The organism is Treponema sp. R8-4-B8, assembly GCF_054786175.1.
On sequence record NZ_BDHE01000489.1, the window covers coordinates 171,133 to 347,252 of the forward strand.

The following is a 176,120-nucleotide window of genomic DNA, read 5'->3' on the forward strand; positions in this document are numbered from 1 at the left end:
GTTCGTTCCATTGGGAATCGGTTAATTTGTAAAGATTTGTTTCGCCATATTTTTCCAGCGCCGGATTTTCAATGCGCGTGCTTAAGATAGCCCAGTATGCGAGCAAATTGGCGTCCGCTCCGCAGTGAGGCTGAACATTAGCGTATTGCGCTCCAAAAAGTTCACATGCCTCCCGCGCCGCTAAAGTTTCGATGGCGTCAACATTTTCATTCCCCGCGTAAAAACGGTGGTTGGGAACTCCCTCGGCGTATTTGTCGGTTAACAGGTTGCCCATAGCCAACTGAACTGCCATGGAGCAGTAATTTTCACTTGCAATCAGTTTTACACGTTTCCTCTGATTTTCAAGTTCCAGTACGATAGAAGACGCAATTTCAGGCGTAACTTTTGCAACTTCCATTAAATTGCAAATATAAGCCAACATTCCCGAATCAATTTTTTCAGGCGTTACAGCGGCAAGATAATCCGCGACAGGGTTTGTTTTCATGACGACAGTATAGCACTTTGTTTTTGTTTGTTAAAGTGGGGTGATGATCATTAATAAAATTACATTTTTCTTTTTCGACAATCCCATGCGAACTTTTACTGAGAGGTTTGCCGCTATTTGTGTTGTTTCTAAGTATTTTTTTTTAACATTCTTCGTTCATAATCTCGTACATTTTTTATTAAAGTGTTTTTTACTTCTTTAATTGAAAAAGGTTCTGTAATCATTTTTATAGATTTCCAAGAATCCGGAGAAACATCATCAAAATAAGTCATACTTCTTATATAATGAAGTGGGTTTTCAGTTTCATATTTCTTTTTGAAATTTTCTATTATATTATCAAATGAAAATTTTTATAAAAAGGTTCGTTTTGATATTTTAGTAATGTTTCCCACAAGAAAGCATTAATTCCCTTTTTATGTATTTTCAAAACAAACCTCTATTATTATAAGCCCTAAATTTCTTTTTGCTTATTTTAAATAAAATACTTAAAAAATTTAGTATTTTTTTGTTTAAATAATTAATGTTTACTACTTCTTCCTTAATTACATCCCAACCATAATATCGAAATAATTCAATATAATCGTTTTGACTGCCATAGCTAACTACTCTTGTAATTATGTACCTTTTACTGGTATCAAAATTTAATTTAGTATAATCTTGTTCCCAGAAACATCTTTTTGAAAAAATAGGAAAATCCATGTCTGTATTATATCATGTATTAAAGGTTCCATCAATTAGATGCCTATATAAAAAAATTACCTGCTCATCTGGTGCTCCCTTACCTTATTTAAAAGTGATAACAAGATGTATGCCTAAAGAATTTATTTAGTACAGGCGGGCAGGCTGCGCACGCTGTAAAAACTTCGTAAGAGCGTCGCACTGGCGGCCACCTAAAGGCGGCCTTGCTTTTATTGGGGACTGCGGCATTTTTTGGTGCTCTCAGCGTGCGGCATTATTGATCCACACGGCTACGCCGTGCGTTTGTTTGGCTGTGCCTGTGAGCCTTCCAGCGACTAAATAGTGGTAGTAAGAAAACTTTATCTAGGGTTCGTCGCCGAACTTTTATTCTCTGAATTTTCTTTGTTTTATTACAAAGTCTCTACGGCGGGGAACGCCCGAAAAATGTTTTTACAGCGCGCGCAGCCTGCCCGCCTGTACTTAAAGATTTTATTGGGCATACATCTTCAAGCGCTATTAAGCAATTCGCGCGTTAAATAGTGTCTGTCTATAAAGTCGGTTACTTTACCAGCTATTCCTTGTTTAAGGGAAATTAATAATAAAAACCACGGAGGACACGGAGTTTCACGGAGGAAAAAGATGATTTTTGTACCAAAACTCCGTGTAACTCCGTGTACTCCGTGGTTAAATTCTTCTGTAGTTTCCAAATTGAGAATTACTGTGACTTTATAGACAGACACTAAATAATGTTAAAACGCGGTGTCATAAGAGACACCGCGCTCTCCTTCCCTATTTTTTACGGTAACGGTTGCACCACCGGGTTCTGCACCCCTGCCGGTATATTTCTCAGCTTGGGCAATTTGGTTGCGTTAATGCCGCTAAAATCCCACACATCTGCGTCAAAGAACGCCGTTCCAGTCCACCATGTTTCACTCCCCCATTGTTCCCATGTGATGTTCTCACCGTCTACTCCGTCTGCGTCGCTTGACCAGGGATCATTATTGCCATTCGTCATATCGCTCCGCCCGAAGTTATTTGTCAGTCCGGCGTGGTTGTTCCCCGCAAAACGCTCATTAAATTCTCCATAGCTGATATACAGGTTCAGTGCCACACAGTTTTGCACTATTACACTGTCTCCCTCTAGAAGTCCTACCACGCCACCAATATATAGGCTAAGTCCTTCAACATTGCCTGTAGCGTAGCAGTTTTGTACCGTGCCGCTGTTATATCCAACCACGCCACCGACAGAATAGCCTCCTGAAACAGCGCCCGTGGAGTAGCAGTTTTTCACCGTGCCACCGTTGTTATACCCCACCACGCCACCGACACTCCCGTTATCGTCTGCGCCTGAAACAGCACCTGTGGAGGTGGAATAGCAGCAGTCTTGCACCGTGCCATAATTGATCTTCCCTACCACGCCGCCGACAGCGCCTGTTCCTGAAACAGTACCTTCGACATAGCAGTTTTGCACCGTACTTAATTGATTAAACCCTACTACGCCGCCGACCATAGATCCACCGATAATGTTGCAGTTGACAATGCGGACATTTTTTACAATAGCGTCGTTATTTATATAACCGAACAAGCCCTGATAACTACTACTTGTGCTTATTGTAATATTGCTGATGGTATGGTTTCCCCCGTCATAGACGCCTTGGAAGTCGTACTCATCTGCGCCAATCGGCGTCCAGTTGCTTTCGCCAGGGGCAACAGAAGTCAGCGTGATGTCAGTCGTTTGTTTGTAATGCTTGTCCAAGTCCCAGTCGCCATACCATTTATTACTTGTCTTTCGGCCGATTCTTTGCAAAGTTTCTTCGTCGTAAACTCTGAAGGGGTCTGTCGAAGAGCCATCACCATTAATAATTGTCCACCATACGTTATCGATTTCCCTGATATACGTTCCCGCTTTTCCCATACTGTAGTAGGCATCCTTTAAGTAGTCGCTGCCGTTTCCATTGCCTGCTGTAGGAAATGCGTCGCTTCCAAAATATGCGTCTGCGATGTTGCTCCCTATTGCAAAGGTTACGCTGGTAAGGCTGGTGCAATTTTCAAAAGCATACTCTCCAATGCTGGTAACGCCGCTTGGTATGGTTACGCTGGTAAGGCTAGTGCAATCGTGAAAAGCAGAATCTCCAATGTCTTTAACGCTGTCGGGTATGATGAATGTACTGCCTGTTTTTCCTGCCGGATATACAACTAACGTAGTTATATTCTTGTTATACAATACGCCGTCATGTAAGCTATATGCGGTGTTACCAGTGGCAACCGTTATTGCAGTAAGGCTTGTGCAACCTGAAAAAGCCCTCTCTCCAATGTTGATTAAACCATTTCCTATAGTTACGCTGGTAAGGTCAGTGCAAGCGGCAAAAGCGAAATCTCCAATACTGGTAACGCTGTTAGTTATGTTTACGCTGGTAAGGTTTTTGCATTTGAAAAAAGCATAACCAGTAATTCCTTTTGTGCCGTCATGAAATGTTATGTTTGTGTTTTCAGGCATAGTGCCTTTGTAAGCGTATGCTACTTTTCCCGCATACACTAAACCGTCTAGCTGGTTATCTAACCATGCTGTTTCATAAAAGGCATCAATTCCAATGCTTGTAACGCTGTCTGGTATAATAATGCTGGTAAGGTTGGTGCAATATTCAAAAGCATGCTCTCCAATGCTGGTAACCCTGTCCGGTATGGTTATGCTAGTAAGGTTGTGAAGATTTCTAAAAGCATTTTCCTCAATGCTGGTAAAGGTACTGCCGGAAAGATCAAGGTTAACGTATTTGGTATCGTTGTCAAGCAGTGCTTCAAAAACACTTTTGGTTTTATTACCGCCAAGAGCGCCCACGTTCAGCTTAACGATGTATGGTGTTGTTGCATCATTTTCTTGCTGTCCGTCTAACCAGTTCGCAAAAGCTTCGATGGAGTCAAAAGTGGGGACGAGAAAATCGCTGTCGATAAATTCTTTTCCGTATTCGGTGGTAACCGCAGGATAGATTTGCACCGCTTCACTTATTCCCATATAACGCGAGTCTTTTTTAACAAGGACGGTAAAAAGGTAAGAACCGGGGTCCAATGGCAGCGTTACCGGTTTTCCGTTCATGTCTTCTAAGAGTTCAGGGTTTAATAAATCCACTTCCAAATCCGGCCATTTCTTCAGGGTAATTTCCGCCTCGGCGTCAGCAGGGTAGGTAATGGTGTACGTAAAAAAGCCCTGTTCCGAAGAGTTTATTTCGGTAAGAGAAACTTGCACCTCGCCGTTTTCACCTTGAGCTATGGTAAACTCTGCTGATTCCCCGGTTGCCGCCGGCTTACCGTCTTTATAGGCGCTTACAGTCACTTTATAACTGCCAATTTCCAGGGTAAAATACCCGTCTTTATCGGGGGTTGAAAACGCGCTGCCTCCGTCTGTTTTGGTAAAAATATACGCGTAAGAGTCAAAAACCGTTGAAGGAAACACTGTCCGCTCCGCATTCTGATGCGCCGATTCGCCGTCAACTAAATTGATTTTTATTCTTCCGTAACCGTCTTTTACCTGCGTTTGATTTTCAGCCTTCGTTTGAATCATTGATTGCTCATAGTTATCCACGCAAGCGTCCAGCAACATAACGCACACAAGCGCAGCCACGAATAGCACGCTGTATTTCCCGCTTTTCATTGTTCTCTTCTCATTGCTCATTGCTAATTGTTCATTTCTCATTGTTTTCCCCCTGTTACTGCACTATTACGGTGATGTTGGTGTTATAAAGCCTGCCGTCTTTTTCAACAAACAATCCTACGGTATGACTTCCGACTTCCAAGCTTGAGAAAAAATATGTTGCTTCGCTCTGACCGGTATTAACGCCGTCCAAATGCCACTGCTTAACGGTATAACCGTCGGCCTTCGCGGTTATGGCCAAATCTTCTCCGGCGGCTACAGTAAACGCGTCGTCCGAAGTTACAAGGTTGCCGTGTTCGTCCACCCAGTAGTAAATGATTTTCGATGAACCGATTTGCGGCGTAGTAACGGACAGGCTGACGCTTGCCGCGCCTGTTTCATAGTTGTTGTTTCCCTCCGCCCGCGCGAAGATGTAGTAAGTTGTCGCGGCATTAAGATTTGTAAAAAATGTAGAGTCTTGCCAATCGCTTGTAGACGCGGCGGAATCTGTAATACTTATTGCGTATTTGACAGATTGCCCGTTTGAAGCGGTTACAGCGCCAATAGTGATACTGTTGTGTGTTTTGGCATTGAGCGTCGGTGCGCCGACCGTTACGCCGGCGGCTTTATTTACAATAAAACTCACATCGATTTCTGCCGTAGCGCCTGTAACAACGCCGCCTGAATAGCTCGCTGTGATCTTAGCTGTGTAGTCTCCGGCGTTAAGCCCGCTCTTTGGCTGTACGGTGAAAACCGCGCTTGCCCCAGCCGCGATGGTTGGCGTTAAATTCCCGTCAAGGATAAACGAACCTAAACTCGCGCCACCAAGCGTAATGCTTGATACGTTCGCAGTGGTATTGCCGCTGTTGCGTATCGTAACGGTCATCGCCGCAGGTTGGGTATAACCGAATTTAACAGGCGTGAATATTACTTCTTCTAATATGTAAAGGTTAGGCGTATTGGGCGGCACTACTATAAATACGGCTTTTATTTTTACTGGTTCTGACGGCATGGTGAATGACGCCGGGCTTTTATCCGTGTGGGAAAGCGTTATGTCGCCGCTTATAACTTGCCATTTATCAAACATAAAGCCGACTTTGGGATCCGCGTTAATATAAACAGTTTCGCCTTCAACGGCGGGATTCGGCTCCGCTGTTGCCGTGCCGTGGCCGTCATTCTGCATGGTTATTGCGAAAGTCGGCTGCCCCATAGTTATCGAAACAGCGCCGTTAGGTCCGGGCTTTAAGTTCACGCTGGCAAAACCCTCAGCTTTTAGTACCGTACTTAAATATGCCTGTACGGTAATTTTCCAATGGCCGGGATCAACTGTAAATTGCGCGGTTTCCCCCTCTATTATGCCTTTCTTCTGTATATCCGGGCCAGGGCCGCCTGTTAGGGTTATGGTATGTATAAGAAGGGAAATGTCGGTATCAGGGTCCCATGGCATGAAAGCCGCCCTCCCCCCGCCGCCGATGGTAATTGAAAAAGAAGCGTTTCCCCCAACCTCGCCAGTGAAACAGGCGCATATAAGGCAGGAAATTGCCAGCGCCGCAAGGCATAGATAGGCCGCTTTTTTTATTTTGTTTATTGCCCTTTGCTTATTATTCATTTTAAATCCCTCCTATCGGCATCGTCAGGGTAAGGTAAATGCCGACCTTTATAAAAACTTACAGTTAATTTTAAATACAACTACCATTTTTCGTTATTTTTCAAAATTTGTCAATAAAAAATGAAACATAGGTAGTAATTTTATATTTAAAATTAAATATTCAAAAATCTATTAAAAATAGGCAAAAAATCAAAAAAATTGATTAATATGTTGGCACAAAAATTGATTTTTGGTGTATATTAGATTTGTAAAGGAGAAATAACGATAATATAATGCTCAATTTGAATAAGCGCATTTTTTTAATCCTATGTTTAGCGGCTGTTTCAGCGTTTGGCCAAGATCCCCGTACCCAATCTACCGCGCAGGAGATTGAGATTCTTTTAAACTCCAAAACCGTAACATACGCGCATGCGGCGCGGTTTGTGTTGGAGGCGGCTAACGCGCTTGCGACGGATAATAGCGAAGAAGCTTTTAATTACGCGGTTCAGCAAAACTGGCTTCCAAAAAATCTTTCTTCCAATGATTCAGCGCGGCTTGATTTTATTTCCATGCTCTTAATGCGCTCTTTTAATATTAAAGGTGGTATTATGTATGCCATTACCAAAAGTCCGCGTTACGCTTACCGCCAATTAACATACCTTAATGTTATTCAAGGCCGATCAGACCCCTCTATGATAGTGTCCGGCGAACAGCTCCTTTACTATGTAACCAGAATTCTCGCGATGGAGAACTAGAATGAAGAACTTTTTATATAAAATACTTTTAATATTGATTTTGACGCTTCCCGTCTCCCTTTCAGCCTATGACTTTGGGCTTGTGATAAACGCGGACGGCGGACTTGGAAACACAATATCTGAAGATAACCTTTTTGATTTTGAAGTGAACATTTTGCCCCGTTTTTCAACACTGATAGGCGACAACGGAGATTTAATTATTTCCGCCGGATTTTCTGTTGGAAATGACGGAGAACCTTTTTATATACCGGAACTTCTGCGTACCGAATTCAGCATGAGGTTTGGTGATTCAAGTTTAAGGGTAGGACGCGTTAATTTTTCCGATCCGTTGGCTTTTATAGCGAATGGTCTTTTTGACGGTATTCAATATCAATATAATTCAGGCTTTGGAAGTTTCCGTGTCGGAGCGTGGTATACGGGGCTTCAATACAAAAAAAGAGCCAATATCGCGATGACTGACGCGGAATTAATAGAGGTATCAACGCCGGTCGTTTATGACGATTTTTTCAACACTTACTTCGCGTCCAAACGCGTGATTTCTTCAATCGGGTGGGAACATCCTTCGATAGGCGAAGTAATGCATTTGAACGCCGCTTTTGTCGGGCAGACGGATTTAAACGACGCCGTTAGTAAATACCATAGTCAATATATAATTCTTAAAGCTGGTATGCCAATTAGTAACTTCCTTTTGGAAATTGGAGGCAGTGTTGAATTCGCGCAGGCTGCTACGGACGAACTAAAATTCAATGTGGCGTTTGCTGGAGAGATAGGCTTATTTCTGCTGTTTCCGTCCAAATTTAACACTAGGCTTTCTTTTACAAGCGTTATCACAAGCGGCAGAACAGACAGTACCATTGCAGAATTTATCCCGATTGCCGGAAAAGAATACGGGTACATTTTAAAAACAAGAATACCGGGGCTTTCAATTTTCTCTTTGAATTATTCATCAAAGTTTAGCGATTCGCTGAGCGGCCTGTTTACAGTTTCGTACTTTGTACGCGGCGATTGGGGAACTTTTAACAGTTACCCCGTGAGTACTGACAGTAAAGGATATTTTTTGGGTCCGGAAGTTTCAGCCATGATAACATGGAGTCCCGCTTCTGATTTGCAATTTAACTTGGGCGGCGGGGCGTTTTTCCCGGCTCTTGGCGACGCGGGAGCGGAAGAAAAAATAAAATGGCGCGTTGATTTAACCGTTATTATGTCAATATTATAGTTATTAATTTTGGAGGAGTAAAATGAAAAAGATTATTTTTACGGCGATTTTTATCACATTGGCTGTTACAGGAGCGTTCTGCCAGAATGGCGTTATTCGGGAATTAACCGGCGAGGTTGAATTAAAGCGTTCAGGCTCGTCCGCTTTTGTCCCTGCTTCCGCGGGAGACTCCGTATCTTCCAACACAATTGTTTCAACAGGTTTTAGAAGCACCGCCATCATTGCAATTGGCAGTTCTGTTATTACCGTGCGTCCGCTGACGCGCCTAACCCTTGCTGAAATACAGTCCGCGGAAAATACCGAGAGTGTCAACGTTAATTTGCAGGCGGGAAGAGTAAGAGTCGAAGTAAAGCCCCCCGCCGGTACAAAAACTCACCTTAACGTACAGAGCCCCAGCGTGACAGCTTCCGTCCGCGGCACAACTTTCGAGATGGACACCCGTAACTTAATTGGAATTGAAGGCAAAATTTTGTTAAGTGGCGTATCCGGCGCGGGAGTTCTTGTTACAGGCGGAAATACAAGCTCCTCTAATATTGACGGAACCGTCTCCAATCCCGCGGTTAGCGCCGAGCAGTCAATTCATGTGCAACCGCCTGTCGGCGCGGATATAGGAACCCCATCAACATATCAGTCAAATAAAGGCGAGTTGAATATTATAGTAAATTATCCTGAATGAAAGATCTTTTACTGTACAATTAAAGAGAAAAGGCATATAATTTATATGTGAACGAATTGCTTAATAGTATAAATAATACACTTGAGACACAGCTAAAACGGCAAAATGAGATTATGCAGCAAATGTTGGATATTATGCCAAGACCTTCAAGTAAATTTATTAGGGTATTGGAAACATTTGTACTTTTTATAAGTGTTTTTGGTATAATTAGTCTTATTGATATTATAATTAAATGGTTTATAGGAGGATAATATGATATTACAATTTATTCTTTCACTGCTCATCACTATACTTGGATTGACTACTTTTTTTATGTTGCGGTATATAAGGAAACACAAATTAATGCAAGGGGAACAGACCACGCCGAATGTCTGACCTGTCTAAAGCAGTCATGTTATATTTTGGTTAATTGATTTCTTCTCTGTTTTATTGTAAAATAAACTATGAAACATTGGAAAAATGCCCTTATTGGTTTGGCTGCGGCGGCAGCGTTTTCGTTATTGTATTTAATCGGCGCGTTAACTTCGATAGAAGACAGACTTTATGACTTTTTTCTTCACTTTCGGACGAATCGTGAGCATATAGACAGCGTTGTCTTTCTTGATGTAAACGATCAGGCTATAGCTTATTACGGTTTTTTCCCGTGGCCGCGCTCAATAACCGCAGACGGTCTTTTGCGTTTAAAAGAATACGGCGCAAGGGCGGTTATCTTCGATATAGAGTACATAGATCGCGGCCCTCAGGGAGTAGACAGCCTCTATCTTGAACAGGGGCTTGCCAACGATTTTGAGCGCAGTTTCTCGGAAATCAATTCATCAGCGCAGGATATTTTTTCCGCGTTTGGATCCGGGCGTATGGCGCGTAACGATCTTTCAAATTACGCGAATTATTTTTCCAATATGATAGAAAGGGAAAAAACGGGACTTTATTCCAAAGCCCAGAGCGTCGCGCGCGATAACGATATTTATTTGGCGCAGGCGATTGCATTGAATGGCAATAGCTGGTCTACGGTCAATTTATGGGCTTATCCCCTGGACGGCGAACAGGCTGAACGCCGCCCGCTCGCGGAAGAACATTTTTCATACCCTGTAAACGCCGCTCCTAACGCGTTTCGCGGGGAAGGGGCCATCGATATTTTACCCGCCCTTCCGATTTTTGCTACAGCCGCGAAGGGAGCCGGTTATACTAATGTGGAAATTGATAAGGACGGCGTAAGAAGGCGTATTTATCTGACGCAGAATATGCACGATCATTGGTATTTGCAGCTTGCCTTTGCCCCATTGATAGATTATCTTGGCAGGCCGGAAATATTATTGGAAAAACGCAAATTGACAGTTAAGCAGGTGAGGCTTTCTGGCGAAAAAGTTGAAGATTTAGTTATCCCGCTGGATTCAAAAGGCAGGATGATGCTTGACTGGCCAAAAAAAGATTACAATGACAGCTATACCCACCTATCCTTTGCGGAATTCAGTTTGTTAGACGAAATGGAAGCGGAGATTGAAAAATACAGCCGCGCTCTTGCCGCCGAAGACATGATGTTATTCTCACAAATTGACAGCTCATTAATTTCTATTCCGGTTATTCTTAGCAATATGACGCAGCTTCTTGACGCGGCGCGCGAGTTAAAAAATCACGCGATGGAAAACACTTCCCATGATTCTTTTGACGCTTTTCTTGAATATAGAAATCAAGCTTATGAAATGTTAGGTGAAGTATTAAAGAATGATCCCGTGTCGAAGATAAAGACGGTCAGCGCCCAGTTAATCGAAGAGAATCCGAATTTATCCGGCGCAATAGAAGATGAAGCCGATTATATCATTTCGTTATTTAACGCGCTTGAAGTAAATCTGACCCGTTATAAGGAAATAACCGATTATAATATAAAAAGTTTAAATGATAAATTTGTTATTATTGGCCGGGTTGATACGGGAACTACCGACTATGGCGCGAATCCTTTTTACGGCAAATACATCAATGTAGGCACTCACGGCGTTGTGCTGGATACGATTCTTACTAAATCTTTCATTGTTTGCCTTGATAATATCTGGAAGATAATTTTTATGCTTATTTTTGTCCCGTTATTTTTCATACTTACGGAAAACCTTGCGCCTGTTTTCCGCGCGGCGTTGGGATTTGGCGCGGTATTGTTCATCTTTATTGCCGCCGTATTGATATTCCGTTTTTCAGGATTTTTCCTTGGGCCGCTTGGAATAATAATGTCGATGATTATCGCTATTATTATCCGTGAAATAATTTCTTACGCCCATTCTGAAAAAGAGAAGCACTTTATCAGGACGGCGTTTTCCACTTATGTTTCAGGCGACGTGGTAAAAGAAATTATTTCCGATCCTTCGCGCTTGCAGTTGGGCGGCACAAAACGCCACATGACCGCTATTTTTACGGACGTTAAAGGATTTTCAACTATTTCCGAAAAACTTGATCCTGAAGATCTTGTAAGCCTGTTAAATAAATATTTAAGCGCGATGAGCGACGTGATTCTTGCCGAAAAAGGCACGATAGACAAATACGAAGGCGACGCCATTATAGCGTTCTTCGGCGCTCCTCTTGACCTTGCCGATCACGCTCTAAGGGCGTGCGTTTCTGCCATTACAATGAGAAAGCTGGAAGTTGAGTTAAACAAAACAATCATGGAGCAAAAATTGTCACCCTCGCCTCTTTTAACGCGCATAGGCGTTAATACCGGTTTCATGGTTGCGGGCAACATGGGTACCGCCAACAAGATGAACTATACGATTATGGGGAACGCGGTAAATCTCGCCGCGCGTCTTGAGGGAGTAAACAAACAATACGGAACATGGATACTTGCCTCGGAAGATACGGTACGCGAAACAGGAGACGCATTGCTTTACAGGAAACTTGACCGCGTGCGCGTCGTCGGCATCAATGAGCCTGTGCGTCTTTGCGAACTTGTAGACATGGCGGATCAGGCCGGCGAACAGCAAAAAAAACTTGTACAAGTTTTCCATGAAGCGCTTGACTATTTTGAAAAACGCGATTGGACGCAAGCGGAAAAAGGTTTCCAAGAGGCGATGTCAATAATACCCGATGACAGCCCTTCAAGCATTTATCTTGATCGGTGCAAACAATTTTTAAGTAGCCCGCCCAAAGACACATGGGACGGAGTGTACAATTTGACATCGAAGTAAAATAGAGCGATTTATACGCCGTATTCATCTCATTTTTTTGGGTTCGGCAAGTTTTCAATATGCTTCTTTATCGCGGTAAAACTTTTTTCGCTCATGGCGTGTTCCATTTTGCAGGCGTCATTTACCGCCGTCTTTTTATCGACTCCCAAAAAAATTAACCAGTCGGAAATAGCGACATGCCGTTCATACATTGTCTCCGCGATTTTGCGCCCCTTTGCGGTCAGTGTTATATACCCTTCATCATCTATAGCGATATAGCCCTGAGCTTTCAGGTTTTTCATGGCGACGCTTACGCTCGGCTTTGAGTATTCAAGTTCGTTCACAATATCAATAGAGCGGACGGGGTTTCCCTTGAGGCCTAAAACATGGATTGTTTCCAGATACATTTCCGCCGATTCATGGATACTCAAATCTTTGTCTCCTGTATTTATAATAATACTAAATTACCCATGAATCAAGAAATAAATTCCGAAGATTTACTCCCGATTCCCTATTCAAATAGGCAAGGTTATGGTAAAATTGAAGGCAGAAAAAACGTAAAGGAGATTTTTATGATAGAAACCATCAAAGGAAAAGTGACATATAAAGACGGCTCAGTGTACGAAGGCGATTTAGTCAACGGCAAGCCCCACGGCAAAGGAAAATTAACATATATATACGGCAGCGTATACGAAGGCGATTGGGTTGACGGAGAACAAACAGGCTTGGGAAAAATGACCTACCCTGACGGCAAATTTGATGAAGGAAGATTTATGAATAGCGAATTTGTAGGCGGCAGTTAAGTTGAAAAAACTCCCACTGCAAAAAGCGTAATTGCGAGCCTAACAGCTGACCATGTAAAAAAAGCCGTACAGATTAGTTCACAAAAAAGTATTTCAATGGCTTTCTGCTTGGGAAAAGAATCCCTAATGTATTTTGCAAAACCGTAAGTTTTCTTAATGCCCTCCAAGATAATTTTTAATTTTGAGCCGTCATTCGTCTGCGTCCTGTGGGCTTCATCGGAAATGCAGACAATATTGTTCCGCTCAGAAAGCAGTCCGGTTTTTTCGCAAAGATAACAGGCGGCTAAGGTACAGCATGATATGGGTTTTGCCGCAGCCAGTAGCGCCGAAATACGTTCCGCCCTTTCCGTCGCCGTGGGGTTTTAAATGGGTCTCAATATTTTGAAGCATCATTAAAGAGGCGAAATATTGGGGGTAGCGGCACACGTCGGCTCGCTCCATGCCGCTTGAGTCCCTATACGCGATAAAATCCCTTAAGTTCTTGTTCGTTGAATTTGCTGTTGCCGGAATTATTATCCAGTGGATTTCCTTTTCTTTTTAACCATTGTTTTTTCTTCCAGTTTATTCAGGCTGGCGACAAACCTGTCGTAATCGCTTTCAAACAATTTATCCTGAATGACTCGGTATTTCTCAAATTCGCTTAATGCGTGATCCTCGGCTATCTGTGCCGATATTTTTCCGGCATTGGTCAGAAGTTCATTACCGTCAGCCTGTAAAATCAAGTCAAGGTGATTTGCCCAGTCAGCCATCGTCATTGGCACGCGCGATCTTGCACGGCGTTCAGCCAAATCAAGATACGCCGATACAATCAATTCAAGCGACTGCATTTCTTCCGTTGACAGATAGTTCTTTGCCACGACAACATCACTGCGTTGAATTTTTCCGTCAGGGGCTTCGTCCCATGTGGTCAAGCCCATATATTGCTTTTGCGCGTCCGCACGGTTATAGATAAGTTCGGCGGCAGTATTGCCATGAACGGCAAAATGCAATTTGTTCTGCACTTTGGCAAAGAAATCTCTGGTGGTTTTCGCCGTTTTATCGTAATCAAGGGCGGTTGAATAAATATCGGTGATCTTCTGATAGAACCGGCGTTCAGACAGGCGTATCTCACGGATTTTTTCAAGCTGCTTTTCAAAATAATCTTCGGTAATTATTGTCCCGCCGTGTTTTAGGCGTTCTTCGTCCATCACCCAGCCTTGAATCGTGTAATCTTTGACTATCCTATTTGCCCATTTGCGGAACTGTATAGCTCGTTCATTGTTTACTTTGAAGCCCACGGCGATAATCATTTGGAGATTGTAGTGGTCTTGTTCTCTTTCAACCTGTCTTTCACCTTCAATTTGAACTGTCCAATATTTTCGGACAGTTGCCGCTTCTTGTAGTTCATTGTCTTCGTATATTTTATTAATATGGTAACTAATTGTCCGTTTATCGACATCATACAGTACCGCCATCATTTTTTGCGTCAGCCAGATATTCTCGTCTTCATAACGCATTTCAATGGTTTGCTGATTGCTTCCAGTAGCAGCGATATATGTTAAATATTCCGCCGCACTGGAACGGATGGTTATTTCTTTGGATTTTTTAGGCATGGAAACAGTCCTCTTTCTTTCAATCGTTTTTTTCGCCGTCAATTGTTCCGATTTTATTTTCAACAAACTCCATTTCACGTTCAATCTCTTCTATCGTCGGTAAACTGGACTTCAAGTCGTCAGGCACAGCGGCGGCTATTTCGTTCTTCCAGTCCGCAACGCCAATAGGGTTTGTATACCCTGAAAGTGAATACTCCACAACCGTACGGTTCTTGCCTTTTACCAAAAGAAGGCCAATAGTAGGCTTATCATCAGGATGACGCAGAATATCATTGACAATGTTTTGGTACATATTTAACTGGCTAACATCGCCGGGTTCAAAATCACGGGTTTTTAGTTCAACAACTATGTAATAACGCAGTTTTAAGTGGTAAAAAAGCAGATCGATGTAAAAATCGTCACCACCGACTTCCATATGTACCTGCCGTCCAACAAAGGCAAACCCCTGGCCTAGTTCAAGCAGGAATTTTTCCATATGATCGACCAACGCCCTCTCGACCTCCGCTTCCCGTCGCGCTTGCGCCGTGCCGATAAAGTCAAAAAGATACGGGTCTTTAAAAGTCTGTTCAGCCATATCGGACTCGCCAGGCGGCAACGCACCCGTAAAATTTGTTACCGCTTTGCCTTCGCGTTTTATTAACTGCATATCTATCATGTGGCTAAGTACATTACGGTCGTTTAACAAACGGGCTTTCTTGTTGTTATTCAAAATCCAAAGCGTTACGGAAATATCGGTGCTGTAAAACATTTCACGAGGCAGAACTATTATCGCTTCTATTTTGTCATTTTCTACAAGCTGTTTCCTTATGTTGTATTCGTCTCCGTCGGCGTTAAGAGCGCCATTGGCAAGCAAAAAACCTGCGATTCCCCGAATTGCGAGGTTCATGCGGGCAAGGCGGTAGGTGTCGGGATTGGATTCCTGCCCGTAAACGGAAATGTATTTGCGGTTTCCCTTGTGGTTGTCAACAAACCTGACAGATTGAACAAACATACCGCCTGAACCGCAACAGGGGTCGTAGATTTTTCCTTTATACGGCTCGATTAATTCCGCAATTAAATCGACGATGAATTTCGGCGTGTAGAATTCGCCTTTTTCCTGCGCTTCGTCAATGGCGAAATTTTGCAGAAAGTATTCATAAACTCTGCCTATCAAATCTTTTTCGTGAAAACGCTGTTCGGAGATTTTATTGATTTCGTCTATCAGGGCTTTTATGTCGTTCTTTGCAACGCCCAAGTTAGAAAAAAACCGCTGAGGCAGAGCGCCCTTAAGGGAACTGTTTTTTTCCTCAATGTCCGCCATGGCTTGATCGAGCAGGATAGCGATGTCGTCCCTGCTTGCGTTCATGATGATATATGACCAGCGTGATGTTTCGTTCAGGTAAAAAACATTCTTCGCCTGATAAAACGATGCTTTTTCCAGAAAGATGCGGTTTTCGCCGTTTTCATTTATGATTTCCTGCCGTCTCTGTTCAAATTTATCTCCGGCGAATTTAAGAAAAACCAGCGCCAAAACGGTGTCCCTGTTGGCGGATTTACTGCACTTGTTCCGCAAGACAACCCGGCAGTTCCACATGATGGTTTCGAGGGTAACTTCTTTTTCTTTTTTTGCCCTTGTTTTCGCCATTTTATCCTATACGATAATATAGCACACATATTAGTTTTATTAAACTATTCTGTTATAAAGCTTTAACATGAAGGGTTGCCATACCGTTAACAGCGTGTTATTGTATTGGTAAGATGATGAAAAAACTCCCTCTTCAAAAAGCGTTTACCCTCCTTGAATCCGGCCCGGTAGTCATGGTGACAACAGCCGACGGAGATAAGCAAAATATACTGACGCTTTCGTGGACTATGGTTATGGACTTTACCCCTCGTTTTGCATTTATGACAGGCCCGTGGAATTACTCTTATAACGCGCTGAAAAAGACAGGGGAGTGCGTAATTGCGATACCCGCCGTTGACCTTGCAAAAAAAGCCGTACAGATTGGCACTTGCACCGGCGCGGAAACAGATAAATTTAAAAAGTTTAAATTAACGCCCCTTATGGCGGAAAACGTATCCGCGCCGCTTATCAAAGAATGTTACGCGAACATTGAGTGTTGCGTAATTGACCACATTAAAAAACACGATATTTTTATTCTTGACGGCATGGCGGCGTGGATAGATAACAAACGAGATGAAAAACGCTGTTTCCATGCCGTAGGAGACGGCAGATTTATCACTGACGGCGAAATTATTAACCACCGCCGTATTATGCTTTCCAAACTGCCAAAAGGGGTTTGAAATTTTAGTTTGTTGGTATATACTTATAAATGGAGGCTGGTATGCTTGATTCCGAATGGGAATATTATGAAAATCACCGTGACGAACTGGTCGAAAAATATTGCGGAAAATATGTCGTTATATCTGGCGATAAAGTAGTAGCCGCTTATGATGATGAAGATGTCGCTTATGATGAAACGATTAAAGTTATTCCTTTAGGCTCTTTTATGATACACCATGTGATGGAGGAAGAGGAAGTTTATACGATTTCCCCGGTCTTAGGTGTCTAATAAATATTTTCCGTTCAAAAACGAGTATCCCTATCTTCCATTAAAACTCATAACAGAAGCCGAAGTTTTTAATTCTATACAAAGTCAAAATGTAATAAGAGTAAGAGCGTTATGGGATACAGGCGCGATGTTATCTGCCGTAACGCCTGAGATAGCAAAAAAATTGAATTTGGTTTCTATTAACCGAATTAAAATAAATGGCATAGGCAGTTATAGCATTGCCGACATTGTTAGGGTTTCTATACGGTTGCCAAATTTGATAGAGTTAAATAATGCCCGTGTATCAGTACTTAATTTAGTAAAGGATGTTGATATGCTTATTGGAATGGATATTATCCGGCTTGGCGATTTTTCAATAAGTAATGGAGCGGGGAAAACGCTGTTTACCTTTGTTATGCCGCCTTTTGATCAAAAAACAGACCTTTATGAAAAAGCTATTGCGGTAAATAAGCAAAATATTTAAGGGAGGGGAGATATTTTTTATTTTAAATATGAATAACGCCGACTTAAAAAAACTAATAAAACAGCTTTTAAAAAAATACCATCCTGATTTATCACAAAATACAGGTATGGAAACCGGCAGTGACGATATGGCAAAGAAATTGACTAATATTCTTAACGATTTAAAAATATACGCGAGAAACAAACAAGAAGCCGGTAAAGATATTTCAAACAATACTGAAAACGGGCTTGTGCAAGTGGAGAATCAGGATTATCTGTATTATAAATTAGGAATAAAATACTTTAAGAATATTCATCCTAATTTTATTTATAAACGTAAAGCGGATAATACCTTTACGCTTAAATCTTTTGACGAATTGATGTCCGCGTTAAATAAAATAATACTGTCCATTTATTTGTCTGAAAATTATTTTACAAAGGTCATTCTGGAATATCCCGATTCTATCTGGCGTAATGACGCTATTGCGAAAGTAAAACTTTTGTTAAAACTAACAAAAAGTTATGAGAACATAAATCCAAATGAGCAAAAAGTTATTGACAGCACAGACTTTATTAATCAAATGGGCATAAAACCAATTTAATGGCTTACTTTAACAAAACGCAAGATGATACAAAATTGTCAAGAAAACTACAAAAAATAAGAATTTTGAGAAATTAATTTTTTATTTTTTTTCAAAAAACGCTTGACAAACAAGTTAGGATACACTAACTTGTAAACATAAATAGTTAGTTATTACTAACTTTTTTATTTACCTTGTGGTTAGTCATTGCTAACTCAAGAATGGAGGTGTTTTATGAAGAGGTTTTTTATCGCTATTCTCGTCATGGCTCTGTTGGCAAGTTTTGCCGCCGCCGAGGACGAAGAGGGCATCGGTCTTTCCGTAGGGCTGGAATTCGGCATTGGAAATGTAAACATGGCTAACGATGAGGAAATGTCCCCTTATCTTATGCCAATTCTTATCTACGAAAATTCTTTCCTTGATGACGCGCTGGATGTCTATGCCGAAGTTGATTATACTTTCGGCTTTACCAAAGAACCCAACGACGACGGAGATGAGGTCAATCCGCAGTCAATGTATGTTGATCTTATGATTGGTTATAATTTGGGTCTTGGCGACGCGTCCACCTTATCTTTTATTTTGGAGAATGAATTTGACGAGATAATCATTGCTCCAAAGATTGAGGAAGGCAACGCCCTTACGGGAATATTTACACCGGCGATTAAATTCAATAGGGAATTTGATTTCGGAGATATTTACGCCCAAATTGGCGCGCCAATCACATATTACGATAAAAATACCGATGCCTCAATTGGGCTTGACTTTACCCTCGGCTGGAACAGTTCCTTTGGTTTAGGGATTGAGGCAAAAGTGTGTACGTTGATTGTTCCGAATGATGATGCCGGTTATACGGGCGTGGAAGCGATTATTTCTTATGCAACAGAGCCGATATACGCCGAAATCGAGATAATTATCCCAAAGGAAATTGATAATGAGGGGGTAAAAATTACCCCTGAATTTGATTATTCTTTCAAGAATTTCACTTTTTATGTTAAGTGCGTGTTTGACGGTATTGGAGTGAAAGATGGGAATGTCACCATATCTCCCGCTCTGGGAGTAAAATATAGTTTTTAGTTAAAAACAGCCAAAAATCATCAAAAAAGGGGATTTTAAATGGAGAAAAATTTCTTAAAATTTTTTCAAAAAACGCTTGACAAAAAAGTTAGGATACGCTAACTTGTAAGCATAAGCGGTTAGTTGTTACTAACTTTTTTATTTACCTTGCGGTTAGTCATAACTTACCGCAACCGGAAAGGAAGGATATAATGATGCCTTTATCAATGGCAAGAATCGGAGAAGATAATTCGATAAAAAAAGTGGGCGGCAAGGAAGAAATCCGTCAGTTTCTCGCAAACCTCGGCTTTGTTCCCGGTTCGCACGTTACGATTGTTACCAAAAACAGCGGTAATGTGATTGTGAGCATAAAAGAATCCCGCGTGGCCGTGAGTCAGGAAATGGCCACAAAAATAATGGTTTAAGGAGGATGACCATGAAAACGCTCAAAGAGACAAAACCGGGCGAAACTGTTCAAGTAGTAAAAATAGGCGGCGGCGGCCCTATAAAGCGCCGAATTATGGAAATGGGCATTACCAAAGGCGTGGAAATCCATGTCCGAAAAGTAGCCCCGTTAGGTGATCCTGTAGAAATTACGGTGCGGGGTTATGAGCTTTCCCTGCGGAAAGAAGACGCCGAATCAATAGAAGTTAGTGAGTAGAGGAGGAATATATGGCTATTAAAATCGCGCTTGCGGGAAATCCCAATAGCGGCAAAACTACGTTGTTTAACGCCCTTACCGGTTCCAACCAATTTGTAGGAAACTGGCCCGGCGTAACGGTAGAAAAAAAAGAAGGCAAATTAAAAGGGCAGAAAGATGTAACTGTTACGGATCTGCCGGGCATTTATTCGCTTTCGCCTTACTCGCCCGAAGAAATAGTCGCCCGCAATTATTTAATTGATGAAAAACCTGAAGCGATACTGAACATTATTGACGCTACGAATTTGGAGCGCAATTTATTTCTTACAACCCAGCTCACGGAGCTTGGCATACCCGTCGTCATGGCGTTAAACATGATGGACGTAGTGCATAAAAACGGCGATAAAATCGATGCGGCGCGGCTCGCGAAAGAGCTAGGCTGTCATGTTGTAGAAATATCCGCGCTTAAAGGCACGGGTATTATGGAAGCTGCGGAAATGGCGGTCGAAGCGGCGACCGGCGCAAAAACCATACCACAGCACAGTTTTTCAGGCGCGGTGGAGCATACATTAGCGCATATCGAAGAAGCGGTGTTACATGACATGCCCAATGAACAGCAAAGATTTTTTTCCATAAAACTTTTTGAGCGTGACAAAAAGATAATTGAAAAACTTGGATTAAAACCCGAACAAGTCGCGCATATTGAGCAAGACATTAAAGATTGTGAAACGGAACTTGAAGACGACAGCGAAAGCATAATCACCGCTGAGCGTTACACTTACATTGATTCCATTATCAAAGACTGCATCAAAATTAAAAACAAAGGCAAACTCAGCATATCGGACAAAATAGACAAAATAGTTACTAACAGAATTTTAGCGCTTCCTATCTTCGCCCTGATAATGTTTATCGTTTACTTTGTTTCTGTAACAACAGTAGGATCAATTGCTACCGATTGGGCTAATGACGGAGTGTTCGGAGACGGCTGGCACTTGTTTGGAATTGGCTCATCTGGTTATGAAGAAGCACTAGGCAGCTTTAATGACGGGCTGATAACTGAAGAACCCGACCCTGCTAATTTCGGCGTATGGGTTCCCGGCGTTCCGGCAGTGCTTGGCAATTTACTTGAAGCGGTAAATTGCGCCGAATGGCTAAAAGATTTAATTTTAGACGGAATTGTCGCCGGAGTCGGCGCGGTGCTTGGTTTTGTGCCGCAAATGTTTATCCTGTTTATCTTCCTCGCCTTTTTGGAAGCCTGCGGTTATATGGCGCGTATCGCGTTTATCATGGACAGAATTTTCCGCCGCTTCGGATTGTCTGGCAAATCGTTCATTCCTCTTCTTATCGGCACAGGCTGCGGCGTTCCTGGCATTATGGCGTCACGTACAATTGAAAACGACCGCGACCGTAAAATGACTATTATGACCACCACCTTTATTCCATGCTCGGCGAAACTGCCCATTATCGCGCTAATTGCCGGTGCTCTGTTCCACGGAACATGGTGGGTAGCGCCAAGCGCATACTTTATCGGTATTGCGGCTATTATTTGTTCAGGCGTGATTTTGAAAAAAACAAAAATGTTCTCAGGCGATGTAGCGCCATTTGTTATGGAACTTCCCGCCTATCACTGGCCGACCGTGCTTAATATTTTACGCAGTATGTGGGAACGCGGCTGGTCATTTATCAAAAAAGCAGGGACTATTATTCTTCTTGCGACTATTATCGTCTGGTTCGCTTCCAACTTTGGATGGGGCGAAAGCGGCTTTGGCATGGTCGATATGGAAGAAAGCATTTTAGCGTTCCTTGGCAGAGCTATTGCCCTAATCTTCACGCCATTGGGCTGGGGTAACTGGAAAGCCGCGGTCGCCGCCATCACAGGTTTAATCGCGAAAGAAAATGTAGTGGGAACTTTCGGCATTCTCTACGGTTTTGGCGACGCCGTTGAAAACGGTTCGGAAATTTGGAGTACGTTAGCCGCGAGTTTTACAACATTAGCCGCTTACTCATTTTTAGTGTTTAACTTGTTATGCGCTCCCTGCGTCGCCGCGATGGGCGCTATTAAAAGGGAAATGAATAACGCAAAATGGTTCTGGGCGGCAATAGGCTACCAGTGCGGTTTAGCGTATATTGTGTCACTGTGCATCTATCAATTTGGAATGATGTTTACAGGTCATTTTGGTTTTGGTACGGTAGTGGCGTTTTTGCTAACGGCTGGATTTGCGTATATGCTGTTTAAGCCGGCTGTTAAGGAATAGGGGAGTAGGGAAAATTTTCGGAGAAGATCTCACGCAAAGGCGCAGAGGACGCAAAGGGAAGAAGCGAAATTTGGAGACTAAGAGTCTTCCTTCGTGTCTCCGCTAACTTTGCGTGAGAATAATAATTAAAAGTTTTAACTATATAGTGAAACAGGAGAAGAGTATGGGCACTTTTTTATCGAATAATGCAGGAACAATTCTTACCGGAATTGTTTTGATCGTGATTGTTACGGCAGTTATATTTAAAATACGCAAGGATAAGGACAAAAAAGGGGACAAGTGTGCCAACTGCCCCTACGAGTGCGGAATCAAGAGGGAAATATGATGGAAAAGACTAAATTAAACGTGGACGGAATGTCTTGCGGTCATTGCGAAATCGCTGTTCAAGACGCTGTTCGCAAACTGTCCGGTATCAAGAAAGTAAAAGCCAACAGGCGCAAAAAAGAAGTGGTTGTTGACTATGACGCTTCTCTTGTAACGCCGGAGCAGATTGTCAGCGTGATAAATGGTACTGGGTATAGCGTGATCAGTTAGGCGCGTTATTTGACTGGCGACTCCAACGCGTAAACAACAATCAATTTCTCCCCCTCATTAATCGCCCAATAAACTTTACCGTTATGCGGATTGTAGCGCAAAGTATCATTCATGCTTAATCGTATGCCATTAAGTTCCTGCGGTTCTGAAATTGCCTTGCCTTTTTCATCAATGAGGAGCATATAAGTAGTAAGATATTCCGTCTTGCCGCTTGCGATAATATTTGCGGCTTGGGTGGAAAATTTAAAAAATTCCCATAATAGCAGATAACGGTTAGAATCAATCTTTACAATTTTAGGGTGTCCGGCATGACCGTCGTTCTTTGTGTATTTTGTCAGATATATTGGGGCGGAACAAGAAGACATATTCTCATCAAAAGTAAGCACAAAAATATCTCGTGGATTCTCTCTTTCTTTTCCGTAGGTTCCGGCAAAGATATAACCGTCGGAAGTTTTCGCCAAACCGCCCATTTCCGCGTAAGTCTGGTTCGCGCCTATCTTGCCCGGAAAACCAAACGCGTGTACCCGTTTAGTTCTGCTTTCATTTAAAAATTTTGCAAAAGTGAAACTTCTTGTATACGCGTCGCCGTGATCGGCAAAAACAAAACCGTTATCAATGGGAAGAATAAACTGGTTAAAAGAATGGCTGACATAGGGCATTTGTAAATAGCCTCCGTCTTTATCGGCATTTGTCGCGGCTCCCTTATCAATTCTTTCAAACGTGTTTTTATCCAAAATAAAACCGTAAGACGCCTGATGTCCGCTGTACATTAAACGTGCAAAATAAACCGCCAACATTGTACCCGATAATTCAAGTCGGCAAGTTCCCGAATCAAAAGGCTTTTTAATGCCGTCAAAACTATTTGGAGCAAACGCCTTGAGTTTATAAGTGTTGATTTTTTCCCCATCACGGTTGTACTTTACCATAGCCATATTTTCTTTATTTCTATCCGTCGAGGAATCGGCGAAAAAAAAGTAATAATTGCCGTCATTGTCTTTGGTAAAAGCTCCTAAATTATTAAATTCATTTTTAACAGTTAATATTTTTTGTTCTTTCAGATTACTGTCATATTCATAAATATAAGTTGTCGGTTCATTAGATATAATTGACATTCCATCTAAATCGGAATTTATTGTTGACATGTCAGAAGCGCACACCGTTACCGAGCCGTCGCCATTTACGAAAGTCAGGACATGCGGATGCTGCCCCCAATAACTTATATAACGGTTTCCCCTGTAATCGGCTGTATCGCGGATAGAATAGCTGACCGTCTGTTCTATCCGTGTAATTCCTTGCGCTCCAATGCAGTAAACAAATAAACTCGCAATAAGAACAAATAATGTAACACGTTTCATTTTAACGCTCCTTTTTTTAAGAAAAACTCATACGGCTTTTCAAGACAGTTAACAGTATAAAGATATTTTTTTTCATTATCAAGACGGGTGTACTGAACAGGGCAGGAAGCAAAAACGATGGGGAAAATGCTTTTTTATGGTAATGACACAGGTTGAATTTTATGTTAAAATAAAAAACATGGAACTTGATTTTGAAATAGACAAAATCACCGAATCAATAGAAAACGCCGAGACAGGCGAAACATTGAACACCCTTGTCCTATCAGTAACAAAAGACGATTTGAAAGAAATTACCAAAAAGAACGGTTGGCTTTTTGATTGGAAACTGGAATTCTCCTATCCTGATCGGCAGGTATATAAACTTATTACCGAAAAAGAACCGCAAGTTATTCATGGGCTTGTATCATTTGAGAAAGATGACGGCTTTATGTATATGCACCTGATAGAAAATTCACCGTTTAATTTGGGGAAAGGCAAAAAATATCTTGGGGTAGCAGGTAATTTAATCGCTTATGTTTGTAAATTGTCTAAAGAATACGGTTTTGATGGGGTTATTGCTTTTAAACCAAAAACCGCCCTCATACCTCATTACGAAAAAACGCTTGGAGCGGTACTTATAAGTAAGGATAGAATGGCAATTTTTGAAAAAGACGCAAAAGTCTTACTAAATAAATATTTTCCTGAAACGGAGGAGTAATTATGTATGCGATAGATACACAAGAAAAAATGGACTGGCTTTTGAACGGACTTGAAAACAGAGAAATCATTTTGGATAACAGAAAATTGACAGAAGAAGACCGTAAAGAAATCCGCAGGGAAATCGCCGAGTACAAAGCAATGCATCATGAAAACGAAACCGTTATTAAAGAAGCGGTTTTAGTTTAAACAGTACGGAAGCGGTACTACGAAAAAACGGTAACACTGTTGTGCTCAAAAAGGAACAAACAATGAAACATAAAGTTATTTTACTAGCGGTTATATTTATCATAATCACGACTGCACAGGCGACAGCGCAGACCGAACCGAAAACAGCGGAAGAATACGTTAAGCGAGGTAACACATATTTAGAAAAAAAAGAGTATGACAAAGCGATTGCGGATTTCAACGCCGCATTGTGTAAAAATGGTAAACATGGTATACTATAAACATGGAACTTGATTTTGAAATAGACAAAATCACCGAATCAATTGAAAACGCCGAGACAGGCGAAACGCTTAATACTCTTGTCTGGATGAACAATGATCGCAATAGACACTGAAGAAAAATTTAACTGGTTACTGGAAGCTTTTGAAAGCGATGTTTTTCAATTTGAAAGCAAAATATTGACAGAAGAAGACCGTAAAGAAATCCGCAGGGAAATCGAAGAGTACAAAGCAACGCACCCTAAAACACCTGCCAAAGAAGCGGTTTTAGTGTAACAACTTGTTCACGCACGGCGTCTGCCGCGCACCAGAGGCAACGCAAGTATCTGACACCCAGAGCAGGGAGCAAAGATAAGTGGGAAAGAAAATATTATTTGCGGTTTTTATTTTCAGCATTGCGCTAAACAGAGTTGCGCTTCATGGACAGCAAATTACCGAGGCAAGTCGGACGGTTGATTATATTATCCGCGATAACGCGGATTATTACGGGAACAAGTATTTAAGAGGCTGGACGCAATATCCCACTGTTTTGACCTTTGTAAATGGAGACGGTTCGGTTACGGTGTGCTCTTCCAATACGGCGCTCGGTGATAAATATGGCTCTTATGGCGTGTCTTCCACCGATGAACCGACGACATATATCTATGAATATGACATTAATCTGCAAGAACAAAAAACATTGACTTTTAAGAATGAACTTGGACATCTGGGCGCTTTTACCAAAGACAATGACGGCAACTATTATTTTTTTTACGCAGTCGATACGACCGATAAAAATAAAGAAATTATGACTATGGTTAAATACAATAGAGAAGGGGAAAAATTAAAAACCTATAAACTCAAGGCGCAGGCTCCCAGTAGTTTTGACGGAATTAGGGTTCCCTATGCCGCAGGGTCTTGCCGCCTTGAATTGTCAGGCTCAATGCTTGCGGTTTATTTTGCCCGTGAAATGTTTAGCGGCCATCAGGCATCCTATGGTTTTGTTCTTGATAAAGACACGTTTGAAAGAATTGATAAGGGAGCTGCGACAAATGCTGAAAAAGACGGAGGCTATTTACAAATGCCCTATGTCAGCCATTCATTCAACCAGTTTATTCTACCCATTGAAAACGGTTTTGTTTTTGCGGATCACGGGGATTCGTATCCCAGGGCATTTACATTCGCCAAATTTCAAAAGGGAAGCAATACCATACGGCAACATGCGTTTGCTTTTCCGGGTAGAAGGGGTGAAACTTTGACTTATGCGGAAATGGGAGGCCTTGCAAAAACTTCAAGCGGTTATATTTTTACCGGAACATACGGCAGGGAACAAAACAATCCCCGCAATCTTTTCGCGCTTACCTTTGACGAAGAAATGAAAGCGTGTTCATCTCCGATATATTTGACAAAATACACCAAAAACGCCGGACACGCCGGACACTCGAAGATCGCCGCATTGAATGACGGGCGGTATCTTTTACTGTGGGAATTTTTCAGTTTTTCCACCCAGTCGGCATTTTCTGTAAGCTGGAATAATTCCGGTTATATTTCCACCTATATGCTTTTCATAGACGAACAAGGAAAACCCCTAACAGAGCCGCATGAACTTAAAGGCATACGTCTGAGCATGAATGACACTTTGCGTTACAACCCCCATAACGGCAAAGTATATTGGGCGATTAATGAGGGCGATAAGAAAATAAAAGTTTATGCGCTAGAAACGAAGCAAGCGGAGCGCAAGGTATCTGACCCCACTTTTCCCTAATGCCGTTATGCGACATTTATAAGTTACCAACAATGTCTATTGCTAATTGTTAATTGCTAAAAGAGTACGACGATAAAATTCTTATGAGCGCTAGAAGATGTATGCCCAATAAATTCCTTGAGTACAGGGCAATCCGGCGTTGCCGGATTGCTTAGGAGTTTTGCCAAAGAGAAACCCCCAGTTATCACTACGATTTTTACCTTGATAAGACTCTATGCTTTATTATTGTTTATTGTGTTTGGCAAAACTCCAGACTGTGAATTGCTATAACGGCGATTTATTTCTTATGAGCGCTAGAAGATGTATGCCAAATAAATTCCTTGAGTACAGGCGGGCAGGCTGCGCGTGATGTAAAAACCTCTTTCGGAGTTCCCCGCCGGAGAGACTTTGTAATAAAACAAAGAAAATTCAGAGAATAAACGTCCGGCGACGCCCCCTAGATAAAGCTTTCTACCCACCGCTATTTAGTCGCCGGAAAGGCTCGTAGGCGGGTTCTTCCGAAGTTTTTACAGCGCGCGCAGCCTGCCCGCCTGTACTGAATAAATTCTTTAGGCATACATCTTGCTTTCCAAGTACGCTTTCTCCACCGCAATCGCAAGCTGATCCGCGCATGATGTCCCCTTGCTTACTCCTCTCTCTTCGCACATTATTCCCTTGCATTTTGCTTTTATCTCGTCTACGGTCATTCCGTCGGCAAAGCGGGATATGGCTTTTAAGTTGCCGTTACAGCCTCTTTCAAATGATATGTTGCTTATGATATTTCCGTTAATATCAAAGTTAATTTCTTTGGAACAAGTCCCCTGTGTTTTATATGTGTATTTCATAACAAACCAATAACCGCCTCTATTTCCCTGGTGTAAATTTAAAGCCGCTTCCATCCACGCTGACATTGCCTGTTCCAGGGTACACGATGTGCATTCCGGCTACGGGAATTTTGTTCTTTGCGGCATAATCCAAAACCTGTCTGCGTACCGCAGCAGCCGCTTTTTGATCCATGTCGTAAGTCGCGCTGATCTCAGGAACGGGAAATTGTACCAAAGCTATGTGCAGAAGGTCTCCAATAATTAACAGTTTATCTTTGCCGTTTTCTATCAGATAGATCGTATGTCCGGGAGTATGTCCGTAAGCGGCGATGGGAGAAATCCCCGGAACTATTTCTTTCAATTTTTTTCCCAACTCTCCCGGTTCAAATGTGATGACCTTATTGCCGTAAGGTTTAAGCGCGGCGACCGCTCCCTGATTAACTTGGCTCTTTGTAAAATATTCCAGCTCTTTAGCGGAAAGGTAAATTTTCGCTTTTGGAAAAACCGCCGCCCCGTCTTTTTGCAAACTGCCAAAGTGATCCCCGTGCAGGTGGGTAATAAGCACCGCGTCGATATTTTCGGGCTGTACGCCCAGTTTTTTGACTTTTTCTACTATAATACCGCCCATTCCGGTCCCGGTATCTATCAATATATTCTGTTTTGGGGTTTTGATTAAAACGGCATTGGCTGTGTGTTTAAAACCTTCCGCCGGAATGTAGCGTTTCAGAACCGCCTCGTCCGCTCCGACTAATATCCCCGTGTTTCCGTCTCTTTCGGATTCTACCAAAATGTAAACTTCATATTGACCGACTTTTAATGAATAAATACCGTCGCCGTCGCCCGCGTATCCGTTTACGGCCATAGCGTAAAAAATTAAACCCATAATGCATATTTTTTTCATTTTTTCCTCCTGAATAGAGAATATCATTTTTTTGTAAAATGAACAATGAAAAATGAACAATAGTTTTGTCCACTGTCTTTTCTTGAAGCTCACGCATGGATATATAACAACAATCCCCTTCTCCCTCTTCTTCGTGATCTTCTCTTCCTTTGTGTCCTTAGTGAGAAATATTTCGATAAAATTCCTCTTTAACAATTTTTCTTTTTTTGCTACTATAAACTACAAGGAGCAAATTATGGAAAAAATCCCAGTTGGTATTTTGGGCGCTACGGGCATGGTGGGACAGCAGTATATCTCCCTTCTCAATGATCATCCCTGGTTTGAGGTACTCTATGTAGCAGCCTCTCCACGGAGCGCGGGTAAAAAATATTCTGAAGCGATTGCGGGAAGATGGCAGTTGACAAAAACTTACGCTCCTCATGTCGGAGCAATAATGGTAGAAGACGCTAACGACGTGAGCCGCGCTGTGGCGGCTTATAAAAAAGGCGAATGTTCTTTTGTGTTTTCAGCTCTTGAGATGGGCAAGGATGAAACCCGCGCCCTTGAGGAGGCGTATGCCAAGGCGGGAATTCCTGTTATTTCAAACGCGTCGGCTCACCGCTGGACTAACGATGTGCCGGTTTTAATAGCCGAGATAAATCCTGAACACGCCGACATTATCCCCATACAGAAAAAAGCGCGCGGCTGGGATCGCGGTTTTATAGCCGTAAAACCCAACTGTTCAATACAGAGTTATATGAAGCCCATTCACGCCCTCGCGCAAGCCGGCTACCCAACGCAGAGGGTAATTGTTACCACAATGCAGGCGGTTTCCGGGGCGGGTTATCCCGGCGTGTCAAGTTGGGATATGCTTGATAACATTGTTCCATACATTGGCGGCGAGGAGGAAAAGTCGGAAAAAGAACCGCTTAAAATTTTCGGCTGCATTGACAACGGCGTGTTTAAGAACGCTGAGTTTCCTAAGATTTCCGCCCATTGTAACCGCGTGCCTGTAACAGACGGACATTCGGCGTGCGTAAGCCTTGAGTTTGCCGCCAAAAAGCCGTCTCTTGATGAGATAAAGAAAATTTGGGCCGCCTACAAAGGACTGCCGCAGGAAGCGAATCTCCCAATGGCGCCAAAGCAGCCGATTATTTACCGCGAAGAGGACAACCGTCCCCAGCCGCGCAAAGATCGCGACGCTGACAAGGCGATGGCTGTCGTTATCGGGCGGCTTCGTCCCTGCAATGTGTTTGATATCCGTTTTGTGGCGCTTTCGCACAACACCGTGCGCGGCGCTGCCGGAGGCGGTATTTTAAACGCGGAATTGTTAAAACACAAGGGGTATTTGGGATAATTTTCTATTTGACTATTTCAATGAAATATGTGTAGAATTGAAGTACTAATTAAAGAGAGGACGGGGATTTTATGGAATTTTTAGTTGTTGATGATTCGCGGCCTGCTCGTAATCTTATTAAAACTTATGTTGCCGAAGTAAAGATAGGCGAGCCATGTTATTTTCTCGAGGCGGGAGACAGTGATACCGCGCTGGATTTGTTAAAAAACAGACGTGTCGATTTTGTCTTGCTCGACTGGAATTTATCTACGAATACGACAGGATTGGATATTCTAAAAACAATCAGAAGTTCGGATAAATTAAAAAAATTGCCCGTTATAATGATATCCGGTGAAAGCGATAAACAGCATGTCATTGAATCTGTAAAAAACGGCGCAAATGACTTTGCGACAAAACCAATTGACAAGAAGTCGTTTTCCGATAAAATACTAAAGGCGCTTGCCAGATAATGGAATTGTTTGGATATATAGCCGGCTCCTGAACAAGTTGCCGCCCTATATTCTTTTTTATTTTTTTGTTAATATTATTGTATGAGTGAAAAATATTTTCCATTGGACAAGGCCGCGCTGGAAGAAATCGCGCGGAAGTACCCGACGCCGTTTTACATTTACGATGAAAAGGCGATAATCGAAAATGTCCGCCGTATCAAGGCGGCGTTTTCGGTTTTTCCCGCTTATAAAAACCATTTTGCGGTAAAAGCTCTGCCCAATCCGTATATACTCAAACTTCTCGCCGCCGAAGGCTTTGGCGCGGATTGTTCCAGCTACCCGGAGCTGTTGTTAGCTGACATTGCGGGCATTAAGGGCGAAGACATTATGCTAACCTCCAACGAAACTCCTGTAAAGGAATATGAAACAGCCAAAGAACTTGGCGCGGTGATCAATCTGGACGATTACACCCAAATTGAATTTCTGAAAAAAAAGGTGGGATTGCCTGAATTAATCTCATTCCGCTACAACCCCGGCCCCCTCAAGGAAGGCAACGCCATAATCGGCAAGCCGGAGGAGGCAAAGTACGGCTTTACGAGAGAACAGCTAATTAAAAGTTATTCACTTTGCAAGGAAAAGGGCGTTAAACGCTTTGCCCTACATACGATGGTAGCTTCCAACGAACTTTCCATTCCATATCACATTGAAACCGCGCGAATGTTATTTGAACTCGCCGTTGAAATAAAAGAAAAAACCGGTGTGCGTATTGAATTTATCAATCTTGGCGGCGGCGTAGGAATCCCCTACAAACTCGATCAGGAAGCGGTAGATTATCAGGTTTTAGCCTCTGGCGTACAAAAAGCGTATAACGAGATTATAAGGCCGGCGGGACTTGATCCATTGAACATTCGCACCGAGTGGGGCAGAGTAATAACCGGCCCCTACGGCTGGCTTGTAGCCCGCGCGGTTCACAAAAAAGAAATTTACCGCAACTACATCGCCCTTGACGCCTGCATGGCGGACCTAATGCGCCCCGCCCTATACGGCGCGTATCATCACATAACGATTTCCGGCAAGGAAAACTCCCCGTTATCTGAAACTTACGACATAGTGGGCAGTTTGTGTGAAAACAACGACAAATTCGCCATTCAAAGAAAACTCCCCAAAATAGACGTTGCCGCCGATGGCGGGGCAGGTGACCTTGTAGTTATCCACGACGCTGGCGCCCACGGAAGAGCGATGGGCTTCAACTACAACGGCAAACTCCGTTGCGGCGAACTGCTTCTGCGCCCAAACGGTTCTGTATTGCAGATCCGCCGCCCTGAGGCGCCATACGACTATTTCGCCACGCTTGACACTTCGGGGGTTAAAGATTTTAAGATATAATTGTGGAGGGGAGAATGATAACAAGAAATCAGAATATAGCTAACTTAAAAGCCGGATACCTTTTTCCGGAAATCGCTAAGAGGCGGCGTGAATTTGCGGCGGCGCACCCTGAGGCGAAAATTATCAGTCTTGGAGTTGGCAATACAACCGAACCTATTTTTCCGCACACTAATAAGGGGCTTGTTGATGGGGCAAAAAAACTTGGAACTGTTAAAGGCTACTCAGGCTATCAGGACGAAGGGATGGCTGAGTTGAGGGAAAAGATTTCTTCAGTTTTTTATAAAGGAAAATTTTCGATAGATGAAGTTTTTATCTCTGACGGGGCAAAGTGCGACATCGGCAGATTGCAGACGCTTTTTGGGGCGGGAACGAAAATCGCTGTTCAAGACCCTTCGTATCCGGTCTATGTTGACGGTTCTGTTCTTGTCGGAGCGGCAGGCGGTTGGATTGGCAGCGGATACGCGGGTATCACATATCTTCCTTGCACGGCGGAAAACAATTTTTTTCCCAATCTGGAATTAATTCCGCAAAACAGCCTTGTCTATTTTTGTTCACCTAACAACCCCACCGGCGCGGTATCGGATCGCGCCCAACTTACCTCGCTTGTAAAAACCGCCCTCGAAAAAGGCTGCATCATTGTCTTTGACGCCGCCTACGCCGAATTTATCCGCGATCCTTCGCTGCCAAAAACCATCTACGAAATAGACAAGGCTGATCAATGCGCTATCGAAGTAAACTCATTTTCAAAGCCCGCCGGATTTACCGGAGTGCGCCTCGGTTGGTCTATTGTTCCAAAAGCGCTAAAGTACGCTGGTGGCGAAAGCGTCAACGCTGACTGGAACCGCATCGCGGGAACAATTTTTAACGGCGCGTCAAACATCGCTCAGGCGGGAGGGCTTGCCGCGTTAGACGACAAGGGACTAAAAGAAATCCGCAAGCTGACTGATTTTTATCTTGGAAACGCGAAGTTAATAAGAGACGCTCTTCAAAAGCTTGGAATAAAATGTATAGGCGGCGACAACTCCCCCTACATCTGGGCGCACTTCCCCGGCAGGGACAGTTGGGAAGTGTTTTCTCAAATACTTGAAAAGTGCCACGTTGTAACCACCCCCGGCGCCGGTTTCGGCCCTGCTGGACAAAGCTTCATCCGCTTTTCAGCCTTCGGCCACAGACCCGATGTCGAAGAAGCGTGTAGGCGTCTTGGTAAACTGGTTTAAAATCCTTTTTCACATAACCCTTGAACAATATTTTTATGAATATCCAGTATATTTACGCCTGATAATTTTCTCATGTTGTAATCTAGTATCTCGGCGTGGGAGATGCTTCCTTCTATCTTTGTAACATTATCGCCCCATTTTGCGGAGGCCTCGCTTACAAAACCGTCGTTGTCGCCGCTTGTTTTTTGTAAATACCTGTGGCTATGGAAAAATAATGAATCGTCAAAAGGACTTTTCATCGTAGAATAAAAACATTGATAATATACCCTGCCGTCCGGCAATACTTCTTTATTAAATTTTTTCATATATTCGGTTGTTAGCTGATAATTTAAATTAAACGGATCAGGGTTTTTATCACCGTATAATTTTCCAAAAAGTTTTAACGCTTTCTTGGCAATCCGCGTATGAAGAATTTTTTGCCGGTGAAAAAAATCGGATAATTCCGCGCCATGATGCGGAGTTGAAATTGTCGTCAAACTTGCCACTTTGCCGCCGTAATCGTATTTTAAAATCAGATAACGGGAATCAAGCCCGCCTTTGGAGTGGGCTAGTATATTTACTTTTTCGCTGTTTGTTTCGTCCAATACTTTATCAATCGTCGTTTTTAAAATTTTCGCGTTTGAGTCATAATCGCCCCATGAATCGGTATTTCCAAAATAAACCTTCGCCCCTGTTTCCCGTATTGTTTCAGGAATTTTACCCCAATATTTATTAACGCTTGGCCTGTCATGGGCGATAATTCCGTGTACAAGGACAATAGGGTATTTCACAGGCATATTATTGATCATTACGATTGCTTTGTCCATTTTGAAGATGACTTTGTTCTTGTATACGTTCCTATGCCCCCGTCATGTAAAAAATATCTTTCGCCTAGATCGCCGGGGAATGTTGAAATTCTGGAAGATAGACTGCTAGAAAAACCATAATAACCGAAATTTCTTTCAAAGGTTACGCTTATAAGGCTAGAACAATAAGAAAAAGCATTAACCTCTATTGTAGTAATAGTATTCGGTATAGTTATGTTAGTAAGGTAGTTATTTGTAAAAGCGTATGTTCCAATAGTTTTAACGCTCTCCGGTATTTTAAAATCGCCGGTTTTTCCGCCCGGATATAAAATTAAAACGGACATATCTTTGCTATACAAAACGCCGTCTTGTACTGTATATGCGCTATTATTATCATCAACAGTTATTGCGGTAAGTTTGGAACAATTACTAAAAGCGGAACCATCAATATTGGTAACATTTTTCGGTATGTTTATGCCGGTAAGACTGGTACAGCCGCTAAACGTCATATATGAGATGTCTGTAACACTGTCCGGAATAATTATGCCATTAAGGCTGGTACAATTCCTAAAGGTTAAATAACTCCCAACGTTTGTAATGTTATTTGGCAATGTTACGCTGGTCAGGCTGGTGCAGCTGAAAAAAACTTCACTCCCTATGCTTGTAATGCTGTTTGGTAAGGTTATGCCGATAAGACTGGTACAGTCTTTAAAGGCGCTATCCCCAATGCTTGTAATGCTGTTTGGTAAGGTTATGTCGATAAGACTGGTACAGCCTTTAAAGGCGCTATCCCCAATGCTTGTAATGTTGTTTGACAAGGTTGCGCTGACAAGGCTGGCACATTCTTCAAAGGTATAATTTCCAATGCTTGTAACTTTGTTTGGTATGGTTATGCCGGTAAGGCTGGTACAACCTGAAAAAGCGCCATACCCAATGCTTTCAACACTGTCAGGTATGTTTATGTTGACAAGACTGGCGCAGCCGAAAAAAGCGCTAGTCTCAATGCTTGTAACGCTGTCAGGTATGGTTATGTTGACAAGACCGACGCAGTTGGAAAAAGCGCTAGTCTCAATGCTTGTAACGCTGTCAGGTATGGTTATGTTGACAAGACCGACGCAGTTGGAAAAAGCGCATATCTCTATGACGGTAACGCCCTTACCTATTGTTATGTTTGCAAGTTTTTTACAACCTGAAAAAGCGCCGTAAGATGAACCGTCATTTGTATAGGTTTTAATTCTTGTAACATTGTCCGGTATAATTATGTCGGTAAGACTCGTACAACCGGAAAAAGTCTGATATTCAATAGAAGTAACGCCTTTCCCTATTGTAACATTGGAAAGACTTGTACAGCCTGAAAAAGCGTTTCTATCAATTTTTGTAACGCTGTCCGGTATGATTATGCCGGTAAGACTGGCACAACCGAAAAAAGCGCCCTCCCCAATGCTTTCAAGGCTGTTTCCTATACTTACGCTGGAAAGATTAACGCAAAATCTAAAAGCGCCATTCCCAATACTTTCAACGCTGTCCAATATGGTTACGCCGGTAAGATTTTCACAATCATCAAAAGCGTAATTCCCAATGGTTTTTACATTGCCTCCTATCGTTATGCCGACAAGATAATCATTTCCATTTTCATATGAAAGATAAATGTCTTTACCCATGTTAGTAATGCCGCCATAGTTATTATAAAAAGCCCTTTCCGGAATATTGGTAAATGTGCTGTCAGATAAGTCAAGGATAACATATCTTTTTTTTCTTTTAAGTACCTGATCTAAAGTATTAATCATATTACTATTATACGCTTGACCATTATAACCAAAACTGGCAAGATTCAGCGTAATCGTATATGGATTGTCGGCAGTATTAGAGGGCAGATTCGTTAAATACCTTTCTAAACGCGCAATATCTATAATATAGTCCGGCGTTTCGGGAAATACGGCGGTAATAACGCCTGAGTTGGCGGCGTTAGTTGCAATTGCTCCCTCCACTTTAAAGAAATTTTCAGGTACGCCTTGAATGGTGTAGTTTGGTTTAATAGACAAAGTGATTGTGGCAGTGTATGTTGTATTAATATCAAATGTACCGCTGAATGATGGTGAGTTATAGATATCTAATATAGGCGGATCCCACGTTATTTTTCCTATATATTGTTCTGTTTCCGGAATACTAAATCTAGGTTGTTCTCCGATTACGGGGTATATATACCGGATTTCCGCTATGTTGACCGTATAAGGAGGACCTTTTGAATTCGTTGTTTCGGCATCCTTACAAGCCGCCGCAAATATCAGCGCAGCCGCTAACAATACTGCCGGTATTTTGCAAAAGATTTTATTTTTGTTTTTCATAATTGTTACTCCTTAATAAATTATGGACGCACAAGACGGAAACCGGTATCTCTATACCGAGTGTATGGCGAATTGGTGTTTCTGTAGATTAAACGCATGTAATTTACTGGATCATAAAACCAACTGCCTCGATTACACCGGCTAATATCATAAGAAGAGTTGATAGCGGAAGTGTCTCCTATTGGATCGACAATATCACCGCTTGTACTTTTATAATATCCACGAGGCCGATCAAAGCACCACTCTCTTACGTTTCCTGTCATGTCGTATATCCCTAAATAGTTAGGCATTTTCTTTCCAACTTCGTGAGTTTTATAGTTGCTGTTGTCTGCATACCATGCGACATCGTCAAGCGTATCGCTTCCGGAATATGTGTATCCAACCCATCCTATGTTATTTGAGCTTCCGCCCTTGGCGGCGTATTCCCATTGCGCCTCGGTGGGCAAACGGTAGCCGTTGGAACTGCTGATAAATTCCGCCGCGTCCCAATTGCTTTTGTTGTAGCTATTGTTATTTGTAGGCACGCTTCCCCAAGTTGCAGGGTTTGTACTGCCCGAAATTCTATACGCGGGAGTCAAGCCTTCGGCTATGCTCATCTGATTGCAGAATAAGATGGCATCGTACCAGTTTACATTTTCTACCGGGCGATTTTTCTGAATTTCCCCCTGTGCAGGATCATCCTTAAAAGAACTTGGGTTGATCCCCATAACTGCCTGATACAACTCCTGCGTTACCTCGTACTTACCGATATAAAAGTCTTTTGTCAGTACTACTTTATGAGAATTTGTTAAATTTCCGTTTCCGGTTTTTCCCTCTTCCTGCCCCATAATAAAATCTCCGCTATACACTCTGATCATTTTATTTGGAACCCACCTGGCGTATAGGGTAATGTTTTCTGTAACGGTATTTACGTTAAAAACCCATTTGTTTACAGAGTCGCTTTCTTTGTACCAACCGCAAAAGAAATAGTCAGTCCTGCTTATCCTTCTTAATACTACGGGGTCACTAGCCAAAAAACCGTGAACTACAATCTGCTGTTCTGGAACAGGCAACCCGCCGTCTCCAATAAAATCAACCGTATGCCCCCATATTGCGTACAGGGCGATAACGTCTCCATCAGTTGGAGTAAAGTTTTTAACGAGTTGAGCGTCCGTGTAATCTGTTCCCTGTCCTGTGCTTTGGGTGTTCCATTTTACGAAAACATAACCGTGGCGGGCGTACCCATTGGCGGTAAGGGGTTTGTCAATGCCGTAAGCGTGAGGCGAGTCTGCCGTGGTTCCAAAAGCGTCTTCGGAATTTTTCTCGTAATGCACGGTGTAGTTAATTGGGTTCCATTTCGCGTATAAAGTGATGTTTTCGGTAACGGTATCAACGGTAAAATCCCATTTATTTGTAAAGGTATTTTCTTTATACTCTTTATACCAATCGTCAAAAATAAAGCCGGTTTGAATTCTTGCCGCAGGTTTATCAGCTTTATTACCGGGAATCACCACTTGATATGAAATAGCCGGCCAGCCGAAGTATGTAATAGTATACCCCCACTTGGCGTATAAAGTGATGTCTTCGGTTACTGTATCGACGGCAAAATCCCATTTAGTATCAAAGGTCTCTTCCTTATACCAGCCGCCGAAAGCAAGGTTAATATTTTTATTAATCATTAAGGTTGTGTTTGGTTCATTGATTTTACCTTCATGGCTTACATTTTGGCTGTCGGGGGCGTTTGTACTGCCGTATGATTCAAAAGTGACTTTATGCTTTACAAGATCCCATCTGGCGTAAAGGGTCATATTGTATGTAACGATATCTTTGTCAAAGTTCCATTTGTATTCATTGGAAAAAATTCCTTGATAATTTTTATTAAATCTATACCAGCCGCCAAAAACATAGTTTGCACGGGTCATGGGAGCCGGTTCAGTTACTTTTTTGCCATAGTAAACAAACTGCAACTGTGGAACCGGCGTTCCGCCGTCTGGTTCAAATTCAACAGTTTGCAGGGTAGTTGTGTTTTCTGTGTTTTCCGCGTCAGAATTATCAGCGCAGGCGGTAAGCAGGACAGTAAAGCTTATTGCGAAGAAAATAAGTAAAATCAATTTCTTCATAATTCACTTTCTCCGTTCCAGTTCTTACTTTGGCAATGGCGGTATTATTTGTTCGTGCAGTATTTCAAACTGCGGCTGCCCCTTGAACGAAAAAACAATCTTATCAACATTTGAGTATGTTAAGTAGATCTTCCCGCCATTTAAAGTTCCTTTAAACCATAACTTGTATTCTTTACCGGCTTCCAACGGCGGACATTTATAAATGCCCCTCCTTCTTTCACCAGATTGATCTTCATTCCAATATATATACACTCTTAGTTCCATTGGCTTTTCGGCGGGGAATAATATATCAGGCAGCCAATACGTTCCTTCTGCAGGGGCAGGTATCATAACTCCATCACAGTCATAAAACCTAATCCCCTCTTTTTGTTCTTTGACAAATTTTATTACTGCTCCCATGTTTGAATTATTCGTTTCCGCAAATGAATAACGAATCGGAACCGGAGCGGCCTTTTTCACATCGGCGGAAGAGCCGCACCCCATAATACAAAAAGCCGTAAGAACCAAAACAATCAATACAATCTTATTATTTTTCATTGTCCTCTCCTAATATTCTGAAACCCATTCAATGTGGAAATAAGTTTTTCATTGGGCATTAAGTTTAATGCTTTTATAGAAGACGCAATTTCCTCTTCAGATAAATTATTAAAAGCCTTCAACATGGCGGAATTCTCTTCTTTAGAGAAAGAGTTCATTGTCTCTGTAAATGGAACAATTTTTTCTTCCGGTAAAGAACTTATCCTCCGCGTCAAGGAATCAAACTCAGGCAGGGAATTGACAGCCGAAAAAGTATCAATTCCATCGATCTTTTTGCCTCTTTCTTCTCTAGCTTCTTCTATGGCCCAGACGGTTACCAAGACGATTATTTGAATAGGAGAAGTGATTAAGTCAAGAGGAATAGTAAATAAATACATAATAGGAAATGCATCTGCATTACTAAAATACTTTGTGAGGAGACAACCGCTAAAAGTATTGGCAATAATTATTATTACCAAAATCATAGCAATTTTTCCCGCTATTTTTTTCATAAAAACTCCTTAATAAAAAGCCTATTTGTTACGCCAACGGCGAACAGTTACCGATCTGTAAAATGACGGTTGTGCCTTTCCAACTATTTTTCAAATTAATACCTTGCATAAAACAACCGTGCGCCTTCCCTGTTTGGGGAAGGCTGCGCACGGCGCATATTATTTTTGTTTATAATATGTTATTGTCTGTAAATCACTACTGCCTACCGTTTGTAATATTGTTGTAAGGGTATTACCATCTGTAGATAAAGAATAAGTCCCTGATATTGGTGAAAACAGTTGGCTAATTAACGTTGGATAATCTTCTATATGTAATGTAGGAGTTAATGCTGTCATTCCATCCTTTGAATACCATTGTGAAGTACTAAACGTTATACCAAAACCTGTGGAAACTTGCTGCATTGTCGGGGAACCGCCATAAATTGAGTTGTATTGTATAGTTAGATTATTCTCATAAACAATATACGTTCCTTTTGTAACCGGAATATCGCCTTGTGTGACTTCAAGCGTACCATCGCTATTGAATGTTATAATTTGTGTCCCTGTAATCCATTTTCCATATAATTGAGATTTAGCGGGATCACTGCCGCCTGGAGGATTTACGCCGCCGCCGGGATCGCCGCCGCCTGACCCGCCGCTGTTATGGTTATCCCAGGACCCATCATTCCACGTTTTAGTAGCACTGCCATCTGAGAAAGTAATTGAACTGAAATACCTGTTTATAGCTTCTTCGTCGCTACCCTCAGAAACATTTGGTGAATCGTATATCATAACAGTACCGTAAACAGTGTCATTGCCGTGGTATCTTATAAAACTATTTTCCTGCCTTGTCCACATTGGTAAATTTACCCTTCCATTTGATATTTGAACTAATGTGCCAGACATTCCTGAAGCACCAACGCTAACGCTTTGAGCGCCTATAAGTATTAAATTCCCACTCTGAACGTATAGTAATGCATACTTCCCACTAAAATCATTCGGGAAACCAGTCAGTGTAAATGTACTGCTCTGGTTCTGATTGCCGCTGCCGCTGCCACTACCGCTGCCGCTGCCACTACCGCTGCCACTACCGCTGCCGCTGCCACTGCCGCTGCCACTGCCACTGCCGCTAGAACCGCCGCCTTGTTTTGTAAAGGTTCCGCCATTAGCGGTAAACTGACCATTCGTTATGGTTATTGGGATATTTTGTGGTGGAAGCCCCTCAATACCTTCCGGCAGATCAGCATAAGCAGTCCATTGATCCGCAGGTCTGGTACCTTGCCCATTCCAGCTCATAAGACTTGTATTAACCTGAGTTATGACAGCGGATATTTCATTCCCTTCTACCGAATAAGTACCGCGTATAATTTCATACCAATTCCCATTATTATCCCCATTAGACGCTTTCCATGTTCCGTTGGCCGCGACAATTTTCGTTCCGCCGTCTTCCTGAATCCAAGTGCCTTCAAAAGGGTCTTTATCCCCTTGGTCGGCATCGCCGCAGGCCGCCATAGAAAATCCGATTACCGCAACTAGTACGATAATTCCGAAAAACTTGCTTATATTCTTCATATAAAACTCCTTGCCGTTACCCTGCTTTTGGGTAATATTAATTCAAAAACCGCAACGCGGCCTTATGTTGCTAAGTTACTACCTAAATTTTATCGCGGAAAACCAATTTGTATATATGCCGAAAGGCATATTTTGCAAAAAAAAGCCTAAATTCATATATGCCGAAAGGCATATTTTGCCAAAAAACAGGGGTTTTCATATATGCCGAAAGGCATATTGTGTTATAATAAAATTGTATGAAACAAAATGGGCTGTTACCCCTTGCACGGCTTGCGTCTTCATTGTCTATCTTTGGCATTTTGCTGTGTATGCACTTAAGTTTTACACTTGCTCATTTTTTGCCTTCCGATTCCAAATATGTAATGTATGCGGTTTATATCTTCTACTTTTTGGGTATTGCCGCAGGCGCGTTTCTTTGCCCCCTGTTCCTGCCCGTACCAATCGGAAAAAACAAACCTCTATTCCGCGGCATTTGTTTTATCGCTTTTTTAATAGCCTTTGAATTTATCCTGCGCTCTTTTGGTTTTCATTTATGGCTTAGCTCTGCGGCGGTCAGGGGCATCATGGCAATTCCCGAGGGGATATTGACTACCGCATGCTACGGATTGTTCTATATAACATGGCTGAAAAAGCCGACGGCTGGCGGACGGGCAAATAGGACAGGCAAATTTTGCGTGCTGGTTTTAGGAGCGGCTCTGCTCGGCTCCGTCCTTGCCTGTTATTACTCCATACCGCCGCTGGAGAAAACCATAGCGGCTTCAGACCCAATAAAAGGCGCGGTATTTGTATTCAAATTTATTAAATGGTGCATGGTAATTTTGGCCGGTGTCTTTCCGGTGGCAAGCTTGTTTCTTTATCGGGATTTAATACGAGCTTCCGCCGCGGATGAACCGGCTAACGGCGCAGACAAAGACGCGATTGCCCTACCGGCCGTTAAAACCGATTGGCCGGTTATTCTGCGGCTGATTGGCATTGCGTCTGTGTTTACCGTTCTGAACGGGGTGCTTGATATGAGGGCGCTCCCTCTTTATTCCATTAAACCGGTAAGCCATCCCAATTATTTGTTGGTCGCGGTGGCGGTTCCCATTTTAGGATACCTTGCGGGGCTTTCAATAAACCGCTTTATACGCCGGTTCCTGCTTCCGTCAATAATTTTGTTTTTACTGTTCTCCTGCCTGCCGTTATTCGAAAATTATCCGCGCCTTGATACGATTATGAGCACTTTAATTTCTATTACTCATTATACGGCATGGGTGGTTTTTACCACCGCCATTGTGGAATTGTACTCAGGCGGTTTTTGGTTTTACGGGGCGGCGACGGTTATCTTTTTCAGCGTTGCTTTTGCCTTTCTTTCGCCATTAATCGATCCTTTTGTGCCTGACGGTACGGAGTATAAAGTGCTGTTTATAGTAATTGCCGCCGTGTTGTTTATGCTTTTGGCTTTAAGGTGGTTATTCTTCCCAAAACTGCCGCGCTTTACGGCGGTAAAACGGCAGGTGCCGCTTCACGTAACGCCTGTCTTTGAAATGTCCAATCTTAATGATATATTTGCGCAGCATGAGCTTTCCCAACGGGAAATTGAAGTTGCCAATTTGCTTGTAAAAGAAGGTTTTGGGAAAAATGAAATCGGGGAGCGTCTTTGTATCGCCCCCGGTACTGCCAAGATTCACATCAGTAATATTTATCAGAAATTTGCCGTAAAAAACAGAGCCGAATTTATGGCGTTGTTTGTAAAAAGCGAATAAATTTGATATTTGCTAATTCACATTTATTACTATATAATGCGTCCATAATTGAAAAAACAGGAGCGTACCATGAACCGAGAAGCTAAAATTAAAGAATTAATTTCCCAGATGACGCTGGAAGAAAAAGTTTCCCAGTTGCTTTATAAAAGCCCGGCGATTGAAAGGCTTGGGATACCCGAATACAACTGGTGGAACGAGTGTCTGCACGGTGTTGCAAGAGCGGGTATCGCGACTGTTTTTCCGCAGGCTATAGCGTTGGCGGCGACTTTTGACGATGAGCTTGTCGAAAAAATAGCGGACGCTATTTCAGATGAAGCGCGCGCCAAATATAACGAGGCGATTAAACAGGGTAACCGAGGCCAGTACTGGGGGCTTACTTTCTGGACGCCGAATATCAATATTTTCCGCGATCCGCGCTGGGGTCGTGGGCAGGAAACCTACGGTGAAGACCCCTACCTTACAAGCCAAATCGCTCTTGCTTTGGTACGCGGTTTGCAGGGGAATGATCCTGAAAACTTAAAGCTTGCCGCCTGCGCCAAACATTACGCCGTCCATTCCGGCCCCGAAAAAGACCGCCACACTTTTAACGCTATTGTTTCCAAAAAAGACCTTTTTGAAACTTACCTGCCGGCGTTCAAAGCGCTTGTTGACGGCGGCGTTGAATCCGTAATGGGCGCGTATAACCGTACTCTTGACGAACCGTGCTGCGCCAGTAATTTTCTGCTTAAAGATATTCTTCGCGGACGTTGGGGTTTTAAAGGCCATGTTGTTTCAGACTGTTGGGCTATCCGCGACTTTCACGAGTACCACAAAATTACTAAATCGCCGGAAGAATCGGCGGCACTTGCGCTTAACGCTGGATGCGATTTAAATTGCGGCTGTACGTACCCCATGCTGACTGTCGCTTTTAAAAAGGGGCTTGTCAGCGAGGAGGCGATTAATACAGCTCTACAGCGGTTACTGCGGACGCGTTTTAAGTTGGGAATGTTTGATCCGCCGGGGTCGGGCAAATACGGCAAACTTGGGCGTAAAGTTATCAGCTGCGAAAAACACCGCAAGCTCGCGCTAAAGGCGGCGGAGAAATCAATCGTTCTTCTTAAAAACGACAATAATCTTCTCCCCCTCGATTCAAGCCCAAAAAAAATTACCGTTACGGGGCCGGCGGCGGCTAACCCTCACTCGCTCTTTGGCAATTACTACGGTCTAAGTTCGCGCTTCATTACCATCCTCGAAGGGCTTTGTGAAAAAGTTAAAGATAAATTCGGTATCAATCTGGAGTACCGCCAGGGTTGCCTGATGTATAGCGAAAACAGCAAATCGCTTGCCGTTTACGGCGAGGCGAATATTGCCGATGTCGTAATCGCCGTGATGGGATTGGATGGCGCTATTGAGGGAGAGGAGGGAGACGCGATCGCTTCTGACTCCAACGGCGACCGTGACGCGATTGAACTTCCGGCATGGCAATTAAAATACCTTCAAAAAATACGCGCGACTGGCAAGAAAATTATTCTTGTTCTTACAGGCGGCAGTCCTATCGCTTTTCCTGAAGAAATTGCCGACGCTGTTATTTTCGCGTGGTATTCGGGAGAGTTAGGCGGCAAGGCTGTCGCGGACATTATTTTTGGCGATACCGTTCCATCGGGGAAACTCCCTATAACTTTTCCGGCTTCTACAAACCAACTTCTTCCATATAATGATTATTCCATGAAGGGGCGCACCTATCGATATATGACGGAAAAACCCTTGTATCCCTTTGGTTTTGGGCTTTCCTATACCAGTTTCCGCTTTGATTCCATCAATTTTTCTTCAACCGAGCTTTCCGCGGGGGGCTGTGTCAAGGCAAAAGTAACCGTAACCAATACCGGTAAAAGGGATGCCGAAGAAGTGGTACAATTGTATATTTCCAGAGATAATCGGGGGGAAGATGAGCCTTTTGCCTCGCTAAAGGGGTTTCGGCGTGTTTTTATCCCTGCCGGAAAGTCAAAAACTGTGGAATTTGCCCTTTTTTCGACGTTTTTTGAGACTTTTAACGCTAAAGGCGAAAATACCTTAATTCCCGGTTCCTATACGATTTTTGCCTCGGATGCCGCTCCTGTGCCTGTTTCTGTGGAAAAAGGCGCTCCCGCGCCGGTCTCAAAAAAAATATTTGTAAATTTATAAATAATTAAAAAAATGTATTGAATAAATTTTTTTATTGTGATAGAATGTTAGAAAATAAAAACTAGCCTATAAAGGTTGGAAAAAATTTATGGAGGAAAAAGATGAAGAAAGCACTTATTATTTTAGGTGTGGTACTTATGCTGGTTAGCATAAGCGGCTGTCAGAAAAAAGATTCGGGAAAATTGGTGATTTGGTCATTTACTGATGAATTGGCCAATATGACCAACAATCCTACTTGGGGTTTCAAGGCGACCCATCCTGGGATTACAGTTGAGTATTCCCAAACCCCGTCGGATCAGTTCCAGGCTAAAATAGACCCGGTACTGGCTAGCGGTCAGGGAGCTCCGGACATCATTGCGTTGGAATCAGCATTCGTACGCAAGTATGTTGAATCCGGTCTTCTTTTAGACATTACTGACATTTACGAAGCCAACAAGGCCAAACTTCTTGCCTACCCGGTGGAAGTTGGTTCTTATAAAGGTAAAGTATACGGTATGTCATGGCAGGCATGCCCCGGCGCTATGTTCTATCGCCGCAGCCTTGCAAAGAAATATTTTGGAACTGATGATCCCAAAACAATTCAAACTTACTTTGTAAACTTTAACAAATTCCTTGAAACAGCAAAATTGCTCAAAGATAAATCAGACGGCTCATGCGTAGTCGTTTCTTCTTTGAACGATCTGTTCAATTCATTCATGTCTGCCCGCAAAGATCCGTGGCTCGTGAACGGAAAACTGGTAATCGATCCGGCTATGGAACAGTACATGGATATTTGTAAGACACTGCATGACAACAGATGGGAAGGCAGAGTTGGTCAGTGGTCAGAAGGCTGGTTTGCCGGTATGAAGGGCGAGCTCAAAGACGAATCCGGAAAACCGATTGAAGTATTCTCATACTTCCTCCCCACATGGGGTCTCCACTATGTACTCAAGACCAATGCTCCCGCCACATCAGGCGACTGGGCTATGATTCAAGGTCCTTCAGCGTATCGTTGGGGCGGCACTTGGGTTGGCGCGTACAAAGGAACAAAGAATGTAGCTTCAGCTAAAGAATTTATCCGCTACGTAACCACCGATGACAACTTCCTTGAAGCTTGGGCAAAAGATACCGGCGACATGGTAAGCAATATCAATGTCATCAACAAAATTAAAGATACCTATAGTGAACCCTTCCTCGGCGGACAGAATCACTATGCGGAATTTGCTGAAATGGCCAAAGGCGTTAATGGCAAACTTCTTCAAGGAACCGATGAAGCCATTGAAGGACTCTGGAACGAAGCGGTCGCCGCTTTCGTAAATGGAGAAAAATCCAAGGCTCAGGCTCTTGCTGATTTCAGATCACAGGCTGAATCACAGTTTGTAAGATAATTTGAGGTAGCTTTAAAGAGTAATCTCAACAAGGGCGCGGGTTTTATATCCGCGCCTTTTTTTATTTATAGGAGGACCGATGCGAAAAAAAATAATTGGTCATGAAGCGAGAACAAACCGCTGGGGGTATGTATTTGTCGCGCCCTTTGTAATTGTGTTCAGCATATTTAATTTATGGCCTACATTGTACACTTTCATTTTAAGTTTTACAGATCTGCGGGGTTTGCGGACTGATTTCAATTTTATCGGTTTTGAAAATTTTGGCAGATTGGTTAAGGATCCGTTTTTCTGGGGTGCCTTGGGAAATACTATGATTATCTGGACTTTTAACTTTATTCCGCAATTAGGTCTTGCCCTAGTGCTTTCTATTTGGCTTTCCGATATCCGGCTCAATCTGGTCGGTAAAGGCCTGTTCCGGGCGGTTGTTTATATGCCGAACCTGCTAACCGCCGTATCGGTAGCCTTGCTCTTCCGCAGTATTTTCGGTTACAACGCGCATGTCACCGCCCCGGCGAATCAAATTCTGTACGCGCTAGGCATTCAAGCGACAAAAATTGATCCAATTACCGGAGAAACTGTAAGAGAAGCAATTGACTTTTTCCGTAATGTCGCGTTTTCGCGAGGACTGGTGGCGTTTATCCAGTGGTGGATGTGGTATGGTTATACGATGATCATACTCATGGCGGGTATTACTACTATTCCCATATCGCTGTATGAATCCGCGTCCATTGACGGAGCTAATAGCAGTCAAACAACATGGTACATAACATTGCCGTTGCTCCGCCCTATAATGCTCTACATTCTGGTTACTTCCATGATCGGCGGTATGCAGATGTTTGACATTCCATTCCTGCTTACAGATATGCTAGGCTCTCCTAATTTTAAAATTAGGACTACAACCGTGTATCAGTACAATATGTCATTTGGAAGAGGCGCTAACGACTATGCCTATGGCGCCGCCATTTCCATAGGTATATTTATTATTACTATCTTCCTCGCTCTTTTAATTTTCTTCTTCTTGCAGGATCGTAGTGAATTAAAGAAAAAGAAAGGAGGCGCGGTATGAGTACGGGAAGATCTGATTCACCAATAATGAATTATTTTATTCACGCGATTATGGTTGTTCTTGGGCTTATAGCGGTGATACCTATTTATTTATTGTTGCTTAACGCCACCCGATCTACTGAACAAATTAATACGGGGTTTGTCATTGTTCCCCTTAAAGACGCGTTTGTCTCGTCAACCACTGTCGCGGTTTCTGATTGGGACGCCGATGTTGAAAGCGGTACCGTAAAATATCTTGACCTGGTTATGGGAAAAACAATGAAAGAGGAAGATAACAAAAAAACAGGAACTCGTGAAACAATTGTAATTAAGAGATTTACGGAAAGCACGCAACCGCGTATTACAATTTTTGACGATGAAGGTCAAGTAATCGCTAATTATAATCTTGATAATAACACCATTATTTTTGTCAAAAACGGACAAAGGATAAAAAAAGGCGAGACTCTTGCCAAATTCATTAAATTACCGAATATTTTTTATAACTGGGGGGTCTTAACCGGAAGAGGTTTTCAAATTTGGCAAGGGTTTGGAAACAGCGCGTTTATCGCCATTTGCGCTACAATATTAAGCATTTACTTTTCAGCGATGACGGCTTACGGTTTGCATGTCTATCGATTTAGAGGAAGGTTGGCGCTGTGGACTGTTATCCTGGTTATAATAATGCTTCCCAGCACGCTTTCCATTATCGGCTTTTATCAGTTTATGGCTGTGTTAAAACTCCGCGACAGTTATATCCCGCTAATTATTCCGGGAATAGCCGCCGCGGGAACGGTTTTGTTTCTTAGGCAGTACATGATGTCCGTTCTAAGTACCGATCTAATCGACGCGGCGCGTATTGACGGCGCCGGCGAGTATCGGATATTCAATATTATTATTCTTCCTATTATGGTTCCCGCGCTTGCCGCTCAGTCTATTTTTACCTTTGTGGCTTCGTGGAATAACTTCATTACGCCGTTCGTACTGCTTTCCAGCGAGAAAAAATATACTTTGCCAATGCTTGTTCAAAACCTGCGTGGTAATATTTATCGTGCGGAATACGGCGCGATTTATCTGGGAATAGCAATTTCTCTTATACCGATTCTTATCTTTTATTCATTAATGTCTAGGTTTATTATTTCCGGTATTACAATGGGAGGACTCAAGGAGTAGTATACGCCATCTGACCACTAAAAGTGGTCAGACGAGCGTATACTACCACGATAAGCGACATTAAAACGTCGCTTATCGCAGCGGTTTACGGGCAGCCTTTGCGCCTGGCGGCGCGGCTGCCCTACATTCCGCCTTCGGCGGAACGTCGTAAACCGCCATTGGGGATTATTTGTTAAGAGACGGTCTGGCCACCTTGCAGGTGGTCAGACTTTTTTTTTACGGTTTTTGTTTAAAAATGTTAATTTTTTATGTGTTCAATATGTTATATATATTATTAAGCTCATAGAAGGAAGGTGTGCATGAAAAAAATATTCTGTATTTTAATTACGTTAAGTCTGCTTTTGTTTACGCAATGCAGCAGTAAAGTATCCGCGAAATCCGCCGAATGGGAAACGCCTGAGGAACTTCTGTCATTAATGACATTGGAGGAAAAGGTGGGGCAGATGACTCAGGCCGAGAGGGGCGATGTGCGTTTGGGAGATATCACCGAATACGCGTTGGGTTCTATTTTAAGCGGCGGCGGTTCAATACCGATGCAAAATACTCCGCAGGGCTGGGTCAATATGATTAACGGCTTTACGCAAGAATCACTCAAGACGCGGCTGGGTATTCCTGTCATATACGGGCTTGACGCGGTGCATGGACATAATAATGTTTTGAACGCGACGATTCTGCCGCATAATGTGGGGCTTGGCGCGATTGCGGCTGGCGATTTAGAGAAGGGCGCGAAAGCCGCGTATACGGCGGGGCGTATAACAGCGCAAGAAATGCGGGCTGTTGGCGCGCGCTGGACTTTTGCGCCCGTGCTTGGCGTCGCGGAAGATTCGCGCTGGGGACGCGCCTACGAAAGTTTTAGCGAGAATGTGAATATTGTCACTGTCATGGGTGCGAATGTTATTAAAGGTTTGCAGGATAACGGCGCGTTTGCGTGTATGAAACATTTTTTAGGCGAAGGTCAAACAATAGACGGGCGTAATCAAGGAAACGCGCTGTTGGATCGCGCCGGAATTGAGCGCATTCTTCCGCCATACCGGGCTGCTATTGAAGCGGGCGCGATTTCGCTCATGCCTTCGTTTTCCAGCGTGAACGGCGTTAAAATGCACGAAAGTAAAAACTTGCTTACCGATTTGTTAAAAAAAGAAATGGGTTTTGAAGGCTTTATAATTTCTGATTGGGCGGCTATTACTCAATTATCAGGCGGCACTTACAAGGCGCAGATCGCTAACGCGATAAACGCCGGCGTTGACATGGTAATGGCTACTAATGGACGCGGCAGTTGGATAAATTTTATTAAATTTTTAAAGGAACTGGTCAACGAAGGAACTGTTTCGATGGCGCGTATTGACGACGCGGTTCTGCGAATTCTCAAATTCAAGCAACGTATTGGTTTATTTAAAGAAACGCCGCTGACAAAAAAAGCCGGCATAATCGGCTCTGACGCGAACCGTGCGGCGGCGCGGGAGATTGTCACGCAGTCGCTTGTGCTGTTACAGAACAAGAATAATATTATCGCAAAATTGCCGTCATATAAAAATATTCTTGTAGCGGGACAGGGCGCGAATGACATCGGTATGCAATGCGGCGGCTGGACAATTACATGGCAGGGAAGCCACGGTAATATCACTAAAGGCACGACGATTTTGGAAGGCATACGGAACTCGGCAAAAGGCAATACGGTTACCTACGCCGAAAACGGCAAGGCTGAAGGAACCTTCGACGCGGTGATTGCCGTAATCGGAGAAGACCCATATGCTGAAACAGAGGGCGACCGTACGCAAATTGATATTCGCCGGAATGATATGGATATGCTGAGAGAGGTTTACGGTTATAATTGCCCAGTTATCGTTATCATGTTGTCAGGCCGCCCCATGACCATAGGCGATGAATATAAAAACTGGGACGCTTTTATCGCTGCATGGCTTCCCGGCAGCGAAGGCGGCGGAATCGCGGACGTGCTGTTTGGCGATAAAAATTTTACAGGACGGACTCCATATACATGGCGTAAAACTATAAATGGTGAAATATTATTTCCGTTTGGGTTTGGATTGGCTAAATAATCTGTAATGTTAAATGATATGCAAAGAAGAATTTACCACGAACCAACACGAACCAACACGAACAAAAGAAGAATTGAAGAAGAAGCTCACGCAGAGGCGCAAAGACGCAAAGGGAAGAAAGGAAGAAGAATTTAACCATGGAATACTGGGTGAGCTTTTACACGGAATGAGATAGAGAACAGGGAGGGAAGAATATAACCACGGAGTAAACGGAGTTACACGGAGGAAGAGAATATTTTCGTACCAAAACTCCGTGTCCTCCGTGGTTTTAAAATTCTTTTTGGACATCCCCATCTTTCTTTTATTCAAATAACAGAGAGAGTAGAAAGCGGGACTTTCCGCTCTCCACTCTCAATTTTTTGTTAGGTACTCGAAGGCTACTGTCTTTTATAAGTATTACCATCGGCGACTGTTAACGTTTGACCGTCTACGCTCATGGTTAATGTGCAATTGCCCCAAGATGTACCTATAGCGACATTAGGGCTAGAAGTATTAAATTGAACTCTCAATTCTTGTCCTGACCATGTTAAATAACCAGTGCTTGTTATATTCCGCCAGTATTGACTACTGCCAATTTGAACGTAGCCTTTGCTTATAGCGTCTAACCATACGGCATCAGTACCATTATAACTGGTAAAAGTGCCAATGTTGCCGCTAATGGTAACAATTTGATAGACAGTATCATTTCCAGCCTTCCAAACGCCGTCAAGGGACGTGTTGACTCTTTTATAAGTATTACCACCGGCTACTGTTAACGTTTGACCGTCTGCGCTCATGGTTAATGTGCAATTGCCCCACGATGTACCTATAGCGACATTAGGGCTAGAAGTATAATGTTGAACTCTCAATTCTTGTCCTGACCATGTTAAATTGCCAGTGCTTGTTATATTCCGCCAGTATTGACTACTGCTAATTTGAACGTAGCCTTTGTTTATAGCATCTAACCATAAGGTATCAGTACCATTATAACTGGTAAAAGTGCCAATGTTGCCGCTAATGGTAACAACTTGATAGACAGTATCATTTCCAGCCTTCCAAACGCCGTCAAGCGATAAGTTGGGACTGCCGCCGCCTGTAAAGTTTGCCGTAACGGTTACCGCATTTGCCGGCATGGTAAATGTGGTGTTTGCGCTGTTTGCGTTTGCCAATGTTGCGCCGCCTGAAATGACCGTCCAGCTTGTGAACGTCTGTCCTGATGACGCTGTTGCGCTAATGCTTACGGTTGCCCCCGGCGCATAACTGCCGCTTCCGCTTCCGCCGTTGACGGTTACTGCGTAGGTTGTTGTGGTAGTGGTGCTGTCGCTTCCGACATCGCAAGCCGCCATTGAAAATCCAATTACCGCCACGAGTGCGATAACCCCAAATAGTTTGAAAAAATTCTTCATTTTAAGTACCTTCCTTGTTTGTGATTCCTGCCTGTACTGGCAGTGGAATATATAAAGCCGTTTTGAACGCAATGGTTCTGCGGCGAATTCCCGAATTCGGTTGTTATGTGAATATTGATTGTTGGAATTGTTAAATGTGGTAACAATGAGCGGTGTCAATGTCAGTTTTTTTGTTTTCATGCTGATTTCTTCTTTTATCCTAGTTTTCTATAAGATATAGTAAAAACATTCTATACGATATTTGCGTTACTGTCAATCTATCAGATAAATTTAATATGTCTATAAGGAAACAGCATGAAAGGTATAGAGATCAGGGGAATCTTAGCCAAAAACATCAAATTTTACCGTGAAAACAGGCTCTGGTCGCAAGCCGACCTTGCTTCTAATTCTGAAATATCAATACCTTTCCTGAGCGAGATAGAGAGAGGCAATAAATGGCCTTTCCCCGATACCTTAGCAAGAATTGCCGACGCGTTGAATGTGAAAATCCTTGATCTTTTTTGGGAAGGTGAAACCTCGTCTTCTAAAGAGAATGATTTTACCAACATGGTCATTAAGGAAATTTTTACAGCCCAAAAAATGGCCGCTGATAACGTAGTAAGAAAATATTTACGAAAAAAGTGACTGTCACTATTACAACACCGCTAGAAGATGTATGCCCGCCTGTACTTAATAAATTCCTTGGGCATACATCGTGTAGAGGAGAGGGGAAGGAAAGGAGAGAGGTTTCAAAAAGCCGTGAAAAGTGGTATAGTTAGAATAAGAGGTACAAGCAATGCAAGGAAATGTTATAAGTTTTCAGTCGGTTATCGAAAATGGCGTGATACGGCTGCCTGAAGTATATCGTGAAACATTTACCACCCCTGTGCTGGTAACAGTTCGTGAAAACAGACGGGAAGAAGTGTTGACGGCGGACGAGATTACCGCTCGGCTCAATGCAATTTACCGTGACAATCCAGCCGTTATTGATGAGGATATTCAGCTTTTACAATATAACCTTGTCGGCGAGGAAGATTGGTAATGGTAAAAGGTGAAATTTGGTGGGCGGACTTGCCGTATCCGCGAGGCTCTGAACCTGCAAAAAGGCGTCCTGTGTTGGTTATTCAAGGGAATGCTTTTAACCGGAGCAATATCAATACGGTAATATGCGTTGTTATTACCACAAATCAGCATTACTCTGGTTCTCCTGCAAATTTGCTTTTGGAAAAAGCGGTTTCAAAACTGCCTTCAACGTCGGTGGTGAATTTTTCACAAATACTTACGATTGATAAGTCATATTTTATTTCACTGGTTTCTATGGTTCCAAAACCGATTCTTGAAAAAATTGATGAGTGTATAAAAACAATATTTGAGATTTTATAAGAGGTTTATGCCGACGCATATTGCGCCAGCGGCTTGCCTTCGTACAGAAGATTCGCCGCAAGCCCGAAAAGAAAAAAATAGAAGGAAAGAAGTAATAATGTACACAAAATTGTGTGATACCGTTTTTTTAGGTGATTTACACTATTTTTTCTATTACCGCTAGAAGATGTATGCCCGCCTGTACTTAATAAATTCCTTGGGCATACATCGTGTAGATGGATAGTTATTAGTATCGTTGTTTGTAATGTATTCACTATCTCCTAGTCCATGTCATTGTTCATATTGGAAAGTTTTTATTTTATCGTAATTTTATTCTTCCATGGAAATTTAAGTCTCCTTAATTTATTGGCTCTTAACAAGTACCCGATAACTTGATTGGCTTCTTCTTGCGACCAGCGAATTGTTTCACTCTGCGCTAAAACGGCGGCAGCTTCGTATTGCGTATAGTGTTTTTTGTTTTTCCGAAAAAAATTCAATATGGACAATTCTTCCCTCAAGCCGCCGGCGGCTTCTTTTTCACAAATGTCGCAGCAAAATTTTTCAGGCGCTTCTCCGCCTGAATCGTAATTTAACATGGCAAGGAGTGAATGCCTGCGGCAATGCTCGGTATCTCTCGCGTAACTAAAAAGAGCCGAGAGTCTTTTTTGATCCGCTTGAGTTTTTGCCCTCTTCATGGACATATCGTCTTCCGGCCCCCACAAAAGAATCGCTTTTGATTGTTCTCCGTCGCGTCCGGCCCTGCCCGATTCCTGCAAATACGCTTCAACAGAGGGGGCGCAGTCCCTGTGTATTACAGTGCGCACGTCGGCCTTGTCAACGCCCATCCCGAAAGCGCATGTGCTGCATAATACCGCTTCCGTATTTTTTAACAGCCATTTTTCAGTTTTAGTTTTTTCTTCCCTGCTTAGCCCGGCGTGGTAAAAACGAATTTCATTGTGCCAGTCATATCCCATTTCTTTTAATTCACTGCGAAGGTAGTGGGCAAGTTTTTCAGTTCCGGGGCGCGAGGAGCAGAAAACAATCGCGGGGCGCGAGTTTTTAATTAATAAATCCCGAACCGCCAGATTGCGGTTAATGCAGCCTTTTGCGGTGTAATAAATATTAGGCCTGTCGGGGTTGCCAATAATTTGATTAACATCGCAGTCGCCAAAAATGTATTTTCTAATTTTTTCAAGTACGGGGGCGCTTGCGGTGGCGGTAAAAGCGGTGACAAGCGGCGGATTAAGAGAATTTAATATAGAGCCGATTTCCAAGTAGCTGGGACGGAAACTTTCTCCCCATTCGCTTACGCAGTGCGCCTCGTCAATTACAACGTGGACAACTCTTATTTTTTCCAGTCTTTCTTTTACCTGCGCCGTAAGAAGCACTTCAGGATTCGCGATTATAAACTTGCTCTGCCCACTTTCCAGTTTTTGCCAAATCTCATCGCGCTCTTCCTTGCTTTGCCCACCCCTGATTGTTACCGGGGAAAAACCGCGCTCGCCTAACCGTCTCTGTTGATCCGCCATTAGCGATAAAATGGGATAAATGACTAAAGTTAGCCCTTCTATCAACATTGCTGGCAGTTGGAAACAGAGGGATTTTCCCGCCCCTGTCGGCAGAATAACTATCTGCTTTCCCGAAATTTCTCGGTCGGTAAGAGAAATTGAGTTTTGCGGTTCTTCTTCGACCATGACGCTATTCTCGCTTTCTCCCGGCCATTTTACGGGAATCCCCGACGCTTGAGCGGCTTCCAGAATATTTGTCATTACAAGCCTTTGGTACGGGAACAGATACGAAAGCCCAAACAGATTTTTAACCGCGCCGGTTAAAGGATCTTCATTTTGTGAAACATTAGTTTCCTTGTTGTTGTTTTCAATCATAAAAACCTCCGCCTATATATGGCGTGAAGTACTCAATTTGCTTGACTGAAAAACAGGAATTTTTCGAAAAATTTTCTCACAAAGAACGAAAAGGGGAATAGTGAGCAGTGAACAATGATTAGTGAGCAGTGTTCTTGTTTGCTATCGACGCGTAAAGTACCACGCCACGCTAGCTAACAACAACTCCACTACTAATTGCTCACTGCTCACTGCTCATTTTTAAAGGTTATGCTTCTTCTATGCCTAGTTCGTCGTTGGAGCCTGAATCGGCGCTTCCGGATGAATCTAGGACGGGGGCGGCATCGGCTTTTTTCTTTTTAGGGGGTTTTGGTTTTTTGGCTGGTCTTGGGCGGTGATAAGGTTTTGCCGTATAGGAGACTATAAAAAAGTAAATTACAATTACGATGGTTACGACAATTACCTGCCACGACGTGATTAATTTTTTTACCAGTTCAACAATGGTCATTTTTATTATTATCGGAATAGGTGACAGTCACCTTTAAAATCTGTACAATAAATACTATGAACTCAGCGTTGGAAACCTTAAAAATCAGGGGCTTTTTACAGCAATGTACGGACACTGAAGGCCTGTCAAAATTAATGGACGAAAGTCCCGTCACTTTTTACGAAGGTACTGACCCTACCGGGGGAAGTCTGCATATAGGCCACATGGTTCCCTATTTCGCGTTCCGTCATCTTAGGGCGGCTGGGCATAAGGGGATCGCCCTTCTTGGAGGAGGGACGGCAAGGATTGGAGACCCTTCGGGAAAGAGCGAGATGAGGAAAATGCTTGATTATGAGCAGTTGGATAAAAATACCGAATCAATCCGCGCCCAGCTTGATCGTTTTGTCAGTTTTGACGGCAAAACCGCTTTTCCGGTTAATAATAAAGACTGGCTTGCTAACCTTAACTATATCGACTTTTTACGCGACATCGGCAGACATTTTTCCGTAAACAGGATGCTCAGTTTTGAGGCTTACAAAACGCGAATGGAGACGGGGCTTTCTTTTATCGAATTTAATTATCAGCTTTTGCAGAGTTATGACTTTCTGGAATTGTACCGACGTTACGGCTGCCGTTTGCAAATTGGCGGGGACGATCAATGGGGGAACATTGTCGCCGGCGTAGAGCTTATCCGCCGCGTTGAAGGCGCTGAAGTTTTCGGACTGACGTTTCCCCTTGTTACAACGGCGGACGGAAAAAAAATGGGCAAGACAGAAAAAGGCGCGATCTTTCTTAACTCCGCCATTACTTCCCCTTACGACTTTTTCCAGTACTGGCGCAATGTGCAGGATCAGGATATTCTTCGCTTCCTGCTTATGTTCACATTTCTGTCTGTTGATGAGTGCCATAATCTGTGCGAATCGGGAAAAAATCCAAATGACGCGAAGGAACGGCTGGCATGGGAAGTTACGGCGCTCATTCACGGTAAAGAAGAAGCCGACAAGGCCTTGTCAGGCGCAAAGGCGGCTTTTGGCAGTCAGGCGGGAGGCGATAAAACCGCAATGCCGCATTCGGAAATTGCCCGCTCAAAACTGGAAGCGGGTTACAATATTGTGGACCTTTTTTCTGATACCGGGCTTGTTTCAACCAAGAGCGAAGGCCGCCGACTTGTTCAACAGGGAGGGGCTTTTGTTTCCGGCAGCGACGGCGAATTATTGGCAATAAATGATCCGGCTGCCGTTATTGGAAATGACAGGCTGAATAAGGAAGGCGAATTAGTAATAAGAGCCGGAAAAAAACGTTATTTATTGGTGAAAACGAAGTAAAAGTACGACACATTTTCCTGTAAAAAGTTGCGAATTATTTTGACAAAATACTCAATTTTTACTATAATGATATAAGCTTTTATAGAGAGGTATTTATGTTAAAATTCGAAGATTATGTATCTAACCTTCCCGATATTCCGTATAAAAATTTTGCCCAGATGCTTGATAATCATTCACGGCAGTTTGCCAATTTAGATTTTATCCTGTACCGCGCAGGCAAGCAGAAGGAATTTACCCGCTGGACATTTTCCAAGTTTAACGATGAATGCCGAAGAATAGCCGCCGGTTTGCTTGCTGCCGGCCTTTCTAAAGGCGACCGTGTAGTACTTTGGTCTGAAAATCGCCCGGAATGGATGGCTGTCTGGATGGGAACCGTTATTGCAGGGCTTTGTATTGTGCCGGTTGATTTTCTTTGTACGGAACAGGAATGTCTTAATATTATTAAAATAACCAGAGCCAAAGTTTTCTTTTGTTCAGGCCGAAAAAAGACGTTTGCTTCTTCATTGTCTTCCAACGGCGTTTCACTTAAAGCGTCTGTTTGTATCAGCCCGGAAACGGAAGACGCTCCCTCGGGGCATAAAACCGAATATGATACATTTGGCGTTAATGCCGACGTAAAATCCATACCTACTGCGGACAGTATATCGCCTAACGATCCGTGTTCTATTGTGTTTACTTCAGGAACTACGGGTTTTGCCAAGGGCATTACCCTTTCCCACAATAATATTATCTCTAACGCAAGCGCGGCAATCCGTATGTTAGAGCCCACCAGCAAAGATGTATTTATGGACGTTCTGCCTCTGCATCATACATATCCTACTACGTGTTCCTTTATCGCGCCGTTTGCGGTAGGCATTCCGACTGTAATCGCCGAAAAAATTGTCGGTAAGGTTGTTGTGGATGATATAAGAGACGGAAAAGTTTCGTACCTTATCGCTGTTCCGTTGCTTTATGATAAAGTGATGGCGGCGATAGATTCCGGTTATCAGAAACTTTCTCCGATAATCCGCGGCCCTTTGAATGTTTTGCGAAAAATCGCTCTGGCAAAGGCAAAAAAAGGCAATCCTGAATGGGGACGGAAAGTTTTTAGATTTTTCCGTAAAAAAGCGAATCTTCAATCAATTTTTATAATGGTCGCGGGCGGCGGGGCGTTAAGCCCAAAGACGGCGGATTTCTTTGATTCCTTCGGTTTTAACATTGTTCACGGTTATGGCATGAGCGAGAACTCCCCTCTTATTTCCGTCAGCACTCCCCATCATAAACGCAATGAATCAGTAGGGCTTCCCGTCAGTTACACGGAAGTAAAGATTCTCGATCCGGGACCGGACGGTATTGGCGAAATCACGTGTAAATCGCCTTCTGTAATGCTGGGTTATTTTGAAAATGATGAAGCTACAAAAGAAGTTATAACAAAAGACGGCTGGCTTTTAACAGGCGACTTGGGCTGCATTGATGAAGACGGATTTATCTATATCAGGGGACGGAAGAAAAACCTGATTGTCGGTTCAGGCGGCAAGAATATTTATCCCGAAGAAGTAGAAGCGCATTTTTCGGCTTCGCGTACAATTGCTGAAGTGCTGATTGTAGGCAGAAAAACACCCGGCGGTGAAATCATTTATGGCGTAATGGTTCCCAATTATGAATTTATTAAGGAAGATTATCCCGGCAAGGAAAATGACGACGGCTTTATTTTCAATTTGATTAAAAAAGAAATTGATGATGTAAACCGCGCTCTTCCAGTTTTTAAAAAGATCAGCGATTTTTGCATTCGTAAAGAGCCGTTTGAAAAGAACGCCCAGCAAAAAATCAGGCGCTTCCTTTATAAGAGTTACGAGAATCCGTCTGATTAAAGTTCAGTCCTGTTTGTTATTACTCTGCTGATTAAACCGTAGTTTACGGCTTCTGTCGCGGTCATCCAGTAATCGCGGTCTGTGTCTTTTTCAACCTGATTCGCGGAGTTGCCTGTTTCTTCCGCGATTAAATGGTTTATTTTCGCCCTCAGTTTTTCAAGCTCTTTCGCGTGTATTTCAATGTCAGTCGCGACGCCCCGTATTCCGGAAAGCGGCTGGTGGATAAGGTAGTGGCTGTTTGGCAGCCCTACGCGCCTGTCTCTTGGAGCGGCAAGCTGAATAATAGCCGCGGCGCTTGCGACAAGCCCCATGCCGATTGTCCAGACCTTTGGTTTTACAAAACGAATCATGTCAAAAATAGCGTAGCCCGCGTCCGCGTCTCCGCCGGGGGAGTCTATAAAAACCCGTATCGGGTCATCGTTCATATCTTCCAAAAGCAAAAGCTGGCGAATGGCTTTTTCCGCCAGTTCTTTATTTATTTCTCCGGAAAGCAAAATAGTCCGTGTTTTTAACATCCGTCCCGCGAGAGGATCCAATACCGGCTGTTTTTCTTTTTCTTGAATATCATCATCATCGTCATCTTCATCAATATATTGACTCATTAATCGCCTCCAATACAATAATACTAATTTTATAAGTTAATGGCAATAATACGCTAATACATGTATACTCTGGGTACCCGTTTATTAACATTACAGGTAATTTCATAGGGAATTGTACCCGTTATTTTCGCCAGTACCGCAGCGTCATTGCCGGGACTGCCAAAAACGATTGCTTCGTCCCAGCGGTTGATTTTCGTCTTCTTTCCAAGATTCACGCAGCATTGATCCATGCTGATACGCCCGACCAGCGGATAAAGTTCGTTGCCGATAAAAACCTGCCATTTGTTGCTTGCAAGGCGCGGAAGGCCGTCGGCGTAACCAACGGAAAGAACGGCAATTAATGTGTCGGTTTCCGCCGTCCATGTTCTGCCGTAAGAAACAGATTCGCCTTTTTTTATCTTTTTAATTAATACGACCGCGCTTCTTAATTCCATTACAGGCTCGACTGTTAATGATTTGAATCTGGTTAATTTTTTTAATTGATCCAGCGGCGCTTCATATTCCACCACGGACTTGTATCCGTAAAGAAGAATGCCCGGCCTTACCATGTCGAACCACGCGTCCGGATGCAAAATTACCGCGCCTGAATTTGCCGCATGGACAACGCCCGGATCAATCCCCGCCGCCCGGATAGCCTTAACGGCTTTTTTAAAACAGGCTATCTGTTTTTTGGTGTAGACGATGTCTTGCCTGTTTGTTGAGTCGGAAACCGCCAAATGCGTGGCTGTTCCCGTTAATCTAAGCCACCGGTATTTGGCAATTTGGCGGGCAAGATCGGGAGCTTCTTTCGCGGAACAGCCTATCCTCCCCATGCCCGTATCGATTTTTAGATGAACAGACAGTTTTTTTTTTACTTTTTTCGCGCATTCATTCAAAGCGCAGGCAAACTCCGCGTCTGAAACAAAGGGAATAAGCCCCGCACTGACAATTTTTCGGATTTCATCGGGATTTGGCTGGGAAAACAGCAAAATTGGGGCTTTTATCCCCCCTTTTTTGAGCGCCAATCCTTCCGATACTGAAGCTACTCCAAAGCAGGAAGCTCCCGCTTCCAGGCTGGTTTTGGCGATTTTAACCGCCCCGTGACCGTAAGCGTCAGCCTTTACAGGGACGCAAATAAGCCTATTCTTCCCGATTCTCTTCTTTACAGAATTAATATTTTCCTTAAAACGGTCAAGATGAATAATTGCCCTAGTCCGCATATCAATATATTATCATAAAACTAATAGTTTAATATAGTTGATTTCTTGTGTATTTTATGGTATATTAATACTGGAAATGTGTGTCCAAAACGGCGCAAAAACACTAATTTTACTCGTTCTGCTTGTAATTGTCGGCTTTTTCTTTGGCAGTTGCGAAGCCATAGATAACATTCGGCCTTCTTCAGGCTCTTATAAGATAAATGTGCATATAAACGGCGTTTCTGTGGATGAATGTTCCTATGCCAGATCAATTGATAAAATAACCCCCCGTTTTGAAGAGCCGGTCGCAAACGATCCCGATGTAACCGCCCTTACGGTTTTTTTAAAGAATTCCCAAGGAGAGATTGTCGGGTGGAAAGTTGTTTATGTTCTGGATCAGGAAGCTAAAGATAAAGAAGGTAAGACGCAAACGGATGAAAATAAGGATAAAAATGAAAATAAAAGTGATACTAAAGATGTAAATACAGATAAAAATAAAGATGATGATAAAAATAAAGTTGATAGTAAAGATGTAAATAAAGATAAGAATGAAAATAAAGGTGATAATAAAGATACAGATAAAGATATTGATAAAGATAAAGATGAAGATAAATTTAAAAACGCGGATAAAGACGAATATATAATTTCAGATGATGATGACTTTGAAGAAACAACATTAGTCGTGAACGTTAAAACGCCTGATTTTTATCAAGACGGCGATGAATTGATTGTTCCCGTACAGAGCTTGGATGGTGAATTGCCCGCTTTCCCCATGCCTGAAAATTTACCTATGGGCATGTATACGATGGTTTCTCAGGTTATGAGCGGTAAAGTTGTGCTGCAAAGGGCGGAAAAGAACATTTTTTATCTGGGAAAAAATACTTTTTCTTATAAAGGCATTAACGTATATTTGCCGGGAGTAGGCGGCACTTCTCAGCTTATACCAAAGGGAATGGTTGTAATGCTGGAAGTAAATTTGAACTTTGACAAACGGCTGGATCCTTATATCGTATGGTACGAAGGGAAGAATAAAATCAAAGAAGGAACCTTTTCTGAAGGGATGGGCTTTATTTTTTGGAAAGCGCCGGAACAGAGCGGTTTCTTTTCTTTACGCGCGGAAATTTTTCCTACAGAGGATTTTAACGGGTTAACGGGATATAAAAAAGAAGTCTCCCTGCTTGTTTCATCTAAGATAACAGACGTGCATCTTGCTTCCCCAAATGTTACGCAGATGACGCACTGGTATAAGATGGAAGGTAATTTAAATGATTCAAAACAGCCTGCCAATGATAGGGCGTTAAAACCCGCTTCCGGAACTAAGCCAAAATGGATGGGTGTGGACGGAACTTACGGGCTTGCTACGGGATATAATAATATTCTTACCCTGCCGAAAATTCCGGTTGTAAATAAAGGGGTGGAAATATGGCAAGCCTTATTCCGGTTTAAGCCTTTAAATAACGGCAATATTTTCTCGGTACAATTCGGTTCTTCAGGCAGCGTGATAATGACTTTGTTCATGGAAGATAAATCCCTTGTTTTAAAATTGACTTCTCCATTAAAAGTAGTTTCACAAACTGTAAGTTTATCAACATCGGCAGATGAATCATCGGAAAGCGTTCGTGTTGTAGAGCAGGATAGTTCTTTTTTAACCGCAGGCGTTAAATTTTCAATTCAAAGCGGTTTGCTGACGGCGCAAATCAATATTATCGGAAACCCGACGCCCGTTGAATTGTCAATAAAGCCAATCGCGCTTGAGGCGGAAATTAAAAATGAATTTAATATTACGCTTGGATTCATGGAAGACGCTTCATTTAATAAAATACAGATTTCAGTTGAAGAAGTTAAAGAGTCTGAAGAAGTTATAAAATCTGAAGAAATTAAAGAATCAGAAGAAGTTGAGAAATCAGAAGAAGTAGAGAAAACTGAGGAAGTAGAAAAACCTAAAGAAGTAGAAAAACCTAAAGAAGTTGAAAGTCCAGAATCTCCCGTTAAGCAGGTAAAAATAAGCGTTCCTTATGAGTATACTGCGCTTTGGGATGAATTTGCCTTGTACTATATGCCGCCAAAAGACATACTTACTGTAACTGAAAAACCTGTAGTAAATGAAGATCAGCCGGTCCCCCTCCTTGAGAACTAATTTTTTATATGAAAAAAAAATATCTTGCGGCTGCGTGTTTATCAATAATGTTGATTTTATTTTCATGCGCCGGCCGGAAAACGACTAATTATTTTCCTGTTCCCGATTCCGGCATACCTAAAGATGAAGATAGTATTTCCATTGATGTTGGCAATATAATTGAAACCAAAAACGGCTCGACAAGATTAATTCCGGCATGGCTTCGCTCTTTTTTAAACGGAGGGATAGAAGCTGTTGAAAAACTGGAAGCTTATAGCAATAAATATGTTTTTATTGGAGTTAATGAAGGAGAAAATATTACCGCGTTAAATAAATGGGCTGATTTTTATACTGTGACGCAGGATTTTCCCATGCTTGCCGCCGCAAGGATAGAAAAGAGAATGTACCTTACGGCGTCTTTGTATCCTGATGATGAATACGGCAGGTTTTACGAAGCAATGATACATAACGCGTATAACGCCGTATATCCGGATGCCGTAAAAGAAGATATTTATTGGATAAAAACCAGATCGGAAAACGCCGAAGCCCCTTCTGAAAACTATGAATTTTTCGTGCTTATTACTATTGATAAAATTTTAATGCAGACTATTATAAGAAATATGATCTCAAATACCGCCGCTAATGTAATAATGACCGCCGTTCAGAGCAATTCGGTTAACCGTCTGCGAAATACTTTTTTTGAGGGGTTTTAAAATGGAATTAATTTATTTATTTTTATTAGCGCCTTTTTTTATTTACTGGTGCGTTAATGAAAAAGCGGGTTTACAGATTACTATAACGGCTCTTCTTTGTATTTGGTCTTTGCTTTTATACTGGCATTTTAAAGAGAAAATACCGTTAGATATTAATTTTACATGGATAATTATCGCGGTTATTTCTTGTATTTATTTATTTCTTAGAAAGAAAATTGACGTGCTTTTATCAAAGGGCGGTTTAAGGGCGTACATAATAACCGCCGCGGCAGTTTCGTTTCTTATGATTCTCTATCGGCCAAGTTTTGAAAATGTTTTTCCGGGCGGAATTATGCTTGGATTAAGCATAGGTTACTGTTTAAATAAGCGATATATTGGTTTTAAAAGCTCTGATGTTTTTAACAGGAAAGGAGCGGTAAAGTGGCTTATTTTGCTGGCGCGCTTTATTTTAGGAATAGCCGTTCTTGCGCTAATTTTATTCAGGGTTAATGAAATGATGCGTCAAATTTCCAATAGCCAGTATATTCTAATTTACGGATTTTTGTGTTATGTGGTTATGAGCATGTGGGTTACTGTAGCCGCTCCCTGGCTCTTTATTAAAATACGCCTTGCCGGCGTAAACGCGAATGACTCAACGGAACAAAATGACAAGCGGCAGTGATAACGCGTCCTATGGCGATGAATCCCCTATTGCCGCTTTTGCGACTACCCCCGGTAACAGCGCGTTAACATTAATTCGCTTATCGGGAAAAGGTTCAATAGAATTAACGTCGTCAGTATTCGCGGCGGCAAGAACAAAAAATTCGCTTCAAGAGAATACATCGCCGCTTACGTCGGCTCCCGGAAACACGGTTATTCACGGCTGGATTGTCTCAACGACAAAAGAACCGGCAGCTGACAAAATAGACGACGTGCTTATCTCTGTTTTTCGCGCCCCCAAAAGTTATACGGGCGAGGACAGTCTTGACATCTGTTGTCACGGCGGCATTACAGCGGGAAAAGCCGTAATGGCGGTGTTAAAAAGCGCGGGTTTCCGTGACGCGTTACCGGGCGAGTTTACCTTCCGCGCGTTTATGAACGGCAAACTCGATCTTACAAAAGCCGAATCCGTTATGGAACTTGTTTCCGCGAAAACAGAAACAAGCCGCCGCCACGCGGTATCTCGACTGTCCGGCTCTTTACATGATGAAATTGACAGCATAAAAAAATTACTTGTAGAGATTCTTGCCGCCGCGGAAATTTATCTTGACTATTCCGAAGATGAAATAAGCGCCGACGCGGAAGAAGCTGAAGGCAGACTTCCAAAAAAAGATACTGCGCTGGAAGCGTTAGGTCGGTTAAAAAAACTGTCCGCATCATGGCAGATAGAAAGAGTGTATCAGGATGGTATTACGATTGTAATTGCCGGCTGTCCCAATTCAGGCAAGTCCAGTCTCTTTAACGCTCTGTTAAAAGAGGATCGCTCCATTGTTACGGAAATTCCCGGCACGACGCGCGATTGGATTGAAGCGTGGGTCAGTGTTGAAGGGATACCAATTCGCCTAATTGACACTGCGGGATTGCGCGAAACAGGAGACTCAGTTGAAAAAATAGGCGTAGAGCGCAGCCGCAAACTTTTAAAAGAAAGCGATATTGTTCTTTATTTAATTGACGGCGCGCGCAGTCTGACAGACGAAGACAGGGATTTTTTAGCGAATATTAGCAGGCGCATTTTAGTCTGGAATAAATGCGATATTGCCCCACTGCAGAAATCGTTGCAGGTTAGCGGACAAATCCCGATTTGTGTCAGCGCGAAGACCGGCGAAGGCATGGTAGAACTCTATGCGGCAATTACATCCGCGGCAGGGATAAAAGATTTGCAGTTACACAGCGACATATCATCCGCCGCGCTTGGTACTGTACGCCAAAAAAATCTTGTAGATGCCGCCTGCTCCTCTCTTGAAGAAGCCCTAACTCTGTCAGATAACGATGAACCATTAGACATAATAGCCCCCCTGTTAAAAGACGCTGTTAGCTCTCTCGGTGAAATCACAGGAGAAGTTTCAACTGCTGATCTTTTGGAAAAAATGTTCAATAACTTCTGCGTAGGGAAGTAATCGCAAGAAAACTTCACACAAAGAGGGGAGTAGGGAGTAGGGTTTTTGTCCGTTATCTTATAGTGAAGCTCACGCATAGATAACGAACAATAACACTGCTCATTTCTCATTACTCACTGCTAATTAGTCCCCTCTTTGTGTTCTTTGTGAGAATCCTTTCGAATAAATTTAAGACTTCCTATAAGCGCGTATATAATTTATACTACGATTAATACTCATGGACTTTGATACCATTGTAATTGGCGGCGGTCATGCCGGGATTGAAGCGTCCCTTGCTACTAGCCGTCTTGGATTTTCCACTCTCCTCGTTACGCAGAACCCCGACAGGATTGGGGCGCTTTCATGCAATCCCGCGATTGGCGGCCTTTCCAAAGGCAACCTTGTGCGCGAAATGGACGCTCTTGGCGGCGAGATGGCAAAATTGACGGACGCGACAATGATTCAATACCGGGTGCTTAACCGCTCCCGAGGCCCCGCCGTACAGGCGCCGCGAGCGCAGGCCGACAAACAAATGTATCAGATGGCGGCGCGTTCTGTTTTGGAAAAGCAAAAAAACCTTACGATTTTTATGGATACTGTTATCGATTTGATAATAGAGAAGGGTAGTGATAAAAATACCGCCTCGCAAGGAGATGCCGCTAATTGCGCCGTTGTTTGTGCTAAAGTTTGCGGTATTGTTACTACGCGGGGACATCATATAACGGCGCGTACTGTGATTCTTTCCGCGGGGACTTTCATGGAAGGAAAAATATTTATCGGCGAATATGACGCTCCCTGCGGACGGCTTGGGGAAGAAGCGGCTGTTGGACTGGGCAAATCCCTACGCCGTCTGGGCTTTCCTGTAGGACGGTTAAAGACGGGTACGCCGGCGCGGATTGCGGAAAATTCTATCGACTTTTCAAAAATGGAAAAACAGGACGGCGATGAAATGAGGCCGTTTTCTTTTTGCGCTCAAACGGGAGCGGACGGCATTTTAAGAGATAGGCCTTCTTTGCCGTGCTGGATTACTTACACTAACATAAAAACGCATGAAATTATTAAAGCCAATATTCACCGATCCCCTTTATTTGGAGGGAAAATAACAGGAGTAGGGGCGCGTTACTGTCCTTCTATTGAGGATAAGGTTGTGCGGTTTCCTCAGCGGGAAAGGCATCATATTTTTATTGAGCCGGAAGGACTTTCAACTAACGAGATGTACATGAACGGCGCGTCAAGTTCGCTGCCTGAAGACGTTCAACGCGATTTTATTCACAGTATTTCCGGTCTTGAGGACGCGAAAATTGTCCGTCCCGCCTACGCGGTGGAGTACGATTACATCGATCCTCTCGATCTTTATCCGTCTCTTGAGTCAAAACGCCTATCAGGTTTTTTTATGGCGGGGCAGACTAACGGCTCGTCAGGTTACGAAGAAGCCGCGGCGCAGGGGTTAATGGCGGGAATAAACGCCGCTATGAAAATGTTGGGAAGGCCGCCGCTTGTGCTAAGCCGCGCGGAAGCGTATATCGGAGTTTTAGTTGACGACCTTACGACGCTTGGAACAAAAGAACCGTACCGAATGTTTACAAGCCGCGCGGAACACCGCCTTATGCTCCGCCACGACACGGCTGATACAAGACTCACTCCAAAAGGACGCGATGCGGGGCTTGTAGACGACATTCGTTGGGAACGCTTTTTAGAAAAAATTAAAATGTTAGACGAAATCAATGAACTGCTTGACAAGCGAAAGCAGACTGATTATTCGCTTGATGGAAATGACGCGGAGTTGTCGCGTTACCCGGCTGAATTGACGGAGAGGGCGCTGCTTGATAAAAAGTACGCCGGTTACATAGAAAAAGAAATTCGCTTTGCCGCAAAAGCGGCTAAAATGGACGCTATTAAACTTGATCCAAATTTAGATTATGCTTCTGTCATGGGGCTTTCAACCGAGGCAAAGGAAAAACTGGCGGCTGTAAAACCGCTGAATGTGGGTCAGGCGGCGCGTATACCCGGCGTAAGGCAGGGAGATATCGCGGTGTTGATTATTATGGCGAATAAAAGGACTCCCAAATGATAAAATTAGCCGCTTTTCTTGGCAATCCCGGCGCGGAATATTCCGGTAACAGGCACAATGCCGGTCGTATGCTCGCGCAATCGCTTCCGTTTTATCAGTCATTATCATGGCAAAAAAAATACAAAGGTTTGTATACTTCGCATGAGGATAAACACTTTATTATGCCGGAAACATTTATGAACCTTTCGGGCGAATCCGTGCAGGCTGTCGCGGCGTTTTACAAAATTGGCATAGAAGAAATTATTGTAATTCATGATGAATTGGAACTGCCGTTAGGTGTCATTTCCTTAAAGTTTTCAGGCGGTCTTGGGGGACACAACGGGCTTCGTTCCATGAAAAAATGTTTTAACAGCGCGGATTTTTGGCGCATTCGGATAGGCATTGGCCGTCCTGATTCCAGGCTTCCCGGCGAAGGCGGGCGCGAAGGAAGCGGGGAAGGCATATACGATTGGGTTTTATCGGATTTTACAAAAGACGAGCAAGAGACTCTTATGCCCGCTCTTGACGCGGGTGCTAATCTATTAATGCAAACTTTTGAAGGAGAGCCTGAAACCTTGTTAAAAGAGTGGGCAAAAAAGAAGATAACAATAAATAAAACTGAAGGCGAGGAGCAAAAATGACGGCAGATGAAGCTTATAAAGAGTTATACAATATTGTTGTAAAGTTGCGCGGTCCCGGCGGGTGTCCGTGGGATATAGAGCAAACTCCCTCTTCGCTTAGGGGAGCGTTAATCGAAGAAACTTACGAGTGTCTTGAAGCCATTGATGAAAATGAGCCTTCTCATATTAGGGAAGAGCTTGGAGATTTATTTCTACTTGCGACGATGATTAGCTATATGCATGAACAGGAAGGAAAATTTTCAGTCGCGGACGCGTTATCAAATGTGAGTAAAAAACTAATCCGCCGCCATCCGCATGTTTTTGGCGAAGTAAAAGTAAAGGACAGCGCCGAAGTTTTAAACAACTGGGCGGCAATTAAAGTGAATCAGGAGGGACGAAAGCCGAAAGATTCAATACTTGACGAAGTAAGCGGCGGGCTTCCGCCGATGGATCGTTCTTTTAAATTGCAAAAAAAAGCCGCCAAAGCCGGTTTTGATTGGCCTGACATGGAAGGAGTAATAGGGAAAATCAAGGAAGAACTTGATGAAGTACGCGCCGCTGCCAATACGGCAGAATTGGAAGAAGAATTAGGAGATTTGCTTTTTTCAGTAATTAATCTTTGCCGTTTCTTAAAAATTGAACCTTCAGCCGCCCTTAACCGCACTAATAGCAAATTTATCAGCCGTTTTAAGCATGTAGAAAATAAAATGAAAGAAACGGGGCAAGAGATGAAAAAAGAGAATCTGAGTATTATGGACAAATATTGGAACGAAGCTAAAAAATAAACTTGCAAAATATTTTAATTAATTATACAATGAGTTATGGCTCACAGCGTAACAAAGAGAATTGGAATTTTAACGGCGGGCGGCGATTGTCCCGGACTGAACGCCGCGATTCGCGGAGTATGCCGCGCGGCCCATGATCTTTATGACATGGAAATTATCGGTATCGCAAAAGGTTTTCGCGGCCTTATTTACGAGGATACAAAGGTGCTTAAACCGGAAGATTTTACCGGTATTCTAACGCGCGGCGGAACGATCCTAGGTTCAAGCAGGGAAAAACCGTTTAGTACTGATGATAAAGATGAAATCGCGCTTGAAAAAGTTTCAGCGATTAAGGAAACATATTCAAAACTTAAACTTGATTGTCTTGTCGTGCTTGGCGGAAACGGTACAAACACTACGGGTTATAAACTTGCATGGGAAGGCCTCAATGTAATCGGGCTTCCCAAAACCATTGACAACGATATTGTCGGCACAGACAAAACATTCGGGTTTGATTCGGCTTTGTCTATCTGCACGGAAGCGATAGACCGTCTTCATTCCACGGCGCAAAGTCACAGCCGTGTTATTGTAATTGAATTAATGGGACACAAGGCGGGATGGCTTGCGTTATATTCCGGAGTCGCTGGAGGCGGCGATGTTATTCTGCTTCCGGAAATTCCTTACGACGTGCGCGCCATTGGCAATCATTTAAAAGAACGCGCTAAATCTGGAAAAACATTTTCGATAGTGGTTGTCGCTGAAGGCGCGTTGTCAATAAATGAAGCTCAAATGGAAAAAAAAGACAGGAAAAAATACCGACTTGATAACGGTCCTTCTGTGGCTTATCGCGTCGCCCGTGAAATCGGCGAAGAGACGGGCATGGAAACCCGCGCTACTGTTTTGGGTTATGTGCAGCGAGGCGGCATTCCCAGCGCCGCGGATCGCGTGCTTGCGACCAGTCTTGGAACCGCCGCCGTGGAACTTCTGGCGAAGGGCAGTTACGGACGCATGGTAGCCTTAAACGGCAATGATATTACCTCTGTAGATTTAAGCATCCCTGAAGGTAAAGTAAAAAGCGTACCGACAGATCATTATATGATTGATACCGCCAAGTCAGTCGGCACTTGTTTAGGCGTTTTTTAGTATTAAAGTTGTTCGTGTGGTTCGTGGTAGAAATTTTTCTTTTTAAATATCTCCAATAACTCTGTTACTTTAATCCTTCTTTTAATTTAAACGACGGGCAATTTGCGCCTGTCGCCCGAAATACCTCATGAGACGGAAAATTAGCGCACTTAATGGAAAACATATCGCATGCCCGAGGAAATGTAGTATCCCATGTGATTCTGAAATGCGCGCATTTGATGCAATTTGGCGGTTTTAACGGCGGCTTTAGACTCGTATTATTTTGATATTCCATATTATTTTATTTTGTGATTGTGGGTGTAAAACCGCCGTATGTCGAAGTGTTCGCTTAAGACATACGGCGGTCTACATAAGGAAATTTGTAAGTTACGCGTTTTGCGGTATTTGCGGAATAGACGCAAATCCGCGCTCAAGTTCCGCGTCGGTTGGAATATGGTCTTCCATTGTTTTATTGTTATATGCCAAGTAAGCAGTCATATCAAAGAACCCTGTTCCGCTTAAACCGAAAACGATGACCTTTTTTTCGCCAGTTTTTTTGCACTCCAGAGCTTCGTCAATGGCGACTTTAATCGCGTGAGAAGATTCTGGCGCGGGAAGTATGCCCTCCACCTTCATAAAACGGACAGCCGCGTCAAAAACATCGGTCTGAACCGCGGAGCGGGCTTCCAAAATATTGTCTTTGAAAAGTTTTGATAACGCGGCGTTCATGCCGTGATAGCGAAGTCCGCCAGCGTGGTTTGCCGACGGGATAAAGCCGTTGCCCAAAGTCATCATTCTGATGAGGGGGGTTGTTTTTGCCGTATCGCCGAAATCAAAGGCAAAACGACCGCGCGTAAACGACGGACATGAAGCGGGTTCAACAGCGATAAAGCGCGTCTTGGATTTGCCCGAAAGCCTTTCGCCCACAAATGGAGAAATAAGTCCGCCTAAATTTGATCCGCCTCCGGCGCATCCGATGATTATATCGGGCTTGACCTTGTACTTGTCAAGCGCTATTTTTACTTCCTGCCCGATTATTGACTGATGGAGCAGTACATGATTTAATACGCTTCCAAGCACATAACGGCATTTATCGGTATGTACTGCTGTTTCTATCGCTTCGGAAATAGCGCAGCCAAGTGAGCCGCCTGTTTTAGGATCGGCTTCTAATATTTTACGCCCCGACTCCGTGGTATTGGACGGCGAAGGAATCAAGTTTGCGCCATAGGCTTCCATCAACGCTTTACGGTAAGGCTTCTGTTCAGAACTGACTTTTACCATATACACTGTCAATTTTAAACCGTAGAAAGCGCAAGCCATCGCCATTGCGGTTCCCCATTGCCCCGCGCCGGTTTCCGTAGTAAGGGATGTAAGCCCTTCTTTTTTCGCGTAATAAGCCTGAGGTCCCGCTGAGTTTAATTTATGGGAACCCGAAGTGTTTGTTCCCTCAAACTTGTAATAAATTTCCGCGGGCGTTTCCAGCGCTTTCTCAAGGTAATAAGCGCGGACAAGCGGAGATGGCCTATATGCCCGGTAAAAATCCTGAATATCTTCAGGGATGGGGATAAGGCGCGTAGTCTCGTCCAGTTCCTGATCAATTACGCCCTTACAAAAAACAGGCCCCAAATCCGCGGAAGTTACCGGTTTAAGGGTTCCCGGATGCAGCATCGGGTCAGGCTTCGACTTCATGTCCGCCCTAAGGTTGTACCAATGTTTTGGCATTTCATCTTCGGTAAGATAGATTCTTGTAGGTATTTTCTTTTTCAATTTACGCCTCCTAAAATTTTATTCTAATATACTACCATATTCTTTAGTAAATTTCAAGAACCATTGACATCTTTTTATCTAATTAGTAAATTATAAACTGCAATCAAATCAGCCGGCGTGGTGGAATGGCAGACACTGGGGACTTAAAATCCCCTCCTCGCAAGGGGGTATGAGTTCGAGTCTCATCGCCGGCACAACTAATAAAAAGCACGGCGAAGCCGTGTAGATGAAAAAAGCCGCCCGTTGAGAGCACCAACGAATACCGCAAATTAGATAAAAGCAAGGGAACCTTTAGGTGACCGACAGTGCGACCAAAAGTGGAATGGCAGACACTGAGGACTTTTAATCCTCGGCAATTGAACGCACGGCATAGCCGTGCGGATGAAAAAAGCCGCACGCCGTAGCACCAAAAAATGTCGCAAATTAGAAAAAGGCAAGGGCTTCTTTAGAAGCCCGCCAGTGCGGCCTAGCAATGGGGTATGAGTTCGAGTCTCATCGCCGGCATATAGCAATTTTTTTACATAAATTATATCCAGAAGATTTCACACTAAGGAATTAAGGGGTTTTATCCGTTATCTTATCTTGAAGTCCACAAGTCTAGCCTTAGGACAATAACCCCATCTTCTCTTCCTTTGTGCTCTTCTCTTCCTTCGTGTCCTTTGTGAGATTTTTTTCGGAATAATCCAAATTAGTAGCAAAGATTTAGATGTTACAGACTGCTACTTTATCTTATCTGCATAGCTTTCTTCTTGGCTTCCGGTATTAACGCTTTAAGCTGCTTTATACGGGTTTTGTCAGAAGGATGGGTACTTAAAAATTCAATAGTACCGCCGCCTTTAGCGGCCATTCTTTCCCAAAATGGTACCGAGGCTTCGGGGTTATAGCCTGCGATAGCCATCAGAAGAAGCCCGTAATGATCCGCCTCACTTTCATGTTTTCTGCTGAAAGGGAGAGTTCCACCAAGCGTGGTACCTACGCCGTAAGCTGCCATTACTAGAGCCTGGGTTTCTTTGGATAACCCTGAAGCGACTATGGCCACGCCCACTGCGCCAATCTGCTGTAAAACACCAGCGCTTACCCTCTGCTGTCCGTGGTTGAGCAGGGCATGCGCGACTTCGTGTCCCATTACAGTGGCAAGCCCATCCTCAGTCTGAGTGAGGGGAAGCAGACCGGAATAAACAACGATTTTTCCTCCCGGCATACACCACGCGTTCACTTCCTTTGAATCAACCAGATGGTATTCCCATTTGTAATCTTTTAGGTAACTGGATTTTCCTTCGCTGGCAAGCCATCTTTCCGCCGCGTTTCGGATATTTCCGCCGATACGCTCTACCATCCTGGCATCGGATGTTCCGTTAATGACTTTATTTTCAGAGAGGAATTGGCTGTATTGCTGGAAGGACATTGAAAAAAGCTCAGTATTGCCCACCAAAGCCATTGTTTTTTGTCCGGTAAGCGGGTTTGTTACACAAGTAACAAGAGACGCCAGACATAAGAGTACTATTACTATAAATTTTTTGTTTTTCATAAGAGTAATATATCTCCAAAAAACGCAAATGTCAATATTTTATAAAGAAATCTGTTAAATTTACGCTACCTCTTAAAAACAGCTTTTTACCGCGCCGCCAGCCTGTAAATCGCTTCAGCGTCTTTTTCTTCTAATTTACGGTAATTGCCGATTGCGCCAAAGTGAACGGCGCGTTTTGACATTTCCGGGATTTTTGTAAGATCGATATTCGCATCGGAAAAACGTATGGGCATACCGATTGAATGGAAGAAATTCTCCATGCGTACAATACCTTCCAACGCGGCCTGTTCGTAGTCGTAAAAAGCGCCGTCTACGCCCCATACCTTTGCGGCAAAACGGGCGAGGCGGGGAGTGTCCTCTTTTATGTTGTAGCGAAGCCATGCCGGAAAAATGATGGCAAGACCCGCGCCGTGTGCAAGATCGAAAAGAGCGGACAGTTCATGGTCAAGGGCGTGGCTTGCCCAGTCTCCGATACGGCCTGTGTCTAAAAGACCGTTGTGAGCGATTGTTCCCGCCCACATGATTTCCGCTCTCGCGTCGTAATTTCTTTCTCCGCCTGAAAATATTTTTCTGGCGTTACGGATTATCGTTCTTAACGCGCCTTCGCAAAGTTCGTCAGTAAGTTCTACGTGTTGTACTTTTGTAAAATAGCGTTCCATGATGTGAGCCATCATATCGGTAATTCCGCAAGCGGTTTGATACGGCGGCAGGGTATATGTCAATTCAGGATTCATAATTGAAAAGGCAGGGCGTATGCATTGAAAGTTTATGCCCCTTTTCCACGGGCCTTCTTCGTTTGTAATGACGCAGCTTATGCTAGATTCGCTGCCCGCCGCAGGAATTGTAACGACAGCGCCGACAGGCAATGCTTTGTCAGCAGTTTTTTTCCTCTCAAAAAAATCCCACAGATCGCCGTCGTTGACTGCTCCAACGGCAATGGCTTTCGCAGAATCAATTGCAGAGCCGCCTCCCACAGCGAGGATAAATTCCAATTTTTCTTTTTTTACAATATTAACGCCTTCTTTAACAAGAGAAAGCCGTGGGTTCGGCAATACGCCCGTTAACTCCGCCCACTCAACACCGGCGCTTTTTAAACTTGCTTTTATTTTGTCAATCAACCCTGATTTTACAGCCGATTTTCCCGAATGATGAAGTAAGATTTTTTTAGCGTATTTAGCGGTTTCGCTCCCAACTTGGTTTTCAGTGTCCTTGCCAAAAATAATTTTAGTCTTATTACAATATTCAAAGTTTTGCATATTTTATTATACATCTTTATCAGTCAATTGTAAACTATGATTTTATTCGAAAGAGTTCACACGAAGATCACGAAGAAACAAAGATCACAAAGGGGGATAAGGGGTTATTGTCCGTTATCTTATCGTAAAGCCCACGCATAGCCCTCGGACAAAAACCCCCTCTTCCCTCTTCTTTGTGTTCTTCTCTTCCTTTGTGCTCTTTGTGTGAGGTCTTGGGGTTTAATTAGTAGAGAACTCTTCTTCCTTTTTTATCGTAGCGGCGTAAATGCTGTTTATTAGTCCAAGAAACGCGGAGAGCGAAAAGAGAACTTCAATGCCTGTAACTTTCCAAATCCAGCCGCCCATTAGGGCGATAAAAATACTGATAATGTGGTTTACAGAAATTCCTGTGGATAGGGTAGCGGTGATTTCTTCCTGATTAGAGGCGATACGCTGCACGTAGATGTTACTCGCCATGCTCGCTATTGAGATGATCGAATCCAGAATAAAGTTACAGCATACGACAAGGAAGGCAATATTGGGCATGACATTGGGCGGGAAAAGCCTGTGCGCGAAACCGTAAAGAAGACAGACTATTATTAGGATGAGAGTGTCGGCGACCATGACCGCTTTGTATCCAACTTTGTCGATGATTCTGCCGATGAGGGGACTGCATAACATACCGAAACCGGCGCAGATTGCGTACAGTATCGACATGATTGACGGGTCGGCGCCGTATTGCAGGATTAACACATAGGGGGCGAAGGTAAGGAAAATCTGTTTTCGCGCCCCATAAAAGATTTCCAGCATATAAAACTTGTGAAATTTTTTCGCGAAATAAAACCTGCGCCTTTGTGCTTTGAGCGTAGTTTCGCGGAGAGCCGCAGCTACAAGAGCCGCTGCCGTCATCAAAGCGGCGGACGCGCCAAAGACGATTCTGTAACCGAAAATATCCCTTCTGTTAAAACCGATTTGTTCAAGAATGATAAAGATAACCGTAACAAAAATAAAGCCGGCTATGTTTCCAAATTGGCTTATTGAATTAGACAATCCCAGCGACGCGCCGGCTTTTTCTTTCTTTGCGATGTCCATCGCGATTGTAGCCCTCACAGGCATGATGATGTGTTCGCCCGTGCTGAAAAGAACCATAAAAACTACTACAAAAATTTTTGTCATAAAAAAAGGGCTAACGCTTGACAGGAGCACTCCCACGCATCCTCCGGCCATGACCGCAATGCCGATTTTAAAAACCTTGCTGTCAGCAAATCTGTACATCAGCGCGAGGATAAGTATCAGTAACAGGCCGGGAGTTTCCCTGAAAAACTCAACTATCCCCCGCTCAAACGGCGTTATGTGAATTATCTCCGCAAGGTAATTATCCTGAACTCCCCTGTAAAAACCGAATGACACTCCGTAAAGAATCAATACCGTTAAAAACCTGCCTACCTTTGCGTCGGGACGGTAGGTCTTGTCGATAAAGCTGGGGCGGTATGTTTTTTTTAATAAGTTATCAGACATATTTTTTCTCGTTAATCCTAATACTGCTTCAAGACGATGTTGGTTTTTCGCCGATGATCATATTTTTCTTAGGCTTAACCCTTGCCGCTTCAGGTTCCGTGTCAAAATCAATGTACGACAGTTTTGCCTGAGGATCGATTTCCGCAAGAACATTCGCCGCGGCGTTGACGGCAATAAGGTACTGATCAATTGGGCGGAAGGCGCGGCAGGGCGGGCATTGGCACCAGACATTTTCACAGCCTTCGTCGGGCAGAAGATGAAAGATACGGTCAGGCGTAGCTTTCTGCATGGCTCGGATAAAAAGTTTTTTAGCGCGTTTGGCGATTATGGCGGTAGTTTTTGGATTGGTCGGGCAAAAATGGATATTCATTTTTCTTTTACCCTGTTCCATGCGAAACAGTTCCTTGTTAAATAAAAACAAACTGCGTGGCAGCAGCAAAGACAAATCGTGTCCTCCCGCCTCGATATAAAACGCAAAGTGTTTCGCCAGCTTTGCGTATTTGCCGCCGCCGCCCCTAAAAAAATTATCATCCAGCGGAAAGACAAGAGTGTTGTACTCGTTTTCGGTCGCCCATTTGATAAGTTTAACCCGCTCCCTTGCGCCGGTTTTTCTGTTGATGAACAGCCTTTTTCTAACTTGTTTCATAAGTTTATTATATGGCAATATTTTTAATTAGGCTATATGATATAAGTATGGATTTTGACGTTGCCATTATAGGATGCGGAGTTTCCGGCGCGAACATCGCCCGTAGGCTTTCAGCTTATAATATAAAAACCGTTATTCTGGAAAAAGCCGCGGATGTTTCATTTGGAACTTCTAAGGCAAATTCGGGCATTATTCACGGCGGTTTCCACCATAATAAAAAGTACTTAAAAGCGCGGCTGGAAATGCAGGGCAGTTTGATGTTCGACCAATTAAAGCGCGAGTTAAACTTTCCCTTCCGCCGTTGCGGGATAATTGTCGCCGCCATGCATGAGGAAGAGATGAAGGTTATCGAACACCTTTATCTGCAAGGGGTTGAGAACGAAGTAATAGGGATTGAACTTTGTTCCCATACGCGAATCTTGGAACTTGAGCCTAAACTTTCTTCGGATACGGTCGGCGGCCTTTATGCGCCCGGAGGGGGAATTATTGAGCCATACCGATTTGTCTTTGCGCTGGTTGAGTCCGCGCGAAAGAACGGGGTAGAACTGTTTACGAATTTTAAGGTAAGCGAGACTGACCGAAGCGGAGATTTTTGGAGTATTCGCGCGGAAGACGGAAGGGTAGTAAAAGCGCGTTACGCGATTAATTCTGCTGGTCTTTTTGCGGACGAAGTGTCCAAGGCTTTCAAGGCGGAAGAATTTACGATTAGCGCAAGAAAGGGCGAATATTTTCTTTTGGACAGATTGACCAAAGCCTGCCCTTCAAAAGTGGTTTTTCCCGTTCCAACTGCTGTTTCAAAAGGGATGTTGGTTATCCCGACGGTTGAGGGGACAGCCCTTGTTGGCCCCACCGCGGACGCGGTACTGGATAAAAATGATTTTTCAACTACTGCCAAACATCTTGAACAGATAATAGTTTCAGGAAAAACGATGATACCCTCTTTAAGCCAAAACGACGTTATCACTAATTTTGCGGGGCTTCGCCCGTGTCTTGGAGAGGATTTTTATATTGAAGCTTCTAAAAAAGTTCCCGCTTTTGTGCAGGTAGCGGGAATTCAAAGTCCGGGGCTTACGGCGTCTCCTGCGATTGCCGAGTATGTAAAAAATATTTTAGTCGATATGGATTTACAGCTAACGGAAAAACCGCATTGGGATCCTTATGTTGAAGACCACCCTCGCGCACGGGAACTTGACTTTGAGGAGCTTGACAATTATATCGCCAAAGATTCCGCATGGGGCAGTATTGTCTGCCGTTGTGAAAATGTCAGCGAAGCGGAAATTATTCAGGCTGTAAGATTGGGGCATACGACATTGGACGGGGTAAAATATTTTACTCGCGCTCAGATGGGGCGCTGTCAGGGTGGCTTTTGCAGTTACAAGATAATAAAAATTATTATGAGGGAAGCTAATCTTTCCTGGGAAGAAGTAACGAAACACGGCGGAAAAAGCCGCGTATTGGACGGCGTATTATGAAAGATATCCAATATGACGCGGCGGTAATCGGCGGGGGAGCCGCGGGAATGGCGGCTGCTCTTGAATTGGAAGCTCAAGGTTTTTCCTGCGCGTTAATCGACAGGGAAGATCACCTGGGCGGTATTCTTATGCAGTGCATACATAACGGTTTTGGCTTGCATGAATTTTCGGAAGAATTGACAGGCCCCGAATTTGCGGAGAGGTTTATTGAGCGCGTGATAAAGTCGAAGATAGCGGTTTATCTTAACACGACCGTTACGCGCTTTTCACAGGATAATTCCTCATCGCAAGTTAAGGAGTTATACTGCGTATCTCCGGCGGGAGCGGTAAAAATTAAAACACGTGCCGTATTGCTTGCAATGGGCTGCCGTGAAAGAAACCGGGGTAATGTAAGAATTCCCGGCTCCAGACCGGCGGGGATTTATACGGCTGGTCTCGCGCAGCGCCTTGTAAACATAGAGGGCTACATTCCCGGCAGGGAAGTTGTAATTATAGGTTCGGGCGACATCGGGCTAATCATGGCGCGGCGCATGAGTTGGGTAGGCTGCAAGGTAAAAGCCGTAGTGGAAATAATGCCGTATCCCGCCGGCTTGACGCGTAACATTGTTCAGTGTCTTAACGATTACAACATTCCCCTTTACCTGTCATCGCAGACTACGGGCGTTTTTGGCAATGATCGCGTTGAAGGAATAGAAGTCACCCCGATGAAAAACGGCGTGCTTGCCCCCGATAAAAGTTTTCGCATAGACTGTGATACTGTTTTGCTATCGGTCGGTCTTGTTCCCGAAAACGAATTATCAAGAGCCGCCGGCGTGGAAATAAACGCCGTAACAAACGGCCCGTTAGTAGATTCATCCTTAATGACTAACATAGACGGAGTTTTTGCCAGCGGCAATGTGCTCCATGTCCACGATCTTGTCGATTGGGTCTGCGAAGAAAGCCGCCGCGCGGGACGCTACGCCGCGTCGTGGATGAGGGGAGAGCATCCCGTTTTCCAGATATACACAAAAGCAGGTTCACACGTCCGTTATGTGAACCCGGCGCGGCTTGCCCCCGACAGGGAAAATATTATTTATATGCGCTCCATGATTGTAAAAAATGACGCTGTTCTTGAATTGCGTCTTGGCGATAAAGTGATTAAGAGCAAAAAGGAGCGTCATGTTCAGCCTTCTGAAATGATCAGTTTTAAGTTATGTCCAAAGGATTTTGAAGGGATGGAATTAAATTCAAATTCAGTTTTGGAATTCAGTATTAATTAGAGGTGTTATGCGAAGTTTTACATGTATTGTCTGCCCGATGGGATGTTCTCTGGAAGTTGACGACAGCGGAGGTGAGGATGCTCTTTCCGTAACGGGCAATAAATGCAAACGGGGCGCGGAATACGCGATGGAAGAAATCCGCGCGCCAAAACGCGTAGTAACCGCCACTTGCGCCATCAACGGGCAGGCGCGTGTCTCATCTGTAAGGCGCGTGCCGGTGAAGACCGCTACTCCCTGCCCAAAGGAAAATATCTCTGCCCTTTTACAAGACGTTTACAAAGCTAAAATTACTCTTCCCGTAAAAACGGGCGATATTGTAATCGCGGACTGGAACGGCAGTAAAATAGACATAGTAGCGACAAGGACACTGAGCTAATGTTCTTTAAGAAAGATGAAAAATCGCCTGAAACATTTTGGCGGGAATACGAAGAAAAAACAGGCGAAAAAGTGCTTACGCGCGGCTTAGGGAAGTATATTTGCGGCTGGGATGAATTTGACGAGAAGGGGTGGAGCGGCATTTGGGGGCTTATTATAAATACGTCGGGCGGATTCAGGTTTCATAATTTCCCGCAGAACAGCATTTTTGATTTGCTGACACAATTTGCAGCTAACGCTAAAGACCCGCCCAAAGAGAAATCAATTTTTATTCCGCAGGAAAAAATAATTTCGCAAAAAATCGTTAAAGAGGAAAAATGGTGGAAGCGGCTATTTTCCCGTTCCGCGCCACAGTTGGTTATCAATTACGCTGATGAACCGACGGATGAATCCGCCGGAAAAGATAAAAAACTTATTTTTGAAGCTGAATACGCGAAGGAGAAAGTATCATGACTAAAAATCAAAGAAAAAAATTTTTAATTGACTTGGTTATAAGGTTTACCGTTCTTTTTACCGTAGTAATAATTGTGTTATCTATTGCTGGGTTAATACTAGCCCGTATCAATTCAAAAGAACATAAGATTACAAAACTATTCGCCTATGAAAATCCCGGCTTACCGTACAGTTATCTGCTGGTACTGGCTTGTATTGTTTTTATTATTACTCTGATTTCCTTCCTTGTGGAGTATCTGATAAAGAAAAATAAAAACAGATACGATGAACTGTTTAAGAAGAATGGGATTTATCGCAAGAAGAAGATGACTTAAGCTGGAGCGTGTACCTTGTTCACTTTTCTTTGTTAATTGTTATTTGGCTGCTGCAACATATTCTGTTTTTGGGGAATTGTCTGCGGTATATGATGTCTCTGTTTCCTGAACGAGACATTTTTTATCATATTCTTTCATTCTATCCTCAGAAATAGCGCCTATTTTAAACATTTCAACTGCGTCCTGATGTACTACCTCGTAAATTTCACTTTTATATTTCATATCCATCCGTTTCCTTTAGTTCGGCATCATTAATACCTTCTTTTTTGGCAAACCGCGTAAACCAATTATTTTTGAATAGCCTCACTTATTAATAATAACAGAAAATTTCTTTTAGGGCAAGAAGAAGCGCATACATCAAGTAAATGTGCAGACATTCCCAATTTTTCATTTTTTTTCATATTCTTTATAAATATTTTCAAGAGTTTTATTGATAGTATTAGTAATATCTTTTTTAAATCTTTCAAACAGTTTCCATTCTTCGACAGGCGTTTCATCGTTGCGGAACAACTGATAAACTTCGATATTCAATCCATTGGCTAAACCTGATAAAGTATCCGAGGTAGGAAATTTTATGCCCCTTTCAATCTTGCTTAGAAAAGTAATAGAAATGCCGGCTTTTTCCGCGAGTTCAGCCTGCGAAAGCCGCCGTTGCTTCCGGTAAAACCGCACAACTTTGCCAAGATTATCCCGTAATTCCTTTCCAGTTACCAAAAAATTACCCCTATTTATCTTGCACCATGTATAAACAGTTGACAAAATCCCATAGGTCGATATACTTGACCATAGGGAAATTATTATGATATAATTTAAATTGTCAGTTTTATTGTTATTTTTTTGAAAAATTCAAGGAAAAACTGACAAAAATGAATGGTGTTATTACATCGTAAAGGAGTGAAGTATGAAATCTTTCTGTATTTTTACTATTTTATTTTTAGTGGCGGGTATATGTTCCGTTGCCGCGCAAGACCTAATCGTCTTGAAAGACGGAAACATAATTGAAGCTAAAGTTACGGAAATATCTTCCGCAGAGGTAAGGTACAAGCGTTTTGACCATTTGGATGGTCCGACTATTGTCCTTTCCGCAAATAATGTCCTTTCCATTAGATACGAAAATGGCAAAGTGGAAAAAATTAGCGCCGTTCCCATAGACGGACCAAAAACCGCTCAGGATGTAACCCAAAAAATTACAGCCATAGACCATAATAAATTTATTTTTGGCATTAATGCCAATCCAGGCGGTGCTTTAGGTTATATATTATCTGGCAGTAATGCCGGAGGACCTGGTATTAACATTGAACTTGGAAAAGGTAATTTTAATACTGAAATAAATCTTATGATTCCCATATTTGGGGGTTTTATAGGTTTAGTCACTTTTAATGGATTTTTGCCAAGTAAGATTGGCGGTTTTTATTTGGGTGGAGGAATAGGGCTTGGAGTTAGGTTTTTAAATTTAAATCTTCCTATTGGCTTAAATATTGGCTATAAATTTGTAACTAAATCGGGTTTATACTTTCGTACAGGAGGTTTTTTGGGTTATAACTTTTTTGCTGACTCCCTTTTCTTCAAACCGGATTTGGCAATTGGGTGGACTGTCAAATAACGGTTACGCTTGAATGCTTGGCGATACTTTTTTAACCACGAACCAACACGAACTGTACCTACTATTCTGTAAAAATTAAATATTCACAAAAAGACCTCCTCGCAAAGGCGCAAAGGCGCAAAGTTTTCGTCCGATATTCCATTATTGACTAGATATATTAGTTTAACTACAAATCTTGAAGAAAAAACGACGATCCTACGAACAACAACTTTGCGTCCTTTGCGTCTTTGCGCCTCTGCGTGAGCCTCTTTTCCGAAGTTTCCATAAAAGCTATAATATCCCCATGCAGCCATCACAAACACGCGCCGCAGCCGCCATTGATATTGGCACAACCACAATTCAAGCGCAGTTAGTCGATCTTCAAACAGGACAGACGATTGATACTTTTTCCGCTTTAAATGATCAGCGCGTATTTGGCGCGGATGTAATAAGCAGAATTAGCGCGGCGCAAAACGGCAAGTTAGACGATCTTTTTAACACTATTAATAAGCAAGTTAAAAATATACTAATGTCTTTCGCGCAAAAATTAAATCTTTCCCATGTTGAGAAATGTGCCGTTAGCGGAAATACTACCATGCTTCATATTTTTTGCCGTTCTGATCCGTCCGCGATGGGAGCCGCGCCGTATACTCCGGTGTTTTTAAAGGAGAGGCACTTTAACGGAGAGGAATTTTCGCTTCCTGCGGAAAATATTACCCTGCTTCCGGGGATTTCCGCTTTTGTGGGCGCGGACATTACCGCCGGTTTGGTATTCGTTGACATAATGGGCAAGGGTGAAGACGCTCTTTTTGTTGATCTTGGGACAAATGGAGAAATAGCCGTGTGGAAAAATAGCGAAAAACGTCTTTTCTGCTGTTCGACCGCCGCGGGACCATGTTTTGAAGAAGCGGATTCCTGTATTTCGACAACTACAACGCGCGGTTTTACAGCGTCGGATTTTATTGACGCGGTAGCCGAAATGAGGCGGCAGGGTGTAATTGACGAAACAGGCGCGTTAGCTGAAAATTTTTCACAAACAGGTTTTTCTTTGGCAAGCGGAAATGTTATAACGCAAAAAGACGTGCGCCTATTTCAACTGGCAAAAAGTGCGATTTATTCAGGGATTAAAACAATTTGCAGGGCGGCGGGAGTAGAATTAAAAAATATCGGTACGGCGTATGTCGCAGGAGGATTGGGTTTTTATCTTAATCCGCAAAACGCCGCCGCCGTAGGACTGCTCCCCAAAGAATTTACGGATAACTCTGCGGCGGTTAAAACCGTCATTTGCGGAAACACCAGTCTTCAAGGAACTGTTGAAAGTTTAAAAGATACAAGTTTTCTGCCGCGCTGTTATGCGCTAATCGCCAGTTCTCAAACAATAGATTTGGCTAACGATAAATATTTCGCCGCCGCGTTTGAGCATAATATGCAGTTTTAATCCCTATTAATGACAAACCCCGCCGCAGAGTGCGTACCTGCGGTACGACGGGGTATTTAACTCACTTGCGAATAAAAATTAATAAAACGCCCTGCAAACTTCCGCCGCGCTTGCCGCATCCGGCGTGTACGCGTCCGCGCCTATTTCATCGGCGAAACTCTGCGTAACGGGAGCGCCGCCTACCATCACTTTTACTTTATCCCTGACACCCGCATTTTTCAGCGCGTCAATTACGTCTTTTTGGGCGGTCATCGTCGTTGTAAGAAGCGCTGAAAGGCAGAGAACTTTAGCGTTGCTTTCCTTTACCTTGTCTACCACCAACTGGGTATCGCAGTCAACGCCCAGGTCTTCAACTTCGATTCCCTTGCCTTCGATCATCATCTTAACAAGATTTTTACCAATATCATGCTGGTCGCCCTTGACTGTACAGATAATCGCTTGCCCCACAGGCTGAACTCCGGCTTTTGCGAGAGCCGGCTTTAGGGCTTCCGTAGCTTTATTCATAGCGCGGGCGGCGATTAAAACCTCAGGCACAAAAACCTCGTTCCGTTTGAATTTTCCGCCAATGATATTCATCCCCGCCATCAGCGCGTTTTGAAGAATATCGGCAGGCTGCGCTCCCGCGTCCAAAGCCTTCTGCACGGATGCCGCTATATCCCTCGCTTTCCCTTTCTGTAAAAGTTCCGATATTTCATTAAAAATTTCACTATAATCGCCCGACATATTTCGCTCCTTATTACTTAATTATACTCTTTCTATATAAATAAGTCGAGGCATTTTTCGCCAAGACTTCACACACGCTCAATAAACGCACGGCGTAGCCGTGTGGATCAATAATGCCGCACAGCGTAGCACCAATAAATGCCGCCGTCTGTAATAAAAGCAAGGCGGCCTTTAGGCTGCCGACAGTGCGCAGATCACAAAGGTACAAAGATCACAAAGAGGGGAAAGGGGGTTTTTGTCCGTTATCTTATCGTGAAGCCCACGCTTATCCTTCGGACAGAAACCCTTTATCCTCTTCTTCGTGATCTTCTCTTTCTTTGTGTTCTTTGTGAGAAATCTTCTTACTATCTAGTCTTAATTTAGAATTTTTCATATAATACGGTTAAGAGGAAAATTATGATAATAGCGTTAAAGCCGGGCGTAAGTAAGGAAGACGTTCAAAAGTTAATTGCCGATCTGGAAAAGTTAGGTGTAAAGGTCGATACTTCGCAAGGGGCTTCGCAGGCGGTTCTGGGGCTTGTCGGCGATACTACAGTCGTTAACGATGAGGCGTTAAAGGCCAATCATCTGGTGGAAAAGGTTATCCGCGTACAGGAGCCTTATAAAAGGGCGAATCGCGCGTTTCATCCGCTGGATACTATCCTGGATTTTGAATATAACGGTAAAAAGACTAAAATCGGCGCCGGCAACTTCAGCGTTATCGCGGGACCTTGCTCTGTGGAAAGCAGAGAGCAGTTAATTTCGATTGCAAAGGCGGTTAAAGAATCGGGCGCGGCTTTTTTGCGCGGGGGCGCGTTTAAACCCAGGACAAGCCCGTATAGTTTTCAGGGCATGGGCTGTTTAGGGCTTGATCTTCTGGTGGAGGCAAGAAAAGAAACAGGGCTTCCGATTGTTACCGAATTAATGGAAATAAGCCAGCTTGAGTTGTTTGACGATGTTGACATGATTCAAGTCGGGGCGCGTAACATGCAGAATTTCAATCTGTTAAAAGAACTGGGACGGTGCAGAAAGCCGATTCTGCTTAAACGCGGAATGGCGTCTACGATGACGGAACTGCTAATGGCTGCGGAATACGTCATGGCTGGCGGCAATGACAAGATTGTGTTATGTGAAAGAGGTATTCGCGGGTTTGATAATTTTACGCGTAACATTCTTGATATAGCGATTGTTCCCGCGCTAAAGAAAAAAACTCATCTGCCCGTAATTGTGGATCCAAGCCATGCGACTGGGCTTTCGTGGATGGTTCCCGCAATGTCAAAAGCGGCGATTGCCGCCGGAGCGGACGGCATTATTGTCGAGGTTCACAACGATCCCGAATGCGCCCTATGCGACGGGGAACAATCCCTCACCCCGGCATCGTTTTCGTCTCTCATGGATACCCTTCGCAAATACGCCGCCATCGAAAACAAGGTGATTTAATTGCCGGCAATCAAAGACTGTAACTTTGGCATTGTGGGGCTTGGGCTTATGGGCGGCGCGATTGCCAAAGCCCTGCGCGATAATTGCGGTATAGCGCAGGAAAAACTGTTTGCCTGCAATAGAACAAAAGAAACCTTAGAGACGGCGCGGTTGGCAGGGCTTATTGATCGCGGATATGACGCGCAGCGCGCCGGAGAAATGCTTTCTATTTGCGACGTTGTTTTTATTTGTTTGAATCCTTCCGCTATAATTAGTTTCCTCGATAAGTGGGCAGATAAATTTAAAAGCGGAAGCATTGTTACGGATATTGGAGGAACAAAAAAAAGCATTGCCGCAGCCGCGGAAAAATTTCGGGAGGACGTTGATTTTATTCCCGGTCACCCAATGGCGGGCGCGGAAAAGAGCGGTTTTGCTAATTCACAGCTTTGCGATTTTCACGGAAAAAATTACATACTTACTCCAATTTCGCGTAACAAGAGCGAGAACCTTGATTTTTTAAAAGACATTATTTACCGCATGGGTTTTGCCCGCATCACTCAGGTAACGCCTGAGGAACATGATAAAAAAATCGCTTTTACAAGCCAGCTTTGCCATGTGATTGCCGCTGCCTTGATTGATTGCGAAACAGATACAAAAATTACCCGTTTCGGCGGCGGCAGTTTTGAAGACTTAACCCGCATCGCCATGCTGAACGCTCCCATGTGGACTGAAATTTTTATCGAAAACAACGACGCCCTTTTGGATAGAATAAATCAGTTTGAAAAGAGCCTTGATTTATTAAAGACTCTGATTAAAGACGGTCAGGCGGACGAATTGATGAAAAGACTAACTGTTGTAAAAGAGCGCCGAATAGAGATGGGCAAAAAAGAATAACGATTTAATCTACAAGACCTCACACAAAGAACACAAAGGAAGAGAAGATCACAAAGAAGAGTCAGGGGTTTATGTCCGTTATCTTATCGTAAAGCTCACGCATAGCCCTCGGACAAAAACCACCTCTTCCCTCTTTGTGATCTTTGTATCTTTGTGTCCTTTGTGAGAAAATTTTCGAATTAAATTAAAACAGTGCCACAGAAAAAAATGTTACCGTATTTTGTCCGTTATTATAAGTGATATTTGCCGCCTTACTCAAACTTGTTACGTCAATCCCCGCTGCTTCCACGGAGCCAATCCGTTTTTCTGGAAACAAGCAAGGTGAAGGAAAAGCGCAAGTTTTACACACGGGGCAGTTTCCCGCTCCATAAACGGGAATGTCCAGTATTTTTTTTAATTCTGAGGCAAGCAAAAGATGAAGTTCCCTTCCTTTTTCCATTCCCTCATAATCAAAAGAATCTTCAAGGGCGTGCATTGTTGTAAACACCAAAAGATTTTTATAGGAAAGTATTTTTTTCTTTTGCTCTTCAACGCTCTCGCAGGCGGGCGGGCAAACCCATGATTTATTGTAATTGCCGCATATATTCGTTTTGCAACTGTCAAGCAGGGCGGGGGAAAAGGTTAGCGCTGTTACGGGCAAAATTGCCTTTTCATGTACGGGAACGCCTGTGGTAACTGCGGCGGAAAGAAGCGCGTCAGTTATAAATTTTTCAGTCACGTTTCCGCTCTTAAAAAATTTTCCGCTATTATTTTTCCGTTAGGTGTAAGTATCGACTCGGGGTGAAATTGTACGCCATATACGGGATATTCTTTGTGGTGTACCGCCATTATTTCATCGTCTTGAGTCCATGCCGTAATTTTTAACGAATCCGGCAATGTCGATCTTATTCCGGCAAGCGAATGATAGCGAGCCGCTTGAATAACCTGCGGAAGTCCTTTAAACAAAGCGTCGTTGTTGTCTACAGTAACCTGCGAAGATTTACCGTGCATTAGTTTGCTTGCGTAGGATACCGTGCCGCCGAAAGCCTCAAAAATTGCCTGATGACCGAGGCAGATTCCGAGAATTGGAATTGATGAGTGAAGGCTTTTTATAAGATCGATGCAAATCCCCGCGTCCGACGGTTTTCCCGGACCCGGAGAGATTACAATGTACCGCGGAGCCATCTTCGCTATTTCGTCCACGCTCAGAGCGTCGTTACGCGCAACTTCAATGTCTGGGTTTATCGAACCTAAAAGCTGGTACAGGTTATATGAAAAGCTGTCGTAATTGTCGATTAATAAAATCATTCCAGCTCTCCTATTGATGAAACTTCGGTTGAAATTTTTAGCGCGTTCATAACCGCCGCGGATTTATTCACACATTCCTGATATTCCGATTCAGGATTGCTGTCAGCGACAATTCCGGCTCCGCTTCTAATAAATACTTTGTTGTTTCTTCTATATACGATTCTAATCGCTATACAGGTGTCCATATTGCCGGTGAAATCAAGGTAGCCAATTGCCCCGCCGTAAATGCCGCGCTTGTTTTTTTCCTGCTCGTTTATAATTTGCATCGCGCGAATTTTCGGAGCGCCTGAAAGCGTTCCGGCGGGGAGGACTGAGTTTATCGCGTCCAACCCTGTTTTGCCTTCGCGGATTTGCGAGGATACCGTAGAACCAATGTGCATAACATGGGAAAAGCGCAGAATAGACATGTGCTTTTCTACGACAACCGATCCAAAGTCGCTGATTCTGCCTAAATCGTTTCTGCCCAAGTCTACCAGCATATTGTGTTCCGCTAGTTCTTTTTCGTCGGCAAGAAGTTCTTTTTCAAGAGCGATGTCTTCTTCTTCGTTTGCGCCCCTGCGCCGAGTTCCCGCAAGCGGAAAGGTAAAAAGTTTACCGTTATGCAATTTAACTAGCGTTTCAGGCGACGCGCCCGCGATTTCAAGATTGCTTCCGCTGAAATAAAACATATACGGCGAAGGGTTAATTGTTCGCAGTACCCGGTATGTGTTAAAAATACTGCCCTCAAAATCCGCTTCATACCGATTTGATAGCACAACCTGAAAAATGTCGCCTTCTTTTATATGATCTTTCGCCTTGTTTACCATTTGACAGTATTCATCTTTGGAAAACAACGATTTAAAATCAGACTTTAAACAGGCGGCTGGAGTATTTTCATGATCTCCATTTTTAATTAATTTGTTTATATATTTCAGCGTTGACTTTCCCTTTTCATATTCAATTTGCGGATCATCAGTTTTTATATTCGCGATTAAAATAACTTTTTGTTTATAATGATCAAAACAAATCACCTTGTCAAAGAGCATTAAATCGACATCGTTAAAACGCTCCTCATCGTAAGCGTCAAGCTTCAGCGACGGCTCATAGTATTTCGCGTAATCGTAGGCAAAATAACCGACAAGCCCCCCTGTAAAAGGAGGCAGATAATCAAATTTTACGCTGTTATATTTGCTTAAAATTTCCTGAATATGTTTATTCGGATTGTTTGTCTTAAAAAAATTTGTTTTATCCGTATTAATATTCATTAAACCGTTAAGACAGGTGATCTCCATTATTGGATCAAATCCCAAAAATGTATATCTGCCCCATGTTTTTGTGTCCTCGGCGCTTTCAAGAATAAAGCAGTGGCCGCTTGCCTTTTTTAATTTTTTTAAAATATCAATCGGCGTGAACATATCGGAGTACAATTCCATGCTCATCGGTATTACGCTGTATTGCCCTGTAGCGGCAATTTGTTCAACTTCTTCTAATGACGGCTTAATCATTTTTTATCCTTAAATAATTTTATTTTCCAATACGGCGCGTTTTTTTAACTCTTCCATGAGAGAGCTAAATTGCTCCAAATCAAGGGATTGCGCCCCGTCGCATAACGCTTTCGCGGGGTTGTTATGCGCTTCTATCATAAGCCCGTCCGCTCCTGCCGCTAACGCTGCTTTTGAAAGCGGCGGAACAAGGCTCCTTGCGCCGGCTGCGTGGCTTGGGTCTACAATGACCGGGAGATGAGTCTTTTGCTTGAGAAGAACAACGGCGGAAATATCCAGCGTGTTACGTGTCATTGTCTCAAAAGTGCGAATGCCCCGCTCGCAAAGAATAACCTGACTGTTCCCCGCCGAGACAATGTATTCGGCGCTCATTAAAAGTTCTTCGATTGTGTTGGCGAGCCCCCGTTTAAGAAGAACAGGCTTTTTTGACTTGCCGACTTCTTTTAATAAATCGTAGTTCTGCATATTCCTAGCTCCTATTTGCAGAATGTCAATATCGTCAAATAAATCAATCTGCGTCTGATTCATTATTTCAGAGATAACGGGAAGGCCAGTCTCCTTCTTTGCCATGCGAAGCATATCAAGTCCTTCCGATTGTTTGCCCTGAAACGCGTACGGAGAAGTCCTCGGCTTAAACGCCCCTCCCCTTAAAATTTTCGCCCCGCTTTTTTTTACGCTTCGCGCTATCTCTAAAATTTGATCATTGCTCTCAACAGAACAAGGCCCCGCTATGACGGTAAAAAATCCTTCCCCTATCGAAACGTCGCCAACCTTAATAATCGTGTCATCTTCATGAACCGTTCTATTCACTGCTTTGTATTGCTCTGTGATGCGCCTTCCGTAATCTACAATGTCGTTGGTATTAACTACCTGATCCAAATCTACTTCCGCGGTGTTGCCAATCAGGCAAACTGCGGTATGCTCCGTCCCGACGCTGTAAATGGTGGAAAAACCTTTTTGTTCCCATCCGGAAATAAAAGCGTCAACCTCATCTTTTGGCGCGTTGGGTTTAAGAATAAATACCATAAAGGCTCCTGTTTTCTTCAATTATATTGATTTTTTAGGGTTTCGCAAGCCGTCATTCTAAGTTATAATTACCCTATGGAAAACGAAGAAAAAGGAAAATTGATAGAGAAGTACTCAAAAATAATACTTGATAAGGGAATGATCGAAAACGAGCTTTACGGAAAGTACGAGGTAAAGCGCGGCTTGCGTGATGTCAGCGGAAAGGGCGTGCTTGTCGGTTTGACTGAAATCTCCGAGATAATCGCCTACGTGATTGAAGACGGCGATCTTGTTCCGTGCGAGGGGAAACTTTTTTATCGGGGCATCAACATTGAAAAACTTGTTGACGGTTTTTTAAAAGAAAAGCGGTTTGGTTTTGAAGAGGCGTGTTTTCTCCTGCTGTTTGGCCATTTGCCCAACAAGATTGAGTATGACGACTTTACAAATATAATGGAAGATAACAGCGCCCTGCCGAATAATTTTGTCCGTGATACGATTATGAGCGCTCCAAGCAAGGACATGATGAACTCGCTTTCCAAAAGCGTTCTGACTCTTTACGCCTATGACGATAATCCCGATGATATTTCCGTCCAGAACGTTCTTCGCCAATCAATAAATCTTATCGCCCAATTTCCGCTGCTTGCCGTTTACGGTTATAAGTCCTATCTCCATTTTCACGAAGACAAAAGCCTTGTGATTCATCCGCCGCAACAGGGCGCGTCCATAGCGGAAAATATTCTTCACATGTTGCGCCCGGATTCAAGCTACACTGATCTTGACGCTAAACTTTTAGACCTCGCCCTTGTGCTTCACGCTGAACATGGTGGCGGCAACAATTCGACTTTTACAAATCATGTCGTAACTTCGTCTCATACCGATACATATTCGGCGGTTGTAGCCTCACTTGCGTCGTTGAAAGGCCCCCGGCACGGCGGCGCAAATATCAAAGTTGTGCAGATGTTCCGCGACATGATGGAAAATGTTTCAGACTGGAACGATGACGCCGAGATAACAGCGTATCTTGAAAAACTTCTTGCTAAGGAAGGTTTCGACCGTTCCGGTTTAATTTACGGAATGGGTCACGCGGTTTACTCTCTGTCGGACCCGCGCGCTCTTATCTTCCGTCAATTTGTCGAACAGCTCGCGAAAGAAAAAGACCGTTACGATGAATACAAACTTTATACAAAGGTGGAAATATTAGCGCCGCAAATTATCGGGAGGATTCGCAAAATCTACAAAGGCGTAAGCGCAAATATCGATTTTTATTCCGGCTTTGTTTACAGTATGCTCGATATTCCCGAAGAACTTTTCACGCCGCTATTCGCCGTAGCGCGTATCGCCGGATGGAGCGCCCACAGGCTGGAAGAAATTGTGAATAACGGAAAAATTATCCGCCCAGCGTACAAGTCTGTAACGAAACAGCAGCCGTATATTGTGATGAAAGAGCGTAAGTAGTTACCGTTGCATGTTCTAATTTTCTGCTTCTTCAATTTCGGTAAATCCGCTTATTATGTCGCATATTTCGGATAAAATATCGTATGGTATCTTTTCAATAAAACTGGCATCTCGTACAGTTAAATCAAGGGCTTTTACTTGATCGGTCATAACAACGCCTGTTGTTGCTGTTCTATTGTCCAATTTGATGTGTATTGATATGTTTCTGTCTGTGTTGGTAATAGGGCATACTAACGCAACACCTCTGGCAAAGTTATTAAAACTGGCATTACTTACGACAACGGCAGGGCGGTGTCCTCGCTGTTCATGACCTTTAGTCGGGGTGAAATCCATTTTAATTATATCGCCTTGTTGTGGGTTATAAGCCATTAGAGCAGTTCTCTTCCAACAGGTTCTCCCGTGTCCCATTCTTCGGCTTTGTAATTCCCGCTATAGTTTTTAAGGCGTTCTTTGAGCGTTATGTGTTTACGCATTGCTTTTTGCTGAAACGGCAAACCTTGTTCAATAAGGCATTGCTGAAAAAATATATTAACGGCTGTGTTTATATTCATTCCAAGTCTGTTATACAGTTTTTCAATGTCATGCTTTACATTTTCGTCTACGTTTACTGCCATTTGTACCATAATAACCTCTCATTTAGCCTTGGCGCCAATAAGTTGGCGATAACGGCGATTTCAACCGATCATTAACAAGCTGTGTTAATGATTTTCCCTTTTTTTACTATAAAATAATCAGCTGGTACTTGCAAGTCCCTCTTCCCCTCTCCCTCACACGATGTATGCCCAAAGGATTTATTCAGTACAGGCGGGCAGGCTGCGCACGCTGTAAAAACTTCGTAAGAGTCCGCCTCGCACTGTCGGCCACCTAAAGGCGGCCTTGCTTTTATTGTGGACTGCGGCATTTATTGGTGCTCTCAGCGTGCGGCATTATTGATCAAGAGGGGAACCTTCGACCTACGGTCTCGGTTGAGGTTCTACACGACTACGCCGTGCGTTTATTTGGCTGCACCTCCGAGCCAATACTAACAAGAAATTTATTGGGCATACATCTTATACCGCTAATGGTCATAGTCCCCCTATTCCCTCGCAAATAAAGGCATAACCCTCGTGCGTTTCTCGGTATCAGGCACTTTTTGATGAACAGGAAAGGTTGTAATCTTTCTCAACTATTTCCTGCATATTTCGGACAATTGCGCTTAGGGCGGCAAGACGGGCAAGCATTGATTTTTGCTTTGATGTAGGAAGCAACCTCCCCTCATCTTCAGCTTTGTGGACTTCTTCTACAATTTTGTCAACGTCAATATTATCGTAATCCATTTAATTGTCTCCTTCCAATAAATAAAAATACTTTTTTTGCAATTTATTGGCGTGTATTACCACCAAACGATTGCGGTCTTCTTCTTCGATTGCAATTACTTCAATTGCGTTTCCCAAATGGTCAAAACCAACAAACAGGCGTTTCAAAGGGGGTTCATGTAGCGTTTTGTCGTTTCTGTAATTGTATATACAAAACATGATGCTTTCTTCTGATATTCCATGTTTAAGTGCGCTATCCAAAATGACAATATCCACATTAACCCCTGCCTATATTATACCACTTTTCACGGCTTTTTGAAACCTCCGCCGTGCATTTCTCGCTGTTTGATAATTTTAGTGCATGAAATAGTATCTCCAACCTACTATTTTTAGCAGGTAAAAAAACGCTAAAAACAGGCAAACCTACTAAGTTTTGCAGGTAGCAGACTTATTTTTCAAGCCGTATATTTTTCATAAATGCGTGTTTTGAAACACGTAAATTTATTTCAGGAGGTATACTATGAAAAAGTATACGCTTTTTTTCGTCTGTTGTTTGATTTCGCTCATTGCGACAGCAACCGTTTCCGCACAGGGCTTTACAGGTCCCGGCGTTAATCCACCGCCGCCGCCCCCTTTTGGTTCCGGCACTAACCCACCGCCCCCAGGAGGACCCGGGTCAAACCTACCACCGCCTCCAGTTGAAGGAATTCCAGACAGATATGGATTCACAGGTCCGGCACGGACTGTTACAGTAGAACAGGCAAAAACTTATGCACACAGAACTCCGGTAATTGTAACAGGGACTATCGTTCAGGCTATTGGCGGTGATTTATATTTATTCCGTGATTCATCAGGTGAAATAATCTTGAGAATAGGCCCGCGGGAATGGTACGCTTTAGGTTCAAATATCAGCCCTTCCGAGAAAATTGAAATCAGCGGCGAACTTCACCTAGATCAAAGGGACTGGCAAAGAGCGCCTGAAATTCATGCAAGATATATCAGGAAAATTTAATTTTTCCGTTTTACAGGCGGATAATGCGTCAACAGTGTATTTGTTATTTATCCGCCTGTAAATTGACCCTATTGGTTTTTTAGGGTAGTCTGTTTTAAGAGGTTTATTGATGAGAGGATATACACCTTTAAGCATATTTATTTTATTGCTGTTATTCACAACGGTATTTGTTTACGGGCAGGGATTTACCGGACCGGGTACAAATGGACAGCCTGTTATGGTCAGCCAGCCTATAACAATTAGCGAGGCAAAAAATTACCCCCATGATTCATGGATAGTATTAACCGGAAATATCGTTAGCGTACTGCCTGGCGGCAGACATTTCATGTTTAGAGACTCATCAGGGGAAATTCCCGTTGAGATCGGTCCGAAAGAATGGAGAGGCTTGTCAGCCGCAACATCGGACACTGCGGAAAACCGTGTGGAAATTTGTGGAGAAGTAAAAATAGAGAGAGGGCAAATTTTTATTAAAGTACACGCCATAACTTCGGCAACAAGATCAAATGTCCGACGGTATAATGTTACGATCAATGAAGCGCAAAACTTGCCCCATGATTCATGGGTAGTATTAACCGGAAATATAGTCTACTCGTTACCGCCGCCCCATGATTATACTTTCCGTGACTCTTCGGGTGAAATAACCATTGACATTGGACCGAAAGAGTGGCGTGGTTTATCGGTCGGAGTATCCGACAGAGTTGAGATTTCAGGCGAAGTGAAAAAAGAAAGAGGGCAAGTTTTCATTAAAGTACACGCAATAAGAAAAATTTAATTTTTATAGAACAAAAAGGGGTATACGGATTGCCTAAAAAATTGGACTTTGCCATTACAAAACTTTTTCAAATACGTGACGAACTATCCTTTCGGAATATCAGAAAGGAACTGTTGCCATATCTGCTGATTTTTCCTATTTCTGTTGTTATGGGAAACTTGCGCTATTATGACCATAGTATAGCGTTGGCAGGGTTTCGATCTTCAGAATTAACATTTTTTCTTTTAGGTCTTGGCTGGCTCATCTTAACTTTCACCCCCAAACACCAGATAATGCCGTTTCTGCGTTTTACGGCGGTTGTTTCCGCAATTCTCCTTCCCTTCCTGATTTTCATGCCGGTAGGTTTCGTGTGGTTTACCCTGTATATGGCTTTTAAATTTTTTAATGGATTATGCGCCGCCTGCGCTTTCTTTTTGTTCTGTTTTGTGTTGAACAACATTGAACGTCTGTTCGGCATGGCGATTATTCAATTTTACTACGGCATTTATTATGCGACATGGAGCATATTCCCCGCTTTTCATACGGCTGGTGAAAAATGGGGATTAGTTTCTGTAACGGCAATTTTTCTTGTCATTGTTTTTCTTTGCGGAAAACCGCAGGAAATCAATATTGACAGTGACGGCAAAGGGTCAGGCGTTCCCTTTGTCATCGGTCTTGACGTTGTGTTTTATATGATCGTGTGTATGGTAAATTACATTGAGTGGGGAGAAAACAGCCTGTCCGGTCTTGCGTTTGGGGTGGGAACTTTTATTTCTGTCGGTCTCGTAATTATCGTCCAACTGCTCATTGGGCGTAGCGCACTGTATCTCTGGCTGATGTTTCTGGTTTTTTCCCTGTTGGGATTAGGCGCTCTGTTATACGATACGCACGTAACGCTTATTTCAGGTTCTTTTGCCTACGGCTTGGGAGACGGTCTCGGTTACATTGTTATCTGCTATATGTGCGCCGGAGCAATCAAGCGGAGCAAGTCCCTGCGAATGTTCAGGCTGTACTGCCTTATGTTCTTTGTCGAGTATTTTGTTATTTCAGGTCTCTTTACCCTTTACTTCAATTATTTTGATACGCCCCATAAGTTTCTTGCTTTTGGCGTTGTACTGGTACTGGTCAGCGTCAGCCTTTTGCTCATGCCGTTTATGCAAAAAAGATTGTTTGATGCGGACTGGACAGACGGTCTCTACCTTCGGGATATGGAAGAATATTCCCTGCCATTTGCACAGGCGGAAGCGATTAACGCACAAAACAATCTTGATCTAACGCCCCGTGAAGAAGAAATTTTTACCATGCTGCTTACCGGCAGAGCGCCTAAAGAAATCGCCCATACCCTGAAAATCAGTTACTATACGGTTCTCTTTCATCAAAAAAATCTTTACCGCAAGTTGGGTATTCAGAGCAGGGCTGAACTTTTTGCACGGTACAATACTATCTCAACGGAAAAAACAAAATAGCGTATTTATTTTGACCAACCTACAATCATTTGTAGGTGTAAAACAATCATAAACATGGAAGACGCATTGGTGTCTCCTATGATTTAGCCAAGAGGAATTTTGTTTTTTCCTCTTGACCGCTCCCTCTCCTTAAGCACACATTATTTGTCCGGTCGAAACAACCGGCATATTTTTCGGACCATCCCATTTCCTCGCCTCATAAGTCGTTTTGTTGCATAATACCGAATACATAAGTTCCGCCAATTTGCGGGCTATCGAAACTATGGTCTTCTTTTTACTTACTTCCTGGCATAACGTATAATATTTATAACGCGTAAAAAGAGCCCCGCCTTTTTTTGAGAGCGTCATCGACCATGCCGCTTGCACAAGCAAACCGCGAAGATAACCGTTCCCCCGCTTGGTTATATGCCCGTGCCGTTGGATTGTCCCGGAAAAATCCAGCCTCGGGACAAATCCGATATAATTGCTCACTTGCGCCCCTTTGCTGAACCGGCTGCCGTCTCCGACATGGGCCGTAAACGCGAAAGCCACTACAGGGCCGATGCCGGGTATGCTTTGCAACCGCTTCATGTCCTCATCGTTTTTCGCCTCTTCCTTTATTTTTTCCCTCAATTCCTTTATACGCTGATCATGCAATTCCAGATATTTCAAAAGCCATTCCGCTTCTTCCCTCTCATATCCCGTCAAAACTTGAATCGCCTCCCGCCGCCGTTCCGCCGTCGCAAGATTTTTCTTCACTATAGTGGTATGCCCCTGATGCACGAATATGGCGTGTAACGTGTTGATCAGACCAGTCCGGTTTTTCATTTCCCTTCCATAACTTGACAGTATCTTCCGCCGCTCCATTTCTTTCTCACTGGGCAGCGGCACTATCGGCAGTTTTTCGTCCCGCCTTTCTTCCACAAGATGCGCCAGTTTCATCGCGTCTTCCTTGTCAGTTTTGGTCGGCGCATCCCAGATAAACGGCAGTTTCGCCGAGTTCAACACCCGCACTTCGCTGCCGACCTTTTCCATTATCTCCCGCACCATAATAAACGCGAGATTTCCCGCTTCCAGCGCTATTTTGTCTGTCATCTCCAAAAGCCTGTACAGCGCCTGCCGTCCTTGAAGACTGGTTTTCCCGTGATGGATCGTCATCTTGCTGTTTTTGCCGATGACCGCCATCATGTATTCCCGTTTTCCAAGGTCAATTCCCACAAACCTTCTCTTTTCTTCTTTCATATTTCCTCTCCTTAATATAAAATAAGGATCAGGAGCGATTTTCGGGTGACTGGTAACACCGTACTCCTATTCGTTGTCTGCCGTTCTTCCGCTTTCAGGCGTTTGGACGGCAGCAACACTTTGCTTTACGGCGGCCTGCTGTGATTAATCTGACACTCGAGGATCACGGCTTTTTTCAGCGCGTCCTCACGACACCCTACAACCTGCTGCCGGCTCTCTGATCCCGTCAGATCAGAGTACCAATCTTTCCCAATAATTTATATCATAGCAATCTGTCACCACTTTTTGGTAGTGTCGTTAGGTGACATTTGTACACTAGGGGTGGTGTAGTGGGTAGTGGATAGTGTTTAGAGGAAGCGAAATGCTATCCACTACCCACTATCTACTAATAACCGTAGGTGCAGTGTACTTGCTCTTCTTTGTGATCTTTGTCCCTTAGTGTTCTTCGTGTGAATTTTTTCGTAAGGAGATTTAAATTTGAATGAAACAATCCATCGCTTTCGCCCTATTTTTTATCTTCTCCTAGCTTTCCTCGCCGGTTGCCTACTCACAGGACTTTTCTTCAATAGACAACGATTTACAAACATTTAATAATACATTCCCCCCAAAAATTTTCACACAAAGAACACAAAGGTACAAAGCTCACGAAGTGATAAATTGCTTATTACCGCTAGAAGATGTATGCCGAATAAATCCTTGAGTACAGGCGGGCAGGCTGCGTGCGATGTAAAAACATCTTTCGGGTGTTCCCCGCCGGAGAGACTTTGGAATAAAACAAAGAAAATTCAGAGAAAAAACGTTCGGCGACATACCCTAGATAAAGCTTTCTACCCACCGCTATATAGTCGCCGAAAGGCTCACAGCCAAATAAACGCACGGCGTAGCCGTGTAGATCAATAATGCCGCACGCTGAGAGCACCAAAAAATGCCGCAGTCCCAAATAAAAGCAAGGACACCTTTAGGTGGTCACCAGTGCGAGGCGGGCTCTTACGAAGTTTTTACAGCGTGCGCAGCCTGCCCGCCTGTACTTAATAAATTCTTGGGCATACATCGTGTAGCTGTTCGTGTTGGTTCGTGTGGTTCGTGGTAAATTCTTCTCTCCCAAGTTCGCTCTTTATTAGTGGTAAACATACTGATAAACCACCGCCTTCCTCCCCGAAACCAATATCGGCACGTTGTTCTCCAACTTAAAACAATCTGGTACCACCCGTAAAAAATCATCACTATTCGCGCATAACACAACCGCTCTCCCGCCATCTTTCAGTATTTTACGAAGAACATCAAACATCTCTTTATAAAACGCGATCTTGTTAATTTCCCGGTACTCACCCCACGGAGGGTCTGTAACAATAGCGTCAATGCTTTTTTCGGCGACAAGGGAAGGCAATGAGGAGAAATCACTCTCATAAAAAACAAAGCCCTCCTTTTTGCGCTTGTTAAATTTTGCCTTTGCGTATAAGGCGGCTTCCCTGTTATTATCGCAGGCGATAAATTTGGTTATATGAAAATGTTTTAACGCCGCGTCGGGAATTGAGCCGTAGCCGCAAAAAGGGTCCAGAACGGTATCGCCGCTTGAAAGACGGGCAAGACGGCACAATGACCACGCAAGAGGCGGCGGCAGTTCTCCCTTGTGAAGCGTCTTTTCCCATGAAGAGCGCAGGGTAAGGCGTTTCATAAAGACAGAGAAATTAGTTTGATTTTTTTCGCTTCTGAACAAAAACCAAAATTCAGCGTCAGGCAGGCTTCTGTTCACTCTCAAGCCGGAAAATCGGGAAATATAACTTTCAGCGTCCGCTCTCAGTTCTTCATCAATTGCCGCCGGAACATTTTCGGCGGAGGCGACAATTCTGAAAGTGTGAAATTTTTTGCTGTTGTTACTGACAACTTCGCTTGCGGCATTGTTTTTTATCGCCGACTTTATGTGCTTTTCAAGAGCGGTCTTCGGCTTAACATCGTTATCCGCGTGATCCATTACGCTTATTACGGCAAAGATATTGTTAAAGCAAAAAAAATTAAGATTATCGTAGCCTGTCGCAGTCTCAAATAAAACGGCTCCGTCAAGCAGTTTGTGAATCTTAGCGTCGGAAAGGCGTTCTTTTATTACATCAGCGATTAAATTCTGCAAGCCGGGAATAAATGACGCGTAAAACTCGTTCATTAGCAAATAAAACCATGTTTTGTTAAAATCCGCAATACGCGAAGATGTTCCCTATTCTTTTGTTTTTTAGTGTTTTACGAAATATTGACTGAAAATTAAATGGCTGATATAATTATTACTATTAATTGAGTCTTTTTACCAAGCCAGTTTTTCTTAAAACAACTCAATCACAGGGGGTTTATCTTGAATCAATTATTATCCATTAACACGTTATTTTTTATTGTGCCGGTAGGTTCAATCATTGCCTTGCTTTTTGCCGCTTATCAGGCAAGGAAAGTTTTGAAATTTTCTGAGGGCAACGAGATCATGCGGAAAATTTCAGCCTCGATACGGAAAGGGGCAAACGCCTACCTGAAAAGGCAGTACACGGGGGTTGGGTTGTTTTTTATCGTGATGTTCTTTGTTTTGGGCATCATGGCGTTTACAAAATTTTTAACGCCCTTTGTTCCCTTCGCCTTCATCACCGGCGGCTTCTTTTCCGGCCTTTCCGGTTTTATCGGAATGAAAATAGCGACTTCAGCTAACTCAAGGACGGCGCAGGCCTCGTCTGAAAGCCTGAACAAGGGTCTGCGTGTCGCCTTTTCTTCCGGCACGGTGATGGGTTTTACCGTAGTTGGATTGGGGCTTTTGGATCTGTCGATTTGGTTCTTCTTATTGAAGTATGTGTTTTATACTCCCGATTCGAGCGCGATTGTTGAATTGGTCGCAAGCGGTTTGACAGTTGAAGCCGCGCAGATACAGCGTATTTCTCTGGCGATGCTGACCTTCGGCATGGGCGCTTCAAGCATGGCGCTCTTTGCCCGTGTAGGCGGCGGCATCTTTACAAAGGCCGCCGATGTCGGCGCTGACCTTGTTGGAAAAGTCGAGGCTGGAATCCCCGAAGACGATCCGCGTAACCCGGCTGTTATCGCGGATAATGTTGGTGATAATGTAGGGGACGTTGCGGGCATGGGCGCCGACCTTTATGAATCCTATGTCGGCTCCATTGTCGCTACCATCGCCCTCGCTGTTTCAGCGCACTATGATTTCGGCGGGGCGGTGGTTCCCATGCTTATGGCTACCATTGGAACGATAGCTTCTCTTATCGGAAGTTTCTTTGTCCGCTGCGGCGACAAAGCGTCGCAAAAAACTTTGTTAGGCGCGTTGCGAAAAGGAACATACATCTCCTCAGCGATCATCGCCCTTGCCGCTTTCCCAGTAATCTACTACTGCCTTGATTGCGCCAATAATCCAAGCCGCATCGGCGTTTATTTTGCCGTTTTGTCCGGGCTGATCGCAGGCGTTCTTATCGGATTTGTAACCGAATATTTTACTTCTGATAATTACAGCCCCACAAAGAATCTCGCTGCGGCAAGCCTTACCGGGCCTGCCACAATTATCATCGGCGGAATTTCACTTGGTATGCTTTCTACCCTTATGCCGGTAGTCATTGTCAGTATTTCTGTTATGGTAAGTTTTTATGCGGCTGGCGGCGCGGCCAGTTATTCAGCAGGGCTTTACGGCGTTAGCATATCCGCAGTAGGAATGCTTTCCACTCTTGGCATTACGCTTGCCACAGACGCTTACGGCCCTGTAGCGGATAACGCCGGCGGCATTGCCGAAATGTCCGGCCTGCCCCCCGAAGTAAGGAATCGTACCGACGCTTTGGACTCACTTGGCAATACCACAGCCGCCACCGGCAAAGGCTTTGCAATAGGTTCCGCTGCGCTCACCGCTTTGGCTTTAATCGTCGCTTATATCGACGAGATCAAATTGTACATACCAAAGTACAAACCCGATTTTCAATTGAGGCTTGAGCTTAACAATCCTCCTGTACTGATTGGCCTTTTTATCGGCGTAATGCTTCCCTTCCTTTTTTCATCCATGACTATGAGCGCGGTTGGCAGGGCGGCGCAGAGCATCGTTAGAGAAGTCCGCCGCCAGTTCAAGGAAATCAAGGGGCTTATGGAAGGCACCGCGGAAGCGGATTATAGCACCTGTGTTGACATTTGCACCCGTAACGCGCAAAAAGAAATGGTGCTTCCCGCTTTAGCCGGTATTATTTCACCCATTATTGTCGGACTGATTTTTGGGGTAAACGGCGTAGCAGGCCTGTTGGCGGGCGCGACTGCCTCTGGCTTTGTTCTTGCTATTATGATGGCAACCTCAGGCGGCGCGTGGGATAACGCGAAGAAATACATCGAAGCTGGAAACCACGGCGGCAAAAAGTCTGACCCGCACAAAGCTGCGGTTGTCGGCGACACTGTCGGGGATCCCTTTAAGGATACTTCCGGCCCGTCAATTAACATTTTGATAAAATTGCTTTCAATGGTTTCCATTGTTTTTGCGGCGCTCATTCTGCGGTTTTCTTTGTTTCATTAAGGTTCGGAAGATTTCACACGAAGATCACAAAGGTACAAAGATCACAAAGGGGGATTAGGGGTTATTGTCCGAAGGCTATGCGTGAGCTTCACGATAAGATAACGGACAAAAACCCCTGATTCTTCTTTGTGATCTTCTCTTCCTCCGTGATCTTTGTGTGAGGTCTTCTAGATAAAAGCAGAGGAGTGTTTGAATTTTTGTGAATTTCGCGCGAATAATTCAACCAGCACCGGATCAAATTGGCTTCCGCTTCCTTCGGTGATAATCCGTACCGCTTCTTCATGGGTGAAGGCTTTTTTATAGGGGCGTTCCGAAGTAAGAGCGTCGTAAACGTCTGCAATAGCCATAATACGTCCAAGAAGCGGTATCGCGTTTCCTTGAAGGCCGCGGGGATAACCTGTACCGTCCCATTTTTCATGGTGGCTGGCGGCAAAAATTTTCGCGTATATAAGAAATTCGCTTTCCTTTGCCAGAGTTTCAATTTTTTCAATTACCTGTTCGCCAAAGCTGGAATGTTTTTTCATTTCTTCAAATTCTTTTGTGTCAAGCTTTCCCGGTTTTTTAAGGATATTGTCTTCAATTGATATTTTTCCTACGTCATGCAGTTGGCATGACTGGATCAGCAGGTTCTTATCCCAGCCTTTTGTTTCTTCTTGGTAAATGCCGTTCTTTTCAATTTCTTCCAACAGGATTTTTATTCCGCGTTGGGTTCGCTCTATGTGTCCGCCTGTGATGTCATCTCTGCATTCTACCAATTCAGCCATTGTTTTTAGGAGGGCGTTCTGCAATTCCAAAACATTTAGTGTTTTTTCTTCAACCATTTTTTGCAGATTGTCATTAAAATTTTTAAGTTCAGCGGCTTGTTTTGCCAGCGTTCTGCGCTGCTCTTCCACCAACAGATGTACTTCAATGCGCTTTAGAAGCAAAGACGGTTGAAAGGGCTTTGTAATGTAATCAATAGCGCCCAATGAAAGCCCTTCAAGTTCGTCATCTGATTCGGATTTTCCGGTAAGAAAAATCACCGGAATATCCTTTGTTTCCGGTTTTGATTTTAGGATTTTAATCGCTTCATAACCGTTCATTTCCGGCATATCAATGTCAAGCAGGATCATGGCGGGATTGTTGTTTTCCAAAAGGTTAAACATTTTTTCCGCGGAGGTAACCGTCGCAACCGCGTATTTTTCCGACAGGACATTTCTCCCAATTTTAAGATTTGCCGGGTTGTCATCTACCAGAATAATCAATACTTCATCATTTTCCATGATTTACTCCTTTGTTTTCGCAAGCAGTTCATCAAGCATTTCTCCCGCCTTTCCGTATTCGCCTGTCAGCACTTCATCGGATATTTTTTCCACCGCCGCTTTAGCGCCGGCGTCAAGGGTCTGTTGCTCCAGTTGCTTGAGGATGCGATCAATGCCTTTGGCGTCATGCGATTTTAGCGCGGCTGCAAGTTCTTTAAATAATGGGGAATATGGAGCAGGGAGCGGGGAAGCGTCATGTTCTTCAGTCATACCCAGTTTCAACGCGTCCCGAATATTTTTTACCAGTTCCGCCAACTGTCCGGCAAAAGCGTCCAGATTTTTACTGATAAAGGTTAAGTCTCCGGCTTTACCTGCGGCTTCAAGAGCGGCGGCTTTTTCGGAAACATCATCCGCCCCCAAACTTGCCGAAGCGCTTTTCAAAGCGTGGACCTGTGTAGTAAACGAGAGCAGGGCGTCCGCTTCTGGCGTTTTTTGCAACAGGGGCAGGCGTTTTTCCGCGTCTTTACAGAAGAACGACAATACGCCGCGATAGTTTTCTTCCGTTCCACCCGTCATTTCGATTCCTTTTTCAGTATCAACGCCGGGGATAGCGGGGAGTAGGGAGTGGGGAGTGGGGAATGGGGGGTTAGGGTGTGGAGATTTCGGATCAGAATCCCCACTCCCTGCTTCCCTTTTCTCTTTCGGTATCCATCTGTCAAGCATTTCATCCAGCTTGGATATGTCTATAGGTTTGGCAAGAAAATCATTGAAGCCGTTTTCTATAAACATTTCCCGCATTCCCACAACGGCGTTGGCGGTTAAGGCAACAATAGGTATTTGCGGATAACCGGATTCTTTTTCCCAAGCGCGGATGGCGGCAGTTGCTTCAATGCCGTCCATTTCGGGCATCATGTGATCCATTAGTATTATGTCATAATTGAGCTGCTGTGAAGCCGCGTGTTTCACCAGTTCGATAGCGTGCGAACCGCTGAGGCAGGTGTCTACTATTACCTGATAAGGCGCGAGGAGGCCTTCGGCTACTTTGAGATTGGTAGCGATGTCATCCACAATTAAAACCCGCGAGGTGGGGAATGTGTACCGGATTATTCCAGAAACATCCGTGTACCCCTTGCTGTCAGCCTTGCCGTTGAGAACATTGGCAATTGACAAAGACTGTACCGGCAGAGACATAAAGCGCACATTGGGAATAAAAGACTCAAAGCCCGATTCAACCATCAGGGCAAGGGGAGGTTTTTTTCCTCCGGAAAAAGCCGCGTCGTCTTTTTCCAGCAGAGGCTTTATTTTGTCATATAAGCCGTAGCCCGAGAACACATAGAACCAATCTTCGCTATACAACGCCGCGGCAAAATCATCTTGATTCGTTACCATGGTATAGGGAACATTCATATTATCCAGAGTCCAGCATACCGATTTGGCGTAGACGGCCCGTCCTTCATAGACCAATACCTTTTTCTTTTCCGGCTCTTCCACGGCGGCAAAGGGAGTTTTCGATTCAATACTCTGAGGGATAGTTGCCGTAAAGGTACTGCCCCTGCCGTATTCGCTTTCCACCGTGATGTCTCCGCCCATGATAAGGCAGAGCTTCTTTGTAATCGCAAGGCCGAGGCCTGTCCCCTCTATGCCCCGGTTTCTTTTCGTGTCCACTTGGATAAATTCGCCGAACAGTTTCTCCTTGTCTTCAGGCTTAATTCCCTTTCCGGTATCGGTTACGGCTATTTTAAGCCAGACCTGTTTGCTGTCCTGCTTTTCTATGGCGATGGTTAAACCAATATAGCCCTTTTCCGAATACTTGACCGCGTTTGACAGAAGGTTAAGAGTTATCTGCCGCAGTCTTACTTCGTCACCAATGAGGCAGTTGGGAATATTCCCGTCTATATTGGAAAAGAAGCGTAGCGGTTTTTCTCCAATCCGCATTCGGATAATATTTATTGAATCGTTGATCAAAGACGAGAGCAGATATTTGACTGGGATTATTTCCAGCTTACCCGCTTCAATTTTGGAAAAGTCCAGAATATCGTTGATGATGGAAATAAGATTATTGCCCGCCTGTTTGATGTCCTGCGCGTAACCTCTGGCTTCATAGGACAATTCCCCTCGCAGTAAAAGTTCCGCCATGCCGGTGATGGCGTTCATGGGCGTGCGGATTTCGTGGCTCATGCTGGCAAGGAAACTGCTTTTGGTACGGTTTGCCGTTTCCGCCTCATTCTTAAGTTCTATCAGTCTGCGGTTTTGATGTCTGATTTCATCTACAATATTAAAAACATATTCCCCAGTTTCTTCAACATTGTTCTGGTAAACGACAAGCAGGCGTTCAATGTCTTCTTTTGAAACATTAGATTGCTCGATCATCGCCCCAAGGCTTTTTCTGATAGCCTCGTAGTTCGCGATAGCCGACTCGCCCGACTGCAAATCCGCTGATTCGGCGTCCATGCTCCCTTTAAGGTAGGAAATCGTAATGTTCAGAAGTTCGCTTCGGCTTACAATATCAAAAACCAAAGACTTGAGTTTGCTGTCTGTGTAATGAAAAAGCCGTTTGGCTTTGTAAGGGTCAACCGTTCCTTCTTCCGGCAGAGTCCCAAAAAAAACGGCGGTTAATGTCTGGTTGTGATGGGTAAAGAGTTCTTCTCCGTATGTGTTAAATCCAATCATCGGGCATTGGCTGAAAATATTGTTAAAAGCGTTAAGCTTGTTAAGCTCATTAATTTCCAGATAGCGCAGTACGCAATTAAAAAGGAGGCAGCCCTGTATGCCGGGAAGAAACTGCGCGGCTGCGGCAAGCCCTTTTTTTGTATGCTCGATTATGTCTCCCTGTTTCAGGAGAAATACCTTTGTCCCCGCTTCAATGTAACAATAAAACTGAAGCCCGACGCCATCAATAACGGCGTTAGGGCTGCGTACATAGATACTTTCCCCAAACTTAAGCCCCACAGGGTGTTTGGAAAAAACGCCCGCGTCCAGTTTGTTTATATCATTTATGCCGATTTGTTTCGCGTAAAATTGAGCGGCAGGCTCCCCGTTAATTTCCCACGCGATCCGCTTCATGGTTTCTACCCTTGTAATGGAAAAAGAAGTGTCGGTGGGAATGTAATGCACATAATGGTTAAAAAAGAACGGTATCTTCATTTTAAGGATGAGCGCGGCAAGCCCGTCTCCCGAAAGCCTGTCGCCAACGCCGACTAGCGTTTTGGTAAAAGTCAATTCGTCCGCGGCGGCTCCGCCGACAAATGCCATATTAAAACTTTGTTCCAGTGAAAATTCTTTTATAATTAGTTCCCCCAAACAAAGACCGTCAAAAAAGATCAGTCCAAGGTATTCATCGGGATTGATGTTCTCCCCTTTAATCTGCCGTTTCAAATCGGCGATAGCGTTTTTCGCGGCTAAGGCCGGGTCTGTTTTTACCCCTTCCTGAAAAGACGAATAGACTTGCTCGACTTCATTGGCTGAAAGGGACATTGCCGTAATGCCGTTTTCCACCGCTCCCGCGCTTGACCAGCCGCCGATCATCGAAGTGCCCGCGCACACGGCTTGAGGAAAAGCTTTTGTAAGAACTTTTTGAGGCTCGTACTTTTCAAAATTCGGTGAGAAGAAATAAATAATAGCCTTTGTATCCGGCTGGTATATATCGTTTATAAGTTTTTCAATATCCCAATTAGTTCCTGACGCTGTTTTAATTGCCATAATTTTTGGATTCTCCTATAATTCTTAATAATAACATAATAGCAGAAAAATGCTATTATGCGTCAAAAAAAAAGCGTGGTTATATTCTTCTCTTTCTTGATTTTCACTCTTTTTCATGCTATGTTTACTTCTCGGCTTCCATTGCGCGGATTATGGCGGCGGTTTCGGGCATTGTCGGAGGGTGGTCGCCAGAGGCGGGGACGGTTACTGACGGGTATAATTCCCACGCTTCTCGGATTGGGTAGAGGACGGCTTCTTTTCCGTAGCGCCGCCATTCGCCGGCTCCTATACGCCATGCGCGGGCAAAGCCTTCGTTGGGAACGGTTATTTCAACGGGTAGCCATCGGCGGCGTTTGCCGTCTTTGCCTTCCAGTTCGATTATGTCTTTGCTGTCTTTCTGCCAGTTGTTGTCGCCTACTTCAAATGCCATGTAGAGGTGTCCGGGGACGGTGATAAAAGCGGTTTCTACGTCTAACGCTTCTAGTAATGAGCAGAATAATATTGAAAGATAGGTGCAGTCGCCGCCTCGATAGTATAACGCCTGATAGGGGTAGCTGACGTTATCAAGAGCCGCCTCGTTAGCTGAAAGATTTTTGTATGAGGTGGCGGGTACTACCACGTAACTTATACCGTATATGCGAAGGGCTTCAAATAGGGCGGCGGCGTAGCGGACGTTTTGCGGAGCGTTGCCTGTTTGCCCCTGCCCTTCTATGGCGCTTGCGACATAGCGGGAAAAGATGCGGACGGAGCCGTCTTTCGGGGAGACGAAGGCGGCGGCGCGGCGGTCGTCTTCCCAACTGAAGGCGTTACGGTGAAATATGGGCATTTGTACTGTTGACGTGCTTTCTTTTTTCGCGCCTAAACTTCGGTATTGGATGTTTATTGTTCCTACTGCGTTGGTGTTTTCTGTCAGGTTGATTAATACTTCATTGAATAACGCGGTTACAGGAATTTCTATGGTTTCGCCGCTTGCTATGTGCGGTATGGTTGCGAATGTCCAGGGTTGTCCCATGAAACTGTCCATGAAAAAAGAAAGGCTTACCGCTGTTATGGCGTTGGGTTCTTCGTTGGTGATTTTTATTTTCGCTATGGGGTTGTGTTCGTACCATGCCCATGAAACGGGAAATACGCGGTACTGTTCAGTTTTTTCAATTTTTACTCGCGCCCTGCCGGTCATTATTTCGGAGAGGTTTAGACGTATGCCCAATGTGGCGTTTATCGAGGTAATGGGTGTGGGCGAATCGTATACACGATAATTGTATACGCCTTCTGCAAATACCGACAAATGAGGCAGTATGCGGAATTCCGCGCCTATGTCGAAGGCGGCTGTGGCTTTTGTTCCGCTTGTTTCGTTTCTTGAATATTGGTATACGCCTCCGCTTATTCCGGCGCGGATAGCCCAGCGGTCAAGCGTACCCTTTTGGGTACTAGGTTTCCAACGGATAAACGGTCCGAATTTTCCTTCATAGATTGAAAAGGGGCTGCCGATCTGCGCGGCTAGGCTTGAAAAGCCGCCTCCGGCGCTTAATCCGAAATTAAAGTTTTTGGCAAATTGCAAGAATGACCAATCAAGGGAAATAGATGCGCCCATGCCGGAACTTAAATGTTCCGCGCCGATTGGAGTTTCAAAGGTTGGGGCTAGGGAGAGGGTGAATTCGTTTTCGGCGAAAAGAGAATTAGCAAATAACAGGTAACAAATAACAAAGATTAGGGGGTGGGGAAATGAGCAGTGAGCAGTGAGCAGTGAGCAATGAGCAGTGAGTAATGTAAGAAGAAGATTTCACACGAAGAACACTGCTAAAAACCTGCGGTTTTTAGCTAGGAGTTTTGCCAAAGAGACATATACAGTATTAATTACCTTTTTTTAATCTGATAAGACACAATGCTTTTTTATAATTGTTTGTGTTTGGCAAAACTCCATACTTTTACTCTAAATAAACGATGTTTGAAATCAAACGAACGTTTCTTGAAATCCAACGAACACTCGTTGAAATCCAACGAACACTTCTTGAAACTTAACGAACACTTCTTGAAATCCAATGATCATTCGTTGAAATCCAACGAACACTTCTTGAAATCCAACGAACACTCGTTGAAATCCAACGAACACTCGTTGAAATCCAACGAACACTCGTTGAGTACCCAACGAACGTTCGTTGAAAATCAATGAACACTCGTTGAAAATCAATGAACACTCGTTGAAATTCAATGATCATTCGTTGAAATTTAATCATTTTTGGGGTAAAAACAGTGGGAAAATGTCTTATTTTAAGAATAAAGCCCTAAAATGTGTCAATTTGACACACTTTGGCGGCATGGATGCCGCTGTTATAATGCTGTGGAGTTTTGCAACGCAAAACTCCAAACTAAAAAATTGACATGGATGTCAATTTTTTAGTCAAATTCTCCTTCTTCGGTTTTTTTGAAACTTCCTGTTTCCTTAAATGTTTCGTCTATTATTTCGTGTTTGCCGCCTACCAGTTTGGGTTTGATGTTTTCAGCTTTGATTATTCCCTCTTTTTTTCCTTTCGATATGGCTTTGAAGTCTCGGACTGCTTTTTTCTCGGTTTCTATCGGTTCGCCGTTTGCGTCCGTTCTTCCACTGCGTTTGTAGAATACTCTCAAGTCATTGTAGATTGTTTCCGCTCCGTCTATTCTTCTGCGTGCGGCTTCTTGAACTGCTTTGTAGAATTCGCCTGCGTCCGTGAATGTGATGTCGGCGGCTTCGACTACCATGTTCCTGATGAATTCGCGTAACTGGCTGCAAGCGTCAAATATCGTGCGGAGTGTTACAAAGTATTCAAAGCTTTCTTGAAATTGACCGATTGACAGATAACGTGGCAGGAACTCTTGATTTTCGGAGGCAAATAAAAACGCCCTTTCAATGAAGCCTTGTCTTTTTATGCCTACGCCGTTGAGCCTCGCTCTATCAAGCGGTCGCAAGTTGGCGGCGGCTTCTTTCAGTATTTCCTTTACCAGTCCGAATGAGTCCAATATTTGAATGATTTCTTCTTCCGTGAGCAATGGATTGTTCGGCTGTGTTTTCGTGTTGATTGATTTCGATTTAACCGCCGGTAATTGCGTTAGGGCTTTGATTGCTTTTAATGCGGAAGTGGCGTCTGCATTTTTCGCTCTTTTGGCGGAAGTCTCGGGCGAAGCCCGGCTTCCGCCACGTTTTGTGGTAGTGGTAGATTTCTTTGCTTTTGCAGTGGGTTTCTTTGTTGCTGTTTTTTTACTAGCCGCTTTAGCGGCAGGTTTCTTGGTACTCATGGTTAATACTCCTTCTAATTTATTTTCACTTTCTATGAAAGTGTTTTTATACGCTATATCTAGTGTCGCCAATTTCTTGACGACACTATGAAATATTGGTGTCAGACACCCGTGCGCCTACTATCCAGTGATAGTCAGCCGCCCATTGGTTGCCGCATCAGATACTACAACATCATAGCCGCACACCACCATTGAAAATCCGATTACCGCCATAAGAGCCATAATTCCTAGTTTGACCTTATTCAGCATAAACGTATCCTCCAAAATAATATTATATTATTCATTTAATTTTTTCAATCTTCCCTTTGCGTCCTTTGCGTGATGAATTGTGAATAAGTTGTGCCGCAGGCACCGGTGTTTCTACTGTTTTATTAACCTACCCCACATAGAGCGGTGGTCGGCTGTATTACGCCACTACCAAAAAGTGGTGACAGTTACAAGTTGCGTTTACTTAGGAGACACCAGTTTTGTTACCTAATATTCATACATATACATATAATATTTATTATAAAATGGAACTTTTGGAACAACGACCCATGTGTTGTCACCATAGGCAAAGGCGCCGATATCGGTGTCGAATATGACATCTACCGCAGTCCATGTCGTGCCGTCTGTCGATGTCGCCATTTTGCCGTTACCGCCCGCTGCGATAAACTTACCGTTGCCATAGGCGATTTCAGAGATACTGGCTTTATATGTATTACCATTATATGTGTAATCCCAGATACCGCTGTCCGCTACCGCCGTCCATGTCGTGCCGTCTGTCGATGTCGCCATTTTGCCGTTACCGCCCGCTGCGATAAACTTACCGCCGCCATAGGCGAGGGCAATGATTGAATCGAATATGCTACTTACGTCTACCGCAGTCCATGTCGTGCCGTCTGTCGATGTCGCCATTTTGCTGTTATGGATTGCTTGTACATAACAGCCTGCGACCCACTTTCCGTTGCCATAGGCGATTTCAGAGATACTGGCTTTATTTGTATTACCATTATATGTGTAATCCCAGATACCGCTGTCCGCTACCGCCGTCCATGTAGTGCCGTCTGTCGATGTCGCCATTTTGCCGTTACCGCCCGCTGCGATAAACTTACCGTCACCATAAGCGATTGCGTAGATGCCGCCGTCGAATATGTTACTTATGCGTACCAGCTTCATTGTAGTGTAGTCATCCTCCCAAGTCTCTAAAATACTAAAAGAACTATCCAAAGGATTATTACCAGCACGATGATGAACCCCTGCGACCCACTTTCCGTTGCCATAGGCGATTACTGAGACAGAATCATAACTACCTGGGGAATTACTAAAATGGTACTCCATTTCTGGCTTCCAATAAATTAAAGGAGAATTTCTTTGTGGTACACCTTCCACTACTCCATTCCCGGTCCCAATGAACCACTTGCCGTTGCCATAGGCTAAACAACTAATAGATCTAATTTTTATAAAATTAACTAAAAAACTTACTCGTTTTTCTTTTGCCCAAAAAGGTACGATAAAAGGTGCGCTGGTCTTGCTCTTTTCAGTATCATCATAAAAGGTTAAAGTGTAGCTTCCAGATTGCTCTATTTTTAAACGACTAATAGGAAAATTATTAGGATCACTCTCTTTACTCTCTCTTTTGATCTCTTTAGTGCCTATTCTCCAAAGGTAACTTCTGATGTTTATGCCTTCTTTTTGATTTGAAGGAACAAAATAACCTTCTAGCCAATCATATACATCATTATAACCAATTATGACTTCTCCAGGCAGTTCATCGTCTCTTTTGTCATCATCGCAAGAAGCCATTGCAAATCCAATTATCGTTAAAAGAACGATAATCCCGACTATCCACAGGATAGTTTTCTTTTTAAGTTCTGTTGTTTTCATAATGTACTCCTTCTTCGTTTGATTTGTATTAAAAAAGCCGTTCCTAACAGTGGACGGCGTTTTTCCGAGGATATTGAGAAATGTAACCACGCTGTGTTTATTTCGTTGAAATTGCGATGTTTCTTTGTTTTTAAGCTGGTTTTTAACGGGGGGGGCAGACTGTGTCAAAACTCTCATAATAATCATAGGGTTAATAATAAAAGTTTTAATAAAAATAGTCAATCTGAAAAAAACAGTATATAATAAACGAAACGACCATGAGGGGGAATGGACATGGAATTCATACAGGGCGAAGACAGGGGGCAGGCGATACTGTTTCCGGACAGCATAGACGATTACGTTGGAGAAAACAGCGCGGTGCGGGTAATAGACGCTTTTATAAACAGCCTTGACCTGTCCGAGCTGGAATTTAAAAGGCATGAGCCTGCGGAGACCGGGCGGCCGGCGTATGACCCCAAAGCCCTTCTGAAACTTTACGTGTACGGATACATGATGGGTGTTATCAAGTTTTGACACAGTCTGGGGGGGTACTATTGCTTTAATCCCGAAGCGATTTTGAATTTGGGTAGTAATCATCGGTTTTAAGTTGTTTGTGTAGTTGACACGATTATTTAAAAGATGTGTATAATTGCCTGTTGCCTGTTGCCTGTTGCCTGTTGCCTGTTGCCTGTTGCCTGTTGCCTGTTGCCTGTTGCCTGTTGCCTGTTGCCTGTTGCCTGTTGCCTGGATCAGTGCTTAAAATTGCCGAAGGCAATTTTAAGCTTGGAGTTTTGGCTGTTTGTATGTTCTTATTAGCCATGCGATTATTTTATAGAAATCTTTTAAGGTGTGCAAGGGGAAATTGGGGGGAATTATGCCCTTTAGCGTTCTAAGATGTATGCCCAATAAATCCTTGAGTACAGGCGGGCAGGCTGCGTGCGATGTAAAAACATCTTTCGGGCGTTCCCCGCCGGAGAGACTTTGGAATAAAACAAAGAAAATTCAGAGAATAAGAGTTCGGCGACAAACCCACGATAAAGCTTTCTACCCACGCTGTTTAGTCGCCGAAAGGCTCACAGCCAAATAAACGCACGGCGTAGCCGTGTGGATCAATAATGCCGCACGCTGAGAGCACCAATAAATGCCGCAGTCCCCAATAAAAGCAAGGACACCTTTAGGTGGCCGCCAGTGCGAGGCGGACTCTTACGAAGTTTTTACAGCGTGCGCAGCCTGCCCGCCTGTACTGAATAAATCCTTTGGGCATACATCTGTGTTGGGAGTTGGGGGAGATGAAGGCGGCAAGGGCGGCGGGGTCGTTTTCGGTTACGGAGTTGCGGTTGCGTGTTGCAAGTATTACCGAGCGCACGGCTGTTCGTTCTTTTCCTAAAAAACGGTAGCGGATTACTACTTCGCCTAGTATGCGCCCTTTGTCGGTAAAGCGTAATATCTCCGATGAGAAGTCAGCCAGTAAGGGGAGTTCCTTGCTGCGTCCTCTCGCTATAAAGGAAAGCGTTCCGCATGGGTATTCCGAAGACGTGTAGGGGGCGGCGCGGAAACTTACACGCACATCACGGATTTCGGCGTTTTCGTTGTTGCGGATAATAAGAGTGCCTATGGCGTTTTTCTGATATATCTGCATGAACGCGGGGTATACTTCTCCGTCTTGGTCAAATGTTATTCCTACGGTTTCGCGGTTTGTTTCTTTGCCTGTTTGAAATGTTATCTGCGCGGTTAATCCGGCATAAAGACCGGAACTGAAGATATTACCTTCTTTATCGAACTGCCGCCAACCTGCGTTTGCCGCCAATGTGAAGCCGGGGGTAAAACGGAAGCCTATTTCGCCGCCGCCTCGCCAGTATAAACTTGAATTGTCTGCGTTTCCGTCAATGCTAGGAATGTAGATGCCGAGAGAACCGTCGGCGCGGATAAAGAGGCGGGACAGGTGGAAATAGTATAAGCCTATGCCGCCGCCCAATGTATAGATGCTGACATTCTTTTCGGTTTCGCCTTGTATGCTGTTCATTAACAATCCGCCTTCGACACCTAATGTGTAGCCTATGCCGAGAGGATTTGGTAATACGCTTGATAGGTCAACTTCAAAGCCGAGGTCGCCGCCGCCGCCTATGCCGTACATGGCGTTGCCTTCGGCGGTCTGCACTTCCGAGGGAAGGTAGACGAAACCGCGGGGGCGGATATTGAAATCTAGCGCAAAGAGTAAAGAGGAGGGAGCAAAGAGCAGAGAGCAGAGAAAAATTAGCAATGAGGAATGAGCAGTGATTTTTGTTTGAGGGCTTGGCGTGGGGGGGCTTGCTTTGGTTAGTTACTTTGCTTATCGGTTGTTGATTTTTGATTGTTTTCATGCTATATTCTCCTTATGGAGCTGAAAATTGTTTTTGTACCTTCTGCGTTCAAACATAAAGTAAAAAAAGAAGACATTTTTCGGGCTTTTGAAACTTTTATTTATGAAGACCCGATTGATGATATTGGTTATAAATATCTTCTGCTTGGCTTTAACAGACATGGCAATTTGATTGAAGTAATGTATAATAAGATTAGCGTGGATACTATTAAAGTTTTTCACGCTATGCCTTGCCGTAAGGCTTTTCGAGAGATGATAGAATAGGAGAGATATATGGATAACTATACCGACATGACCGATGAAGAGTATGACGCTTTGGATGAGCTTTTGACAAAAACTACGCCTAAAATCAGAAAGGGCGAAGGTGGTTTTTTTACAGAACACCGCGCACGGATGCTGTTGCTTGATGAGACAACTATCCGTATTCTTGACGCACGGGCTAAATCTCTTCACCAGACCCCTACGGAATTTGTAACTCAACTTATTCGCAAGGATATGGCTACAGCGGTATAAACTGTTTTTTCTCGTTTCTAATTTCTCATTTTTTATCGGTTGTTGATTTTTGATTGTTTTCATGCTATGTTTTCCTTATTAGGAGATGTTTTTATGACTATTACACAGACTGTTGAGATACCGGAAAATAGGCGGGTGCATTTGGATTTTGATGTTCCGCGAGAAATACCGACAGGGAAGGCGCAGGTCGAGTTCAAAGTTATTCCTTTTGTCAAGAAAGAGGAAAAACCTGCAATATTACAAACAGATACGAAAACACCGCATACGGACACGCTTCTAAGCCTCCTTTCAAATATTGGTGAAGTAAACATCGATGAGATACGTGATGAAAGACTGGCGAGACACCTAAAATGAAAGTTCTCATTGATACCAATGTCGTTCTGGATGTAGTTCTTAAAAATGCTTTGTTTGAGGACAGTTCCAGAGCGATCCTTGATAAAGCTGAGCAATTGAAATTTACAGGATACATTTCCGCTTCGGCTGTAACCGATATTTTTTATCTTTCCCAAAAAAAACTTGGAAAGAAGATTGCGAAAGAAGTTATAAAAGAGTTGTTGCATATTTTTTACCCTGCTACGGTAACTGACGGCAATATTTATGAGGCTCTTGATTTGGATTGGAGCGACTTTGAAGATTCCGTACAATATGTTGTGGGGATAAGTTTTTCCGCTGATTACATTGTTACGCGCAATGCTAAAGATTACGCTTCTAGTTCCATTCCCGCTGTAACGCCTGAACAGTTTATTGAGATTATTAACGATATTTAAGAATAATTGATTATTTCCCATCACTGTCCCCCCACATTCAGCAACACGGGACAGCCCTGCGACACGGGGGCAAAGTTCCAGTAGGTTGATGTAAAGCCCATGCCGGGACCGGGGCTTGGGTTCGTTGTCCAGAATGATGAGCCGGATAATTGCGCGTTGGTTGCGTTTGCGCCGTCCGCGCTTGCGGCTGTTGGCGAACCACTTACGATAGTCAGTGGCAACGAATATGTGTAATAGCTTGCGTCCGTGCCGGTATAAATATTTGCGTTGGCATAGTTGTCAGCCGGGGCGATTCCCGCGCTATCACCGTAAACCCTGCCGATGTTTCGGGCGTTTCCGCCCTGCGCGGTAATGCTTACCATGCCGCCTGACCTGTTACGTCCGATGTGGGCTGTATTGTTAAGTACGCCTGACACCTTGTACCCCACTACGCCGCCTGCCCATGCGCCCGCGCCGTTTGAAGCATTTTTTGTCGTAACACTGCCGCCCGCGAAACTGCGAGAAATTTTGCCGCAGTTGGGGTCATTTGGGTCTGACGACGCGGGAACGAAAATCTGCACATAGCCTACAAGCCCGCCCGCGTAGACCCCTGCGGAGTCGGCGTTGGGATTATCAGCCGTAACGTTTCCCAGGGCGTAGCAGTCGGTAATGGATGCCCTCTGAGCCTGATTGTTCCCTGAAGTTTCGTTCCTGCCCATTAAACCCACAAGACCTCCGGCGGCAACCGGGGTGGTTCCGCCGGAACCTTTACTTGCCTTCACATTGCCTGTCGCGTAACATTCGTTGATTTTTGCATGGACACCATGTCCAATCAGTCCTCCTACGCTAAAATCAAAGTCCGCAGTCGATCCGCTGTGCACAGCGGTAACATCGCCGGTAGCGTAACACTGCGTCAAAGAAACTGTGCCTGCGTTCGATATGGAGGTTGTTAATCCGACAAAGCCGCCTATCCTGACACCTTTGTTGAGGCCAGTAGTAGTGGAGCCGCTAAAAGTGTTGACAGAACCTGTGGCAAAACATTTTTCAAGTCTTACACTTGTATTCATTTTTCCGCAGAAGCCGCCCGCGAATAACGCGGCATCGGCAGTGTTTTCGGCAGGGACACTGATATTGCTGGAACTGGAACAGTTTCCTATCGTACCAGCATCTATATTGCCGACAAAACCTCCGGTTATTATATCGTTACTGGCGGTTCCAGTAACACAAGTTTTTACAATTAGAGCGCTGGATTGGCAATTTTCGTAATTAACAATAGAACTCCCTCCTATAAACCCACCCGTCGAGATTGAGATGGCAGTACCTGTTTTTATAGATACAGTTCCGTATAGATAACGAGAATTACTGACAGAAATGTTATCCGCAGAACCAATCACACCACCTATATAAACAGGATTTATTTGTGTTGCTTGGACGACAATATCGCCGCTTGCTTCACAGCTGCTTGCTTCACAGTTTCCCGTGGCTCCACTGTTACTGTACATTCCTATAAGACCGCCGATATAGGTAAAGCCGGAGGAGATAAAGCAATTGAATGTATTAGGTATATCTATTTTCCCGATAAATTTACAGTTGGTAAGGTTTGTGTTGTAAATACTGCCGCCTATGCCGCCGCAATAGTTACTTCCTGATGCGCTATTGGTCTTGTTCATTTTCACCGTACCTGCCGAGACAATGTCGGTAAGTCTAACGCGGTAAGTTCCATTACTTTGACCAAAACCAACCACGCCGCCTACATAAAGGGAATAACCGACTGTGGCGTTAAGGCTGACATTTAACTCCATGCGGCAGTTTTGAATATTCGTCGTGCAGTTGGTTCCGCCAATGTAACCGGCTATGCCGCCCAGTCTGGTTTCAGCAGCGGCAGTAACGGTAAGCGTGCTTACTGCGTCCGCTCCCCGCGCAATGCAGTTGATAATAGCTGTGTTTCCTGTCGCCTGCCCCGCAATGCCGCCTATGCTGGTGGTTGATGCTGCACCGGTAATTGCCGGAGGATTATTGTAAATAACAGTCAGGTCGCGGATAACGGCGTTATTCGCTATACCGAACAGCCCCCTGTCAGCGGCGGTTCCGCCAATGCCGGATATTGTTACGGTATGACCGTTACCGTAGAATTTTCCGGTAAAAGTTCCCGGCGGCGTCCATGTTCCCAAATCAACATTTTGCGTAAGGACATAGGTTCTACCGTCAGCGGCTAATGTCGTGCTGAAATTTGCGCTCGTCAGTTCAACCGCCTGATTGCTGTTGTTTACGGTCATGCCTTTGCTTGTTGTTGTCGGGTCAGGTATGTTCCATATCTTGAACGTTACCGTGGTTGCTCTGCCGTAGGAATAAACAGCCGTTAGGGTTATGGTGTAGCCTGTTACATTACTTACCGCCTGTCCCGACCTAACGCCGGAATCGTTGATGGCGGGAACAGAGCTTATGGTATAATTATTTGTCGCGCTGTTTTGTTTGACCACGCCGTCTACCGCTATTTCAACGCTCTGTATGTTTGCGGGGTTTGTCCATGAGACATAGACAGTGTTTCTATTAGCAGTTGTCGCATTAGTTCCGTCCCGATATTCCGCGCTCCATGAACTTACCGCCGTAACGGTTGACGTGTTATAAGTAAGGCTCCCCAAAGAACCTGACCAGCCGCTTTCATTTCCAAGGCTGTCTTTGTACTGTACCTGTATGTTTCGGACGTTTGTTGAAGTGGGATTTGACATAGACGTTAAGCTCTGCGTTCTTGTAGTTGAATCAAGGGCGTACCAACTTGAAGGAGCGAGGACTTGGGAAGTACCTTCAACAATGCGGAAACGCCACTGGAGAGTAGACTGTTCTTCCATTGTCCAGGGTTTGTCCATGCTTGCCGCCATTTGCCGTATTCCGAAATTTCCGTTGTCTGCAACTCCTGAAAAATCCCCGGTTATGCTGAGGGTGTTGTTTGTGGAATTGTAATTGTACACGTTATTTGATATGGAAGCCTGACCGCTCAACGTAATGTTTGCGTTGCCGCTAGGCGGTTGGTTGTCATATACTACTGCCACAAAGCGACCTTCCGCCGAAGCGTTCTGCCAGATGTCAGGGGTTACGGGATCGCTTCCCGTCCGATACGGTATAACCGCAAGACGGATTATCCCAGGGTTTGTCGGATCAACTGTCCAAACATATTCCGCTTTGTAAAAAACAGTCTCGTTGGAATGGAGCGAGCGGTAGATAGCGCCCGCGCTGCCGGCTGTGTTTTCCATCGTGGTAAGAGGGAGCGTTGCTTCTCGTATCAGGCTGTCGTTTTCGCCACCCGCAAGGTTCGCATGGTCTATCTCCGCTATTTTAAGCGCGTCGGGCAACGGGTTCATTTCGGCAGGGATACTTGGGGACACGCTGAAGTACAACGTAACTTTATACTGCCCATCGGTTTTCCGTATTCTGCTGTCCCGCTCCCTCGGTCCTCCACGGTAGAAAAACTTTTCCGCGCTCGGCGCGTCAAGCGGGTTATGAATAGCCCATACGTCTATCGCGTTGTAAACTTTTTTTACCGTCAGGGTGTTGGTGCTGTATGAAAAACTTACCGGAGAAATCATACCATTTTTGTTATGCGCTAAAACTTGCGTCCCAACGGTTACGGTAATGAGATGGTCTCCCGGAGGAAAATTTGCCGAGTCCGGCGCGATGGTGATACAGCGTATTGACGTGTCGTAAAACGGCGCAAGAAAACACCCTATCAAATTGCCGTTTTCGTTTTCCGGCGTTAGTGGGTCGTCATAGAGTTCCCCTGTCGCTGTATTCTGTCCCATTATCTGTATATAGCCATCTCCAAAGGGAACTGTGCTGTCGTTTGAGTAGTCAAGGTCTGTGTTAAACCATATTTTGATCTGTTGTCCACGGCTGTAGGGTACGCCCGTAGGGGTAAGGGGCGGGTTGCTCATGGTAACTTTCGGACGCTCGTTGCACCAAGGGACGAGGACGACTTCATCTGCGTTGTTCACCGTTATCTTTGCCTTGCCGTTGGTTCCTAGCGTTACCGCCGCAATGGAATCTGATAACTGTTGGGCGCTGTTACCCGCTATCGCTTTGTTGTATTCACTCTCGCTGTACGCCCGCCATCCTTCAAATGCCCATATTGCTGACGGCACGAACTCCACATCGAAAGGAAAGGTTTGCCGTATTCCGCTTAATTGCCCTGCGGGCGGCGTCGCTGTTCCCCATCCTTCCGGCACGGCTATCCGCGCATTGGCGTTTCCGCTGTCCCATCCGATAGGCGCGATGACGATGGTGTCCGTGGCGGACATTCCTTCGGGCAGTTCATTTATTGTTATGCTCATCTCCAAGCCGGACACATTCAAAGGCGACCAGTCCAAGCCGCTTCCCTCTACGGTAATTTCACCGTCCTCTAGTTTCCATGTCGAGAACGCCGTATTGTTAACGCTCGCTTGCCATCCCCTAAACGGATACGCGGCGGACGGCTGAAAACTTACGGTAAAAGGAAACCCCTGCTTTATTCCGCTCAGTACTGCGGGAAAGATGCTCCCCAAATTGCCGGAAGTAGGCGCTATTGAAAGTTCCCCCGCGTCCGCTCCCCACGGGCCGATGATTAGCCGTTTCCCCTCTGGCGGCATATAGTATACAAATATCGTTACTTCAGTCCCATCGGAGTTTAACGATTCAAACCTGATCTGTTCTGCACCAAAAGGATTGTCCTTGTCATCGTTTCGCCATGACGCTTTTAACCCTTCGCCGTCAACCCACGCCCTCCAACCCCTGAAAGGGTACTGCGGCAATGGTTGAAAACTCAGTTTGAATGAATAGCCTTTTTTAACTATCTTGTCTTGAATTCCCATGGGGCTTGCCGTCCCCATGTTTCCCGCTTCTATCTGCAATGGCACCCAGGGCGCGGCGGCATAATCTACTTCATCGCTGATTTGTTGAAAAACGTCAACTTTTGGGCCTGTGAAGAGGTCGCAATTAACAATGAGCAATGAGCAATGAGCAGTGAGTAATGCGAGAAGCAGTGAGAAGTGAGACAATGAGCAATGTCGTTGTCCGTGGGCTTTGCGTGAATGTATCACGCTTTGATTGGTTTTATAGTTCATTATTCCATTATTAGAGGTTTTTTTGAGGGGAACAATAAGTTTATGGTATCATCAAGGTATCATTATGGTATCACTTTTGAGCAGGTGGTGATACCATCTTTATTCGCTCTTTACGCGCTACTTGAGCGAAGCTCGGCGCGCTAACGGTTGAAATGGCGGTAACTGTCAATTTTATGTATTAAAGCCTATTGTTCTGGTTTTTGGCGGTTTTTCAATAAGGTTGTTTAGGGCGATGATGATTTGTTCTATTGCCTTGTCATGTTTTGAAAGTTTATAGTCTGTATTTTCAATATATACCATGAGCAGTTTACGCAGTTCGGCGATTTGTTCATTTGTGTCGGTGTCGTTTTTGGTAAGCACATAATGGCGTAATTTCACGAATGCCCGCATAATGTTGATGTTTACCTCAATTGCGCGTTCAGAATTTATCACACTTGACAACATTGAAACGCCTTGTTCAGTAAAAGCGTAAGGTTTGTATTTTCTGGCGTCTTTATTAAAGGTCACAAATTGTGACCTTTGATTTTTCCATTCTTCATCGGTTAATTGGAACATAAAATCGGATGGAAAACGCTTAATATTGCGTTTTACAGACTGATTCATTACTTTTAATTCAACTCCATATAATTCAGCAAGATCACTGTCGAGCATGACTTTTTGTCCGCGAATTTCATAAATCAGATTTTGTATTTGCGTCAATTTTTCTGCCATGTAATTATTTTATCAGAATGAAGTAAAAAAAGCAAGAATAAGCGGTGATACCTAGCTTGCCAGCAAAATGGTTAGCAGTTCGCGCTTGTTTTCTTTTTCGGCTATGTTGAGTTTGCGGTATATTCCCGACAGGCAGGTTTTTACGCGGCTTTCGGAAAGGTTGACTTCATCGGCTATTTCCTTGTTTATCATTCCCCGCGCTGCAAGCATGGCGACTATGAGTTCTTTTTCGGTCAGGAGCGATGCCGCAGGTAACGCGCCGCCGGAAAGATTTAAGAAATTCGTTACGCGCATACGGAATTCGTCAATGTCGTAGGGTTTGGTGATATAATCGTTTCCTCCGGCTTTTAATCCCGCCAGTACATCGGTGCGTTTCGCTTTTGCCGTCAGAAAAAGTACGGGCGCGTCGCTTACTTCGCGCAGTTCTTCAAGAAAATCAAGCCCGCTTCCGTCGGGGAGCATTATGTCAAGTACCGCTACGTCGGGGACGGCGATTTTTATGCGTTCCCGCGCCTGTTCTATGGTTTGCGCCGTGAGTACCACAAGCCCGTCTTTTTCCAACATTCTGCGGTTTATGTCCAGTATTTTCTCGTTGTCTTCAAGAAGTAAAACGATTCCTTTTTCTTCCATAATTAATGCCCCCTGTCAATTCCGTGCAGGTTGACGGTAACGGTTGTGCCTTGTCCCTGTCCGCTTTGTATGCCGATGTTGCCGCCGTGCTTTTGGGCTATTTCACGGCAGATTGAAAGCCCTATGCCGCTTCCGCCGTGTCTGCCTGTGCCGCGCTCAAAAATATGCGGCAGTGTGTCCGCTTCTATGCCGCAACCGTCATCTTTTATCGTTATTGTTACGTCAAGACCGTTTGCCTTTACCGTTAGGTGAATGTTTTGGCACTGTGAATGGATTATCGCGTTCTGTAATATGTTCCATAATAATTGCGTCAACAAGCCTGAGTCCGCGAGTATGCGGGGAATGTTTTGCCCGATTGCCACGGTTAACGCGCGTCTGTTCCGTTTGGCGACTGGTTCAAAAAGCCGCGCGATTTGCGCGGATAATTCGCCTATGTCTACGGGCGCGATTTTTTGTTCGTCTGCGGGCGTTTCGGTTTCGTGTCCTTCGGATAGCAATATTTTAAGCGTGCCGTCCGCCATTTCCGCAAGGCGTTTCGCTTCGCTCGATATTGTGGCAAGGTCGGCGAGGGTTTGTTCGTTTGCCCCGTTCTCCCTGATTTCCTCAACGGCGAATTGCGCGTATGCCGACATGACGGTAAGCGGGGTTCGCATTTCGTGGCTCATGTTGGCAAATAATTCCCTTTTTGCGCGGTTAAGTTCGTCCAGTTGTTTTCTCTGGATTTCAATTTTTCGGTCTTTGTTTTTTCTTGTCAATTCAATTACTATCATCTGCGATGAAACGATAAAATAGCCTAAAATTACCCGTAATGCAAAATCAGAATGATAGTCAAATCTTGAAAGACCGGGTATAAACAACTGCAATGATATTATTACTCCGACTATCACGGTTATTATTATGCCGCGTAACATTCCCAATAGTAATATCGAGGCAAGCGGGATTGAAAAGACGTACATAAAGTTTGCGCCGTGGGTTTTCCCGTCCCAGATGTGCATTATGACGAACAGGCTGAGGGCTATTATATAGATGAGCGATAAAAGGCTTATCCGTATTTTTGTCCGCGCAAGTAAAGTGATTACAAATGAAACGAATATGAAATAGTAACAAATCAGGCGGCTGAGAAATGCCCATTGCCAACCAATAGCCGCTGTTAACGCTCCAATGCCGATTATCCCGCCTATGAGCATATAATTTAAAAGTCCATATTGGATTACGTTATCAGATATGCCGAATTCGCTTTGGTCTTTATACCTTCCCGAAGTGAACAAATTGATGAAAAAACGCCGCAGGGGTTTGGTGTTTGGCATGAGGGAAGTATAGCGTTTCAAAAGAAAAAAGAAAAGAGAAGAAAGAAAAAAAGGGGAATGAGAACAAAACATTTTAAAAATTAAAATTATCCGCGTCCCGCAATTCACGGTGGGCGTGAAAAGTCGGTATTTGCGATAAATCCTCTGCGTCTTCATAACCTCGAGGATCGATTATTACCAGCGCGACCGCGAAAGCGCTTTCTTTATAATATACGGACAGTCCTTTCGCGTTAGAAACTTTTTTGGCTGTTGATTTTGAATATTCATATTTGCGGATCATATCGCCAAAATAACCGTTATTTGAAATTAATCCCCAGGGTGTGTCAACGCCCGACAATACGACAGGCAGTTTAGTTGACCACGCTATTTTTTCCATATTCATTCTGTATTGAAGGTATAAGTACAGTTGCTGTTTTTCCGAATAGTGGCTTAATACGGAAGCCAACGGGTTAAAAGCGAAAGCCTGCCAGAAATTTTTCGCTTGAACCAAAGGCGATCCAAAACCGCCGCTTGATAAATAAAGTATTGACATTCCGATAATCTGTTTTTCGGTAACATCCAAAAGCCGCTGAACAAAAAATCCAGGTTTTAATATTTGCTGGGGCTGTCCTGAAAGACAAATCCCGCCCATGTCTCCGTAATAAGAATCGATAAATGTCTTGGAGGTATATATTTCCATATCATGAAAATATTTCTCGTCTTTTTGTTCCATTTTTTCTAAAATGTCCTGCCACTTGGCGCGCTCCGCTTGCATGGAAGCGTAACCTGTCATTTTTTTTGCCGCCGCGTCCAGAGCGTCAAGGCTTATCTGTTTCTTTTTCGTGATAAGATAGGGGCTAAGTATCTCTTGCAAAACAGTATCGTCTTCCAACAGGCTGATAATTTTTTTGTCTTCGTTTAAACTAAAAAATAAAGTGTCCAAAAGATTCAATAAATATATAAATTGCTGATACGACAAAACATCGACGCTGATGTCGTCCTGCAAATAACTTAACCGTGAAGTGATGCTGTCCAATTCTTTGTATCTCTGTAACAATAACCCTGTCGCAAGACTTGAAAATTCATCGTCTGACTTGCCCGCCGTTCCCGCGAGAACAAGGGCGAGAATAAATTTCTGTTCTTCATTCAACATGTCAAACTCTTCCATAATAGCCGTTAAATTTTGTTTTTTCTCCTGAAGAGCGGCAATTGCCTTGTCTTGTTTCGCGATATCCTTTTTTATTTTCTTTATAAATTCTTCTTCGTTTGTTTCTTTAAGTTTTTCTTCCGAAGAAACTTTATCATTAAAGATTTTTTCCAAAGGCTCATTTAATTCAATAGACCATTTATTTATATATGTTAATACATTACCGGCGCTAAACGGTTCAGTGTTGGAAAGGGAGCCCCAAACTTTTTCTACCGGAACAAGATTTATCTGCTTTCTTGCAATTTCATCCTGATCAGAAGAACTTAGTATTATTTGTTTTACCGGCATAATAAAATTAGTTTTTACATTAATTTTTATTTGTGAATGTACATCGCCGTATTTAGTAAATAATTCGATAAAACTGGATGATTTCCCCGGTATGCTATACCCTGTCCCTATTCCTCTGATAACAGAACGCAATAAAAGGCCATGAATATTTAACAAATCCAACTGCTGAACATAATCGCTTTTCCATTGGCGGTCAAGCCCCGCAAGAAGCTGTTGTTGATAACCTGTAATTAATTCCGAAGTGTCAGGATGTTCCTGAACATACGCGTTTAGCAACTGTTTATATGAAACTTTGTCTTTTGCGGTAAAATAATGTTCCAGCCCCAAATCACGCATGAGGTTTTCAAACGCGAAATTTTCACGCACTTGTTCTTCGTCGCGGAATATAACGTCTATTCGCGGATATTCAAGATCACAGCCGTGGTTTCTTTCAATATATTCAAGATAGGCCTGCATATCTTTTTTGGGTTTGTCTAAAAGTTTTTTTGTATGCCATTTGTAAATATGCATTCCGCCGTGATCATTTATTACGCGAACCAGCCGGGAAATAATATCCGCTATTCCTGGGTCCTTGTACCGTTTTAAAAGGCCGGCATAATGAGCGCATAAATACACGCCGGTTGGTTTTTCAAGCAGAGATTTTACAATATCTAAATAAGCTTTAATCTCCACAGTAAAGTCCAGGCTATGAAAACCCCTCTGTCTTCTTATTTGCAGGGCATTTTCAATATCGTAGTCATACAGATTCATTGACTGGATATTTTTCAATTTGGCGATGCCGTTGGGGAAAGCCGAATTAAATGCCCGTTCAATCGCGGGCAGTTGTTCAATAATCGCGATTAATTGAACTAAATCAATTTTTCCCGACATATAATAAATAAAGTGGAGCGCGTTATTTCTCATAAAATAAAGGCACAATGGGTCTTGAAGCGTGATTCTCTGCCACGCGCCGATATAATTGTCAAGCATCGCGCTGTCGAGCAGTTGCGTTAGCTGAAACCGCGCAAGCGGCCTTCCAATGTATCTGACCAATACCACATCCCTTGCAAGGCGCGTTTTTCCCGATCCTAAATGCTCCTTATTAAAAGGAGGGCGGTCTTTTATCGTGTTAATTAAATCCGCGATTATTTGTAAAGCTTCCAAATGATTTTCATTCCACTTTCTCCAGTTATAGTCCTGATACATTCTTGGCAGGATGACATATTCGATAAACGCCCGCGGGGAAATTCCGTTTTGGGCGACTTTTATTAAGAGAGTTATAAAAGGTGATAAGACCTGCGCGTCTCCTTGATATTTGAATAAGACTTCTTCCAGCGCTCCCAATCCTTTTTCTTTATCCAGCGGATTAAGCCAATATTTGTTGCCTTTTTCCAGCCATACTATTAGTAAATTAATTAGTCCTATAGGGTTACGGCGTTTAAGATCGATGTTGACGGCGGCAAGAAACGGCCTGACAGCCGATTTACTTGATTTTGAATTTTCTATTTTTGAGCGAAATGCCTTTGATTTTAGATTGCCGAGCAATTCTTCGTTTGAAAAAGAGGCATCCGCAGTTTCGTCAGACTGCCCGTCATAGGCAATTTCCAATTCCGCGTAATCGTTATGGCTGTCCGGAACATTTGCAGGCGGCATATTAATTCTCTTTTTTTCTTCCTTTAATTACATGAAAAATATTTATCCCAATGCCATAAGCGTTGATTATCGCAACAGGCCAACTTTTGATAAATAATCCGTAAACCATAAAGCAAGCCGATCCTACAAGATTAAGAATACGAAAATAAAAATTATTGCTAATAGTTATTGATATCGCGATTAAAATTGACGCCAAGTAACCAACCCATTCAACCATAATGTCTCCTTTAGTATAAATACCGTTAATACTGTTCCCAAAACGCGACATCGCGGGGAAGAACAGTAGACCAGTAGGGGTTTAAATTGTGATCCGCGTTTTTATACACTTCGTAACGCAAAAGTATTTTCCCAATCCCCGCTTTCTCTCGGCGCAGATTTTCCTCCGTTATCGCCTGCGATAAAGCGTCACTCCACGATTTTGGAACGCCTCTGTCTTTATCTCCCTGCTCAAGCAGTATGGGAGTGTTTGGCGCGATTCTATCAAGATAGGTGAAATACGAAAAATCTTTCGCGGGGTATTCCCTTTTAAAACTTTCCGCCAATTCAGGATTTCTCGCGTAATGAGCCGCGCTGTCGGGATAACCCAGGCTGACGGGCGCCCAAAGTACCGTTGTAACAGGTTTTTGTATAATCGTTAAAAAGTGGAGCGCTACTTGCCCCCCGTTGCTGTGGCTCCACATTACAATTTTTTTAAAATTAGCTGGAAGAGTAATCCTGTCCGCTTGGGGAACAGAGGAATTAAAAATGAATAAATTATTTACAGGGCGTGAATTATCGCCCGTTGACGTTTTATTTCCGGCTGATTCAAGGCTTTTATATAACTCTACCGCGTTTATCGTACAATAAAATTGATGAAGAGACTCGGGTGCCGGAGTTTGTGAAGAAGAGCCGTAACCGAAAAAATCAGGCGCGATAACGGCCCAGCCCCTTTGCAGATAACTTTTTGCCGGATGCTCCGTGCCTTTTCCCGTGTAATAGTTTCCCGGATATTGATGGCCGCGAAGCATAATCACTATCCCTTTGATATTCTCCTGTTTTATGTTTGGAATGCTCAACCTCGCGCTTACCGTCAAATTCATAGAAGCATAAGTTACGTTATACGCGTATTGAAGCGCGTCACTAAACTTAAGTTTTTGTATTGTAATAGGGCTTGTTTTATACGGATATGATTGAAGGCTTTTCAAGGAAAAATCCGTAATTTTGTTCTGAGCGCCGGCATTCGAGGCAAGTATTAAATAAAATACGAATATTATTTTTTTCATTTAACCTTTTAGTATTATAACTTTTATTATTTCAATAATCAAGGCAAATAAATATTAAAAAGATTTTAATGTTATGCCCAAAGAACGCGCTATTTCCTTTATAAGGGAACAATTAATAACTTCAGTTTTTAGATGTTCCCTTAAATATCTTACAAAATTTTTTGTAGGGATTTTTCAACTCTTTTAATCTCTTTTTTATCTCTACGGTAATATCCGCGTCTTCTTCTTCAATGGCCTTGAGTATATGATTCCTTGAATCGCGGTTTGCCGTTTTAATTATTTTAACGATACTTTCAATCCCTCCGGCCGCGAAATAATTTTCGCTGGACAGGGAGAAAAGTTTCTTCTCCAGAATTCTCCCAATTTCACGCGTTACTTCGGGGTTGACGGTATCCATTGTAGCGATACGCAGAGACACTTCGCCCTGTATCACGTAAGGAAGATTTTGCAAAACAACCGAAGCCTTGTCAGGTTCCATATATGCCAGAACAAGGGCGATAACCTGCGTATGTTCCTGTTGGAGAAAACACGAAAAATATTCAAGGTCTACTCGCTTGACAAAATCAAAAGGTTTAAAATTAGTCCTCTCGTCTTTATTTGGAATATATCCGCTTTTTCCTTCCGATGGTTTTTCCGTATCAGATAACGTTTTAAGCAGATCATTCTTGAGCGTTTTAAGATAACGGACGATAAATAATACCGTTACAAGCCAAACAAGAATGAATGATATTCCAATAACAATATAGATCATTTTGATTCCTTGACTGCCGGCTTCGATGTCTTTGGAGTATTAGATTCGCTTTTTCCTAAGGCATTCGAGGTATCGCTGATATCAATAATCCTTACCCCGAAATTCTCGTCAATAATGACAATTTCCCCTGTTGCGATGAGGACTCCGTTTGCTTTTACGTCTACCGGTTCACCGGCAAGTTTATCAAGCTCAAGAATTGTCCCCTTATTCATAGAGAAGACTTCCTTTACTGTTTTTACTGTGGTTCCCAGTTCCACGGAAATCTTCATCGTCGCGTTTGACAAAGCGTCCGTTATAAGCGAATTAACTTTATCCATTTCCATATTATTTCCCTCCATTCCAAATGGGTTTTCAACATAATCGACAATCGTAATTCTTTTAGAGAACCGCTTGCGATCCGGTAATATTTGACATTGCCATACGCGCCTGTCCCCGCATTTCAGATAACAATATCCCGGGGCAAGCTGGTGAAGCGGCATGATCAGCGTTTTAACGGTCCATTTCCAAATTTCTTTGATAGGATAATCACGGCATAATATTTCCGCGGTCAGGCGGACGGGAACGTCTTCCCTGTTGTTTAAATTAAAATTTGTTAACGGGTTTAACGGCATATTATTCTGATTAATTCTATGCCAAATTGATAATTTCTCAATAATCGGTTCGATTGTAATATTGGGTATGCATATATTGATAACGCCAGTTACATTGCCTATTTTGGCTTCCATTGTTACTAAAACAATCATTTCCGCCGGTTGAACGATCTGGGCGAACTGGGGATTGGTATTGATCTGCCCCAGCCTGGGACGGAAATCTATTACCTGATTCCACGCTTCACTCATGTTGCCTAACATTCGCACGAGAACGCCTTCCATTATGTAAGTTTCAATATCGGTTAGTTCGTGTTGGGTTTTTGTATTCCCAAATCCGCCGCAAATCTTGTCAATAATTGAGAATGATATAACAGGATCAATTTCTATAAGCGCGTGCCCCTTGATAGGATCGGCAGGAGAATCTTCGTCTTTTAAAATCGGTTGAGATTCCATATTTATAGTCGCCAGAGTAGTAGGACACGGAACGCTGCGGATAAATTCTTCATAGGTAAGTTGATCTACCGACGTGACGCGAATATTAACCACGCTCCGTAATTGGGCGGAAAGACTGTTAGTCGCCAAACGGGCAAAGGTTTCGTGTATGATCGAAATCGCCCTTATCTGTTCCTTGGAAAATTTATCGGGGCGTTTAAAATTATATATTTTTATTTTCCTGCTGTCCGCAGTCGGTCTAAGGTCCTCCGGCTTGGTATCGACGGCGTTTATCGCGGCGAAAAGCTGGTTAACCTCATCCTGGGAAAGTACTATTGCCATTTTGCCCCTTTTATATTTAATTATAGTACGTTTATTTTATTACTTCAATAATATTTTTATAAAATGAATATTTTATGGGGATAATTCTGATTTATAATTGAATTAGACATGGAAAATTATGCCATTTATTATCAATTTTTACATTTTCTTTAACTATTCAAACGAATAGCCATAATAAAAAAATGTGAAAATTCTTTAAAATTTTTTGATTTTCGGTCAAGCGCCACGCATCTGCACGCCATATATAGTATCTAAAATTTTTCTTATGAAAAATTTTAGCCGGCGGTAGACTGCTGCCGGATCTTACAGAGGAGGATGTATATGAACAACCTCAATTCTATCTTAATCGAAGGCAATCTGGTGAGAGACCCTCTGCTTCGATCCACACCCAAAGGGACGCAAGTTTGCACGATGAGTCTTGCGTCAAATCGTTATTACAAGCAGGATTCAGGTTTCGAGAAGGAAGTTTCTTTCTTCGACGTTGAAACCTGGGCCAAGCTTGCGGAGGCTTGCTACTCAAAAGGCAAAAAAGGACGTGGAGTGCGCGTTGTAGGCCGTCTGAAACAAAACCGCTGGAGCGACCCCGAAGGCAAATCGCACTCAAAAATCACCATCGTTGCGGAACATGTGGAGTTTCGTCCCGAATTCAAAAAGGAAGCTACCCCCACGCCAAACGTTTCCTATGACGATGAGTATGACGGTGAAGAAAGCGGCGAACCTGTTTTAGCGGCGGCAGGAAGAGAGCTTGAAACTGTTGCATTCTAATCGTTAAAAACATCCTTCGTATAAAACGCTTGGATGGGGCAGGGGGATGTCTTTACTGGCCGAACCCTGCCTTTTTATTTGTGGTTATATTCTTACTTCTTGGACATCTCCAATGCGCCCTGTTCCGCTCTTGATAAATTAATAATTTTAGTTATATTATTATAGAAAGACGGCAACAACATAATTTCTTCGAGGGGGCGATATGTTACATAAAAATATTATTAAAACCGTTACGCTGCTTGGGGCGTTGGTTTTTATTCTCATAACAAGTTGCGCGACTTCAATTCAATTGGCCGTGCAAAAGCCGCCAAACTTGAATACTGCCGGCATCAGGCGCTTGGCTATTATGCCATTTGAAGCCAATTCAGGCGCTTATAGGGAGATGGCCCAATATGCTACTACAGTAGCGACAAACAGAATACAAGAGCTAAATTATTTTACTTTGATTAACCCTTCGGATATTGAACGTTTAAAAAGAAATAATCAAAATGTCGAGAGTTATATAGACGCTCAATTTGCCGGGCAGATAACTCGGATTAATATATCAAATGAAGCCCAAACCAGCTCGTATAAAAACAAAGACGGCGACATTATATATTATACCGATTATATAACTAATGTTGAAATTGAGTTTAATTATTATTTAGTGCTGGCTAGGGACAGCAGAATTATCGGGCCGATTTACAAGAAAAGAAGCAGAAGCGAAACAAGCAGAGAAAGGTATCCCCTTTCAACTGCTATTCTTAGGTCAATTATTGACGAGCAGTTAAGGTATCTTGCCCGTGATATTGCACCATATTATGTGCATGAAACCAGGACTTTTGTGACGGAAAAATCAAAAGATAAAGTTTTAATAGCGGAAATGAAAAATGCCCTTTCGCTGGTAAAATCGGGAAATTACAGGTCCGCCCTTGACGCTTATCTTGGGATTTATGAACAGTATAAAAACATCGCCGCGGCGGAGAATGTGTCTATTCTTTACGAATCGTTAGGTGAAGTACAAACCGCCGCGGATTTTATGCGGCAGGTTTACAGTGAGACGGGAAGCCCAGAAGCGGTGAATGTGCTTGCGCGGCTGAATAGAATTTTACGGGATCAGGCGACTATTGCCAGCGACTACGGCGACACGCGGGATCAAACAAAAAAAATTGCCGATTTCGCGAGCGGCGAAATACAAAAAGTTCTTCCCAAAAACGCGAGAGTATGGATTTATAACGACTCAACTAAAGACGCCCTGGCGGTCGCGATTGCTGACAATATAATTTCCGACTTTATCAGCAGAAAAATTAGCGTTGTTGACCGGCAAAACGCCAAATTAATCGAAGCTGAACAAAAATTCAACATATCCGGCTATGTAAGCGACAATGATTTTCTTAGCATTGGCAATGCCGTAGGCGCTAACACAATTGTAGTTATAGGCATAAACGGAACCGGCTCAATGCGCCGTCTCCAAGTGCGCGTATTGGACATTGAAAAAAGCGTTACAATTATGCAAAGTGACACAACCGAAAAATGGAAGATCTAAGATTTTACGAAAGAATTTCTCACAAAGATCACGAAGGAACAAAGATCACAAAGGAGGATCTGGGGTCTCTGTCCGAAGGCTATGCGTGAGCTTTACGATAAGATAACGGACAAAAACCCCCTCTTCCCTCTTCTTTGTGTTCTTCTCTTTCTTTGTGCTCTTTGTGTGAGATCTTTCGAATAAATTTAAGGTTTACTAACAAAAAAGCCGTCTTTCCAGTTAAAGCGGCTGGAATTTGGCAGGGGGGCGTTTTCATTTACTGAGCGGATCAAATCACGGTAGTTTGATTTTTTTAATGCATGGCCTGATAAATCAATTATAAAACGCCCAAAACCGGCTTCTTTTAAAAACGGAATTTTATCAATAATAGAGAAATATTTTTTTGGGTAAACGCGCGAGCCTTCGGGGCTTGTTTCAAGTAAAAACTCTTCATCCATGTTATCTGCAAATAAATCAAAATCAAGGACAGGGCTTAGGTTTGCTTTTATATTGAATAACGGCGGCCACGCAAAAACCGTAATAAAGAATTTTGAATGTAACGCGCCGCGGCTTTGCCGTTTTTTGCCCTCTTTTTTCCCACCGTTACGGCTTTCTATGCCCAATGCCCGCTCCAAATTTTGTCTGTTATTTTCCAATGGCGAAACAAAACCGTCCGCGCCAAGGGAAGAAACAAATGAAAGCGCCCATGAATTAAACATATAAAGCCACGGACCGGCTATTAATTTAATATTTTCGTAATCCCTGAAAAGAGAAAAATGCCCCGGATTATTCAATACATACTGATAATAACCTTTTTCCGTTAGCAGATTGATTTCTTCAGCCATTTTTTCATTTTCATAACTCGCGATTTCCTGAGGAAACCACGGATCAAGCGTTAAAATAATTTCAGCAGGTTTGAATGGCAGGGGCGGCTTATTGTCATCTAACAAATAATTCGCGTTTTTTGCTGACAGGGTAAGCATCACTCTCTGCGGACGTGAAGACTGCACAACGTAAAAATCTTCGGGGCGGGAAACTGCGATATACAGTCCTTCAGGAAAAGTTTCGGCGTTTTTTGAATGTTTGTCGCGATTTTTCAGTTGGCGTACCTGTATTTGCGGGAATGGCGCTTTTTCCCTGCCCGGCCCCTTTCCGCCGGATACTTTAGTAATTATTGGCGCATAACGCTTTGCCATCTCTTTTATTTGTATCAGGTAGACATGGTCGCCAATATCTCCCTCAGGCGCGGAAATCCAGTAACCGGAATGTCCGCCGTCTTCCTGCGCGAATGTCAATTTATGAGAAACCCTGCCAGAGTCATCGCTGTGATGTATCCGCACCGAATCCCGCACGGAAACGGCAATCCCTCTCGGCGGGCAGACAAGGGCGCGTCTTTCGTCGCCCGTACCCTTTACTTTTAAAATTGTACCAAGACTGATGCCCGTGCCGCCGTCCTGCGCTGGGTTCAGCCAGTCAATGCCATTGTCATTTTCTGAAGTGCTGTTATTCGTTATTTCACCGTCTTTCGTGAGATTCAGCCAGTTAATGCCTTTGGTTTCTGTATTTTCTGAAGCGCCGTTATTCGCTATTTTACCGTCTTGCGCGGCGGTTTTTGCTCGTCCTTCAAAAAAATACCGTGTCTTTGGCCGCGCAAAATCGTTACGCAAAATTTCCTGTCCGCGCTCAATGCTTCGCTGAATAGCGTCTTCTGTGCCATAGGCGCTAACGTCATTAACACTAGCGTCATTAATAACAGCGCTATTAGCAATAGTGCCATGAGCGCAAGCATCCTGGATGCAAGCATCCAAGACAAGCCGGTAAGCAGAAACAACCGTTCCCACATAGGACGCGCTCTTCATTCGCCCTTCAATCTTCAGGGCGCTGACTCCGGCGGCGGCTAACAGCGGAACGCTCTCCAAAAGCTGCAAATCGTTGGGGCTGAAATAGTAGCCGTTTTCGCCTCCGCTTTCCGCGCCCGCTCTATGGTACAATCTGCGGCACGCCTGTGTACACATCCCCCTGTTAGCCGATTTCCCTCCCAAAAAACTGGAAAAAAGGCAAAGCCCAGAAACGCTGATACACAATGCTCCGTGGACAAAAACTTCAAGTTCAAGGTTAGTTTCGCTTTTAACGCTTTTTATCTCTTCAAGTGAGAGTTCCCTCGCCAAAACCACGCGCGAAACGCCATGCCGCGAAAGGGCGTTTGCCCCTCTTGCCGACGCGATATTCATCTGTGTGGAAGCGTGGAGCCGCAGAGAAGGAAACTCCGCTCTTGCCATTGCCACAACGCCGAAATCCTGAACAATAAGCGCGTCCGGCCCCTGATTGGCAAGATATTTTAAAAACTGGTACATTCTGTCCGCTTCGCGCTGTTCAAAAACAGTGTTTACCGTAACATAGACTTTTTTCCCCATCTTATGCAGGGAACGCAGGGCGGTTTCAAATTGCGCGTAGGTAAAATTGGCGCTTCTTAGACGGGCGTTAAAATCCTTCAAACCGAGGTAAACGGCGTCTGCGCCTTCGCCGATTGCCGCGTCAAGCGCCTCAGGCGATCCTGCTGGAGCGAGTAATTCCATGGCTTATTCTATCGAATTTTCTAAAAAAAATGTATAAACTATGTTGACAGTTTTATAGGAACGTATTATTATTGTATATATACAATTTTGCATATATACAATATTGTATATTTTAATTGAATATAGAAAGAGGAGTAAAAAATGAAAAAAATAACAATTAAAGCGGGACCTCCTGTAGAAGGCTCTGATTTTTATGGGAGAGAAAAGGAATTAAAGTACGCTTGGGAATACCACATTTCAAAAGGCGTATCGCTGTTATTATCTGCTCCTCGCAGGGTTGGAAAAACATCATTTTCAAAAAAAATGCTCAAATACGCGGAAAAGAACGGGTGGAAAACCTTGTATCTTGATTTAGAAGGAATAATTACGGAAAATGAATTTGTCAGACTTTTCAAAGAAGAACTAAGATCAGAAACATGGTGGAATAAAGCAGGTAATGCTATTCTTAAAATATTTGAAAGTATAGAAGAATTAAAAATTGCAGGAAGTGAAATTTCATTTAATATCAAAGTTTGGCGCAGTGATACATACGGAAAAATAAAGCAATTAATTGAAAGTACGGAGAAAGTATTAATCGTTATAGACGAATTAACTATTTACCTAAACCATCTGCTAACACAGGAGGATGGCAGAGAAAAAGTTGAATTTTTTTTAGAATGGCTGCGAAGTTTTCGACAAACAACAAAAATTAGTTGGATTTTTTGCAGTTCAGTCGGTATTGAAAATTTTGCTTCAATGCACCAGTTAAGTAAGCATTTGAATGATTTGCATCTTTATCCTATCGGAGCATTTTCGGATGATGAGGCAAAGATTTTTATTTCACGTTTAAATGTTGATAAAAATGTGCAATTTTCAAAAGATCACATACAATATATTCTTGATAAGTTGGTATGGTATTTACCGTTTTTTATTCAAATATTAGTGGAAAAGATTAATTCTTTTGTTTGTGTTGACGGCAAACAACTTTCAAATAACACCATAGACGAAGCTTACAATCGTTTGATAACAGAAAACCATTTTAATACTTGGGATGAACGTTTAAAAGAATACTTTGAATTTGAAGAAAATGCCAGGAAAATTTTAAAATTGTGCGCATTCCCAAATGGCAGAAGCAGAGATGATTTATTACTTAATCTTACCGCTAATAAAGACGAAAAAGAAAATATGGAAGATATGCTGTCCAAATTACTTGAAATGCTTAAAAATGACGGCTATCTTACAGAGCATAATTGCAAATATATTTTCCGTTCTCCGTTATTAAGGGATTTTTGGTATGCCAGATTTATTAAATAAAACTATAAATTTAAGTCAAACAGGATTGTTATACAACCCTCAATTACAAAATGCTGATACCGTTGAAAAATTATTTGTGGAACGGCAAAAACAATTTGAATTTTTGTTGAATAAAATAAATAAAGAAAAAGAAAAAAGCATACCGCAGCATTACCTTATAATAGGACAGCGAGGGATGGGAAAAACTATGCTGCTCAAAAAAATGGAAGTAGAATTGCATAAAGAGCAATATCGACAGCGATTTATTCCTTTACTTTACCGTGAAGAACAATACAATGTAAAAGATCTGGCTGAATTTTGGCTCAATACTTTAGACGCTTTGGCAGATAGTTTACAATCAGAAAAATATCCGGCTCAGATGGTGGCGGATATCGATAAAACTATAATGGAACTGTCAAGAAAACCGCCTAAAATAATTTCAGAAGAAGCATATAAATACTTAATGAAAATTTGTTACGATTTACACCGCAGGCCTGTGTTATTGATAGACAATATAGGATTGATATTAAACAGATTAGATAATAACAATAAAAACAATCCCGAACAATGGGCTTTGCGTAAACTGTTAAGCGCAAACGGAGCGCCTATTGTCGTAAGCGGGGACGTTACCCTTACTGATAATGTCAATATATATGGTATGCCTTTTTTCGATTTTTTCCAAATTCAACAACTTTATAAATTAGATTATGAGGAATTTACAAAGTTAATAATTAATCTTGCAACTGTTACAAACAGTGATAAAAAGATTATTGATTCTATTCAGAAAAACAGTTCTCGCCAAAAATCTTTGCTTAAATTAACAGGCGGCAGTCCGCGTTTAGCGGTAATGTTGTTTGAACAAATTGCCAAAGGTTTTTCCAGTAATATAAACGACGATTTGGAAATATTAGCCGATGCAATTACACCTTTGTATAAAGCGCGGTTTGAAGAATTACCGGCGCAGCAGCAAATTATATTAGATGCGATTGCGTTGAATTGGGATGCAATTTCACTCAATAAACTTTCAATAGCGACACGAATGAAAAATAACCAACTTTCGCCGCAGCTTAAGCGCCTTATTGATGACGGATGGATAGAAACCACTCCTGCTTATAAAGCCAAAGGAAACGCTTATTTTATCAGCGAACGCTTTTTTAATATTTACTACTTAATAAGAAACAGTTCGCGAAGGCATAAAGATAGAATATACTGCTTGTCAAAATTTTTGGAGTGTTTTTACGGAACAGAAGATTTGAAAAAAAAATCTGATGATTTATTAAAACAAGATATTTATTCTTCTGAACAGGAAGGAATATACTTATTAGAATTAAATAAATATGAAGATGCTTTAGTTTGTTTTGACAAAGCAATTGAAATAGATCCAAAATACTCCTTACATAAAACGCTATTTGAATTACATAAAAAGAACAACGGTTTAGCCAGGGAATATTTACTACAGGCATTTGAAATTCTAGAGCAAGAAAATAAAATATCGTCTATTGCAGGAATGTATTGGTGGATAAGATTTGGAGGCGTTGTAAATAAATTAGGTTGCGGTTCATGGTTAATCTCTATTTTAGAAGAAAAAGGCTACAATATTGTTTTATCGCCTTACTATACCGCTATACAAGCATTAGAAATAGAACAACAAGACGGTATAAAAGACGCTGAAACCTACCTTAACAATCGGGCGGTAGAAATAAACAGTCCGGCAAAAGAAATTGTTGAAAAGATGAAAAAATATATGTTGTGATAATCTATAGCATAGCTTTTAAACAACAATACCCTCTTCTTCCCTTTGTACTCTTTGAGATCTTTGTGAGTAATCTTCAAATTGTACATTATTAATATTCCGTCTCTTAAAATACTACAAAACATTGACAATACATTTTTCAAAAAATTGACAAATTTTTCTCACTCTACTTGACTAAATTCTTCATTTTTTATATCCTATCTGAACCGCATATAATGCGCAGGTTGTCTCTTCATGACTTTTGTTTGGGGGCGACTGTTGCCCTTATAGCTCAGTTGGCAGAGCACATCCATGGTAAGGATGAGGTCATCAGTTCGATTCTGATTGAGGGCTGGTGTCAAAAAAAATTGGAAAACGGGGTTTTCCCAAAATATAGAGAGGTTTTATTATGGCGAGCAAAAAGACAGCGGTGGAATTGATAGCCCTTCAGTGCAGTGAATGTAAAAGGCGCAATTATACAACCAGCAAAAACAGGCGTAATATTCAGGAGAAACTGGAATTCAAGAAATACTGTCCTCACGACCGTAAACATACGCTTCACAAGGAGACAAAGATTAAATAAATAGGCGTATAGCTCAGTTGGTAGAGCGGCGGTCTCCAAAACCGCAGGTCGTGGGTTCGAAGCCTACTGCGCCTGGAACAATGTATCTGCCATTGAAACGGCAGATACATTGACGATAAGCGACATTAAAACGTCGCTTATCGCAGCGGTTTACGGTCAGCCTTTGCCGCCTGGCGGCGCGGCTGCCCTACATCTGACCACTTATAAGTGGTCAGACGTCGTAAACCGCCATAAGTATAAATTGATAGGATAAGGAGAATTTGTGAAAAAGATAGTTCAGTTTTTTAAAGAGTCCTATGCGGAACTTAAAAAGGTTGTTTGGCCGGGCAGGGACGATGTAATCAGCTCGGTAAAAGTTGTCGTTATTTCTACAGTTATCATTGCCGCTATTTTAGGGCTGATTGACATGTTGTTGCTCTTGGGCATTAGAACGTTATTCTAGGAAAAGTAAGGTAAATAATGGCTACGGGTTGGTATGTCCTGCATACGTATTCAGGATATGAGAACAAAATAGAAAAAACCATCCGCATGATGACAGATAACGGGGAGTTGGACAAGAACGTCGTCCGTGACGTGAAAGTCCCGTCTGAGGAAGTTGTCGAAGTTAAGGACGGCAAGAAACGCACCCAGACAAGAAAATTCCTTCCCGGATATATTCTTGTGGAAATGGATTTGCCCGACGCGGATATGGGATGGAAAGCTCCATGCACAAAGATTAAAAAAATTCAGGGCGTTACGGGATTTGTAGGCACCCCTTCGGATCGCAAGCCCCAGCCTTTAACAGGCGATGAGGCGCGGGCTATTTTGCAAAAATCGGGTGAAATTAAAGGAGAAAGAACAGTTCGCGCGAGGCAGACTTTTACCGCCGGAGAGCAGGTTAAAATTATTGACGGGCCGTTTGAGTCATTTGTCGGCACAATCGAGGAAGTTAATCAGGAAAAGAATAAATTAAAAGTGATGGTTGGCATATTTGGCAGAAATGCGCCTGTGGAAGTCGATCTTTTACAGGTAGAAAAAGTTTAAAAGTGGAAGCCTGACCACCTGACCACTTAAATCGGTTAAAACCATAATTTAATATGGTAACATCCCGATTTAAGTGGTCAGGTGGTCAGGCGTTAATCCGGTTTGCCGCCGGATACACCACGAAGGAGTAAAAATGGCAAAGAAAAAAATTACGGCTTATGTTAAGCTGCAATGCCCGGCGGGAAAGGCTACGCCCGCGCCGCCCGTAGGACCCGCGTTGGGACCGCACGGGGTCAGCGCCCCGCAGTTTGTCCAGCAGTTTAACGACAAAACAAAGGGTATGGAACCGGGACTCATTATCCCCGTTATCATCACGGTTTATGCGGATAAATCATTTACTTTTATCCTCAAAACTCCGCCCGCTTCGGTCTTGATTAAAAAAGCAATCGGGCTTGATAAGGGATCAAAAGAATCCCACAAGGTTAAGGTCGGCAAAATCTCCAGAAAGCAGCTTGAAGAAATTGGCAAGACAAAGATGGCTGACTTGTCGGCTAACGATCTTGACGCGGCGGTAAAGATCATCGCTGGGACGGCGCGGTCTATGGGTGTTGAGGTGGAAAAATGAAGCACGGAAAAAAATACAAAGAAAGCGCCAAAAAATATAACCCGGCAAACACTTACGAGCTTACTGAAGCGTTAACCCTTGTTAAATCAATGGCTTATGCGAAGTTTGACGAAACTGTGGATCTGTCCGTAAAACTCAACCTTAAAAAGAGCCAAACCGTGCGTGATACGGTGGTTCTTCCGCACCAGTTTAGGGGCGAGAAAAAAGTGCTTGTTTTCTGCAAGCCCGAAAAAGAAAAAGAAGCCCAGGAAGCGGGCGCGACATTTGTCGGCGCAGATGATTTAATCGAAAAGGTAAAGGGCGGATGGACTGATTTTGACGTAGCCGTCGCTACCCCCGATATGATGAAAGATGTCGGCAAGCTCGGTATGGTTTTAGGGCGCAAGGGTCTTATGCCAAACCCAAAAACGGGGACTGTAACCTTTGACCTTAAAGGCACGTTAGCTGAACTTAGAAAAGGCCGCGTGGAATTCAGGGCTGACAAGACTGGCGTTCTTCATCTTGCCGTCGGCAAAATTTCAATGGAACCGTCGCAAGTCGCAGAAAATATTACGACTGTAATGACTGAAGTTAAACGCAAACGCCCCATTGACGTGAAGGGCGAGTTTATTCAATCGGTTTCGGTTGCGTCTACTATGGGGCCCGGCGTGTGGGTCGCCATGAAGGATCAGGAATAGGAGGATAAAATGGCAATAATCGCAAAGAAAATACAGGAAAGCAAGACTAAGGCTATTGGCGAGCTTAAAGAATCCTTGAGCGTCGCTAAAGATTTTATCTTTACCGAGTACCGAGGTCTTACGGTGGAGCAAATCACCAATTTAAGGAAACAACTTCGCGCGAAGGACGTTAAATATAAAGTTATTAAAAACAACTTTGCCCAGATCGCGTTTAAACAGTTGTCGGATCAGGACGTGTCTAAATACCTTGTTGGCCCTACGGCAGTCGCAATTACTCCCAAGGATTCCAACGAAGTAGCCAAGATACTTTTTGACTTTTTAAAAGAAGTTCCCGCCTTGCGCGTAAAAGGCGCGTTGATAAGCAATACCGTATACGACACTGCCCAAACAGAGGCTTTCTCAAAATTGCCCGGCAGGTTGGAACTTATTTCTATGCTTATGTCGGTAATGAACGGCCCCGCGCGCAGCCTTGCCGCCGCGCTCAACGACGTGCCGTCAAGATTGGTGCGTACAGTTAAGGCTGTGGCTGATCAGAAGGCAGGCGCATAAGCGCAAAGTAGTATTCAACCGTCAGGCTTCGGTGAACTTTTTAGTTCTAGCTGCCGTTCCTGTCGGTTTAGATAAATGCCTGCAAGACCGTAGGTTGGGCGGGCAAGCGCTTCGTATGAAGCGTATAACACACATTTAGGAGAAGATAATATGGCAGCCACAAAAGAAGAAATTTTAGAAGCGATTGCGTCCATGACGGTTCTGGAGGTTTCAGAACTGGTAAAAATGATGGAAGAGAAGTTCGGCGTTTCCGCCGCCGCCCCTGTTGCGGTAGCGATCGCCGGAGCCGGCGGTGGAGCGGCGGCTCCCGCGGCGGAAGAGAAAACAGAGTTTAATGTTATTCTCAAAGCATTTGACGATGCCAAGAAAATTGCCGTTATTAAAGAAGTCCGCGCAGTTACCGGTCTTGGCCTTAAAGAGGCAAAAGATCTGGTTGAAGGTGCGCCAAAACCTCTTAAAGAGGGCGTTTCTAAGGAAGAAGCGGCCAAAATCAAGGATGTCGTCACCGCTGCAGGCGGTACTGTTGAGATTCAGTAAGCGTTTTGTTTTCTCATTAAGTTTATTCCACATTGGCGTACTAAGGGAAATTCCTTTGTACGCCTGTGGTTTATTTATTGTATAAATAGCTAAAAATAGTGTATAGTTAAACAGGAAGGGGAAAAAATGGTCAAGGTAAAGCAAGCGGAGAAGCGTCAGTACATTGGGCAAGATATTCAGGATGTGATGGATCTGCCTGATCTTATCGATATTCAAATCCATTCTTACGAACGTTTTTTACAAAGAGAAAAAATCAATAAAAAAGAGAAACCTGCGTCGCAGGGGCTTCAGGAAGTGTTTGAAGCCACCTTCCCCATAATTAGCCCAAACGAGGATATGAAGCTTGAATTTGAACACTACACCTTTGATGAGGACAATATCAAAGTAACCGAATTTGAATGTAAGCAGAAAGGCCTTAATTACGCTGTTCCGCTTAAAGCGCGGATAAATCTTGTTTTCCAGCAGACCGGCGAAATCCGGCAAAAAGATATTTATATGGGCGACATTCCCCTTATGACTGAAAGAGGAACGTTTATCATTAACGGGGCGGAGAGGGTAGTGGTTTCCCAGATACACCGCTCGCCCGGCGTTATTTTTTGTTATGAAAAGGGAGTTTTCTCGTCGCGTATTATTCCCTATCGCGGCAGTTGGATTGAGTTTGAAATCGATCAGAAGCGTGAGCTGATTTACGCTAAGATTGACAGAAAAAAAAGAATCCTTGGAACTATTTTCCTTCGCACTCTTGGTTTTTCATCCAGAGAGGAAATAATCGAAGCTTTTTATGTTACCGAAATTTTAAAAATTAAAGATGACCGTGAAACGAAGGAAAAAATTTCCGGCATGGTTCTTGCCAAGCCCGTTATGGTTAAGGCTGAAAACGGCGCTAAGGGCGAAGAAAGGACGCTCTACAGGGCGGGAGAAAAACTACATCCGCATAATGTTGATGAACTTATTAAAAACGGCGTTAAATCAATTTGTTATATTAATTTTAAAGCCGAGGGTTCCCTCAATTCTACAATGCTGCTTAATTGTTTTGAACGCGAGGATATTAAATTTGTAAAAGAGGCCGGAAGCGAACCTACAAAAGAAGAAGCGTTAATGGCCGTATATTCGGTGTTAATGCCCGGCGAATCCATTACGGTTGATCAGGCGGAAAAAGATTTAATCGGGATGTTCTTCTCCGACCGCCGTTATGATCTTGGCAAAGTTGGCCGTTATAAACTGAATAAAAAGTTTGGGCTTGATCTTCCAGCGAATAAATTTACCCTCTCTAACGACGATATTATAGCCACAATGAAACATCTGATTAAGGTGTATGTCGGCGATGAAAATATTGACGATATCGATCATCTTGGAAACAGGCGCATACGTTCTGTCGGCGAATTAATGGCGAATCAAATGAAGACCGCGTTTAGCCGCATGGAGCGGATTGCAAAGGAACGGATGAGTTTAAAAGAGACCGATACGATTAAACCGCAGGAATTAATTTCCATAAAACCGATTGTTGCGTCGATCAAGGAATTTTTCGGATCGAGCCAGTTGTCTCAGTTTATGGACCAGGTAAACCCGCTTGCAGAACTCACGCATAAGAGGCGGCTTAACGCCCTCGGCCCCGGAGGCCTTTCACGCGACCGCGCAGGTTTTGAAGTGCGTGAAATTCATTACACTCACTACGGCAGAATGTGCCCGATTGAAACTCCTGAAGGGCCGAATATCGGCCTTATTGTCTCTCTCGCAAATTATACCCGCGTTAATGAATACGGATTTTTGGAAACCCCTTACCGTAAGGTGAACAAAGGCATCGCTACAAAAGATATTGAGTATCTCTCGGCAATGGACGAGGATAAATATTACATCGCCCAGGCTTCGGCAAAGGTAAATGACAACGGCTCTTTCGCCGACGATCAAATTTCCTGCAGAAGACAGGGCGATTACATTACCCGCGCTCCAGAGGATATTCAATACATGGACGTTTCTCCCAAACAGATAATTTCCGTATCCGCTTCGCTCATTCCCTTCCTTGAACACGATGACGCGAACCGCGCGTTAATGGGCTCTAACATGCAGCGTCAGGCGGTGCCGCTTGTTTTTCCGGAAGCTCCGCGGGTAGGAACGGGAATGGAAGGGAAGTGCGCTTATGATTCGGGCGTTCTTGTAAAAGCCCGCAGAGGAGGCACTGTTCTTCGCGTAACGTCACAGGAAGTAATTGTAAAGCCTGACAGGGCGGGTACTGTAAAACCCGCGGCGCAGGTTTCGTTAGACGAAAACGGCAACGATGTTTATCAGTTAATTAAATTCCAGAGAACCAATCAGGATACGTGCTACAACCAGCGCCCTATTGTAAAATTGGGCGATAAAATCGTCAGCGGACAGGTAATAGCGGACGGGCCGGCTACCCATAACGGAGAGCTTGCCCTGGGAAGAAATATTCTTGTAGGTTTTATGCCATGGAACGGCTATAACTATGAAGACTCGATCCTTATCTCGCAGCGCGTGGTAAAGGACGATATGTTCACTTCCATTCATATAAAAGAATTTATTACAGAAATAAGGGAAACAAAACTTGGTCCTGAAAAAATCACTCGCGACATTCCCAATACTTCAGAAAAAAGCCTTGACAATTTGGACACGGAAGGAATTATTCGCGTTGGCGCCAAGGTGCGCTCGGGCGATATATTGGTAGGCAAAGTTACGCCAAAGAGCGAGACTGATACTACTCCTGAATTTAAACTGCTCAATTCAATCTTCGGCGAAAAGGCGAAAGAAGTGCGCGATACTTCGCTTAAAGTTCCGCACGGCATAGACGGAACCGTTATCGACATTCAGCGGCTTAAGAGAACTGATCATGACTCTTTAAGCCCAGGCGTTGATGAAGTGGTAAAAGTGTTAATCGCAACAAAGCGCAAACTGCGCGAAGGCGACAAGATGGCAGGCCGCCACGGCAACAAGGGCGTTGTCGCCCGTATTCTTCCTGAGGAAGATATGCCGTTTATGGAAGACGGAACTCCTTTGGATATTTGCCTGACGCCGCTTGGCGTTCCCTCGCGTATGAATATCGGACAGCTTTTAGAGACGGAACTTGGCTGGGCGGGTTCTACTTTGGACGAATGGTATTCAACGCCTGTTTTCCAGTCGCCGTCTACGGAACAAATTGAGGTAAAACTTAAAGAAGCGGGGCTGCCTATAACCAGTAAGGCAGTCTTAAAAGACGGAAGAACAGGCGAAGAATTTATTAATCCGATTTTCTGCGGAATAATCTACTTCCTTAAATTGCACCACCTTGTCGATGACAAGATGCATGCGCGTTCCACAGGCCCGTACTCGCTTGTTACGCAACAGCCGTTGGGTGGAAAAGCGCAGTTTGGCGGCCAGCGGTTAGGTGAAATGGAAGTATGGGCGCTTGAAGCTTACGGGGCGGCAAATACTTTACAGGAACTTTTAACGATTAAATCGGACGATATGACTGGGCGTTCAAAGATTTACGAAGCTATTGTAAAAGGAGAGCCTTCGACAACGGCGGGCATTCCTGAATCATTTAACGTGCTTGTTCAGGAATTGCGCGGTCTTGCGTTGGATCTGTCAATCTTTGACGTAAAAGGAAAACAAATACCGCTCACCGAAAAAGATGAGGAATTGATAACTAAGTCGGGAAGTAATTTCTAAAAGAGGGGAGTAAAATGCGTGATATTCAGGATTTTGATTCGATAAAGATACGGCTGGCCTCGCCGGAAATGATCCGGTCGTGGTCCTATGGCGAAGTAAAAAAACCCGAGACGATTAACTATCGTACGTTGCGACCGGAGAAGGAAGGCCTTTTCTGCGAGCGTATCTTTGGAACCACCAAAGAATGGGAATGTTACTGCGGAAAATTTAAATCGATCCGTTACAAGGGCGTTATCTGCGACCGTTGCGGCGTTGAAGTTACGCACTTTAAAGTCCGCCGCGAAAGAATGGGTCATATTGAATTGGCCGCTCCTGTGTCGCACATCTGGTACTACCGTTCAGTCCCCAGCAGAATGGGTCTTCTTTTGGATCTTCCCACAAGCCAATTAAGGTCCGTTCTTTACTACGAAAAATACATTGTGATTGATTCAGGCGACACCAATTTAAAGAAGGGCCAGCTTCTCTCCGAAGAAGAGTACTACGAAGCGCAAGAACGCTACGGCGGCGGTTTCACCGCGGGAATGGGAGCCGAAGCTATCAGTATTCTTTTGGAAAACTTGAACCTTGATCAAATGGCCGCCGAACTTAGGGCAAAAATGATCGAAAAGGGGGCAAAGAGCGACAAGCGTCTTTTAAAACGCATCGAAATCGTAGAAAATTTCCGCAACTCAAACAACAAGCCGCAGTGGATGATTCTCACCGTGATACCCGTAATCCCCCCCGAATTGCGCCCCATGGTGCAGCTTGACGGCGGGCGCTTTGCGACAAGCGACTTAAACGATTTGTACCGCAGGGTGATAAACCGCAACAACCGTTTAAAAAGACTGCAAGGCCTTAACGCGCCCGACATCATTATCCGCAACGAAAAGCGGATGTTACAAGAAGCGGTGGACGCGTTATTTGACAATTCAAAGAAAAAGAAAGTTGTTAAAGGCTCTTCTAACCGTCCTCTTAAATCAATCAGCGATATGCTCAAAGGAAAGCAAGGGCGCTTCCGCCAGAACTTGCTTGGAAAGCGCGTTGACTATTCGGGGCGTTCTGTAATTACAGTCGGTCCTGATCTTAAAATGTGGCAGTGCGGCATTCCCACAAAAATGGCGCTGGAACTCTTTAAGCCCTTTATAATGAAAAAACTTGTCGATAAGGACGTTGTCTTTAATATTAAAAAAGCAAAAATGCTTGTCGAACAAGAAACGGCTGAAGTCTTCGCTATTTTAGACGAAGTTGTAAAAGAACACCCGGTGCTTCTTAACCGCGCCCCGACTCTGCACAGGCTTGGCATTCAAGCGTTTGAACCGGTGCTGGTGGAAGGCAAATCGATCAAACTTCATCCGTTGGTTTGCCACGCTTTTAACGCAGACTTTGACGGCGACCAGATGGCGGTCCATGTTCCGCTGACGCAGGCGGCGCAGATGGAATGTTGGACATTGATGCTTTCGGCGCGTAACCTGTTGAACCCCGCTAACGGAAAGACAATTGTATTCCCGTCTCAGGATATGGTTTTGGGCATTAACTTCCTTACAAGGATTAAGACCGACGCCAAACGTTCCGGTTCTGAAAAACCTGAAACAAAAAACAGGGTTCCCTATTATTCGTCTCCCGAAGAAGTCCTTATGGCGGTGGAAAGAAAAGCGCTGGACAGGGAAGCGGCAATCCGCGTAAAGCCGCCAAAACTGCCTATTTGGGACAAGGCGGGTAATTTGACAAATCCTGCCGCCGACGGTACGATAATTACTTCCGCGGGAAGGCTTATTTTTAACGAAGAGTTGCCTGAAGATCTTCCGTTTATTAACTATGAGCTTAAAGACAAAGAATTACGCACCCTTGTTGAATATGTGTTCAAAGAAAAAGGCTCATGGACTACCGTTCAAATGCTGGACGCGATTAAATCAACGGGCTACCGTTACGCGACAGTATTCGGCGCGACCATCGGCGTTGACGACATTGTTGTCCCCAAAGAAAAAGCCGAAATGATTGACAAGGCGAATAAAGAAGTCGAGTCAATTCAGAAAATGCATCGGCAGGGGCATATTACCCCTGAAGAGCGCTACAATCAGGTTATTCAGGTTTGGACAAAGGCAAATGAAGACCTTACAAATATTACGATGAAAACCCTTGAATCGGACAGAGACGGCTTTAACTCAATCTACATGATGGCGAACTCGGGCGCTCGCGGAAGCCGTAACCAGATACGCCAGCTTGCAGGTATGCGCGGTCTTATGACGAAGCCGTCGGGCGACATTATCGAGCTTCCTATCCGTTCAAACTTTAAAGAAGGACTTTCGGTCATTGAGTTCTTTATTTCAACTAACGGCGCGCGCAAAGGTCTTGCCGATACCGCCCTTAAAACAGCGGAAGCCGGTTATCTTACGCGCCGTCTTGTAGACATAGCTCAAGACATGGTTGTAAATGAAGACGACTGCGGAACAATTAACGGCACTACATATTCGGCTATCAAACAGGGCGAAGAAATTATCGAGCCGTTAAAAGATCGTATTGTAGGACGTTTTACTCTTGAGCGAGTTAAGCACCCAATTACAGGCGAGCTTATTGTCGATGTAAACGAAGAAATTACTGAAGATATAGCGGCGGCAATTGATTCCGCAGGCGTTGAGTCTGTGCGGATAAGAACGGTTCTTACCTGCGAGGCGAAATATGGCGTTTGTAGAAAATGTTACGGACGCAACCTTGCGACAAACCGAGCGGTGGATATTGGTGAAGCTGTCGGAACAATTGCGGCTCAGTCTATTGGTCAACCTGGTACTCAGCTTACAATGCGTACATTCCATATTGGCGGCGTCGCTACAAAGGTCAGCGAAGAAAGCCGTATCACTTTGAAGTATCCCGTGTTTATAAAAGACGTTGTCGGAACGCACATACAGCTTGATAACGGACATTTTCTTTTTACAAGAAGAGGTCACGCTATTGTAAACAAAGTTATGAGAGAGTATAAACTTGATCATGGCGATAAACTGGTTGCGGTTGACGGAAAGAGAGTCAACAGGGGCGATGTAATTATTATACACGGCGGAGAGGATATTATTTCTCCCGAAATCGCTTACGCCAAAGTTTTAAAAACCAATGACGGAGAGATGTTGTGCCTGATTGGCCAGGATCAAAAAATTGAAATAAGAAACGGCTCCGATTTTGAAGCGCAAAAAGGCAAGGTTGTGGAAGCCGATAAAACCATCGCCACATTCGACCCGTTCTCCGACCCGATTATCGCCGAGGCGAGCGGAATTGTTAAATACGAGGATATTATTCTTGGCTCGACGCTTAAAGAAGAAATTGACGAGGACACTGGCAATACAGAAAAGCGCATAACGGAATTCCAACATGAAAGCAAACAGCCCCGTATCTTTATTGTCGATGACAATGATCATCAGGTTGCGTCATACTTCCTGCCTTCAGGCGCTTACATTCAGGTTGATGAAGGGGAGAGGATTAAAGCGGGACGCACAATAGCAAAAACATTAAAAGAATCGGCAAAAGCTATGGACATTACATCCGGTCTTCCCCGTGTCAATGATCTTTTTGAAGCCCGTAAATCAAAAAGCCCGGCGGTACTCGCGCAGGTTTCAGGGACTGTGTATTTTAAAGACCCTGTGAAAGGCAAGCGAAAAATTTCTATTGTCGATAATTTTGGCAGGGAATTTACGCACCTGATACCGATGAATAAAAGGCTTTTAGTGCGCGATGGCGATACTGTGGAAGCGGGAGAACTGCTCTGTCAGGGCGCTATAAATCCGCATGACGTTCTGTATATCCTCGGCGAAGGAAAATTACAACGTTATCTGATGGATGAAATTCAAAACGTTTACCGTCTGCAGGGCGTATCGATTAATGACAAACATATCGGCGTAATTATCAGGCAGATGATGCGTAAAGTGGAAATTAGATTTGTAGGCGATACAAAATTTATCTACGGTTCTTCTGTGGACAAGTACCGTTTCCACGAAGAAAACGCCCGCGTAATGGCGGAAGGCGGACAGCCTGCAATCGCCCAGCCTATGTTCCAGGGAATAACAAAAGCGTCGCTTAACATTGATTCTTTCCTTTCCGCCGCCAGTTTCCAGGAAACAACCAGAGTGCTTACAAACGCCGCTATCGCAGGTTCAACGGATAATCTTCGCGGTCTAAAGGAAAATATCATCATAGGCCATCCAATTCCAGCCGGAACAGGAATGAAACGTTACCACAATGTTAAGCTCTTCGATGAAGAAAGTCAGGACCTGGATGAATACATGCAGGAAATTCTTGACAGACGCAAACAGGAAGCTGAAGCAATTTCAGGTAACGAAAACACCCAGGAAGAATACAACACTGTTGAAGATTCCGAGGATTAGCGTTGCGGTACCGTATTGATAAAAAAACGGGAAATAAATTATCGGTTCTAAGTTTTGGATGTATGCGTTTTCCAAATAAAATTGGAATTACGGATGTTCTAAAGACGGAAAAACTTATAATGTACGCCATAGAAAAAGGCGTAAATTATTTTGATACGGCATGGGTATATCCTGGCAGTGAAGAGGCATTAGGTTCTGTTTTAAGTAGAAATAACGCGCGTAACAAAGTTTATATCACGACAAAACTTCCGCTAGTAATGCTTAAACCTTCCCGCGATAACAAAATTGATTTTGACAAATATTTAAATCAATCGCTTGAAAGGCTTAAAACAGATTATATTGATTATTACCTGATGCACATGGTTACCGATACTGAACAGTGGAAAAAACTGAAAAGTGCCGGAATTGAAAGTTGGCTGGCGCGGAAAAAAAATGAAGGGCTGATAAAGCACATAGGCTTTTCATTTCATGGACAGGTGAGCGAGTTCTTAAAAATTCTCGGTAATTATGATTGGGAATTGGCATTGATTCAGTACAATTACTTTGACGAAAATTTTCAGGCGGGTGTTACGGGGCTTCGCGCCGCCGCTGTAAAAATGCCCGTTGTGATTATGGAACCGCTTCTTGGCGGAAAACTTGCCGCGGGACTGCCAAAAGAAGCGGTTAAATTATTTAAAAACGCGGATTCGGATTTATCTCCAGCAGGTTGGGCGCTTAACTGGCTTTGGAATCAGAGTGAAGTAACCACAATCCTTTCCGGCATGAATAACATGGATCAACTGAAAGAAAATATCGCCCTAGCGGAGAAATCGTCCGCTGGAATGTTAGACGACGCTAAATTAGCCGTTTACAAGTCGGCTCTTGAAATTATTAAACGCTCCTGTAAAGTGCGATGTACGGGATGTAATTACTGTATGCCATGCCCTGTTGGGGTAAATATTCCCGGTTCTTTTTCAGCGTACAATGCGGTATATTCCATGGGCTATGTAGAAGGAATAAAACAATATGTTACAAGTACCGGATTAACTCAGGAAAAAAGCGGCAGTCCCAGCCTGTGCGTAAAATGCGGCAAATGCGAAACTCACTGCCCGCAAAGTATTCCGATTATGAAGGAACTTGTTACCGTAAAAAAGAAAATGGAACCGCCGATTATAAAATTTATCGGTTTTTGCGCTAGAGCGTTTTTGGGTAAAAAACGCGGAAAATGATTAAATATAATGATAAATCATGAAATTATTTTTATTTTGGGTAAAAATCGCAATTAAAAGAATATTAAGCCTCTTTATTGATTCTCCTGTAACAATTATTTGGGTAATGATAATTATTGCTTCTTTTACATACGCGTTTGCAACAAGGCATATTGTAATAACGCGAGATATTCTAATAATAACAGTACTATTTCTTGTTATTATTTCGTTAGTTAAATCGCTAAAAGAATATAATATGATGCCGTTCTTGATACAATATTCAAAAAGTAAGATTCATAATAAAAATATTTATTTCATGTTCTTTATAAAACAAACTTTTTTAAATAATATATTGCTTATCTTTTTTAATATTATCGCGCTAAAATTTATAAACAATAAAAAATATATAACTATAATGCTAACGGCGACCGTAATATTTTTAACGCTGTCTTTTTTATTAATGTTCTTAAAAAATAACTTTAGAATAAAGAAAACAAATTACAAAGAGATAAAAAGGATAAAAATTAACCCGTTAATAAAAAGCGCATTATATGATTATTTGTCATCTGACTTTGTTATATCATCGTTATTTTGCATAATAATATTTATAGCATTTATTATTAATATAGCTAAAGATATAAATAATATTTATGAATTAAAAAATACTTCCGCTATTTTTATTATGATAACAATTATTTTTTCCGTTGGATTTTCGGGTATTATAGGTTCAATACCAAATATTAACTGGAAGTTTCAGGCTATTATTTCTCCAAATAACGTTAAATATCATTTAAAAAGGACATTTCTTATTCTTGCCGTATTTTTTGGCTGGTTAATATTACTTTTTGTGATCTTTGGCAGTTATATTAATATAACGCTTACAATAAAGTATTTGTATTGTATTTTTATGGTATTATTTACAACAGTTAATATCTCTTTTTCAATTGCCAATGTTATAATAAAAATATTTATTATTACAATTAATACTTTATTAACTGTTTGGATTAGTACATTGTCAATTGGTTTCTTGCCAATTTTATTAATTCCGGTAATAATTACGTTTATAAAGGCAAAGAATGAATATAGGGAGTGGTCTTTATTATGATTATATGCGAAAACCTTTCTAAAATATTCAATTCAAATTCGGGCATTAAAAATGTTAATCTTCAATTTTCGTCTGGAATTATCTATGGTATTATAGGTTACAATGGCGCCGGAAAAACAACATTACTTAACTGTATCGAAGGCCTATATATTCCGACATCGGGGTTTGTCTCCCACGATAATGTTAAAACAACAAATGATAAAGATTTTTTACCTTATCGCAGAAAAATTGCTTTTTTGCCAAACGATGATTATCTATATCCATATTTAACATGTATAGAAAATATTGAATTAGCGACAATCTTAAGAACAGGAAAAAATAAGTTATTGAATGAAACAGAAGAATTAATACGCTATTTTGAAATAAATAAATATATTCATAAAAAGTTTAAGGAATGTTCTACAGGAATGAAAAAGAAGGTACAGTTAGTAATCAGCCTGATTGGAGAAATTGACACCATTATTTGGGATGAGCCGAATGACGGTCTTGACATAGTTTCAAATATGAAAATAAAGAATCTTCTTAAACATTATAAAAGCAATAATGTTACGATACTATTTTCCAGCCATGTCCTTGAGTTTTTAAATAATTTCGCAGATCATTGCATTTTATTAAATGAAGGTAATATTATCGAAAATAAATCCGTACATGATATTGGTTCATTGGAAACATTGTTTCTTAATAATTTGCCGGAAGATACTTTATCTATAAATTTATAGTACATAGTTTTGCCTTGTCTATGAAACAAAATCTTTAGGCATACGTCTTGTTATAACTTGATAATAAAGCGGCAAATAGTATAATCATTCTCTTTGCTTTACGCTACTCATGTAATTTCTCGCTAATTTCCACACTTCTTTTCTCTTTGTGTCCTTCTCTTCCTTTGTGCTCTTTGTGTGAAATTTCTTCAAAATATTTTCATTTTCGGTCAAGCAAAATGGCAAGTCCGCGCCATATATAGGTGGAGGTTTTTATGAAACATTTATTTGTTTTTTTACTGATTATTGTTATCTGCAGCTGCGCGGCGTTCAATGTAAAGCGCGGCTCGGACCAAGGAGATGGAGAAATCCTTGAAGGAGTAGGGCAGGGGTTTCGAGGGCCTATATCAGTGCAAGTGCGCCTGAACGATGGCAGTATTACGGAGATTGAAATTGTCGATTCTGCGGAAGATCGCTTTGTAGGAGGGGCCGCTATGGAAGAATTGCTCGATCTTGTGATAATGTACAATTCCACGGATATTGACGCAGTTTCAGGCGCGACAGAGACAAGCGAGGGCTTTTTAGAGGCGGTGAGAAATGCTATACTTAAACAATGATTTTTACAAAAGATTCACGATGTTTGAATCTTCGATATGTTAATTTTCTTTTTAAACAGCTATTTTTGGCGGTTTGCTTACTATTACTTTCTCTTTTTTCCTGTGAAACTAAAAAGTCCAGAGTAACTGATGAATCTGTTCAAAATAATATAGAGTTAGAAGCTCAGGAAGATGAGACAGTTATTGAAGATAAAAATAAAAGTGAAAATGATCCTATTACGCGCGATCTTTTAAAAATCATGAATGGAGACCCTTACCTTTGGATTCTTGTTGATAAGAAAAACCCGATTGGCGACTATGAGCCAACTGATCTTGTCGTTTTAAAAAGCGCTAATTACGATAATACTGCCGGTATTCAACTTAGGGAAATCGCCGCCGCTTCGCTGGAAGAAATGGCTGTCGCCGCGCGGAAGGACGGAGTAAAGCTGGTTGTCAGCTCGGCTTACCGCTCTCGTTCATATCAGGCTAACCTTTACGACCGTTATGTAAAAACGATGGGTCAGGAAGCGACGGACAGAGTATCCGCCCGTCCCGGTTACAGCCAACACCAGTTGGGGCTTATCGTCGATTTTTATCCCGTTGACAACGTTTTTGCCAAATCAGCCGAAGGCGTCTGGGTTAAGGCAAACGCTTCCAAATACGGCTGGTCCCTCTCATATCCCGACGGTTTGGAAAGCTTGACAGGTTATAGCTGGGAAAGCTGGCATTACCGTTATGTAGGCAAGGAACTTGCGGAATTTATCGATAAATATTTTGACGGCATACAACAAAACGCGCTTGTGTATATTCACGAATGGGAGCAAAAAAGGGCTTTTTAATTACAGTAAAAAATGTTATACTAAAAAAATGAATAACTGTTTATTTTGTAAAATAATCGCGGGAGAAATCCCAAGCAAGAAACTTTACGAAGACGATGAAATGCTCGCCTTTTACGACATAAACCCTATGGCTCCCGTGCATTTTCTGGTTATCCCTAAAAAACACATTGAAAACTTGTTCGTTATGGACGAGGCTGACGCAGCCCTTGTAGGCCGCTTGTTTCTAAAAGCGAGGGAACTTGCCAAGGAGCAGGGATGTGAAGAAAAGGGAGGGCGTTTTGTCATTAACGCGAAAACGGACGGAGGGCAAACGGTTGATCATCTGCACATTCATTTTCTTGGAGGCCGCGCGCTTGGCTGGCCTCCCGGCTGAAGGACGGGGATAAAATGGCTGTTGAAAAACATATCAACTTTTTTGAACTTCAGAAAGCATGTGAAAAACCGGGATGCCCCCTGTGTACGCTAGTGAAGGAACGCGCGTTCAAATACATAGACAACACGTTATTTGAGCATGTCGCCGACCGCGGTTTTCGCGCCCTATTCCGCTCCGCGGGAGGTTTTTGTTCTTTTCATTCAAGGGGGCTTGTGTCTTTCCGCGACGGTCTTGCGGTCGCAATATTAAGCCGTGACATTCTTGAAGACCGCATTGTTTCCTTTGAAAAGAAACTCCCGTGGCGCCCCAAAGGACGCTGCCCCGTCTGTATTGAAAGAGAAAAGATCGAAAAGGAGTATCTTGATTTTTTATGTGAATCAGGCGGCAATTCTAGCGAAGAGCAGGAATTGCGAACATTTTTTACTTCTTCTGACGGTTTGTGCGCTCCCCATTACGCAGGGCTTTTATTTGCGCCAAAGGGTCTAAAAAGAACAGTCCCCGCGTGGATTAAAAATTTTCAGGAGCATAAATTTAAAGAACTTAAAAAAAGACTGGACGTGTTTATCGAACTTTCCGCCTACGGCAGACAGAAAGAATTTGCCGCGCTTAGCGAAAAAGATCAGGTTGTGTGGAAAGAAGCCGCGGCTTATTTGTCGGAGAATATTGAATAGGAAAATTATCTGCCCATTTTCTCAATAACAGGAACTAACGCCTTAAAGCGGATAACCTTGCCTCCTCCGTTCGCTCTGTGACGGTATCTTTCTCCATCGTCGGCAAAGTTAAAATCTTCTCCTATGAACGGGGCAAAACGTTTTTGCGTCCAATGAAGCGAAGGGTCTTTTAATGAAGCGGACGGGTTGGAGGGATCAAAGTAAATAAATGATTCGTGAACTCCGCGTTCTTCGGGCAGAGAAAAATTATTGCAGTGCAGATAACGTATCACGCCTTTTTTAAAATCAATTGACTGTATAATCGCGGAGTGTACCACTTCGCCGTCAACGTCGCGGAAAAGCATAACGTCGGCGGGGCGGAGGTTGCGTATTTCATCTGGCACCTGGATTATTTGGGAGTTTTTAGAACTGAAAAATGAAGTGCCGATAAATTGAGAATAATTCGCGCGGCCGGATACGCCAAGGGCTGAACTTAACGCCCTGCCTAAGTCAACTCCGCCCTTTCGCGCCGTGTAAGAAAGAACATGCCACACAAAACCGGAACAGTCCATTCCAACAAGGCCGATGCAGTAAATATAATTGTATACGTCGCTTTCCCTGGCTCCCCGTCCTGAAGTCAGCACGTAGGGGCGGTGAGGAAGGCCGGAAAATAAATCAGTTTTTAATCTCGCGATAATAAAAAGATCAGATGACATGCTCCATGTTCTTTCTACTAAATCAAAAATAATTACTTTTTCATGTCCGGAAGAAAGGGCTTTTATATATTCCGCAAATTCTTCTGAGTCCAATATGTCTTCGATAATAGGCCATAAAGTTTCCGGTTTTCCCTTGCCGTCTTCAATAAAATTTATGGGAGTTTTCAGTAAAATATCGCGTTCAGTGTTCATCGCGAAAGGAATGCGGATATTCATCACCCTGCCGTCGATGATCTTTGTCCTTATACACTGCCTGTACGCTTCTTCAATGATCATTTCTACGCCGTTGCCCCAAAGACGGGCCGGATCTGAAAAAGAGGCAAGCTGATTGGTTTGCGCCGACATGAATCCTGAGTTAAAGATAAAGAGTATTATTAACGCTGACCTGGCGTAAAAACAACCGGACATATTACTTCCTGTTATTAATTTTATATTAATTTTACGGAATTTTCAATAAGCGCAATTTACACAGGCATGACCCGTGTCCTATGCTTGACAGATTTGTTTGCAAAGTGCAAAATAAAATAATAAATTGTCTGTTGTTGTAAAGAGGTGCTATATGAAAATTTTTATAAAGAACAAATTGTTTTTTATCCTGACGGCGATAATAACGCTTTTAACTGTAACCTGTGTTGATACCACGCCTGATAACGGTATTGATAGCGTATCAGTATATTTTGGTGATACGCTTAATATTTCAGGCGAACAGGTGTGGGTACCCAATTATAATACGGGAAAAATAAGCCAGATGTATTTAAAATTTGAGGACAATCGCGATGTTGATGTTATTGTTATGAAATACGCTGATTCTCCTCAAAACTATGCCTTTCAAAAAGTAGGTTCGGGTAAAGTTGAAGAAGGGAAGTTAAGTTTCAGCGTTAATAAATTAGACGAAAGTTATTTGCTTAATAGCGATGATTTGCTTATGCATTATTTTAATGAATGGTCCGGTGACGGTAATATAACGGTTAATCTGTCAAATGTTAAAGGTAATTTAATTACGCTTGTCACTAAATACGATGATGATACTTCAATGCCAAGTGAAGGTATAATTAATGAAGGATTCTACGGTACGCTAGCGTCGCTTACCGGAGAGTATGTTTATTACATTTATGTAAACGTTGATTGTACAATTTCCGCGGGAAAGAAGGAAAATACGGAGTTAAAGTATACATTCAATAAATTTAATCTGTCGTTAAAAGCCGGATGGAATACGATTTGTAAAAGTGAAACCTACACGACTACCGGGGACTCGTCTTACTCAATAACGGTTGATAATCCCGAAATCAGATGGTTAATGCAGGATATAAAATATTAAAGCCGGCGACAGTACTTTTATTTTCTGTTAGCTAAATACTGTTCAAATCTGCGCTGAATATCCGTCCTTTGTTTGTAAACATTTTCCCAGATTACGGGAATGCTGTTAGCGCGGATTTCACTGACAGGTTTTGAGTCGTAGGGAATCCTGTCAAAATTCACCCTTACGGAATGCATCCAGCCTGATACAATGGCGTTTTGCCCGTCGGCGCTTAAAAACCAGTTGGCAATTTCTTCCGCCGCCTTTGTATTTTTATTGGCACTCCATTTGTTATTGATGAGCATAATCGGAGACGGAATAACAATGGCGCCGTCTGTGGGGTATATTACTTCCAATTTTGATTTATTTTTTTCGCGTATATTTAAAATTGATTCTTCAAGGATCATCGCGATTTTGCACTCGCCCGCTTCCAGTTTTCTTATAGTTTCATCAGAACCATAGTCAATAGCCACTCTTTGTTTTCCAAGAGCTTCAAAATACTCATAACCGTACTTGTCTTTTAACGCCGTTGCCGCCGCCATAGTGGTACCGGAGACAAGGGGGTTTCGCATGGAAATAGCTCCGGCTACTTTTGAGTCAAAAGCAAAAGAGCGGAAAGAATCGGGAAGGTTATTTTTTAAATATTTATCAGGATTATACGCCAGCACCATGTTACTGATACGCACCGGATACCAGTAACCGTCCTTGTCATAATCAAACGCCAGATTGGAAGCCTCTTTGGAAATAAAAGGATGAAGTATTCCCGCGTCTTTTAATTCAAGCGAATACGCGGGATCCGCTGTCATTATTATATCGCAACCCAATCTGCCGCCTGAGCGTTCTTTAGAGATTTTATTTTCCAGAGTGCCGGTTCCGCCATAAACAAATTCTACGTTTAGTTTTGGGAATTTCTTTTTTAATTCCGTTTTCACGGAATCAATAACGTCTTGATACATAGAAGTATAAATTACTATTTTATTTTTTGAGCCGGAATCTGTACCGCCCGAGGCAAAAACAAACGGAATTGCCGCGGTTACTATTAATAAACAAATAAACTTTTTCATGCGTTTCTCCTGATTTTATTCCTCTGTTGTGACAATTTCAAAAAGTATCATTTCAACGCGGCGGTTAAGCGCCGTGTATGCCGTATTATTCCCAAAAAGAACCTTTTCGCCGCCATAACCGCTGCAAGATACGCGATCTTTTAAATCGGGATTATCACTGGGATTAGTGTAATTTATAGGGTTCTCCCCGTTTATTCCGTTATATTCAGCCATGAGTACCCGCCTTACGTCATTTGCCCTGTCATTGCTTAATTGTGATAATTCGACAGTTTCTCCTTCCGTAAATAGAGTAGGATTAGCATGGCCGTGAAGCATAATAAGATAACTTGGATGATCTTCCAGTTGTTGCGCCATTTCTTTAATGGTTGACGAATTAAAGGCTTTTTCCTGATCAGTAAGATTGGTGTTGGCATTCGGACCGTGAGGACCGTTCACTACTGACGAATCGCCCGCAAATATAACATATTCAATACCGATAATTCTTATGCTTTGAAGAATCATATGCGACGGCTGTTGGCTTACAATGTATTGAATTTGCTCATCAGTAAGATACTCCATTATATCTTTTGGTGGAATTTCTTTTATTATTTCTTTGATCACGTCTTCAGGAATCAAATCTTTTATTTCTTTTATTATTTCTTCAACATCATTTTTATTCGCCGGGTCTTTAAGCCATTGGATTATTGAGTCTTTATCAGGCGGCGTTTGTATATATTCTGTAACATTCTGATAAACTGTCTTTATAACCTCGACCTCTTGATAAATTATTTCAGGGGGAACCGGTACATCAACATATTCAGTAAATGCGTCTGGATAAAGTTCTTTGATTTTTTTTACTATTTCTTTAACATCATCTTCATTTGCAGGGTTTGAAAGCCATTCTATTATTGAGTCTTTATCCGGCGGTGTTTGTATATATTGTATTACATCTTGATAAACTGTTTTTACAACTTCTACCGTTTCATAAATTTTTTCCGGAGGAAGTTGTTCATAGATCACTTCTGGAGGAAGTTTCTCATAAACAATTTGATAGACAGGTTTATCAACGTAGACTGTTTCATAGACAGTCTCCGGCGGAAGCTGTTCAAAAACAGTTTGATAGACAATCTTTTCTTGAACTATTGTATCGTAGGTTACCTGAGGTATATATTTATATAATGGAATATAATCAGGTTCTTCTTTCCACCATGTTTCAATAATCTGATTTTGGCAGGCTGTAAAGTAAATAGAAACAAAAGCAATTAAACTAAAAATCAATATTACCGTTTTATTTTTCATCGTATACCTTCCTTCTTACTTTTGGTCAAGGTCAACTTGGATAACTATTAACTCAACGCGGCGGTTTCTGTTCCTGTCATTCCATGTGCTTGTAGCGTTTCTTGTGCCGCCATAAGCGATGATAACCATTTGATCGTCGCTTACGCCTCTTTGCCTAAGCTGTTGCGCTACCGTATTTGACCGCAGGGCGCTAAGGGCCATTAAGTCTTCCGCTTCGCTGTGATTAATCGTGTAGGGATTGGCATGTCCTTCAAGCCTTACGCGGTAATCGGGATTCTCTTTTAATTCCTTCGCAATTTCATTGATTATTAGCTCATTAAGCTCTTGTGCATCGTGATCAATTCCTACGTTATAACTTCCGATGTCCGGTCCGAATATTATGAATTCAATAGAAGTAATTTTTATTATTTTAATAATATCGTTTGGCTGCATTGTTTTTACGACTTCTACTTTTTCTACCTCTTTTTGATATTTACCTTTTTCCGGCAGTGGGAATTTATACCCGGCTATAATGGAAGCCCCATAAAGATGAGGATACCCGCCCCTGCCCATAGCCTCAATATGCCATCTTTCAGTCAGCGGTACTGTAACCCCTATCCCTCCGTCAGCAAGCAATGATCCCCGCGTTCTTGTTACATCTTTAAAAACCTCGCTGTCCCATCCCCTGTACGCCGAAATCAAACCTAATCCCAACTGGGCAAAAACATCCACTTTTTTATTTTCATTTTTGCCAAGCCGCAGGAAGTTCCAACGCATGTAAACCTGTCCTTCAAATGTAAGAATATTGCTTTTATCTTTTCCTTCTTCGGCGCTGTAATTAATGCCGACTCTAGCGCCAACCATTAACGGCGGCGAAAGCCAGAGTTTTGGATCAATAACTAATTGAAAAGAGTATCCGTCTACAAGGATACCGCTCATCCCAAGTCCCGCGTCTAACGCCCAAAAATCCCCTGCGGGAAATTCCGTTTGAGCGTATAGCCTGTTTAATGATATTAAGAAAATCACTTGAAGCAAAAAAATTTTAATAACTTTTATTGTATTTTCTTTTGGCAGTCTCATTCCTCTCCTCTTATGTATTATTATAACATAAAAACAAAATTCGTCAAATATACTTTTGCAATTAGTAATATTCTTACTAACTAGCGATTGAGGTTTGTTATTTTATTCATAAAAATCAAGTGAAGACAATACGCCTTCACTTGTAATTTGAGATTATTTTTTTTGATTAGATACTACCGCTTTAGTACGGAAACAACCCTTTCCAAAACCTTTTTTCTGTCCAAAGGCTTTACGATGTAGCTCTTTGCTCCCATTAAAAGGCACTTTTTTACTACATCTTCTTTACCCAACGCGCTTACCATCATTACATTGGCATTCTTGTCAAATTCGAGAATTTTTTCCAATGCGGAAACGCCATCCATAACCGGCATGGTAATATCCATGGTAACCAAATCAATGTTTGGATGTAAAGCTTTATATTTTTCTACACCTTGCGCTCCGTCGGCGGCTGTGTCCGCTACATCAAAACCTTCTGATGTGAAAATCTGACCTAACTGTTTTGCAATAAACATTGAGTCGTCAACAACCAGTACGCGGTAAGGCACACCTTCCGGCTTTATTCCTTCAGCGGTTTTCTCATTGATATTAGGCATATCAGTCTTTGCTATCATCCTGTACGCTCCTCTTGTTTAAAATAATATGATATATTTTAAAAATAGTCAAGCATTGAAAGCATTAATTATTCATCTTTAGTGAAAAACTTTCAATAAAGCTAGTTTAACAATAAATTTGGAGAATGTCAATGAGCGTGCCTTTTTATCTTGCGCCCATGGCTGAAATAAGCCATAGGGCATTTAGGGAGCTTATCGAGGATTTTGGGGGCTGTGACGCCTATTTTTCCGAAATGATAAGCGCCGGCGCCCTTTTTTCAGGCGGTCCCTATGAAAAATGGTACATAGATGCCGCTCCAAAGCCCGAAAAGGTAGTTTTTCAAGTCGTCGGCTCGGATATTGGGCAAATTTCCAACGCCGTAACCCTTCTGGACAGGCTAGAATGCGCCGGAATCGACATAAATATGGGTTGTAGCGCCCCTTTGATACGAAAAACAGGCGCTGGAGCCGCATGGATGGCCTCGATAGACCGCTCAGGAGAGTTAATTTCCCATATTAGGCCGCTTATTAAGCGCCGACTAAGCGTAAAATTACGCGTAGGTTACAAAGATGATTTTGATTATTTGGTACGTTTCTGCCGCCGTCTTGAGGCTGAAGGGGTAGAACTTATTACCTTGCACCCCCGGTTAGTAAAGGAAAAATTCAAACGCCTTGCCCGCTGGGAGTATGTAGGGCGGCTAAAGCAGGAATTGAAAATCCCGGTAGCCGGAAACGGGGATATATCCTCCCCCGAGGAGATTGTCCGCCGGGCGACAGACGGCTCATGCGACGCGGTTATGATTGGGCGGGCGGCGGCGCGTCATCCGTGGATTTTTGCTAAGGCGCGAAAGCTTGAAGGCGCGAATTATGTCCCCAAGGGAACTCTGTCCCAGAATGTGACTTCTGTCTCCGGAGAAGCTTTGCCCCCAAATTTGAGTTCTGTCCCTGGGGATGCTATGCCCATAGGTTTGAGCTCTGTCCCGAATATCGAAGAAATAGGGCTTCGTTTTTTAGAACTCTTATCCCAATACCAACCGCACGATTTTCATTTTTCCAGAGCCATGCGCTTTTTCGGTTTTTTCTGCGACAACCTAAAATGGGGTAATTATTTGAAAACGCAATTAAACAGGGAAAAAACTCTGTCCGGCATTGAGATGGTTTGGAAAGGGTATTTTAAAATGAATGAGGAATAATTTAATGAATCAACTCTTTCTGCTTGCGACGTTCCCTGTCTCCTTTAGCGACATAAATCGGCTTCATTGTCCGAGGATCAAGTCCTGTATGGTACATCACGGTAGACATGGTTCCCGGAGTGGGATAAAAGTCCTGAGTTTGTTCGGGGGCGAAGCGAGTTTTTTTTAAGTACTGGGAAAGTTCTTCCGCTTCTTTCATGCCCGCGCCGGGGTGGGATGTTATAAAATAAGGCAGCAGGTACTGTTTCAGACCGAGCCGCTTGTTTATGGCAGTAAAATCTTTTCTGAAATCTTCATAACTTGAGTGGGGGCATTTGCCCATCGCTTCCAGCACATTCGCGCAGATATGTTCCGGCGCGACTTTTAACTGGCCGCTGACATGGAATTGGCACAAGGTTTCTAAAAACTCTTTTCCGTGTTTTTTATCATGCTGAATAAAATCGAAGCGCAGGCCGGAGCGGATAAAAACTTTTTTAATGCCGGGGATTTCGCGCAAAGTTTTTAATGTTTTTAAATATTGATTGTGATCCGCTTTTAATTTGGAGCAGGGTTGCGGATACAGACATTCCCTGTTTACGCAAAAATCGCCGCGCTCTTGCTTTTCGCAAACTGGTCTGAAAAAATTGGCGGTAGGGCCGCCCACATCGTGGATGTATCCTTTAAAGTCGGAATGCGCGGCAAGAGTGTGCGCTTCACGGAGAAGGCTTTCCTTGCTGCGGCCTACGACGGAGCGCCCCTGGTGACTGGTAATCGCGCAAAAAGAACAGCCGCCAAAACAGCCGCGGCTTGAAACCAGCGAAAAGGAAACTTCTTTTAACGCGTCAATGCCGCCTTGCGCGTCATACATTGGGTGGGCTTTGCGCGTAAAGGGAAGCTCGTATAAATTATCCAGTTCTTTGGTTGAAAGGGGCAAAGCGGGGGGATTTTGAATAACCCAGCGATTACCGTCGTTTTCTTCCGCCAGAGGCTTTGCGGTTAAAGGATCGGCGTTTTGTTTCTGTATCATAAAATGCTCGGCATAGGCGCGTAACGAAGTCTCGTCTTTTTCTTTTACCGCTTCATACTTGGGCAGAAAACATACATCTTTCCATTTATCGATAGCGGCTCTTCCATGAACACGGACGCAAGTTCCCCTCTCATCACTTATACTGCCGATTGCTTCACCTTTCGCTAACCGGCGCGCTATTCCTAGCAGCGGCTTTTCTCCCATTCCAAAGACAAGAATATCCGCTTTTGAATCAAGTAGAATCGACCGGCGCACTGTGTCAGACCAGTAATCATAATGGGCAAATCGGCGGAGGCTTGCCTCAATTCCCCCGATAATTACCGGCGCATCCTTATACGCGCGCCTGATCCCCTCGACATAAACCAACGTGGCGCGGTCGGGGCGCAGGCCGTTTTTTCCTGTCGGCGAATACGCGTCATCGGAGCGTTTACGCTTTGCGGCGGTGTAATGAGCAACCATGGAGTCCATGTTGCCCGCGCCGACTAAAAAAGCCAGACGCGGCCTTCCCAATACGGTATACGATGAGGGATTTTTCCAGTCAGGTTGAGGAATTATTCCGGCGCGAAAACCCGCCGCTTCCAACACGCGGCACAAAAGCGCCGCCGCGAAAGAAGGGTGGTCAACATAGGCGTCGCCTGAAACAAAGATGAAGTCACACTCTTTCCAGCCGCGCTCATCCATGTCGCGGCGGCAAACTGGCAACAAGCAGCCGGGCAGTTTACTGCCTTGCAACGAGTTGCTTTGCGGCGAACTGACTTGAAAGGAATCGTCCGGTTTAGATACCGACGACGGCTTTGACTTGGGGTATTTCCTTTTTGAGGTAATTTTCGATTCCCATTTTAAGGGTCATCTGAGACATCGGGCAGTGACCGCAGGCCCCGGTAAGTTTAACCGAGACTATTCCTTCATTGTCTACAGAGACAAACTCAACGTCTCCGCCGTCAGCCTGTAAAGGTGGCCGTACCTTTTCTAACGCGGCTCTTACTTGTTCTTCCATATATACTCACTCCTTTGTAGGTTACGCTACAGTTCAAATCACTCCCACTGCCAAAGTGGAGTTTTACGAAGTAAAACTCCTAAGCTAAAAAATCTGCAAGATTTTTTAGCAACGGAGAGAGAGGGATTTGAACCCTCGGTACCCTTCCGGGTACATACGACTTCCAATCGTACACCTTCGGCCGCTCGGTCATCTCTCCTTAACATCTGCTGGAAAAAGTAGGGTTCATTGTTCGAATCCCTCCAATCTCCTAAGCTCAAAAATCCGTAGGATTTTTGAGCAACGGAGAGAGAGGGATTCGAACCCTCGGTGTCCTTGCGGACACAACGGTTTTCGAGACCGCCCGATTCAACCGCTCTCGCATCTCTCCGGTTGGGAACTATTTGCCATAACGGCGATGTTCCCTGTAGAACTTATTTACTGTAACTAGGGAATAAGCTTGTGTCAAGGGGAGGGCGTTTTATGAAAATCTGTTTAGTTTGCTATATCCGCCTTTGTAATACTCAGTTTCCCGTCAGCCTTGCGGGTGGCGATTTTTCTGAAATAATCCGCATATTGTCTGTCCATTACGGCTATGTGCGTTAAAACCCAATCTTTAAGAAAATAGGCGAATTTCTCAAGAACCAATCGCTTTCCTGATTCAAAGTCTTTTACGCTCTTTACAACCGTCAGCGTAAATTCATCGTGAACCTTTTTATGTGCCGCATAGCCGGGGAATTTGGTTCCTATCATTAATTTTTCTTCCGCTTTAAAATGTTCTTTTATATACTGAACCGCCTGTTGAATAACTAACGCGAAATAAGCCCGTTCCGAATCTTCGTTTCCGCTGGCATGATTAAATAAATCGTTTACAAAATCTATAAGCCCCTTGTGTTGGTCGTCAATTAATTTTACTCCCATTGAATATGTGTTAGACCATGCAACATGATTTTTGGACTGCGGGAGTGCAGCCGCTGATTTAGCTTCCATTTTATGCCTCCTAATAATGTCATATACAGATCAATTTATTATAATGTGTTTGCTAATTTTTCATTATATATCTATATCATTAATAAATAAAGAAAAAGTTTATTAAAAGGCATGGTATCTTTTTTTGGAAAAAGTTTTATTATTATGATATTGATTGTTTCGTATACTGGATTTAAACAATATTTTCTATGCGCCTTTCTACCTTACCACTACAATCGCGGATGCCGACGCGGTTACTCCTGATTTTGGCAGTATTATTCGCTTTCCATTTAGCCAATATATGGCGTCCTGTTCCGTACCATTATAATTCCATCCGGTAATATAAATGTTTGATCCTAAAACAGCGATTGAAGTCGTCCCCGCGAATTTATCGGGACTTGATAATATTTTTTGTTTCCCGTTTTGCCAATATACGGCGTTCCATTTTCCCAATTCTCCATCCGATCCTGTAATGTATATCTTTGAGCCTGAAGTAAAAATTGAAACTGTCTCCGCGATTTCACCGGATTTTGACAGCACTATTCGTTCTTCGTTTAGCCAGCAAATGGCGTCGCTCGCGTCCCATCCCGCAACGCGCACATTGTTACCCGAAACAGAAATTGAATATGCCATTGCTTCTTCACTTGCTTTTTGCAATACTTTCTTTTCTCCGTTTAGCCAATATACGGCATCGTCTCCGTCATAACCCGCGATATAAGCGTTAGAGCCGGAAACAGAAATTGAATATGCCGCCGATTGACCTGATTTTTGCAATGCCGTTTGCTCTCCATTTAACCAATAAACCGCGTATCGTTGCGATTCATTAAAATTCCACCCGGCAATGTACACATTAGACCCTGAAACCGCAATTGAAGCCGCCCTTGATTTATCCTGACTTAATAGCGTTTTTCTATCTCCGTTTAGCCAATATACGGCTTCATCTCCGTCATAACCCGCGATATACACATCAGAGCCTGAAACCGCCACAGAAGTCGCCATTGCTTTTTCACCCAATTTTGGCAATACTGAAAGTTCTCCGTTCAGCCAATACACGGCATTGTCATCATTAAAACCAACGATGTAAATATTAGGCTCTTTTTGCTTACAGGAGAAAAACGCAAACGATGCTAATAAAGACAGAATAATTATTTTTTTCATAGTTAATGTTTATGATGACATAATTTGCGATTTTATTCAATTACCTAAAAAAACAAATGCTCAATTAAAATCTTTATCCCTAATAACACAAGAATAGCGCCGCCGATAAATTCCGCTTTTGATTTATATTTTGCCCCGAAAATATTTCCTATTTTTACGCCCGCAATTGATATAAAAAAAGTTATCGAGCCTATTATTATTGCCGCTATAAAAATATTTATTTTAAAGAAAGCGAATGTTACTCCTACTGCCAACGCGTCAATGCTTGTGGCTATTGCCAAAACCAGCATTTTTATAAATTGAAAAGAATCTTTATTCGCTTCTTCTTCTTCTTTTGACAGGCTCTCCCTTATCATGTTTCCGCCGATAATGCCTAGCAAAATAAAAGCAACCCAATGTTCAAACTTTTGTATTTTTTCCGCGAAATAAGTTCCGGCAAAATATCCTATTATTGGCATAAGCGCCTGAAAAAAACCGAAAAAGACGCCGGGCGTAATTATTTCCCTCGCCCTTGGTTTTTCTACGGATAAACCCAATGTGATTGATACCGCAAACGCGTCCATTGACAGTCCCACGGCGATTAAAATAATTTCAAATAAGCTCATAATCTTTCCTTCTATAATTAAACCATAAAAGCGGGAAATTTACTCATTATTTCGCGTTTTCCCCAGTTTAGCCGCTTTTAAAAAAATATCTTTTAAATATTCCCCTTCACTTTCCATAGCTCCGGCGCGTGAAATTATGTCGCGCAAAAAACGGGTCTGCTCCTCGCGGTTTGGATGCCTGTAAAAACCAAGACTTGCGAGAGTATCAGTAATTTTTTCAACAAGGGCGCAGACTTCGCTCTGGTTCATAGCTGTCCACTCTCCCTTGACTTGAAGCTGCGGCTTAAGAGCCAGAAAAAATTCATAGGCGTAAATCTGCACCGCGTGGGACAAATTGAGCGAAGGCTGTATGTCAGAGACAGGTATATGAGAGGCAATATTGCAAAGTTCCAACTCTGACTCTTCAAGACCTGTACGCTCGTTGCCAAAAACGACAGCCGCTGGACCGGGGCGCTCCGCAAGCCAGGCGGCAAGAGCGTGAGGTGTCATGGAGGCGTTTTTTCGATGTTGCCCGCGTCTTCGGGTGGTTCCTATCACTATCGAACAGTCTTTAATCGCGTCATTTAAGTTATTAAAAATTTTAGCTTTTTCCAAAATGTCTTTGGCGTGAACCGCCCTTACACGGATTTTTTCCATATACTGCGGCTGAGCCGCCTCTGTGTCCGTGTTATCAATGACAAGCCTTAATTCCGTAAGATCCATATTTTTCATCGCTCTGCAGACCGCTCCTATATTACCCGCGTCTGACGCTCTGCAAAGAATTATTTTTATGTCCTGCAAAAACATTCGTTATTATATCATATTTTTTTAAGCCGACCGATAACCGTAAACTATTTTACTTTTCCCGCCGCTTCGTTTATATATTCCATTGTTAAAACAGGCTTAAGAGCCAATCCTTCTTTTGCCAATATTTCTGTCGCGTCGGGATTTCTTTGAATAACGCATAAGACATTTTCAACGATGCCGCCCCTGTCTCTTAATTCCTGAACGCTTTTTATTATCTGCCCGCCAGTTGTTACCACGTCTTCTATTACGCAGATTTTTTTGCCGGAAATTTCGCCGCCTTCCGCTATTTTACAAGTTCCGTATTCTTTCGCTTTTTTACGCACAAACGCGCAAACCATGCCTGTCTCAATTGAAAGCGCGGTAACCAAAGGAATCCCGCCCATTTCCAGCCCGGCGAGCAATTCCGTATCTTTAGGAATGAGCATTTTCATTTCTTTAATTATTGCCATTAATAATTGAGGGTCAGATTCAAACAAATACTTGTCAAAATATTCATTTGATCTTTGCCCCGAGCGTAACAAAAAATCGCCTGTCAAGTGCGCTTTTTTATAAATTTCAACAGCCAATTCATCTTTATTCATTTTGAGGCTGACACGATTTGAACGTGCGACCATCAGATCCGCAATCTGATACTCTATCCAGCTGAGCTACAGCCTCTAATTGACAATGGGGTCGAAGTGCCCAATTCAGTAATTCGGAGCAGGGGGGATTCGGGGTTCCAGTCGCTGACATCCTGTCAGCTCCTTCCACCCCCGCCTACGCGTTGCCCGGCGCATCAATGCGCCGGAATTTTTCAAGCAAGGCTTACGCCTTGGATTTATTACAGCAACGCTTCGGTTCGAATCCCCCAATAGTTCTGTAATAAATAATTAATCCTTAATAAGGATTTTATTCGGTATTTTTAATACCGTCCGGAGCAGGGGGGATTCGAACCCCCGGTACCCTTTCGGGGCACAACTCCTTAGCAGGGAGCCCGATTCGGCCACTCTCGCACCGCTCCAAAGAGTACAGCTTTTTATAGCTGTTAATTTTTTAAATAACCCGACGCTCTTCCGTAATGGAAATTTATGCCGTTTCCAAAGCAGGGGGGATTCGAATCCCCAACTTTGAGCTTGAAGAAAAATAAAAAAAACGCGCAAGCGTTTTTTTTATCCGGAGCAGGGGGGATTCGAACCCCCGGTACCTTGCGGCACAACGGTTTTCAAGACCGCCTCCTTCAACCACTCGGACACCGCTCCAAAGATGTCTGGCTTAATTAAACACAAAATTAGGGCGTTTGTCCAGTATTGGAATAATAGCAGAATTTAGGGGGTGGGTCAAGGTTAGTATACTCACTATTTTTTGTCAAATCCCTATAAAATACCTATAAATTAAAGCGCATCTCGAAGGAGTCGCTAAGCGTCTCCAAGAGCGATATTAGTATCACATCTCCAGTCGTTTTATTATATTTGGTTTTTAACCAGCCTGTCTTCTTTTAAGCAGTGGTTGGTATCATTACTTTTTCTCGTACCATGTCGCCTACTACTTGTGAGGGGGTTTTATGCTCGCGCTCGGATATTGTCAGTATATAATTGGCGCTTACATCATCAAGAAGGCGAAGCAAGTCCCGACGGCGGGTCAAAGGTCCATCGCCTTCCATTAATTCTGGCGGATTTTCCGTCCACATTTTTTGGAGCGCCCATGCTTCTTCATCAGTCGGTTTTCTTGTCATGTTTTCTCTCTTCATTAACAAATGAAAAAAACAAATAAAAACTGTAATTTTCCCTTTGGCAAAACTCCTAAACATTCTGGCAACGCCGGATTGCCCTGTACTCAAGAATTTTATTAGACATACATCTTCTAGCTGTAATAAAAAAAGTGGTATCATAGTTGCGTGCATATTTTCGACCGCATAAGTGTTTCTAATCTACTCTCAAGAGAAGAAATATCAGCTTTTACACCATCTTGGAACTCTTTTATAGCCTCTGGCGGAAAAGGAACAACAGAAAACAGTTCTGGAGTGTCAAATTCAAGAGCAATAGCGATACGTTCCAGCATATCGGATGAGGGAAACTTGGTTTTTCGCTCAATCTGGGAAATATAATGAGTAGAAGTTTCCACTCTTTCGGCTAAAGTAGCCTGAGAAATCCCCAAAAATTCCCTTCTTTTTTTAATATTGTTCGACAATAAAGACCTAATATCTGTCATGCATAATGTAACTTTAACTTATATAGAAGCATTGACAAGGCTCTATTAGCTCCATTACTATACAAATATCGAACTATTGGTACTATCTATGGCTAAAATAACCAAAAAAAGCGGGATATTGAACAATAGGCAAATTTTGTCGCGCGGACATTAAACGCGAAAGGAGTTTTCTATGAAAAAAGCATTAAAACTGTTTGTAGCTATACGAAGCATAGCAATTATCGCACTCGTGGCGGTAATCGGGTTTGGGATTATTGGGTGCGATAACGGCGGTGGTGACGATAAAGGCGGCAGTGACAACAACACAAGCAATACAAACCCAGATGTAGGTACTGGAAATCAAACAAGTAGAAAGTATCGAGTGGAAGTGTATAATATCAACTCTGCAACGTATACTTACCTTTCAAATAATTACAGCGGTAAATCTTATCAGGATGTCGCAAGAGCCAGTGTAATTTCCAGAGGTCATACCGCAGCTAATACCTATACTAATCAGAGCTTCTCAGACGTAATTTCAAAATTTACTAATGTGGCTGATAGCATAGGATTGGATAGTACTAATAAAACAAAGGGTAATAATGCCTTGATTGAAGCATTACAAACTAATAATCGAAATGGTTATTTTATATGGTTTGGTACTTCGTTAGGAGAACGGTTCTTTTACGTAAATCGGACAGGAACTGGCCCAAATTATTATACCGTGGAAGTGTATAATATCAACTCTGCAACGTATACTTACCTTTCAAATAATTACAGCGGTAAATCTTATCAGGATGTCGCAAGAGCCAGTGTAATTTCCAGAGGTCATACCGCAGCTAATACCTATACTAATCAGAGCTTCCCAGACGTAATTTCAAAATTTACTAATGTGGCTGATAGCATAGGATTGGATAGTACTAATAAAACAAAGGGTAATGATGCCTTGATTGAAGCATTACAAACTAATAATCGAAATGGTTATTTTTTATGGTTTAGTACTTCGTCAGGAGAACGGTTCTTTTACGTAACGCAAGAGTAACAGGCAACCGCGCGAGAGTCAAGCCCCTTGCCTCCCAGCCTTGTGCGACGTGACCAAGAGGAGTTACAAGAATAATATAACTTGCGCGTATTTCAATTTGCCGGGGCTGTTTCCGTTAAATAGCCGGAAAAAAGCCAGCCTTCAGTTCCATCAACGGTTTTAACCTTGAACCACGGCGCGGTTATACCGTCTATTGTTTCTGTTTTACCGACTTCGAGCAATTCAACTCTGTTGCCTTGAGAAACACCCGCGATTCTATTGTCTTTGCTTGTGTCCGGTTCGCTTCTTAAGCGCAAATTTGTTGTCGCGTAATAAATTCCGCTTGTTTGCGGATAATATAATTCATCATTTGAACTCGCCCTGGAAGAAGGACTTAAACGAATTTTTGTTTTATCGGTTTTAAGAAGTTTGCCATCCCAATCATAAACGTCAACCCCGACAGGAACTATATTTATAGAAGAGTAATCTTGTCCTATCCAATAACGCAATTCATATATACCGCCGGTATAAAGAAAAAAACCCACAAACCGGCATCCATTTACCGCTCCATTTGCTTCAATCTGTTTTTTATCACCATCAGCATTTACATAAGTTCCAGCAAACTGCGCTTGAAACGGTGCTTCAGTCGGCATTTCATACGGTGTTTCAGGTGTTTCAAACGGAGCTGTCGTACCGCTTGTTTCCCGATAATATAATTTAGACGGTAACTCAGAAGCGCTAGGAGAACCTTCAAACTCAATAAAATCAGGACTGATTAAACGCTCTTTTGTCTTATCTGTTTTAACAAGTTTACCGTCTGCGAAAATATCTACTCCTACAGGCCATAGAACAAAATCAGAACCTCTTGCCTCCCCGCCTGGAAAGTTACCCCAATAATACGCTTTATTCCAATTCGCAACATTCGTATATGTGGCAGCAGTAGCCTCAAACTTTTTACCATCTTTACGTGTGAGGATACTTCCATTTGCGTCAAGCTTGATTCTATCACCACTTTCGCTCACATAAGTTCCGGCAACAACGGAAAAATCTCCTTTTAAAAGCCCGGAGTACTTGGCAGAATCGAAGGCTTGATCGTCTGCCGCCGAACCTGCCGTGCCGCCTGTTGCCGCCGATTTGCTTTTGTTACAAGCGGAAAATAATAAGACTGCTCCCAACGCCAGCGCAATCCCGACAATTACAGTTGCCATTTTTTTCTTAAACATGCATTACTCCTTTTTTCGTGAATGGGCAGTGAATAGAAACTTCCCATTGTTTTTTTTCGTTTTACTTTTTTATTCCCTATAATATACATCTTCATTCTTATTAGGGGAATAACTGTAACCGCGCATACGAACTTTTGTTGTATCTGATTGAATATCCGGGATGGCAATTCCAACGGGATATAGCTCCATATTCGCGCCATCCTGACCTGAGGCGCTAATCCAGGAATAAGAACCATTGGTTTCAAGCTTGATATTATAGACTTTTTCCCCACCCCATCCTCCAACTGCGCCATCTTTTCCAAGCGGAAAAGTGAGGCCAGTACTGTTTTTCCAAGTTCCGACAAAATCAGAAAAATCGCCTTTTAAGATTTTTGAATAATCGTATGATACAGGGGCTGTTTCCGTTAAATAGCCGGAAAAGAGCCAGCCTACAGTTCCGTCTGCGGTTTTAACCTTGAACCACGGCGCGGTTATACCGTCTATTGTTTCTGTTTTACCGGTTTCGAGCAATTCAACTTTGCTGCCTTGAGGAACACCCGCGATTCTATTGTCTTTGCTTGTATCCGGCTCGCTTCTTAAGCGCAAGTTTGATGTCGCGTAATAAATTCCGCCTTGTTTTGCAGTTTGCGCGGAGGATCCATCCTCCAACCAGTTTAGTCCGTCGGTTGAAAACAGATCAAGTACGCGGTTGCCGTAGGTATCGCCATACGCAGAGGCAATGAATCTGCCCCCGCTAAAGGCGAGAGGTGATTCTGATTGTTTAAAGATGGGAAAGGACTGTTTCTTCGTTGTCCAGTTTACTCCGTCTGCTGAAACTGCGGAAACCGCAATAACGTCCTCATTATAGTTGTTTCCGATTATAACGATTATGCCGTTGCCGAATTTTATGTCGAGGATATTGGTTTTGTCTAACATTGGGTTTTTAACTTCCTTCCAGGTTACGCCGTCTGTTGAAACCATCAGCAGACCCGTGTATTCATCGACCCCGTTAGGCCCGCCTTCATTAATAATGTTTGCGCTCAGTACAAATACGCCGTTGCCAAAGATCAGCCCGGAGGGTTTGGCTCCATCAGGCCAGGGATAGTTGGCCTTTTTCCATTTTATGCCGTCTTCGGAATACGCCATCATGAAGTTCCTGCCCCAGCCGCCATAGGCTTCCTCAGTTTCCTGCGAGCCATAGGCGGCAAACTTGCCGTTTCCGTAGACGATACGCTTGATAGTGTACTTATTGCCCCATTCATACAATGTCGGGAACGGGGTGTCTGCGGCTGTCCATGTTTTGCCGTCACCGGAATAGGCTATCGTGTGCATTCGATCTTCTCCCGATGTAACGCCTGTGGTGACAAACTTTCCATTTCCTTCGATGATGTTGTCAATGTCGATACTATCCCAGCCTCCCGGATGAGCATCCGCAAGTCCGGTAATGGTCAAACCGCCATCCTCCGCCTTTTTTGCGTCCGCTTTTTTGTTACAAGCTATCATTGCAAACCCGATTACCGCGACAAGAGCAATAATTCCCGCTATCCTTAAATTAGCTTTTATATTAATTATTTTATTCATCTAAAAACCTCCTTTTTAATAAATATGTACGGTTTTTGGCTTATTATAATTAATATATCACAATAGTGAGAATTTTTCAGGCTCATTGTGAGTAAATTACTACTTTTTTGAATAAGTTGAAAGTATAAAAACTTGCCATAAATCTTATTCGAAAGATTTCACACAAAGAACACAAAGTAAGAGAAGATCACAAAGAGGAATCAGGGATTGTTGTTAGTTATCTTATCGTGAAGCTCATATAAAGCCTTCGGACAATAACCCCTTATCCCTCTTTGTGTTCTTTGTACCTTTGTGATCTTAGTGTGAAATCTTTTAGAAAAAATTTAATTAGTCCTAACAGTCTGTCTTATCTGACTATCGCTAAAGCCGTCGATTAACTTGACGATTTCCAGCCAGTGATTGGCTTCTCTTTCGGACGTGTATGGCCCCAAGCGCACGCGATACCAGATTTTTCCGTTAATCTCACGGTTTTCTACAATCGAGGTAATGCCCTTAGTAGATAGGAGGTCTCTGGCGTCTTCGGCTCTTACTTGCGCGGAAAACGCGCCCGTTTGTACCCAAAAGTCATTTATAGTTTTAGCCGCGGCGGGTTTTGTAATCGCTGATGTTTTTGGTTTTGCTGTAGTCGTGGTTTTTGACGCGGCGGGTTTTGCCGTTGGAGCAGGCTCCGCCGGTTTAACTGCTACTGCCGCCGGGCGCTCGTTGTTTTTTTGAGTTTCGCTAATTTGCGCGACATCAGGAACGGCTGCCGTTGTTGGGCTTGGTATTGTGATTGTCAAGTTGTCACCGTCTTTTTTGTCAGTCTCGGAACTGACAACCGCTGGCTGAGAGGGCGTATTTTGAGAAGGAACATCGTCCTGTTGGGTTACTTGTACTCTTCCGTTTGAATAGGGAACTGAAGTGGAAAATTGCGTTTCCTGTGTTTTTGGCGTTAGAACGATAATGGCGACTGTAATTGTTACCAGTAAAAAAACTCCGACAGACACGGCAACTAAAAGTAATTTTTTCTTTTCTTTTTCCATAATTATTTAATCCTCTCTATAAGCTTGTCAATCCGGCGTTTAAGCCTTCGGGGGCCGGAAAATCCCGAGTTCTCTACCTTATAAATTTCGGCGTTTATTGATAAATATTGAGCCTTAAAATCCCTCTGACTGGCTATCCGCTTTAGTATCTCTCCCCAGGAAAGCCTGTCCCGTTTTTTCGCCCTAAACATTCGCGTTAATAATGGGGCTGTCACCAGTATTAATAAGTCAAGTTTATGAAAAGCTGAGGAACGGTGGAGCAGGGCGGCGTTTATCACACAGTGGTTATTTTGAGCGCTAATCCATTCGTCCGTAAGCCTGTTTGCCGCGGGGTGAACGATATTTTCAAGGGCGGCAAGTTTTTCAGGCTGTCCGAAGACGCGTTGCCCTAAAAGCCGTCTGTCTAAGGAACCGTCGGTTTTCATTAGGCCTGGGCCAAATTTGGCAAAAATCGCGTTTTTTTCGTTTTCCAGCACCTGATAGGCAAGTTTATCCACATCCAGAACAGGAAGCCCCCGCGCTTCAAGCAGAGCGGCAATATGGTTTTTTCCGGCGCAGTAAGTTCCGGTAAGCCCGATAATCATCTATCCTATAATCGGCATTATTGACATGGCAAAATACGCGTTTTTATACTATAATTATTAGGTATGAGAGCAAATTATCTTATTTTTACCATTTTGTTTGTATTAATCGGAGCCGGCTCGCTTGTCTTTGGTCTAATATCATGCCAGTCGGTAAATAACGCGAAAACTCAGGCTGTTGATGAAAATAAAGATAGTAAGGAAAATAATGAAAAAACGGAAGCCGCTTCTTCACCCCGTACCAGAGGGCAGGTAGCTTCATTTTTAATTCCTGAAACCACCTCCGAAAAAGGCGCACAAAAATCGTTGAATGAGAAATCCCATCAGATTCTTGATATTTGGACGGCTGTGAAGTCGATTAACGGCGTTATCAATGTTTTGCAATCCGCTCAGGTTAAAGGCAATTATTTTACGGAAGCGTCCGTAAATCCCCTTGAATTTCTTGCCCCGATTGACAGTGTTTTTAATAAAATATCAGGGATGTTCCTAGGGGCGTATTCCGTTATAGTTTTTCAAAAAATGCTGCTGTCTCTTTCCGCTTTTTTAGTTTTTATTTTGATAATTCCAATCTGCGCGTTAGTAACGATTGTTATACTGTGGACGTACAAAGACAGGACTAAATTGTACAAGATAGTTATTGCGTCCGCATTAATCACTTTGATAATTCCGTTTGCCATACCGTTTTCCGTTAATACGTCGTCGCTTTTGGGCAATAAAATACTGGCGAAAAATATCAATACCCTTGTCGAGACGATAGAAGAAAACGGAAAAACCGCAAGCGCCATGGAAGATGACATTATACGTTCCCGAAGGACGGGAAATTCAATTATTAAATACATGGACAGAGTTAAAACGTTAAGCGAAACAATAA

At 43.2% G+C, this 176,120-nt stretch carries 165 protein-coding genes, 8 tRNA genes and 1 pseudogene (1 of these 174 running past the window's edge); 91 read left to right on the forward strand and 83 right to left on the reverse strand.

From position 1 onward, the window contains the following. From ACYVRA_RS16025 to ACYVRA_RS16045, 5 genes are all read right to left on the reverse strand, one after another. Window positions 1–484, reverse strand: the 5' portion of a protein-coding gene (locus ACYVRA_RS16025) for a glycine hydroxymethyltransferase (protein ID WP_461253736.1). It extends 1,028 nt beyond the left edge of the window; only the first 484 of its 1,512 coding nucleotides appear in the window; the start codon lies at window positions 482–484; the stop codon falls past the left edge of the window. 423 nt (window positions 485–907) lie between these two features. Then, window positions 908–1,183, reverse strand: coding sequence for a DUF6922 domain-containing protein (locus tag ACYVRA_RS16030; RefSeq protein WP_461253737.1), 276 nt, complete (start codon window positions 1,181–1,183; stop codon window positions 908–910). Window positions 1,184–1,668: 485 nt separating this feature from the next. Continuing rightward, window positions 1,669–1,869 carry a hypothetical protein gene (locus tag ACYVRA_RS16035; RefSeq protein ID WP_461253738.1) on the reverse strand — a complete coding sequence of 67 codons (201 nt, stop codon included), beginning with the start codon at window positions 1,867–1,869 and terminating at the stop codon, window positions 1,669–1,671. Between the two features lie 89 nt (window positions 1,870–1,958). After that, on the reverse strand, window positions 1,959–4,850 hold the full coding sequence (locus ACYVRA_RS16040) for a leucine-rich repeat domain-containing protein (protein ID WP_461253739.1): 2,892 nt from the start codon (window positions 4,848–4,850) through the stop codon (window positions 1,959–1,961). Between the two features lie 13 nt (window positions 4,851–4,863). Further along, complete coding sequence (locus ACYVRA_RS16045) at window positions 4,864–6,396, reverse strand: InlB B-repeat-containing protein (RefSeq protein ID WP_461253740.1); 1,533 nt, start codon at window positions 6,394–6,396, stop codon at window positions 4,864–4,866. A 281-nt stretch (window positions 6,397–6,677) separates the two neighbouring features. Here ACYVRA_RS16045 and ACYVRA_RS16050 point away from each other — a divergent pair, with 281 nt between their 5' ends. From ACYVRA_RS16050 to ACYVRA_RS16065, 4 genes are all read left to right on the forward strand, one after another. Next, window positions 6,678–7,130: a hypothetical protein gene (locus ACYVRA_RS16050; RefSeq protein ID WP_461253741.1), complete on the forward strand. Its 453-nt coding sequence runs from the start codon at window positions 6,678–6,680 to the stop codon at window positions 7,128–7,130. Between the two features lies 1 nt (window position 7,131). Continuing rightward, window positions 7,132–8,346: a hypothetical protein gene (locus ACYVRA_RS16055; RefSeq protein WP_461253742.1), complete on the forward strand. Its 1,215-nt coding sequence runs from the start codon at window positions 7,132–7,134 to the stop codon at window positions 8,344–8,346. Window positions 8,347–8,368: 22 nt separating this feature from the next. Next, the gene (locus ACYVRA_RS16060) at window positions 8,369–9,022 is read left to right on the forward strand and encodes a FecR domain-containing protein (RefSeq protein WP_461253743.1); all 654 of its coding nucleotides are present in this window, start codon (window positions 8,369–8,371) and stop codon (window positions 9,020–9,022) included. 443 nt (window positions 9,023–9,465) lie between these two features. Then, complete coding sequence (locus tag ACYVRA_RS16065; protein ID WP_461253744.1) at window positions 9,466–12,189, forward strand: CHASE2 domain-containing protein; 2,724 nt, start codon at window positions 9,466–9,468, stop codon at window positions 12,187–12,189. Window positions 12,190–12,218: 29 nt separating this feature from the next. Here ACYVRA_RS16065 and ACYVRA_RS16070 read toward each other — a convergent pair whose 3' ends face one another. Continuing rightward, window positions 12,219–12,599: a metal-dependent transcriptional regulator gene (locus ACYVRA_RS16070; protein ID WP_461253745.1), complete on the reverse strand. Its 381-nt coding sequence runs from the start codon at window positions 12,597–12,599 to the stop codon at window positions 12,219–12,221. A gap of 39 nt (window positions 12,600–12,638) precedes the next feature. Here ACYVRA_RS16070 and ACYVRA_RS16075 point away from each other — a divergent pair, with 39 nt between their 5' ends. Then, entirely contained in the window at window positions 12,639–12,971 is a 333-nt protein-coding gene (locus tag ACYVRA_RS16075; protein ID WP_461253746.1) for a hypothetical protein, read from the forward strand. Window positions 12,972–13,214: 243 nt separating this feature from the next. On the opposite strand, the gene ACYVRA_RS16080 is transcribed toward ACYVRA_RS16075, so the two are convergent. The 3 genes from ACYVRA_RS16080 to ACYVRA_RS16090 all read right to left on the reverse strand — a co-directional run bounded on the left by ACYVRA_RS16080 (window position 13,215) and on the right by ACYVRA_RS16090 (window position 16,187). After that, the gene (locus tag ACYVRA_RS16080; RefSeq protein ID WP_461253747.1) at window positions 13,215–13,412 is read right to left on the reverse strand and encodes a hypothetical protein; all 198 of its coding nucleotides are present in this window, start codon (window positions 13,410–13,412) and stop codon (window positions 13,215–13,217) included. Between the two features lie 71 nt (window positions 13,413–13,483). Next, window positions 13,484–14,563: a virulence RhuM family protein gene (locus tag ACYVRA_RS16085; RefSeq protein ID WP_461253748.1), complete on the reverse strand. Its 1,080-nt coding sequence runs from the start codon at window positions 14,561–14,563 to the stop codon at window positions 13,484–13,486. A gap of 19 nt (window positions 14,564–14,582) precedes the next feature. After that, a complete protein-coding gene (locus ACYVRA_RS16090; RefSeq protein WP_461253749.1) occupies window positions 14,583–16,187 on the reverse strand; it encodes a PDDEXK nuclease domain-containing protein in 1,605 nt (534 codons plus the stop codon). Between the two features lie 113 nt (window positions 16,188–16,300). Between ACYVRA_RS16090 and ACYVRA_RS16095 the strand changes: the two genes are divergently transcribed. The 10 genes from ACYVRA_RS16095 to ACYVRA_RS16140 all read left to right on the forward strand — a co-directional run bounded on the left by ACYVRA_RS16095 (window position 16,301) and on the right by ACYVRA_RS16140 (window position 22,619). Continuing rightward, window positions 16,301–16,846: a flavin reductase family protein gene (locus ACYVRA_RS16095; RefSeq protein WP_461253750.1), complete on the forward strand. Its 546-nt coding sequence runs from the start codon at window positions 16,301–16,303 to the stop codon at window positions 16,844–16,846. 29 nt (window positions 16,847–16,875) lie between these two features. Beyond that, window positions 16,876–17,115 (forward strand): DUF5678 domain-containing protein, encoded by a 240-nt coding sequence (locus ACYVRA_RS16100; RefSeq protein WP_461253751.1) that lies wholly within the window; start codon window positions 16,876–16,878, stop codon window positions 17,113–17,115. Continuing rightward, entirely contained in the window at window positions 17,108–17,578 is a 471-nt protein-coding gene (locus tag ACYVRA_RS16105; protein ID WP_461253752.1) for an aspartyl protease family protein, read from the forward strand. Before ACYVRA_RS16100 ends, ACYVRA_RS16105 begins: the two co-directional genes overlap by 8 nt. A gap of 28 nt (window positions 17,579–17,606) precedes the next feature. Further along, on the forward strand, window positions 17,607–18,158 hold the full coding sequence (locus ACYVRA_RS16110) for a hypothetical protein (protein WP_461253753.1): 552 nt from the start codon (window positions 17,607–17,609) through the stop codon (window positions 18,156–18,158). A gap of 213 nt (window positions 18,159–18,371) precedes the next feature. Next, window positions 18,372–19,211, forward strand: coding sequence for a hypothetical protein (locus tag ACYVRA_RS16115; protein ID WP_461253754.1), 840 nt, complete (start codon window positions 18,372–18,374; stop codon window positions 19,209–19,211). A gap of 191 nt (window positions 19,212–19,402) precedes the next feature. Further along, on the forward strand, window positions 19,403–19,615 hold the full coding sequence (locus ACYVRA_RS16120) for a FeoA family protein (RefSeq protein ID WP_461253755.1): 213 nt from the start codon (window positions 19,403–19,405) through the stop codon (window positions 19,613–19,615). An 11-nt stretch (window positions 19,616–19,626) separates the two neighbouring features. Further along, window positions 19,627–19,851 (forward strand): FeoA family protein, encoded by a 225-nt coding sequence (locus tag ACYVRA_RS16125; protein WP_461253756.1) that lies wholly within the window; start codon window positions 19,627–19,629, stop codon window positions 19,849–19,851. Between the two features lie 11 nt (window positions 19,852–19,862). Then, the gene (gene feoB / locus ACYVRA_RS16130; RefSeq protein ID WP_461253757.1) at window positions 19,863–22,085 is read left to right on the forward strand and encodes a ferrous iron transport protein B; all 2,223 of its coding nucleotides are present in this window, start codon (window positions 19,863–19,865) and stop codon (window positions 22,083–22,085) included. A 163-nt stretch (window positions 22,086–22,248) separates the two neighbouring features. After that, the gene (locus tag ACYVRA_RS16135) at window positions 22,249–22,410 is read left to right on the forward strand and encodes a FeoB-associated Cys-rich membrane protein (protein ID WP_461253758.1); all 162 of its coding nucleotides are present in this window, start codon (window positions 22,249–22,251) and stop codon (window positions 22,408–22,410) included. After that, complete coding sequence (locus tag ACYVRA_RS16140) at window positions 22,407–22,619, forward strand: heavy-metal-associated domain-containing protein (protein ID WP_461253759.1); 213 nt, start codon at window positions 22,407–22,409, stop codon at window positions 22,617–22,619. The genes ACYVRA_RS16135 and ACYVRA_RS16140 overlap by 4 nt, the downstream gene beginning before the upstream one ends. Before the next feature lie 5 nt (window positions 22,620–22,624). Here the strand turns inward: ACYVRA_RS16140 and ACYVRA_RS16145 are convergent, their stop codons facing one another. Continuing rightward, entirely contained in the window at window positions 22,625–23,974 is a 1,350-nt protein-coding gene (locus ACYVRA_RS16145) for a hypothetical protein (protein ID WP_461253760.1), read from the reverse strand. 136 nt (window positions 23,975–24,110) lie between these two features. Here ACYVRA_RS16145 and ACYVRA_RS16150 point away from each other — a divergent pair, with 136 nt between their 5' ends. The 5 genes from ACYVRA_RS16150 (at window position 24,111) to ACYVRA_RS16170 (ending at window position 26,860) form a co-directional block, all read left to right on the forward strand. Then, window positions 24,111–24,671: a hypothetical protein gene (locus tag ACYVRA_RS16150; RefSeq protein WP_461253761.1), complete on the forward strand. Its 561-nt coding sequence runs from the start codon at window positions 24,111–24,113 to the stop codon at window positions 24,669–24,671. Window positions 24,672–24,673: 2 nt separating this feature from the next. Continuing rightward, window positions 24,674–24,859, forward strand: a complete 186-nt coding sequence (locus tag ACYVRA_RS16155) for a hypothetical protein (RefSeq protein ID WP_461253762.1) — start codon at window positions 24,674–24,676, stop codon at window positions 24,857–24,859. Window positions 24,860–24,921: 62 nt separating this feature from the next. Continuing rightward, window positions 24,922–25,119 (forward strand): hypothetical protein, encoded by a 198-nt coding sequence (locus ACYVRA_RS16160; protein WP_461253763.1) that lies wholly within the window; start codon window positions 24,922–24,924, stop codon window positions 25,117–25,119. A 93-nt stretch (window positions 25,120–25,212) separates the two neighbouring features. Then, a complete protein-coding gene (locus tag ACYVRA_RS16165; protein WP_461253764.1) occupies window positions 25,213–25,392 on the forward strand; it encodes a hypothetical protein in 180 nt (59 codons plus the stop codon). A gap of 79 nt (window positions 25,393–25,471) precedes the next feature. Continuing rightward, the gene (locus ACYVRA_RS16170) at window positions 25,472–26,860 is read left to right on the forward strand and encodes a hypothetical protein (RefSeq protein WP_461253765.1); all 1,389 of its coding nucleotides are present in this window, start codon (window positions 25,472–25,474) and stop codon (window positions 26,858–26,860) included. 548 nt (window positions 26,861–27,408) lie between these two features. Here ACYVRA_RS16170 and ACYVRA_RS16175 read toward each other — a convergent pair. After that, a complete protein-coding gene (locus tag ACYVRA_RS16175) occupies window positions 27,409–27,684 on the reverse strand; it encodes a TIGR03905 family TSCPD domain-containing protein (RefSeq protein WP_461253766.1) in 276 nt (91 codons plus the stop codon). A 19-nt stretch (window positions 27,685–27,703) separates the two neighbouring features. Beyond that, entirely contained in the window at window positions 27,704–28,564 is an 861-nt protein-coding gene (locus ACYVRA_RS16180; protein WP_461253767.1) for an MBL fold metallo-hydrolase, read from the reverse strand. A 235-nt stretch (window positions 28,565–28,799) separates the two neighbouring features. Here ACYVRA_RS16180 and asd point away from each other — a divergent pair, with 235 nt between their 5' ends. The 4 genes from asd to ACYVRA_RS16200 all read left to right on the forward strand — a co-directional run bounded on the left by asd (window position 28,800) and on the right by ACYVRA_RS16200 (window position 32,931). Continuing rightward, entirely contained in the window at window positions 28,800–29,900 is a 1,101-nt protein-coding gene (gene asd, locus ACYVRA_RS16185) for an aspartate-semialdehyde dehydrogenase (RefSeq protein ID WP_461253768.1), read from the forward strand. Between the two features lie 71 nt (window positions 29,901–29,971). Further along, window positions 29,972–30,349, forward strand: coding sequence for a response regulator (locus tag ACYVRA_RS16190; RefSeq protein ID WP_461253769.1), 378 nt, complete (start codon window positions 29,972–29,974; stop codon window positions 30,347–30,349). Window positions 30,350–30,430: 81 nt separating this feature from the next. Beyond that, window positions 30,431–31,714, forward strand: coding sequence for a diaminopimelate decarboxylase (locus ACYVRA_RS16195; RefSeq protein ID WP_461253770.1), 1,284 nt, complete (start codon window positions 30,431–30,433; stop codon window positions 31,712–31,714). A gap of 14 nt (window positions 31,715–31,728) precedes the next feature. Beyond that, window positions 31,729–32,931, forward strand: coding sequence for an LL-diaminopimelate aminotransferase (locus ACYVRA_RS16200; RefSeq protein WP_461253771.1), 1,203 nt, complete (start codon window positions 31,729–31,731; stop codon window positions 32,929–32,931). On the opposite strand, the gene ACYVRA_RS16205 is transcribed toward ACYVRA_RS16200, so the two are convergent. The 6 genes from ACYVRA_RS16205 to ACYVRA_RS16230 form a co-directional block, all read right to left on the reverse strand. After that, window positions 32,928–33,737 carry an esterase/lipase family protein gene (locus tag ACYVRA_RS16205; RefSeq protein ID WP_461253772.1) on the reverse strand — a complete coding sequence of 270 codons (810 nt, stop codon included), beginning with the start codon at window positions 33,735–33,737 and terminating at the stop codon, window positions 32,928–32,930. The genes ACYVRA_RS16200 and ACYVRA_RS16205 overlap by 4 nt on opposite strands. After that, entirely contained in the window at window positions 33,719–36,061 is a 2,343-nt protein-coding gene (locus ACYVRA_RS16210) for a leucine-rich repeat domain-containing protein (RefSeq protein ID WP_461253773.1), read from the reverse strand. The genes ACYVRA_RS16205 and ACYVRA_RS16210 overlap by 19 nt, the downstream gene beginning before the upstream one ends. Window positions 36,062–36,081: 20 nt before the next feature. Continuing rightward, on the reverse strand, window positions 36,082–38,160 hold the full coding sequence (locus ACYVRA_RS16215) for an InlB B-repeat-containing protein (protein ID WP_461253774.1): 2,079 nt from the start codon (window positions 38,158–38,160) through the stop codon (window positions 36,082–36,084). A gap of 24 nt (window positions 38,161–38,184) precedes the next feature. After that, entirely contained in the window at window positions 38,185–38,697 is a 513-nt protein-coding gene (locus tag ACYVRA_RS16220; RefSeq protein WP_461253775.1) for a hypothetical protein, read from the reverse strand. Further along, on the reverse strand, window positions 38,694–39,188 hold the full coding sequence (locus tag ACYVRA_RS16225; protein ID WP_461253776.1) for a hypothetical protein: 495 nt from the start codon (window positions 39,186–39,188) through the stop codon (window positions 38,694–38,696). Before ACYVRA_RS16225 ends, ACYVRA_RS16220 begins: the two co-directional genes overlap by 4 nt. 159 nt (window positions 39,189–39,347) lie before the next feature. Continuing rightward, complete coding sequence (locus ACYVRA_RS16230) at window positions 39,348–40,739, reverse strand: hypothetical protein (protein WP_461253777.1); 1,392 nt, start codon at window positions 40,737–40,739, stop codon at window positions 39,348–39,350. A 236-nt stretch (window positions 40,740–40,975) separates the two neighbouring features. On the opposite strand from ACYVRA_RS16230, the gene ACYVRA_RS16235 reads away from it, so the two are divergent. The 7 genes from ACYVRA_RS16235 to ACYVRA_RS16265 all read left to right on the forward strand — a co-directional run bounded on the left by ACYVRA_RS16235 (window position 40,976) and on the right by ACYVRA_RS16265 (window position 50,282). Continuing rightward, entirely contained in the window at window positions 40,976–42,484 is a 1,509-nt protein-coding gene (locus ACYVRA_RS16235) for a LuxR C-terminal-related transcriptional regulator (protein WP_461253778.1), read from the forward strand. Between the two features lie 69 nt (window positions 42,485–42,553). Then, a complete protein-coding gene (locus ACYVRA_RS16240; protein ID WP_461253779.1) occupies window positions 42,554–44,644 on the forward strand; it encodes a glycoside hydrolase family 3 N-terminal domain-containing protein in 2,091 nt (696 codons plus the stop codon). Between the two features lie 101 nt (window positions 44,645–44,745). After that, window positions 44,746–46,011 carry an ABC transporter substrate-binding protein gene (locus ACYVRA_RS16245; protein ID WP_461253780.1) on the forward strand — a complete coding sequence of 422 codons (1,266 nt, stop codon included), beginning with the start codon at window positions 44,746–44,748 and terminating at the stop codon, window positions 46,009–46,011. 79 nt (window positions 46,012–46,090) lie between these two features. After that, window positions 46,091–47,077 (forward strand): carbohydrate ABC transporter permease, encoded by a 987-nt coding sequence (locus tag ACYVRA_RS16250; RefSeq protein WP_461253781.1) that lies wholly within the window; start codon window positions 46,091–46,093, stop codon window positions 47,075–47,077. After that, the gene (locus ACYVRA_RS16255; RefSeq protein ID WP_461253782.1) at window positions 47,074–48,225 is read left to right on the forward strand and encodes a carbohydrate ABC transporter permease; all 1,152 of its coding nucleotides are present in this window, start codon (window positions 47,074–47,076) and stop codon (window positions 48,223–48,225) included. The genes ACYVRA_RS16250 and ACYVRA_RS16255 overlap by 4 nt, the downstream gene beginning before the upstream one ends. Before the next feature lie 23 nt (window positions 48,226–48,248). Continuing rightward, on the forward strand, window positions 48,249–48,401 hold the full coding sequence (locus ACYVRA_RS16260; protein WP_461253783.1) for a hypothetical protein: 153 nt from the start codon (window positions 48,249–48,251) through the stop codon (window positions 48,399–48,401). A 123-nt stretch (window positions 48,402–48,524) separates the two neighbouring features. Next, window positions 48,525–50,282 (forward strand): glycoside hydrolase family 3 protein, encoded by a 1,758-nt coding sequence (locus ACYVRA_RS16265; protein WP_461253784.1) that lies wholly within the window; start codon window positions 48,525–48,527, stop codon window positions 50,280–50,282. Between the two features lie 377 nt (window positions 50,283–50,659). Here the strand turns inward: ACYVRA_RS16265 and ACYVRA_RS16270 are convergent, their stop codons facing one another. Continuing rightward, the gene (locus ACYVRA_RS16270; protein WP_461253785.1) at window positions 50,660–51,847 is read right to left on the reverse strand and encodes an InlB B-repeat-containing protein; all 1,188 of its coding nucleotides are present in this window, start codon (window positions 51,845–51,847) and stop codon (window positions 50,660–50,662) included. 114 nt (window positions 51,848–51,961) lie between these two features. Here ACYVRA_RS16270 and ACYVRA_RS16275 point away from each other — a divergent pair, with 114 nt between their 5' ends. From ACYVRA_RS16275 to ACYVRA_RS16285, 3 genes are all read left to right on the forward strand, one after another. Beyond that, complete coding sequence (locus ACYVRA_RS16275) at window positions 51,962–52,291, forward strand: helix-turn-helix domain-containing protein (RefSeq protein ID WP_461253786.1); 330 nt, start codon at window positions 51,962–51,964, stop codon at window positions 52,289–52,291. A 151-nt stretch (window positions 52,292–52,442) separates the two neighbouring features. Then, window positions 52,443–52,688 (forward strand): hypothetical protein, encoded by a 246-nt coding sequence (locus tag ACYVRA_RS16280; protein WP_461253787.1) that lies wholly within the window; start codon window positions 52,443–52,445, stop codon window positions 52,686–52,688. After that, window positions 52,688–53,029: a type II toxin-antitoxin system PemK/MazF family toxin gene (locus tag ACYVRA_RS16285; protein ID WP_461253788.1), complete on the forward strand. Its 342-nt coding sequence runs from the start codon at window positions 52,688–52,690 to the stop codon at window positions 53,027–53,029. Before ACYVRA_RS16280 ends, ACYVRA_RS16285 begins: the two co-directional genes overlap by 1 nt. 293 nt (window positions 53,030–53,322) lie before the next feature. Here the strand turns inward: ACYVRA_RS16285 and ACYVRA_RS16290 are convergent, their stop codons facing one another. Both ACYVRA_RS16290 and ACYVRA_RS16295 read right to left on the reverse strand, forming a co-directional pair. Further along, entirely contained in the window at window positions 53,323–54,891 is a 1,569-nt protein-coding gene (locus tag ACYVRA_RS16290) for a RecQ family ATP-dependent DNA helicase (RefSeq protein ID WP_461253789.1), read from the reverse strand. A gap of 226 nt (window positions 54,892–55,117) precedes the next feature. Beyond that, window positions 55,118–55,357 (reverse strand): hypothetical protein, encoded by a 240-nt coding sequence (locus tag ACYVRA_RS16295; protein WP_461253790.1) that lies wholly within the window; start codon window positions 55,355–55,357, stop codon window positions 55,118–55,120. A gap of 56 nt (window positions 55,358–55,413) precedes the next feature. On the opposite strand from ACYVRA_RS16295, the gene tyrS reads away from it, so the two are divergent. Beyond that, window positions 55,414–56,661, forward strand: coding sequence for a tyrosine--tRNA ligase (tyrS, locus tag ACYVRA_RS16300; RefSeq protein WP_461253791.1), 1,248 nt, complete (start codon window positions 55,414–55,416; stop codon window positions 56,659–56,661). Window positions 56,662–56,756: 95 nt separating this feature from the next. Beyond that, window positions 56,757–58,511 carry an AMP-dependent synthetase/ligase gene (locus ACYVRA_RS16305; RefSeq protein ID WP_461253792.1) on the forward strand — a complete coding sequence of 585 codons (1,755 nt, stop codon included), beginning with the start codon at window positions 56,757–56,759 and terminating at the stop codon, window positions 58,509–58,511. Here ACYVRA_RS16305 and ACYVRA_RS16310 read toward each other — a convergent pair. Together ACYVRA_RS16310 and alr are read right to left on the reverse strand one after the other, a co-directional pair. After that, a complete protein-coding gene (locus ACYVRA_RS16310; RefSeq protein ID WP_461253793.1) occupies window positions 58,508–59,113 on the reverse strand; it encodes an ATP-dependent Clp protease proteolytic subunit in 606 nt (201 codons plus the stop codon). The genes ACYVRA_RS16305 and ACYVRA_RS16310 overlap by 4 nt on opposite strands. 53 nt (window positions 59,114–59,166) lie before the next feature. Next, window positions 59,167–60,312 (reverse strand): alanine racemase, encoded by a 1,146-nt coding sequence (gene alr / locus ACYVRA_RS16315; RefSeq protein WP_461253794.1) that lies wholly within the window; start codon window positions 60,310–60,312, stop codon window positions 59,167–59,169. Between the two features lie 76 nt (window positions 60,313–60,388). On the opposite strand from alr, the gene ACYVRA_RS16320 reads away from it, so the two are divergent. The 8 genes from ACYVRA_RS16320 (at window position 60,389) to ACYVRA_RS16355 (ending at window position 69,772) form a co-directional block, all read left to right on the forward strand. Further along, window positions 60,389–62,428 carry a hypothetical protein gene (locus ACYVRA_RS16320; protein WP_461253795.1) on the forward strand — a complete coding sequence of 680 codons (2,040 nt, stop codon included), beginning with the start codon at window positions 60,389–60,391 and terminating at the stop codon, window positions 62,426–62,428. 8 nt (window positions 62,429–62,436) lie between these two features. Next, a complete protein-coding gene (locus ACYVRA_RS16325) occupies window positions 62,437–63,120 on the forward strand; it encodes a hypothetical protein (protein WP_461253796.1) in 684 nt (227 codons plus the stop codon). Between the two features lies 1 nt (window position 63,121). Next, window positions 63,122–63,781, forward strand: a complete 660-nt coding sequence (locus ACYVRA_RS16330) for a hypothetical protein (protein ID WP_461253797.1) — start codon at window positions 63,122–63,124, stop codon at window positions 63,779–63,781. Continuing rightward, entirely contained in the window at window positions 63,747–65,216 is a 1,470-nt protein-coding gene (gene mnmE / locus ACYVRA_RS16335) for a tRNA uridine-5-carboxymethylaminomethyl(34) synthesis GTPase MnmE (protein WP_461253798.1), read from the forward strand. Before ACYVRA_RS16330 ends, mnmE begins: the two co-directional genes overlap by 35 nt. Before the next feature lie 217 nt (window positions 65,217–65,433). After that, entirely contained in the window at window positions 65,434–67,266 is a 1,833-nt protein-coding gene (gene mnmG / locus ACYVRA_RS16340; RefSeq protein WP_461253799.1) for a tRNA uridine-5-carboxymethylaminomethyl(34) synthesis enzyme MnmG, read from the forward strand. Beyond that, complete coding sequence (gene pth, locus ACYVRA_RS16345; protein ID WP_461253800.1) at window positions 67,263–67,886, forward strand: aminoacyl-tRNA hydrolase; 624 nt, start codon at window positions 67,263–67,265, stop codon at window positions 67,884–67,886. The genes mnmG and pth overlap by 4 nt, the downstream gene beginning before the upstream one ends. Then, the gene (mazG, locus tag ACYVRA_RS16350; protein WP_461253801.1) at window positions 67,883–68,650 is read left to right on the forward strand and encodes a nucleoside triphosphate pyrophosphohydrolase; all 768 of its coding nucleotides are present in this window, start codon (window positions 67,883–67,885) and stop codon (window positions 68,648–68,650) included. The genes pth and mazG overlap by 4 nt, the downstream gene beginning before the upstream one ends. A 36-nt stretch (window positions 68,651–68,686) precedes the next feature. Next, window positions 68,687–69,772, forward strand: coding sequence for a 6-phosphofructokinase (locus ACYVRA_RS16355; RefSeq protein WP_461253802.1), 1,086 nt, complete (start codon window positions 68,687–68,689; stop codon window positions 69,770–69,772). Window positions 69,773–70,138: 366 nt separating this feature from the next. Here ACYVRA_RS16355 and ACYVRA_RS16360 read toward each other — a convergent pair whose 3' ends face one another. Next, window positions 70,139–71,518, reverse strand: a complete 1,380-nt coding sequence (locus ACYVRA_RS16360; protein ID WP_461253803.1) for a TrpB-like pyridoxal phosphate-dependent enzyme — start codon at window positions 71,516–71,518, stop codon at window positions 70,139–70,141. Between the two features lie 111 nt (window positions 71,519–71,629). Between ACYVRA_RS16360 and ACYVRA_RS16365 the strand changes: the two genes are divergently transcribed. Next, window positions 71,630–71,712, forward strand: a tRNA-Leu gene (locus tag ACYVRA_RS16365). 530 nt (window positions 71,713–72,242) lie between these two features. Here the strand turns inward: ACYVRA_RS16365 and ACYVRA_RS16370 are convergent. From ACYVRA_RS16370 to ACYVRA_RS16385, 4 genes are all read right to left on the reverse strand, one after another. Next, window positions 72,243–73,046, reverse strand: coding sequence for a M48 family metallopeptidase (locus ACYVRA_RS16370; RefSeq protein WP_461253804.1), 804 nt, complete (start codon window positions 73,044–73,046; stop codon window positions 72,243–72,245). Window positions 73,047–73,132: 86 nt separating this feature from the next. After that, on the reverse strand, window positions 73,133–74,302 hold the full coding sequence (locus ACYVRA_RS16375) for an iron-containing alcohol dehydrogenase (RefSeq protein ID WP_461253805.1): 1,170 nt from the start codon (window positions 74,300–74,302) through the stop codon (window positions 73,133–73,135). Window positions 74,303–74,521: 219 nt separating this feature from the next. Beyond that, window positions 74,522–75,799: an MFS transporter gene (locus ACYVRA_RS16380; protein ID WP_461253806.1), complete on the reverse strand. Its 1,278-nt coding sequence runs from the start codon at window positions 75,797–75,799 to the stop codon at window positions 74,522–74,524. Window positions 75,800–75,827: 28 nt separating this feature from the next. Then, on the reverse strand, window positions 75,828–76,445 hold the full coding sequence (locus tag ACYVRA_RS16385) for a DUF4838 domain-containing protein (protein ID WP_461253807.1): 618 nt from the start codon (window positions 76,443–76,445) through the stop codon (window positions 75,828–75,830). A gap of 47 nt (window positions 76,446–76,492) precedes the next feature. Here ACYVRA_RS16385 and ACYVRA_RS16390 point away from each other — a divergent pair, with 47 nt between their 5' ends. The 5 genes from ACYVRA_RS16390 to ACYVRA_RS16410 are packed head-to-tail and all read left to right on the forward strand — an operon-like array spanning window position 76,493 to window position 80,318. Then, window positions 76,493–77,917 (forward strand): FAD-dependent oxidoreductase, encoded by a 1,425-nt coding sequence (locus ACYVRA_RS16390; RefSeq protein WP_461253808.1) that lies wholly within the window; start codon window positions 76,493–76,495, stop codon window positions 77,915–77,917. Beyond that, window positions 77,914–79,176 (forward strand): NAD(P)/FAD-dependent oxidoreductase, encoded by a 1,263-nt coding sequence (locus ACYVRA_RS16395; protein ID WP_461253809.1) that lies wholly within the window; start codon window positions 77,914–77,916, stop codon window positions 79,174–79,176. The genes ACYVRA_RS16390 and ACYVRA_RS16395 overlap by 4 nt, the downstream gene beginning before the upstream one ends. A gap of 7 nt (window positions 79,177–79,183) precedes the next feature. Further along, window positions 79,184–79,552 (forward strand): DUF1667 domain-containing protein, encoded by a 369-nt coding sequence (locus tag ACYVRA_RS16400; protein ID WP_461253810.1) that lies wholly within the window; start codon window positions 79,184–79,186, stop codon window positions 79,550–79,552. Next, window positions 79,552–80,004, forward strand: a complete 453-nt coding sequence (locus tag ACYVRA_RS16405) for a hypothetical protein (RefSeq protein ID WP_461253811.1) — start codon at window positions 79,552–79,554, stop codon at window positions 80,002–80,004. Before ACYVRA_RS16400 ends, ACYVRA_RS16405 begins: the two co-directional genes overlap by 1 nt. After that, window positions 80,001–80,318 (forward strand): hypothetical protein, encoded by a 318-nt coding sequence (locus ACYVRA_RS16410; RefSeq protein WP_461253812.1) that lies wholly within the window; start codon window positions 80,001–80,003, stop codon window positions 80,316–80,318. Before ACYVRA_RS16405 ends, ACYVRA_RS16410 begins: the two co-directional genes overlap by 4 nt. 39 nt (window positions 80,319–80,357) lie before the next feature. Here ACYVRA_RS16410 and ACYVRA_RS16415 read toward each other — a convergent pair whose 3' ends face one another. Continuing rightward, entirely contained in the window at window positions 80,358–80,540 is a 183-nt protein-coding gene (locus ACYVRA_RS16415; protein WP_461253813.1) for an XRE family transcriptional regulator, read from the reverse strand. Between the two features lie 165 nt (window positions 80,541–80,705). Beyond that, on the reverse strand, window positions 80,706–81,032 hold the full coding sequence (locus tag ACYVRA_RS16420; protein ID WP_461253814.1) for a helix-turn-helix domain-containing protein: 327 nt from the start codon (window positions 81,030–81,032) through the stop codon (window positions 80,706–80,708). A 265-nt stretch (window positions 81,033–81,297) separates the two neighbouring features. Here ACYVRA_RS16420 and ACYVRA_RS16425 point away from each other — a divergent pair, with 265 nt between their 5' ends. Then, complete coding sequence (locus ACYVRA_RS16425) at window positions 81,298–81,921, forward strand: hypothetical protein (RefSeq protein WP_461253815.1); 624 nt, start codon at window positions 81,298–81,300, stop codon at window positions 81,919–81,921. Between the two features lie 283 nt (window positions 81,922–82,204). Then, the gene (locus ACYVRA_RS16430) at window positions 82,205–83,338 is read left to right on the forward strand and encodes an ASKHA domain-containing protein (protein ID WP_461253816.1); all 1,134 of its coding nucleotides are present in this window, start codon (window positions 82,205–82,207) and stop codon (window positions 83,336–83,338) included. A gap of 78 nt (window positions 83,339–83,416) precedes the next feature. Here the strand turns inward: ACYVRA_RS16430 and ACYVRA_RS16435 are convergent, their stop codons facing one another. After that, window positions 83,417–84,061, reverse strand: coding sequence for a corrinoid protein (locus ACYVRA_RS16435; RefSeq protein ID WP_461253817.1), 645 nt, complete (start codon window positions 84,059–84,061; stop codon window positions 83,417–83,419). A 396-nt stretch (window positions 84,062–84,457) separates the two neighbouring features. Between ACYVRA_RS16435 and aroF (ACYVRA_RS16440) the strand changes: the two genes are divergently transcribed. Together aroF (ACYVRA_RS16440) and ACYVRA_RS16445 are read left to right on the forward strand one after the other, a co-directional pair. Beyond that, window positions 84,458–85,480: a 3-deoxy-7-phosphoheptulonate synthase gene (aroF, locus tag ACYVRA_RS16440; RefSeq protein WP_461253818.1), complete on the forward strand. Its 1,023-nt coding sequence runs from the start codon at window positions 84,458–84,460 to the stop codon at window positions 85,478–85,480. Then, a complete protein-coding gene (locus ACYVRA_RS16445; protein ID WP_461253819.1) occupies window positions 85,481–86,353 on the forward strand; it encodes a prephenate dehydrogenase in 873 nt (290 codons plus the stop codon). A gap of 184 nt (window positions 86,354–86,537) precedes the next feature. Here ACYVRA_RS16445 and ACYVRA_RS16450 read toward each other — a convergent pair whose 3' ends face one another. Genes ACYVRA_RS16450 through aroF (ACYVRA_RS16465) form a run of 4 tightly spaced genes read right to left on the reverse strand, consistent with a single transcriptional unit; the run spans window position 86,538 to window position 90,147 of the window. Next, the gene (locus ACYVRA_RS16450) at window positions 86,538–87,071 is read right to left on the reverse strand and encodes a DUF2284 domain-containing protein (RefSeq protein ID WP_461253820.1); all 534 of its coding nucleotides are present in this window, start codon (window positions 87,069–87,071) and stop codon (window positions 86,538–86,540) included. Beyond that, on the reverse strand, window positions 87,068–87,640 hold the full coding sequence (locus tag ACYVRA_RS16455) for an anthranilate synthase component II (RefSeq protein WP_461253821.1): 573 nt from the start codon (window positions 87,638–87,640) through the stop codon (window positions 87,068–87,070). The genes ACYVRA_RS16450 and ACYVRA_RS16455 overlap by 4 nt, the downstream gene beginning before the upstream one ends. Next, complete coding sequence (gene trpE, locus ACYVRA_RS16460) at window positions 87,637–89,124, reverse strand: anthranilate synthase component I (RefSeq protein ID WP_461253822.1); 1,488 nt, start codon at window positions 89,122–89,124, stop codon at window positions 87,637–87,639. The genes ACYVRA_RS16455 and trpE overlap by 4 nt, the downstream gene beginning before the upstream one ends. Before the next feature lie 9 nt (window positions 89,125–89,133). Beyond that, window positions 89,134–90,147, reverse strand: coding sequence for a 3-deoxy-7-phosphoheptulonate synthase (gene aroF / locus ACYVRA_RS16465; protein WP_461253823.1), 1,014 nt, complete (start codon window positions 90,145–90,147; stop codon window positions 89,134–89,136). A 75-nt stretch (window positions 90,148–90,222) separates the two neighbouring features. On the opposite strand from aroF (ACYVRA_RS16465), the gene ACYVRA_RS16470 reads away from it, so the two are divergent. Then, entirely contained in the window at window positions 90,223–91,581 is a 1,359-nt protein-coding gene (locus tag ACYVRA_RS16470) for a citrate/2-methylcitrate synthase (protein ID WP_461253824.1), read from the forward strand. A gap of 15 nt (window positions 91,582–91,596) precedes the next feature. On the opposite strand, the gene ACYVRA_RS16475 is transcribed toward ACYVRA_RS16470, so the two are convergent. From ACYVRA_RS16475 to ACYVRA_RS16490, 4 genes are all read right to left on the reverse strand, one after another. Beyond that, window positions 91,597–91,950: a type II toxin-antitoxin system PemK/MazF family toxin gene (locus ACYVRA_RS16475; RefSeq protein WP_461253825.1), complete on the reverse strand. Its 354-nt coding sequence runs from the start codon at window positions 91,948–91,950 to the stop codon at window positions 91,597–91,599. Continuing rightward, window positions 91,950–92,204 (reverse strand): type II toxin-antitoxin system RelB/DinJ family antitoxin, encoded by a 255-nt coding sequence (locus ACYVRA_RS16480; RefSeq protein ID WP_461253826.1) that lies wholly within the window; start codon window positions 92,202–92,204, stop codon window positions 91,950–91,952. Before ACYVRA_RS16480 ends, ACYVRA_RS16475 begins: the two co-directional genes overlap by 1 nt. 498 nt (window positions 92,205–92,702) lie before the next feature. After that, window positions 92,703–92,897 (reverse strand): hypothetical protein, encoded by a 195-nt coding sequence (locus ACYVRA_RS16485; protein WP_461253827.1) that lies wholly within the window; start codon window positions 92,895–92,897, stop codon window positions 92,703–92,705. Beyond that, the gene (locus ACYVRA_RS16490) at window positions 92,898–93,152 is read right to left on the reverse strand and encodes a hypothetical protein (protein ID WP_461253828.1); all 255 of its coding nucleotides are present in this window, start codon (window positions 93,150–93,152) and stop codon (window positions 92,898–92,900) included. It abuts the gene before it with no gap. Window positions 93,153–93,396: 244 nt separating this feature from the next. On the opposite strand from ACYVRA_RS16490, the gene ACYVRA_RS16495 reads away from it, so the two are divergent. From ACYVRA_RS16495 to ACYVRA_RS16505, 3 genes are all read left to right on the forward strand, one after another. Then, window positions 93,397–93,888, forward strand: a complete 492-nt coding sequence (locus ACYVRA_RS16495; RefSeq protein WP_461253829.1) for a YgiW/YdeI family stress tolerance OB fold protein — start codon at window positions 93,397–93,399, stop codon at window positions 93,886–93,888. Window positions 93,889–93,997: 109 nt separating this feature from the next. Continuing rightward, on the forward strand, window positions 93,998–94,660 hold the full coding sequence (locus ACYVRA_RS16500) for a NirD/YgiW/YdeI family stress tolerance protein (RefSeq protein WP_461253830.1): 663 nt from the start codon (window positions 93,998–94,000) through the stop codon (window positions 94,658–94,660). Between the two features lie 29 nt (window positions 94,661–94,689). Next, the gene (locus ACYVRA_RS16505) at window positions 94,690–96,105 is read left to right on the forward strand and encodes a helix-turn-helix transcriptional regulator (protein WP_461253831.1); all 1,416 of its coding nucleotides are present in this window, start codon (window positions 94,690–94,692) and stop codon (window positions 96,103–96,105) included. 129 nt (window positions 96,106–96,234) lie between these two features. Here ACYVRA_RS16505 and ACYVRA_RS16510 read toward each other — a convergent pair whose 3' ends face one another. Further along, on the reverse strand, window positions 96,235–97,326 hold the full coding sequence (locus ACYVRA_RS16510) for an IS110 family RNA-guided transposase (protein WP_461253832.1): 1,092 nt from the start codon (window positions 97,324–97,326) through the stop codon (window positions 96,235–96,237). Window positions 97,327–98,443: 1,117 nt separating this feature from the next. Further along, window positions 98,444–99,484 (reverse strand): TRM11 family SAM-dependent methyltransferase, encoded by a 1,041-nt coding sequence (locus ACYVRA_RS16515; RefSeq protein WP_461253833.1) that lies wholly within the window; start codon window positions 99,482–99,484, stop codon window positions 98,444–98,446. A gap of 183 nt (window positions 99,485–99,667) precedes the next feature. Here ACYVRA_RS16515 and ACYVRA_RS16520 point away from each other — a divergent pair, with 183 nt between their 5' ends. Then, window positions 99,668–101,845, forward strand: a complete 2,178-nt coding sequence (locus ACYVRA_RS16520) for a sodium-translocating pyrophosphatase (RefSeq protein WP_461253834.1) — start codon at window positions 99,668–99,670, stop codon at window positions 101,843–101,845. Window positions 101,846–102,012: 167 nt separating this feature from the next. Here ACYVRA_RS16520 and ACYVRA_RS16525 read toward each other — a convergent pair whose 3' ends face one another. The 6 genes from ACYVRA_RS16525 to ACYVRA_RS16550 all read right to left on the reverse strand — a co-directional run bounded on the left by ACYVRA_RS16525 (window position 102,013) and on the right by ACYVRA_RS16550 (window position 111,921). Beyond that, window positions 102,013–103,107 carry an HD domain-containing phosphohydrolase gene (locus ACYVRA_RS16525; RefSeq protein WP_461253835.1) on the reverse strand — a complete coding sequence of 365 codons (1,095 nt, stop codon included), beginning with the start codon at window positions 103,105–103,107 and terminating at the stop codon, window positions 102,013–102,015. Window positions 103,108–103,110: 3 nt separating this feature from the next. Beyond that, window positions 103,111–106,785 (reverse strand): ATP-binding protein, encoded by a 3,675-nt coding sequence (locus ACYVRA_RS16530; protein WP_461253836.1) that lies wholly within the window; start codon window positions 106,783–106,785, stop codon window positions 103,111–103,113. 124 nt (window positions 106,786–106,909) lie between these two features. Further along, window positions 106,910–108,376, reverse strand: coding sequence for a hypothetical protein (locus ACYVRA_RS16535; protein WP_461253837.1), 1,467 nt, complete (start codon window positions 108,374–108,376; stop codon window positions 106,910–106,912). Between the two features lie 803 nt (window positions 108,377–109,179). After that, window positions 109,180–110,055, reverse strand: coding sequence for a hypothetical protein (locus tag ACYVRA_RS16540; RefSeq protein WP_461253838.1), 876 nt, complete (start codon window positions 110,053–110,055; stop codon window positions 109,180–109,182). A 120-nt stretch (window positions 110,056–110,175) separates the two neighbouring features. Continuing rightward, the gene (locus tag ACYVRA_RS16545; RefSeq protein ID WP_461253839.1) at window positions 110,176–110,304 is read right to left on the reverse strand and encodes a hypothetical protein; all 129 of its coding nucleotides are present in this window, start codon (window positions 110,302–110,304) and stop codon (window positions 110,176–110,178) included. A gap of 225 nt (window positions 110,305–110,529) precedes the next feature. After that, window positions 110,530–111,921: a WD40/YVTN/BNR-like repeat-containing protein gene (locus tag ACYVRA_RS16550; protein WP_461253840.1), complete on the reverse strand. Its 1,392-nt coding sequence runs from the start codon at window positions 111,919–111,921 to the stop codon at window positions 110,530–110,532. A 273-nt stretch (window positions 111,922–112,194) separates the two neighbouring features. Here ACYVRA_RS16550 and ACYVRA_RS16555 point away from each other — a divergent pair, with 273 nt between their 5' ends. Next, entirely contained in the window at window positions 112,195–112,434 is a 240-nt protein-coding gene (locus tag ACYVRA_RS16555) for a hypothetical protein (RefSeq protein WP_461253841.1), read from the forward strand. A 94-nt stretch (window positions 112,435–112,528) separates the two neighbouring features. On the opposite strand, the gene ACYVRA_RS16560 is transcribed toward ACYVRA_RS16555, so the two are convergent. Both ACYVRA_RS16560 and ACYVRA_RS16565 read right to left on the reverse strand, forming a co-directional pair. Beyond that, entirely contained in the window at window positions 112,529–112,720 is a 192-nt protein-coding gene (locus ACYVRA_RS16560) for a hypothetical protein (RefSeq protein ID WP_461253842.1), read from the reverse strand. 354 nt (window positions 112,721–113,074) lie between these two features. Next, window positions 113,075–114,058, reverse strand: a complete 984-nt coding sequence (locus tag ACYVRA_RS16565) for a hypothetical protein (RefSeq protein ID WP_461253843.1) — start codon at window positions 114,056–114,058, stop codon at window positions 113,075–113,077. 216 nt (window positions 114,059–114,274) lie between these two features. Between ACYVRA_RS16565 and ACYVRA_RS16570 the strand changes: the two genes are divergently transcribed. The 4 genes from ACYVRA_RS16570 (at window position 114,275) to ACYVRA_RS16585 (ending at window position 115,539) form a co-directional block, all read left to right on the forward strand. Continuing rightward, entirely contained in the window at window positions 114,275–114,523 is a 249-nt protein-coding gene (locus ACYVRA_RS16570; RefSeq protein ID WP_461253844.1) for a hypothetical protein, read from the forward strand. 9 nt (window positions 114,524–114,532) lie between these two features. After that, a complete protein-coding gene (locus ACYVRA_RS16575; RefSeq protein ID WP_461253845.1) occupies window positions 114,533–114,772 on the forward strand; it encodes a hypothetical protein in 240 nt (79 codons plus the stop codon). A 93-nt stretch (window positions 114,773–114,865) separates the two neighbouring features. Further along, window positions 114,866–115,126 (forward strand): hypothetical protein, encoded by a 261-nt coding sequence (locus ACYVRA_RS16580; RefSeq protein ID WP_461253846.1) that lies wholly within the window; start codon window positions 114,866–114,868, stop codon window positions 115,124–115,126. After that, the gene (locus ACYVRA_RS16585) at window positions 115,123–115,539 is read left to right on the forward strand and encodes a PIN domain-containing protein (RefSeq protein ID WP_461253847.1); all 417 of its coding nucleotides are present in this window, start codon (window positions 115,123–115,125) and stop codon (window positions 115,537–115,539) included. Before ACYVRA_RS16580 ends, ACYVRA_RS16585 begins: the two co-directional genes overlap by 4 nt. A gap of 20 nt (window positions 115,540–115,559) precedes the next feature. Here the strand turns inward: ACYVRA_RS16585 and ACYVRA_RS16590 are convergent, their stop codons facing one another. The 10 genes and pseudogenes from ACYVRA_RS16590 to fliM form a co-directional block, all read right to left on the reverse strand. Then, entirely contained in the window at window positions 115,560–120,611 is a 5,052-nt protein-coding gene (locus ACYVRA_RS16590) for a beta strand repeat-containing protein (protein ID WP_461253848.1), read from the reverse strand. Window positions 120,612–120,782: 171 nt separating this feature from the next. Continuing rightward, on the reverse strand, window positions 120,783–121,322 hold the full coding sequence (locus ACYVRA_RS16595; RefSeq protein WP_461253849.1) for an ORF6N domain-containing protein: 540 nt from the start codon (window positions 121,320–121,322) through the stop codon (window positions 120,783–120,785). A gap of 51 nt (window positions 121,323–121,373) precedes the next feature. Then, entirely contained in the window at window positions 121,374–121,952 is a 579-nt protein-coding gene (locus tag ACYVRA_RS16600; RefSeq protein ID WP_461253850.1) for a response regulator, read from the reverse strand. Window positions 121,953–121,954: 2 nt separating this feature from the next. Further along, window positions 121,955–123,259 (reverse strand): sensor histidine kinase, encoded by a 1,305-nt coding sequence (locus ACYVRA_RS16605; protein WP_461253851.1) that lies wholly within the window; start codon window positions 123,257–123,259, stop codon window positions 121,955–121,957. A gap of 73 nt (window positions 123,260–123,332) precedes the next feature. Continuing rightward, on the reverse strand, window positions 123,333–126,365 hold the full coding sequence (locus tag ACYVRA_RS16610; protein WP_461253852.1) for a hypothetical protein: 3,033 nt from the start codon (window positions 126,363–126,365) through the stop codon (window positions 123,333–123,335). A gap of 1 nt (window position 126,366) precedes the next feature. Continuing rightward, window positions 126,367–126,582, reverse strand: coding sequence for a YgjV family protein (locus ACYVRA_RS16615; protein WP_461253853.1), 216 nt, complete (start codon window positions 126,580–126,582; stop codon window positions 126,367–126,369). 25 nt (window positions 126,583–126,607) lie between these two features. Further along, window positions 126,608–127,627, reverse strand: a complete 1,020-nt coding sequence (locus ACYVRA_RS16620; RefSeq protein WP_461253854.1) for an alpha/beta hydrolase family protein — start codon at window positions 127,625–127,627, stop codon at window positions 126,608–126,610. A 121-nt stretch (window positions 127,628–127,748) separates the two neighbouring features. After that, window positions 127,749–128,378 carry a hypothetical protein gene (locus ACYVRA_RS16625; protein WP_461253855.1) on the reverse strand — a complete coding sequence of 210 codons (630 nt, stop codon included), beginning with the start codon at window positions 128,376–128,378 and terminating at the stop codon, window positions 127,749–127,751. Continuing rightward, window positions 128,375–128,716, reverse strand: a complete 342-nt coding sequence (fliN, locus tag ACYVRA_RS16630) for a flagellar motor switch protein FliN (RefSeq protein WP_461253905.1) — start codon at window positions 128,714–128,716, stop codon at window positions 128,375–128,377. The genes ACYVRA_RS16625 and fliN overlap by 4 nt, the downstream gene beginning before the upstream one ends. Before the next feature lie 69 nt (window positions 128,717–128,785). Further along, a pseudogene (fliM, locus tag ACYVRA_RS16635) lies at window positions 128,786–129,742 on the reverse strand (flagellar motor switch protein FliM); the annotation flags it as partial. A 321-nt stretch (window positions 129,743–130,063) separates the two neighbouring features. Here fliM and ACYVRA_RS16640 point away from each other — a divergent pair. Next, window positions 130,064–130,507 (forward strand): single-stranded DNA-binding protein, encoded by a 444-nt coding sequence (locus ACYVRA_RS16640; protein WP_461253856.1) that lies wholly within the window; start codon window positions 130,064–130,066, stop codon window positions 130,505–130,507. A 202-nt stretch (window positions 130,508–130,709) separates the two neighbouring features. After that, a complete protein-coding gene (locus ACYVRA_RS16645) occupies window positions 130,710–132,032 on the forward strand; it encodes a tetratricopeptide repeat protein (protein ID WP_461253857.1) in 1,323 nt (440 codons plus the stop codon). 185 nt (window positions 132,033–132,217) lie between these two features. On the opposite strand, the gene ACYVRA_RS16650 is transcribed toward ACYVRA_RS16645, so the two are convergent. Further along, window positions 132,218–134,587, reverse strand: a complete 2,370-nt coding sequence (locus tag ACYVRA_RS16650; protein ID WP_461253858.1) for a peptidase U32 family protein — start codon at window positions 134,585–134,587, stop codon at window positions 132,218–132,220. A 141-nt stretch (window positions 134,588–134,728) separates the two neighbouring features. Between ACYVRA_RS16650 and ACYVRA_RS16655 the strand changes: the two genes are divergently transcribed. The 21 genes from ACYVRA_RS16655 to ACYVRA_RS16755 all read left to right on the forward strand — a co-directional run bounded on the left by ACYVRA_RS16655 (window position 134,729) and on the right by ACYVRA_RS16755 (window position 155,003). Beyond that, complete coding sequence (locus ACYVRA_RS16655; RefSeq protein ID WP_461253859.1) at window positions 134,729–135,880, forward strand: ATP-binding protein; 1,152 nt, start codon at window positions 134,729–134,731, stop codon at window positions 135,878–135,880. Then, on the forward strand, window positions 135,861–137,612 hold the full coding sequence (locus ACYVRA_RS16660; RefSeq protein WP_461253860.1) for a hypothetical protein: 1,752 nt from the start codon (window positions 135,861–135,863) through the stop codon (window positions 137,610–137,612). The genes ACYVRA_RS16655 and ACYVRA_RS16660 overlap by 20 nt, the downstream gene beginning before the upstream one ends. Window positions 137,613–137,872: 260 nt before the next feature. Then, window positions 137,873–137,945 (forward strand) — tRNA-Thr (locus ACYVRA_RS16665). A gap of 55 nt (window positions 137,946–138,000) precedes the next feature. After that, window positions 138,001–138,174, forward strand: a complete 174-nt coding sequence (gene rpmG, locus ACYVRA_RS16670; RefSeq protein ID WP_461253861.1) for a 50S ribosomal protein L33 — start codon at window positions 138,001–138,003, stop codon at window positions 138,172–138,174. Between the two features lie 2 nt (window positions 138,175–138,176). Beyond that, window positions 138,177–138,249 (forward strand) — tRNA-Trp (locus ACYVRA_RS16675). A 34-nt stretch (window positions 138,250–138,283) separates the two neighbouring features. Continuing rightward, the gene (locus ACYVRA_RS16680; protein WP_461253862.1) at window positions 138,284–138,427 is read left to right on the forward strand and encodes a hypothetical protein; all 144 of its coding nucleotides are present in this window, start codon (window positions 138,284–138,286) and stop codon (window positions 138,425–138,427) included. 9 nt (window positions 138,428–138,436) lie between these two features. Beyond that, the gene (gene secE, locus ACYVRA_RS16685; protein WP_461253863.1) at window positions 138,437–138,616 is read left to right on the forward strand and encodes a preprotein translocase subunit SecE; all 180 of its coding nucleotides are present in this window, start codon (window positions 138,437–138,439) and stop codon (window positions 138,614–138,616) included. A gap of 17 nt (window positions 138,617–138,633) precedes the next feature. Continuing rightward, the gene (gene nusG, locus ACYVRA_RS16690) at window positions 138,634–139,197 is read left to right on the forward strand and encodes a transcription termination/antitermination protein NusG (RefSeq protein WP_461253864.1); all 564 of its coding nucleotides are present in this window, start codon (window positions 138,634–138,636) and stop codon (window positions 139,195–139,197) included. Window positions 139,198–139,330: 133 nt separating this feature from the next. Continuing rightward, window positions 139,331–139,762, forward strand: a complete 432-nt coding sequence (gene rplK / locus ACYVRA_RS16695) for a 50S ribosomal protein L11 (RefSeq protein WP_461253865.1) — start codon at window positions 139,331–139,333, stop codon at window positions 139,760–139,762. Beyond that, complete coding sequence (gene rplA / locus ACYVRA_RS16700) at window positions 139,759–140,439, forward strand: 50S ribosomal protein L1 (RefSeq protein ID WP_461253866.1); 681 nt, start codon at window positions 139,759–139,761, stop codon at window positions 140,437–140,439. Before rplK ends, rplA begins: the two co-directional genes overlap by 4 nt. Window positions 140,440–140,448: 9 nt before the next feature. Next, window positions 140,449–140,988, forward strand: a complete 540-nt coding sequence (gene rplJ / locus ACYVRA_RS16705; RefSeq protein ID WP_461253867.1) for a 50S ribosomal protein L10 — start codon at window positions 140,449–140,451, stop codon at window positions 140,986–140,988. A gap of 150 nt (window positions 140,989–141,138) precedes the next feature. Further along, window positions 141,139–141,525: a 50S ribosomal protein L7/L12 gene (gene rplL, locus ACYVRA_RS16710; protein ID WP_461253868.1), complete on the forward strand. Its 387-nt coding sequence runs from the start codon at window positions 141,139–141,141 to the stop codon at window positions 141,523–141,525. A gap of 126 nt (window positions 141,526–141,651) precedes the next feature. After that, entirely contained in the window at window positions 141,652–145,188 is a 3,537-nt protein-coding gene (rpoB, locus tag ACYVRA_RS16715; RefSeq protein ID WP_461253869.1) for a DNA-directed RNA polymerase subunit beta, read from the forward strand. A gap of 14 nt (window positions 145,189–145,202) precedes the next feature. After that, window positions 145,203–149,534, forward strand: coding sequence for a DNA-directed RNA polymerase subunit beta' (rpoC, locus tag ACYVRA_RS16720; protein ID WP_461253870.1), 4,332 nt, complete (start codon window positions 145,203–145,205; stop codon window positions 149,532–149,534). A gap of 2 nt (window positions 149,535–149,536) precedes the next feature. Next, window positions 149,537–150,742 (forward strand): aldo/keto reductase, encoded by a 1,206-nt coding sequence (locus ACYVRA_RS16725; RefSeq protein ID WP_461253871.1) that lies wholly within the window; start codon window positions 149,537–149,539, stop codon window positions 150,740–150,742. A gap of 19 nt (window positions 150,743–150,761) precedes the next feature. Then, window positions 150,762–151,826: a hypothetical protein gene (locus ACYVRA_RS16730; RefSeq protein WP_461253872.1), complete on the forward strand. Its 1,065-nt coding sequence runs from the start codon at window positions 150,762–150,764 to the stop codon at window positions 151,824–151,826. After that, complete coding sequence (locus ACYVRA_RS16735) at window positions 151,823–152,545, forward strand: ABC transporter ATP-binding protein (RefSeq protein WP_461253873.1); 723 nt, start codon at window positions 151,823–151,825, stop codon at window positions 152,543–152,545. Before ACYVRA_RS16730 ends, ACYVRA_RS16735 begins: the two co-directional genes overlap by 4 nt. A 254-nt stretch (window positions 152,546–152,799) precedes the next feature. Further along, window positions 152,800–153,141 carry an FMN-binding protein gene (locus ACYVRA_RS16740; protein ID WP_461253874.1) on the forward strand — a complete coding sequence of 114 codons (342 nt, stop codon included), beginning with the start codon at window positions 152,800–152,802 and terminating at the stop codon, window positions 153,139–153,141. Then, entirely contained in the window at window positions 153,138–153,959 is an 822-nt protein-coding gene (locus tag ACYVRA_RS16745) for a M15 family metallopeptidase (protein WP_461253875.1), read from the forward strand. Before ACYVRA_RS16740 ends, ACYVRA_RS16745 begins: the two co-directional genes overlap by 4 nt. A gap of 28 nt (window positions 153,960–153,987) precedes the next feature. After that, window positions 153,988–154,332: a histidine triad nucleotide-binding protein gene (locus ACYVRA_RS16750; RefSeq protein WP_461253876.1), complete on the forward strand. Its 345-nt coding sequence runs from the start codon at window positions 153,988–153,990 to the stop codon at window positions 154,330–154,332. Window positions 154,333–154,346: 14 nt separating this feature from the next. Beyond that, window positions 154,347–155,003 carry a DUF6062 family protein gene (locus tag ACYVRA_RS16755; protein WP_461253877.1) on the forward strand — a complete coding sequence of 219 codons (657 nt, stop codon included), beginning with the start codon at window positions 154,347–154,349 and terminating at the stop codon, window positions 155,001–155,003. 5 nt (window positions 155,004–155,008) lie between these two features. Here ACYVRA_RS16755 and ACYVRA_RS16760 read toward each other — a convergent pair whose 3' ends face one another. Beyond that, window positions 155,009–156,106: a peptidoglycan endopeptidase gene (locus tag ACYVRA_RS16760; RefSeq protein ID WP_461253878.1), complete on the reverse strand. Its 1,098-nt coding sequence runs from the start codon at window positions 156,104–156,106 to the stop codon at window positions 155,009–155,011. 151 nt (window positions 156,107–156,257) lie between these two features. Here ACYVRA_RS16760 and ACYVRA_RS16765 point away from each other — a divergent pair, with 151 nt between their 5' ends. After that, the gene (locus ACYVRA_RS16765) at window positions 156,258–157,016 is read left to right on the forward strand and encodes a hypothetical protein (RefSeq protein ID WP_461253879.1); all 759 of its coding nucleotides are present in this window, start codon (window positions 156,258–156,260) and stop codon (window positions 157,014–157,016) included. 17 nt (window positions 157,017–157,033) lie between these two features. On the opposite strand, the gene ACYVRA_RS16770 is transcribed toward ACYVRA_RS16765, so the two are convergent. The 4 genes from ACYVRA_RS16770 to ACYVRA_RS16785 all read right to left on the reverse strand — a co-directional run bounded on the left by ACYVRA_RS16770 (window position 157,034) and on the right by ACYVRA_RS16785 (window position 161,007). Beyond that, on the reverse strand, window positions 157,034–158,059 hold the full coding sequence (locus ACYVRA_RS16770; protein ID WP_461253880.1) for an ABC transporter substrate-binding protein: 1,026 nt from the start codon (window positions 158,057–158,059) through the stop codon (window positions 157,034–157,036). A gap of 15 nt (window positions 158,060–158,074) precedes the next feature. After that, window positions 158,075–159,337, reverse strand: a complete 1,263-nt coding sequence (locus ACYVRA_RS16775; protein WP_461253881.1) for an OmpA family protein — start codon at window positions 159,335–159,337, stop codon at window positions 158,075–158,077. Window positions 159,338–159,352: 15 nt separating this feature from the next. Then, window positions 159,353–160,396: an OmpA family protein gene (locus ACYVRA_RS16780; protein WP_461253882.1), complete on the reverse strand. Its 1,044-nt coding sequence runs from the start codon at window positions 160,394–160,396 to the stop codon at window positions 159,353–159,355. A 173-nt stretch (window positions 160,397–160,569) separates the two neighbouring features. Then, complete coding sequence (locus ACYVRA_RS16785; protein ID WP_461253883.1) at window positions 160,570–161,007, reverse strand: response regulator; 438 nt, start codon at window positions 161,005–161,007, stop codon at window positions 160,570–160,572. 131 nt (window positions 161,008–161,138) lie between these two features. Between ACYVRA_RS16785 and ACYVRA_RS16790 the strand changes: the two genes are divergently transcribed. Further along, window positions 161,139–162,179, forward strand: coding sequence for a tRNA dihydrouridine synthase (locus tag ACYVRA_RS16790; protein WP_461253884.1), 1,041 nt, complete (start codon window positions 161,139–161,141; stop codon window positions 162,177–162,179). Window position 162,180: 1 nt separating this feature from the next. On the opposite strand, the gene ACYVRA_RS16795 is transcribed toward ACYVRA_RS16790, so the two are convergent. From ACYVRA_RS16795 to ACYVRA_RS16860, 14 genes are all read right to left on the reverse strand, one after another. Beyond that, entirely contained in the window at window positions 162,181–163,917 is a 1,737-nt protein-coding gene (locus tag ACYVRA_RS16795) for a YgiQ family radical SAM protein (RefSeq protein ID WP_461253885.1), read from the reverse strand. A gap of 43 nt (window positions 163,918–163,960) precedes the next feature. Then, window positions 163,961–164,182 (reverse strand): NifU family protein, encoded by a 222-nt coding sequence (locus tag ACYVRA_RS16800; RefSeq protein WP_461253886.1) that lies wholly within the window; start codon window positions 164,180–164,182, stop codon window positions 163,961–163,963. Window positions 164,183–164,294: 112 nt separating this feature from the next. Continuing rightward, window positions 164,295–164,381: transfer RNA gene (locus ACYVRA_RS16805), tRNA-Ser, on the reverse strand. An 84-nt stretch (window positions 164,382–164,465) separates the two neighbouring features. Beyond that, window positions 164,466–164,552 (reverse strand) — tRNA-Ser (locus tag ACYVRA_RS16810). Between the two features lie 104 nt (window positions 164,553–164,656). After that, entirely contained in the window at window positions 164,657–165,151 is a 495-nt protein-coding gene (locus ACYVRA_RS16815) for a bacteriohemerythrin (RefSeq protein ID WP_461253887.1), read from the reverse strand. Between the two features lie 198 nt (window positions 165,152–165,349). Continuing rightward, a complete protein-coding gene (locus ACYVRA_RS16820) occupies window positions 165,350–166,288 on the reverse strand; it encodes a hypothetical protein (protein WP_461253888.1) in 939 nt (312 codons plus the stop codon). Between the two features lie 44 nt (window positions 166,289–166,332). Next, on the reverse strand, window positions 166,333–166,893 hold the full coding sequence (locus ACYVRA_RS16825) for a manganese efflux pump MntP (RefSeq protein WP_461253889.1): 561 nt from the start codon (window positions 166,891–166,893) through the stop codon (window positions 166,333–166,335). Between the two features lie 39 nt (window positions 166,894–166,932). Next, entirely contained in the window at window positions 166,933–167,679 is a 747-nt protein-coding gene (locus tag ACYVRA_RS16830; protein WP_461253890.1) for an RNA methyltransferase, read from the reverse strand. Between the two features lie 44 nt (window positions 167,680–167,723). Beyond that, entirely contained in the window at window positions 167,724–168,260 is a 537-nt protein-coding gene (pyrE, locus tag ACYVRA_RS16835; RefSeq protein WP_461253891.1) for an orotate phosphoribosyltransferase, read from the reverse strand. A 2-nt stretch (window positions 168,261–168,262) separates the two neighbouring features. Continuing rightward, window positions 168,263–168,336: transfer RNA gene (locus tag ACYVRA_RS16840), tRNA-Arg, on the reverse strand. A gap of 255 nt (window positions 168,337–168,591) precedes the next feature. Next, a tRNA-Ser gene (locus tag ACYVRA_RS16845) sits at window positions 168,592–168,679 on the reverse strand. Between the two features lie 153 nt (window positions 168,680–168,832). Then, a tRNA-Ser gene (locus ACYVRA_RS16850) sits at window positions 168,833–168,917 on the reverse strand. 236 nt (window positions 168,918–169,153) lie between these two features. Then, window positions 169,154–169,390 (reverse strand): hypothetical protein, encoded by a 237-nt coding sequence (locus tag ACYVRA_RS16855; protein WP_461253892.1) that lies wholly within the window; start codon window positions 169,388–169,390, stop codon window positions 169,154–169,156. A 152-nt stretch (window positions 169,391–169,542) separates the two neighbouring features. Beyond that, on the reverse strand, window positions 169,543–169,866 hold the full coding sequence (locus tag ACYVRA_RS16860) for a helix-turn-helix domain-containing protein (RefSeq protein WP_461253893.1): 324 nt from the start codon (window positions 169,864–169,866) through the stop codon (window positions 169,543–169,545). A 172-nt stretch (window positions 169,867–170,038) separates the two neighbouring features. Between ACYVRA_RS16860 and ACYVRA_RS16865 the strand changes: the two genes are divergently transcribed. Then, window positions 170,039–170,884 carry a hypothetical protein gene (locus ACYVRA_RS16865; RefSeq protein ID WP_461253894.1) on the forward strand — a complete coding sequence of 282 codons (846 nt, stop codon included), beginning with the start codon at window positions 170,039–170,041 and terminating at the stop codon, window positions 170,882–170,884. Window positions 170,885–170,976: 92 nt separating this feature from the next. Here the strand turns inward: ACYVRA_RS16865 and ACYVRA_RS16870 are convergent, their stop codons facing one another. From ACYVRA_RS16870 to coaE, 4 genes are all read right to left on the reverse strand, one after another. Further along, window positions 170,977–172,086 (reverse strand): SH3 domain-containing protein, encoded by a 1,110-nt coding sequence (locus ACYVRA_RS16870; protein ID WP_461253895.1) that lies wholly within the window; start codon window positions 172,084–172,086, stop codon window positions 170,977–170,979. Window positions 172,087–172,155: 69 nt separating this feature from the next. Further along, the gene (locus ACYVRA_RS16875) at window positions 172,156–173,646 is read right to left on the reverse strand and encodes an SH3 domain-containing protein (RefSeq protein WP_461253896.1); all 1,491 of its coding nucleotides are present in this window, start codon (window positions 173,644–173,646) and stop codon (window positions 172,156–172,158) included. A gap of 323 nt (window positions 173,647–173,969) precedes the next feature. Beyond that, window positions 173,970–174,668 carry an SPOR domain-containing protein gene (locus ACYVRA_RS16880; protein ID WP_461253897.1) on the reverse strand — a complete coding sequence of 233 codons (699 nt, stop codon included), beginning with the start codon at window positions 174,666–174,668 and terminating at the stop codon, window positions 173,970–173,972. 2 nt (window positions 174,669–174,670) lie between these two features. Then, on the reverse strand, window positions 174,671–175,252 hold the full coding sequence (gene coaE, locus ACYVRA_RS16885) for a dephospho-CoA kinase (RefSeq protein ID WP_461253898.1): 582 nt from the start codon (window positions 175,250–175,252) through the stop codon (window positions 174,671–174,673). 63 nt (window positions 175,253–175,315) lie between these two features. On the opposite strand from coaE, the gene ACYVRA_RS16890 reads away from it, so the two are divergent. After that, on the forward strand, window positions 175,316–176,120 hold an 805-nt coding region (locus tag ACYVRA_RS16890), incomplete at its 3' end, for a hypothetical protein (RefSeq protein ID WP_461253899.1).

What these genes read in the sequence shown, in the direction of transcription:
- ACYVRA_RS16030 (WP_461253737.1), bottom strand. Translation starts at nt 1,183, where the DNA reads ATGGATTTTCCTATTTTTTCAAAAAGATGTTTCTGGGAACAAGATTAT.
- ACYVRA_RS16040 (WP_461253739.1), bottom strand. Translation starts at nt 4,850, where the DNA reads ATGAGAAATGAACAATTAGCAATGAGCAATGAGAAGAGAACAATGAAA.
- ACYVRA_RS16045 (WP_461253740.1), bottom strand. Translation starts at nt 6,396, where the DNA reads ATGAATAATAAGCAAAGGGCAATAAACAAAATAAAAAAAGCGGCCTAT.
- ACYVRA_RS16055 (WP_461253742.1), top strand. Translation starts at nt 7,132, where the DNA reads ATGAAGAACTTTTTATATAAAATACTTTTAATATTGATTTTGACGCTT.
- ACYVRA_RS16060 (WP_461253743.1), top strand. Translation starts at nt 8,369, where the DNA reads ATGAAAAAGATTATTTTTACGGCGATTTTTATCACATTGGCTGTTACA.
- ACYVRA_RS16065 (WP_461253744.1), top strand. Translation starts at nt 9,466, where the DNA reads ATGAAACATTGGAAAAATGCCCTTATTGGTTTGGCTGCGGCGGCAGCG.
- ACYVRA_RS16075 (WP_461253746.1), top strand. Translation starts at nt 12,639, where the DNA reads ATGAATCAAGAAATAAATTCCGAAGATTTACTCCCGATTCCCTATTCA.
- ACYVRA_RS16080 (WP_461253747.1), bottom strand. Translation starts at nt 13,412, where the DNA reads ATGGAGCGAGCCGACGTGTGCCGCTACCCCCAATATTTCGCCTCTTTA.
- ACYVRA_RS16085 (WP_461253748.1), bottom strand. Translation starts at nt 14,563, where the DNA reads ATGCCTAAAAAATCCAAAGAAATAACCATCCGTTCCAGTGCGGCGGAA.
- ACYVRA_RS16090 (WP_461253749.1), bottom strand. Translation starts at nt 16,187, where the DNA reads ATGGCGAAAACAAGGGCAAAAAAAGAAAAAGAAGTTACCCTCGAAACC.
- ACYVRA_RS16095 (WP_461253750.1), top strand. Translation starts at nt 16,301, where the DNA reads ATGATGAAAAAACTCCCTCTTCAAAAAGCGTTTACCCTCCTTGAATCC.
- ACYVRA_RS16100 (WP_461253751.1), top strand. Translation starts at nt 16,876, where the DNA reads ATGGAGGCTGGTATGCTTGATTCCGAATGGGAATATTATGAAAATCAC.
- ACYVRA_RS16110 (WP_461253753.1), top strand. Translation starts at nt 17,607, where the DNA reads ATGAATAACGCCGACTTAAAAAAACTAATAAAACAGCTTTTAAAAAAA.
- ACYVRA_RS16115 (WP_461253754.1), top strand. Translation starts at nt 18,372, where the DNA reads ATGAAGAGGTTTTTTATCGCTATTCTCGTCATGGCTCTGTTGGCAAGT.
- ACYVRA_RS16120 (WP_461253755.1), top strand. Translation starts at nt 19,403, where the DNA reads ATGATGCCTTTATCAATGGCAAGAATCGGAGAAGATAATTCGATAAAA.
- ACYVRA_RS16125 (WP_461253756.1), top strand. Translation starts at nt 19,627, where the DNA reads ATGAAAACGCTCAAAGAGACAAAACCGGGCGAAACTGTTCAAGTAGTA.
- feoB (WP_461253757.1), top strand. Translation starts at nt 19,863, where the DNA reads ATGGCTATTAAAATCGCGCTTGCGGGAAATCCCAATAGCGGCAAAACT.
- ACYVRA_RS16135 (WP_461253758.1), top strand. Translation starts at nt 22,249, where the DNA reads ATGGGCACTTTTTTATCGAATAATGCAGGAACAATTCTTACCGGAATT.
- ACYVRA_RS16140 (WP_461253759.1), top strand. Translation starts at nt 22,407, where the DNA reads ATGATGGAAAAGACTAAATTAAACGTGGACGGAATGTCTTGCGGTCAT.
- ACYVRA_RS16145 (WP_461253760.1), bottom strand. Translation starts at nt 23,974, where the DNA reads ATGAAACGTGTTACATTATTTGTTCTTATTGCGAGTTTATTTGTTTAC.
- ACYVRA_RS16150 (WP_461253761.1), top strand. Translation starts at nt 24,111, where the DNA reads ATGGTAATGACACAGGTTGAATTTTATGTTAAAATAAAAAACATGGAA.
- ACYVRA_RS16155 (WP_461253762.1), top strand. Translation starts at nt 24,674, where the DNA reads ATGTATGCGATAGATACACAAGAAAAAATGGACTGGCTTTTGAACGGA.
- ACYVRA_RS16160 (WP_461253763.1), top strand. Translation starts at nt 24,922, where the DNA reads ATGAAACATAAAGTTATTTTACTAGCGGTTATATTTATCATAATCACG.
- ACYVRA_RS16165 (WP_461253764.1), top strand. Translation starts at nt 25,213, where the DNA reads ATGATCGCAATAGACACTGAAGAAAAATTTAACTGGTTACTGGAAGCT.
- ACYVRA_RS16175 (WP_461253766.1), bottom strand. Translation starts at nt 27,684, where the DNA reads ATGAAATACACATATAAAACACAGGGGACTTGTTCCAAAGAAATTAAC.
- ACYVRA_RS16180 (WP_461253767.1), bottom strand. Translation starts at nt 28,564, where the DNA reads ATGAAAAAAATATGCATTATGGGTTTAATTTTTTACGCTATGGCCGTA.
- asd (WP_461253768.1), top strand. Translation starts at nt 28,800, where the DNA reads ATGGAAAAAATCCCAGTTGGTATTTTGGGCGCTACGGGCATGGTGGGA.
- ACYVRA_RS16190 (WP_461253769.1), top strand. Translation starts at nt 29,972, where the DNA reads ATGGAATTTTTAGTTGTTGATGATTCGCGGCCTGCTCGTAATCTTATT.
- ACYVRA_RS16195 (WP_461253770.1), top strand. Translation starts at nt 30,431, where the DNA reads ATGAGTGAAAAATATTTTCCATTGGACAAGGCCGCGCTGGAAGAAATC.
- ACYVRA_RS16200 (WP_461253771.1), top strand. Translation starts at nt 31,729, where the DNA reads ATGATAACAAGAAATCAGAATATAGCTAACTTAAAAGCCGGATACCTT.
- ACYVRA_RS16205 (WP_461253772.1), bottom strand. Translation starts at nt 33,737, where the DNA reads ATGGACAAAGCAATCGTAATGATCAATAATATGCCTGTGAAATACCCT.
- ACYVRA_RS16210 (WP_461253773.1), bottom strand. Translation starts at nt 36,061, where the DNA reads ATGAAAAACAAAAATAAAATCTTTTGCAAAATACCGGCAGTATTGTTA.
- ACYVRA_RS16215 (WP_461253774.1), bottom strand. Translation starts at nt 38,160, where the DNA reads ATGAAGAAATTGATTTTACTTATTTTCTTCGCAATAAGCTTTACTGTC.
- ACYVRA_RS16220 (WP_461253775.1), bottom strand. Translation starts at nt 38,697, where the DNA reads ATGAAAAATAATAAGATTGTATTGATTGTTTTGGTTCTTACGGCTTTT.
- ACYVRA_RS16225 (WP_461253776.1), bottom strand. Translation starts at nt 39,188, where the DNA reads ATGAAAAAAATAGCGGGAAAAATTGCTATGATTTTGGTAATAATAATT.
- ACYVRA_RS16230 (WP_461253777.1), bottom strand. Translation starts at nt 40,739, where the DNA reads ATGAAGAATATAAGCAAGTTTTTCGGAATTATCGTACTAGTTGCGGTA.
- ACYVRA_RS16235 (WP_461253778.1), top strand. Translation starts at nt 40,976, where the DNA reads ATGAAACAAAATGGGCTGTTACCCCTTGCACGGCTTGCGTCTTCATTG.
- ACYVRA_RS16240 (WP_461253779.1), top strand. Translation starts at nt 42,554, where the DNA reads ATGAACCGAGAAGCTAAAATTAAAGAATTAATTTCCCAGATGACGCTG.
- ACYVRA_RS16245 (WP_461253780.1), top strand. Translation starts at nt 44,746, where the DNA reads ATGAAGAAAGCACTTATTATTTTAGGTGTGGTACTTATGCTGGTTAGC.
- ACYVRA_RS16250 (WP_461253781.1), top strand. Translation starts at nt 46,091, where the DNA reads ATGCGAAAAAAAATAATTGGTCATGAAGCGAGAACAAACCGCTGGGGG.
- ACYVRA_RS16255 (WP_461253782.1), top strand. Translation starts at nt 47,074, where the DNA reads ATGAGTACGGGAAGATCTGATTCACCAATAATGAATTATTTTATTCAC.
- ACYVRA_RS16265 (WP_461253784.1), top strand. Translation starts at nt 48,525, where the DNA reads ATGAAAAAAATATTCTGTATTTTAATTACGTTAAGTCTGCTTTTGTTT.
- ACYVRA_RS16270 (WP_461253785.1), bottom strand. Translation starts at nt 51,847, where the DNA reads ATGAAAACAAAAAAACTGACATTGACACCGCTCATTGTTACCACATTT.
- ACYVRA_RS16275 (WP_461253786.1), top strand. Translation starts at nt 51,962, where the DNA reads ATGAAAGGTATAGAGATCAGGGGAATCTTAGCCAAAAACATCAAATTT.
- ACYVRA_RS16280 (WP_461253787.1), top strand. Translation starts at nt 52,443, where the DNA reads ATGCAAGGAAATGTTATAAGTTTTCAGTCGGTTATCGAAAATGGCGTG.
- ACYVRA_RS16285 (WP_461253788.1), top strand. Translation starts at nt 52,688, where the DNA reads ATGGTAAAAGGTGAAATTTGGTGGGCGGACTTGCCGTATCCGCGAGGC.
- ACYVRA_RS16290 (WP_461253789.1), bottom strand. Translation starts at nt 54,891, where the DNA reads ATGATTGAAAACAACAACAAGGAAACTAATGTTTCACAAAATGAAGAT.
- ACYVRA_RS16295 (WP_461253790.1), bottom strand. Translation starts at nt 55,357, where the DNA reads ATGACCATTGTTGAACTGGTAAAAAAATTAATCACGTCGTGGCAGGTA.
- tyrS (WP_461253791.1), top strand. Translation starts at nt 55,414, where the DNA reads ATGAACTCAGCGTTGGAAACCTTAAAAATCAGGGGCTTTTTACAGCAA.
- ACYVRA_RS16305 (WP_461253792.1), top strand. Translation starts at nt 56,757, where the DNA reads ATGTTAAAATTCGAAGATTATGTATCTAACCTTCCCGATATTCCGTAT.
- ACYVRA_RS16310 (WP_461253793.1), bottom strand. Translation starts at nt 59,113, where the DNA reads ATGAGTCAATATATTGATGAAGATGACGATGATGATGATATTCAAGAA.
- alr (WP_461253794.1), bottom strand. Translation starts at nt 60,312, where the DNA reads ATGCGGACTAGGGCAATTATTCATCTTGACCGTTTTAAGGAAAATATT.
- ACYVRA_RS16320 (WP_461253795.1), top strand. Translation starts at nt 60,389, where the DNA reads ATGTGTGTCCAAAACGGCGCAAAAACACTAATTTTACTCGTTCTGCTT.
- ACYVRA_RS16325 (WP_461253796.1), top strand. Translation starts at nt 62,437, where the DNA reads ATGAAAAAAAAATATCTTGCGGCTGCGTGTTTATCAATAATGTTGATT.
- ACYVRA_RS16330 (WP_461253797.1), top strand. Translation starts at nt 63,122, where the DNA reads ATGGAATTAATTTATTTATTTTTATTAGCGCCTTTTTTTATTTACTGG.
- mnmE (WP_461253798.1), top strand. Translation starts at nt 63,747, where the DNA reads ATGACTCAACGGAACAAAATGACAAGCGGCAGTGATAACGCGTCCTAT.
- mnmG (WP_461253799.1), top strand. Translation starts at nt 65,434, where the DNA reads ATGGACTTTGATACCATTGTAATTGGCGGCGGTCATGCCGGGATTGAA.
- pth (WP_461253800.1), top strand. Translation starts at nt 67,263, where the DNA reads ATGATAAAATTAGCCGCTTTTCTTGGCAATCCCGGCGCGGAATATTCC.
- mazG (WP_461253801.1), top strand. Translation starts at nt 67,883, where the DNA reads ATGACGGCAGATGAAGCTTATAAAGAGTTATACAATATTGTTGTAAAG.
- ACYVRA_RS16355 (WP_461253802.1), top strand. Translation starts at nt 68,687, where the DNA reads ATGGCTCACAGCGTAACAAAGAGAATTGGAATTTTAACGGCGGGCGGC.
- ACYVRA_RS16370 (WP_461253804.1), bottom strand. Translation starts at nt 73,046, where the DNA reads ATGAAAAACAAAAAATTTATAGTAATAGTACTCTTATGTCTGGCGTCT.
- ACYVRA_RS16375 (WP_461253805.1), bottom strand. Translation starts at nt 74,302, where the DNA reads ATGCAAAACTTTGAATATTGTAATAAGACTAAAATTATTTTTGGCAAG.
- ACYVRA_RS16380 (WP_461253806.1), bottom strand. Translation starts at nt 75,799, where the DNA reads ATGTCTGATAACTTATTAAAAAAAACATACCGCCCCAGCTTTATCGAC.
- ACYVRA_RS16385 (WP_461253807.1), bottom strand. Translation starts at nt 76,445, where the DNA reads ATGAAACAAGTTAGAAAAAGGCTGTTCATCAACAGAAAAACCGGCGCA.
- ACYVRA_RS16390 (WP_461253808.1), top strand. Translation starts at nt 76,493, where the DNA reads ATGGATTTTGACGTTGCCATTATAGGATGCGGAGTTTCCGGCGCGAAC.
- ACYVRA_RS16395 (WP_461253809.1), top strand. Translation starts at nt 77,914, where the DNA reads ATGAAAGATATCCAATATGACGCGGCGGTAATCGGCGGGGGAGCCGCG.
- ACYVRA_RS16400 (WP_461253810.1), top strand. Translation starts at nt 79,184, where the DNA reads ATGCGAAGTTTTACATGTATTGTCTGCCCGATGGGATGTTCTCTGGAA.
- ACYVRA_RS16405 (WP_461253811.1), top strand. Translation starts at nt 79,552, where the DNA reads ATGTTCTTTAAGAAAGATGAAAAATCGCCTGAAACATTTTGGCGGGAA.
- ACYVRA_RS16410 (WP_461253812.1), top strand. Translation starts at nt 80,001, where the DNA reads ATGACTAAAAATCAAAGAAAAAAATTTTTAATTGACTTGGTTATAAGG.
- ACYVRA_RS16415 (WP_461253813.1), bottom strand. Translation starts at nt 80,540, where the DNA reads ATGAAATATAAAAGTGAAATTTACGAGGTAGTACATCAGGACGCAGTT.
- ACYVRA_RS16430 (WP_461253816.1), top strand. Translation starts at nt 82,205, where the DNA reads ATGCAGCCATCACAAACACGCGCCGCAGCCGCCATTGATATTGGCACA.
- ACYVRA_RS16435 (WP_461253817.1), bottom strand. Translation starts at nt 84,061, where the DNA reads ATGTCGGGCGATTATAGTGAAATTTTTAATGAAATATCGGAACTTTTA.
- aroF (WP_461253818.1), top strand. Translation starts at nt 84,458, where the DNA reads ATGATAATAGCGTTAAAGCCGGGCGTAAGTAAGGAAGACGTTCAAAAG.
- ACYVRA_RS16455 (WP_461253821.1), bottom strand. Translation starts at nt 87,640, where the DNA reads ATGATTTTATTAATCGACAATTACGACAGCTTTTCATATAACCTGTAC.
- trpE (WP_461253822.1), bottom strand. Translation starts at nt 89,124, where the DNA reads ATGATTAAGCCGTCATTAGAAGAAGTTGAACAAATTGCCGCTACAGGG.
- aroF (WP_461253823.1), bottom strand. Translation starts at nt 90,147, where the DNA reads ATGGTATTTATTCTTAAACCCAACGCGCCAAAAGATGAGGTTGACGCT.
- ACYVRA_RS16470 (WP_461253824.1), top strand. Translation starts at nt 90,223, where the DNA reads ATGGAAAACGAAGAAAAAGGAAAATTGATAGAGAAGTACTCAAAAATA.
- ACYVRA_RS16475 (WP_461253825.1), bottom strand. Translation starts at nt 91,950, where the DNA reads ATGGCTTATAACCCACAACAAGGCGATATAATTAAAATGGATTTCACC.
- ACYVRA_RS16480 (WP_461253826.1), bottom strand. Translation starts at nt 92,204, where the DNA reads ATGGTACAAATGGCAGTAAACGTAGACGAAAATGTAAAGCATGACATT.
- ACYVRA_RS16485 (WP_461253827.1), bottom strand. Translation starts at nt 92,897, where the DNA reads ATGGATTACGATAATATTGACGTTGACAAAATTGTAGAAGAAGTCCAC.
- ACYVRA_RS16495 (WP_461253829.1), top strand. Translation starts at nt 93,397, where the DNA reads ATGAAAAAGTATACGCTTTTTTTCGTCTGTTGTTTGATTTCGCTCATT.
- ACYVRA_RS16500 (WP_461253830.1), top strand. Translation starts at nt 93,998, where the DNA reads ATGAGAGGATATACACCTTTAAGCATATTTATTTTATTGCTGTTATTC.
- ACYVRA_RS16510 (WP_461253832.1), bottom strand. Translation starts at nt 97,326, where the DNA reads ATGAAAGAAGAAAAGAGAAGGTTTGTGGGAATTGACCTTGGAAAACGG.
- ACYVRA_RS16515 (WP_461253833.1), bottom strand. Translation starts at nt 99,484, where the DNA reads ATGAACGAGTTTTACGCGTCATTTATTCCCGGCTTGCAGAATTTAATC.
- ACYVRA_RS16525 (WP_461253835.1), bottom strand. Translation starts at nt 103,107, where the DNA reads ATGGAAAATGATGAAGTATTGATTATTCTGGTAGATGACAACCCGGCA.
- ACYVRA_RS16530 (WP_461253836.1), bottom strand. Translation starts at nt 106,785, where the DNA reads ATGGCAATTAAAACAGCGTCAGGAACTAATTGGGATATTGAAAAACTT.
- ACYVRA_RS16535 (WP_461253837.1), bottom strand. Translation starts at nt 108,376, where the DNA reads ATGGGCGCATCTATTTCCCTTGATTGGTCATTCTTGCAATTTGCCAAA.
- ACYVRA_RS16540 (WP_461253838.1), bottom strand. Translation starts at nt 110,055, where the DNA reads ATGAGTACCAAGAAACCTGCCGCTAAAGCGGCTAGTAAAAAAACAGCA.
- ACYVRA_RS16545 (WP_461253839.1), bottom strand. Translation starts at nt 110,304, where the DNA reads ATGCTGAATAAGGTCAAACTAGGAATTATGGCTCTTATGGCGGTAATC.
- ACYVRA_RS16550 (WP_461253840.1), bottom strand. Translation starts at nt 111,921, where the DNA reads ATGAAAACAACAGAACTTAAAAAGAAAACTATCCTGTGGATAGTCGGG.
- ACYVRA_RS16555 (WP_461253841.1), top strand. Translation starts at nt 112,195, where the DNA reads ATGGAATTCATACAGGGCGAAGACAGGGGGCAGGCGATACTGTTTCCG.
- ACYVRA_RS16560 (WP_461253842.1), bottom strand. Translation starts at nt 112,720, where the DNA reads ATGGCTAATAAGAACATACAAACAGCCAAAACTCCAAGCTTAAAATTG.
- ACYVRA_RS16570 (WP_461253844.1), top strand. Translation starts at nt 114,275, where the DNA reads ATGGAGCTGAAAATTGTTTTTGTACCTTCTGCGTTCAAACATAAAGTA.
- ACYVRA_RS16575 (WP_461253845.1), top strand. Translation starts at nt 114,533, where the DNA reads ATGGATAACTATACCGACATGACCGATGAAGAGTATGACGCTTTGGAT.
- ACYVRA_RS16580 (WP_461253846.1), top strand. Translation starts at nt 114,866, where the DNA reads ATGACTATTACACAGACTGTTGAGATACCGGAAAATAGGCGGGTGCAT.
- ACYVRA_RS16585 (WP_461253847.1), top strand. Translation starts at nt 115,123, where the DNA reads ATGAAAGTTCTCATTGATACCAATGTCGTTCTGGATGTAGTTCTTAAA.
- ACYVRA_RS16590 (WP_461253848.1), bottom strand. Translation starts at nt 120,611, where the DNA reads ATGAACTATAAAACCAATCAAAGCGTGATACATTCACGCAAAGCCCAC.
- ACYVRA_RS16595 (WP_461253849.1), bottom strand. Translation starts at nt 121,322, where the DNA reads ATGGCAGAAAAATTGACGCAAATACAAAATCTGATTTATGAAATTCGC.
- ACYVRA_RS16600 (WP_461253850.1), bottom strand. Translation starts at nt 121,952, where the DNA reads ATGGAAGAAAAAGGAATCGTTTTACTTCTTGAAGACAACGAGAAAATA.
- ACYVRA_RS16605 (WP_461253851.1), bottom strand. Translation starts at nt 123,259, where the DNA reads ATGCCAAACACCAAACCCCTGCGGCGTTTTTTCATCAATTTGTTCACT.
- ACYVRA_RS16610 (WP_461253852.1), bottom strand. Translation starts at nt 126,365, where the DNA reads ATGCCGCCTGCAAATGTTCCGGACAGCCATAACGATTACGCGGAATTG.
- ACYVRA_RS16615 (WP_461253853.1), bottom strand. Translation starts at nt 126,582, where the DNA reads ATGGTTGAATGGGTTGGTTACTTGGCGTCAATTTTAATCGCGATATCA.
- ACYVRA_RS16620 (WP_461253854.1), bottom strand. Translation starts at nt 127,627, where the DNA reads ATGAAAAAAATAATATTCGTATTTTATTTAATACTTGCCTCGAATGCC.
- ACYVRA_RS16625 (WP_461253855.1), bottom strand. Translation starts at nt 128,378, where the DNA reads ATGATCTATATTGTTATTGGAATATCATTCATTCTTGTTTGGCTTGTA.
- fliN (WP_461253905.1), bottom strand. Translation starts at nt 128,716, where the DNA reads ATGGAGGGAAATAATATGGAAATGGATAAAGTTAATTCGCTTATAACG.
- ACYVRA_RS16640 (WP_461253856.1), top strand. Translation starts at nt 130,064, where the DNA reads ATGAACAACCTCAATTCTATCTTAATCGAAGGCAATCTGGTGAGAGAC.
- ACYVRA_RS16645 (WP_461253857.1), top strand. Translation starts at nt 130,710, where the DNA reads ATGTTACATAAAAATATTATTAAAACCGTTACGCTGCTTGGGGCGTTG.
- ACYVRA_RS16650 (WP_461253858.1), bottom strand. Translation starts at nt 134,587, where the DNA reads ATGGAATTACTCGCTCCAGCAGGATCGCCTGAGGCGCTTGACGCGGCA.
- ACYVRA_RS16655 (WP_461253859.1), top strand. Translation starts at nt 134,729, where the DNA reads ATGAAAAAAATAACAATTAAAGCGGGACCTCCTGTAGAAGGCTCTGAT.
- ACYVRA_RS16660 (WP_461253860.1), top strand. Translation starts at nt 135,861, where the DNA reads ATGCCAGATTTATTAAATAAAACTATAAATTTAAGTCAAACAGGATTG.
- rpmG (WP_461253861.1), top strand. Translation starts at nt 138,001, where the DNA reads ATGGCGAGCAAAAAGACAGCGGTGGAATTGATAGCCCTTCAGTGCAGT.
- nusG (WP_461253864.1), top strand. Translation starts at nt 138,634, where the DNA reads ATGGCTACGGGTTGGTATGTCCTGCATACGTATTCAGGATATGAGAAC.
- rplK (WP_461253865.1), top strand. Translation starts at nt 139,331, where the DNA reads ATGGCAAAGAAAAAAATTACGGCTTATGTTAAGCTGCAATGCCCGGCG.
- rplA (WP_461253866.1), top strand. Translation starts at nt 139,759, where the DNA reads ATGAAGCACGGAAAAAAATACAAAGAAAGCGCCAAAAAATATAACCCG.
- rplJ (WP_461253867.1), top strand. Translation starts at nt 140,449, where the DNA reads ATGGCAATAATCGCAAAGAAAATACAGGAAAGCAAGACTAAGGCTATT.
- rplL (WP_461253868.1), top strand. Translation starts at nt 141,139, where the DNA reads ATGGCAGCCACAAAAGAAGAAATTTTAGAAGCGATTGCGTCCATGACG.
- rpoB (WP_461253869.1), top strand. Translation starts at nt 141,652, where the DNA reads ATGGTCAAGGTAAAGCAAGCGGAGAAGCGTCAGTACATTGGGCAAGAT.
- rpoC (WP_461253870.1), top strand. Translation starts at nt 145,203, where the DNA reads ATGCGTGATATTCAGGATTTTGATTCGATAAAGATACGGCTGGCCTCG.
- ACYVRA_RS16730 (WP_461253872.1), top strand. Translation starts at nt 150,762, where the DNA reads ATGAAATTATTTTTATTTTGGGTAAAAATCGCAATTAAAAGAATATTA.
- ACYVRA_RS16735 (WP_461253873.1), top strand. Translation starts at nt 151,823, where the DNA reads ATGATTATATGCGAAAACCTTTCTAAAATATTCAATTCAAATTCGGGC.
- ACYVRA_RS16740 (WP_461253874.1), top strand. Translation starts at nt 152,800, where the DNA reads ATGAAACATTTATTTGTTTTTTTACTGATTATTGTTATCTGCAGCTGC.
- ACYVRA_RS16745 (WP_461253875.1), top strand. Translation starts at nt 153,138, where the DNA reads ATGATTTTTACAAAAGATTCACGATGTTTGAATCTTCGATATGTTAAT.
- ACYVRA_RS16750 (WP_461253876.1), top strand. Translation starts at nt 153,988, where the DNA reads ATGAATAACTGTTTATTTTGTAAAATAATCGCGGGAGAAATCCCAAGC.
- ACYVRA_RS16755 (WP_461253877.1), top strand. Translation starts at nt 154,347, where the DNA reads ATGGCTGTTGAAAAACATATCAACTTTTTTGAACTTCAGAAAGCATGT.
- ACYVRA_RS16760 (WP_461253878.1), bottom strand. Translation starts at nt 156,106, where the DNA reads ATGTCCGGTTGTTTTTACGCCAGGTCAGCGTTAATAATACTCTTTATC.
- ACYVRA_RS16765 (WP_461253879.1), top strand. Translation starts at nt 156,258, where the DNA reads ATGAAAATTTTTATAAAGAACAAATTGTTTTTTATCCTGACGGCGATA.
- ACYVRA_RS16770 (WP_461253880.1), bottom strand. Translation starts at nt 158,059, where the DNA reads ATGAAAAAGTTTATTTGTTTATTAATAGTAACCGCGGCAATTCCGTTT.
- ACYVRA_RS16775 (WP_461253881.1), bottom strand. Translation starts at nt 159,337, where the DNA reads ATGAAAAATAAAACGGTAATATTGATTTTTAGTTTAATTGCTTTTGTT.
- ACYVRA_RS16780 (WP_461253882.1), bottom strand. Translation starts at nt 160,396, where the DNA reads ATGAGACTGCCAAAAGAAAATACAATAAAAGTTATTAAAATTTTTTTG.
- ACYVRA_RS16785 (WP_461253883.1), bottom strand. Translation starts at nt 161,007, where the DNA reads ATGATAGCAAAGACTGATATGCCTAATATCAATGAGAAAACCGCTGAA.
- ACYVRA_RS16790 (WP_461253884.1), top strand. Translation starts at nt 161,139, where the DNA reads ATGAGCGTGCCTTTTTATCTTGCGCCCATGGCTGAAATAAGCCATAGG.
- ACYVRA_RS16800 (WP_461253886.1), bottom strand. Translation starts at nt 164,182, where the DNA reads ATGGAAGAACAAGTAAGAGCCGCGTTAGAAAAGGTACGGCCACCTTTA.
- ACYVRA_RS16815 (WP_461253887.1), bottom strand. Translation starts at nt 165,151, where the DNA reads ATGGAAGCTAAATCAGCGGCTGCACTCCCGCAGTCCAAAAATCATGTT.
- ACYVRA_RS16820 (WP_461253888.1), bottom strand. Translation starts at nt 166,288, where the DNA reads ATGAAAAAAATAATTATTCTGTCTTTATTAGCATCGTTTGCGTTTTTC.
- ACYVRA_RS16825 (WP_461253889.1), bottom strand. Translation starts at nt 166,893, where the DNA reads ATGAGCTTATTTGAAATTATTTTAATCGCCGTGGGACTGTCAATGGAC.
- ACYVRA_RS16830 (WP_461253890.1), bottom strand. Translation starts at nt 167,679, where the DNA reads ATGTTTTTGCAGGACATAAAAATAATTCTTTGCAGAGCGTCAGACGCG.
- pyrE (WP_461253891.1), bottom strand. Translation starts at nt 168,260, where the DNA reads ATGAATAAAGATGAATTGGCTGTTGAAATTTATAAAAAAGCGCACTTG.
- ACYVRA_RS16855 (WP_461253892.1), bottom strand. Translation starts at nt 169,390, where the DNA reads ATGACAAGAAAACCGACTGATGAAGAAGCATGGGCGCTCCAAAAAATG.
- ACYVRA_RS16860 (WP_461253893.1), bottom strand. Translation starts at nt 169,866, where the DNA reads ATGACAGATATTAGGTCTTTATTGTCGAACAATATTAAAAAAAGAAGG.
- ACYVRA_RS16865 (WP_461253894.1), top strand. Translation starts at nt 170,039, where the DNA reads ATGAAAAAAGCATTAAAACTGTTTGTAGCTATACGAAGCATAGCAATT.
- ACYVRA_RS16870 (WP_461253895.1), bottom strand. Translation starts at nt 172,086, where the DNA reads ATGTTTAAGAAAAAAATGGCAACTGTAATTGTCGGGATTGCGCTGGCG.
- ACYVRA_RS16875 (WP_461253896.1), bottom strand. Translation starts at nt 173,646, where the DNA reads ATGAATAAAATAATTAATATAAAAGCTAATTTAAGGATAGCGGGAATT.
- ACYVRA_RS16880 (WP_461253897.1), bottom strand. Translation starts at nt 174,668, where the DNA reads ATGGAAAAAGAAAAGAAAAAATTACTTTTAGTTGCCGTGTCTGTCGGA.
- coaE (WP_461253898.1), bottom strand. Translation starts at nt 175,252, where the DNA reads ATGATTATCGGGCTTACCGGAACTTACTGCGCCGGAAAAAACCATATT.